Origin of the sequence: Bosea sp. NBC_00550, assembly GCF_026020075.1 — a bacterium.
Taxonomy (GTDB): Bacteria; Pseudomonadota; Alphaproteobacteria; order Rhizobiales; family Beijerinckiaceae; genus Allobosea.
Window position 1 is genome coordinate 3123544 of the sequence record NZ_CP102772.1, and the last position, 226547, is coordinate 3350090.

Genomic DNA, 226547 nt, shown 5'->3' on the forward strand with positions numbered 1-226547 from the left:
TCCCGCGACCTGCGCAACGTGCCGGACAAAGGTCTCTACAGCTTCGAGCCCGGCGCCTTCATCGGCCGCTACATGCCGGACACCTTCTGGTTCGACCGGCCAGAGACCGATCGGCAAGCGACCAAGGGCTGATCCGTGCTGTTTCGCTACATCCTCAAGCGCATCCTGATCATGATCCCGACGCTGCTGGTCACCAGCGCGCTGATCTTCACTGTGATCAACCTGCCCGAGGGCGACTATTTCGAGACCCTCGCGGCCGAGATGCAGGCCCAGGGCGAAAAGGCCGATATGAGCCGCATCGAGTTCCTGAAACAGGAATACGGCTTCGACCGGCCCCCCGTCGAACGCTATTTCCGCTGGGTCACGGGCCTGCTCCAGGGCGATATGGGTTATTCCTTCGAGTATCAGCGGCCGGTCAGGGAGATCGTCGGCGATCGCCTGCTGCTGACGATGCTGGTCTCCTTCGCCACGATCATCTTCACCTGGGTCGTGGCATTCCCGATCGGCATCTACTCGGCCACGCATCAATATAGCTGGGGCGATTACGGGCTGACCTTCATCGGGCTCATCGGCCTCGCGGTGCCGCATTTCCTGCTGGCGCTGGTCTTCATGTATTTCGCCAATGTCTGGTTCGGCACCTCGATCGGCGGGCTCGTCGACCCCCACTACCTCAACCAGCCGATGAGCTGGGCCAAGCTCAGATCCGTGCTGGAGCACCTCTGGATCCCGGTCATCATCATCGGCGCCGGCGGCACCGCCGGCATGATCCGGGCGCTGCGCGCCAACCTGCTCGACGAGTTGCAGAAGCAGTACTACGTCACCGCCCGCGCCAAGGGCCTGCCGCCCGGCAAGGCGCTGCGGAAATATCCGCTGCGCATGTCGCTCAACTTCTTCATCTCGGACATCGGCGACATCCTGCCCTCGATCGTCTCTGGCGCCGAGGTCGTCGCCATCGTGCTGTCACTGCAGACCACCGGCCCGCTGCTGATCAGGGCGCTGCAAAGCCAGGACATGTATCTCGCCGGCTCCTTCCTGATGTTCCTGTCCTTCCTGACCGTGATCGGCGTGCTGATCTCAGATATCGCGCTCGCCATCCTCGATCCGCGAATCCGCCTGCAGGGGACTGCGACCAAGTGACGGCGAACTCGCTCAGTACGCTCCCCCCGGACGGCGCGCCCTTGCCGCACGCGGCCTCGACCGCGCCGTTCGAGCCCTATGCCACCGAGCACATGACGCCGGAGCAGGAGCGGGTCTACCTCGCCTCGCAATGGCAGCTGATGTGGTGGAAGTTCCGCAAGCACAAGCTCGCGGTCATCTCCGCCTTTGTCATCCTGGTGATCTACGCGATGGCGGCCTTCGCCGAATTCCTCGCGCCCTATCACTACACGACGCGCAATACCGACTTCATCCGCGCGCCCAGCCAGAGCGTGCATCTCTTCCATGAAGGCAGCTTCATCGGGCCGTTCGTCTACCCGTACAAGATGCAGCTCAACATGGAGAACCTGAAGCGCGAATACGAAGTCGACGACACGCGCCCGCAGAAGCTGCGCTTCTTCTGCCGCGGCGACGACAGCTACATGTTCTGGGGCATGATCCCGGGCAATCTGCGCCTGGTCTGCCCGCCGAAGGACGGCACCTTCTTCTTCCTCGGCTCCGACCGGCTGGGCCGCGACATGCTCTCGCGCATCCTCTATGGCGGGCGGATCTCGCTCTCCATCGGCCTGCTCGGCGTTTCCGTCTCCTTCGTCCTCGGCGTCATCATCGGCGGCATCGCCGGCTATTACGGCGGCCGTGTCGATCTCGTCGTCCAGCGCATCATAGAGATCGTGCAGTCGCTGCCGCATATCCCGCTCTGGCTGGCGCTCGCCTCGATCATGCCGCCGTCATGGAGCCCGCTGGTGGTCTATTTCGGCATCACCATCATCCTCGGCCTGATGGACTGGACGGGACTCGCGCGCTCGGTCCGTTCCAAGCTGCTGTCGCTGCGCGAAGAGGATTATGTCGTCGCCGCCCAGCTGATGGGCGCGAAGCCCGCCCGCATCATCGGCCTGCATCTCGTTCCGGGCTTCATGAGCCATCTCATCGCCTCGGCGACGATCACCATCCCGAAGACCATTCTCGGCGAAACCGCGCTCTCCTTCCTCGGCCTCGGACTCAGGCCCCCGATCACCAGCTGGGGCGTGATGCTCAATGAGGCGCAGAACATCAACGTGGTGGCGCTTTATCCCTGGCTGCTCTATCCGGTCGTGCCCGTGATCGTGATCATCCTCGCCTTCAACTTCCTCGGCGACGGCCTGCGCGATGCAGCCGATCCCTATCGCTGATCGATCGCCTTTCGCAGAACCATCTTGCGCATCGCATTCCACACCCCGCTCAACCTGTTCGACGATGGCGGCGTCTCCGGCGACCGGCGCATGGCGCGCCAGCTCGTCGCCGCACTGGAGATGCTGGGTCACGCCGTCGAGCCCGTCCGGACGAGGCGAGGCTATATGCGCAGCGCGGAGCGGAGCTGCTTCGATCATCATTGCGACGAGGCGCAACGGCTGCGCGAAGGCCTGCTGGCAGGCTACCGCGCCGGCGCGCCACGCCCCGATCTCTGGTTCACCTATCACAACTACTACCGCGCGCCGGACCTGCTCGGCCCCGAGATCGCGGCCGCCCTCGACATCCCCTATGTCACGGCGGAGGCGAGCGACTCCGAACGGCGTGCCTTCGACGAGTGGAGCGCCCAGACCGAGATCGTCCGTCGCGGCCTCTCGGCAGGTGATGTCCATTTCTACTTCACCGACCGCGATCGCCAGGGCCTCGAGCCCTGGCGCCAGCCCGGCACCGCCCTGCTTGAGCTCCCGCCCTTCATCGCGTTCGAGAACGAGCCTCCGCGGCCGCGCGACCATGCCGGCCCGTCGCGCCTGATCACCATCGCCATGATGCGGGAGGGCACGAAGCAGGCCAGCTATCTGGCGCTCGCCCGCATTCTCCACCGCATCCCCGGCGAGGATTGGCGGCTGAGCATCGTTGGCGATGGCCGCCAGAGAGCCGAGATCGAGCAGGCCTTCGCCGACCTGCCGCCGGGTCGCATCGACTGGCTCGGCCTGATTCCGCGCGAGCAGGCCCTCGACGAGCTGGCAAGGCACGACATCTTCGTCTGGCCGGGCATGCGTGAGGCCTATGGCCTGGTCTATCTCGAGGCGCAGGCGGTGGGGCTGCCCGTCGTCGCCTTCGACAGCGGCGGCGTATCCGCGACCGTCATGGCGGGGCAGACGGCGCTCCTGGCTCCAGAAGGCGATGAGGCGGCCTTCGCCGACGCCCTCACCGCGCTGCTGCGCGACAAGGGCCGGCGCGAGCGGATGGGAACGGCCGCGCGGCGCTTCGTGCTGGAGGAGCGCACGACGGCGCGCGCCGCCGGGACGCTCGCCGAGGGTCTAGACCTTGCCTGTCGTCACCGCCTCGACAAGCTCAAAGCCGTCAGGCCTGCGGCATCATGAGCGAAACGCACTGGCAGGCACTCTCGCAGGAGCTCGACAACTGGCAGTTTGCCGGCCGGCAGCTCCGAATCTGGCTCCGCGACGACGACGCGATCGCCCCGAGCCGGGCGCTGACGCGGCTCTCGGGTTTGGCCGAGCGCCATGGCGCCCCCGTGCTGCTGGCCGTCATTCCGATGCTGGCCGAACCGGCCCTCGCTTCGGCCTTGCGCGCAATGCCCCTGCTGCGCCCCTGCCAGCACGGCGTCTGGCATCGCAATCATGCCCCTGGAGGCGCCAAGAAGTCGGAATTCGGCATCGAGCGCGAGGCGCAGATCGTCGACGGCGAGATCGCGCGGGGGCGCGACCGTCTCCACGACCTGATCCGCAGCGATACCCTGCCGATCTTCGTGCCGCCATGGAATCGTATCGACCCCGGCCACGCCGCCCGCCTCGGCAGCCTGGGCTTTTCCGGATTGTCCTGCTTTCGCGGCTATCGCCACGGCCCGGCGGGCGGCCCCCGGCTGCTCAATACGCATGTCGATGTGATGGACTGGCATGGCGGCCGCATCGGGCGCCGTCCGGACGAGCTCCTGCCTGAAATCGCCGCGCTGCTCACGGGGATGCGGGAAAGCGGCTCGGAGCGGACGGCCACGCTCGGCCTGCTTCTCCATCACCGCGATCACGACGAAAACGCCTGGGCCGTCCTCGACGATGTCCTGCGTCTTGCCGCCGCTCATCCCGCCATCCGCCTGGCCGATCCGGCCACGCTCCTTTCCCCCGTCGCAGTCGCTTCGCATCAGCCGATGTAATCACTGCGCGAAGCGGCAGGCCGGGCTTGGTAGACAGAGATCGCCGCGCTATAAGCCCCTTAGAATTGTCTGCAGCTGCGTTCGTCCTCGCCAAGAGGTCGTCTGGCCTTTGTGGGGGGCGGCGTCCGATGTCTTCCAACGTCGTCGATCTGGCCGGAGCCGAAAGGGCCCCGCGCAGTTCGCATGCTCCGCGCGTGCTGATCTACAGCCACGATACCTTCGGGCTCGGCCATATCCGCCGCTGCCGCGCCATCGCCAATGCGCTGATCGCGAGCTTCCCGCACATCTCGGTCATCATTGTTTCCGGCTCCTCGGTGGTCTCGAGCTTCCAGTTCGGCGACGGCATCGACTATGTCCGTATTCCCGGCATCGAGAAGCAGAGCGACGGCCGCTACGAGCCGCACCACCTCAATCTCGATCTGAGCGACACGCTCCGCCTCCGCTCCGACATCATCAAGCAGACCGTACTGTCCTTCGACCCCGATGTGGTCATCGTCGACAAGGAACCCGTCGGCCTGCGCGGCGAACTGAAGCCGTCGCTCGACATCCTGCGCCGCCGCGGCGCGCGCATCGTTCTGGGTCTCCGCGATGTCCTCGACGATCCCGCGACGCTGCTGGAAGAGTGGCGTCACAGCGGCGCCCTCGAAGCGCTCGACACCATCTATGACGACATTTTCGTCTACGGGCTCGAGGATATCTATCAGCCGCTCGCCGGCCTGCCGCATCAGGATCGCTTCGCCGAGAAGACCCGCTATCTGGGTTATCTGAAGCGCGCCGTCCCAAGTCCGATGCCGCCCAACCGCTACCCGCGGATCACCAAGCAGCCCTTCATCCTCGTCACGCCCGGCGGCGGCGGCGACGGTGCCGGCGTGATCGACTGGGTGATCTCGGCCTATGAGGCCGACCCGACCATCGCGCTTCCGGCGCTGATCGTCTTCGGGCCGTTCATGTCCCGCGAGAAGCGCAAGGATTTCGCCGAGCGGATCGCCCGGAACCCGAAGCTGGAAGGGCTCGGCTTCGAGCCCCGTCTCGAATTGCTGATGAATCGCGCGCACTGCGTCGTGGCGATGGGCGGCTACAACACCTTCTGCGAGATCCTCTCCTTCGACAAACCGGCCCTGATCGTGCCGCGCGTGAAGCCGCGCCTCGAACAGGCGATCCGCGCGCAGCGCGCCGATGAGCTCAGCCTGATCGAAATGCTCTGCGACCCCTCCCAGACCGGCGAAGGCGAGCGCGATCCGCTCGTCATGGCCGCCGCCCTCCATGCCCTGCCGAAGCGGCAGCCGCCCTCCCAGGCCTTCGTTCCCGATCTGCTCGAAGGGCTGCCGGCACTCAGCCGGGCGCTCGCCGACGACCTGTCGCAGCAGGTGCGCGGCCGCGCCCTCGCGCAAAGCGCTGCGACGAGCTGATCCAGCCGCTCGATCCGCCTCGCGACGTCACGCCGCTGGCCAATGCTCAAGCGCCGTTCTAGAGGCTGTCTCCCATGACGTTTTCGAACACTCTCGTTTCCGTGGCTGTCGGCGCCGTCGCCATCGTGCTGCTGCTCGGCCTCGTCAACATGCTGCGGGGCGGCAGCGCCAACACCTCGCAGAGGCTGATGCGGCTGCGCGTCGTGCTGCAGTTCGTCGCCATCATTCTCATCGTCATCGTGCTCTGGTGGCGCAACGGCTGACGCGACTGCGACCTTTCGCATAACAGACTGATATTATTTGAATTTCCAGCACGTGAAGGTGTGGACGAGACCTCGGATCGAGCGGCTCCGCCACATTCCGGACACGAGTGTGTGTGCTTCACTAACGCCTGCCTGCCCTCTCATCGCCGAAGGCCCATGGTTCGCGTCGCGTTGCTGCTTCTTGCGGTTTGCCTGCCCGTCTTGTCCGCTGCCGCGCAGACCCGCTCCCTGTCCGGCAGCGTCTCCAGCTACGCTCCGGCGACCGAAGCGCCCGCCCCGGCCTGGGAAGCGCGCATCGGCGCCGGCCTCGCCAATCCCAAGGGGCGCGAGAGCGGACTGCTGAACATGGGGGCGGAACTGCTCACGCCCCGTCTGATCCCGCTGCAGGACCGCATCGCCGCAGCCTTCATCCCGCGCTTCAACCTGGGCACCAGCCTGAACGTGAACGGCACGCGCTACGCCTATGCCGGCGCGACCTGGACATTCGACGTCACGCGGGATGTCTTCGTCGAGGCCAGCCTCGGCGCTGCCCTGAACGACGGCAAGACCGGCGCGGTCGTCCCCGAGAATCGCCTCAACCTCGGCTGCAACACCGGAACGCGCGAGGCCGCGGCTCTCGGCGTAAGGCTGTCCGACCGCTGGAGTCTCGTCACCACGCTCGAGCATTACAGCACGGCCGGCTGTTCCGACCGGACCGGCTCCTCCACGCGCGGGCCGGCCAATATCGGCGCCCGGCTCGGCTATACTTTTTAGCGGCCGGACCGCGCGGAAACCGCGCTTCCGTCCCGGCCGCGCCGCGCTATAAGCGTGGCATGGTCAAGCTCAACCGCATCTACACCCGCACCGGCGACGACGGCACGACAGGGCTGACGGCCGGTCCGCGCCGCCCGAAATACGACCTGCGGGTCGCGGCCTACGGCACGGTCGACGAGACCAATGCCTGCATCGGCCTGGCGCGGCTTCACGCTGCGGCGGAGGACGCCGAGGTCGATGCCATGCTCGGCCGCGTCAGCAACGATCTTTTCGACCTCGGCGCGGACCTCTCCACGCCGGAGACCGGCAAGCCCCTCGCCTTCGAGCCGCTGCGGATCGTCCAGGCACAGGTCGACCGTATCGAAACCGAGATCGACCGGATGAACGAGAGCCTCAGCCCCCTGCGCTCCTTCGTGCTGCCCGGGGGAACGCCCGCGGCGACGCATCTGCATCTCGCCCGCACCGTCAGCCGCAGGGCCGAGCGGCTGATGACCGAACTCGCCGCGACGGAAGACGAAGCAGTCGGCGCGCCCGCGCTCAAATACATCAATCGCCTCTCGGACTTTCTGTTCGTCGCCTCCCGCTTTCTCAATGCGAAGGCCGGCGGGGACGTTCTCTGGGTGCCCGGCCAGAACCGCTGAGGCGCACATGTTCGTCCCCCTGCATGACGGCGTGCCGCTGCGCTTCATGCGAACGCCCTACATCACCTACGGACTGATCTGCGCCTGCATCGGCGCCCAGATCGCGCTGCGCTTCTGGCCCGGGGAGGCGCGCGATCTCGCGATCATGGCGGGCTTCGGGATGATCCCCTCGGTCCTGTTCGGCACGGCGCAGTTGCCGGAAGGCCTCGCCCATCTGCCGCCCTGGCTGACGCTGTTCAGCAATGTGCTGCTTCACGCCAATCTGGCGCACCTGATCGGCAACATGCTGTTCCTCTGGGTCTTCGGCGACAATGTCGAGGACGCTATGGGTCATGCCCGCTTCCTCCTGTTCTTCTTCCTCTGCGGCCTCGGCGGCTCGGTCATCCATGCAGGGATGTATCCGGATTCGGAGCAGCCGCTGATCGGCGCCTCCGGTGCGATTTCCGGCGTCATCGCCTCCTATCTGATGCTCTATCCCCAGGTCCGCATCTGGGGCGTCGCCTTCAACTGGATCCCGATCCACGTCCCGGCGATGTACGCGCTCGGCGGCTGGATCCTGCTGCAGGCAGGTTCCGCCTGGTTCGAAACCCAGGGCAATGTCGGCTGGTGGGCGCATCTCGGCGGTCTCGCCACCGGAGCAGTGCTGACGCCGCTGTTCATCCACCGCAGCGTGCCCCTGTTCGGCCGGCGCCCCATCGGTGGGTGAAGCCGCGCGCTTTTGCCCCTCGGCCCCGGCATTGGATGGCGTTGACAAGCGCAAACGGGCGTCGTTACGGTCCGTCCGCATTCCAGCCGAGGGCCGCGATGCCGCCATCAAGCCGTCTCCGGCGGCGCGGCGCGCGGCGCATCTCTTCTGAACGGTGATCTGACGATGAAGATCTTGGTGCCCGTCAAGCGGGTGGTTGATTACAACGTGAAGATCCGCGTTAAGGCGGACGGTTCGGGCGTCGAGCTTGCGAATGTGAAGATGTCGATGAACCCGTTCGACGAGATCGCGGTGGAAGAGGCGTTGCGCCTGAAGGAAGCCGGCAAGGCGACCGAGGTGGTGGTGGTCTCGATCGGTCCGGCGCAAGCAGCCGAGACGATCCGCACCGGTCTGGCGATGGGCGCCGATCGCGGCATCCTGGTGAAGGTCGACGGCATCGTCGAGCCGCTTGCCGTGGCCAAGCTGCTGCAGAAGCTGGTCGAGCAGGAAGGCCCCGGCCTCGTCATCCTCGGCAAGCAGGCGATCGACGACGACGCCAACCAGACCGGCCAGATGCTGGCGGCGCTGCTCGGCTGGCCGCAGGGCACGTTCGCCTCGAAGGTCGAGCTTGGCGCGGACAATGTCGACGTCACCCGCGAGGTCGATGGCGGCCTGCAGACGGTCAGCTTGAAGCTGCCGGCGATCGTCACCACCGATCTGCGCCTGAACGAGCCGCGCTATGCCTCGCTGCCCAACATCATGAAGGCGAAGAAGAAGCCGCTCGACGAGACCACGGCCGAGACGCTCGGTGTCGATGTGAGCCCCCGCCTGAAGGTTCTGAAGACGGTCGAGCCGGCCGGCCGCTCCGCCGGCATCAAGGTGACCTCGGCCGCCGAACTCGTCTCCAAGCTCAAGACCGCCGGGGTGATCTGATGACCACGCTGCTGATCGCCGATCACGACAACGTCTCGATCAAGGACGCCACCGCCAAGGCGCTGAGCGCGGCTTCCCAGCTCGGCGGCCCTGTCCATATCCTCGTCGCCGGTGAAGGCGCCAAGGCAGCCGCCGATGCGGCTGCCAGGCTCGCCGGCGTCGAGAAGGTGCTGCTCGCCGATGACGCGGCTTACGGCCATGCGCTGGCCGAGCCGCTCGCTGCGCTGATCGTCAAGCTGGCCGATAGCTACGACGCGATCGTCGCGCCCTCGACCACCACCGGCAAGAACGTGCTGCCGCGCGTCGCCGCCCTGCTCGACGTGATGCAGGTCTCGGACGTCACCAAGGTCGTCTCCCCCGACACCTTCGAGCGCCCGGTCTATGCCGGCAACGCCATCCAGACGGTGCAGTCCACGGACGCCAAGAAGCTGCTGACCATCCGCACGGCCTCCTTCCAGGCGGCCGGCGAAGGCGGCGCGGCCGCGGTCGAGACCGTCTCGGGCGCAGAGAACCCCGGCAACTCGTCCTTCAAGGGCGAGGAGGTCGCCAAGTCCGACCGTCCGGAGCTGGCTTCCGCCAAGATCATCATCTCGGGCGGGCGCGCACTCGCCTCCTCGGAGAACTTCACCAATGTGATCGAGCCGGTCGCCGACCGGCTGGGCGCCGCGATGGGCGCCTCGCGCGCCGCGGTCGATGCCGGTTATGCCCCCAACGACTGGCAGGTCGGCCAGACCGGCAAGGTCGTGGCGCCCGAGCTCTACATCGCGGTCGGCATCTCCGGCGCGATCCAGCACCTCGCCGGCATGAAGGATAGCAAGGTCATCGTCGCCATCAACAAGGACGAGGAGGCCCCGATCTTCCAGATCGCCGATTACGGCCTCGTCGGCGACCTCTTCACTATCCTGCCCGAACTCGACGCAGAGCTCGCCAAGGCCGGCAAGTAAGCCAAGGCTATCAATTCCGGGCCGCTTCGGCGCGGCCCGTTCCGCTCCCACGGGAGCACAAGAAGACTATCCGGGATCAAACCATGTCGGACCATGCGATCAAGACGATCGGCATCATCGGTGCAGGCCAGATGGGCAACGGCATCGCCCATGTCGCGGCGGTGGCTGGTTTCGACATCAAGCTGCACGATGTCGCCGAGGATCGGATCAAGGCGGCCCTCGCCACCATCGACGGCAACATGGCCCGGCAGGTTTCGAAGGGCGCGCTCCCGGATGAGGACCGCCGCGCGGCCATGTCCAGGATCGAGGCGGCCGTTGGGCTCGCCGATCTCGGCAGCTGCGATCTCGTCATCGAGGCCGCGACCGAGAACGAGGAGGTCAAGCGCAAGATCTTCACTGCTGTCTGCCCGCATCTGAGGCCCGACGCGATCCTCGCTTCCAATACCTCCTCGATCTCGATCACCCGGCTTGCGGCCGCGACCGACCGCCCCGAGCACTTCATCGGCATCCACTTCATGAATCCGGTGCCGCTGATGCAGCTCGTCGAGCTGATTCGCGGTATCGCCACCGACGACGGCACGTTCGAGCGCGCCAAGAATCTCGTCAGCCAGCTGCACAAGACCGTCTCGGTCTCTGAGGACTTCCCGGCCTTCATCGTCAACCGCATCCTGCTGCCGATGATCAACGAGGCCGTCTACACGCTCTATGAAGGTGTCGGCTCGGTCGACGCGATCGACACCGCCATGCGGCTTGGCGCCAATCATCCGATGGGCCCGCTCCAGCTCGCCGACTTCATCGGCCTCGATACCTGCCTCTCGGTGATGCAGGTGCTCCATGACGGGCTGGCTGATTCGAAGTATCGCCCCTGCCCGCTGCTGGTGAAATATGTCGAGGCCGGCTGGCTCGGCCGCAAGACCAAGCGCGGCTTCTACGACTATCGCGGCGAGAAGCCCGTCCCGACTCGCTGACGGCTGGTCGGTCACGACGCGGGTCGCGCCCGTGAATCGGGCCGAGAATAGATCTCCATTGCGCTGTCGGCCGCTACGAGCGAGGAAACACCTCGCCCGTGCGAAGAACGCTGTCGCAAGCGCAACAAAGTTCCTTCACATTCCTGTCGTCTCGCGCTTACATTGATCTCCGGGCGGGATTCGTCCCGCTTGATGAAGCGGAGGTGCGGCGGGTTTGACGGCGCATGTGATGCATCCAATGGCGTCGCCGGACGGCTGTCCGGCCCTCGTCCTGAACGCCGATTTCCGGCCGCTCAGTTACTATCCCTTGTCTCTCTGGAGCTGGCAGGACGCGATCAAGGCGGTCTTCATGGACCGCGTGAACATCGTCTCCGAATACGACACGGTCGTCCGCAGCCCCAGCTTCGACATGCGGCTGCCCTCGGTCGTCTCGCTGAAGAGCTACATCAAGCCCTCGCGGACACCGGCCTTCACCCGCTTCAACGTCTTCCTGCGCGACCGCTTCGCCTGCCAGTATTGCGGCCACCGCGAGGAACTGACCTTCGACCATGTCGTGCCGCGCTCGAAGGGCGGCCTGACTACCTGGGAGAACGTCGTCGCGGCCTGCTCGCCCTGCAATCTCCGCAAGGGCGACAAGATGCCGGCCTCCGTCGAGATGTTCCCGGCGCAGAAGCCCTACGCGCCCACGGTCAACGACCTCCACCGCAACGGCAAGCTCTTCCCGCCGAACTACCTGCACGAGAGCTGGCTCGACTATCTCTACTGGGACTCCGAGCTGGAGCCGTGAGGCTCAGGCCGATGCCGGCCTTTTCAACAAACCGAAGGCGGCCAGCAGGAAAAGCCCGGCCGAAACGACGGCGTTCCACCCGGCAAGCGACAATCCGAGAAAGCGCCAGGCCGCTTCCGAGCAGGCAACGATGCGCGTCGTCTGCAGCTGCTTCATGAAATCCTGCATGCCGGCGGCCGCTGGAGCCGCCCCGCCGCAATCGTTCGGCCCGACGAACCAGCCCCACTCGACGCCGGCGTGGTAGACGCCGAGCCACGTGCTCCAAGCCATTAGTCCCGCAAGCCCGAGCAGGACGAGCCATTGCAGCAGCGGCGAGCGCGCCAGCACCAGCCCGGCCAGCGCCAGCCCGATCGCGGTATAATGCGGCACACGCTGCTCGAGGCAGAGCTTGCAGGGCTGCAGATGCATGACCAGCTCGAAATACCAGGCACCGGCGATCAGCGCGAAGCTCGCCAGGCCGATCAGGCCGATCAGACGCCGCGGTTTCAACAGGCGGGTCGGGCTGCTCTGGGCATCAGCGGGAAACGCGGTCATGGCACGGCTCAGCAGGAGAGAAGCTGGCCGGACCCTGCGACGAGCTTGAGGCCGAAATAAAGCAGGATCAGCGCGGCCGCGCCCACGACGGCGATCACTTTCAGGCGACGTTCGATGAAGTGGCGGATGGTGACGCCGTAACGCCGCAGCAGGAAGGCGAGCGCGAAGAAGCGCGCCCCGCGCGCCAGCACGCAGGAGACGATGAAGAAGGTCAGGCCGATATGCACCGCGCCGGCCAGGATCGTCACCACCTTGATCGGCGGCAGATGCGCCAGCCCCGAGGTCGTCAGCAGGATCAGCGTCGTGTCCGGACCGGTACAGGCACGCAACGTCTCGAAGGCATCGAGCTTGCCGTAGAAGGCCAGCACCGGCTTCGCCAACGCCTCGAAGGCGTAATAGCCCAGCGCGTAGCCGGCGATCCCGCCCAACACAGAGAAGAGCGTCGCGACGAAGGCCAGCCGATAGGCCCGCTGCGGCCGCGCCAGCGCCATCGGCACGAACAACACGTCGGCCGGGATCAGGAAGAACGAACTCTCGACGAAGGCGACGACCGCCAGCCAGAGCTCGGCGCGCGGGCGAGCCGCGAGCGACATGGTCCATTCGTAGAGGCGCTTGAGCATGGCGCGCTCTAAGCATGCGGCGATGGGTGACGCAACGGCCATGAGCACCTGGAACGCCGTCGACGGCGCCCTGTGCTCTCATTGCATCCGCTCGGACGGGAGCGGCTTCGTAGCAACGAGAACACACCGTCGCCGAAACCTGTCACCGACACCGTTCCACCGATTGACCGGCATCGACCGATCGCTATAGTCCGCCCGCCCGTAGGGGCCCCTGTGGCGGAATTGGTAGACGCGCTCGACTCAAAATCGAGTTCCGCAAGGAGTGCTGGTTCGATCCCGGCCAGGGGCACCACTACCTTCTTCACTGACCGACCCGATGCCCGCCCCCTGAAACCGCGAGTTTCCGGGGTGTTTTGCTCTATTTGCGTATGTTGACCGTCGTGTGAGCCGCAAAAATCGTTGGCCTCCCGCAGCGGCAGGCCAAAACATGCAGCCGAGCATCGCCATCGGGAATGCCAAAGCCCCGAGAGAGGTTTCGGGATCGGCATAAAACTCGTTGGAGAAGCTCCAACCTGGAATTGAAATCAATATAAAGTATTGATTTCGCAGTGTTTTCCCTTGTTACCGAGCCGGTTCGTCCAGCATAAGCGCGGCAATTGCCGAGAACCGCACGGGCATGAACGACAAGACGACCGGGATTGCTGCGATTTATGCAGCCGAGCGGCAGAATCTGCGGCTGCGGCTGATTCAACGCGGCCTCGATGCGCAGCAGGCCTCCGACGCCGTGCAGGATATCTTCCTGCGCCTGCTACGGTCTCCTCCCGCCGATCTTCGTGACCCCGGTGCCTACCTGCGTCGCTCGGCCGATACCATGGCCATTGACCACTGGCGGCGCCAACACCGCCATTTCGCTTTGTTCGCGCCCCTCCCGGCCGAGGAACTCGCGGTTTCCGACGAGGCGGCATCCATCGAAGGACAATTCGTGGCACGCGAACGCGACCAGCGTTTGCGACGCGCAATCGCGGAGCTCCCCCCGCGTAGCCGCGAGGTCCTGCTCCTCCACAAATACGAGGGCTTGAGCTACGCCGAGATCGCTCTCCGGCTCGGCATCGCGCGCAACACCGTCATGGTCCATCTCGCCAATGCGATGCGCAGCTTGCGCGCTGCGATGCGCGCCTCCGACTAATGCTTTCGCGCCTGCGCATCGTCTATTGAGAAGGGGCTATTCCGGGTGCCAAAGGTCAGGCCGTCGGCCGCAATGGTAAGTCCGGCCCAGGACATTGCTATGGAAGATCACGCTGAAGAAACGCCCGACGAGCAGGCGCTGCAATGGTTCGTCCGGCTGCGCGACGGCCAGGTGCGCCCCGCCGAGCAAAAGGCGTTCGACACGTGGTTGGCGACGAACCCTGATCATGCGCGCGCCTGGGCAGAGCTCGAGACCATCTGGCAGGACCTCGATCAAGTCGCACCCGCTGAACGGCCAGCCATCGCCGCGTCGTCGGTCGCGCCCGTGGCCAGACCGCGGCGGTGGCGGCAGGGCATTCTCGCGGTTGCGGCATCGCTTGTGCTGGCCGCGGGCCTGGCGAGCCTGCTCGCGCAGTCCGATTGGCTTGCCGATTACAGAACCGCAGCTGGAGAGCGCAGGATCGTCACCCTCACCGATGGCTCGCAGGTCGAACTGGCCCCTGCCTCCGCTATCGATGTCGATCTGACAACGACCCGGCGCACGGTCAGGCTGCTATCGGGCCAAGCTTTCTTCACGGTCGCGAGCGATCCGAACCGGCCCTTCTCCGTGACCGCGCGCGGGGGAACCCTGACCGCTCTCGGCACGGCCTTCGATGTCAAGCTGGGTCTTGGGGCAGCGGTTTCGGTTGCAGTCGATGAGAGCCGCGTCGAGGTTCGGGTGCCGGGAGCTCCCGGCGTCGTCGTCGGCACTGGTCAGGGCGTCGGCTACGAAGGCACCGCGATCTCGCGGCCGGGCCCGCTCGACCCGGGCGAGATCGGCGACTGGCGCCGGGGCAGGCTGGTTTTCCATGATGTTCGGTTGGCCGAAGCTATTGCCGATCTTAAACGCTATAGCGGCGGCCATATCCAGATCCTGTCTGGCGCAGCGGCGCAGCGGCGCGTGACGGCCGTGCTCGACGCGCGCAGCCCTGCAGCCGGCATAGACATGCTCGCCAGCGGCCTCGGATTGCGGGTCGTACGCCCCTTCGAGTGGTTGACCTTGCTGCTGCCCTTCTGAAGATATTTTTCGCAACGCAATAATGACTCCGCCCGCCGCCGGCGTCTTACCCCTGCGAGGGCCCCGATAGTCACGGCCCTCGTATCGATGGGGATCGACGATGGGTATTCGGGTTGGGGCGCGGCTTGTCCGCCGGGCAGGACTGGCTGCGGCGCTGTGCGGGACCGCTCTCGCGGCGGGAATTGTCGCCGTCCCGGCGATGGCGCAAGGCGTCCGAACGGTCGATATCCCCGCTCAATCCGTTTCCTCCGCGCTGATCGCCTTTTCGCGGCAACCGGCGTCGCCGTCGTCGCCCCGGCCTCGGCGACCGCAGGAAAGCGGTCCACTGCGGTCTCGGGCCCCCTATCGTCCGAGGCGGCCCTTGCTCGTCTTCTGGCCGGCACCGGGCTCAACTTCCGCTTCACCGGCGCGACAAGCGTGACCATCAGCGCAGCGGTGCCTGTTGCAACTGCCGGCGCAGCCATTCCCGAAGGCGTGATCGCGCTCGATACGATCGACGTGGCCGGCAACCCGCTCGCACGCGGAGGCGTCAGCGAGATCCTCATCGGACCACGCGAGCTGGAGCGCAAGAACCCCTCGGATATCCGCGATGTCTTTGCCAGCGAACCGCGCGTGAAGGTCGGCGGCTCCACCCCGATGTCGCAGAAGGTCTATGTCAACGGCGTGGAGGAGACCAATCTGGCCGTCACCATCGACGGCAGCCGGCAGAACAACAAGGTCTTCCACCACAACGGCACGACGCTGATCGATCCGTCGTTCCTGAGGGCGGCACGTGTCGATGCCGGCGTGGCGCCGGCCGATGCCGGCCCCGGAGCGCTCGCCGGCGCGATCGCCTACGAGACGAAGGACGCGCGCGACTTCCTGACGGGCAACGGCGTCGGCGCTTTCGCGAAGACGCAGTTCAGCAGCAACGGCCCCGTCTTCACCAACAACCTGGCAGGCTATGCCCGGTATGAAGGTTTCGACATCCTCGCCTACGGAACGCTCGGCAAAGGCGACAACTACAAGGCCGGCAACGGCCAGGAAGTCCTCGGCACCAAGACCGATCTGTTGAGCGGCCTGTTCAAGATGGGCTGGGAAGCTCCTTCAGGCGACCGCTTCCAGATCAGCCATGAGCGCGTCCGCGACGATGCCCTCAGGCCTTTCCGCGGCAATATCGGCTTCATCACAGGCCGCCCCGTCTGGGAGCCGCGGGTTCGCCGCTACGAGATCGACCGGCAGAACACGGTCTTCACCTATAGCCGCACCTCCGCGCTCGGCTGGTGGGACCCCAAGGCGGTCCTCGCCTACAGCCGAACGGATGTCGACACGCCGATCTTCGAGCGGCCGGTCGGCGCCAGCCCCCTCCCCGTGACGTATCCGGGCACCGGCGTCACCGACAGCTTCAACGGCAAGGTCGAGAACCGCTTCGGCTTCGGCGATTTCGGCAGCGTCACCGCCGGCGTCGACTTCTACAAGGACAAGGCACTCTACAAGGACCGCAACATGCGGGTGAACGAAAAGGCCAGCAATCTCGGCGTCTACGCGCAAGCGCGGCTGAAGCCGTTCGAGCGCGCGCGCCTCTCCTTCGGCCTGCGCGGCGACCAGCAGTGGTTCACCGGAACAACCGGGCAAGAGTTCGACAATGCCGGCCTGTCGCGCAACATCTCGGGCGAGTTCGACCTCATTCCCGAGCACCTGACGGTCAGGGCCGGCTATTCCCATGTCTGGGGCGGCGTCCAGCTCGCCGAGAATTTCATCATGAATCCGGCCTGGCGCTACGGCAACGGCATGCGACCGGCGACCTCGGACAATGTGATGGCCGGCCTCGTCGCGCGCTGGCACGGCTTCACCCTGGAGGGCTCGGTCTTCCGCACCGAAGTGGAGAATGCCCGCGCCGCGCGCTTTGCCGTCGCCAGCGCCACCTTGCTGCGCGACATCGAATCCCATGGCTACGAGATCGGCCTCGGCTATGCCTGGGAGGACGGTTTCATCCGCGGCAAATATGCGAGCGTGAACGTCATGATCGACGGGCAGCGCGCGGATTCAGACACCGGGACCTATCTTGCCACACCGATCGGAGACGTCTTCACGCTGACGGCCGCCCATACCTTCCGGCAATGGGGCGTGACCGTCGGCGGCGATATCGAGATCGTGCGCGACTACAAGAAGGTCGCCCCCGGCAACCTGCCGCTCAAGGGCTACGAGGTCGTCAATCTCTTTGCCGAGTACAAGCCGCTGCAGCTGCAGAACCTGATACTGCGTGCCGAGGTCAAGAACCTGCTCGACCAGACCTATGCCGATCGCGCCACCTACGGGCAGGAGTTCGGCACGGTGACACCGCTCTACCAGCCCGGCCGGGCGTTCGTCCTCAGCGCATCGGCGCGCTTCTGATGCGCCTGCTCGGCATCCTGGCCTTCCTGATCCTGCTCCTTCCGTCCGCGGGGACAGGCCGGGAGGTCGTCGATCTCGCAGGGCGCAAGGTCAGCGTGCCGGACAAGGTCGAGCGCATCATCATCGGCGAAGGCCGCTACCTGCCGGCCCTCGCGATCCTCGACCGGGGTGATCCCGTGGCCCGGCTTGTGGGAATGATGGGGGATTACGAGGCCGTCGATCCCGTCAGCTATGCCCGATATCGCGAACGCTTCCCGGCCCTCGACAAGGTCAAGCGGATCGGTCGCAACACGCGCGACAGCTTCAGCATCGAGCAGGCCATTACGGCCTCCCCCCAGGTCGCGATCTTCAGCCTTTACGGCCACGGCCCGGACACGCGCTCCGGCGAGGTCATCCGCGCGCTCGAAGCGGCGGGTGTCGCCATCGTCTTCATCGATTTCCGCAACGATCCGCTGGTCAACACGCCCCGGTCACTGGAACTTCTCGGAACGCTCCTCGGCCGCGAGGCGGAAGCGGCGGAGTTCATCTCGGTATGGCGGGCGGCATTGGCGGCCGTGACGGAGCGACTGGCATCGGCGCGGCCGAAACCGACGCGCGTCTTCGTCGAGAGCCGCGTCGGGCTCGGGATGGGGTGCTGCGAAACCATGACCCGGGGCATGATGGGGCGCTTCGTCACCGCGGCCGGCGGCGTCAATATCGCGGAGGACATCCTGCCGGGCGAGGCCGGCGTCGTCAGCCTGGAATGGCTCATCTCCAACCCGCCCGAGGTCTACATCGGCACAGCGATCGGCAGCGGCCTGCAGCACGACGAGGCTCCGTGGCTGGCTCTGGGGCCGGGTGTGGAGGCGGCCGCGTCACGCGAGCGTCTCGCTCGCTCGATGGCGCGCACAGGCATAGCCGGGCTCGATGCGGTACGCGACGGCCGTGCCCATGCCGTCTGGCACCACTTCTACAACTCGCCTTTCAACGTCGTCGCCGTGCAGGCTTTCGCGCAATGGCTCCATCCGCAGCTCTTCGCCGATCTTGACCCGAAAGCGCTGCTGGCAACGATGCAGCAGCGCTTCCAGCCCGTATCGCTCGACGGCACCTATTGGACGAGCCTTCGCTGAAATGGACGAGATGAACGACGGCGCCAATCCGCGACACAGCCGAGCAGATATCGCGACCGGCAATGCCTCCCTTTATCTCCAGCAGCTCTGCAAACACTTCGCCCACAAACTAGACGTCGAATTCGACAAGCAGGTGGGAAGCGTCCGTTTTTCAATCGGGCATTGTAAGCTCCTGGCACAGGATGGCTGGCTTCGGTTGTGCCTGGATGCGCCAGATTCCGATGCTCTCCAGCAACTGCAAGAGGTCGTCGAACGTCACCTCGTCCGCTTCGCGTTTCGCGAGCACCTGTCCATCGAATGGCGACGGGACTTCCCGGTCAGGGATAGCCGATAGCGCGACACCTCATGCTGCGGCGACGTTCGTCCGCATCCAGCCGGATGCCGGGCGTCAGTTCCACGGTGGGATCTCGGCTATCTCTCGCGCGCGACGCGGAAACCGTTCGTATAGAAGCGCACATCGGCTTCGTATTTGAAGCGGGCGGCCGAGCGCAGGTAGCGCGGATCATTGTTGAAGGAGCCGCCCCGCAGCACACGTTCGCGGCATCCCGGAACCGTGTAGGCGCTGCCGTCGCGGGGCGCGCTGCGATAGGTTTCGCTCCAGCAGTCGGCAACCCATTCGGCGGCGTTGCCGGCCATGTCGTAGAGGCCGAAGGCATTCGGCGGAAACTGGCCGACCGGCACGGCGCTGCGGCGCGTCTGGTCGTTGCAGCCGAGGCAGTTCGCCCGGTCTTTCGTCATGGACTGGCCCCAAGGGTAGACTGTCGTCGTGCCCGCGCGCGCGGCATATTCCCATTCGCTTTCGGTCGGGAGGCGATATCGCTTGCCTGTCCGCGTCGAAAGCCAGGCGACATAGGCGCCCGCATCGTTCCAGTGAATGTCGGTGACCGGGCGTCTGCCGCGTCCCAGCCCGCGGTCATCCGGCCGATAGCTGCAGCCGCCCTGATCGACGCAGAGATCCCACTCCTCGAACGTCACTTCCCGCGTCCCGAGATAGAAACCCCGGACGGTCACGGGATGGACCGGCTTCTCGAACTCGTAGAGGTCGTTGGAGCCCATCTGGAAGGTGCCGGCCGGGATCTCGACCAGTTCCGGGCAGCCCGCACAGTCGCGTAGCGGTGCACCCGCGGGCTGGGATGACGACGAGGGACTCGAGGCCGCGGTCGGCGCAGCTGCAGCCGCCTTGCCGCGGTAGAGCTGCTCGCGGGTGCGGGCCAGTGCGGTGAAGCGCCCGTTCGGATAGGCGTCGAGATAAGCGCGGTACTCCGTCGCGTTCTCGCTGTTCCGGATCGATTCCCAGAAGGCGAGTTCATAGGCGTCCTGGGGTGCGCCCGCTGTTTCAGGAGGTGGAATCACCGCGCGGTTGGTCTGCGCCACCGCAACCGGGCGGGCGATGGGCGTGACCACGAGGCCTTTTGGCGGCTCGGAGGACAGCCAGGCCTGCTGGCTGCGCCGGCTTTCGCGCGCGATGGCGTCCCGCGTTTGCTTCAGCGCCGCGGTCATGTCGAGCCCGGGGGTTCGGATCGCCTTCAGCCAGGCTTCGACGGCGCGATTGCCGGCATCGGCAACGGTCCTGCCCGGTGCGGCCGGGAACAGCACGGCGATGCTTTCCATCGGCTCCAGCGGCAGCAGGCCCTTCCCCTTTCCCTGCCAGGGATTGTCCCGGCTGGCGTCGATGAAAAGCAGGGCGCTCGCCGGCCTGGCGACGATCAGCGGGTCGATGATCTCGTCGAGATCGACCGCGTCCTGGGCGCCGTTCTGCGGTGGCAGCAAAAAATTGCGGTTCCGCTGCTGGATCGCATGGCCGCTGTAGAAGACCACGGCCTGCGCCCCTCGCGTGAGCTTGCCCGTAAAGGCGGCTATGGCCTGCCGCAGCTCGGTGCGGCCGGCATTGTCGACGGCGACGACATCGAAGCCACCCGCGCGAAGGGTGTCGGCGACGGCGCGGCCTTGCGGGACCGCGTTGCCGATCGCCGCCTCCGGATAGAAGCCGTTGGCGACGACGAGCGCCACGCGCGCGGCCTCGCCCGTCTGCTGGGCGTGGCCGGGCACGGACGACAGCGCCTGCAGCACGACAGCCATGGCGAGGAAGCGCAACCAGCCCATCTGCAGATCGAATCCTTTCCGGCTAGCGCACATAAACCGTGATCTTCTGCGACATCACGGGCGGATCATGCGGCGTATGCGTATGGTCGCCCAGCAGCAATTGCAGCGTATGCCGCCCCTTGGGCAGCGTGACGACGACCTCGGTCTGGCCGTTGCCGAGGTGGATGTTGTTGTAGTCGGACGGGATGGGCTGGTCCGGCGGGCCGGGCTCGGTATCGATCAGCAGGTGATGATGCCCGGTCCTGGCATGGGCGACACCGGCCGGGGCAACGCCCATGCCGCGCAGGCCGATCCGCACTGTGAACCGTTCGGGGACGCTCAATCCGTCGAGCGGATAGTGGAAATAGACCTGGGCGCCGGCCGGAGCCTGCTGGCGTGCGGGCGTCTGTGCGGCGGCATCGGACGGCCATCCTTGCCAGGCGGCCAGCGCGATGAGAAGGGCGGCTGTGGCGGCTGAGCGGATCATCGACGCCTCGTCGCTCTGGGGCCGCCCGGCGCCACGGTCACCGTGATGCGCTCCGACATGACCGGCGGATCATGCGGCACATGGTTTTCATCGGCGAGCAGAAGCTGGAACGTGTGCCGGCCGGTTGGCAGCGTCAGGCGGTATTCGGTCTGGCCGCCGCCGAGATGGATATGGTTGAGGTCGGCCGGGATCGGATCGCCGAACGACGGCGGCTGCGTATCGACCAGCAGGTGATGGTGGCCGGTATTCGGCTTGGCGACACCGGCGGGGGCGACCCCCATGTTGCGCAGGCCGAAGCGGATCGTCGAGGTCGGGAAGATCGTGTCGCCGTCCTTCGGATAGATGAAGTAGACCGCGGCGTCGTTGGGCGATGCTGTCCGCGCGCGGCCGGCTGCGCCCGCCGGATTGGACGCGGCAGCCGCCTGCGCATCGGCGACCACGCGGACGCGGATGCGCTCGGACACCACAGGAGGATCGTGCGGCACATGCTCGTGATCGCCCATCAGCAGTTGCAGCGTGTGTTCGCCGGGCGGCAGGGAGAGCTCGACCTCGGTCTGGCCACGCCCGAAATGCAGATGGTTGAAGTCGCTCGGGATCTCGCGGTCGAGCGCCGGCAGCTCGGTATCGACCAGCAGATGGTGATGGCCGCCATTGTGGCTGGTCGTGCCGGCCGGCGTCACCGTGATGCCCGCCGCTCCGAAGCGTATTTTGGCCCGGCTGGAGATCGTCGCTCCGTCCTGGAGATCGATGAAGAAGACGCGGGCGCCGGGCTCGGCCGCCGAGCGCGGCTTCTCCGCCGCCGCCGAGACGTCCACCGTGATGCGCTCCGACACCACCGGAGGATCGTGCGGCACGTGGTTGTGGTCGGCGAAGAGAAGCTGGAGCGTGTGTTTGCCCGGCGTCAGGGCGATCTCGGCCTCGGTCTGGCCGCCGCCGAAATGGATGTGGTTGAAATCGCTCGGGATCGGCTGATCGAGCGGCGGCAGCTCGGTGTCGATCAGCAAATGATGATGCCCGGCATCGCGTTTCGCTTCGCCGGCCGGAGCGACGTCCATGCCGGAGATGGCGAACCTCACGGTGAATTTGCCCGGCACCTGCGCCTTGTCGGCGAGGCCGACGAAGGAGAGCCGGGCAGCAGCCGGGGCCGGGCTGCGCTGCCGGGCGCGCTCCTGGGCCGGCGCGGCGACGATCGGGATCGCCAGCGCCGCTGCCAGACTGAACCAGAGAACCGCCGGCGCAAGGCGAAGCATGAGCGTCTTCCTTCCCCGGGACGATGTGTCGAAGGCTATCAGCGGCGACTGGAGCCTTCAAGCAAAACGCCGTCACGTTTCGCCGAGGACTATGCTTTGTTCTGGAGGCGGCCAAGATCATGCATTAGCATGACGCAAGGAAGGCACCCATGATCTTCGTTGCCAGACTCTGCGGGCTCATCCTGCTCATCTTGTCCGGCTTGGCCATCGCCCAGCCGCTACCGGAGCGCCGCGTCGCGCTCGTGATCGGCAACTCCAGCTATCGAAACGCGCCCGTGCTGCCCAATACGGTGAACGACGCGCGCGACATGGTGGTGGCGTTGCGCAAGGTCGGCTTCGAGGTGGTCGACGGCATCGATCTGGACAAGCGCGGCATGGATGCGGCGCTCACGCGTTTCGCAAGGCTCGTGCAGGATGCCGACACCGCGATGTTCTACTTCGCCGGCCATGGCTTCCAGTTCAACGGCGAAAATTATCTGGTGCCTGTGGAGGCAAAGATCGAGGACGAGGTCGGCGTCCAGTACGAGACGACCCGGCTCAACGACGTCGTCACCGCCTTGAACTACGCCAAGGGCGTCAAGATCATGGTGCTCGATGCCTGCCGCAACAATCCTTTCGTTGGCCTCCTCGCCAAGCGGCAGGCAACGCGCGGCTTCTCCGTCGGCTCGGGCCTCGCCCCGGTCCAACGGGCGCAGGGAATGGTCATCGCCTATGCGACGCAGGCCAACGATGTCGCCGCCGACGGCATCGGCCGCAACAGCCCCTTCACGGCGGCGCTGGTGCGCGAGATCGATCACCCCGGGCTGGAGGTGGCGACCCTGTTCCGCCGCGTTCAGAAAAGCGTCTACGACGCGACGGCGGGCAAGCAGACGCCGGAACTGTCGCTTTCCCTGCTCGGTGATTTCTATCTCAACCGCGAGGAGACGGATGCCGATGTCTGGCGCCGTATCCGCGCCAGCGACGAGCCCGCCGCGCTGCAGGCGTTCATCCAGCGCTATCCCGCGAGCTTTTTCGCCATCGACGCCCGCACGCGGCTGGACCTGATCGAGCGCCGATCCTCCGCGTCGAGCGAGCGCGACAAGCTTGCGCGCGAGTTCGCCGAACGCGAACGCGCTCTGCTTCAACGTCTCGAACGGGCGGAACAGGGCCGGCGCCAGGCCGCCGACGATCTCGCCCGCAAGGATCTCGGCGAAGCGGTCGTCGCCGCGCCGCCTGCGAAACCCACGGACTCCCCGCCGCCCGCTACCGCTGCCCCCGCCGCCCCCGCGCCCCGCGCCCAGGACAAGGCCGAGAGGGCACGCCTCGCCGACGAACTGGCCCGTCGCGAAACCGAGCTCGCGGCGATCGAAGTGGAGAAGCGGCGGCTGTCGGAGGAGCGTCAGGCCGTCGAGCAGGCGATGGCGGCGCGGCTCGGCGCTGCACCGCTGTCGCAGGATCGATCGACCCAGCCGGTCGCGCTGCCCGGCAGCGCCTCGCGCCTCCCGGAGACCGCACCCGGAGCGATGCCGAGGGGACGGGCGTCGGCGGGCTGCGCCGAACTCCTGCTGCGGGCCCAGCTCGGCGATCTGACACCGGCCGGGCGCGAGCAATTGCAGCACTGCCGCTGAGACAACGGGGCGGGGCTCGGCCACCGTCCTGAACCGGAAAGGTTAGGCATGACAGGCTTGTTCCGCTTCAAGGGTCTCCTGATCGGCTTGGCCCTGCTGGCCGGTGGCACGTCGGCCTTGGCCCAGACGACCCCGCCCACGCCCGTTCCGTTCCCGGATGCGCTCCGGAAAGCGGCCGACGATCTGTTCGGCAAGGCAGCGGCTTCCGGCCAGCAGGTCGAACTGGTCATCGACCCGCTCATCGACGCAGCCTCGGGCGCGCAGTCGACGGCGACGCGTTCGATGCAGCAGAGCTTGATGGAGATCGTTCGCTCGGCCTATCCGCGCTTCACCGTCCTGCCTTTCGACAGCGAGGCCCTGGCGCGCAAGCCGGTGGTTCTGGTCGGCACCTTCACAGCCATCAACAACCAGGGCGTACCGGACGGGCCGCGCGACGCCTATCGGATCTGCCTGACGCTTGCCGACCTGAAATCCAACAGCGTCGTTTCCAAAGGAGTATCGCGCGCGCGTGTGGACGGCGTCGACGCCACCCCGACGCCGTATTACCGCGACGCGCCGCTCTGGTCCAAGGATCAGGCCACGGAGGCCTACATCAAGACCTGCCAGGGCACGAAGCTCGGGGACCCGATCGACCCGTCCTATGTCGAGAAGCTCACGGCGAATGCGCTGATCAACGACGGCATCCTCGCCTATGAGACGCAGCATTTCCGCGAGGCACTCGCCTTCTACAGGACGGCGCGCAAGCTGCCGGGCGGCGAGCAGCATCGCGTCAGGATCGGCACCTATCTCGCGGCCACCAGGCTCGCGCGACGGGACGACATGGTCGATGCCTTCGGCGATCTCGTCGATTACGGGCTGGGGGCTGACCAGCTCATGGTCAAGCTGCTGTTCAAGCCGGGCACCACGCAGTTCATCGACAACTCGCAGGTCACGGAGCCCTATCCGATGTGGCTGAGCCAGATCGCGACGCGGGCGCGCCAGAAGGGCGCCTGTCTCGAGATCGTCGGCCATACCTCGCATACCGGCCTGCCGCAGGTGAACGAGCGGCTTTCCGTCTTGCGGGCGCAATTCGTCATGGACCTCCTGCTGACCGGCGCGCCCGACAACCGCGGCCGCATGATCGCGACCGGCCGCGGCTTCAAGGAGAACCTCGTCGGAACCGGCAAGGACGACGCCAGCGACGCGCTCGACCGCCGGGTCGAGTTCAAGGTGATCGGCTGCTAGCAATAACCCTTCACCGGGCAACGATGGCGACGGGCGTCCCGACAATCGGGCAGTTGAGCGCTGCATCCACGGGCGCAGTCCCAACTGTGCGCCGGATTCCATAATCTCGCCTGCCAGGTTCAATCCTCGATCGTTAAGCTCTGAATTGCGCCCGGTTCTCGCAAGAACCGCGAGGCGGGCGATCCCGCCGGCAGGCGCAGCACGTCTATGGGATCCTCCATCGAGCTCGGGCCGGCACCGGGAGTTCCACCGGGCTCCCCGCCGGCAGCGGCATAGGAATTGGCCCACGAATACGCCGCATCATCTGCCGTCTCGAACTATTCCGATTTGAGGGAACAGTTCGCCTGCGGGCGCCGTTGTCATCGCTATCAGGCCGCCGGCTCCCAAGCCTGGCCGCAGCCTCCAGACTTTCACCGCCCCTCGCCTATCGCATAGGAGTTCGACCGTGACGCTCCGAACGCTGGCTCCCGATGACAAGATCGAGATCACGCTCAACCTGAACGGCCGTCCGGTTCGAACCGAGGTTGGGCCTTCGACGACACTGCTCGACCTGCTGCGCAATCAGCTCGGGCTGACCGGTACGAAGAAGGGCTGCGACCACGGCCAGTGCGGCGCCTGCACGGTCTTGATCGAAGGCCAGCGCATCAACGCCTGCCTGAAGCTCGCAGTGATGATGGATGGACGGGAGATTACGACGATCGAGGGGCTGGCGCAGGGCGACGATCTGCATCCCCTGCAGCGTGCCTTCATCGAACGCGATGCGTTCCAGTGCGGGTACTGCACACCGGGCCAGATCTGCTCCGCGGTCGCGCTCCTGGCCGAGGGGCACGCTCACGACCGCGAAGAGATCCGCGAGCTGATGAGCGGGAACATCTGCCGTTGCGGCGCCTATCCGAACATCGTCGATGCGATCGAGGATGTGATGGGGCAACGGCAAGGCTATATCCGGGAGGCGGCAGAATGAACCGCTTCTCTTACCTCAGGGCCGAAAGCGTCGAAGGGGCCCTGGCCGCCCTGGCCGCCGATCCCGCCGCGAAGATCGTGGCTGGCGGGACAAACCTCCTCGACCTGATGAAATACGATGTCGAGCAGCCGAGCCGCCTGATCGACATAACCCGCATCGAAGGCCTCGACGAGATCACTCAAAGCGAGCGCGGCATCATGATCGGCGCGCTCGTCTCGAACACGACGATCGCCTATCATCCGGCGGTTGCCGAGAATTTCCCGCTGCTGTCGAGCGCCATCCTGGCGGGCGCCACGCCGCAGCTGCGAAACGCCGCGACCGCGGGCGGCAACATCAACCAGCGGACGCGCTGCTATTACTTTTACGATGCCGCGCTGCCCTGCAACAAGCGCGAACCAGGCAGTGGCTGCCCGGCTTTGGAGGGCGTCAACCGCAACCACGCCATTCTGGGTGCGAGCGACGACTGCATCGCCACGCACCCATCCGACATGTGCGTCGCCCTCGCCGCGCTCGATGCCCTCATCCATATCGCCGGCCCGCAAGGGCAGCGGACGATTCCGATCGCGCAATATCATCGTCTGCCCGATGGCTCGCCGGAACGCGACACGACGCTCGGCGCCGATGAACTGGTGATCGGCATCGAAATCCCCGCCGAGGCCCGACGCTTCATGGGCAACCATACCTATCTGAAACTTCGTGACCGGCTGTCCTATGCATTCGCGCTGGTCTCGGTCGCCGCGGGCCTGCAGATGGAAGGAGATACCATCGCCGACGCGCGCATCGCGCTTGGCGGAGTCGCTCACAAACCCTGGCGCCGCCCGCAAGCCGAGGAGGTGTTGATCGGGCGCGCTGCCGACGAGACCAGCTTTGCCGCGGCCGCCGACGTGCTGCTGGAAGGCGCCCAGGGCCGCAAGCACAACGCCTTCAAGATCGAGCTGGCCCGTCGCGCCATCATTCGCGCTCTCGGCCAGGCTGCGGCCGGCACGCCGCAATCCCAGTCCGACAAGCGCATCGCCTGAAGGAGCCGGCATCATGCTCAGGAACGATCCCCATGTCGGCTCGCCGCGCAGCCGCATCGACGGTGTCGCCAAGGTCGCCGGCCGTGCCACCTACGCCGCCGAATTCGACGCGCCCGGCCTGGTGCATGGCTACATTGTCGACAGTGCCATTCCACGCGGCCGCATCGTAGCGCTCGATCTGAATGCGGCTCTTGCGATTCCTGGCGTCATCAAGATCTTCACACATGAAGACCGTCCCAAGACCGCATGGTTCGACAGGAGCTACCGCGACCAGGTCGCACCGCCCGGCAAGCCGTTGCGGCCTCTCTATGATGATCGGATCCACCACAGCGATCAGCCGATCGCGCTGGTGGTCGCGGAGACCCTGGAGGCGGCGCGCGAAGCGGCCTCGCTGATCGGCGTAACCTATGAGCGCGCGCCTCACGAGACCGATCTTGAACGCGCCCGCCATGACAGCTATGTGCCGCCCAAGAAGCGTTCCGGCATCGCCCCGCCGCCCGATCCCAAGGGCGATGCGGCCGGCGCCTTCTCAGAATCTCCGATCAAGGTCAGCGCCGAATACGAACTCGCGATCGAGCATCACAATCCGATGGAGCTCCACGGCACGACGGTGGTCTGGGAGGGCGGCGGCAAGATAACCGTCCATGACAAGACCCAGGGCACCCTGAACACGCATGGCTATATCTCCTCGGTTTTCGGCCTTGCGAGCGACGATGTCAGGGTTGTCTCGCCGTTCGTGGGCGGCGCCTTCGGCTCGGCGCTCAGGCCGCACCACCAGCTCTTTCTCGCCGTGATGGCTTCGCTGGCGCTCGAACGCTCCGTTCGCGTGGAGATGACGCGAGCCCAGATGTTCAGCCATGTCCATCGCCCGCAGGCGATCAACACGGTGGCGATCGGTGCGGACGCCGACGGACATATCCGCTCGCTGCAGCATAATGCAGTCGCGGCGACATCGCGCTACGAGGACTACCAGGAGAACGTCGTCAACTGGTCGGGCATGCTCTATCACAGCGACGCGACGCAGCTGGGCTACGAACTCGCCAAGCTCGACATTCCCACTCCCGGCGACATGCGCGCTCCGGGTGCGCCGACAGGGCTTTTCGCTCTCGAGAGCGCGATGGACGAGTTGGCCTATGCGACCGGCATCGACCCGATCGAGTTGCGCTTGCGGAACTATACCGATCGCGACGAGAACGACGACAAGCCGCTGACCTCGAAGGAACTGCGCGCCTGCTATGCCGAAGGGGCCGCCCGCTTCGGCTGGAGCAAGCGCAATCCAGCGCCACGTGCGACGCGCGCCGGCAAGGAACTCGTCGGCTGGGGCATGGCCAGCGGTGTCTGGGAAGCGATGATGATGAAATCATCGGCCCGGGCCAGATTGGGCCGCGACGGCCGCCTCGAAATCGGCTGTGCGACGTCGGATATCGGAACGGGCACCTACACGATCCTGGCGCAGATCGGGGCCGACGCGCTGGGGCTGGATCTCGATGCGGTGAGCGTGAAGCTCGGCGATTCATCGCTCGCGATGGCTCCCATCCAGGGCGGCTCCTGGACCGCCGCTTCCTCCGGCAGCGCGGTCATGCTGACCTGCAGGAAGCTTTGCGAAACCCTGCTCAAATACGCTGGGGCCGTTGAAGGATCGCCGCTCGCAGGCGCTGCGATAGAGGACATCGCCTTCGGCGGGGGCTACATCCGCTTGTGCACCGCGCCCGACCGAACTGTGTCCATCGCGGACGCGCTGACGGCCGCCGGCGTCGACCATGTCGAGGCGGAAGAGACTGCAAGCCCCGGCCTTATCGGCCCGCTGCGGCACGCCTCCTATACGCATTCCGCCGTCTTCGCCGAGGTTCATGTCGATGAGGAACTCGACATCGTGCGCGTGACGCGTGTGGTCAGCGCGGTCGCCGCCGGGCGCATTCTCAATCCGAAGACCGCACGCAGCCAGATCATGGGCGGCGTGGTCTGGGGCATCGGCATGGCCCTCCACGAGGAGACGATGACCGACCATCGCTTCGGCCGGTTCATGAACCGCAACCTCGGCGAATATCATGTGCCTGTTAATGCCGACATCGACGGGATCGAGGTGATCTTCGTCGAGGAGCACGACAAGAAAGTCAGCCCTATCGGCGTGAAGGGGCTCGGCGAGATCGGCGTCGTCGGGACCGCTGCCGCTATCGCCAACGCGATCTTCCATGCGACCGGCAAACGGGTCAGGAGCCTGCCGATCACTGTCGACAAGCTGATGGCCGCCTGACGGCGCATGCTTGCTACTCCGGTCGCTCGGTTCCCTGCCGCCGGCTGGGAACATCGTCCAGCCGTTCCCGTTGTCCGCAGGCTGAAAGAGGGGTGATCGATGCGGCTGCGGACCAAGGCTGAACTGAAATATTCCTTTGCCGAGCCGACCCAGATCATCGGGCTGTTGCACGCGGCGAAATCGCCCGACCAACTGCTTTTGTCGGAGGTGCTCGAAGTCAGCCCGGACACACCGGTTTCCGTGGACGAAGGCCTTTCGGGAGATCGCCGTTTCCGTGCCTGCCTTTCGGGCGAAGTCTCGGTTGCCTATCAGGCCGAAGTCGAGAACAACGCCCGGCAACTGTTGCCCGTAGCGGGACGCCAACATGTCTGGGGCGAGTTACCCGTCGAGGTTCTCCCCTACCTGCTGCCGAGCAGATTCTGTCCCAGCGATCAGTTCCAGCGGTTTTCGCAGCGGGAATTCGGAGCGGCCGGCGATGGCGTCGCGCGCGTCATGGCGATCCTCGACTGGATCAATCGCCACGTCGACTATGTCCACGGCGTCAGCACGGCCGAGTCGACGGCAGCTCATACATTCACGGTCCGCGCGGGCGTCTGCCGCGACTTCACCCATCTCGGCATCACGCTCTGCCGGGCACTTTCCATCCCGGCACGGGCTGTGAGCGCCTATGCGTTCGAGCTTGATCCACCCGACTTTCATGCCGTCATGGAGGTCTATCTGGAAAACGACTGGTGGTTGATCGACACGACACGGCTGGCGCCCGTCGAAGGTCTCGTGCGCATCGCTCATGGCCGAGACGCGGCAGACATCGCTTTCCTGACCACCGACAAGCCCTGCCAGTTGATCAATCAGACCGTCCAGGTCGAACGGCTGTGAAGGAGAGTGCGCCGTGAACCAGGCAACCGTCACCGCGCTTCATCTCGAAGAACGGGATGGCGTACCGAACAATCCCCGGCTCCCGGTGCTGGTCTATGAGGCGGCCTTTTCGCCCGAGACACCCGATCTGGCTGCGGCGATGGAAAAGCGCTTTGCCGAGAACGGCTGGCCGCCACAATGGCGAAACGGCATCTACGATTTCCACCACTACCACTCGCAGGGACATGAAGTGCTCGGCATCGCCGCAGGATCGGCCGACATCACGCTGGGAGGCCCGTGCGGCCGAGACCTGACGATCCGGGCCGGCGATGTCTTGCTGCTTTCCCGCCGGCACCGGTCATTGTCGCGTCGAAGCATCGGACGATTTCCTCGTGATCGGGGCCTATCCGCCCGGCCAGAGCGCCGACATCCTGCGCGATGCGCCGACTGCGGCGATCCGGGCTGCGATCGCACGTCTCTCGTTCCCTCCGACCGATCCGGTTCGCGGCGAAGACGGCCCACTCAGCCGGTAATGGGGCGAAATGCTCTGAGGCTCGGCGCTCGTTCTGAACGAATTGCGCCGTTCCGGAACCGTATCCAGCCATCTCTCCTCGTGCAGCGCCGACCAGCAGCACACCGGCACCTGCCGACGCCGGCAGGTGCCTGGGCCTCAGGCGCCTAGCTCTGCGTCGCGTCCGAATTGCAGCGCTGCAGCATGCGCGAGGCGGCCGTGACACCCGTCAGCGAGAACGTATAGGTCGTCGCGTTGCCGCGGGCGGAGCGTGCTTCCAGCACCATGTCATTGCCGGCCCGCATCGCGGCGAGCAGCGCCGGCTCGCGTTCGAGGCGTTCGATCCAGGCATTGCTACCTTCGGTCAACATGCGGAAGCTGTTGTCGCCGATGGTGACGGTCACGATGGAATCCTTGGCGAAATCGTAGCCCGCCTGGAAACTCGATTCCGTGTCGCTGCCGCGCGCACCCGTCTGCACAAAGAAGAGAACCTCGCCATGGCGCAGCTCCGATGGTTCTTCCATCTGCGGCTTGCTCATGATGAAGCAACGCTGCGTATCACCGTTTTCATAGGCAGCCGCATTCCAGGCGTTGAACTGCCCAAGCAGTTTTGGGGTGGCGGCTTCAGCTGCCGAGGCTCCCAGAACGACGAGGAATATCGCCGAGAGTGCATTTTTGATCATCGTCTCATCTCCTTTGCCCGATCAAGGTGGAAAGAAGAGCCTTACCGAGGCGTTAACATGGCCTCGATAATGTGTGCGTCGATGCAGCGCAGGTTTCCGATCGCGACGTGCTCACCCTCAGTGACAGCGCCTCTGCGGCTGATGTGAGAGAGGAAGTTCTGCGCCGTTTTCGAGGCCGGAGGAGGCGGCTAGACCGGCCATATCGTCGAGCCGGCCAAGGGCAGTGACCTTGCTGTGTGAAAGCCGGAATGCGAAAAGGGCTCGTCGTCGGCGTCCCGTCGGCTCGGCGCTGAATACTGCCTGGTCGGCAGCGTTTGCGCCCTGCGGGATCGGGCCGGCGCTCAGGATCGGATCGATCGTAGCGGCTGGACCAAACCTTGCGCATCCTCGTCATCAATCCCAACACCATGCCGGAAATGACGGCCCTGGTCGGGCGCGTGATCGAGCCCTATCTGCCGCCACAGGCGACGCTCGTGCCGGTGACAGGGCGTTTCGGTGCGCATTACATCGCCAGCCGCAGCGCCAGCGTCGTGGCCGCCCACGCCGCGCTGGAGGCCTTCGCCGAGCATGGGCAAGGCTGCGACGGTGTCTATCTCGCCTGCTTCGGCGATCCCGGCCTGCTCGCGCTCAAGGAAATGGCGCGCATCCCGGTCGTCGGCATGGCGGAAGCGAGCAGCCGTCTTGCCGCTGAACAGGCGGAGCGCTTCGCCATCGTCACCGGTGGCGAGCGCTGGGGGCCGATGCTGCACGAATTCGTCGGCTCGATCGGCCTCGGCGACCGCCTCGCCGCCGTCGAGACGGTCGCTCCCACCGGGGCCGACATCGCCCGCGATCCCGATGGCTCCATCGCGATGCTGGCGGAAGCCTGCCGCCGTGTGGCGCGGCGCGACGGCGCCGGCGCGGTCATTCTCGGTGGCGCCGGCCTGGCCGGACTTGCCGCCCGGGTCCAGCCTCATGTCGACATTCCCGTGATCTGCTCGGCCGAAGCCGGCATCCGGATGCTGCTCGGCGCGCTCGACCAGCCCTTGCGCAAGCCCCTGAGCGGCGATCTCGCCCTGCCGCCCCCCGTCACCAGCACGGGGCTTTCCGACGGGCTGGCCCGCCTGCTGGCGCACCCCTGAAAGAGCCGGCGTCATTCTCGGGCGGCGCGAAACGCAGACCCGAGAATCCCGATCAGGAGATGCTCGGGTCGAGCCCGAGCATGACGGCGCCAACCTATTTGCCGGCCAGTGATGTGCCGTTGAGCCCGGCGATCCAGTCCGACAACATCGGCACGTAGTCGTCGCCATGGCCGCTCGCCACCGCCGCGGCGTAGCTGTTCTTCACCGCGTTGCCGATCGGATTGGCGACGCCGGCCTTGTTGGCCACGCTCTCGAGATAGCGCACATCCTTCAGCGCGTTGCTGAGCGTGAACTTGTGGGCGTCCCTGTCGCGCTCCAGCACGTATTTCATGAAGGTCTGGTAGAAGCCGCAATCCATGCGGCTGCCGCGCAGCACGCTGTCGAAGGTCTGGGGCGAGATCCCGATCTTCTGGCCGAGCGTCAGCGCCTCCGCATAGATCGCGGCATAGCCCAGCGACAGGAAGTTGTTGATCAGCTTCATCTTGTGGCCGTCGCCGACCGGGCCGAGATGCACGATCTTCTGCGCCCACGCCTCGCAGGCCGGCTTGATGCGCGCGAAGATTTCGGGCGAGGCGCCGATCATCGCGGAGAGCTGCCCTTGCGCCGCCTGGGCCGGCGTGCCGCCGAGCGGCGCGTCGGCGAGATGCAGGCCCTTCGCCTCCAGCTCCGCGGCAAGCCTGACCGTCACCGTCGGGTCGGAGGTCGAGCAGTCGACGATCACCGTGCCCGGCTTTGCGCCGGCGATGATGCCGTTCTCGCCCGTCACCACGGCCTCGACCTGGGCCGAGCCGGTGACGCACAGGAAGATGATGGTCGAACGTGCCGCCAGTTCCCTTGGCGTCTTCGCCTCGACCGCGCCGGCCGCGACCAGCTCCTCGACCGGCTTGCGGTTGCGATGTCCCATCACGGTGAGCGGAAAGCCCTTGTCGACGAGATTGCGGGCCATGCCCTGCCCCATCAGGCCGACGCCGATGAAGCCCACGGACTCTTTGGTTGCAGTCATCTTCAAATTCTCCCGCTGATATGGTTGAGATGAAACGTGACGTGGAGAAAACGACCCGACTCGCCGGCTATCGCGAGGTCAGCGCTCACAATGGACGAGACATGACTGCCGACGGCCCGCCCGAGACCAGCCGGACCAGAAGCCCGACCGCGGTGGGTCCTTCCGGCCGCAACCGTGTGACCCTGCAGATCATCGCCGACCATCTTTCCGTCTCGACCGCGACGGTGTCGCTCGCTTTGCGCGGCTCGCCGCTCGTCGCCGAGGCGACGCGCGAGCGCGTGCGGGAGATCGCCCGCTCGATGGGCTACAGCTACAACCGCAGCGCCGCCTCGCTGCGGACCGACCGGACCAACATCATCGGTGTCGGCTTTCACGACATCACCAATCCCTATTTTGCCGAGCTTCTAGCTGCGATCGAGGAAACCGCCGGCCGGCACGGCCGTTCGATCCTGCTCGGCACCTATGCCGAGAATCGCGACAAGCAGGCCCGCGTGCTCGGCATCCTCTCCGAGTATCGCCCGGACGGCATGATCCTCTGCTCGGCTGGCGGCAGCACCGTGGAGAGCCTGGCTCCGCTGATCGATGCCGGCGTGCCGATCGTCCAGCTCTCGCGCGAGATCGCCGGGGCCGACCTCGATTTCGTCGGCTCCGACGACCGCCACGGCACGACCCAGGCCATGGAACACCTGATCGGGATCGGCCATCGCCGGATCGCCTTCCTCTGCGCCAATGAGAGCATCTCGACCGGGCGCAACCGCTACGCCGGCTATCGTGCGGCGCTCGTACGCTTCGGCCTGCCGTTCGACCCGGCTCTCGTGCATTTCGACTATGGCACCCGCGAAACCGGCCTGAAAGGCATCCAGAACGTGCTCGATGCTGCCAACCCGCCGACCGCGGCCGTCTGCATGAACGATCTCGCCGCCTTCGGCGCCGTGCTCGGCCTGCGCCATCGCGGGCTCGAGGCCGGCCGCGATTTCTCGATCGTCGGCTGCGACGACGTGAAGGAGGCCGCCCAGTGGTTTCCCGCCCTCACCACCGTCCACAACTTCCAGAACGAGATGGGCGCGAAGTCGGCCGAGTTCCTGCTGAACCGGATCGCCAACCCGGCCGCGCCGACCCAGCGCCTGCTGCTGACGCCCGCGCTGATCATCCGCGGGACGACCTGCCCGCCGCGCTGAGCCGAGCTCAGGCATCGTTGGCGGGCTTCGCGTTGAGCGCCCGGTAGGCCCTGACCACCTGCGAATCGTCGCGCCCACCATGGCCGAGGCCGGACGAGGCGAGGAACATCTGATGGGCGGCCGCCGCCAGCGGCAGCGCCGTCTTCGCCGCGCGCCCGGCGTCGAGCACGATGCCGAGATCCTTGACGAAGATGTCGACCGCGCTCGCCACGGCCGGATCGGGCTCATGCATGCGCGGCCCGCGATCCCTGAGCATCCAGGACGAGGCGGCCGAGCCGCCCATGATCTCGAACAGCAGGCGCCCGTCGATGCCGGCCTTCTCGGCCAGCGACAGCGCCTCCGCGGCGACGGCGATATGGACGCCGCAGAGCAGCTGGTTGACGGTCTTCACCGTCGCGCCCTGCCCCGCCTTCTCGCCGACATGGAAGACCTTGTCGCCGAGCGCGTCGAGCACAGGCTTCGCCCGCGCGAAGCTCTCGCTCGGCGCCCCGACCATGATCGTCAGCGTCGCGTTGCGCGCGCCGTTGACGCCCCCCGAGACCGGGGCATCGATGAAATGCCGGCCTGTCTTCACGACCTCCGCCGCGATCGCCTCCGCCTCACCCGGCGGGCAGGTCGCCATCAGGATCACGGTCGCGCCAGGAGCAAGCGCTTCCAGCGCGCCGGCCTCGAACAGCACCGCGCGCGCCTGGGCGGCGTTGACCACCATTAGCACCAGCGCTTCGGCACCGTCCGCAGCGTCCCTGGCACTGATAGCGGCGTGCCCGCCGGCGGCGACCAGCGCCTCTCGCACGGCCTCGCGCATGTCGAAGCCGGTGACGCGGAACTGCTTCGTGACGAGGTTCTCGGCCATCGGCGCGCCCATGGCGCCAAGCCCGACGAAGGCGATGGTGGAGATCGATTTATCGGTCATGCGAACGGGTACTCTTTGAACGAAAGCGGGCACGGCTCACGCCATGCCCGCGATGGGGGAAGCCGGCCCGCGCCAGGCCGGCGCCGAAGCCGGTTACTCCTTCACCGCACCCGTCATCGAGGCAACGTAATAGTCGACGAAGAAGGAATAGAGGATCGCGACCGGGATCGAGCCCAAGAGCGCGCCGGCCATCAGCGAGCCCCAGTGATAGACGTCGCCCTCCACGAGCTGGGTCAGCACCGCGACCGGCACCGTCTTCTTCTCCGCCGACTGGATGAAGGCGAGCGCGTAGATGAACTCGTTCCAGGACAGGGTGAAGGCGAAGATGCCGGCCGAGATCAGGCCGGGCATGGCGAGCGGCAAGGTGATGCGCCACAGGGTTTGCAGCCGCGTCGCCCCGTCGATCATCGCGCATTCCTCGAGCTCATAGGGGATCGACTTGAAATAGCCGATCAGGAGCCAGGTGCAGAAGGGGATGAGGAAGGTCGGATAGGTCAGGATCAACGCCAGCGGCGAGTCGAACAGGCCGAACTGGAAGATCAGCGTCGCCAGCGGGATGAACAGAATCGAGGGCGGCACGAGATAAGCGAGATAGATCGCGAGTCCGACATATTGCGAGCCCTTGAACCGCAGCCGCTGAATCGCATAGGCGGCGAGCACGCTGGAAAACAGCGAGAGCGCAGTCGCCACCGCCGCGACCATCATCGTGGTCCAGAGCCATTGCGGATAATCGGTCTGGAACAGCAGCTTGTTGATGTTCTCGAGCGTCGGCGACTTCACCCAGAACGGGTTGTTGTTCTTGTAGTCGAGCAGCTCCGCGTTCGGTTTGATCGCGGTGATCGCCATCCAGTAGAACGGGAACAGCAGCACGAGCAGGAAGAGCGACAGCGGCAGGTACAGCATGATGAAGCGCCGCGGGCCGGACGACCAGTCGATGACGCCTTCACGCTCCTTGTCCTTGAGATGCGGACGCGCGCTGAGGGCCTGATCAGTCATTGTCTTCCCCCTGCTGCCACTTGCGCCGGGCAAGGCCGAAATAGCTGAACAGCGTCGCCATCACGAGGAACGGGATCATCGCCACCGCGATCGCCGCGCCCTCGCCGAGCTGACCGCCTGGAATGCCGCGCTGGAAGGCGAGCGTCGCCATCAGATGCGTCGCGTTCACCGGTCCGCCGCGGGTGATGGCGTAGACGAGCTGGAAATCGGTGAAGGTGAACAGCACCGAGAAGGTCAGCACGATCGCCAGGATCGGCATCAGCATCGGGAAGGTCACGTGCCGAAAGCGCTGCCAGGCATTGGCGCCATCGAGCATCGCTGCTTCGTACAGCGCCGGCGAGATGGTCTGCAGGCCGGCGAGAAGCGAGATCGCGACGAAGGGGATGCCGCGCCAGATATTCGCCGCGATCAGCGAGAAGCGCGCCGGCCAGGGCTGTCCGAGGAAGTCGATATAGGTGTCGCGCCAGCCGAGCACGTCGACCAGCACGTAGGAGATGATCGAGAACTGCGGATCGTAGATCCACCAGAAGGCGATGGCCGAGAGCACCGTCGGCACGATCCAGGGAATCAGGATGATCGCCCGCAGCAGCGACTTCATCGGCAGATGGTTGTTGAGCAGCAACGCCAGCCACAGGCCGAGGGCGAATTTCCCGATCGTCGCCACCCCCGTATAGAGCAGCGTGTTCCAGACTGCGGTGATGAAGACCCGGTCGTACCAGAGCGATTGGAAATTCTCGAACCCGATGAAATTACCGGCGCGGCCGATGCGCGTATCGGTGAAGGCGAGCCAGATGCCCAGGCCCAGCGGGTAGCTGAGAAAGACCAGCAGGAAGCCCGCCGCGGGCAGCAGGCAGAGGAAGATCAGGAACGGTTTATAGTCGAACAGACGCACCAGCCAGTTTTGCTGCAGGCTGTAGACGGTTCGCGATTCGACGGCAGCTATCGCCATGGCGCGCTCGCATTTTGGACCGGCATTCCCGGCCGCCGACCATGGACGGCGGCCGGGAAAAGCGGGTCAGGTCCGATAGTAGCGCTTGGCACGGCGCTCGGCTTCAGCAGCGGCTTCCTCCGGCGTCGCCTGACCGGCGCAGACCGAGGCGACCATCTGGACGACGACGTATTCGGCGTTGACCGTGCCGGCGGCCTCGTTGATCGAGCCCTTGTAGCCGCTCCAGAGCGCGCGCTCCCAGGTGTCGCGATAGACCAGGATCTTCGGGTCGCCCGACCACACCTTGCTCTCGGCTAAGCCCTTCAGCGGCTGGGTCCAGTAGCCGAAGCAGCCGGTCAGCCACTTGTCGTACTGCTCCTTCTCCATCATGAAGCGGAGATATTCCTTGGCCGCGTTCGGGAACTTGGTGTGTTTGAACGCCATGGCGTTGATCACCAGGGCAGGCTCGGACGGGCGTCCGAACGGGCCGACCGGCATGGTCGCGTGGTTCAGGTCCTTGGCGATCGCCGCGGTCTTCTCGTCCTTCGAGTTCTTGATCGAGAAGTAGAGTGAGACGCCGTTCTGGGTGACGCCGATTTCGCCGGCCGTCAGCGCCTTGTTGTTGCTGATGTCGAGCCAGGAGAGCGTGCCGGGAATGAAGGTCTCGTAGAGCGCCTTGGCGTATTTCAGTGCCGCGACCGTCTCCTTCGAATTGATCGCGACCTTGTTGTTCTCGTCGACCATGTAGCCGCCATGGGTCCAGACGAGCCAGTTGCAGAAGGCGTTGCCGTCGCCGACCGCGTTGCCGAGCGCGAAGCCGGCCGGATGGCCGTTGGCCTTGAGCTTGCGGCAGAGGTTGAGAAAGCCGTCGAGATCCTTCGGGAAGGTATCGAAGCCCGCTTCCTTGACCCAGGATTCGCGATACACCGCCGGCGCGCCGGAAGCGCCCATCGGGATCGAGATCCACTGGTTGGTCTTGTCCTTCTTGCCGTATTTCTCGGCGATCGGGTACCAGCCGCCATATTTCTTGCCGAGATCCTCGGCGATCGGCGTGAGGTCGATCAACTTGTCGGAGAAGATGTGCGGATCATCCGCCCAGCCGACGACGATATCGGGCCCGGCACCGGTATTGGCGGTGACCGCCGTCTGCGGCCGCAGGTCTTCCCAGCCGGCATAGTCGACCCGGACCGGCACGCCCGTCGCCTTGGTGAAGGCCTCGGTGTTCTCGTTGAAGATCGCCTGGTCGGGATCGACGAATTTGGTCGGGCGCAGGACACGCAGTGTCGCGCCCTTCTCGATATTGGCCTGTGCTATCGCAGGCGCCAGCGGCAGCGTGGCCCCTGCTGCAAGCCCCGCGCCGCCGATCAGCACGTCTCTTCTGGAAATGCTCATGAAACCGTCTCCTCCGTTGGCGCGGCGGAGGCCTGCATGGGACCTCCGTCCTGCATGGATTATGGGCATTGGACAGCCGTCATCCGCCGCCCGGCTCGCGGGCGGCGAATTCGTTAGAGCCGCTTGCCGGTCGCAGCGTCGAAGAGATGCGTCACGCTGGTGTCGGGCGTGATGCCGATGGTCTCGCCCGGCTTGGCGGTGATGCGCTCACGGAAGATGCAGGTCAGGTCCTGCCCGCCGCAGCGGACGACGACCTGCGTCTCCGAGCCCATCGGCTCGACGACCGCGACCTGGGCCTTCAGGCCATTCGGATCGAGCTGGAAGTGCTCGGGGCGGATGCCGAGCACGGCCGCGCGCCCTTCGGAATCCGCCGGATGCTGGCCGATCGGCCAGACGACGCCGCCTTCGGTCTCGAAGCCGTTGGCCGTGATCTTGCCCTTGAGCAGGTTCATCGACGGCGAGCCGATGAAGGCCGCGACGAACAGGTTCGCCGGATTGTCGTAGAGATCGAGCGGCGCGCCCATCTGCTCGACGATGCCGTCATGCATGACGACGATCTTGTCGGCCATGGTCATGGCCTCGATCTGGTCGTGCGTGACGTAGACCGTCGTGGTCTTCAGCCGCTGGTGCAATTCCTTGATCTCGGTGCGCATCTGAACGCGCAGCTTGGCATCGAGGTTCGAGAGCGGCTCGTCGAACAGGAAGACCTGCGGATCGCGGACGATGGCGCGACCCATGGCGACGCGCTGCCGCTGGCCGCCCGAGAGCTGGCGCGGAAAGCGCTCGAGCAGATTGTTCAGCCCGAGGATCTGCGCCGCCTTGTTGACGCGCTCGTCGATCTCGGCCTTCGGCGCCTTCCGGAGCTTCATCGAGAAGGCCATGTTGTCGGCGACCGTCATATGCGGATAGAGCGCATAGTTCTGGAACACCATGGCGATGTCGCGCTCCTTCGGAGGCACGTCGTTCACCACGCGCGGCCCGATCCGGATCTCGCCGCCCGAGATGTTCTCGAGCCCGGCGATCATCCGCAGCAGCGTCGACTTTCCGCAGCCCGAGGGGCCGACGAGGATGACGAATTCGCCGTCGTTGATGTCGATGTCGACGCCGTGGATGACCTGCGTAGACCCGTACGCCTTGCGTACATCGGCGATCTGGACTGAAGCCATGCCGTCTTCCCTGCTTTCCGTTCCCTGTCGCACCGCCCGTCGAGCAGGCAGTTAGCGACCACAATCGGTTTCTTGTGACCGAATGATGAAAGCGGACCTCGCCTGCTTCTGGCGATTGTGTCCGTTCCAGTCTGCGATAAAGTCATACGATAGAAGCGGGCGTGTCAAGCGCCGCCATGGCCTGCACCTCGCGCCCGATACGGGGCCGCGGCGAGGCGATCGAGGGAGGGGCTACCGATGCGCGTGCGCGACTTCTCGCGGCCGACGACTCTCAATCCGGACCGCCTCTTCGGCCAGGTCGCACAGAAGCTCGCGGTCGCGATCATCACCGGCCGCGTGAAGGCGGGCGAGGTCCTGCCCAACGAGGACGATCTGCGCTCGGACATCTCGGTTTCGCGCACCGCCTACCGCGAGGCGGTCAAGGTCCTGACGGCCAAGGGGCTGGTGGAGGCCCGCCCGAAGAGCGGCACCCGCGCCGCGTCGCGCGAACGCTGGAATCTGCTCGATCCGGACGTCCTCTCCTGGCATTTCGAGGCCGACCCGAACGAGCGATTCATTCGCGATCTCTTCGAGTTGCGCCGCTTCGTCGAGCCCAGCGCGGCCCGGCTCGCCGCCCAGCGCCGGACCTCCGCCGACATCGCCCGGATCGAGGCGGCCTATCGCGGCATGGTCGACAATCCGCCCTATGCCGAAGCGACGATCCGCGCCGATCTTGCTTTCCATGAAGCGATCTTCTCCGCGGCGCAGAATGCGGCGCTGCAATGCCTCGCCAGCGCCGTCATCGCCACGCTGCAATGGTCGCTGCTGCTCAAGACCGGCGACGAGGTCGCCTATGTCGAGTCCCTGCCCGATCACGAGCATGTGCTGCTCGCCATCATCGACCGCGACGGCGATCTGGCCTCGGCCCGCATGGCCGGGCTGGTGATCGATAGCCTGAACACGACCCTGGCCTCCATCGGCACGCACAACGCCACGGAGACCGGAAAAATCATGCGAATAAAGCATACTAAATAAGCGCCCGGCGCTCTGCTGCGGGGCGTCTTCGGGTATCGCTTATGCGAGGGCACGGCTAGATTGGCCTGCCAAGCTGCGTAGTTTCATTTTAATCGATTCATAAGCCACGAATCAACGTTCCTCCCAGACTGATGGACAGCGCGAGATGACAGCCTCCGACAAGCCCGAGATCATCCAGACCGGCCCGCTGATGGCCTATGCCGCCGATCAGCTGAAAAGCCGCTTCGTCGTGCATGAACTCTGGAATGCGCCGGACCACGCCGCCCTGCTGCGGCAGGTCTCGGGCCGCGTGCGCGGCGTCGCGGCCGGCGGCGGGCACAACCGGGTCGATGTCGCACTCTTCGACGCGCTTCCCAAGCTCGAGATCGCATCCAGCTTCGGCGTCGGCTACGATCACGTCGACGCGGCCGAAGCCGGCCGGCGTGGCGTTGTCGTGACGAACACGCCCGACGTGCTGACCGACGAGGTCGCCGATCTCGCGATCGGCCTCCTGCTCGCCACCGTCCGCCAGTTGCCGCAGGTCGACCGCTACCTGCGCGAGGGCAAGTGGCTGAAGGCCAACTATCCGCTGACGACCTCGCTGCGGAAGCGTTCGGTCGGCATCGTCGGCCTCGGCCGCATCGGCAAGGCCGTCGCGCATCGTCTCGAAGCCTTCGGGCTCTCGGTCGCCTATCACGGCCGCTCGCGCCAGGAGGACGTGGCCTATCGCTATTATCCGTCGCTCGTCGAGATGGCCGCGGATGTCGACACGTTGATCTCGGTCGCGCCGGGTGGGGCCTCGACGCACCACATCATCAACGCCGAGGTACTGAAGGCGCTCGGACCGAACGGTATCGTCGTCAATGTCGGCCGCGGCACCGTGATCGACGAGCAGGCGCTGATCAAGGCGCTGCAGGACAAGACTATCCTCTCCGCCGGCCTCGACGTCTTCGAGGACGAGCCGCGCGTGCCGGCCGAGCTGATCGCGATCGAGCATGCCGTGCTGCTGCCCCATGTCGGCTCGGCCTCGGTCCACACCCGCGAGGCGATGGGCCAGCTTCTGGTCGACAATCTGGTTTCATGGTTCGATGGCAAGGGCCCGCTGACGCCCGTGCCGGAGACCCCATGGAAAAAGGCCTGATTCGCCGGCTGCTGCCGCTCATCCTCCTCGGCGCCGGCAGCCTGCCGGCCATCGCCCAGACGGCGCCGCTTCCACGCGGCGCCGACAAGGCCCCGGAGGCGATCCGCCGCTGGCTCGGCGCCTGGGATCTCGAAATGGAGGGTGCGACGCGCAGTTGCACCGTCACTCTCGGGGCGGAAACCACCGGCAATGTACGCCAGCTCCGCTTCCCCGCTACCTGCCGGCGCGCTTTGCCGATCCTCGACACGGCTGCGGCGTGGACGCTGGCCGCGAACGGGCAACCACTGCTGCTTGACGCCGGCGGCAAGGAAGTGATCGGCTTTCAGAAAGGCTCTCCCGAAGCCGGCAGCGACGGCAAGGGGCGCGATGGAAAAGCCTATCGGCTGCTCTCGAAGGATCATCCGCGCGCCGCAGCGCCCCGGCCTTCGAACTCCGCAGCCGCCGCGGCGACGGCCGCCCAGCGTCCAACGATCGTCGACCCGGCGAAAGCGCCGGCGGCCGAGGCATTGCCCGGGCGCTATTCGGTGATGCGCCAGCAGAATCGCGAAGCCTGCCGCCTCGTCCTTTCCCCGCCATCGGCGAACGGGAGCGCGACGGCCGCCTTCGAGGGTTCCTGCCAGGATACCGGGCTCACGATCTTCGACCCTGCCGGCTGGCGCTATGCCGGCGGCAGGCTCACGCTGGTGGCGCGCCGCGGCCACGGCACCGATCTGGTCTTCGAGAACGGCCAGTGGCGCAAGGACCCTGCGGTCGGCGCGCCCCTGCTGATGCGCAAACTCAATCCGTAGCGCTTGCTCGTTTTGTACGGAAACACCGTCATTCCGGACAAGCCGCGTTAGCGGCGCCGACCGGAATCCATCTGAGGGCTCTGCGCTCTAAGATGGATTCCGGGCCAAGCCCGGAATGACGGCACATTTACGTCGAAAGACGGCGCGATCCAGCGCCTCCGGCCGAAGCCCTATTCCGCCGCTTCCGCAGGCTTCAGCACGCCCCGGCGGATCTGGTCTTCCTCGATCGACTCGAAGAGCGCGCGGAAATTGCCCTCGCCGAAGCCGTCGTCGCCCTTGCGCTGGATGAACTCGAAGAAGATCGGCCCGAGCACGGTTCCCGAGAATATCTGCAGGAGCACCTTGCTCATCCTGCCTGCCTTTTCGCCAAGTGCGACCGCGCCCTCCCCGTCGATCAGGATGCCGGTGGCCTTCAGCCGATCGACCGGCTCGCCATGGTTCGGCACGCGGCCGTTGACCTTCTCGTAATAGGTCTCGGGCGGCGCCGGCATGAAGGGCAGGCCGTTGCGGCGCAGTTGCTCGACGCTGGCATAGATATCCCGCGCGCCGAGGGCGACATGCTGGATGCCCTCGCCTTTGTACTGGCGCAGGTATTCCTCGATCTGGCTCTTGTCGTCGAGCGACTCGTTGATCGGGATGCGGATCTTGCCGCAGGGCGAGGTCAGCGCCCGCGAGATCAGGCCGGTCAACTTGCCCTCGATGTTGAAGAAGCGGATCTCGCGGAAGTTGAAGAGCTCGCCGTACCAATCGGCCCAATGATCCATGCGGCCGCGCATGACATTGTGGGTCAGGTGGTCGAGGTAATACATCCCGGCCTGTTCGGGATGCGGATCGCGCTCTCCCAGCCACTCGAAATCGACATCCCAGATCGAGCCCTTCTCGCCATAGCGATCGACGAAGTAGAGCAGCGATCCGCCGATGCCGCGCACGGCCGGAATCGCGAGTTCGCCGGGGCCGATCGCGCTTTCATAGGGTTCGGCACCGAGCGACACCGCCCGCTCGAAGGCATGCTGGGCGTCGACGACGCGAAACGCCATCGCGCAGGCACAGGGGCCGTGCTCCGCCGCAAAGGCCTGGGCGAAGGAATCCGGCTCGGCATTGACGACGAAATTGACGTCGCCCTGCCGGTAGAGCGTCACCTGCTTCGAGCGATGGCGGGCGACCGGCTGGAAACCCATCGTCTCGAACAGGGCGCCGAGCTTCTCAGGCTCGGGATGGGCGAACTCGACGAACTCGAAGCCATCCGTCCCCATCGGATTGGCATCGGAGATTTCGGGCGGAGCGGCATCATGCGGAAAGGGGCCCATGGACATTCCTCCTGTTCTGTTGATGGCCCATGGTCGCGCAGAAAAGGAGAATGAGGCGTGCAAATCTGTACGCAGACTCGCAAATGATGCATCATCCGCGCGTAGCAGATCGAAACAGCGCACGATATGACCACTCTCGACACACTCGACTGGCGCCTGCTCGATGCCTTGCAGCGCGACGCCTCGCTGACCAACGCCGCCCTTGCGGAGCAGATCGGGCTCTCCGCCAGCCAGGTCTCGCGCCGCCGCCAGCGCCTGGAGCAGGATGGCGTCATCCGCGGCTATCGCGCCGCGCTGGAACCCGCCGCCGTGGGCCTCGGCGTCATCGTGTTCATCCATGTCGCGCTCGATACCCATTCGCGCGACAACGCCCGGCGCTTCCGCGATCTCGTCCGGCTGACCCCGTCGATCCTCGAAGCCCACGCATTGACCGGCGAGGCGGATTACCTGCTGAAGGTCGCGGTCGGCGACCTCAAGGCGCTCGCCCGGCTCGTCAACGAAATCCTGATGCCGCATGAAAGCGTGGCGCGCGTTCGCTCCGAGATCGCGCTCGAGACGCTGAAGGAGCCGGGGCTACTGCCGCTGCCCATGACATAGCGCAAAGCCCATGCAGACTGCGCCATTGTCATGCCGCTTTCATAATGCTGATCGATCCCGACCGCTCCATATTGCACTGCGCCACGACAGGAGACTCCCATGTTCAATGCCAAATCGCTGCTCGACGCCCTGATCAGCGCCGGCAGCCAGGCAGGTGCGCAGGCGGGGCAGCAGGGTGGCCTTGGCGGGATGCTGGGCGGTCTGGCGGAGCAGGTGCAGCGTTCGGGCGGTCTCGGCGGTCTTGCCGGCCAGATCATGACCCAGGCTACGCAGGGCGTCGGCGACGCCGCGCGCCAGACCGGCGTGCAGCAGGGCGCCAACGACGCCCTCGGCAAGGTCACGGGCGGCCGGACGCCCGACCAGCTCATCGAGCAGGCGAAGGGCCTGTTCAGCAGCAACCCTGCGCTGGCGACGGCCGTGCTCGGCGGCCTCGGCGCGCTGGTGTTCGGCACCAGCACCGGGCGCTCCGTGGCAGGTCCGGCCGCAAAGCTCGGCGGTCTCGCGCTGATCGGCGGCCTCGCCTACAAGGCCTACCAGAACTACCAGGCCGGAAAGCCGCTGCTCGACAGCCGCCAGCAGGAGGTTCTGCCAGCCCCCGCCGGCACCGGCTTCGAGCCGCAGGCGGCGAGCGAAGCCACCGCCCTCGTCTTCATCCGCGCCATGATCGCCGCGGCTGCCGCCGATGGGCATATCGACACGGAAGAGCGCAGCACCATTCTCGGTGGGCTCAAGGAAGCCGGCCTCGACCAGGAGGCTCATGACTGGCTGGCCAAGGAAATGGCGAATCCTGCATCGATCGATGCCCTCGTCGAGGCCGCCGAAAGCCCGGAACTCGCTGCGCAGATCTATACGGCCGCGCGCATCGCCATCAACCCTGAAACCGCCCCCGAGAAGGACTTCCTGGCCGGTCTGGCCGGCTCTCTCGGGCTCGACGCAGAGCTGGTCGCCAATATCGACGCCGCCGCCAGCGCCGCGAAGGTCTGAACACGCCGCTTCAGGCAACGCCCGCCGGAAGCGATGCAGCCGGGGTTCGCCGCCTGCGGAAGCGGGCTGTTAAGCATGGATTTGAAATCAGTGCTCGTTTTTGACGCCATATGCACCCCCGTTTAGGAGTTTGGCGCCGATAACGCCCGCGCCGGGGTAACCGGCCGCCGGGCCTGCCATGCGCGCCGGCGCATGCGCAGGAGCGACGGGCCGGGCTATGTCTTTGACCGCAATGATCTGGGCGATGCGGCCGCTTCACTGGCTGAAGAACGGCCTGGTCTTCATTCCGATCCTGCTGAACCATGACGTTTTCGACATCGAGGCGCTCTGGCATGGCCTGATCGCCTTCGTCGCCTTCAGCCTGATCGCCTCGGCGATCTATCTCCTGAACGACATCATGGATGTCGAGGCCGATCGACACCATCCGACGAAGTGCAAGCGGCCGCTCGCAGCCGGCGAGATCACGCAGACGCAGGCTTACGCTGCCGTCCCCGTGCTGCTCGTCGCGGCCTTCTCTACGGTCATGTTCGTACCGCAGCCGAAAATCTTCGCGCTTTCGCTGCTGGCCTATCTCTTCCTGGCGCTCGCCTATCTGCTGTTCCTGAAACGCAAGCTCCTGGTCGACGTGCTTGGGCTCGCCGCCATGCATACGCTGCGCATCCTCGCCGGCAATGCCGCCGCGGCCATCCCCGTCTCGTCCTGGCTGCTTGCCTTCTCGATGTTCCTGTTCCTCAGCCTCGCTCTGGTGAAGCGCTATGCCGAGCTGAGGATCACCCAGGATCAGTCCGGGCTGAAGAAGGCCGGGCGCGGCTATCATGCCGAGGACATCGAGGCCCTCTCCCAGCTCGGCATGGCGTCGGGCTGCACCTGCGCACTGATCATGGCGCTCTATGTCGACAGTGCCAATGTGAAGCAGCTCTACCGGCACCCCGAGCTGATCTGGCTGGTCTGCCCGATCATCCTCTACCAGATGGCGCGGATCTGGTTCCTGGCACGTCGCGGCCACATGCCGGACGACCCGCTCGTCTTCATGATCCGCGACTGGCGCAGTCAGGTCATGGGCTTGCTGGTGGTCGCGATCATGATCGCGGCGACACTCCTGCCGTGACAGATCCCCTCGCCGACTACCGCTCCTGGGGCGGGCTCGCGGCCCGCGACAGCGAGATCGTCGATGCGCGGGATTGGCTCGATGCCCCTGGCCGTTATCGGCAGCCTGCGCTCGCCTACGGCAATGGCCGCTCCTACGGCGATTCCTGCCTGAACGAGGGCGGCGCGCTGATCGACACGCGCGGAATGGACGAAATCCTGTTCTTCGATCGCGAGACCGGCCTGCTGACCTGCGGGGCCGGCCTGCTGCTCGACCGCCTGCTCGAACTCACCGTGCCGGCCGGCTGGTTTCCGCCGGTCACGCCCGGCACCAGCTTCGTCACCATCGGCGGCGCGCTCGCCAACGATGTCCATGGCAAGAACCATCACGGAGCCGGCACCTTCGGCCGCCACGTCCGCGCCCTGGAGCTGGTGCGCTCCGATGGCCAGCGCCTGATCTGTGCACCGGATCTGAACCCGGCGCTTTTCGCCGCGACGGTCGGCGGCCTCGGCCTCACCGGGCTGGTGACGCAGGTGACCGTGCAGCTGATGCCGATCGCCTCGGCCGAGATGGAGCAGGAGGTGCTGCATTTCGACGGGCTCGCCCGCTTCTTCGAGATCTCCGCCGAATCCGACGCAACCCATGACTACACCGTCGCCTGGATCGACTCTCTGGCCAGCGGCCCCAATTTCGGGCGGGGCGTCTTCTTCCGTGCCAACCACGCACCGTCCACGGGCGAAGCGGCGCCCCGCAGCGCGCGCGGCCTGTCTTTTCCGCTGAAGCCTCCGGTTCCCCTCATCAACCGGATGACGCTTCACGCCTTCAACTGGCTCTATCGGAACGCCCAGCCCCGCGACGGCTCGATCCGGCGCGTGCCGTATCGCCCCTTCTTCTATCCGCTCGACCGGGTCCGCGACTGGAACCGCGCCTACGGCCCGCAAGGCCTGCGGCAATTCCAGTGCGTGATCCCGATGGCCCATGCCCATGAGGCCGTCGCGGCGATGCTGCACCGGACATTGGCCGCCGGCGAGTCCTCATTCCTCACGGTGCTGAAGCTCTTCGGCGACAAGCCCTCTCCCGGCCTGATGTCCTTCCCGATGCCAGGGGCGACACTGACGCTCGACTTTCCCAATCGCGGGGAAAGAACGGCGAGGCTGCTGACCGAACTGGACGGTATCGCCATCGCCGCCCGCGGCAGGATCAGCCCCTACAAGGATGCACGCATGCCGGCGGCGACTTTCGAGGCCTCCTTCCCCCGCTGGCGCGACTTCGCTGTTCATGTCGACCCGGGGTTCTCCTCGGATTTCTGGCGGCGCGTCAGCGCCGGCTGAGGCCTCTCAAAATAATCGACATCGGCTTTGAACCTTCCGGCCAGGCTCCGCGACCAATGAGCATGGAGGGCGAAGGTTCGCTCTCGCAACAGTCGGGAGAGACGAGCATGACGACGTTCCGCAAGACCGTGACCGCCACCCTCGCGGCCGTGACCCTGGCCACCACCCTGATCGCGTCCGACGCCGAGGCGCGCCCGCGCTGGGGTTATGGCTACGGTGGCTGGGGCGTCGGAGCCGGTGTGGTCGGCGCGCTCGCCGCCGGTGCCATCATCGCCTCGGCCGCTCGCCCGGCATATGGCTACGGCTACTACGCTGCCCCCGTCCGCTCCTGCGACATGGTCGAGCGCTTCGACCGCTGGGGCAACGTCATCGGCTACCGCCGGGTCTGCGGTTACTACTGAGCTTCCCTGGACGACCCTGTTTCGAGACCCCACACTCAAAAGGCCGGCGCAAGCCGGCCTCTTTTTTGTTGGCGATGCTCGCGTCGTCAGCCCTTGGCGGCCGCGATCTTGCGCAGATAACCGGTGACGATTCCGGTAACGCCGCGCGACAGCACATCCTCGAACGCCGCGAGGAACTGATCGCACTGCTGGCGCGTGACGATCAGCGGCGGCTCCAGCCGGATGACATTTCGGTTGTACTCGGTGAAGGCGACGAGCACGTCGTGCTCCTTCAGGAGCAACGCGCCGACGAAGCCGCAGAGCGAGCCCTTCAACTTGTCGTCGAGCAGCGCGACCATCTGCTTCACCCCGAAAGGCATGGTCTCGCTGATGTCCTGGAACTCGATCCCGATCATCAGCCCGCGGCCGCGGATCTCCTTCAGCAGGGTCGGATACTTCGCACGAAGCCCGTTCAGTCGCTCGATCAGATAATCGCCCTGGCGCTGGGCATTTCCCATCAGGTCTTCGTCGTAGAGGACGTTGAGGGCCTCGATGGAGGAGATGCAGGCTTCGCCCATGCCGCCGAAGGTCGCCTGCGCATGGATCAGCGCGCTCTTCGGCTTGCCATAGGCCTTCATGTAGATCTCGCGACGCGCGATCATCGCGCCCATCGCCGCCTTGGAGCCGCCGAGCGCCTTAGCGAGCGCGGTGACATCAGGCACCACGCCGTCGCGCTCGAAGGCGAAGAACTGTCCTGTGCGGCCGAGCCCGCATTGCACCTCGTCGGCAACCCAAAGCACGCCATGCTTGTCGCAGAGCGCCCGAAGCTCGCGCCAGAAACCCTCCGGCGCCTCGACGATGCCGCCGCCGCCCTGGATCGTCTCCATCACCACGATGCCGATCGAGGGGTCGCTTTCCAGCGCCTGCCGGACCGCGGCGATGTCGCCGAACGGCACCTTGACCCGGTTCTCGACCAGCTTGAATTGCGACTGGTAGAGCGTCGAATCCGTGATCGAGAGCACGCCCTTGGTCTTGCCGTGGAAGGAGTTCGCGGCGTGCAGGATCTTCGACTTGGCCGGCCCCTGGGCCTGCTCGGCGACCTTCAGCGCCGCTTCCATCGCCTCCGAGCCGGTCGAGCCGAGGAAGACCATGTCGAGATCGCCAGGCGCGATGGTGGCGAGGTTCTTCGCCAGCGCCGCGGCGTATTGCGACATGAAGGCCATGCAGATCTCATGGCGGTTCTCGTCTTGGAACTTCTGCCGGGCCGCAACGATGCGCGGATGGTTATGGCCGAAGGCGACCGAGCAGAAGCCCCCGAAGAAATCGAGGATCTTGCGGCCGTCCCTGGTGATGTAGTGCATGCCCTCGGCACGATCGACGAGGATCTTGTCGAAACCGAGCAGCTTCAGGAAGTGCAGCTGGCCGGGGTTGATATGAGCGGCGAAGAGCTCCTTCACCTGCGCCGCGTCGAGCTGCTTGGCGGCTTCGACGCTGATGAGCTGCGGCCGGGCGGCGGTCATGGGGGCATCCTCGTGCTTGAAGGCGGGCATGCTCATGCTGCGAGGCTCCTCTCGGCCTGTTTCTGGCCGTCCTTGGCCTTGCGATATTCGGTATAGGCGGCGAGCAGCATGTCCTCATCGCGATGTTGCGGCCGCCAACCGAGCTCGCGCTTGGCCTTGGAGGTATCGAGGATGCAGATCTCGTCGGCGATCTTGTATTGCTCGGGGTCCATGATCGGCAGGTTGACGGCGTCGAGCGCATCGAGCGTCAGCTTCACCAGCGAGGCCGGCGTCGGCAGCAGGATCGATTTCGAGCCCGCATGCCTGATCAGGTCGCCGAGCAGCTTCTTCACCGGCGGCGGATCGTCGGAGCCGAGGTTGTAGGCCTCGTTCGGGAAGCCGGCCTTCCAGGCCGCCACGCAGGCGCTGGCGCAGTCGAAGACCGAGATGAACTGGTAGGGGTTGTTGCCCCCGCCGATCATCGGCACCGGCAGGTTCATGTCGATCAGCTTGAACAGCTTGATCAGGATGCCGAGCCGGCCCGGCCCGATGATCAGCCGCGGCCGGAAGATCGGAATGCGGAAACCCTTCGCCCGGTAGTCATCGGCGAGGCGCTCGGTCGCCAGCTTGCTCTCGCCATATTCGCCGAGCGGCTTGGCCGGATGCGTCTCGTCCTGCGGCACCCGCACCGAATGGCCATAGATCATGTCGGTGGTGAAATGGACGAGGCGGTCGGCGCCGTTCTTCTCCATCCAGCTCAGGATGTTCTGGGTGCCGTGATAGTTCACCGGCCAGAAGAAGTCGTGGCGTTCCGCGCGCGTCACGATCGGGGACAGCATCTTGGCCGAGAGGTTGTAGACCACGTCCGCCGGCGAGAGCGGAATGCTCTCGACGCTTTCCGCCCGGGTGACGTCGATCTTCAGGAACGGCACGGTGGCGTAATGCGGGTGATCGCTCTTCTGGATGTCCGCGACCAGCACCTCCTCGCCCATGGCGGTCAGGTCTGCCGCCAGATGCGAGCCGACGAAGCCGTCGCCGCCGATGATGATGTGCTTCATCGTCTCATCCCCTCGGAGCGACCGGCAGGCGCGGGCGCCAGTTGCGCACGGGCACGGGGATCGGCTGCGGCACGGCCGGCGGCTCGAACAGGGCGCCGAGGCGCAGGAACAGGCGAACGATCAGGTCCATGATATCCTCAGCTTTGTGCGATGAAGATGGTGCCGAGCACGATGAAGCCGATGCCGGCGATGCGCATGGCGCCCAGATCCTCGTGGAATACGAAGTAGGCGTAGGCCGCGACCACGACATAAGCGAGGCTCAGGAACGGGTAGGCGTAGCTGATCTGCACCTTCGACAGCACGATCAGATGCGAGGCCATGCTGATGACGAAGGTGCATAGACCAGCCAAGACGAAGGGGTTGAAGACGACACGGAAGACCGTGCCGATCAGGCCGTCGCCGGCGACATCGAGCGAGCCGACCCCGCTCATGCCGCGCTTCAGCATGAGCTGCGCGGCGGCATTGGTCAGCACCGTGAACAGGATCAGGGGAAGATAGGTGTTCATCGTGGTGCTGGCCGGCTCCGCATGGCTGTGTCGCCCATGGGAATGCAGCGGAAAATACTTCAAATGCCTTAGGGACCTGGACCGACTTGATCGTAGCGTTAAGGGGAAGCTGCTGCGATCATCGGAATTCGCCATTGATCAGATCGCTGACGCCATCTGACATCGGACGGAATAACCTTGCCGGCTCCCGGATCGGAGATCGGCCATGCCTCTTCCCAACCGCGTCAGGCCCGACGGGACGCTCTTCGCCGATCCGGCGCGCGGCCTGTTCTTCGGCAATCGCGGCGGCCGCTTCCACGATCCCGCACGGCAGGAGGTGCCCTCGCGCCTGCAGGCGACGCATCACTGGCTCTGCTGCGTGCTCTCCTTCAAGGACCGCCAGCGCCGGGTCTGGGGCCGCGGCTACACCGAGCTGTTCTTCTGCGACGAGGTGACGGCGTTCGCCGCCGGCCACCGCCCCTGCATGGAATGCCGCCGCCGCGACGCGCTCGCCTATCGCGATGCGCTCGTGAAGGGGCTGGGGCTCACGGAGACCCCGCTCTTCCCCGAAATGGATCGCATCCTCGATGCCGACCGCCGGATCGGCCGGACGAAGCGCACGCATCGGCTGGCCACCGAGCAACTGCCCGACGGCGCGATGCTGCTTTCCGACGATGGCAAGTCGTTTCTGGCGCTGCGCGGAACCTCGGCCCTGCACTGGTCGCCGGCCGGCTATGTCGCGCGGGGCGACCGGCCGCAGGGGATGGCGACCGTCCTGACCCCGCCCGCCACGCTGGCGGCGTTGACGCAGGGCTATCGCCCTGTCTGGCACCCGAGCGCGGAGGCTCTGCTGACTTTGGGGCCCACCGGCACCTAGGAACTTTCGCCCACTGCCGAGCGTTGCCGCAGCATCATCGTTCCAACGAGGGGCTGCAAATGCGTTCCATTGTCCTGTGGCTTGTAGGTGTTCCGATCCCGATCATCATCCTGCTATGGTTCTTCATGAAATAGGGCCTTGCCCCGTTCATGGATCAAGGCCGGGCTCCTGCCCGGCCTTCTTCTTTTGGAACGCAGTACCGCCACCGGCTGACAGGCCATCATGTTTCACCCGCATGCTTCTCCGGTCGCAACGCAGCCCAACCTGGCCTATATGCGATCCATGCCTCCATCCTCCGCACCCCCGATCATCTCGGTCTCCGGCCTGTCCAAGACCTATGATTCCGGCTTCAGCGCGTTGAAGACGGTCGATCTCGACATCAGGCGAGGCGAAATCTTCGCCCTGCTCGGGCCCAACGGCGCCGGCAAGACCACGCTGATCAGCATCATCTGCGGCCTGGTGCGTCCGAGCACCGGCACCGTCCTCGCCGACGGCCACGACATCCTGCGCGACTACCGCGCGGCCCGCGCCGCCATCGGCCTCGTGCCGCAGGAGCTGACCACCGACGCCTTCGAAACGGTCTGGGGCACGGTCAACTTCAGCCGCGGCCTGTTCGGCAAGCCGAAGGATCCCGGCCGGATCGAGCACATCCTCAAGGACCTTTCGCTCTGGGACAAGCGCGACAGCCAGATCCGCATGTTGTCCGGCGGCATGAAGCGCCGCGTGATGATCGCCAAGGCCCTCTCGCACGAGCCGCGCATCCTCTTCCTCGACGAGCCGACGGCCGGCGTCGATGTCGAGCTGCGGCAGGACATGTGGCAGATGGTGCGCCGGCTCAAGGATGACGGCGTCACCATCATCCTGACGACCCACTACATCGAGGAAGCCGAGGAGATGGCTGATCGGGTGGGCGTCATCTCCAAGGGCGAGATCATCCTCGTCGAGGAGAAGGCCGAGCTGATGCGCAAGCTCGGCAAGAAGCAGCTCGCGCTGCAGCTCCAGCAGCCGATCGCCGCACTTCCGGAGGCTCTCGCGAGCTTCGACCTCAGGCTTTCCGCCGGCGGCGACGAGATCGTCTACACCTATGACACGCAGGCCGAGCGCACCGGCATCACCACGCTGCTCCAGACCCTGTCCGAAGCCGGAATCCGCTTCCGCGACCTCAGCACCAGCCAGAGTTCGCTGGAGGACATCTTCGTCAGCCTGGTGAGGGAGCGGGCATGAGCGCCGCGAGCTTCAATCCGCGCGCCATCGCCGCGATCTACCGCTTCGAGATGGCGCGCACCTGGCGCACGCCATTGCAGAGCATCGTCTCGCCCGTGCTCTCGACCTCGCTCTATTTCATCGTCTTCGGCGGTGCGATCGGCTCGCGCATGCAGTCGATCGAGGGCGTGCCCTACGGCGCCTTCATCGTGCCGGGCCTGATCATGCTCTCGCTGCTGACGCAGAGCATCGCCAACGCCTCCTTCGCGATCTACTTCCCGAAGTTCACCGGCACGATCTACGAACTTCTCTCGGCGCCGGTCGCCTGGTGGGAGGCTGTGATCGGCTATGTCGGCGCCGCCGCGACGAAATCGATCCTGCTCGGCCTCATCATCCTGGCCACCGCGACCTTCTTCGTGCCGCTCCGGATCGAGCACCCCTTCATGATGCTGCTCTTCCTGGTGCTGACGGCGACGACCTTCAGCCTGTTCGGCTTCATCATCGGCATCTGGGCCGATGGCTTCGAGAAGCTGCAGGTCATCCCGCTGCTGATCGTCACGCCCCTCGCCTTCCTCGGCGGCTCCTTCTATTCGATCAGCATGCTGCCGCCCTTCTGGCGGACGGTGACGCTGTTCAACCCGGTCGTCTATCTGATCAGCGGCTTCCGCTGGAGCTTCTTCGGGCTCGCCGATGTCAGCCTCGGCGTCAGCCTGGGCATGACCGTGCTGTTCCTGGTCGCATGCATCGCCGCCGTCGGCTGGATCTTCAAGACGGGCTACCGGCTCAAGAACTGACCACGCATCGCCGTTGACTTCCGCGTCGCATCCGTCTTGAAGCGGGCCATGACCGATCTTTCGACCATCGAGGCGGCTGCAGCCAACGCTGCACCTCACGCGCGCCGGCGCACCTTCGCCATCATCTCGCACCCGGACGCGGGCAAGACGACGCTGACCGAGAAGCTGCTCTATTTTGGCGGCGCCATTCAGCTCGCCGGCGAGGTGCGCGCCAAGCAGGGCCGCCGCCAGACCTCCTCGGACTGGATGAAGATCGAGCGCCAGCGCGGCATCTCGGTCGTCACCTCGGTGATGACCTTCGAATATGGCGGCCACGTCTTCAACCTGCTGGACACGCCAGGCCACGAGGACTTCTCGGAAGACACCTACCGCACGCTGACCGCCGTCGATTCCGCTGTGATGGTCATCGACGCCGCCAAGGGCATCGAGGACCGCACCAAGAAGCTCTTCGAGGTCTGCCGCCTCAGAGACATCCCGATCGTCACCTTCATCAACAAGGTCGACCGCGAGACGCGCGACCCCTTCGACCTGATCAACGAGATCGAGACCACGCTGGCGCTCGACGTCGCGCCGATGACCTGGCCGGTCGGGCGCGGACGCGAATTCGTCGGCACCTACGATCTCAAGGCCAACACCTTCCGCCGCAACCAGAAGGGCGACGAGCGCGCCGAGGATCAGCGCGTCTCCGGCTGGGACGATCCGCTCTTCGACGAGCTGCTGCCGCACGGCGCCGCCGAGACCTGGCGCGAGGAGGTCTTCCTTGCCGCCGAGGGCCTGAAGCCATTCGATCTCCAGGCCTTCCGCGAGGGCCACCTGACCCCGCTCTATTTCGGCGCCGCGCTGCGCGACTACGGCGTGCGCGACCTGATCGATGCGCTCGGCGCCTATGCCCCGAGCCCGCGCGCGCAGATGGCCGACAAGCGCCCGGTCGAGGCCGGCGAGCCGAAGATGACCGGCTTCGTCTTCAAGATCCAGGCGAACATGGATCCGAACCACCGCGACCGCATCGCCTTCATGCGCGTGTGTTCGGGCAAGCTGACCCGCGGCATGAAGGCGAAGCTGGTGCGGACGGCCAAGCCGATGCCGCTCAACGCGCCGCAGTTCTTCTTCGCCCGCGACCGCTCGATCGCCGAGGAGGCCTTCGCCGGCGACATCGTCGGCCTGCCCAACCATGGCACCCTGCGCATCGGCGACACGCTGACCGAGGGCGAGGACATCGTCTTCAAGGGCGTGCCGAGCTTCGCGCCGGAAATCCTGCGCCGCGTCAAGCTCAAGGACGCGATGAAGGCCAAGAAGCTGCGCGAGGCGCTGCAGCAGATGGCCGAGGAAGGCGTCGTCCAGCTCTTCCTGCCGCATGACGGCGCACCGGCCATCGTCGGCGTCGTCGGCGCGCTCCAGCTCGACGTGCTCAAGGAACGGATGGACGCCGAGTATTCGCTCCCCGTCGATTTCGAGCCCTGCCAGTTCTCGATCGCGCGCTGGGTCTCCTCGGACGACAAGGCGGCGTTGGCGAAATTCGTCGGCCTGAAGCCATCCTCGATGGCCGACGATCTCGATGGCGATCCCGTCTTCATGGCATCCAGCCAGTTCACGCTGAAATACGATGCGGAGCGAGCTCCGGACGTCACCTTCTCCGACGTGAAGGACTACCAGAAAGTGACGAAGGGCTAGAGCATGCTGCGTTTGCCCGGAGCCATCGCGTCATCCCGGGCTTGACCGGGATGACGGTGCGTTCCCGTGAAAAATCAGCCGCGCTGGCCTTCCCTTCTCCCTTCGGAGGAGGGACGGACCTCCCGCTCAACCCGCCCGATTGCCTGACACCACCGCCAGCGCCGCGATGAACCTGTCGAGGTCTGCTTCCATGATGTAGGGCGCTGGCGAGATGCGGATGGTGTTGCCCTTGGCGACACCGCCGCGACGCACCGTCATCACCTTGTGCTGGTCACGCAGCGCCGCGACGATCGCGTTGGTGTCCGCCGCCGAGCGCTTGCCGGCCAGCGCGAAAGAGGTGATGCCGGCGACCATGCCCGGATCGTCGGGGGTCTGGATCTCGACGCCCTTCAGCTCGCGCGCCCTGGCGACCCAGTAATTGCGCAGGTGGCGGTAGCGCGCCTCCTTGGCCTGAGGCCCGATTTCCCGATGCAGGGCGAGCGCGGCCGGGACGGCAAGCTGCGCCGCGAAATTCGGCGTGCCGGTATGCAGGCGCGAACGAATGTCGTCGGCCTTGAAATCCTCGTCGGCCATGTAGCTGTCGATGTCGGCGAGGCGGTCCCGGGCGATGTAGATCATGCCGACGCCGAGCGGTGCGCCGATCCATTTGTGCAGGTTGAAGCCGATGAAATCGACGCCGAGATCCTTGGCCCTGAAGTCGACCTGGCCCCAGCTATGGGCGGCGTCGAGGATGACATCGGCACCGCGCGCCCGGGCCATGGCCGCGATCTCCTTCACCGGCATCATCAGCCCGGTGCGGTGGCTGATATGGGTCAGCAGAAGGAGCTTGGTCTTGGGATTCGCCTTCAGCGCGGCGTCATAGGCGTCGAGCACGGCCTGACGCGTCGCAGGTTCGGGAATGTCGAACTTGGCGACCTCGACACCGCGCCGGTCCTTGAGCCAGTTCATCGCGTACTGCATCGAATCATAGTCGAGATCGGCATAGAGCACGGTGTCGCCGGCCTTCAGCTTGTTGTAGCCGGAGATCAGGGCCTGCAGCGCCTCGGTCGCGCCCCGCGACAGCGCGATCTCCTCGCGGGCGACGCCTAGAAATTCCGCGAGCGGCGTGCGGACGTCGTCGAGATCCTTGCCGATCTTCGTCCGGGCATAGACCGTGTTCTCGAAATTCACGAAATCGGTCAGGCGCTTGTATTCCGCCTTCACCGGCTCGGCCATTATGCCCCAATAGCCGTTCTCGAGGTTCACCATCTCCGGCGTGACGCCGTAGAGGCCGCGCACGGCCTGCCAGTAATTCGTATCGGCTCCGAGGTTCGACGTCGGCAGCGCCGGCAACGAACGCGCGAGAACCGGCGCCGCATGAGCCGCCAGCGCAACGGTCCCCAACCCAAGCAACAGCGCACGGCGGCTGGTCTGCGGGAACGGGTTCGACATGCTCGTGATCTCCTGAGACGGCTTGCGCAGGGTTAGCGCCGGGCTGTCTCAGTCCTGTGACGGCCCGGCCCAACACCGGCCGGCCAGCCCGGCTCTCAGTTTCCCGACATCGCGAAGCCGAGCGGAATCGCGCTCGTCGACTTCAGCTCCTCCATGGCGAACATCGAGGTCACGTCGCTGAGGTCGATGCGGGAGATCAGCTTCTTGTAGAGCACGTCATAGGCCGCGATGTCGGCGACGCAGGCCTTGAGCAGATAGTCGATCTCGCCGCTCATCCGGTAGAAATCGACGATCTCCGGCAGGTCATGGACGGCTTGATGGAAGCGCTCCAGCCACTCCATCGAATGGCGCGCCGTCTTGACCGCGATGAAGACTGTGACGCCAGCCTTCAGTTTCTCCCGATCGAGCAACGCGACGCGCTTGCGGATATAGCCGGCCGCCTCGAGCTTCTGGACCCTTCGCCAGCACGGCGTCGCCGAGAGCCCGACAGCCTCGGCGAGCTCCGCCAACGGCAGGCTTGCATCCTCCTGCAGGCGCGCGAGGATACGCAGATCGAAGGCATCGAGTTTGGCCATGGCACCTCGGTGAATTGCAGATTCATATACCGGTCAGGGCGAACGGTGAGCAATAATTTTCCAAGTTCATGCGCAGAATGAGTATCTGGTTTCAATTATAGAAGAAAATTCCAAAGAGCTCGCAAACCGCTTTCCCAGGCAGCCGGTATCATTCGCTCATCGGGTCTTTCGACGGGAGTGGACGGGAATGCAGGGCTTTCTGAGCGAGGAGCGGCGCGGAGCCGTGCTGAGCAGCCTGCGGACCGACGAGGGCACGCTGTCGCGCGATTATCTCGCCGCCGCGCGGGAGGTTCTGCACGAGCTCGTCGCCATGCCGGATCTGGTCCGGCGCCTGCCGCTCGACCGCAAGCCCGGCGGCTACACGCGCAACCTGCTCGCTGGCAACGACGCCGTCAGCGTCTGGGCGATCGTCTGGGGCGAAGGCTCGGCCACCTCGATCCATGACCACCACTGCTCGTGCTGCTTCGGCGTCGTCTCCGGCGCCGTCACCGAGACCTGGTACCGGGCGATCGAGGCGACGCGGGCCGTGCCGACCGAGGAACAGGCGCGCGGGGCCGGCTATGTCGCCTGCATGCTGCCCACCGGGCCGAACATCCATCGCATGCGCAATTTCGGGCCGGGTGAAGCGATTTCGATCCACATCTACGGCTATGATCACGAGGAGCACGCATCCTCGGTCGAGACCGAATACACCGCCATCGGCGGCTGACCCGGCATGCCCCGCCCGAGCGAGGGCTTCCCGTATCGCCGGGGATAGCGCCACATCCTTATCCCCGCCCTCTCGGCGACAGCGATGATGCCTTCCTTTCGGGAGGGTCATCCATGTCGATGCGCGCCATCGGAGCCTTGATCGGTGTCGGCGCTTCGCCCGACCCCGCTCTGGCCGTTACCAGAGAACGCCTGCTGCGGCTCGCGCCGTCTGCGAACATCGCGATCGTCGCCGGCATCGCCGCGCGCTTCGACGCGCTGGCTCGCGAATACGACGTCACGACAGTGCTGCGCATCTGCCATTTCCTGGCGCAGGCCGCTCACGAGACGGACGGCTTCCGCACCTTCCAGGAATATGGCGGCCCGTCCTATTTCGCCCGCTACGAGGGCCGGCGCGATCTCGGCAACATCCAAACTGGCGATGGCGCCCGCTATCACGGCCGCGGCATTTTCCAGCTCACGGGCCGGGCGAATTATCGCCGCTTCGGCCAAATCCTCGGCATCGACCTCGAAGCCGAGCCCGAACGCGCCAGGGAACCTGCGGTCGCACTGGCCGTCGCCTTCGCCTATTGGCGCGAACGCGGCATGGCGGCAGCCGCCGACGCGGACGATGTCGAGCGCGTGACGAAGCTCATCAATGGCGGTCGCAACGGGCTGGCGGAACGCGCACGCTACCTCGCGACGGCAAAGCGTATCTGGGTGTGACGGTGTCCTCATTTTCGGGCGGCGCGCAACGCCGGCCAGATAACCTCATGACCCGGAACCACTGGATGGCGAGATGGTCGGATCAAGCCCGACCATGACGGCTGGCAGCCGCGCGTTCAGCGGTGCGCTGCCGTCAGCGCCTGGTCGAGATCGTCGTAGAGATCGGCGACATCCTCGATGCCGGTCGAGAGGCGCAAGAGGTCGGTCGGGCAGGGCGAGCCCGCGCCCTCGATCGAGGCGCGGTGCTCGATCAGGCTCTCGACGCCGCCAAGCGAGGTCGCGCGCTTGTACAGCTCGACCTGCGCCGCCGTGGCGATGGCCGCCGCCTCGCCGCCGTTGACCTGCACCGAGAGCATGTAGCCGAAGCCGTTCTCCATCTGCCGCGCCGCGATGTCGTGGCCGGGATGCTGCGGCAGGCCGGGATAGAGCACGCGCGCCACCATCGGATGCGCGGAGAGCCGCTGCGCCAGCTCCAGCGCCGAGGCCGCCTGCCGCTCCTGCCGCAGATGCAGCGTGCGCATCCCGCGCATCAGCAGATAGGCCTCGAACGGGCCGAGGATGCCGCCCTGGCCCTTGCGCACCGTCTTGATCCGGCTCCAGAACTCGTCGTCCTCGCGGGCGCAGAGCGCTCCGGCGACGACGTCGGAATGGCCGTTCAGCACCTTCGTCGCCGCATGCATCACGATGTCGGCGCCGAGCGTCAGCGGGCGGGTGTGGACCGGCGAGGCGCAGGTCGAATCGACCGCGAGCCTGGCGCCGGCCTGGTGCGCGATCTCGGCCGCGCCAGCGATGTCGGTGATGGTCCAGAGCGGGTTCGACGGCGTCTCGACCCAGATGAGCTTGGTCACGCCCGGCTTCACCGCGGCCTTAAGCGCGGTCAAATCGTCGGTCTCGACGAACTCGACGCTCAGGCCCCAGCGCGTCGCCTCAGTCAGGAGCCAGGCCCGCAGCGCCCAGTACATCACCTTGGAGGCGACGACATGGTCGCCGGGCGAGAGCGCCTGGAACACCGCCGTCGCCGCCGCCATGCCCGAGCCGAACAGCAGCGCCCCGGCCTTGGCCTCCTCCAGCATGGCGAGCACGGCCTGCGCCTCATGCACCGTCTCGTTGTCCGGCCGGCCATAGATGAAGCCGGAGGAGTAGCCATTGTCCGGGTCGCGCAGATAGGTCGTCGCGACATGGATCGGCGGCACCACCCCCTTCGTCACAGGATCGACCTTGCCCAGAGCCTGCGCGGCAAGGGAGCGAGGATGGAGCGGGCGCTTCGACATGCGGATATCCGGGAAAGTTCCATGAGCGACTGGAATGTCATCTGGCGCAAGCTGCATGCCCGACGCAACCTTGTCGCCTTGCGGCGCACCCGGAAGCCCCTCATCATGAATTCATGACGACGCTGCCGGAAACCTCCATCGATCGCCGCCCGCCGCTATGGGCCGCACTCGCCATCGCGATCCTGCCGGTGGTGGCCGCCTCGGTAGCGGGAAGCGCGGCGACCGTCCCGCAAATCCCGACCTGGTATGCCGGTCTCGTCAAACCGGCCTTCAATCCGCCGAACTGGATCTTCGCGCCGGTCTGGACGACGCTCTTCGCGCTGATGGCGCTCGCCGCGTTCCGCATCCTGCGCCTGCCGATCGGCCTTCCCGGCCGCCGGCGCGCGCTGGTGGTCTATCATCTGCAGCTTCTGCTCAATATCGGCTGGTCCTTCGCCTTCTTCGGCGCCAACAGCCCGGTTGCCGGCCTTGCCGTCATCATGGTCCTGCTGCTCCTGATCGCAGCAACCATCGCAGCCTTCCGGCCGCTCGACCGGCTCGCGTCGAACCTGCTCTGGCCCTATCTCGCCTGGGTCGGCTTCGCGACGCTGCTCAACGCCTCGATCTGGTGGCTGAACCGCTGAGCTTCATCCGCCGATCGAACGTTCGATCACCCTGAGCACGGTGGCGCGCAATTCGGCGATGGTGAAGGGCTTCGCCATCACTTCGGACACGATCGCCTCAAGGCTCTTGGCGCGCTCGCGCTGCTCGGCATAACCCGTCATCAGCATGATCGTCAGCTCGGGGAACTGCTGCTTGGCGGCCAGTGCGAGCGCGATGCCGTCCATCAGCGGCATGCGGATATCGGTCAGCAGCAGGTCGAAGCGGCCCTGCTCGGCGACGAGCAGGTCGAGCGCTTCGGCGCCGTCCGCGGCGGTGAGGCAGCTATGACCGTCCAGCGTGAGGCCGCGCGCGACCAGCGTGCGCAGAGGCTCCTCATCGTCGACGACCAGGATACGTGACATCGCAGCTCCTCAGAGCATTTTCGAGCGAAGGGGACACCGGTTCGCGTGCAGACAATGCGCCACGACAAAACCCTTCAGATACCCGGGAGCCCGGCCTGATCCTCGGTCTCGACCACGCCGACGAACGGCAGCTGCCGATAGGAATGGGCGACATCCATGCCGTAGCCCACAACGAAATAGTCCGGGCATTCGAAGCCGACATAGTCGGGCTGGATGTTGACGGCGCGCTTGTGCGGCTTCTCCAGGAGAACGGCGGAGGACACCTTCGCGGCGCCGCGTGCCGCCAGCAGGTCCTTGGCGAAGGCGAGCGTGCGGCCGGATTCCAGGATGTCGTCGACCAGCAGCACGTCGCGCCCGCGCACCTCGCTCTGCACGTCGCGCAGGATCTCGACCTGCCCCGACGAGACGGTGCCGGTCCGGTAGCTCGACAGGTGGATGAACTCGACCTGAGGGGCCAGGCCCACGCGATGCATCGCCCGGATCAGGTCGGCCGCGAACATGAAGCTTCCCTTCAGCACGGCGACGACGAGCAGGTCCTGGGGATTGCTGGCGGCGATGGCCTCGGCCATCTCCTCGTTGCGCCGCGCGATCGCAGCCTCGTCGTACAGAACCCTGATCCGCCTTTCCGGCATGATGTCTCCGTTTCGTATCCGGCCGCAGCGGGCCCTGCGCTTCCGATGCGCCGAGGCCTCGTGCAGCGATTATCCATGAACGCCGCCCGGCCGAATGCCATCGCCCGGTCGAGAGGCGCCCCGTCCTAGCAGCCTCAATGCGTGCTGGCGATATTGGCCGCTGTTGCAGCCGAAGTGAAGCGGACCCGTACGGAGCGGCCGTTCTCCGGCGGCGAAGCCAGCCGCGCCCTGAAGCGGATCAGTTCGGCCGGCTCGAGATTCGCCCGCGGCGGCTCGGCCGTCCAGGTGTACAAGGTCGCGCCCGCAACATCCTTCACCGCGACTTCGATCAGCGGCACCTTGGCCTGGCTCCGGGTGATGTTGGTGACGTCACCCTCGACCACGAGGAAGCGGTGCGCGCCGTCCTCAACGAGCCCGCTCTCGATCGCGCTCAGGCTCAAGCCCCGGACATTCACCGGCAGCCCGATCGTCTCGAAGATGCCTGCGAGCTGCGGCGCAGCGCGCACGACCATATTGCGCTGCCAGACGGCGAGGCCGAGCAGGGCAAGGCCGGCCAGAGCGGCCGCGGCCGGAAGCGCGGCGCCACGCTCACGCAAGGCGCCAATCCTCGGAATGCTCGCTTTGCCGGCGCCGCGCTTGCGCCGGCCCGCGGGCGGCACGGCGTCAGCGACCACAACGGATTCGGCCTCGGCTGCATCCCCGTTCTCGCTGGCTTCGGCGGCGAGCGCCGTGATCTCGGCATCGATCGCGGCGGCACGCTCCAGCTCCTCGGCCAATAGGGCCTGCGTCTCCTGCTCGGTAGGTGCGTCGGGGAAGACGGCGGCCGGGTCGACATGCCACGCGTTCTTGCAGCTGGCGCATCTGACCTTTCGACCTTCCGGCCCCAGTTTGGCCGCGTCGAGTTCATACTGGCTGGCGCAGGAGGGGCAGACGATCAGCATGGATGCCGGGCAATCTCTTCGCAACGATGGCCGGGAGTCTCCGCTACGCTTCGTTCCGGCTTGGAGGCCACGACGGGCTCGCAAGGCACGGATGGCAGCGAACCGAAATGCCCGCTCCTATTGGCACGATTTATGGTTAACGCCCCGTGAAGAATCACTGGCGCAAGCTGTCCGCATCGCGCCTTTCCGGGCAGGCCTGCTTGCGGTGTAGGATCGGCGCGGATTCGCGTTTCGGTGAATGAGGAAGACCGCTTGGTTCGGTTCGAGAATGTCGGCCTGCGTTATGGCATGGGCCCGGAGGTGCTGAAGGACATCAACTTCAGTATCGCGCCGCGCTCGTTCCAATATCTGACCGGCCCGTCCGGCGCCGGCAAGACGACGCTGATGCGCCTGATCCTGATGGCGCTGAAGCCCACGCGCGGACTGGTCAACCTGTTCGGGCAGGACGTCTCGCGCCTCGACGCGGGGACGCTGACCGCGTTTCGCCGGCGCATGGGCGTGGTCTTCCAGGATTTCCGCCTGCTCGATCATCTCACCGTCTACGAAAATGTCGCGCTGCCGCTGCGCGTGCTCGGCAAAGAGGAGACGAGCTATCGCGCCGAGGTGGTCGAGCTGCTGCGCTGGGTCGGCCTCGGCGAGCGCATGCATGCCGTGCCCGCCGTCCTCTCGGGCGGCGAGAAGCAGCGTGCCGCGATCGCGCGCGCCCTGATCGGCCGGCCGGAACTGCTGCTCGCCGACGAGCCGACGGGCAATGTCGACCCCGGTCTCGGCCGGCGGCTGCTGCGTCTGTTCATGGAATTGCAGTCGCTCGGCACGGCGGTGATCATCGCGACTCACGACCTGAACCTGATGGAGATCTACGACGCGCCGCGTCTGGTGCTGGCCGACGGGCATCTGCATGTCGACGCTTGAGAGCGGCCATCACGAGCCGGAGCATGCCGAGCGTGCGCTGCCCTCCAATCTGCGGCGCGACCAGCCCCTCGTGCCGGTCGACAGCGTAGCAGGCCGCGCGCTGATGGCGGTGATCGCGATCCTGACCTTCCTGGCCGCCCTGAGCGCCGGTGCCGCCGTGCTCGCCGCACGCGCCTCCGACCAGTGGCGCGGCGCCATCTCCAACGAGATGACCATCCAGATCCGGCCCGATTCGCACCGCAACATCGAGGAGGACGTCAAGCGCGCGGTGGCAATGGCGCAGGCGCTGGGCGGCATCGACAGCGTCCGGGCCGTGCCCAAGGCCGAATCCGACAAGCTGCTCGAGCCCTGGCTCGGCACCGGCCTCGATCTCGTCGAACTGCCGATCCCCCGGCTCATCGTGCTCAAGCTCAAGCCGGGCGCCAGCCCCGATCTCGCCAGCTTCGGCCCGGCTCTTCGCCGCGATGTGCCGTCCGCCATCCTCGACGACCACCGGCTCTGGGTCCGGCGGCTCTCCGCGATGGCCGGCACCATCGTCATCTCCGGCTTCGCGGTTGTCCTGCTCGTGCTCGCGGCCGCGGCGCTCGCCGTCGCCTTCGCCACGCGCGGCGCGATGGCCGGCAGCCGCGACAGCGTCGAGGTGCTGCATTTCGTCGGCGCCGACGACGGCTTCATCGCCCGTGAATTCCAGAGCCGTTTCATCCGGCTCGGCCTCAAGGGCGGGGCCGTCGGCGGCCTTGCCGCCATTCTCGTCATCGCCATCATCGGCTTCATCGTCTCGCGCTGGCGAACGGCGCCGGAAGCCGAGCAATTGCAGGCCTTGTTCGGCGCGTTCGAGATCGGCTGGGCCGGCTATGCCGCGGTGATTCTCGTTGCCGTGGTGGTGGCCGCCATCGCCGGACTGGTGTCCCGCTTCACCGTCCGCCACTACCTCAGGATGCTGGCATGATCGTTTGTGGAGCGACGGCCGACCGTCAACGAAGTCTTCATTCCTGCGGCAAAAGCCGGCCGGTGGCCGCCGCCGTTATGCCCGATTGCCGGGTTATGCCAATAATATCATGGCCATGATCGGCAGCACGAACGACCATTTCGCGATGGAGCCGCCCGATTCCGCGGCCCGGCGCCCCGGCGCGGGTCGGCGGTTCTCGCTGCGCCGGATTCTGGCGATGAGCATGGCCATAGTCGCCTGTGCCGGCCTGATCCTGTCCGGCCTCGGCTATGCGCGTTTCGCCTCCGGCATCGATGCGCAGGAACCAGCGACCACGCCGCGCACCGATGCGATCGTCGTCGTCACCGGCGGCGCCCAGCGGATCGGCGACGCCATCGGCCTGCTCGGGGCCGACCGCGGTGCGCGGCTGCTGATCAGCGGCGTCAACGAGAAGACAGGCCGCGATGAGCTGGCCAAGCTGAACCCGGCCGCACGCGATCTGCTCGCCTGCTGCGTCGATCTCGACTATCGCGCCCGCAACACCATCGGCAACGCCATCGAGACCCGGCGCTGGCTCCGCCAGCACGGCTTCGGCTCGCTGCTGGTCGTGACCTCGAACTACCACATGCCGCGCACGCTGGCCGAGTTCGCGCACGCCATGCCGGGCGTGAAGCTGATTCCGCACCCGGTCGTGACCGAGCATCTCGACACCTCCGGCTGGTGGCATCGTTGGGCGACGATCAAGATTCTCGCGCCCGAATACGTGAAATATCTGGTGGCCCGCCTGCGCAGCCTCGTCGAAAGCGATCCCGAAACCTCGCGGCTGTCCGTGATCGTCGGCGGCCGCAAGCCGGTCTCGTCGAAGCCGGCCGAGCTGATGGGGCCGGCAGCGGAGAAGCGGTCGCGGCTGCAGGGCCACGCGCGCCACGAAGGCTGACGCCCGAAACAACGCGACCGCGCTTGACCGGCGCCGCGTCTCGGGCTCATTGCGCAGCATGCTTGTTCTGCGCTCCCTCGTCTTCAACACCCTGTTCTATGCAAACCTCGTCCTCTGGCTGGTCTTCGGCGTTCTGCCGGCGCTGCTGCTGCCGAGGCGGATCATGCTGGCGGTGGCGATCGGCTGGTCGCTCTCCTCGCTCTGGCTGCTGCGAATCGTCGCCGGTACGCGTTGCGAGATCACCGGCCTCGAGAACATCCCGCAGGGCGGGCTGATGGTCGCGGCGAAGCACCAGTCCTTCGTGGAGACCTTCGCACTCGTCACGGTCTTCCGGAACCCGGTCTTCATCCTGAAGCGCGAACTGACATGGATCCCGTTTTTCGGCTGGGCCCTGAACAAGCTGCGCATGATCCCGGTCAATCGCGGCGCCCGGGCTCGCGCCCTGTCGCAGGTCACGCGCCGCGCCAAGGTCGAGCTCGGCCAGAACGGGCGGCAGCTCCTGATCTTCCCCGAGGGTACGCGCCGTGCCGCCGGTGCCCCGCCGGCCTACAAGTTCGGCGTCGCGCATATCTATGCCGAGCTCGGCGTGCCCTGCGTCCCGGTCGCGCTCAACACCGGCCTCTACTGGCCCCGCCGCAAGTTCCTGCGCCGTCCCGGCACGATCCGCATCGAGATCCTGCCGCCGATCATGCCGGGGCTCGACAAAATCTCCTTCCAGCGCGAGCTGCAGGAGCGGATCGAGACCGCCTGCGACAGGCTGCTGGCACAGGGGCGGACGGAACTCGCAGCGCTCGGGCTCGATCCGCTCGCCACTCCTGACAATCCCTGACAGCAGAGAGCGTCGCGAAGCAGGCATCTTCGGCCGCGACGCTTGACTTATCCCCAGAGCGTTCCCATTTTGTTCCTAGTTCAGGAGGAACGGACATGGCCGCTCTCGCCTATCGCTATACCCCCGATCTTTTCGACGAGCCGCTTGTGGCCCGCGAGATGCCGTTGCGCAGCACGGCAAGCCTCGGCGAGCGCCGCTTCACGGCCTGGCGCGGGCGCTCCGGCCGGCGTTACGTCGCCTCGGTCTTCACCGTCGATGACATCCACGCACTCGGTTTCACCGATGCCGTCCTGCTCGCGGTCTCGGCCGAGCGGCGTGTCATTGCGGCGCGCGATTCCGGCCCCTTCGGGGTCGAGGCAGCGCTGGGCCGCTGGCAGCGCGCGATCACGGCAGCCGGCGCGGCCGAGATCCACGTCCATCTCCTGGCAGAGGATGGGTTCAGCCGCCGCGCCGCCCTGCTCGACCTGATGCCGGAAGCTAATCCGGAAGCCTGATCAGCCTGACAGCGGCGGATGCGTCGCCGCGAGGCCGGGCGCGAGTTCCTGCGCCAAAGCGGCCAGGACCGGATCATAGATCCCCATCTTACGCAGATGCTCATGGGTCTGCAGCACATAGTCCGGGTTTTCCCCGGAGCTGCCGCGCCCCTGCCGGACGAGCTTGAGCAGCTCGGTCGCCGACAGCTTGCCAGCATATTGCAGGTGCTTGCGATCGGCGACGTAGACGAGGCCGCGCACCTCCCGGCCGTCCTCGAGCCTGAGCGGAACATGGCGCTCGATATAGACCGCGGTCGCCTGCTCGCGTGCCCGCAGATAGGACACGGTCTCCTGCGCCCGCGCGCCCGTGACCCGGAAGGCGAGACCCCGGCAGACACCACCACGATCGAGCCCGAGGACCAGCCCGGGCCGCTCCGGCGTGCCGCGGTGGACATGCGAGAACACGCAGAGCGAGCGGTGATAGCCGTGAAGCCGCGCCTGCACGCTCTCCTCGAAGGCGAAGCCCGGCCGCCAGATCAGCGAGCCGTAGCCGAAGACCCAGAGATCCGCCTTGCCGAATTCGCTCGTCATCGCCATCCCATAATTTGGCCGTGCCGGCCTGCTTGCTGGCTCGCGCCATCCGGCGCAAGTGCCTTCCCGCTCTGGCGCCCGCTTTCCGGGCGAGCTAACAATCCGCCCGCCTTCGCGCAAGGAATGCCTGCCGCATGACCGATACCCTTCCGACGCGCCGCCGCCAGAGCCGGTTCTGGCTCTACGGCCCGTTCCTCCTGCTTGTCATTCTGGCCGCTGCCTGGTCCGCCTTCTGGTTCTATGCCCGCGCACGTGCCTCCGCCGAGATCGACACCGCGCTGGCGCGCGAGGCCGAGCGCGGCCGGGCCTGGACCTGCACCGACCGCACCATCGGCGGCTATCCCTTCCGCATCGAGCTGCGCTGCAACGCGCTTGCTCTCACCTCGACACGTTGGGGCGATGCCGTGCGCATCGAGACCGGCCCCGCCCTCGCCGTCGGCCAGATCTATTCGCCCAGCCTCGTGATCTTCGAACTGTCGGGCCCTGCGAAGGCGACCCTGCCGGAAGGCCGCACGCTCGACCTCACCTGGACGAATCTCGACGCCAGTTTCGCCTGGCGCAACCCGGAGCGCTTCGCGCTCGTCGCCAGCGATCTGACCGCCGTCCTGACCGTCCCCGGACTGAACCCGGAGACCTGGGGCAGCAAGACCCTGGAGGCGCATCTGCGGCGTAATCCGACCCGGCCGGCTCTTGAGCAAGCCGTCGACATCGCCGTCTCCGCCAAGGGCACGGTCCTGCCGCCGATCAACGCCCTGCTCGGCAACACCGACACCGGCGAGATCGACCTGCAGGCGACGCTGACCCAGGCCGAGAGCTTCCGGAAGGGCTTCAATCCCGATGCGCTGGAAAGCTGGCGCGCCGCCAACGGCATTTTCGACCTGACCCGCATGGTCTCGACCAAGGGCAAGGCGCGCGTCGACGGCAGCGGCCAGTTGCTGCTCGATCCGGCGCATCGCGTGGCGGGCGATCTCAGGCTGGCGGCGGCGGGCATCGAGCAGATCGGCGGCATCCGCATCGGCAACCTGCTCGGCGGCCTTGGCGGCTTGCTGGGCGGCCGCGGCGCCGATGCCGCGACGGCGCCCGGCCTCACTCCGCTGCCACCCGTCTCCCTGCGCGATGGCCGCGTCTTCATCGGCCCGTTTCGCCTGCCGCTCCAGCCGCTGCCGCCGCTGTATTGAGACATTTGCAGGCCGTCATGCTCGGGCTTGACCCGAGCATCTCCCGGCACGAAGGCGCTGGCGCCTCTCTCGGCATGAGTTTCTCGGGTCGGCGCTGCGCGCCGCCCGAGAATGACGCGCTCATGAAAAAGGGGCGCCTCGCGGCACCCCTTGAACTGTGTCGAAACCCGCCGACGGTCAGGCCGCAGGCAATGCGGCACGCGGCGCTTCGATGCGGGTGATCGCCTTCTTGACGGCCTCCTGCACCTTCTCGAAGGCGCGCACCTCGATCTGGCGGACGCGCTCGCGCGACACGCCGAACTCCTCGGAGAGTTGCTCCAGCGTGATCGGATCCTCGGCCAGGCGACGCGCCTCGAAGATGCGCCGCTCGCGCGGGTTCAGCACGTCCAGCGCCTCGCGCAGCGCGGTATGGCGGTTGCTGCTCTCCTCGGAATCGGCGAGGCGACGCTCCTGGCTTTCGGAATCATCGACCAGCCAGTCCTGCCACTCGCCTTCGCCATCCTCGCGCAACGGCGTGTTGAGCGAGGCATCACCGCCGAGGCGGCGGTTCATGTCGACCACGTCCTGCTCGTTGACGCCGAGCTTGGTCGCGATCTGCTGAACCTGGTCGGGGCGCAGATCGCCCTCGCCCAGCGCCGAGATCTTGCTCTTGGCCTTGCGCAGGTTGAAGAACAGCTTCTTCTGGTTGGCCGTGGTGCCCATCTTCACCAGCGACCAGGAGCGCAGGATGTATTCCTGGATCGAGGCCTTGATCCACCACATCGCATAGGTCGCGAGACGGAAGCCCTTGTCGGGTTCGAAGCGCTTGACCGCCTGCATCAGGCCGACATTGCCCTCGGACACGACTTCGCCGATCGGCAGGCCGTAACCGCGATAGCCCATGGCGATCTTGGCGACGAGCCGCAGATGCGAGGTCACGAGCTTATGCGCCGCATCGCGGTCGCCATGCTCGCGCCAACGCTTGGCCAGCATGTACTCCTGGCTCGGTTCCAGCATCGGGAACTTGCGGATTTCGTCGAGATAACGTGAAAGTCCGCCTTCGGCGGACAGGACGGGCAGCGAAGCACTCGCCATGCTCGTTCTCCTCATCGAGGCCCCCGCTTGGCGGCAGGCCCTCCGCGCGATCAACCTTCGCGCAGGCTTCGGACGAAGCAAACCAATCCAACGCGGGAACCAGTCATCGGTTCGGCTGGATCGCTCGCTTGCGGCGCCCCCTTGGCCATCCGCATCCGAACAACCCCAGTATATGCGAACTCACTCTGGCGGAAAGGTGGCAGCGACGCCGGATTCGCTCACAGCCTCGCGAGCGCTGCTTGCAGATTCGCAAAGTCCTCCGGCGGCTCGGATTCGAACAACATCTCCTCGCCGGTGGCCGGATGCTCGAAGCCGAGCACCGCCGCGTGCAAGGCCTGCCGGCCGAGCGCGGTGAGCGCCGCCTGTGCGTCCTCGGGCAGGCGGCTCGCCTTAGTGGCGAAGCCCGAGCCGTAGAGCTGGTCGCCGAGCAGCGGATGGCCGATATGGCTCATATGCACGCGGATCTGGTGCGTGCGCCCCGTTTCCAGCCGGCATTCGATCAGGCTGGCCAGCGGCTCGGTCTCGTCGAGCCCTTTGAGCAGGGGCGGATAGCGCTCGATCAGTTCGATGTGGGTGATCGCCTCGCGGCCACGCCCCTCGGGCACCACCATCATCTTCTCGCGGTTGCGGTTGGAGCGCTCGATCGGGGCATCGATCGTGCCCTGGCGAAGCCGCGGCGCGCGCCAGACGATGGCGAGATAGGCGCGCTGCAGCGGGCCGGTGCGGCCATGGTCGGCGAACTGCTTGGCGAGTTTCTGATGCGCTCGGTCGTTCTTGGCGACGACAAGCAGCCCGCTGGTATCCTTGTCGAGCCGGTGCACGATGCCCGGCCGCCTGACGCCGCCGATGCCCGAAAGGCTCTCGCCGCAATGGGCGATCAGGGCGTTGACCAGCGTGCCGTCCTCATGCCCGCCGGCCGGATGCACGACGAGCCCTGCCGGCTTGTCGATGACGATCAGGTGCTCGTCCTCGTAGACGACGTCGAGCGGAATATCCTGCCCGACCGGATCGGCAGGCTTGGCCTCGGGCATGACGAGGGCGAGTTCGTCGCCCTCCACCACCTTGCGGCTGCCGTCGCTGGCGACGGCGCCGTTAAGGCGCACGCCGCCCTCCTTGATGACCTGCTGCAGCCGCGCGCGCGAAATCTCGCCCGCGAGCAAGGTGAGCGCCTTGTCCAGACGCTGGCCAGCCTGTTCGGGGCCGACGTGCAGGGTCACGCCGGCATGTGGATCGGAAATGGATGTCATCGGGCCGCTATACGTCGCATGCGGCGCGACCGCACGCCTTTTCCACAGGGATCGCCGTCATCCTCGGACTTGACCCGAGGATCTTTCGAACAAGGAAGCGCAGGACCTGCCCCCTCTCCCCTTGCGGGAGAGGGTTGGGGTGAGGGGTCGCGCCGCCCTGAATCGTCGCGCTTCTTCGTAGACGTAAATTCTGAAGGGCAGCGCGACCCCTCATCCGTCTCGGCTCCGCCGAGCCACCTTCTCCCGCAAGGGGAGAAGGAAAGGGCTGCGCTCAGCCGAACAGGCGGAAACCGCTCTTCTTCGGTTCCTGCGGCGGCTCGTCGTCGGGCCCCGGATCGTCGGGCGCATGCGAGACCGGGAAGATCACCGGCTTGGGTGGTGCAGACTCGCGTGCAGGCGCAGCAGACTTGGTCTCCACCGGTTTGGACTCGACCGGCTTGGCATCCACGGGCTTCACGGGCTCTGCCGCCATCTGGACCGGCGGCAGGGGTTCCGATGCCGGTTTCAGCTCTTCCTTCGGCTGCACGGCAGGAGCCGCCGTCACCGTCGGCTCCGGCTTGGGCTCTTCCTTCGGGGCCGGCGGAGCCGCGACAGCCGCCGGCTCGATCGTCGTGACGGACTCCGGCTTGATCTCGATCAGCTTGGTCGAATCGTCGAGGTCGAACAGCACGTCGTCGATTGCCTGGGTCCGGCTGCCCAAAGTCGCCGGCGGCACGGTCCAGACGAAAGCATCGAGCCGGCCGGTGATCGGCGAGACCGGCATCCAATGATCAGAGACCAGCCCGTCCGCGACCCAGGCGGCATCGCGCGGCGCCCGTGTCGCCCGCGCCAGCCATTCGCGTACGCGGCCGTCGGCGCCGTGCTCGGCCTCCTCCAGTTCCGCCATCAGCAGGCAGGCGCGCACCGAGGCTCCGCCCGCCAGCAGCGGCTTCAGATTCTCGCGCGCCTTCGGGAACTCGCGCGCCTGTATCGCGGCGCCGGCCAGCGCCAGCACGCTTTCCGGATCGGCCGGCCGCAGCTTCGATAGGGTCGTCGCGCGGTTGAGCCGGTCGAGTGCGCTGTCGCCGGGGCGGGCATCGAGATAGGCCGCCGCGATGTCGGGATGCGGCGCTTCCTTCCAGGCGGCTTCGAGCAGCTTCGACGCCTTGCGGACGTCGCCACGCTCGGCCAGCATCCGGCCTGCGAGCGCAGCAGCCGGCGTCAGAGACGGCGCGAGCTTCACGGCTTCGAGCGCGGCCGCCAGAGCCTTCTCCGGCTCGCTATCGCGCGCCTGCAGCGCCTCGGCCGCCAGCAGGACGGCGCGCTGACGCCGGGCTTCGGCCTTGTCGGCCAGCCTGAGCGCGGCACGGCGCTCTACGGCCGTACGGGCCGCCTGCCAGTCGCCGGCATTGGTGTGGAAATCGAGCAGCGCGTCATTGGCCCAGGCGAGCGAGGGCGAACGGCGCACGGCGTCGTCGGCGAAGGCGCGCGCCGCCGTCATGTCCCCGCGCCGCTTCGCCTCGACGAAGAGCCCACGCAGGCCGAGCACCCGCGTCTCAGGCTTGTCGAGCATCGCCTTGAAAGCGGCCTCGGCCTGGCCGCGATCGCCCGAAAGCTGCGCGGTCTGCGCCTCCAGCAGCAGGGTCAGCGGCTCGTTGGGGACGAAGCGCCGTGCTTCGCCGGTATAGCGCCCGGCCGCGACCGGGTCGCCGGCGCCGATCGCGACCATGCCGCGCGACACCGCCTCGAAGCCGCGCGCCCGGCGCCTGGCCCGCGAGGACAGGCTGAAGGCCGAGGGCAGGCCGAAGACGAAGCGCAGCACCGCCCAGATCAGCAGGACGAGAAAGGCGAGCGCGACCACGCCGACGGCGGCGATCGCGACGCTGGTCTCGATCCGATAGCCCTGCCAGAGCACCGAGACCTCGCCCGGGCGATCCGCCAGCCAGACCGCGCCGAAGGCGAGGCAGGCGAAGACGGCGAGATAGACGAGAACGCGAACCATAGACCCTCTATCCTCCGTCAGCCGGCAGCGCCGAGCGCCGCGACCGCATCCTGCGCGATCTTGGCGATCGCCGCATCTGCCGCAGCCCGCTTTTGCAGATCGGCGCCGAAATCCGCACTGGCACGCCGCGCCGGCTCCGGCAACTGCGCCCACAACCCCGCCGCCTTCGCCATATCGCCGGAGGCGATGGCGCCTTCGAGCCGGATCGGCAGTGTCGCCGGGTCGTTCGAGCCGTTGTCGCCGACCGGCCTGACCGTGACGATCCGGCTCGCCAGCCCGAGCAACTTGTCAGACCAGCTGTCGGATTGCGGCGTGACCTCGCGCTGGAACATCGCCCCATGCTTGCGGAAGCCGGCGAGCAACACCTGCTGCGTTGGTGCGCCCGACGCCGCCACAATCGTCAAGGCAGCGACATCGGCCTGCGCGACGCCACTCTTCGTCAGCGCCGCGATATCGTTCGCGAAGGGGCGCCCGCCAGCAAGCGCGCGCTGCACCCGCTCGGCCAGCACGATCCGCGCCGCGGCCGTGGCTTCGGGACCCAGCGCCGCCGCGCTCTTCGCCTGCGTCTCGGCCGCACCGAGACGCCCCGCGATTTGCTCGAGTCGCTGGCCAAGTGCCGCCGTCGCAGCCTCAGCACGTTGGGCCTGCGCCGCGAAGGCGCTCGTATCGGGAGCCTGCGTATTCGCAACCGTACCGAGCTTCCCGGCCAGCGCCTGGACCTCCGATCCGGCTTTCGCTGCGGCCTCGGAAGCGGCCACCGCCTTGCGATCGGCCGCAGCGACACCCGTCTGCACGGTGTCGATCCGGCGGCGCAGTTCGCCGACCTGCTCGCTGCTCACCGCCGGGCCGGCGCGGTTCAGGGCCAGAAAAGCGCCTCCGGCCCCGACGATCCCGCCGATGAGACCGGCTGCAATCAGGGGAACCCAGGGCGTCGCTGCCGGCGCGCGACGCTCGGCGGCGTCTGCCGATGCTTCGACCGGCGGCGGCGCGAATTCCTGCGGCAGCGCCTCGGTTGGCGCCACCGCCTCCGGCGGATGAGTGTCCACGCCGGCAGCGCCAGGCCGCGCGACCGGCTCCTCCCCATCGGCCTTGAGCTCGATGGTCGGCGGCATGCGCTTGAGGCTGCCGCGCAGTTCCGGCCGGGCCGCACCGGGAGAGCCGGCACGCGTGGAGACCTGCTCCAGCGCAGCCAGCATGCCGGCCTCCTCGGGATGCTCGGCGACCAGCACCGTGCTCGCCCCGGCCGCGATCAGCGGCGCCGCGACATCGGCCGACAGGACGACATGGGTGAGTTCGAGCGCCTCGTCCGAAACGCCGGCCGCCTGGGCCAGCGTGATGAAGGTCCGTGCCCCGCGCGCCGAATAATGCAGGGCGGCATCGCCCGGCTGGCCGTGACGCAAAGCCGCCTGCGTGTCCTCGGGCAGGACGGAGACCGGCTCCGCCGCATAGGCGGTCCAGAGCTTCACGTCGTAGCCGGCCTGCTTGAGCCGGTCCGGCACATCCTCCTTGCGGTCCCGCGCGACGATCATCAGGAGCTTCGCCGGGGCCGGCAGCGTGCGCTTGATCAGCTCGATCAGGTCGTTGCGGTCGCCGTCGGCGCTGCGGGCATCGTCCAGCCCGGCTTCACGCACCTTGGCGGCGGTCCGTGCGCCGACCGTGAAGACCGGCAGATCGCGCCAGGTCGCCGGCCCCTCGGTCAGCGCGGGCAAGGCGTTGCCGCTGGTTAGCACGATCGCATCGAAGCTCCCGGGCGGCGTCTCATCCGACAGCCGGACCACCTCGAAGAGCGGCGCGACGAGCGGCTCGAAGCCGTGATCGGCGATGGCGCGCGCCGTCCGTTCGGCATCGGGACGGGGACGAAAGACGAAAACGCGCATTCACAGCTCCTGACAAGACGGGCGGCGACCACAGGACGATCCGCGAACGATGCAGCATTCCGCGATCGGGCCGCATTGAGGCGGAACAATGATCCTGTGCATGCCGTCCCCTTTTCATCCCTGCCGCAAAGGTCGCGGGCACGCCCCTTGGCCTTGCACCCTGCCCCGCACTATACGAAGGAATTGCCGGCGAGGAACTGCCGGACGCAGGGCTTCATCCCGTTCTTCCGTTTTACGAGGTTAATCGAGCGATCATGCGTGTCCTTGGGATCGAGACGACCTGCGACGAAACGGCTGCCGCGATCGTCTCCGTCGAGCGCTCGGGCGAGAGCAAGATCCTGTCGAACGAAGTGCTGAGCCAGATCGCCGCCCATGCCGCCTATGGTGGCGTCGTGCCGGAAATCGCCGCACGCGCCCATGTCGAGGCGATCGACCGCATCATCGCGCGTGCCTTCGCGAATGCCGGTCTGAAGCCCGGCGACATCGATGCCGTCGCGGCTGCGGCCGGGCCCGGCCTCGTCGGCGGCGTCATGGTCGGCCTCACCGCCGGCAAGGCGATCGCACTCGCGACCGGCCGCCCCTTCATCGCGGTGAACCATCTCGAGGCTCACGCCCTGACCGCGCGCCTCACCGACGATCTCGCCTTCCCCTACCTGCTGCTGCTCGTCTCCGGCGGTCATACGCAGTTGCTCGCCGTGCGCGGCGTCGGCGACTACCTCAAGCTCGGCGGCACCATCGACGACGCCGTGGGCGAGGCCTTCGACAAGATCGCCAAGATGCTGGCCCTGCCCTATCCTGGCGGCCCCTCGGTCGAGCGTGAGGCACTGAAGGGCGATCCCGAGCGCTTCGACTTTCCCCGGCCGATGCAGGGGCGCACCAATCCGGACTTCTCTCTCTCCGGCCTCAAGACCGCCGTACGCCTCGTCGCCGAGCGGATCGCGCCGTTGTCGGACAACGACGTCGCCGATCTCTGCGCCTCCTTCCAGGCGGCGATCGTGGACGTCATGGTCGACCGGACCCGCGCCGGCTTGCGCGCCTGCCGCGAGGCCGGAATCACCCCCACGACGCTGGTCGTCGCTGGCGGCGTCGCCGCCAACCAGGCGATCCGCAGCGGCCTGACGCGGCTTGCGACAGAGGCCGGACTGCCGATGGTCGCCCCGCCGCAGGCGCTCTGCGGCGACAATGGCGCGATGATCGCCTGGGCCGGGCTGGAACGGCTGCGGCTCGGAATGGTCGACGACATGAGCGCCGTCGCCCGCCCGCGCTGGCCGCTCGACGAACTCTTGGCCAAGCCCGCGTCAGCCGCATGAAACGCGTGCCGGCCTATGCGACCGTCGGCGTCGTCGGCGCCGGCTCTTACGGCGCGGCGCTGGCGCTTGCAGCGACGCGCGCCGGACGCGCCGTCCGGCTCTGGGCTCGCGATCCCCTGACCATTGCGGCGATCGCGCGCAGCCGCCAGTCGCCGCGCCTGCCGGACATCGACCTCCCCGAGACGATCCGCGCCACGGCTTCGCTTGAAGACCTCGCCGGTTGCGACGCGCTGATCGTGGCCGTGCCCACCCAAAACCTGCGCTCGGCCTGCCAGAATCTGGCGGAAAAGCTGTCGGCCGACATGCCGATCGTCTCCGCGGCCAAGGGCATCGAGCAGGCGAGCGGACTGTTTCCGACGCAGATCATCGAAAGCGTCCTGCCCGGCGCCCGCACCGCGATCCTGTCCGGCCCCAGCTTCGCCAGCGATATCGGGCGCGGCCTGCCCACGGCGGTGACGCTCGCAGCGGCCGAGCCGGACTTGGCGCAAGGGCTGGCCGAGGCTCTGAGCTCGCCGGCCTTCCGCATCTACCATTCGGACGATCCGCTCGGTGTCGAGATCGGCGGCGCCGCCAAGAACGTGCTCGCCATCGCCGCCGGCATCGCGATCGGCCTGGGTTACGGCGAAAGCGCGCGCGCCGCGCTGGTGGCGCGCGGATTCGCGGAGCTGCGCCGCTTCGGCGAGGCCTATGGCGGCGAACCCGAAACGCTGATGGGCCTGTCCGGCCTCGGCGATGTCGTGCTGAGCTGCGCCTCGCCGCAATCGCGCAACTTCGCCTATGGGCTGGCGCTCGGAAAGGGCAAGGCCCCGGCCGAGGCCTCCGGCGGCAAACTGGCCGAAGGCGCTTTCACCGCGCCGGTGCTGGTCGAGATGGCGAGGTCCCGGCATATCGAGACGCCGATCGCGGAAGCAGTCGCGGAGATCATCGCCGGGCGCATCGGCGTAGCGGAGGCCGTGGCTGCGTTGCTGGCTCGCCCCATTCGGGCCGAACGATAGGGAGAAGGGCATGGCGGGAGACTGGTCGGACCTCACCAAGCGCGTCGCGCGCGGCATCGCCGAGGTCAAGAAGACCACGGGGTCGGAGCTCGTTGCCGAGGGCCAACCCGTGCCTCTGGCCGGGCGGATCGCCGGGCCGGTCCTGCAGCATCGCCGGCGCAAGGCCGAGGGCACGCATCGCTTCGTGCTGATCCTGCCCTTCGGCGAGGGCGAGGTCCGTGTCGAGCTCGACCCCAAGGATTACGCCGCATTGACCCGCGAGATGGTGCGGTTCTGGAACGAACAGGGCGAGGCGGCATCGCAGCCGCCAGTGCCGCTCAAGGAGGACGAGGCCTGATGGCTCACTGGCTGATCAAATCCGAACCGTCCGTCTGGTCCTGGGACGACCAGCTCAAGGCCGGCGCGAAGGGCACGCATTGGGACGGGGTTAAGAACCACACCGCCAAGCTCAACCTGATGGCGATGAAGAAGGGCGATCAGGTCTTCTTCTACCATTCGAACGAAGGGCTCGCGGTCGTCGGCATCGTCGAGGTCATCAAGGAAGCCTATCCGTGGGAAGACGCGGGGCCGCCCTGGGTTCTCGTCGATTTCAAGGCGGTGAAGCCGTTGCCGAAGCCGGTGACACTGGCCGACGTCAAGACCGAGCCGAAGCTCGCCAAGATGTCGCTGGTCACCTCCTTCCGCCTCTCGGTCCAGCCGGTGACGGACGAGGAATGGGACATCGTCTGCAAGATGGGCGGTCTCTGACCGCTCAGCGCCGGTAATACGCCGCAAAGGGCGGATACTCAGCCAGCGCGCGTGGCCGGTATTGCAGCATCTTGTCGAGGATCGGCACGGCAGGAGCCTGCAGGCGCGGCTCGACAGACGCTGCCATCCGCGCCGGTTGCGGCTGGAATTCGTGGAGAACGAAACCCTCCCGCGTGCCCTCGCTCCAGGGCAGCCATGAGGTCTTGCGCTCGTCATGCTGCCGGCCGAGCGCGTCGGGCCTGAGTTCCGCGATCAGCCGCGGCTCGACGGTGAGCGGATGCGCGATCGCCTGCGCCTCTGCGATCATCCAGCCGAGCGACAGGTCCGACAATCCCATCTTCAGGCCGTAGCCGCCGCCGATATCGGTGTGCACGCCGGCGAACCAGACCTGCCTGATCTGTCCGGGCGGGGCCTGCGTCTCGTCCCAGAGTTCGGGCGCGAAGACTTCCCGGTTCTCGTCGATGGCGAGCGCGTGGCGGCCATGCGCGACCTGCCGGTTGAGGGTGGCGTCGTGGAATTTGTGGCGTCCGGGCATGCTGCCGATCGCCGGGAGACCAAGCGCGCGCACCGTATCCCAGACCCCGACGAAGAAAGGCGGTGCCGGCTGCGTGCCGTGGCGGCTGCGGAACGCAGCCGCGGCCTCGGCCCGGGCAGCGTCATCCTTGACCATGTAAACGTCCTTGACCGCGCTGGATGCGAGCGCCCTCACCTCCGCGGCCTGGATCGCATCGGTGAAACCGTCCCAGCGCATCACCTTGGCGAAACCGCCCGGCACGCCGCAGAGCGCCAGCACCCCGCCGAGGCTGCGCACCGTGTAGGCGCCGCGGCTGAAGCCGAACAGGAAGATGCGGTCGCCCGGCCTGTAGGCGCAAAGCAGCGCGGCATAGCAGTCGATGATGTTGTCGGTGATGCCGTAGCCGGTCGCCTGGGCGAGCCAATCCTTGAGGCGGCGGAACGGGCCGCGAATCTCGCCCTCGTCCGGGTTGGAGCCGAGACCGGGATCGTAGAAGCAGATCTGCCCGGCAGGGTCCGCCTCTCGCGTCGCCATGAACAGGCGGTAGACACTCGTCCAGTTGATCGGGTTCGCGCCGCCGGCCTGCCCCGTCCCGTCGGAGAAGATGCAGATATTGCGCGCCATAAAGCCCTCCACAGGCGCCGCACCCTACCATGTGATGAGACGATCCGGGGATGTTTTGCCCGAGAGTCATGCTCCGGACGCCTGCCCCTGCCACGAAAGTGCGACGCACAATGGGTTGCCGCGCCGCCTGCGCAACCTATGATGCGGCGAATTCAAAGGAAGCGATGTCCGGCCTGCTCGCCAGAGTCGACGGACCAACGCAACACAGACGGCCGAAGTCTGGGGAGACGCCCGAATGTCCGATACGATCTACGACGTGCCAGCCGGCTGGTCCGAGAAAGCATGGGCGAACGACGCCCGCTATCAGGAAATGTACGCCGCCTCGATCGCGGACCCAGAGACATTCTGGGGCGAGCACGGCAAGCGGATCGACTGGTTCAAGCCCTACACCAAGGTCAAGAACACCAGCTACGAGCCGGGCAAGGTCTCGATCAAATGGTACGAGGACGGCACCACCAACGTCGCCCATAACTGCATCGACCGCCATCTCGCAACGCGCGCGGACCAGACCGCGATCATCTGGGAAGGCGATAATCCCAGCGAATCGAAGACGATCAGCTACGGCCAGCTCCACACCGAAGTCTGCAAATTCGCGAACGTGCTCAAGGCCAACGGCGTCCAGAAGGGCGACCGCGTCACCATCTACCTGCCGATGATCCCCGAGGCCGCCTATGCGATGCTCGCCTGCGCGCGCATCGGCGCGGTCCATTCGGTGGTGTTCGGCGGCTTCTCGCCCGATTCGCTGGCGAGCCGCATCGAGGATTCCGATTCGAAGATCGTGATCACGGCCGATGAAGGCCTGCGCGGCGGCCGCGCCGTTCCGCTCAAGAAGAACGTCGACAGCGCCGACGGCAAGGTGAAAGGCGGTATCGGTACCGTCATCGTGGTCAAGCGCACCGGCGGCAACGTCGCAATGAAGCAGGGCCGCGACCTCTGGTATCACGAGGAGGCCGCGAAGGTCTCCGACGTTTGCCCGGCGGCCGAGATCAATGCGGAAGACCCGCTCTTCCTGCTCTACACATCGGGCTCGACCGGCAAGCCGAAGGGCGTGCTGCACACCACGGCCGGCTACCTCGTCTATACCGCCATCACCCACCAATACGTCTTCGACTACCATGACGGCGACATCTACTGGTGCACCGCCGATGTCGGCTGGGTGACCGGCCACAGCTACATTCTCTACGGACCGCTCGCCAACGGCGCGACGACGCTGATGTTCGAGGGCATCCCGACCTATCCGTCGATCTCCCGCTTCTGGGAGGTGATCGACAAGCACAAGGTCAACACCTTCTACACCGCGCCGACCGCGATCCGCTCCCTGATGGGCGCCGGCGAGGAGCCGGTGAAGAAGACCAGCCGGGCGTCGCTGCGCCTGCTCGGCTCGGTCGGCGAGCCGATCAACCCGGAAGCCTGGGAGTGGTACCACCGCGTCGTCGGCGACCGCCGCTGCCCGATCGTCGACACCTGGTGGCAGACCGAGACCGGCGGCATCCTGATCACGCCGCTGCCGGGCGCGACGAAGCTGAAGCCCGGCTCGGCCACCCGGCCCTTCTTCGGCGTCAAGCCGGAGATCGTCGATGCCGAAGGCAAGGCGCTGGAAGGCGCCTGCGAGGGCAACCTCGTGATCGCCGACAGCTGGCCCGGCCAGATGCGCACGGTCTATGGCGACCACCAGCGCTTCATGGACACCTATTTCGCGACCTATCCGAATAAATACTTCACCGGCGACGGCTGCCGGCGCGACGCGGACGGGTACTATTGGATCACCGGGCGCGTCGACGACGTCATCAACGTCTCAGGCCACCGCATGGGCACGGCCGAGGTCGAATCGGCACTGGTCGCGCATCCTTCCGTCTCGGAGGCTGCTGTCGTCGGCTATCCGCACGACATCAAGGGCCAGGGGATCTACGCCTATGTCACGCTGATGACTGGCGAGACGCCGAGCGAAGACCTGCGCAAGGAACTCGTCGCCTATGTCCGCAACGAGATCGGCCCGATCGCCTCGCCGGACCTGATCCAGTTCGCGCCCGGCCTGCCCAAGACCCGTTCCGGCAAGATCATGCGCCGCATCCTGCGCAAGATCGCCGAGGACGAGTTCGGCGCGCTCGGCGACACCTCGACCCTGGCCGATCCCGCCGTCGTCGACGACCTCATCGAGAACCGCCAGAACAAGCGCAAGGCAGGCTAGCAGGGAACTGGCGTTTTCTCCTCGACCACACGCCGTCATCCCGGATGCAGCGAAGCGGAGATCCGGGATCCATCGTAGAGCTCCGGAGCCCTATGATGGATCCCGGATCGGCGCGGCTTTGCCGCTTGTCCGGGATGACGGCGAGATTTTTCGGCGAGAGCCCTATTTACAGCGCCGCCGCCACCACCTCGATCTCGACCTTGAACTCGGGCCGCGTGAAGCCCGAGACGATCATCAGGGTCGAGGCCGGCGGCGGGCTGGCGACGTGGCAATCGCGCGATTCCATATAGCCTTTCATATGGGCGCGGTCGGTGACATAGGCGTTGATCCGCACGATGTCCGCGAGCGTCATCCCAGTCTCTGCAAGGATCGCGGCGATGTTGGCGAAGCAGAGATCAGCCTGCGCCCGCGCGTCCTCCGGCACGGTCCCGTCTGCGGCGACGCCCAGCTGCCCCGAGCAGAAGACGAATCGCTGGCCCGGCGGCACTTCCATGCCATGACTGTAGCGGGCGAAGGGCGGAGCGATCGCGGCGGGGTTGAGCGGCTTCATGCGGACGGTCTCCAGAATCGGGCCGACTATGCCCCCCCACATCTTAGGGAACCAGAGCCGGCATCGCGGGTTCGCATCGCGCCCGGCCTGCGCTAGACCATGCTCATGCCGCGTTCATTGAGTTGCTGTGATAGTGACGCAAAGTTCGGCTGACCGAGATCGGAACCCGCACCGCATGACGACGATGCAGACCGCCACGCCTGCCGCCCTGACCCGGGTGGTCGCCCTGCTTCCCCTGCTGGCCCTGACGGCCTGTGCCGGTTCGCAGCGTTTCACCGGCCCGATGATGAACCCGCCCTCATACGGCCAGCCCGCCCTGTCCTCGGCCCCGCCCGTCTCTTCGGCGCCGATCACGTCGGAGCCGCTGCCGCCGCCCGGCGGCTATCCGGCGGCATCCGCTCCCCCGCCAGGTGGAGGCCCCCTGCCCGCACCGCAGGACCCGTTCTTCGATCCCAGCGCCGGCGCCCCGCCGCAGGGCCAGCCTTTGCCGCCGACCGGCCAGCCCGAGCAGGCGCCCGGCCTGCGCGGCAGCAACAATCAGGTCGCGGGCCTCGGCCCCAGCGCCACGGCGCCGCGCCCGGCCGCAGGTCGCGACAGCATGGTCGGCGGCTGGACGGCACGCGAGGCGACCGGCGGCTCCTGCCGCGTTCAGCTTTCGAGCACGCCGACGCTGGATCTCTATCGCGCCAGCTCGTCGGGCTGCGCCAACAAGGATCTACAGAGAATCTCGGCGTGGGATTATCGCGACGGCGAGGTCTATCTCTACCAGCAGGGCGGCACCGTAGCGGCACGGCTGCGTGCCGGCAGCGGCAGCGCTCTCGATGGTGCCGTGACCAAATCCGGTGCGGCGCTGTCCCTCAACAGGTAAGGCGCGGGAAGCGCAGGCCAGGCCGTCTAAGCCCGCTCTGCGCTTCGAGCCCAGCCTGAGCTCACGCGCCGAACGCGCGGGCGAGCAGCGTTGTCGGCCAGAAATTCTTCTGGATCGACAGGGCGATGGTCGCGAAGCCGGCAGCATTGTCCAACGCCTCGTCGAGGATCGTGAAGGGCGTCGGGCCTGCGGTCGTGATCACGCCTTCGACATCGGCATAGCCGCCGACGAGATCCGCCTCGAACTTGGCCGCGAGCCGACGCATGGCGACATTCTCCGGCAGGCAGGTCATGTAGAGCGTGCGGATGCCGCGGTTGCGCGATGCCGTGATCAGGCGCCCGAACAGCTTCGTGCCGAAGCCGCGACGGCGCCAGCCGCTCTCGACGCTGAAAGCGGCCTCCCCCGTCTGCGCCACGATATCGTCGAGGCCACGCAATTCGGCGGCGCCGCGAACGATTCCGTCCTCGACATAGGCATAGACGAGCCCGCCCACGCCGAAGGTCGTCGCCTCATAGTTCTCGAGGAATGCGTCATTGACCGCCGTGCCGAAGCGCTGTTGACGGGTCACCGGATCGAGCCGGAGCAGGTGTTCCCGCAGCAGATCGCGCTCGGTCGGCCATAGCCGTCGGATCACGCCAGCGCCGGCCTTGGTGCCAGCGAATTTCGAACGAACCAATTGTCTTCTCCTGAACAGCGCAAACAGCGCGCTACCGACCAGGAGGCGTATCTTCCCTAAGACGTCTCAGATTGTGCATGATTCAGGCGATTGCAAGACAGTCTATCTGCGGCATTTTCGCCGTAGCGAACCAGGAATCGTACCTGAACAGCTTGGTCTCATGCACAAGAAGCATGGCGATTGGGCATTATGAGCTTGAGGATGGCTCGAAAAAAAGCACTACAACCCCGCCAAACGTCGTGCGATAATTTCGCCAAGACCCCGATGACGGCGCGTCCGGCATGAGCTAAGTTGCGTGCTCCCGGTCACTCATACTTGAAGCTCCATGTTCGATCGTCGCAAGCCTCCTGCTGCCCAGCCCTTCGTCACGCACGAAAATATCGAAGCCAAGGTCAAGTGGTTCGACCCCGAGAAGGGGTTCGGTTTTGCATCGCCCGCCGATGGGTCGGGCGATGTCTTCCTGCATGTCTCCGCGATCGGCCCGCTCGATCAGCAGGATCTGCTGCCAGGCGCCACCATCGTCGCCGATCTCGGTGAAGGTCGCCGCGGCCTGCAGGTCGTTGCGGTTCACGAGATCGACGCCTCCACCGCAACCCAGACGACACCGGCTCCCCGCGCTTTCTCGCCCCGCCCGCCCCGCGATGATTTCGGTGGCGGCGGCTATGGCGATAGGGATCGTGGCGGCTTCGGCGGCGGCGATCGTGGCGGCTATGGCGGCGGTGATCGCGGCGGCTTCGGCGGCGGCGACCGCGGCCCTCGCGGCGGCGGCTTCCATGATCGCGACAGCGGTCCGGTCGAAGGCCCCTTCGATGGCGCCGTGAAGTTCTTCAACTCGGATCGTGGCTTCGGCTTCATCGCTCCGGACAAGGGCGGCCCGGACGTGTTCCTGCATGTCTCGTCGCTGAGCCGCAGCGGCCTTCAGGCGCCGATCGACGGGCAGCGCGTGCGCTTCTCGGTCCGCGCCGGCCGCAAGGGTCCGGAAGCCGCCAACGTCAGCTTCATCTGACGGCTTCCATCGCCTCGAAAGATTGAAGGCCCGCCATTGGCGGGCCTTTTCTTTTGATCGGACCTGTGAGGTTTCGGAGCGAGCCGGCTAAGCGGCGCGCTCCGGGCACCCTATCAGTGGCTGTGATCGTCGCCTTCGAGGCCGCCGATATGCTTCTGGGTGTAGAGTTCGAGGCCGATGCGTCCGATCAGGTCGAGCTGAGTCTCGAGGAAGTCGATATGGCCTTCCTCATCCTTCATCAGCGCCTTGAACAAATCCTCGGACGGGTAATCACCCACTTCGCGGCAGTAACGGGCGGCTTCCTGATAGAGCGAGCGCGCTTCGACCTCGGCCTTGAGGTCGCATTCGATCACTTCCTTGACGTTCTCGCCGATGCGCAGCTGGTCGAGCGTCTGCAGATTCGGGAAGCCGTCGAGGAAGAGGATGCGGTCGACGAAACGGTCGGCATGGACCATCTCCTCGATCGATTCCTTCTTCCAGGTCTTGGCCATTTCCTTCAGCCCCCAATTGTCGAGCATCCGGTAATGCAGCCAGTACTGGTTGATGGCGGTGAGCTCCGAGCGCAGCCCCTTGTTGAGATATTCGATGACCTTCTTATCGCCCTTCATGGCGGAGCACCCCGATGCACTACATTAGAATGATCCTAATGTATTCACGCCGGGCCCGAAAGGGAAGAGCGAAAACACCGTCCCACCAATGAATGAGCGAATGGAGCGGACCGGCGCCTCAGGCAGCCGCCGCCACGTCCTCTGCGAACTCGATGCCCTCGAGCATGCGCTCGACCGTGACATGCACGGCGCACTCGATCTCGCGGCTGGCGCAGCTGTTGCACTGCGTCGCGCAGGCGGCCCGTGCCTCGGCCAGGATGGTGCGAACTTCGCGCGCGCAACGTCCGCAGTTCGGGCTGCAGCCGAGGCAGTCATAAGCCTCGCCAGCCGTACGCGGCCCACTGCCGTCAGGGGCGATGGTGCCCTTGATCTGCCGGCAGGAGATAACGTTGCAGGAGCAGACGATCACGCGTGATGGCCTACCACGCGCTTGGTCTCGATCTCCTCGCCATCGGCGCGGCGCAGCCGCACGATGACTTCGACCGAGGAGATCAGCATGCCTTCCGGCGCTTCCGGCAGGCCCGAGACGTGGATGGTCGAGCCGGGGATGTCGGTGACGGTCTCGTCGTCCTCGTTGTAGAAATGATGATGCTCCGACACGTTGGTGTCGAAGAAGGTCTTCGGCCCGGAGACCGAGACCTGGCGCAGCAGGCCGGCTTCGGAGAACTGGCGCAGCGTGTTGTAGACGGTTGCAAGCGACAGCGGCTCGCGCGCGCGGATCGCCTCCTCATAGAGCATTTCCGCGCTGACATGGCGGTCGCCCTTGGCGAAGAGCAGCCAGCCCAGCGCCATGCGCTGGCGCGTCGGGCGCAGGCCGGCCGAGCGCAGACGGGCCTTCACGGCGCTGATCGGGCACGAGGCCGGGTTTTTCTGCGGCCACGGAATGTGGTCGCCCGCCACCGGCTTGTGATCCTGATCCTTGTTCGTCAGAACGCTCATCGATAACGCCTTCCACTACGCCGGTCGCCCCGGCCACGTAGTTTAGAAAACATCTAAACTACTGATATTACTGCTATATTTGGCAAGATCGATGTCAGTTGTCAATCGTTCCGACTGCGGCATCCGGCAGCGGCCCACAGCCGGCCGATCACGAAATCGCGGTCACGCCCACCTCAGGCGCCCCGAGAGAAAGCCGGCCCCGCCACGCTCAGTGCCGCGTCAGTGCCCGCCGCCGGCTCCGGCGGCCGCCGCCTTGGGTGGCTTGCGCAGGAAGACGGACAGCACGACCAGGCTCGCGAAGATCACCGTCAGGCCGAGGAGGACGTCGCCGAACGCCATGATCAGGGCCTGCTTGTGGACGCGCTGGTTGATCAACGCCAACGCCATTTTCTCGGCGGCATCGCCATAGTCGCCGAAGCGCTGGATGGTGTTGGCGAGCGCCTCCTCGGCCACCTGCCGCCCGGACACGACCATCTCGTGAAGCCGCATGATGTGCAGATCGGTGCGGGTGTTCAGCAAGGTGTTGATGACGGCGAGCCCCACCGCGCCGCCGAGATTGCGCGTGAGGTTGTAGAGGCCCGAGGCGTTCTTGAGCTGCTGCGGCGGCAACGACCCCAGAGCGACGTTGTTGATCGGCACCATGCACAGCATCAGCGAGCAGCCGCGCAGGATCTGCGGCACGAGGAGCTCGTGGAAATCCCAGTCGGCCGTGATGAACGAGGCCCACCAGGTGCCCACCGCGAAGCCGCCGAAGCCGATCATCATCATGATGCGCGGATCGAGCTTGGCCGAGAGCCGCCCCGCGATCGGAGCGGTCAGGAACATGGACAGGCCCGTGACGAACATCGTCTCGCCGATCATCAGCGCGTCGTAGCCGCGCACGCGCCCGAGATAGACCGGATAAAGATAGGTCAGGCCGTAGAGGCCGATGCCCATGCAGAAGGAGAACAGCGAGCCGAAGGCGAAGTTGCGGTTCCTGAAGGCGTAGAGATCGACCAGCGGATCCTCGCGCGTCAGCGCCCGCCAGAAGAACAGCACCGCGCCGAAGACCATCACGACCGAGAAGAATACGATCTCGTGGCTCTGGAACCAGTCGAGCCGCGTCCCCTCCTCCAGCACATATTCGAGGCTGCCCAGGAAGGCCGCCATGCCGGCGAGGCCCAGCCAGTCGAAGCGCTTGATCAGGCTGTGGTCGGGCTTGTCAAAGTCGATCAGCGTCCAGGCCGCGATCGTCACGCCGATGCCGGGCACCACGTTGACGAGGAACAGCCAGTGCCAGGAGAAGGCATGGCTGAGATAGCCGCCGATGGTCGGGCCGATCGTCGGCGCCAGCGTCGCGACGAGGCCGATCAGCGGCGAGACGATCGGGCGCTTGGCGGGCGGGAAGATGGTGAAGGCCGCGGCGAAGACGCCGGGAATCATGCCGCCGCCGATGAAGCCCTGCACGGCGCGCCACAGGATCATCTCGTTGATCGAGGTCGACTGCGCGCAGAGCACGCTGGAGATGGTGAAGCCCGCAGCGGCGATCGAGAAGAAGACGCGCGTCGACAGCGCCCGGCTGAGATAGCCGGAGAGCGGAATCATGATCACTTCCGCGATCAGATAGGCCGTCTGCACCCAGGCGATCTCGTCGGCAGAGGCCGACAGGCCGGCCTGGATCTCAGCCAGCGAAGCCGAGACGATCTGAATGTCGAGGATCGCCATGAACATGCCGAACACCATCGCCAGGAAGGCGAAGATGCGGCGCATCGGGATGGCGTCCGGGGCCGGCGGCGCTCCCGCCGGCGCGTTCATGGTCGCGGTGGCCATGACGGCCTCCTGGGGATGGGCTCAGCGCTGGCTGGCGGGGCGCGGATCGATCGACACCACGACCGACATGCCCGGCCGCAGCACATGCTTGCCGGTCGATTCCTTGTCGAGCGCGATACGCACCGGCACGCGCTGCACGATCTTGGTGAAGTTGCCGGTCGCGTTGTCGGGTGGCAGCAGCGTGAAGACCGAGCCGGTGCCGCCGGCGATGCCGCTGACCGTGCCGTGGAAGACCTGCCCCGGCAGAGCATCGATCGTGATGCTCGCCTTGTCGCCGACCTTTAGCGGCCCAACCTGCGTCTCCTTGAAGTTCGCGTCGACATAAATCTGGTCGAGCGGCACGATCGACATCAGCCGCTTGCCGGCGCTGACGAGGTCGCCGAGCTGGAGATTGGTGTTGGCGACGACACCGTCGATCGGCGCGGCGATCTTGGTGAAGGAGAGGTCGCGCTCCGCCTTCTGCTCGGCGACCTTGAGTTCGTCGATCTGGCGGGCCGCTTCGACGCGCTGCGCCTCCAGCACCTTGATGTTGGCCTGCGCCTGCATGACGCCGGCCTTCGCGCTCGCCAGCGACGCGATCGCCTGGTCGCGCCCGGCTGTCGCGGCGTCGAGGGTGGCCTGCGAGCCATAGGACTTGGCGGCGAGGCTGTTGGCGCGCTCGAAATCGGCGGCCGTGCGGGTCACCGCCGCCTCGGTGGAATTCTGCTGCGCCTGCGCCTGCACCAGCGCCGCGCGCCCGGCTTCGATCTGGCTGTCGATGCGCGCGAGCGTCGCCTGCGCCGTCGCGGTCTTGGCGCGGGCGCTTTCGAGCGCGATGCGCCAGTCGCCATCGTCGAGCGCGGCGAGAGGCTGGCCGGCCTTGACCTGCTGGTTCTGCACGACCGAGACGGTCGCGATGTTCGCCGCGAGCTTGGCCGACACCGTCGCCATCTCGGCGCCGACATAGGCGTCGTCGGTCGAGATGATGAAGCGGCCATTGCGCCACCAATCGATGCCGTACCACAGGCCGGCGCCGAGAGCTGCGACCGCTGCCACGGTCAGGAGGCCGCGCTTCAGCGGGCTCTTCTTGGCCTTGTTATCGGCGGCCTCCGCGGCAGGCGGGGCGTCCTTGGCCTGCGGCTCGCGTGCCTCGCGGGCGGTGGCAGGGTCGGCTGGCTGGGCGGTTTCGGCCTTGGCGTCGACCAGCTTCAGCCGGTCGCGGCGCAGTTCTGATGCGGTTTCAGCAGACATCGTGCGTCCTGCATGTCAATTCGAACCACCTGGTTCGATTGCGCTTGAAATAGCGCGGGCGATAATGCATATCAAGTCAAATCGAACCGGTTGGTTCGATTCTTTTTTCGCAGTTGCCATGCAGTGTCCGCAGGGCGGGCCAGGAAGTGATGTCAGAAACCTCTGAACCCACGGTGAAGACGGGCCCGCGCAATCGCCGGATTGCGGGCGCCGATCCGGACAAGCACCGCCAGATTCTCGACGGCGCGTTGCAGATCTTCACCTCGCGCGGCTTCGACGCCGCCAGCATGAACGACATCGCCGCGGCGGCCAATGTTTCGAAGGGCACGCTCTATGTCTACTTCCAGGACAAGGAGCATCTCTTCGTCGCGCTGATCCAGCGCGAGCGCGAGGCGCAGAAGCGCGGCGCGATCGAGGCCCTGAACGAGGATTCCGATCCGGTGCGCGCGCTGGGCAATTTCGGCCGGTGCATCGTGCGCATGATCAATGCCGAGCTGGCGGTCAGCGCGCATCGCGTCGTCATCGGCGTCGCCGAACGCATGCCCGATCTCGGCCGGGAATTTTACGAGAACGGGCCGATGCTCGGCTCCCGGCTCATCGCACGCTATCTCGACCGCATGGTCGCCGAGGGCAAGCTCGCGATCGACGACACCTATCTCGCAGCCGTCCAGTTCCTCGATCTCTGCCAGGCCACGCTGACGCGCCCACGCCTGTTCAACGCGGTCCGCACTCCGCCGAGCGACGAGGAGATCCGGCGCGTCGTCGCCTCGGCGATCGAGATGTTCATGGCGCGCTACGCCACCAAGCCGCAGGGCTGACGCCAAACGGGCTTCAAGCGGCGACCTGCTTTGCCCGGATGCGCTCGCGATGAGCCGTATAGAGGCCGGATCCCGCGATGATCACGGCGCCGACGAAGGTCCAGACATCCGGCAGCGTCGCGAACAGGAAGAAGCCGAACAGCGCCGCCCAGAATAGCTGGATGTAGGAGAACGGCGCCAGCAGCGACGCGCCGGCGAAGCGGAAGGCGATGATCACCAACCAGTGCCCCGCCGTCGAGACCGCGCCGATGAACAGGCCGACCAGTGCGATCTCCCAGGTCGGCGTGACCCAGTGCAACGGCAGCAGCAGCGTCATCAGCAGCGCGCCGAAGACCGTCGAATAGGTCACCGTCGCGATCGGGCTCTCGGTGCCGCTCATCAGCCGGGTGATGATGAGCGAGAACGCCCAGCTCAGCGACGAGCAGACCGGCAGCAGCGACGCCGGCTGGAACCCCGCCCCGCCCGGCCTCACCACGATCAGCACCCCGATCAAGCCGATGAGGGTCGCGAGCCAGCGCCGCCAGCCCACCTTTTCGCCGAGCAGCGGGATCGACAGCGCGGTGACGAACAGCGGCGCGACGAAGCTCGTCGCCGTCGCATCGGCGATCGGCAGGAACTTCAGCGACGAGACGAACAGGATCGACGAACCGATGATGCCGACGCCGCGCAGCAGATGCATGCCCGGGCGCTGAGTCCGCAGCGAAACGGAGCGGCCCTGCCAGGCGATGATGATCAGCAGGAAGAAAGCAGAAGTGATGTAGCGCAGCCAGACGATGTGCAGCGCCGGCACGCTCGCGGCGAGGTATTTCGACGCCGCATCGCCCGCCGACAGGAAGATCGTGGCGAGCAGCATGATGCCGATGCCGAGCAGGCCGTTGTCGCGCCGGAGCGAGGCAGCGGGTGTGGCAGGCACAGGCTCGGGTCCGGGAGAGAAGGGCTGCGGCAATGTCTTGGCGGGATTTTTATGATTACGACGCAGCCTAATCGTTTTGATCGGCATCCCGCTGCGCAAAGAAGGCAGGTTCTCCATGCACCGGAGGGCCTCTCGGCCCGGATGCCTCAAAAAGAAAAGGCGGGCACGAAGCCCGCCTTCCTCAAATGCCGGTCTAGCCCGTTCAGGCCGCCTGCTTGCGCGGCTGGATCAGCTTGCGGTTGACCAGTACCTCGGCGATCTGGATCGCGTTGAGTGCCGCACCCTTGCGCAGATTGTCGGAGACGCACCAGAAGGCGAGCCCGTTCTCGACCGTCGAGTCCTCGCGGATGCGCGAGATGTAGGTCGCGTCCTCGCCGGCCGCCTCGTGCGGGGTGATGTAGCCACCCGGCTCATGCTTGTCGATCACGAGGATACCCGGCGCCGTGCGCAGCACTTCGCGCGCCTCGTCGGCGGTGATCGGCTTCTCGCATTCGATGTTGACCGACTCGGAATGGCCGATGAAGACCGGCACGCGCACGCAGGTCGCGGTCAGCTTGATCTTCGGGTCGAGGATCTTCTTGGTCTCGACCATCATCTTCCACTCTTCCTTGGTGAAGCCGTCCTCCATGAAGACGTCGATCTGAGGAATGAGATTGAAGGAGATGCGCTTGGGGAACTTCTTGGTCTCGACTTCGCCGGCCGAGAACACGGCGCGGGTCTGGTTGAAGAGCTCGTCCATGCCTTCCTTGCCGGCGCCGGAGACCGACTGATAGGTCGACACCACGACGCGCTTGACGCCGAAGCGATCATGCAGCGGCTTCAGCGCCACGACGAGCTGCGCGGTCGAGCAGTTGGGGTTGGCGATGATGTTCATCTTGGTGAAGCCGGCAGCCGCCGCGGCGTTCACCTCCGGCACGATCAGCGGCACGTCGGGATGCGTGCGCCAGGCCGAGGAATTGTCGATGACGACGGCGCCCTGCGCGCCGATCTTCGGCGACCAGACCTTTGACACCTCGCCGCCGGCCGACATCAGGCAGATATCGGTGTCGGAGAAATCGTAATGCTCGAGCGCCTTGCACTTCAGCGTCCTGTCGCCGAAGGAAACCTCGGTGCCGATCGAACGGGACGATGCCAGCGCCACGACCTCGCCGACCGGGAAGGCGCGCTCTGCGAGAATGTCCAGCATCTCGCGGCCCACATTGCCGGTTGCACCGACCACTGCGACCTTGAAGCTCATGATGTTATCCTTTGCGGATGAAAGCGGTTCGGGTCTCCCTTTGGGGCCGCCCCGCCCAGTCCTCGGGCGGGTTCGGCAATCTGCCCCCGCCGGGGGGAGATGGACCCGGAACCGAGGCGAAGCGTCAGCGCGACGTACCGGCTTTCCCGGTCGTCGTTTTGGTCGTGAGTTTCGTCGTCTGACGGACAGTCACAGAGCCAATCCCGAAGGGCTGAAAACTTCGCTCGCGGCGCATCGCTGCACCACGGCCCTGTCAGAACACCCGCCGCGCGAAAAAGTCAATCTCCCCCTGACGATCCGGCAAGCGCCGGCCATTAACCCTGCTCGTTGACCGAACGTTCATGCTGCCGACCGATCGGCATCGGCCGGTAACCGCCCGGCGACTCTTCGCGGCCAGCCTGCGCCCCGAACGAAGGGCGAGCCGCCGTGACGCGGCATGGGAATGGTGGTTCGCGTTTGCATTGGGTCGATGTGGTGTCGAGGTTGCAGGCAGGGCTCGATCGGCTCAGGCCGTGGCTCGCCCGTGCCCTTGCCATCGGCCGCAACATCACGGCGCGCATCGCCGGGATCGACGCCGTACCGCTCCTCATCAGCTGTGCCGACCGCATCGAAGCCAGCTTCCGCTGGACCCTGCGGCTCGGCCGTCATCTCCTGCCACGCCGCGGACTCGGCCTGACGGGAGCGCTCGCCTGGCGCTGCGCGGCAGCGCTGGGCGGCATCGGCATGACAGCCATCCTGGTCACCGGCCTTTCGGCCAAGGACGAAGATCAGCCGAGGCTCGCCAGCCTTGCCCTTCCTTCCGCAAATCCCATGGCTCAGGGTGCAGCAACCCCACGCCGGCCACGCCAATCTGCCACTGCGGAGGATTGGGTCGCGATCCCCCGCCCCATGGCGATGTTCAGCCTGGAGGCTTCAGAACTCGGCCGGGAAGCCCCGTCTCTCGAAACCCGACGCAGCCAGGACGGCAGCCGGCGTGAGGATCTTCTGAGCTTCGGCAGCTTTGCCGAGCCGAAAGCGCATCTCGTTCTGCGCCTCGCCACCGGAGAGGGCGCCGCCGCCGGCAGCCGCTCCTTCATGGTTGCGCTGGTGCATGACACCGCTCAGCGTGGACACGCCATCGAACGCAGCAGCGCTCCCATCCCGACCGAGACCCGGTTCGGCCCATTGGAAACAGCCGATGTCGTCCTGGGCGAAGGCGCGGAAAGCCGCTCCTGCGTCGCCTTCCGCACGCCGCCGGGCGAAGCGACCTTCGCGATGAGCGGCTGGTGGTGCGCCGCGTCCAAGCCGAGCGATCGCCGGCAGCTGACCTGCCTCATCGACCGGCTCGATCTTGCCAATGCCGGGGCCGATCAGGAGTTGCGCGCCGTCTTTGCCAGCAGCGAGCTCAAGCGCCAGCCGGGTTGCGCCCCGCCACGCCTCTCGGCCAGTGGCCGGAAAACCTCCTGGCTCGACGTCGATGGCAACCTGCCGGCCCTGCGGATGAAGACCGCCAGCGCCGATCCCGCGCGCCCCGCCAGCGAGATCCGCAGGAATCGCGACAAACCGGCTCGACGCCAGCCCTGACGCTCCGCGAAACTCATCGGCGCTAACAAAGTTGTTAACGACAGCGCGCTACTCTTTGCGCCGGATTAAGGATGCTTACATCGAGTGGGTGCATCCACTCCCGGAGATCGCCGCCATGACGCCGTTCAAGCGTGTTGCCACTGCCCTCACCATCGCTCTGGCGGCATCGACCGTCATGACCACCATCGCCGAGGCCCAGAGCCGGCGCGGTCCCCTGCGCGTCACCATCCAGAAGCGCAGCTACTTCGACGCCGGCAACGTCGTTCCCGTCGGCTCGCTGAACCGCTACGCCAACCAGCACAGCTATGCCTCGCCGGTTTATGCCAGCACCGGCGAGCTCTATGGCGAAGGCACTCTGCCCGGCCGCATCGGCGCCGGCGTCAACCCGTTCGCCAATACCTTCGCGACACCGCGCTTCTGAGCCAGCGTCATCACGTGCGTGCTGCGGCGCGCACGGGATGACGCATGTCGTTCAGGGCAACGCCTTGAGATAACGCACCGGCCGCCCCGGCGCGGCCGCGTTCGCGGCATGGACGATCGCATTCGCGTCGATGCCGAAATGCCGGTAGAGATCGGCAACCGTGCCGGTCTGGCCGAAATGCTCGACGCCGAGCGCCTTCTGCCTGTGGCCATGGACGCTGCCGAGCCAGGCCAGGGTCGCCGGATGCCCGTCCAGCACCGAGACGATGCCGCAATCGCGTGACAATTCGCCGAGCAGCCGCTCGATATGGCTCGTCGCCGCAGCGTTGCCGCGCTGGCGCGCCCGTTCCGCCGCCTGCCAGCCGGCATTGAGCCGGTCTGCCGAGGTGATGGCGAGCAGCCCGACATCGCGCCGGTCCTCGCTGAGCAGCCCGACGGCCTCGATCGCCTCCGCCGCGACGGCACCCGTATAGGCGACGACGACCGAGGCGTTCGGCCCCGGCTTCCTCAGCCAATAGGCGCCGTCGATGATATCGAGCTCCAGCTCCGGCGTCATCTTGCGCTGCGGCTGCTCGACCTGTCGGGTCGAAAGACGCAGATAGACCGAACCGCCGGTCTCGTCGCGCAGCCAGGTCCGCTCGTCCGGATCGCCCTCGCCGTCGCGCTGCATGTAGTCGAAGGACCAGCGCATCATCACCGCGAGCTCGTCGACGAAGGCCGGCTCGAAGGCGCAGAGCCCGTCCTGGCTCATGCCGATCAGCGGCGTCGCGATCGACTGGTGCGCGCCGCCCTCCGGCGCCAGCGTCACGCCGGACGGGGTCGCAACGACCATGAAGCGCGCGTCCTGGTAGCAGGCATAGTTCAGCGCATCGAGCCCACGCGAGATGAAGGGATCGTAGAGTGTGCCGATCGGGATCAGCCGCTCCCCGAAGATCGAATGCGAGAGGCCGAGCGCCGAGAGGTTGATGAACAGGTTCATCTCGGCGATGCCGAGCTCGACATGCTGCCCCTGCGGCGAGAATTCCCATTTCTGCATAGAGGGAATGCGCTCGTCCTTGAAGGTGTCGGCCATCGACGCCTTGGCAAAGAGCCCGCGCCGGTTCACCCACGGCCCGAGATTGGTCGAGACGGTGACGTCCGGCGCCGTCGTGACGATGCGGTCGGCCAGCGGCCCGCCCGCCTTGGCGAGTTCGTCGAGCACCTTGCCGAAGCCCATCTGTGTGGACATCGTCGCCTGGATGCCGGACGGCAGCGTCGCCGGGACCGGCAGCTTGGCGGCGGAGAGGCGCCGGCGGCCCTGCGAGAAGAACGGCACCTTGTCGAGGAAGGCCCGGACCTCGCTTTCGGGCATCCCCAGCCCCTCGAACAGATCCCATTCATGGCCGGGGCGAACGCCGTTCGCCTTGCGGAAGCCGTCGAGCTGCTCCTTGGTCATCAGCCCGGCATGGTTGTCCTTATGCCCGGCCAGCGGCAGGCCGAAGCCCTTCACGGTATAGGCGAGGAAGCAGACCGGCCGGTCATGGTCGATGCCCTCGAAGGCCTCGAGGATCGACGGCAGGTCGTGGCCGCCGAGATTGCACATCAGCTTGGAAAGCTCGGCGTCGGAACGCTTCTCGATCAGCTTGGTCACCGGGCCCTGGTCGCCGAGATCGTCCATCAGGCGCTTGCGCCAGGCTGCGCCACCCTGGAAGGTCAGTGCCGAATAGAGCTGGTTCGGGCAGGAATCGATCCAGGCCTTCAGCCGGTCGCCGCCCTTCTCCTTGAACGCCGCCTGCTGCAGCGAGCCGTATTTCAGCGTCACGACATCCCAGCCGAAATTGCGGAACATCGTCTCGAAGCGGTCATAGAGCCCCTCGCGGATGACGGCATCGAGCGACTGGCGGTTATAGTCGATGATCCACCAGGTATTGCGCAGGCCGTGCTTCCAGCCCTCCATCAGGGCTTCGAAGATGTTGCCCTCGTCGAGCTCGGCATCGCCGATCAGCGAGACCATGCGGCCTTCGGGCCGATCCTTCGCCCAGCCATGCGCCTTCACATAGTCCTGCGTTAGGGAGGAGAACAGCGTCTGCGCGACGCCAAGGCCCACTGACCCCGTCGAAAAATCGACGTCGTCGATGTCCTTGGTGCGGGAGGGATAGCTCTGCGCGCCCTTGTAGCCGCGGAAATTCTCGAGCTTCTCGCGCGTCTGCAGGCCCATCAGGTAATTGATGGCGTGGAAGATCGGCGAGGCATGCGGCTTCACCGCCACCCGGTCCTGCGGCTTCAACGCGGCCATGTAGAGAGCGGTCATGATGGTGGCGAGAGAGGCCGAGGAGGCCTGATGGCCGCCGACCTTCATGCCATCGTCGCTCGCGCGGATATGATTGGCGTTATGGATCGTCCACGACGCCAGCCAGAGAATCTTCTTCTCCAACTCGGCAAGAAACGGCAGGCGCGGATCGTTGGTTGTCATTGTTTTGGCCCGAACTCCCCAGTGCAGCCGATCATGCACGGAAGCTCTGGCAGGACGAACCAAATTTCAGTGTGGAGCCAGCCTTCTTTGGCGGCTTCCACCACGATAGCCCGGGGAACCGCCGGAAATCACCAAAACGAGTGCCCGGCCGGCGGCCCCGAATGCCGGCTACTTGTCGATCTGCGCGATGCGGTCGAGCGCCGCGGCGAAGCCGGTCAGCGTGACGTTGAAGGAAACCGGCTCGTTGTTTCCCAGGTTGAGCGCCGCCACCGTCAGCATCTTGCCGGACTTCATCGCGTCCGTCGCAACCGTCGGGAAGGAGATCGGCAGCAGGCAGCCCTGTGCCATGCAGGTCGAGAAGCGCAGGCCCTGCCCGAGATCCTTGTCGTCGAGCCGCAGCACCGCGCCGCTCTCGAGCTTCATACCGAACGGAAACAGGATCGTACCCTCGGCCCGTCCGTCCTTCGGTGTGCGCAGCTCGATGGCGAAGACGCGCTGCCCGGTCTGGCTGTTGCCCTGCGATTGCAGCAGGACGCAGAGGCGCTGGCCATTGGCAATCCGGCAATCGACCGTCCAGTCGCCAAAGGTCTCGTTGATCGCGGTGGCACCGTTCGGCAGCGTCGCGGCCTGTGTGGCAGGCTGGCTGATGGCCGGAGCGGACGGCTGAGCCTGCGCGACCGGCTGGGCCGGCTTCGCCGGCGGCTTGGGGGCCGGACGCGGGGCGGCGGGACGCTGCGGCGCGGCAGGGGCTGCCTGGGGAGCAGGCTCCTCCTGGGCCCTCAGCACGGGCGCAGCGGCGAGGGAGCCGATCACGAGGGCGGCGGCAAACGAGACGGTCTGGAGATGATGGCGATGCATGTCGGTACGTTCGGCTGAAGATGTCGGCAGCGGTATTGCAGAAACTCTTCGAGAGAGGAAGGCGAAATCGCGCACCGCCTTCAATAAAGCGACGTCTATCTCTCGACATCCAAGCAAGTTTTACATTTTAACGAATTGAATGTGGAATATATCTGCAACGAATACGGCGCGCGGAGCTTCTGCGCCGCGCCCACGCCCCCTGCCTCTAGGCTTCGCAGAGCACGGCATGGACGCCCTGCGGCTGGCGGGCGCGGCGGATCGCATCGCGCACCTCCGGACGTTGGAGGCGCCGGGCGACGCAGGCCAGCGCATTGAGATGCTGCCCCTGCGCGGCATCGGGCGTGAGGATCAGGCAGACGATATCGACCGGTTCGCCATCGACCGCTTCGAAATCCACTGGCTTGGCCAGGCAGGCGAGCAGGCCGATCGGCGCGGACAGGCCGGCGACGGGAGCATGAGGCATGGCGATGCCGCCACCGATTCCGGTCGAACCCAGGGCTTCCCGGCGCTTCAGGGCGGAGCCGATGACCTCGCTCGCCGTGCCGATGAGCCCGGCCGCATGCTGCGAGAGGCGATCCAGGCATTGCTCCTTCGACGACACCTTGAGCCCGGTCAGGATGGCACCGGGCGTGATCAGATCGGACATCTTCATCGCCGTCAGTCGCTCTCGCGCAATCGGTAGCCGACGCCTGGCTCGGTCGTGATGTAGTGCGGCTGCTCGGGAACCGGCTCGATCTTCTGGCGCAGCTGCCGGATATAGACACGCAGATACTGCACGTCCTCGTTGCCACCCCAGACCTCCTTCAGCAGATGCCGATGGGTCAGGACCTTGCCGGCATGCTGCACCAGCGCCCGCAGGATGTCGTATTCCTTGGGCGAGAGCTTCACCTCGGCACCGCCGACCTGCACGATCCGGCGCACCAGATCGACCGAGAGCTCGCCCGTGCGGAAGATCGGCTTCTCGCCCTGCTGGTGCAGCTTGTGGCGCAATGCCACGCGCAGCCGCGCCGCCAGCTCGCGCATACCGAAGGGCTTGGTAACGTAATCGTCGGCCCCGGCTTCCAGCGCCTGGACGATGCCGGCCTCGTCGGTGCGGCTCGACAGGATGACGACGGGCAGCGTTCGTCCCTCGCCGCGCCAGAGGCGCAGGAGTTCCTGGCCGGTCATGTCCGGCAGGCCGAGATCGAGCAGAACCAGATCGGGCGCCTCGGCATTGATCCGTGCGATCGCGTCCTTCGCGTTGACGGCCTCGCTGATCGTATAGCCCTCGGTCCCCAGCCCGACGCGCAGCAGCTTGCGGATCGGCGGCTCGTCGTCGACGACGAGCACCCGGACGGCCATCGTGGTCATGGCAATACCTTCATTTGGTGAGCCTCGGGTGGGATCGGCATGCGGATCGTGAACACCGCGCCCTGCCGGTCCCTGCGGTTGGCCGCGGTGATCGTCCCGCCCATCGCCTCGACGAAGCCGCGGCAGATCGCGAGGCCAAGCCCGGTGCCGGCGCGGACCTGATCGCCCTTGCCGACGCGGTAGAAGCTGTCGAAGATCCGTTCGAGATCGGCCGGCGGGAGGCCCGGCCCTTCATCGAGAATATCCAGCACCACCACCTCGCCTTCCGAGCGGGCGCGGACCCCGATCGTCGTGCCGTCCGGCGCGTATTTGGCCGCGTTGTCGATCAGATTGAACAGGACCTGGTCGAACAGCACGGGGTCGAGCCGCAGCATCGGCAGGTTCGGCGCCAGGGACAGGTCGATGCTGTGCCCGCGCGTAATCTTGCCGGCGCGCCGCAGCGCCGCGCCGACGACGTCACCGACATCGAGCAGGGCATAATTCGGCTCCATCGCGCCGGCCTCGATCCGCGTCATGTCGAGCAGGTTGGCGATGAAGCGGTTGAGTCGCTCGGCCTCCTCGACCACCGTGCCCAGCAGCTCGGAGCGGTCTCCTTCGGGAATGGCCTTGCCGTAGTCGCGCAGCGTGCCGGCTGCGCCCATGATCCCGGCGAGCGGTGTCTTGAGATCATGAGAGATCGAGGTCAGCAGCGCCGAGCGCAAGCGGTCCGCCTCGGCAGCGAGCTTCGCCTTGTCGACGTCGGCAGCGAGCTGCACCCGCTCGATCGCGATCGCCGCCTGATCGGCCAGCGCGTCGAACAGGCGCTGCTGCTCGGTCGTCAGCAGCGCGCCTGGCTTGTCGCTGTCGAGCCCGATCACGCCGATGGCGCCCCGCCCGGTTCGCAGCGGCAGATAGAGCCGTTTTGCGCCGGGCAGCGTATCGGCGCCGCGCCCGGCCGGGCGATCATGCTCCCAGGCCCAGTGGGCGGCGGCGATGTCGGCATCGACCAGGCTGTCGTCGGGCGGATAGCCGGCCCTGACCGCGATGCTGTTGGCTTCCGGCAGCAGGATGACCACGCGCACGCGCAGCATCGCCGCGATCTGGTAGGCGCTCGCCCAGAGCACGTCGTCGAGCGTACCGGTCCCGGCGAGCTTGCGCGAGAACAGGTAGAGGTCTTCGGTCGTCCGCGCCCGCTGGCGTGCCGCCGCCGCCTGGCGCTGGACACGGGCGGTGAGATTGCTCGCGATCAGGGCGACCACCAGGAAGAAGGCGAAGGCGAGCACGCTTTCGGGGTCGCTGATGTTGAGGGTGTAGAGCGGCGGCAGGAAGAAGAAATTGAAGGCCAGCGCACCGATCACCGAGGTGAACAGCGCCGGCCACAACCCCGCCGTCACCGCCGAGGTCAGCACCGCCATCAGGAAGACGAGCGCGATATTGCGAACGTCGAGAAACAGGTTGAGCAATGTGCCGAGGCCGGCGGCCGCCGCGACGAAGACGATGCCCGCGAGATACGGCCCCGGCTCGATCCGGCGCTGGCCCGCGGATTTGGCGATCCGGACTTCCTCGGCACCCGCCTCCTGCCCCGGAATCACGTGGACGCTGATGTCGCCGGCGCCACGGATCAGCGCCTGCGCGACCGAGTCGAACAGGACCTCCCGCCAGCGCGAGACGCCCGGCGAGCCGATGACGATATGGCTGACATTCTTGGAGGTGGCATAGCGCAGCACCTCGTCAACGACGGTCTCCCCCGGCAGGATCACCGCCTCGCCGCCAAGCTGCTCCGTGAGCCGCATCGCAGCGGAGAGCCTGTCCTTCTCGGCTTCCGAGGGTCCGGCGCGGCCGGGCGCCTCGATATGCAGCGCGGTCCAGGATGCCTTCAGCTTCTCGGCGAGCCGCCGGGCATGGCGCACCAGCGAAGCGGCCCGCGTGCTGCCGTCGATGCAGACGATCAGCCGGTCGCCCGCCGCCCATGGTCCCGGAATCGCATGCGCCTGCATATGGCTGAGCAGCTGGTCGTCGACCCGCTGCGCCGTGCGCCGCAGCGCCAGCTCGCGCAGCGCCGTCAGGTTGCCCGGCGAGAAATAATTGGAGACGGCGCGCTTGGCGGTCTCCGGCAGATAGACCTTGCCCTCGTCGAGCCGCTTGATCAGGTCCTCAGGCGTGAGGTCGATGATCTCGATCGCATCGGCCCGGTCGATGATGGAATCCGGCACGGTTTCCCGCACGCGGATGCGGGTGATCTGCGCGACGACGTCGTTGAGGCTCTCGACATGCTGGATGTTGAGCGTGGTGTAGACGTCGATGCCGCGCTCGATCAGCTCGAGAACGTCGAGATAGCGTTTCGGATGGCGGCTGCCCGGCGCGTTGGTGTGAGCCAGTTCGTCGACGAGGACGAGCGCCGGCCGCCGCGCCAGAACCGCATCGAGGTCCATCTCCTCGACGCTCTGGCCGCGATAGGCGACCTCGACCCGCGGCACCACCTCATAACCCTCGATCAGCGCCTGCGTCTCGTGCCGGCCATGCGTCTCGACGATGCCGATGATGACGTCGACGCCCTCGGCGCGACGGGCCCGGCCGGCCAACAGCATCTCGTAGGTCTTGCCGACGCCGGGCGCGGCACCGAGGAAGATCTTCAGCCGGCCACGCATCCCGCCGCGGACCTGCTCCAGCAGCGCATCCGGCGAAGGCCTTGGCGGCTCGGTACGAAGCTCGTCCGGCATGGGTAGACAAAAATCCTCAAAAGGCGCGGCGGCAGGATCGCTCCGGCCACCGCGCTCTTCCTTAGCGTTATTTCGCCGTGCCCGCATCGAGAGCGAGATTGAGCTTCAGCACGTTGACCACCGGCTCGCCCAGGATGCCGAACTGCCGCCCCTCGACATGGGCCGCGACGAGGCTGCGCAGATCGGCCTCGCCGACCCCCCGCGCCTTGGCGACACGCGGCACCTGGAAGTAAGCCGCCTCCGGCGAGACATGCGGATCGAGCCCGCTGGCCGATGTCGTCACCAAATCCATCGGCACGGCGGCTTTCGGGTTCTCCTCCTTCAGCGTCGCGACATCGCCCTTGATGCGTTCGGTCAGCTTCGGATTGGTCGGGCCGAGATTGGAGCCGCCGGAGCTCGTGGCGTTATAGCCGTCACCAGCTGCCGAGGGCCGGCCGTGGAAATAACGTGCATCAGCGAAGGACTGGCCGATCAGCTCGGAGCCGATCACCTTGCCGTCCTTCTCGATCAGGCTGCCTGCGGCCTGGCGTGGGAACAGCGCCTGGGCGAGCCCGGTCATCGCCAGCGGATAGGCGAGACCTGTGATGGCGGTGAGTGTAACGATCATCACGATCGCGGGGCGGATATGCTTCAGCATGGCTGGAATCCTTCAGATCAGGCCGATGGCCGTGACGGCCATGTCGATCGCCTTGATGCCGATGAACGGCACGATGATGCCGCCGAGGCCGTAGACGAGCAGGTTGCGCGAGAGCAGCGCGCCAGCGCCGACAGGCCGGTACTTCACGCCGCGCAGCGCCAGCGGGATCAGGGCGACGATGATCAGCGCGTTGAAGATGATGGCGGAGAGGATCGCGCTCTGCGGCGTGGCGAGCTGCATGAAGTTGAGCGCGCCGAGCTGCGGATAGAAGGCGATGAACATCGCCGGGATGATGGCGAAATACTTCGCGATGTCGTTGGCGATCGAGAAGGTCGTCAGCGCGCCGCGCGTCATCAGGAGCTGCTTGCCGATCTCGACGATCTCGATGAGCTTCGTCGGATCGCTGTCGAGATCGACCATGTTGCCGGCCTCGCGCGCCGCCACCGTGCCGGTGTTCATGGCGACGCCGACATCGGCCTGGGCGAGCGCGGGCGCGTCGTTGGTGCCGTCGCCGCACATCGCGACGAGCTTGCCCTTGGCCTGTTCCTCGCGGATCAGCGAGAGTTTGTTCTCGGGCGTGGCCTGCGCGAGGAAATCGTCGACGCCGGCTTCGGCCGCGATGGCCGCGGCGGTCATCGGATTGTCGCCGGTGATCATCACCGTGCGGATGCCCATGCGGCGCAGTTCCGCGAAGCGCTCGCGAATGCCGCCCTTGACGATATCCTTGAGCTGGATGACGCCGAGCAGCCTGCCGTCGCGAGCGACCGCCAGCGGCGTACCGCCGGCCTTGGCGATCTCCTCCGCAAATGCCTGCACCTCGCGCACCGCCTCGGAATCGCCGCCGGTGCCCGCGGCGCGGACATGGTTCAGGACAGCATCGACCGCGCCCTTGCGGATGCTGGAGCCGTCATGGTCGACGCCGCTCATCCGGCTCTGCGCGGTGAAGGGCACGAAGCTGGCGTGCAGCGCGACGAGATCGCGCGCCCGGATGCCATGCGCTTCCTTGGCGAGCACGACGATCGAGCGCCCTTCCGGCGTCTCGTCGGCGAGCGAGGCGAGCTGGGCTGCATCGGCCAGCTCATGCTCGCTGACGCCCCGAACCGGTTTGAACGCGGTCGCCTGGCGGTTGCCGAGCGTGATCGTGCCGGTCTTGTCGAGCAGCAGCGTATCGACGTCGCCAGCCGCCTCGACGGCGCGGCCGGACATGGCGAGCACGTTGAAGCGCACCAGCCGGTCCATACCGGCGATGCCGATCGCGGAAAGCAGCGCGCCGATCGTCGTGGGGATCAGCGTCACGAACAGCGCGACGAGGACGATTACGGGAATGGCGCCGCCGGCATAGCTGGCGAAGCTCGGGATCGTCGCGGTGGCCAGCACGAAGATCAGCGTCATGCCCGCGAGCAGGATGTTGAGCGCGATCTCGTTCGGCGTCTTCTGGCGCTCGGCGCCTTCGACCAGCGCGATCATGCGGTCGATGAAGGTCGAACCCGCCGTCGCGGTGATGCGTACGCGGATCCAGTCGGACAGCACCTGCGTGCCGCCGGTCACGGCCGAGCGGTCGCCGCCGGATTCGCGGATGACCGGGGCGGACTCACCCGTGATCGCCGCCTCGTTGACCGAGGCGATACCCTCGATCACCTCGCCGTCGGAGGGGATGATGTCGCCAGCCTCGACCAGCACGACATCGTTGAGCTTGAGGCTCGGTCCCGGCACCAGCCTGTAGTTGCTGCGGTCGTTGCCGCTGAGCAGCTTGGCCTGCGTTTCCGCACGCGCCCGGCGCAGCGAATCCGCCTGCGCCTTGCCGCGCCCTTCGGCCACGGCTTCGGCGAAATTGGCGAACAGCACCGTGAACCAGAGCCAGAGCACGATCTGGAAGGAGAAGCCGAGATGGGCCGCTCCGGCGAGCCAGTCGCGCAGGAGCAGGATCGTGGTCAGCGCCGAGACGACGGCGACGACGAACATCACCGGGTTCTTGGCGAGGCTGCGCGGGTCGAGCTTGAGGAAGGCGCCGCCGAGCGCCGGAACGAGGATGCGGGCATCGAGGATGCTGCCGGATCTGGAATGGCTCATGACGAAAGCTCCGTCGTGGCGTGCGCGGGACCCAAGACGGGTCAGACCGCGGCGAGAAGAAGGGAGAGGGTGTGGAAGACGATGGCGATCAGCAGAACCGCGATCGTCGCTCCGCAGATGAGGGTGGAAGGGCGTGGCCCGGTGTCGGTGCGCATGGACCGTTCCTCAGAAGCTCTGGCCGGCGAGCATCGCCAGGTGCTCGACGATCGGGCCGAGCGCGAGCGCCGGGAAGAAGGTCAGGCCGCCGACGATGACGATCACGCCGATGAGCAGGCCGATGAAGAGCGGGCCATGGGTCGGGAAGGTTCCGGCCGATTCCGGCACGGTCTTCTTGGCCGCGATCGAGCCCGCCAGCGCCAGCGCCGGGATGATGACGAGGAAGCGCCCCATCAGCATGGCGATGCCGATCGTCAGGTTGTACCAGACCGTGTTGCCGGTGAGCCCGCCGAAGGCCGAGCCGTTGTTGGCCGCTGCCGAGGTGTAGGCATAGAGCACCTCGGAGAAGCCGTGCGGTCCGGGATTCGCGATCGAGGCGACGGCGTCCGGCAGCACGACGGCGACGGCGGTGAAACCGAGCATCGCGAGCGGCAGGCACAGCACGGCGAGCATCGCCATCTTGACCTCCTTCGCTTCGATCTTCTTGCCGAGGTATTCCGGCGTACGTCCGACCATCAGCCCGGCGACGAAGACGGCGATGACGACGAAGAGGATGATGCCGTAGAAGCCGGCGCCGACGCCGCCGATGATGATCTCGCCGAGCATCATGTTGATCAGCGGGATCAGCCCGCCGAGCGGCATCAGGCTGTCATGCATCGCGTTGACGGCGCCGCAGGAGGCAGCGGTCGTGACGACTGCGAACAGCGCCGAGAGCGTGATGCCGAAGCGCGCCTCCTTGCCTTCCATGTTGCCGCCGTCGAGGCCGAGCGCCTGGACGAGCGGGTTGCCCGAGGCCTCGGCCCAGTAGCAGACGACGACGCCGGCGACGAAGAGCAGGCCCATCACGGTGAAGATCGCCCAGCCCTGCTTCTCGTTGCCGACCATGCGGCCGAAGACGTTGGTCAGGCCGGCGCCGATCGCGAAGATCGCGACCATGTGGATCAGGTTGGTGAACGCGGTCGGGTTCTCGAAGGGATGCGCCGCATTGGCGTTGAAGAAGCCGCCGCCATTGGTGCCGAGATGCTTGATCATCATCTGAGAGGCGACCGGCCCCTGCGCGATCGTCTGCTGCGCGCCTTCGAGCGTCGTCGCCACGGTGTAGGGGCTGAGGTTCTGCGGCACGCCCTGCCAGACGAGGACGAGCGTTCCGATTATGCACAGAGGCAGGAGGATATAGAGCGTCGAGCGGACGAGATCGGCCCAGAAATTGCCGAGGGTCCGGGTCGAGCGGCGCGCGAAGGCGCGGATCACCGCGACCGCGATCGCGATGCCAGTCGCCGCCGAGACGAAGTTCTGCACCGCGAGCCCAGCCATCTGGGTGAAGTACGACATCGCGCTTTCGCCGGCGTAGTTCTGCCAGTTGGTGTTGGCGACGAAGCTCGCGGCCGTGTTGAAGGCGAGGTCCGCCGGTACCGCGCCGATCCCCGCCGGGTTCAACGGCAGGACGTCCTGCACGCGCTGCATGGCGTAGAGCACGAGGAAGCCCGCCAGGTTGAACAGCAGCATCGCCGCGACGTAGCCGGTCCAGTGCTGCTCCTCGTCCTCATGCGTACCCGCGGAGGTGTAGAGCAGCCGCTCGACCGGCTTCAGGACAGGCGACAGCAGCGTGCGTTCGCCGGCGAAGACGCGCGTCATGTAGCCGCCGATGGGCCGCGCGAGCGCAACGACGATCCCGCAGAAGAGCAGGATCTGGATCCATCCGTTGAGTGTCATGGATGAGGTTCCGATTTGTGAGAGGCAACTGCCGTCAGAACCGCTCGGGGCGGATCAGCGCGTAGGTGAGATAGGCGAGCAGGAACAGCGCCACTGCCCCGCCGAGGACATGGTCCAGAAGCATCCGACCCTCCCCTAGAGCGCGTCGCAGGCGGCGACATAGGCGAAGGAGAGCCCGAAGAAGACGAGCCCGATGGCGAGTGCGATGGTGTCCATCATCAGAAAACCCCGAAGATCGCGGCCGCCGACCGAGCGTCGGCGGCGAGCGCCGATGCCATTGCGATGGGATCGGCGGTTCGGGGCGAATATCGCGCTGCGGCCATAGCCGTTCGAGACGGGGGCGGTCGCGGGGAAATAAAGAACTTATAGGAATTTCCGCACGCCCAAGCCGCGCCTATGATCGGCGCCGCAGCAGCCACGAGGCGCCGGTCCTGCCGAAAACGCAGGGAAGCCCGTCGCGGCGTCGCTTGTGACCCGCCCTCGCGCCGTGTCAGAAGCTGGCGCGAATTTGGGCAGACCGGCCCATGCAGGAGGAGCCTTCCCATGAGCAACAGCAAGGACGTCTGGCGTCTGATCGACGACAAGGCCCCGGCCTATTTTGGGCTCTCCAACCGCATCTGGCACATGCCCGAGCTGAACTACCAGGAGGTCCGCTCGGCCGCCGAGCATCGTGCCATGCTGGAAAGCGAGGGCTTCCGCGTCACGACCGGTGTCGCGGGCATTCCGACCGCGGTCATCGGTGAGGCTGGCGAGGGCGGTCCGGTCATTGCGATCATGGGCGAATACGACGCGTTGCCGGGGCTGAGCCAGGAAGCCGGCGTCGCCAGCGAAGCCCCGGTCGAGAAGAACGGCAACGGCCATGGCTGCGGCCACAACATGCTGGGCTCGGCATCGCTGCTCGCCGCCGCCGCGGTGAAGGACTATCTCGCAGCCAACGGCATCAAGGGCCGCGTGCGCTATTATGGCTGCCCGGCGGAAGAAGGCGGCTCGGCCAAGGGCTTCATGGTCCGCGCCGGCGCGTTCGACGATGTCGACATCGCGCTGTGCTGGCACCCGGCCTCGTTCAACGGCGTCAACCGGCCCTTCTCGCTCGCCTGCGTCGAGATCGAGTTCACCTTCAGCGGCCGCGCCTCGCATGCCGCCGCGGCGCCCCATCTCGGCCGCTCGGCGCTCGACGCCGTCGAGCTGATGCATATCGGCGTCAACTACATGCGCGAGCACATGCCTTCGACGGCGCGCGTGCACTACGCCATCATCGACAGCGGCGGCATCGCGCCCAACGTGGTCCAGGCCCGGGCGACCACCCGCCAGTTGATCCGCGCTGCCACGCTCGCCGAGATGTGGGACCTCGTCGCTCGCGTGAAGAAGATCGCCGAGGGAGCGGCCCTGATGAGCGAGACCACGGTCGTCGCCAAGCAGCTATCGGGCGACGCCAACCTCATTGGCAACGGTCCGCTCGAACAGACGATGCACGCCAACCTGCAGGCACTGGGCGGCCCGGGCTTCGATGCCGCCGACCATGCCTTCGCCGCGCAGTTCCAGAAGACGCTGAGCGCCGAGGACATCGCCGCCGCCTATGCCCGCTTCGGCATGAAGCCGAAAGCCGGCGAGGCGCTGAGCGACGAGATCTACCCGCTCGGCGCCGGCAGCGACACCTCGGTCGGCTCGACCGATGTCGGCACGGTGAGCTGGGTCGTCCCGACCGTGCAGTGCCGCACCGCCTGCTATGCCGTCGGCACGCCCGGCCATTCCTGGCAGCTCGTGGCGCAGGGCCTCGCTCCTGCCGCGCATAAGGGTCTCGCGCTCGCCGCCAAGGCCATGGCCGGCGTCGCCTCGGACGTGCTGGGCGATCCCGCTCTGCTCAAGGCGGCGAAGGACGAGTTCGCGGCCTTCCGCGCCAGGAACCCTTTCGCCAACCCGATCACCGACGATGTCGAGCCGCCGCTCGACATGGCCGCGCATTGAGCCTTTCGCGGCGGAGCGCGCACCGAGCCGAAGGCCAATCGAAGGCCATTGCCGGCGCCAATCCCGGCACGATCAGAACGCTGGGTGAGACGTGTTTCGGCTTGGATGTCTCGGTGCGCTGAGACGTCAACTCATCCTGCGCGGCCGTCCGACAAGGCGGCCGCGCAAGGCGCTATGGAGAATTCTCAGCCGCGCCGGTGCTGGGCGGCGACATCGACGCGGATCGCCGGTCGGGTCGCCTTGAATTCGGCGACGGCGGCCGCAGCGAGATCGGAAACCGAGCCGGAACCGCTCGACATCAACTGCAGGATGATGCGCCCGAGGCGATCACGCGCCTCGGTCTCGAGCTCGGTATCGAGCCTCTGATCATGCCCCAATGTGGCCCAGGCTCTGGCCTGGACGGCTTCTGCGACGAGAAGTTCCTGGGAATTCAGGACACCGGGAAAGCGGAAATTGGGCGTAGGCATGGGCGATTCGAACATGGCTGGGCAACCGATATAGGGTCCCCGAGGTTCCCGGCAAGGCATGCGGAATTGCAGCCATGACCTGGGCAACTGCCGCGATGCGCCGCCGGCCCTTGCTTGCGGCGGCTTCCGCCGGCCAGAGTTTCGCGTCAAGCCAGTCGATCCGAGGACCAGCCCGATGCCCCTTCCCGCCTCTGCACGCGTCGATATCGAGCGCTTCTGGACGACGATCGAACGCTCGGGCGAGATCGGCGTCGGACGTCCCGGCGGTCTCTCGCGCCTCGCGCTCGGCGATGCCGACAAGGAGATACGCGATCTGTTCGTCGCCTGGTGCCGGGAGGCCGGCCTGACCGTCCGGATCGACGCGATCGGCAACATCTTCGCCCGCCGCGCCGGCCAGGACGACACGCTGCCGCCGGTGATGATGGGCAGCCATCTCGACACGCAGGTGAATGGCGGCCGCTTCGACGGCATCGCCGGTGTCCTTGGTGGGCTCGAAGTCATCCGCACGCTGGATGCCATCGGCCACCGCACGCGCCGCCCGCTAGAACTGGTCAACTGGACCAATGAGGAAGGCGGCCGGTTCTCGCCGCCGATGGTCGGCTCCGGCGTCTTCACCGGCGTCTACACGCTCGACTGGGCGCAGGAGCGCCGCGACGATGACGGCAAGTCGATGGGCGAGGAGCTTCAGCGCGTAAGCTATGCCGGCGAGGCTCAGGCCGCCCCGCCGCCGCTCGACGCCTATTTCGAGTTTCATATCGAGCAGGGCCCGATCCTCGACCGCGAGGGCTTCCAGGTCGGCGTCGTCACCGGCGGCTACGCCAGCACCGGGACGATCGTCGAGTTCCGCGGTGAGACGGCCCATACCGGCCCTTGGCCGATGGAAAAGCGCCGCAACGCCCTGGCCGCGGGCGCGCGGCTGCTGACCGCCGTCGACGATCTCGGCTGGGAGTTCGCCGGCAGCGGCGGCAAGGCGACGGCAGCGCGCCTCGTCGCCTGGCCGAACAAGCCGGGCATCATATCGGACTGGGCGCAGGTGACCTGCGATGTCCGCCATGCCGACCCGGAGGCCGCTGCCGTCATGGCCGAGCGCATGCTGCGCGCCGCCCATGAGGCCGCCGCCCGCGCCTCCTGCGGCATCGAGATTCTCGACACCTGGCGCTGGGGCGGCAAGGTCTTCGCCGAGGAGATGATCGGCCTCGTCCGCGAGACATCGCTCGCTCTCGGCTACCGCACGCGCGACATCCTCAGCCAGGCCGGGCACGACGCCTATTTCCTTGCCCGGGATACGCCGAGCGCGATGATCTTCGCGCCCTGCAAGAACGGCATCACCCACAACAACAACGAACTCAGCACCCGCGAGGATCTGGAACCCGGCCTCAACGTGCTGCTGCGGGCCGTGGTGGCGCGAGCCGATCGCTGATGGGCAGCCCTTGCGATCACATGAACAATCAGTCCAAATTGGATTTATTGTCCAAAATTGACTTGACCCTGCCGACGGGGAGCTTCACAGATCGCGAGTGACGCCCGGCTCATGCGACGGGCACCGACGCCGCATCGGCCGGAGGCTTTCGTGAAGTTCGACATTTTCCAGATGGAGCGGAACCAGACGCTCTTCGAGAACGACGTCGAGATCAACCTGACCGAAAGCGGCGTCCACCCCTGGGCGATCGAGGATATCCTTGGCGAAGAGGCCGCGCGCGACCTGCTCAGGCAGCCGCTCGGCTATGGCTGGACCGACGGCCGGCCGGACCTGCGCGCCAACATCGCCTCCTGGTATCCGGGCGCCACCGCCGCCAACGTGCTGGTGACGAATGGCTCGTCGGAGGCGACGATGATCGCCCTGATGGCGCTGTTCGAGCCCGGCGACGCGTTGGTCGTCGCCCTTCCGAACTTCATGCAGATCGACGGCCTCGGCCGCGCGCTCGGCTTCGATATCCGCCGGCTGGAATTGTCCGGCGAGAGCGATTGGCAGATCGACCCCGCGCGCCTCGTCGATGTCGCGGCCGGTGCCAAGGCCATCGCCGTCACCAACCCCGCCAATCCGACCGGCAGCGTCCTTTCCGCCGCAAGCCGCGCGGCCCTCGTCGAAGCCGCGAAGCGCAACGACGCCTGGCTGATCGTCGACGAGATCTATCGCGGAGGGGAAATCGAAGGCGCGGAGACCGAAACGCTCTGGGGCAGCTACCCCAAGGTCGTCATCACCAGCAGCCTGTCGAAATCCTTCGCCTGCCCCGGCCTTCGGCTCGGCTGGATCGTCGCATCGCCGGACGTCGTCGCGGCAGCCGCCGAGCGGCAGGACTACACCACCATCGGCAGCGGCATCCTCAGCCAGATCCTCGCGGCGGAGGTGATGCGCCCGGAAACGCGCGGGCGCCTGCTCTCGCGCGGCCGCGATCTGCTGCGCACCAACGCCGATCTCGTCGGCCAGTGGATGGCGCGGCACAACGACTGGTCCTGGCGTCGCCCGGAAGCCGGCGGCATGGCCTTCCTGCGCTATCCGCTGGAAATGTCGTCCGAGGACTTCTCGCAGAAGCTGCGCGAGGAGGAGAGCGTCTTCGTCGTCGCCGGAAGCTGGTTCGGCATCGAGAGCCACATCCGCATCGGGATCGGCGTACCGACCGAAACGCTGCAGAAGGGTCTGGTGCGGCTGGATCGTTTTCTGGCCCGGCACAAAGGCTGATAACGGCCTGCCGTCATGCTCGGGCTTGACCCGAGCATCTCCTGCCGAAGGAGGCTCCTGCGCCTCACTTTCCAGAGATTCTCGGGTCAAGCCCGAGAATGATGGCGGAGACGGCCGTTCAGCGCGTGATCCCGTCCAGCACCACACGCGCGATCGCGATGTCCTGGACCGCGAGCCCGGTCAGGTCGGCGATGGTGATGTCGCGATCGGAACGGCGAGCGGGCGCTTGTCCAGCCAGCACGGCCCCAAGCTCGACGCAATCGCTTCGGCCGATCAGCCCGCCGGCCGCAGCCGGAGCGAACTCGCCATGGTCGAGGCTCTGTTCCAGCGAATCTGCGATCCGGATATCGGCGCGCGCGACCAGCGCCGTCTCCAGCTCCTGCTTGCCCGGCGCATCGGCCCCGAGCGCGGTAATATGAACCCCCGGCCCGATCCACTCATCGCGGATAACCGGTCCCGCAGCCGGCGTCGTGGTGATCAGCGCATCGGATTGCGCGCACAACGCCTCCAGATCGTCCACCGGCTCGACGGCGATGCCACCCTTTGCCAGATCGCGCCGCAATGCCTCGAGCCGCTCGGGCGAGCGCGCCCAGGCGGCGAAGCGCGGCTCGCGCTCCCGCAGCAGATGCGCGGCGGCGCGAATCTGGAAGCGCGCCTGCGTGCCCGCGCCCACAACGCCGATCATCCGTGCGTCCCGCCGCATCCCGGCACGGGTCGCAATGGCGCCTGCCAGCCCCGTCCTCAGATCGGTCAGCCAGCCCTCGTCGCGCAGGATGGCGACGACCGCGCCGGTCTCGGCCGAGAGCGCGATCATCATGCCGCTCGTGGTCGGCAGGCCCTTGGCTGGATTTTCGTAGAAGCCGGTCGCGATCTTGACCACGAAGATCGGATCATCAGCGATATGGCCGAACTTGATATGGCAGTCGCCGTTATGTGCGGGAAAGCCGAGATAGCCGACCGGCGGCATCTGCACGCGCCCCGCCGCAGCCGCCCTGAACCCGTCCTCCAGCGCGGCGAAGGCCCGGTCGAGATCGACGGCGGCCTCGATCTCGGCCCGCGTCAGATCAAGCATCCGGCGATCCGTTGGCCTGGTTGAGGTAGTTGTAGACGGTGGCGCGCGCGAGCCCGAGGATGCGCGAGATATAGGCGGCGGCATTGCGACCGCCGAAGGCGCCGTTGGCTGCGAGATCGGCGACCAGCTCGCGCTTCTCGGCACGGCTGAGATTAGTCACGGCCAAGCCCCGCGCCTGCGTCCATTGCTGCACGAACTCGTTGATGCGCTCGTGCCAGTCTTCCTTGAACAGCGCCTGCGGCTTCTCGGTGCCGGCCGGCACGGTCGCGAAGGCGGAGAGTGTCTGCATCAGCGCATGGAAATGCGAGACGTCGACATTGATGCAGAGCACGCCGGCAGCCTTGCCCCCGGCCGAGAGCACGACGCTGATCGATTTCAGCCGCCGCCCGTCCCAGTTCACCTTCTCATAGGGGCCGATCGTCGTCTCGTCGGGATCGAAGCCGATCTCGTCGAGCAGCGAGGGCTCGCCCAGCACGCGCTGCGAAAAGTTCCCGGCGATATGGACGACGCTCTGCGATGCCAGATCGTGCAGCACAACCTCCGCATGCGGCCGGAACAGCAGCGCGACCGCATCGCAGATCGGCACGTAGGGAGCGAGTTCCGGCGTCATGCTCGACCCTCCGGCGCGTCAGCGCGGCTGCGATTTGAGATAGTCGCTGAGCCGCTCGAGCCCGGCCGAGAGATGCTCGCCCGGCGCGCCGATCCCGATGCGGATATAGCCGTCGAGGCCGTAGACGTCGCCCGGCAGCAGCATGATGCCGCGCTCCTCGCGCAGTCGATGCACCAGCTCCGTCGAGTTCATCGAGTGGCTGTACTTGATGAAGGCCATGCCGCCCGCCTTGGGCGGCACGAAGGAGAAGAACTCCTCGTTCGCCTTCACCCAGCTCGTGAGCAATGCGAGGTTTTCCCGGAGGATGGTCTTGCTCCGCTGCAGGATCTCGGCCCGCTTGGCCGGCTGGACGACGATACGCGCGATCTGCTCGCTCAGCGCGCTGGTCGTGATCGAGGTGTAGTCCTTGTTCTGCCAGGCCGTGTAGATATCCGCGGCAGGCCCGACCAGCCAGCCGATGCGCAGGCCCGGCAGCGCCATGGCCTTGGAGAGCCCGCTGGTGATGATCGCCTTCTCGTAGAGATCGGCGAAGCTCGGGGGCTCATCGACCTCGAGCTCGGCGCCCTTGTAGACCTCGTCGGCATGCAGGTAGCAGCCCTGCGCCCGGGCGATCTCGACGAGCGCGTCCATCGTCTCGCGCGAGAGCAGGCTGCCGGTCGGATTGTTGGGATTGCAGATCGTCATCAGCTTGGTGCGCGGCGTGATCGCCTTTCGAACCTCGTCCAGATCGGGCGTCCAGCCCAGCTCTTCGCGCAGCTTCACTTCCTTCACGGTGGCGCCGATCGCACGCGCCCAACCCCAGATCTGCAGGTAGTTCGGCGCGAAGACGATGATCTCGTCGCCGGGCTCGATCAGCGACATCACCATCAGGAAATTGGCTTCGGCCGAACCGTTGGTGACGATCACCTCGTCGGAGCTGCGGTTGCGGTAGAGCTTGGCGATGTCCTCGCGCAATTCGACCGCGCCGTTCGTCCAGCCATAGCCGAGCTCGACATCCATGAGCGTCGCGCGCTGCTCGGCGCTGAGCAATTCGTTGAGCGAATAGGGATGGACGCCGCTATCCGAGAGGTTGAACTCCACGGTGTTCTCGTAGAGCGACTGGATACGCTCCAGGCTGAATTCTTCGATCTTCATGCTGCCCATCCCGTGGCGGCCCGGCCGGCCGCAGCTCTCATGCGAGTATGATGGGCGTGATTTGGACGTCAAGGTCAATTTTGGAATTTACAGTCCAATCTCCGATTGCTATCCCTGCATGGCCTCGTCACAGCTGCTCCCGGAGAGCCTCATCATGTCCGACCAGACCCCCGGCGCCAACAAGATGTGGGGCGGGCGCTTCACCTCCGCCCCGGCCGAGGTGATGCGGCGGATCAACCCCTCGATCGGCTTCGACTACCGGCTCTACCGGCAGGACATCGCCGCATCCAAAACCCATGCCGCGATGCTGGCCCGCCAAGGCATCATCGCGAGCGCCGACAACGAGCTCATCCAGGCCGGGCTCGACCAGATCCGCGGCGAGATCGACCGCGGCGAGCTGAAATTCAGCATCGACCTGGAGGACATCCACATGAATGTGGAGGCACGCCTCAAGGAGATCATCGGCGAGCCGGCCGGGCGCCTGCACACCGCGCGCAGCCGCAACGACCAGGCCGTCACCGATGTCCGTCTCTGGATGCGCGACGCTATCGACGGGCTCGACGGTGCGGTCCAGGAGCTTCAGCGCGCGCTGATCGAGCGGGCGAGCGAGCATGCCGAGACGATCATGCCCGGCTTTACCCACATGCAGGTCGCTCAGCCCGTGACCTTCGGCCACCATTTGATGGCCTATGTCGAGATGTTCGGCCGTGATCGCGAGCGGCTAGCCGGCGCGCGCGAACGCACCAACGTCTCCCCGCTCGGCGCCGCCGCGCTGGCAGGAACCGCCTTCCCGATCGACCGGCAGTTCACGGCAGCTGAGCTCGGCTTCGCCCGGCCGACCGAGAACTCGATGGATTCGGTCGGCTCGCGCGACCACATCTGCGAATTGCTGTTCTGCTGCTCGATGCTGGCCGTCCATCTCTCGCGCATCGCCGAGGAGATCACGCTCTGGTGCAGCGACGGCTTCCGCTTCATTGCGCTGTCGGACGCCTTCACTACCGGCTCCTCGATTATGCCGCAGAAGCGCAACCCCGATGCCGCCGAGCTGGTGCGCGGCAAGACGGGCCGCGTCGTCGGCTCGCTCACCGCCCTACTGATGACGGTGAAAGGCCTGCCGATGACCTTCATGAAGGACATGCAGGAGGACAAGGAGCCGATGTTCGATGCACTCGAAACCGTCGAGCTCTGCGTCGGCGCGACCATCGGCATGGTCCGCGACCTGACGGTGCGGCCCGAGAACATGCGCGCCTTCCTCGATCGCGGTTTCCCGACCGCGACCGACCTCGCCGACTGGCTTGTGCGGGAGGTCGGCATGCCCTTCCGCGATGCCCATCACGTCACCGCCCGTATCGTAGCGCTCGCCGAAGCCAAGGGCTGCACCCTGCAGGCGCTCGACCTCGACGCCATGCGCTCGGTCGATCCGCGCATCAGCGCCGCGGTCTTTGAGGTGCTGGCGCCGGAGCATTCGGTCCGCAGCCGCCGCAGCTATGGCGGCACCGCGCCGGATACCGTGCGCGAAGCGATCGAGCGAGCGAAGCAGCGCTGGCTGACGGACGACGATCGGTGAGCACGATCGAAGACGCGGTCGCGCCGCCGCCTTGACTGAAGAAAATCGCGGCCGCAATGGCAGAAGCAATCCTCCTCGCGGAGGATATCGTCGCCGGTCCTTTCGCTGATAACGCGACGTCGGTCAGGCCGACGTGAACGGTTCGACGCATCCCCCGGCAGGCCAATGGGCTCGTCAAGGGGGACGGCTGGGAGATTTGAGATGAAGCATGACTGGTTGCGCGACATCGCGAATGATTTCGGTGTCGTCGGCGCTCTCCGACAGCTCGGTGGCGAATACGATCTCAACTTCCGTGGCCGGACCGCGCAGGGTGACGTGATCGTCAAGGCGATGCGTCCCAGCGGCGAGCCCGCGCTCGTCGACCAGCAATGCGCAGCGATCAGCCACGCGCTCGCCGCCGATCCGACGCTGCCGCTGCCACGGCTCCTGCCGGCCGAAGGCAAACGCTTCTGGCAGAACGTCGCGGACACTGAGGGCCGCCAGCGCATGGTCTGGGTCCAGCGCGCCTTCGAGGGTATCCCGATGGGCGAAGCCGGGCCGCAGCCGCCCGCCGTCCTCTCCGAGTTCGGCGCGCTGACCGCGCGGCTCGATCTCGCCTTGCGCGATTTCAAGGTCACGGCTTCGCCCGATGCGGCGAAATGGGACCTGACCCAGGCGGGCTGGATCAAGCCGCATCTCGATGTGCTCGAAGGCCCACGTCGCGCGCTCGTCGCGGCGATCGTCGCCGCCTACGAGGCCTTGCAGCCTGCTCTCGACCAGTTGCCTCGGCAGACCCTCCACAACGACCTCAACGACTTCAACATCCTCGTCCAGCCACGCCTCGGCGAGCCCACGCGCATCAGCGGCCTGATCGATTTCGGCGACATGACCACCGGCCCGCGCGTCTGCGAGATCGCCATCGCCGCCGCCTATGCCATCCTCGACCACGAAACACCGGAAGCGGCGCTCGCCGCCTTCGTCGCCGGCTATCACTCCGTCTCAGCCCTGAGCGCCGAGGAGATCGGGCTGATCTGGCCGCTCGTCCGGATGCGGCTGGCCGTCAGCGTCGTCAATTCGACGATCGAGGCCAGGGGCCGCCCGGACGATCCCTATGTCACGATCTCGCAGGCGCCGGCCTGGCGGCTGCTGGAGAATCCGGCCATCGACGGCGAGTTGATGGGTGCTCGCCTGCGCAATGCCTGCGGCCTGCCGGTCACCGACGCAGCCGGCCGCATCGCAAGCTGGATCGCCGGACAGCGCGGCAGCTTCGCGCCTGTGCTCGGCCGCGCGCTCGACGGCCTGGCGGTCGGCTCGCTCGCCGTCGCCGAGGCCACGGTTCCGCAGAACCCGTTCAGCATGCGTGCTGACGAGGCCCGGAACCTCGGGGCGGCCATCGGCATCGCCTCCGAATGGTGGCTCGGCCAATATGGCGAGCCGCGGCTGGTCTATACCGACAAGGCCTTCCGCAAGGGTCGCTGGCTCGCTTCGAACCGCCGCACCATCCATATGGCCATCGATGTCTTCGCGCCGGCCGGCGAACCGGTCCGCGCACCGCTCGCCGGCCGCGTCGCGCTGACCGAGAACCGCAAAGGCCATCTCGACTATGGCGGCGTCGTCATCCTCGAGCATCGCACGCCCGAGGGCGACGTCTTCCACACGCTCTACGGCCACCTCGCCGCCGATGGCGCCGCGAAGCTGAAGCAAGGCCAGCAGATCGCGGCGGGCGAGGCCTTCGCCACACTCGGCCCGGCCGAGGAGAATGGCGGCTGGGAGCCGCATCTGCATTTCCAGCTCGCGCTGACGCTCGACGGCATGGGCCATGACTGGCCGGGCGTCGCCGATCCCGACGATTGGGCGCTGTGGCAGTCGATCTGCCCGAACCCCGCCGCACTGCTCAACCTGCCCGACGAAGTCGTCGCCTACCGCGCAATCGACGAGGCCGCACTGCTCGCCGAGCGCAGGGCCCGCTTCGGCGCCAACCTCAAGCTCAGCTACAGCAGGCCGATCACCTTCCTGCGCGGCTGGCGCCACCATCTCTTCGACGCGATGGGCCGGCCCTATCTCGACGCCTACAACAACGTGCCGCATGTCGGGCATGCCCATCCGCGCATCCGCAAGGTGGCGATGGACCAGCTCGCGCGGATGAACTCCAACACGCGTTATCTGCATCCCGCGCCGATGGCGCTGGCCGAGCGCCTCACCGCGAAGCTGCCTGGGGAGTTGGAAATCTGCTTCTTCGTCAATTCCGGCTCGGAGGCCAACGAGCTCGCGCTGCGCCTCGCCCGCGCCGCCAGCGGCGGCTACGACATCGTCACGCCCGATCACGGCTATCACGGCAACACCACCGGCGCGATCGACATCTCCGCCTACAAGTTCAACAAACCGAATATGGGCGGCCGCAAGCCCTGGGTACAGCTCGTCGACGTCGCCGACGACTATCGCGGCCGCTTCCGCCGCGACGATCCCAGCCGGGCGCTGCACTATGCGCAGCAGGTCGACGGCGCGCTCAAGGCCATCGCGGAGCGCGGGGGCAAGGTCGCCGGCTTCATCGCCGAGACCTTCCCGAGCGTCGGCGGCCAGATCATCCCGCCGCCCGGCTATCTCGCCGCGGTCTACGAGCGCATCCGCGCCGCCGGCGGCATCTGCATCGCCGACGAGGTCCAGACCGGGCTTGGCCGCCTCGGCGACTATTATTTCGGCTTCGAGCAGCAGGCCGTGCGGCCGGACATCGTCGTGCTCGGCAAGCCGCTCGGCAACGGCCACCCGATCGGCGCGGTGATCACTACCCGCGCCATCGCCGAGCGCTTCGCCGAGGGGCCGGAGTATTTCTCGACCTTCGGCGGCTCGAACCTCTCCTGCCGTATCGCCTCGGAAGTCCTCGATATCGTCGAGGATGACGGGCTCTCGGCCAATGCCAAGGCGATGGGCGACAAGCTGCTCGCCGGCATGCGCGAGCTCGCCGAGCAGTACCCTTGCGTCGGCGACGTCCGCGGCATCGGCCTCTTCCTCGGATTGGAGCTGGTCACGGATCGCGAGACGCTGGAGCCCGCAACCGATGCGGCCGCCCATGTCATGAACCGCCTGCGCGACATGCGCATCCTGGTAGGGCGCGAGGGCCCGGCCGACAACATCCTCAAGATCCGCCCGCCGCTGACGGTCGAAGCCGATGATGTCGACATGATCCTCGACCGGCTGAATATCTGCCTGCGCGAGGTCGAGGCCGCGCGCTAAGAGACACAGCCGCCGGTCTCAGCCCTCCCGGAGGCTGCGGCCGCGATGCGGCGGGGGCGGCAGGAAGTCGAGCTTTTCCTCGATCACGGCGCCGTCCTCAGAGACGATGGCGAACCAGCGGCGGTTGCCGCAATGCACGGAGAGCCGCCAACGGCCGTGATCCTCGGCCTCGCCGCGCTCGACACGGCTGGTCACGAGGCCGCGGCGCTGCATGCCCAGCCATTCCGCGGACGACCAGCCGAAGCGGGCAGCGATCCGCTCCGCATCGATCACGAAGGCGCCGCTGGCATCGCGGACGACCGGAAAACCGGCCGGGTCAGTTCGCTGTTGCTCCATCGCCGACTTCCCCATGCGAAGCCGGATGCGGCGGCATGACCCGCAGCGTCTCGGCCAGACACAGGAAGAGATGGTAGAGGACGCGGCTCGGCAGCGATACCGGCAACGGCTGGCCGGCACGGTCGAGCTGGTTGTGCCAGAGCCCGGTCCGCAGATCGATGAAGTGGCGGAACATCAGCTCGACATGGCGCGGCAGGCTCGCCGCAGCGTCCTCGTCCGCAACGAATTCGACGCGGGCACCGAGCGCCTTGATGAATTCCGTCTGCGGCCAGAGCAGCTTCGTCGGCGCGACGATCCTACCCTCGGGGCCCACACCATCCAGCACCAGCGGCGGATAGGCGGGGTCGCGATCGAGGCCCTGCGCGAGCCCGAAACGATAAAGCCCTTCCGCGAGCGCGGGCGCCTTCTCCCAGCCGGTCAGCCGATGGTGATGATGCAGCAGCCAGACCCATTCGAATTGGTGACCGGGCTCGCGCAGCCGCCCCGGATCGCCCGCGACGGGCTGCCAGTCCGTGCCGAAGAACTCGCCGAGCGTGCCATTACTGTCGATGAAGCGCTCGGCCGCGAGCTGGACGATGCCGTTGGCCGCGTCGAACCAGCGCTGATTGCCCGTCGCTTCCGCCAGGGCGTGGAAGGCTTCGAGCAAGTGCATATGCGGGTTCTGGCGGCGCGGCAGCGCGCCGAGATCATCCTCCGCATAGCCGCCGAGCGGAGCGGCGAGCTCGCTTTCGATCAGGTCCATCGTCGCCCCGGCGAGGCGCAGCGCAGCCGCGTCTCCGGTGGCCCGGTGATAATGCGCGCAGGCGAAGAACACGAAGGCGAGATCGTACAGATCGCGGCGCGGTACGCTTACGGCTCCGTCGGGCCGGAAACGTTTCGGCACGTAACCATTGGCCTCATGCGCCTTCAGCAAGAGCGCGAAGCCGTGCTGCGCGGCCTCCAGCGCCGCTTTGTCTCCGCTCAGCCGGGCAGCATGGCTGAAGGTGTAGACCAGCCGCGCCGTCGTCAGCGCGCTGCGATCCGGTGCCGCAACGGGTTGTCCGTCCGGCGTGAACTCCTCGATGAAGCCGCCGGCCTTGCGATCAACCGAACGTTCGATCCAGGCCGGAATCAGCGTTCCATGGGTCCAGCGCTGCAGGCCGGCAGGCGACAGATCGCGCATGGGCTGGCTCAATGCGCCTGCGCGTGCAGAATCTGGCCGAGGAACTTGCGGGTCCGCTCGCTCTGCGGCGCCGAGAAGAACTGCTCGGGCGGCGCGACCTCGACGATCTCGCCGGCATCCATGAAGATCACCCGGTCGGCCACCTTGCGGGCGAAGCCCATCTCATGGGTGACGCAGATCATGGTCATGCCGCTCTCCGCGAGCTCCACCATGGTGTCGAGCACTTCACTGACCATTTCGGGATCGAGCGCCGAGGTCGGCTCGTCGAACAGCATGATCTTCGGGTTCATACAGAGCGAACGCGCGATCGCGACGCGCTGCTGCTGCCCGCCCGAGAGCTGGACCGGGTATTTGTGCGCCTGCTCGGGGATATGGACGCGTTCCAGGATCTTGCGGGCGTTCGCCTCGGCCTCCGCCTTGGCAATGCCGCGCACCTTCATCGGCGCGAGCGTGCAGTTTTCCAGCGCCGTCAGATGCGGAAACAGGTTGAAGCTCTGGAACACCATGCCGATCTCGCGGCGGATATCTTCGATGCCCTTGAGCTTGGCATGGACGGTCGTGCCGTCGATGACGATCTCGCCCTTCTGGTGCTCTTCGAGCTGGTTGAGGCAGCGGATCAGCGTCGATTTGCCGGAGCCGGAGGGGCCGCAGACGACGATGCGTTCGCCACGCGACACGGTCAGGTCGATATCGCGCAGAACGTGGAAGTCGCCATAGAACTTGTCGACCTTGCGCATCTCGATCATCACGTCGCCGATCTCATGGTCGGCGGAAGGGGCGGTCGCGGACATCGGGCAAAAACCGTTCTGGATGGCAGGCTCTCGAAAGCCCTTGGGATGCGCCCGGCCGGGGCCGGGCGCATGTCTTGCAGGATCAGAACTGCGGCATCGCCGGCAGCTTGGTCAGCGGAATGCCGAACCACTTCTGGTTGATCTTCGAGAGCTCGCCATTGCCCTCGATCTCGGCGATGAACTTGTTGGAGTACTCGGCGAGCGCCGTATCCGACTTGCGGAAGGCCATGCCGTTCGCCTGCTCGCGAAGCGTGATCTTCGGCTCGATGTTGAGCTGCGGATAGTCCTTGAGAAGCTGGGCGAGGATGGTGTTGCTCGCGCCCATCGCCTGGACCTGGCCGGAGATCAGCGCCTGCAGCGCGGTCGCATCGTCGTCATAGCGCTTCAGCGGCGTGCCCTGCGGGGCGACGGCGCTGATCGCGGTGTCCTGCGTCGAGGCGCGGGCGACGCTGATCGTGACCTGCTTCAGGTCTTCCGGCGTCTTGACGTTCACGCTCTTGGGCGCGAGCACATAGATCGTCAGCGTGCTGTAGGGGTTAGAGAACAGCACCTGCTTCTGGCGCTCGGCGGTGATGCCGAAGGTGGCGATCAGCACGTCGACCTTGTTGGTCAGCAGATAGGGGATGCGGTTCGGGCCGGTCACCGGCACGAGCTCGAGCTTCACGCCGAGCGACTTGGCGAGCAGCGCTGCGACATCGGCGTCGTAGCCGGCAGGCTGCTGCTGGGCGTCCGTGCCGCCGAAGGGCGGATAGTCGGTGAGAACGCCGACCATCAGCTTGCCGCGCGCCTTGATCTCTTCGGGCGTGGCGGCGTGAGCCGGGGCAAGCGAGGCAGCGGCGAGGCCGGCGAAGACCAACGCGCCGAAGCCGCGACGGCAAATCGATTTAAACAGGGACATGGGACGTTCTCCTCTGAGGGTAGGCTGGTATTGCATCAACGCGTTCCGAGCAGGCTCAGCGCGCGGCGACGAGGAGCTTTTGCTCCATTCTCTTGCTGTAGGCCGAGAGCGGCCGGCAGATGATGTAGTAGACCAGCGCGACGAGCGCGAAGATCGTGAAGGGCCGGAAGGTGGCGTTGTTGATGATCTGCGCCGCACGCGTCAGCTCGACGAAGCCGATGATCGAGGCGAGCGACGTGCCCTTGATCAGCTGCACCAGGAAGCCGATCGTCGGCGGAATCGCGATCCGGACCGCCTGGGGGGCTATGATCAGCGCCATCTTCGGCGCATAGGGCAGGCCGAGCGAAGTCGCCGCCTCCCATTGCCCGCGCGGCACCACCTCGATCGCGCCACGCCAGATCTCGCCGAGGAAGGCGCTGGCATGGAGCGACAGGCCCAGCGCCGCCGCCGTCCAGGGATCGACCGACCAGCCGAACAGCCCCGGCACGAAGAAGGCGAGGAAGAGCTGCATCAGCAGCGGCGTGCCCTGGAAGACCTTGATGTAGCCGGCCGAGGCGATCCGCAGCCATTTGAATTCGCCGGTCCGGGCGAGCGCCACCAGCAGGCCGCCCAGCGCCCCGCCGAGGAAGGCGACGAAGGACAACAGCAGCGTCCAGCGCACCGCCATGAGGATGTAGATGATGTCGGCTTGTCCGAGTACGCGCATCGGGGCCTCAGCGGGTTGGCTTGCGCAGGAAGGCGCGCTCGATCCCGGCGAACGCTGTCCAGAAGAAGACGGACAGGCCGAGATACATGCATGTGACGACGAAATAGACCTCGAAGCTGCGGAAGGTGCGCGACTGGATGTCGCCCGCCACCGCCGTCAGCTCGCTGGCCGCGATCGCCGAGCAGACACTGGTGTTCAGCATCAGCAGGATGAACTGGCTGGTGAGCGAGGGATAGATCGCCTGGATCGCCGGCTTCAGGATGATATAGCGGAAGATCTGCAGCGGCCGCATGCCGAGCGACTTGCCCGCCTCGATCTGCCCCTTCTGGATGCTCTCGATGCCGGCGCGGATGATCTCGATGCCGTAGGCGCCGACGTTGACGACCAGCGCCAGCAGTGCCGCCGTGTTCGAGGACATCTTCAGGCCCATCGACGGCAGGCCGAAATAGATCATGAAGATCTGGATCAGGAACGGCGTGTTGCGGATCAGCTCGATATATTCGTCGATGATCCAGCGCAGCCATTTCGGCCCGGAGGTCTTGCCGAGCGCACCCGCGATCGAGACCACCATGCCGATCGCCATCGCCACCGCCGACAGCACGAGCGAATTGAACAGACCCTGCAGCAGCTCGGGCCACGCCGCGAAGACGTCGGCGAAATCGAACTCATAGCTCATGCGGACCGCCCATATGGGGCGGCGAAAGCAGGAATGCCTTCATGCGCCATCCTCATCCCAATCCTCCCGGCCGGCTCGGGCACCGGCTTCTCTCGGCCGTGCCGCAGAATCCCTACAATCGCGGAATCAGCAAGCCGCCATCGGCGTTTATCACCGTCCCTGTCGCATAGGCGAATTGCCCGCTGCTCAGGGCGGCGACGACGGCGGCGACATCCTCGCCCTCGCCCCAGCGCCCGGCCGGGATCAACCCCTCGGCGATGCGCGCATCGTATTTCGCTGCGACCTTCGCGGTCATGTCGGTTCGGATCACGCCCGGCCGCACCTCGAAGACCGGGATGCCCTCCGGCGCGAGCCTGACGGCGAGCGCCTTCGCCCACATCGAGAGGCCGAGCTTCGAGACGCAGTACTGCGCCCGGTCGATCGAGACCAGCTCCGTGCTGGCCGAGGTGACGAAGACCATTGCCGGCCGCTCCGCCTTGCCCGCGAGCATCGCCTTTGCGACCTCCTGGCTGAGGAAAGCTGCGCCGCGCAGATTGACGTCCATGACGACGTCGAAGCTGTCCGGCGTCATCTCCAGCATGTCGCCGCGCACCGGCGCGCCGATGCCGGCATTCGAGACGAAGAGATCGAGCCGGCCGAAGGCGGCTTTCACATCCGCGACGAGGGCGGCATGGCTCTCGACCGCGGCGACGTCATGCCTGAAGAACCGCGCCGCGGCTCCGGCCTCTTCGAAAAGCTTCGACGCCTCGGCGACGGCCTCGTCCTCGGCGATGTCGGTGAAGGCGATGTCATGGCCGACCTTGGCGAGTGCGACGCCGATGGCGCGGCCGATGCCGCGCCTTGCGCCGGTGATCAGGGCGACGGGACGCGTCATCTCATTCCCCCCGATAGAGCGGCGTGCGCTTTTCCTGGAAGGCGGCGACGCCTTCCTTGACGTCTTCGGTATATGAGACGAGCGAACTCGCCAGCGTCTCCATGATCGCGGCGCTATCCTCGTTCTCGGCAGCGTTGATGAGCTGCTTGACGACGAGGTTCGCCACCGGCCCGCGCTGGCTGATGCGCTCGGCCATGGCCTGCGCAGCCGCGAGCGCTCCGCCCTTCTCGACGACCTGATCGACGATTCCGAGTGTGAGCGCCGTCTCGGCCGTGACGATTTCGCCGGTCAGAGCCAGCCTCCTCGCAACCTGTCCGCCCAGCCGCTTCACCAGACGCTGCGTGCCGGACCAGCCCGGGATCATGCCGAGCCCGGTTTCGGGCAGGCCGATCTTGGCCTGAACCTCGCAGATGCGGATATCGGCGGTGACGGCGAGTTCGAGCCCGCCGCCCAGCGCATGGCCGTTCATCGCGGCGATGACCGGCGGCTTCATCCGCGCCAGCTTGTCGAAGACGCGGTGGCCGGCGCGCACCCAGCCCTGCCCCATCTCCAGCGGGGACAATCCGCCCCAGGCGACAATGTCGCCGCCGGCGCAGAAGGCCTTGCCTTCGGCCGTCAAGATGACGGCACGGACCGAGCGATCGGCGTCGATGGCATCGGCGAAGCGGCCGAGCAAACCGACCATGACGTCGTCGAGCGCGTTGAGCTTTTCCGGCCGCGCGAGTGTGATCGTCGCGATGCCGGAGGCGATGTCGAGGCGGACCGGGTCGCTCATGCCGCCCTCGCCGGGACTTCGAGGCCGATCAGGGCTTCATCGAACAAGGCCGCGTCCATCAGCTTCGGCGTTTGCGGCACCAGCAGCGGGAACTCGCTTTGGGCGAGGATATCGCGCTCCAGATCGACGCCGGGCGCGATCTCGGTGACGACGATACCTTCCGGCGTCAGCTTCATCACGCAGCGCTCGGTGATGTAGGTCACGTCCTGCCCCTGGGCGACGGCGCGCGGCCCCGAGAAGGAGATGTGCTCGACCGCATCGACCAGCTTCTTCACCTTGCCCTCCGTCTCGATGACGAGCTTGCCATCCGCGATGGCGAGCTTTGCCGCGGCGCTGAAATAGCCGGAGAAGACGATGCGCTTGGCCCGCGCGGTGATATCGATGAAGCCGCCGGCGCCGGCCGTGACATGCGGCCTGACGCCGAGCTTGGAGACGTTGACGCAGCCCTGCTTGTCGATCTGCAGGAAGGAGAGCAGCGACATGTCGAAGCCCGCCCCCTGGAAATAGGTGAACTGATAGGGCGAGGGCACGATCGCCTCGGCATTGGAGGCACAGCCGAACTGGAACTCGAGCAGCGGCACGCCGCCGACCGCACCCTGCTCGATCACCCAGGTGACGGCGCCGTGCTGGCCCTCCTCGATCAGGATGCGCGGGACATTGGCCGAGATGCCGAAGCCGATATTGACCGCGTCGCCGTAACGCAGCTCCTTCGCCACGCGCCGCGCGATCACCTTGGCGACGTCGAAGGCCGGCGTCTCGAAGCTCGATAGCGGCCGCCGCACCTCGCCGGAGATCGCCGGGTCATAGACGGTCTGCGTCGTCTGCATCTGGTCGGGCGCGACGACGATCGCATCGACGAGGATGCCGGGCACGAAGACCGCTTGCGTGTTGAGGCTGCCGGCCTCGACCACGCGCTTCACCTGCGCGATGACGATGCCGCCATTGTTGCGCACCGCCAGCGCCTGATCGAGCGGGCCGAGCAGGCCGCCCTCATGCTCGTAGGAAAGGTTGCCGCGCTCATCGGCCGTGGTAGCGCGGATGATCGCGATCTTCGGCACGATGCTGCGGAAATAGAGCCAGTCATCGCCATCGAACTCCACGCGGGTAACGATCGGCTCCGCCGCGGCCCGCGCATTCATGGCGCAGCCCTGGTGCTTGGGGTCGACGAAGGTGTCCATGCCGATCTTGGTCAGCACGCCCGGCCGCTTTGCCGCGGCCTCGCGATGCATGTCGAAGAGGATGCCGCTCGGGATGTTGTAGGCGGGGATCTCATCGCCGGTGACCATCTTCCAGATCGCAGGCGGCTCGGCCGAGGACGGGCCGGACGGGTAGGACCCACCCATGATCCGCGCCAGCAGGCCGGGCTTGGCCAGATGGTCGATGCCCTTGACGCCCCACATGTCGCCGGCCGCGATCGGATGCAGCGTCGTCAGGTTGCGTGGATGGCCCGAAGCGTCGAAGCGCCGGCCGATCGCCGCCAGCACAGCGTCGGGGCAGCCGAGACCCGAAGAGGACGAGACGGTGACGATCGCCTCGTCCGGGATCAGGGCAGCGGCTTCGTCGGCGGAGAGGATGCGGGGAAAGGCCATGGTTTTTGTCTCTGGGTGAACGTTTCAGCCGGCGGCGGCCAGCGCGCGCTGATAGGCGCCACAGGATTCGCGGATGACGAGATTGGCGGAGCCGATGAAGGTTTCCGGCTCCGCAGCGGGATCGGCGATCTGTTTCAGCAGCATCGCGGCGGCGCGCTCGCCGAGCCCGACGGCATCGATGGCGATGGTGGTCAACGCCGGCGAGACATGGCGCGCCTCGCTGGTGTCGTCGAAGCCGACGATCGCGATGTCGCGGCCGACGACGAGCCCGTGCCGCGCCGCGGCCAGCATCGCGCCGATGGCGACGACGTCGTTGTAGCAGACCACCGCCGTCGGCCGGTCGCTGAGCGAAAGCACGGAGCCCATCGCGCTGAAGCCGCCGTCGCGCGTCGGCATGCTTTCGAGATTAAGTCCCGGATCGACCGCGTGGCCGGCGGCCTCCATTGCGGTGAGGAAGCCCCGATGCCGCTCCTGCCGGACGACCATCGAGTTCATGCCGCCGAGATAGGCGACGCGCTCATGGCCGAGATTGATCAGATGGCGTGTGATCCGGCTGCCGCCCGCCACGTTCTCCGGCACGACCAAGCCCGCCTGCGCGCCCGGCAGGCGGCGGATCGCCACCAGCAACGCCGTATCGGCGGCCTGGGCCCAGTCGAGATGCTCGGGGCGGGTATCGAGCGCGGGGCAGAGGATGATGCCGCCGGCACCATGCTCGCGCATCATGCGCATCACCTGGTCCTGCCGCACCACGCTCTCGGCGGTGTTGGCCATGAAGGCGACATAGCCTGCCATCTGCAGGACTTTCTCCACGCCGATCGCGAATTCGGCGAAGAACGGGTTTGAGAGATCGTTGAGGACGAGGCCGACGATGCGGGATTGCGCGTTGCGCAGGTTGGCGGCACCGCGATTATAGACATAGCCCAGCCGGTCCATGGCCTGCTGGACCTGCCGGCGCGTCTCGGGCTTGACGCTGCCGCGCCCGGTGAGGACGAGGGAGACCGTCGATTTCGAGACGCCTGCGGCGTCCGCGATCTCGATGATCGTCACCTTCCCCTTGCTGCCTTTCGGCTGCGACATCGTTTCATCCCTGAAGCATCTTGTGTTTTTTCTTATGGAACGTTCCATTATCAGTCTTACGAAAACAATGCAATATCCCTCTTTCAAATGATTTTATGCCCTTGTATAAGGCTGGAAAGGCGTTCTTGAACTGGAACGTTCCAATAAATTACACCGGAGGAAGCGATGGCCGAGATTACCCTGCCCCGCGCGGACGGCAGCAGCGAGCGCTACCGGCTGGCGCCGCCCTCCCCTTATCCCCGCACCGCTCCAGCCAATGGCGTCCGCACCGTCTACGCCGCCGCCCATGTCGTCGCCGACCCGCTGAAGCTGCAGGAGCCCTGGCGCATCCCGGCCGTGGATTGGGACGCGACGCTCGCCTTCCGCCACCACCTCTGGGGTCTCGGCTTCAAGATCGCCGAGGCTATGGACACCTCGCAGCGCGGCATGGGGCTGGATTGGCCGAATGCCGCCGAACTGATTTCCCGCGTTCTCGCCGAGGCCAAGACGACGCCCGGCGCCGATCTCGCCTGCGGCGCCGGCACCGACCAGCTCGATCCGCAGGCCGCGCGTAGCCTCGACGAGGTCATCCGCGCCTATGAGGAGCAGATCGGCCATGTCGAGAAGCATGGCGGCAGGATCATCCTGATGGCGAGCCGCGCGCTCTGCCGCGTCGCGAAAAGCCCGGACGACTACCTCTCCGTCTACGGCCGGCTGATCCGCCAGTGCCGCGGCAAGGTGATCCTGCACTGGCTCGGCGAGATGTTCGATCCCGCGCTCGCCGGCTATTGGGGCAGCCGTGATTTCCACCCCGCCATGGACACGGTGCTGACCCTGATCCGCGAGCACGCCGCAAAGATCGACGGCATCAAGATCTCGCTGCTCGATGCCGGCAAGGAGATCGAGATGCGGCGCCTCCTGCCCGAGGGCGTCGTCATGTATACCGGCGACGACTTCAACTATGCCGAGCTGATCGCAGGCGACGCGCAGGGCTTCTCGCACGGGCTGCTCGGCATCTTCGACCCGATCGCCCCGGCCGCCGCCGCGGCCTTCGCGAAGCTGGAGGCGGGCGACCGGGCCGGCTTCCACGCCATCCTCGATCCCACAGTCGCGCTCTCGCGCAAGCTCTTCGAGGCGCCGACGCAGCATTACAAATGCGGTGTCGTCTTCCTTGCCTGGCTCAACAGCTTCCAGAGCCATTTCCGCATGGTCGGCGGCGCCGAATCCGCGCGCGGCATCCTGCACTATGCCGATCTCTTCCGCCTCGCCGATCGGTCCCGGCTCTTCGTCGATCCGGATCTGGCGGCCCGCCGCATGGCGCATCTATATGCCCTCAACGGCGTCGCCTGAGGGAAGGAACGCACCATGCATGCCCCCCTGCTCGACATCGAGATCTACGACCAGATCCGCGAGACCGCCCGGCGCTTTGCCGAAGAGGTCGTCAAACCCGTCGCCGCCGATCTCGACCGCGACGAGACCTTTCCCGCTGAGATCTACGCCCGAATGGGCGAGCTCGGCCTGTTCGGCATCACCGTGCCGGAGGAGTATGGCGGCGCCGGGCTCGACACCTTCGCCTATGCGATCGTGATGGAGGAATTGTCGCGCGGCTATGCCTCGATCGCCGATCAATGCGGCGTCGTCGAATTGATCGGCACGCTGCTCACCCGCTACGGCACGCCCGAACAGCTCAGGCGCCTGCCTGACATCATCGCCGCCAGGACCCGCATCGCCTATTGCCTGACCGAGGCCGAGGCCGGCTCCGACCTATCCAACGTCCGCACCACCGCGCGCGAGACGGCGGATGGCTACGTCATCGACGGCAGCAAGCTCTGGATCCACAACGCGCCGGTCGCCGATCTCGGCTTCGTGCTGGCCTCGACCGACCCCACCGCCGGCCATCGCGGCATGAGCATCTTCCTGGTCGACCTCCATGCGCCCGGCGTCTCGCGCGGGCCGAAGGAGCACAAGATGGGCCAGCGCGCCAGCCAGGTCGGCGGGCTCAATTTCGACGGCGTCACCGTCCCGCGCGAGGCCATGCTCGGCCCTAAGGGGCGCGGCTTCCACATCATGATGAGCGTATTGGAGAAGGGCCGCGTGGGCATCGCCGCGCTCGCCACCGGCATCGCGCAGGCCGGGCTCAAGGCCGCCCTCGGCTATGCCCGCGACCGGCGCCAGTTCGGCAAGCCGATCCTCGACAATCAGGGCCTGCAATGGATGCTGGCGGATATGGCCAAGGACATCGCCGCCGCCCGCGCCTTGACCGAGCGCGCCGCGCTCCTGATCGATCACGGCAAACCCGCGACCTCCGCCTCCTCGATGGCGAAATGCTTCGCCAGCGACATGGCGGTGGCGCAGACCGCCAACGCCGTCCAGATCTTCGGCGGCTCCGGCTATATCCGCGGTTTCGAGGTGGAGCGGCTCTACCGCGACGCCAAGATCACCCAGATCTACGAGGGCACCAACCAGATTCAGCGCACCATCATCGCGAAGGAACTGATCAAGGCCGCGCAATAGCGCGGAGGCCTGCCCGCGCCCCTCCCTTGCCGCCTCGGCGCGTGGCGCTCGACATTCGCCGCCAATCGCGGTCCGCTACCGAAAAGCGAATCCCGTTGCAGCGGGATTCGCCGAGATCATTCGGGAGGATCAGGGGATGAAGACGATCAAGGGACCGGCGATCTTCCTCGCCCAGTTCGCCGGCGACGCAGCGCCGTTCGACAGCCTGGCGAGTATCGCCCGCTGGGCCGCGGGGCATGGCTACAAGGGAGTCCAGATTCCGAGCTGGGATGCACGGCTGTTCGACCTCGCGCGCGCGGCCGAGAGCAAGACCTATTGCGATGAGGTGCAAGGCATTCTCAGCGAGGCCGGCGTCGCGCTGACCGAACTCTCCACCCATCTCCAGGGCCAGCTCGTCGCGGTCCATCCGGCCTACGATCTCGCCTTCGACGGCTTCGCCGCCCCGCAGGTGCGCGGCAATCCGAAGGCCCGGCAGGAATGGGCGGCGCAGCAATTGCGGCTGGCCGCAAAGGCCTCCCGGAAACTCGGGCTTTCAGCCCATGCGACATTCTCCGGCGCGCTGGCCTGGCCCTTCATCTACCCCTGGCCGCAGCGGCCGGCCGGGCTTGTCGAGACTGCTTTCGAAGAGCTGGGCAAACGCTGGCGCCCGATCCTCGATGCTTTCGACGAGGCCGGCGTCGACCTCTGCTACGAGCTGCATCCGGGCGAGGATTTGCACGACGGCATCACCTTCGAGATGTTCCTGGAGCAGGTCGGCAACCATCCGCGCTGCAACATCCTCTACGACCCCAGCCATTTCCTGCTGCAGCAGCTCGACTACCTGTCCTTCATCGACATCTATCACCAGCGCATTCGCATCTTCCATGTGAAGGACGCCGAGTTCAATCCGAGCGGCCGGCAGGGCGTCTATTCCGGCTTTCAGCCTTGGGCGCAGCGTGCCGGGCGGTTCCGTTCCCTCGGCGACGGCCAGATCGATTTCGGGGCGATCTTCTCGAAGCTGACACAGCATGATTTCGACGGCTGGGCCGTGCTCGAATGGGAATGCTGCATCAAGGATTCCGAGCAGGGAGCAGCGGAAGGAGCGCCCTTCATTGCCAGCCACCTGATCAATGTCGCCGCGCGGGCCTTCGATGATTTCGCCGCCAGCGGCATCGACCTTGCCGCCAATCGTGCGCTGCTGGGGATAGGCTGACGACGTTCGGGAAACGCGGCCTCGCGCAGGCCGCGCCTTGAGCATGCGGAAACGTCAGGCTGTCAGCACGACGACGTCGTCCTGCCGGGCAAAGAAACTGTCCGGATGGCAGCGCCGCAGATTGGCCTCGCGCAGCTCGAGCTCCGGATCGGGCAGGTCCGGCGAATGATGCACGCAGGCAAGGCGCTTCGCGCCGGCGCACGCCAGCAGACGCAGCCCCGCTTGCCAGGTCGAGTGTCCCCAGCCGCGGTGAGGTTCGTAGTCGATCGCTTCGTCCCACATCGCGTCGTAGACGATGAGGTCGGCACCGCGGCAGAAGGCGATGAGATCGGGTTCCGGATCGCCGGCTGCATGCTCGTGGTCGGTCAGGATCACCAGCGTCCGGCCGCCATCGCGAAACCGGAAGCCAGCTGCGCAGGGATCATGCCGCAGCGCGATCGTCGCGATTTCAAGTCCCGAAAAGCCGAGTTCGTCACCCGGCGCAAAGCACGAGAAGCGAGGCTTGCCGGGAGCCTGCGTCAAGCCGACGGGGAAGAACGGCTCGGCAAACAGCGTCGATAGCTGCGCACCGGGATCGGCTGCCATGCAAGCCGGCACATGCATCGCGATCTCGCCCCGCATGCGCCAGAGCGGCGCGAACGCAGCCAGACCTATGACGTGGTCGAGATGCAAATGGCTGAGAAGAAGCGTCGCATCGCCCTCCTCAATGGCGGCCATGGCCTGCCCGAGCCGGCGCAATCCGGAACCAGCATCGACGATGATCCGGCTCCCGGCGATTTTGATCTCGAAGCACGTCGTATCGCCGCCGAAGCGCTCATAACAGCGGCCGGAGACCGGCATCGATCCGCGCGTACCCCAGAAGCGGATGCCGAAGCCGCAGTCGAGCAGCCCCACTGTTTCAGTCACGTTCCGAACCATCGGGGTCGCGCCTGGAGACGATCGCGACGTTGTCCTGGAGCCGTTTGACCATCAACCGCATGACGGACAACGTCATGTCCGGGAATTCTTCCAGCAAAGCGACGAACACCTCTTTGCGAAGCTTCAATGCCGTCAGCTCGCTGGTAGCACGGATGGTCGCCGATCGCACCTCGCCGGTGACGACGCCCATTTCGCCGACGATCGCAGGTGCTTCGATATGGGAGACGCGAACCGGCTTTTCCGGAGGCCCGATCAGGACGTCCGCTGTGCCGGCTATCACGACATAGGCCGAGTTGGATTCGGCGCCCTGCTCGAACAGCGGATCGCCCGCGGCGAAAACGGTTCGCTCGCTGGTGAAGGCCAGCAGCTTGATGCGCGCGAGATCGAGATTGGCGAAGATCGGGACGGCTCTCAACGCGCGGACATCATCGCGCTCGCCGCTCTCGCCTTCGGCCGGGAGCGCGGCGGCTGCAGGTTGCGTGCCGGGAACCGGGCGCAATCTGGCGCCGTCGAAGACCACGGAAATGTCCATCGGCACCTCGCCATCATACTCGCGTGCGACGACGATCAGGGTGCGGCCCTTCATGGCCTCGCGAAGGCGTCTCAGGATGGCTTTGCCCTCGGTCGGGCTCAAGCTGCTCAAGGCGTTGTCCAGGATCAGCAGTGATGGGCGTTTGATCAGGCAGCGCGCCAGCGCGACCTGGGTCTTGACCGCCGGAAAAAGCAGACGGCCAGCATAGCCCGCGGGCTGCGCCAGACCGATCCGATACACCTCGCGATCCAGTCCGAGATCGGCCAGGGCATCGCGAATGGCCTCGTCGACGCGCTCGCGCGTGCCGGCGCTGGCCTGGGTGACGCGGCCGAAGATAAGGTTCTCCCGGATCGATACGGCTCCCCATTCATTGGAGTCGTAGAAGTCGATGATCCCTGCACCGTCCTGCGAAATGCGTGCGCGGAAGGCCTGACGCGCCAGCAGGATGCGTCCCTCCATCTCCTCGTCGAGAAGACCCAGCCGGTGTTCCGGCTCGACATAGAGCAACGACAACCCCACGAAGCTGGCCCGGTCGGCTTCGCCCATCTGTCCGGCATCCGCCCGCGCAAGACGCTCGCGATAGGCGGGGAACTCCTCGGCCGCGATGAAGGAAAAGCTTTCGAACAGGAGGTGATCAGGCGTCAGATCCGAGAAGATTTCGAGCATGGTCGCGGCGATGCGCTGGCCGATCATCGTCAGATCGTCGGTCAACGCGAGCGCCTCGAGCACGTCCCGGGCGAGATCGTATTCAGCCAGCTTCGCCCCGCTGATCGCCGTCTTGTTCGGAACGCCGAAGAGGATGTTCTCTCCGATCGTGGCCGTGCGGATGTACCGAGCCGGATCATAGGGCTCGACGGCATCCCCAGCGCCTCGGGCGGCCAAAGCCCCGCGGATATGCGCCCTGATCGCCGGCAAACTGGCAATCAGTGAAGTGACTTCATCAGCCACGGACTTGCTCGCAAGGCCATGGCGGAACACGGCGTCGGAAAGGCCGACGATGCGCAATACCGCGGCCAGGTGCGTCTCCAAGGCCTCTTCGTCGGTCGGCGTCGAAGCCGCGCCACCGCTCATCCGGTCGACATCGGGGTCGGCCTGAGAGCCCGGGCCGCGCAGGCCGTAGACGATGTTGTCGCGCAGCGTTCCGTCGAAGATCGCTGCCTCGGCGCCCGCATAGGCGATGCAGCGACCGCGTGCCTCTTGCGAGATCGCGTCTATCGAGGCATCGCCGATCTTGAGCGACCCATCGCTCGGAGTGAGCCGTCCGCCGAGAATACGGGCAAGGCAACCGGCACCTTCGCCCGTTCCCGACAGCATGATGTGTTGCTTCAGCGGCAAAGCGAGGGAGATCCGGTCGAGCATGCGATCTCCCGTCGCGCTGATGGCCGTGAGCCCTTGCGCAGCGATCATGCCCGTTTCCGGAAGCTGGTCGAAGACGGGCTCTGCCGCCTGAATTCCAGCCTGAACCGAGGGAGTGGCGAGAGCGAACTGTTCCGTGACCTGTTGAAACTTGGCTTCGGCATCCAGCCTCTGCTGGTCCCAGTCGATGAGATCCTTCACGGGCGGTGGCAGATCACGATAGGCGGCGATCACCGCCACGAGTTGGCCGATCCCGAGACTTCCGGTCAGGGCCGCGTAGCCGCCGATCGTGTAGAACAGGAACGGTGTTATCTGAGCCATGAGGTTGTTGAGGGCCTTGACCGCGAATTTCCGCCCGTAAAGCCGGTAGCGAATACCGAACAGAGCTTCGAGCCTTTGTGCGACCAGCCCGCGTTCCAGCGCGGCGGTGCCATGGTTCGAAACCTCGTCCAGAGTCTCGACCACCTCGCCGATCTTCCCGGCCAGGGCGCGGGAGGCGATCTGGCGCTGCTTGCCGAGCCGGATCTGCTCTCGCCGCAATCGCGGAATGACCAGCATCTGCGATGAAATCATCAAGATGGCGACAATGCCGAGCAGCGTATTCTGCACCAGGATGAAGACGAGCGCGGTCATCGCCTGCCCGCCCAGGAAGACGGGCTGGACGAAGGCGTCGCCGACGAAACCGCCGATCGGTTCGACTTCGTCCTTGATGATGGAGGCCGCCTCGGCCGGCTTCAAACGCTGCCGTTGTTCCGGCGTCGACGAAAGCAGGGATGAGAACAGGCCGAAACGCAGGCGCTGCAACAGCCTTTCGCCAAGCGCCCCTTTCCTCATATTGATGACGTATTTGAAATACCCATTGATGAATATCAAAACGAGAAACGCAAAAGATAATATAAAGAGATACGATATGCGACTTACTGCGATTCCGTTGGATTTTATCTCGAAGCCAAAAGCGTTAATTCCGGAATTGAACGGCAGGATATTTACATATCCGCCTCCGTTCGGAAAATCCTTCCCCTGCAAAGCACCTGAGATAATATATTTAGGCAATTCGAGGGAGAGATAATAAAATGGAAGAGATATGACGACGATCGCAATAATACCTATCTGTTGCCGATAGCTGTTGCGCCAGACATAGGCAAACAGGCGGCTCGGGGCAGGCATTATGTGGATCGAGCCAAGCTGTGTGCCAATTTCGAAGCCCCTCACCACGGCGACTATCGCGTATTCTGGATGAAGGCAGGAATTCGGTCCCGCGCGCTATGCCAGCGGTCGCTATGAGCCGGAACGTTCCTGAGACCGAAGGATCGCAAGGCTATGCAAGGCGGCTTCAGGCCAACGAATACTTTCGAAGATACAGTATCCCGATAGCGATCTATACCCTAAAGTAAGGCACGAATATTTCAAGCCATATCGCGCCGCCCGCGACGCCGCCTTGCGGCCGAAACGCCGATCGCTTCAGGCCCGGGCTTCCACGCGCCCGGCGAAGCGCGTCGGTCTCGAAACCGATCGCGCACCGTTGACGAAGAACGGATCGGGCGCGGGGGCTTTCCCTCCCCGACGCCCGTGATGTCGCAGCCGGCAGCCAAAGCCGACGCGGTCTAGATTCTCGGTTCGCCGAGCGACAGCATCAGCCGGTTGGCCCAATTGAAGAACGCGGCCGAATGGATCAGATCGGCGATCGCGAGATCATCGAGGCCGAGATCGCGCAGCTTGCGCACATGCTCGGGGCCGAACGCGACCGGAGTTGCCGTCAGCGCCACGGACGCCTCGATCACCGCATTCCAGAGCGGATCGATGTCGGCGCCGACGCCTTCGTCGAGCAGGCGCTGAACCTCGTCCCGGCGCTTCGAATAGGTGCTCGCGAAGCGCGCATGGACCGAAGCGCAGTAGATGCAGCCATTGCTGCGCGAAACTGCCGCTGCCGCCAGCTCCCGCTCGGCGCGCGGCAGCCCGGCGCGGGTGTTGTAGAAGATGTCCTTGTCCGCCAGCGTGCGGAACCGCAGGATATCGGGATCATGCGCGAGCAGCCTGAAATAGGCGCTCTTGGCGCGGGCGATATCGACCAGCCCTTCCTTCTGGCGATCGGTCAGCGCCTCTTCCGGAACGGGATCGAGCCATGCTTCCCAGCCCAGCTCGGCCTGGGTGAAGGCGTTCGGTGCGGCGGCGATCGGGCGTTCGAGTGTGGTGTCGGTCATAGCGTCACTCCGTCGGGGCGGAATTCAAAGGCCGAGCACGCGCAGGCCATGCGCGGCGCGGATCTGGAAGGAGAGGAAGGCGACGATCTGCGAGAGCGTCACGATAGCCGATGTGCTCCAGCCGGCAGCCTGCAAAGCGTCGAAATCCGAGGCCTTGGCGTCGCGTGGATGAAAGACCAGAGCATGCGTATGCTCCAGAGCCGCAGAGAGAAGATCGCCCAGCTCCGCGCGGTCGGCGGCTGCTATGGCGAGAACCGGCCCGGCGGTGTCCTCCTGCGACAACGGGCCAGGTGGATATGCGCCGTACGGCCCACGCGTCGCGGCACGCTCGGCTTGCGCCCGGATGAGCGACGCGAGCGCTGACCCTCCGGCTTGCTGCCCGAGCAGCTCAAGATAGTGTTTCGAGGCCGCATCGTCGCCGTGAAGCAGCGCGACGAAGCTCGCCACCGCAAAACGTTCGCCAGGCGCCGCGCCGGTCTCGTCCTTGGCCTCGAACAGTGCCTCATAACTCGCCTGTGCGTTGCCACGGGTCTCGGGGCGCTCGCGTCGCAGGGCATCGAGCGGCGAGCCCCCGGCGATACCGGCAAGGCGGTCGAGGACGTCGATTGTCTGCTGGTTACTCATGGCGGGTTCCTCATGCCTGGACGGTGTTCGCGCCCGCCGGCTGGCGGGGCAGTTCGCGCTGTTCTGCGAGCGGGTCGCGCCCGCGCCAGCCGAGAGCCGGCGCAACCTCCTGCGCGGTCAGCTCGATCGAGCGCAGGGTCAGCGAATGCGGCGGGTCGACCGAATGGACCTGAAAGACGATATCCGTGACGCGCGGCAACACCGTGTCGGCAGCAAGCGAAGCAACCACATCCTCGGGCGTGCCGACATGGGTGTCCAGGGTCTTGATCAGCCCTGGCAGGCTGCGGTCAGCGATCTGGTGGCCGCTGGCAATGAAGCGATCGAGCACGCGGTTGAGGCCATGCTCGGCATGTCTCAACGCTTCCTGCCGGCTGTCGGCGACGAAGAGTGAGCGTGAGGCCATGATACGCGGCGCAGCGCCTCTCGGCAGGTTGGCGAGATAGGCGTCGACGATCGGGTGCTGGATTTCGGGCAGCGTCGCCTGCGGATTGCCGGGGCTGCGCGGCTGCGTCCGGGAGAGCATGAGCCCCGCCCCGGCCTTGCCGATGCGCTCAGCGCCCACAGCGGAAAAGGTCGCGTGCCAGACCCTGTCGGCCAGCGTTCCGGCCTCGGGGTAGAGCCTGTTCCTGTCATGGCCGAGCGCCGCGCCGCCCCAGGCTTCCAGCAGACTTTCGAGCTTGTCCGCGAAGATCGCGGTGCGCTGTTCCTTGTCGAGCCCGAAGGCGAGGAAGGTTTCTGGCGTCGCGCCGGTGCCGAGACCGACTTCGAGGCGACCTCCCGAGAGCAGGTCGACGACCACCGTATCCTCGGCCGTGCGGACAGGGTCCTCCATCGGCAGGATGATGATGCCGGTGCCGAGCCTGATCGTGCTGGTCCTGGCCGCGACATAGGCCAGGAACGGCAGGGGCGAAGGCAGCCCGCCCTCGTCGCGGTGGAAATGATGCTGCGCGACCCAGGCGCTGTCGAAGCCGTGCCGCTCTGCATGAACGATCTGCTCGGTTGCGAGCCGGTAGCGCTCGCGGGCCGGCGCATCGTCGAGAAGACGGGTGAAGAAACCCAGGCGTTTCACGCTCATGCCGCCTCCGCGCCGCCGAGATAGGCGTCCCTGATGCGGCTATCGACCAGCAGATCGGCAGCCTTGCCTTCGAGCACGATGCGGCCGGTCTGCAGGACATAGCCGCGATGGGCGATCTGAAGGGCCAGGCTCGCATTCTGCTCGACCATGAAGATGGCGACACCCTGACCATTGATATCGCGGATCAGCTCCAGCACCCGGTCGACCCAGAGCGGCGAGAGGCCCATCGTCGGCTCGTCCATGATGACGATGCGCGGCCGGCCCATCAATGCGCGCGCCATCGCCACCATCTGCTGCTCGCCGCCCGAAAGCGTACCCGCCTGCTGGCTCAGGCGCTGCGCCACACGGGGGAACAATGTCAGAATGCGTTCGAGATCTGCCGCGATGCCGGCCTTGTCGTCGCGCACGAAAGCCCCCATCAGTAGATTCTCGCGCACGCTCATCGCGCCGAACAGGCGGCGCGCCTCCGGCACGGTGCCGACCCCGAGACGCACGATCTGCGGCGTCTTGAGCTTCAGCGTCGAGATGCCGTCGACCAGAACGTCACCCGCTGCCGGCTTCACCAGCCCGAGGATGAGCTTCATCGTCGTCGATTTGCCGCTGGCATTGCCGCCGAGCAGGCTGACGATCTCGCCCTGACCGACATGCAGCGACAGGCCGAAATGGGCCTGCACGGGGCCGTAGAAGGTATCGACGTCCTTCAGCGCGAGAATGGGGTGGGTCTGGCTCTGGGTCATGGCAATCCCTTCATGCGGAAAGGGAAAGCGGCTGCGCCTCAGCCGCCGTTGGCTCGGCCGCCGAGTTTGTGGTCCCGACGCTGCCATGGCCGAGATAGGCCTCGATCACCTTCAGATCGCTGCGCACCGCGAGCGGTTCGCCTTCGGCGATCTTCTTGCCGTCGTCGAGCACGACGACACGGTCGGAGAGGCGCATCACCATGTCCAGCTTGTGCTCGATCAGCAGGATGGTCTGCCCGCGCGCCTTGAGATCGGCGATGATCTCGAGCATCTCCGCCGTCTCGGTCTGGTTCATGCCGGCGGTCGGCTCGTCGAGTAGCAGAAGCTTCGGCCTCGCGGCGAGCGCACGCGCGATCTCGACGCGGCGCCGGTTGGCGTAGGAGAGGCTGTAGGCCGGCTGGTCGATGCGCGGCAGCAGCCGGTCGCCGAAGATCGCCAGGATCTCGCGGACCTCCTCGCGCAGCGCCGCTTCCTCCGCCTTGACCGAAGGCGGGCGGATCAGCGCCAAAGCGAGTTCCGCCAGCGGGCCGATCACCGGCCAGGCGGGGCGGACGGCCTTGAGGCGGCGATGGGCGCCGACCAGCACGTTGTCGGCGACACTCAGATTGGCGAAGACGCGGCCATGCTGGAAGGTCCGGGCAAGCCCGGCGGCCGCCAACGCCTCCGGCGGCTTGCCGGTGATGTCGACGCCATCGAAGCGGATCGAACCCTCGTCGGGCCGATCGAGGCCGCTGATCAGGTTGAAGGCGGTCGTCTTGCCCGCGCCGTTCGGGCCGATGACGCTGACGAGTTCTCCCTGTGCAATCGACAGATCGACACCCGCTACTGCAGTGAGTCCGCCGAAGCGGCGCACCAGCCCGCGCGCCTCCAGCAGCGGAAGGGGGATGGCCGTGTCGGGCAAGGGGAAGGAGACGGTCACGGGCATCTCCTCAGACGGTTCCGAGCAGGCCCTGCGGCCGGAAGCGGACCAGCAGCAGCAGCGCGATGCCGTAGAGCAGGATGCGGTATTCCGCCGCGACGCGGAACACCTCCGGCAGGCCAATTAACGCGAGCGAGCCGAGGATGGCGCCGCCGACATTGCCCATGCCGCCGAGGATCGCGATCGTCAGCGCCAGCACCGAGATCTGCGTGTTGAAGGTCTCGTGGTTGATGAAGGAGTACATATGAGCGGTGAAGGCGCCGCTGATGCCGGCGAAGAAGCCGCCGAAGGCGAAAGCCAGGCCCTTGTAGCGGTTGAGCCCGATGCCGAAGGAGCGCGCCGCCACGTCGTCGTCGCGCACGGCCCTGAGCGTGCGACCGAGATGCGAGCCGAGCAGCCTGACCTGCAGCAGCGCCAGCGAAGCCATCAGCGCGAAGGCGAACCAGTAGATCGCGTTGGTGTCGTATAGCTCGAAACCAAAGAGCGAGAGCGGCGGAATGCCCGCGACCCCGATCGGCCCGTGCGTCACGCTCTCCCAGTTCAGGATGACGAGCGCGACGATCTCGCCGATGCCGAGCGTGGCGATCGAGACGTAATGGCCGCGCAGCCGGAAGGCCGGGGAGACCAGCAAGGTGCCGAGCCCCGCCGCAGCCACACCACCCAGAAGCAGCGTCAGCCAGACCGGCCAGCCGAAATCCGAGGCGAGCAGCGCCGAAGTATAGCCGCCGATCGCCAGCAGGGCCGCGTGGCCGAGCGAGACCTGGCCGCTGGTGCCGGCGACGAGCGTCAGGCTCAGGCCCAGCAAGGCATAGAGCCATGCATTGGTCAGCGTCTGGATCAGGTAGCCATTGTCGATCAGCAGGGGCAGAGCGATGAAGAAGGCGGTCGCCGCCGCCAGCAGCGGCACGGGCAGCCGCACCGGCCTACTCGGCGCGACGAAGGTGCCGGTCATCGGCTCAGGTGGGAGCTGGCGGCGACTGGCGAAGAGCCCGTTGGGCCGCAGCACGAGGATCACGATCAGCAGGATGAAAGCGAAGAGATTGCGATAGCTCGTGCCGAGCAGCGCGACGCCATAGCTCTCGATCACGCCGAGCAGCAGCGAGCCGACGATCGCGCCCGGTACGTTGCCGACGCCGCCGACCACCTCGGCCACGATGCCCTTCAGCGTCGCCTCGAAACCCATCGTCGGAGTGATCACATTGTAATACATGCCGACCAGCACGCCGCCGACCCCGCCGAGCGCCGAGGCGATGGCGAAGACGATCATGTTGACCTTGTCGACATCGACACCCATGGCGCGGGCTGCGTCGCGGTCGAGCGCGGTGGCGCGCACTGCCCAGCCCCATTTCGACAGCTTGAGGAAGGCGAAAAGCGCGCTGGCGGCCGTGATGCCGATGCCGCCGATCAGCAGATCGAGCACCCCGATCGAACCGCCGCCGATCGTGATGCGCCAGTTCGGCAGCTGCATCGGCACCGAGCGGGGATCGGGGCTGAACAGGATCTGCACGGTCTGATCGAGCACGAAGCTCAATCCGATCGTCGCGAGCAGTGGCGCGATACGGGGCGCATCGGCCAGCGGCCGGATGCCGAACCTTTCGATCAGGATGCCGAGCCCCGCCGTGAAGGCGACCACGACGAAAAGCGTGACCGGAAAGGGCGTCTGCAGAACCGAGACCGCGACCCAGCCGACATAGGCGCCGACGACATAGACCGAGCCATGAGCGAAATTGATCAGCCGGCTGACACCGAAGATCAGGGCAAGCCCCACCGCCAGCAAGGCGTAGATATTGCCGATGATCAGGCCGTTGATGGTGTGGTCGAACCAGGAGGTCATCGCTGCGTCGGTTCTTGGGATCGTCCGGACGAAAAACGAGGTCATCCCGGGCTTGACCCGGGATCCATGCCGGAGTGCGCCGATCGAGGCTCAGGCATGGATCCCGGATCGGCGCCGCTGTCGCGGTTTGTCCGGGATGACCCGAGCCTCTTGCGGAAGGCGTTCGAGGCTCAGTTCGTCGCCTTGCCGTCCCAGAGCGTGAAGCGGCCGTTCTTCACGACGAGATCGGCGTTGCGGGCGCCCAGCACGCGGCGTGCCTGCGGATCGAAGCTCGCCTTGCCGTAGATCACGCTCGGCACGTCCTTGACCTTGGAGAGCGTGTCTCGGATCGTCCTGCGCTCCAGATCCGGCGCCTCGCGCAGCACCTGCCCGAACAGGATCACCGTGTCGTAGGCATAGGCGTTGAAGGCGTCCGGCTCCTTGCCGTATTTCGCCTTGAAGGCATTGACGAAGGTCTGGACCTCCGGCCGCGGGTCCTCGGGGAAGAAGCGCGCCGCGGTGAAGACGCCTTCGGACGCGTCGCCGCCGAGCTCCACGAATTTGGGAGAATAGATCGAGCTCGACGCTGCCGCCGGGATGCTCAGGCCGGTCTGCCGGGCCTGACGCACGATCAGCGCGGCGTCGGCATAGTAGGAGACGAGGAAGAGCCCGTCGGGATTGGCATCGCGTACGCGCACCAGCGTCGAGCGGAAATCCTTTTCCTCGGGCAGGTAGCCCTCGGCCGCGACAACCTCGGCCCCGAGTTGCTTGGCGGCCGCGACGAAGTGGTCCTTGCTGGTGCGGCCCCAGTCCGTGTTGAGGTGCAGCAGCGCGATCCGCTTGAAGCCCAGGCGCTTGACCGCATAGGCAGCATTGAGCGGCTGCTCGTCGGCCTGGCTGACCGAGTTGCTCCAGATGAAGTCGCCCGGCTTGGTGAAGTCCGGATGCGAGTTGGTAAAGCCGAACTGGACGAGGCCGGCGCGCTGGTAGATCGGCGAAGCGGCCATCGAGGCCGGGCTGGCGAAATCGCCGAGCTCCGCGACGATACGCTTGTCGGCGATGAACTTCTGCGCGACGGCGACGGTCTGCTTCGGGTCGCTCTGCGTGTCCTCGAAGATGTAGCGCAGCGGACGGCCCTTGATGCCGCCGCTGCCGTTGATCTGGTCGAGGGCGAGGTCGAAGCCCTGCTTCCATTGGGCGCCATATTGGGCATTGGGGCCGGTCAGCGGGCCGCTGACGCCGAGATAGATCGGTTCGCCATTGGGCTCTGCGGCTACGGCCTCGCCGATAGCCGGCAGGACAAGCGCGGCGCCTCCGGACAGCAATAGCGTACGACGGGTGATCATGACGATGTTCCGCAATAATCCGAGCTGCCGACGACAGCTGCCAATTGCGGAAAAGACTGCGCCTCGGGCCGGATACCGTCAATGAAACGTTCTTTCAAAAGAACACTGCATTGGAGACGCAATCTCTCCCGCGCGTCATCCGAAGAAAATTCCTATCGTAACTGCGGAATAATGCGTCACTTTTTGTTGAATTATTCTTCTCCTCGGAAGGAGATGGACGCCTGCGCCGGCCATTTGTCCCGTATGACAAACGATCCCTGACCTGCGGCATGCCCTCCGCCACGACGCGGAGCGATGGAGCGCCCGGGAACCGCGCGCTCCATCTGATGCGAAGTGCCTCACTCGGCCGCCTGCAAGACAGGGGCGTCGCTATCGTGCCGCGCCAGCGGGCGGTTGCCCGCCAGCTTGCGCATCAGCACGTAGAAGACCGGCGTCAGGAAGATACCGAAGGCGGTTACGCCGATCATGCCGGCAAAGACCGCGATGCCCATCGCCTGGCGCATCTCGGCGCCGGCGCCGGTCGACGTCACCAGTGGCACCACGCCCATGATGAAGGCGAGCGAGGTCATCAGGATCGGCCGCAGCCGCAGCCGGCTCGCCTCGATCGCCGCTTCGACCGGTGTCCGGCCCTCGAATTCGAGCTCCCGCGCGAATTCGACGATCAGGATCGCATTCTTGGCCGATAATCCCACCAGCACCACGAGCCCGATCTGGGTGAAGACGTTGTTGTCCCCGCCCGAGAGCCAGACACCGGTCAGCGCCGCGAGAAGGCCCATCGGGATGATGAGCAGGATCGCGATCGGAAGCGTCATGCTCTCGTACTGAGCCGCCAGCACCAGGAAGACGAGGAGGATGGCCACGGGGAAGACGATCACCGCCGAGTTGCCAGCCAGGATCTCCTGATAGGTCAGCTCGGTCCACTCGAACGCGAAGCCCTTGGGCAGGGTCTCGGCCGCGATACGCTCCACCGCTTCCTGCGCCTGCCCCGAGGAGAAGCCCGGCGCCGGGCCGGCATTGATGTCGGCGGAGAGGAAGCCGTTGTAGCGCATCGCCCGCTCCGGACCCGAATCGGCGCGCACGTTCAGGACCGCGCTGAGCGGGATCATCTCGCCCGCGTTCGAACGCACCTTCAGCTGCCCGATATTCTCCGGCTGCGCCCGGAAGGGAGCATCGGCCTGGACGCGCACCGTGTAGGTGCGGCCGAAGCGGTTGAAGTCGTTGACATAGGTCGAGCCGAGATAGGTCTGCAGCGTGTCGAACACCTCCGTCACCGGCACGCCGAGCTGGCGGGCCTTGGTGCGGTCGATATCGGCATAGAGCTGCGGCACGTTGACCTGGAAGCTCGAGAACATGCCGGCGATCTCCGGCGCCTGCGCGGCCTTGGCCATGAAGGCCTTGGTCGCCTCGTCGAGCGCGGGATAGCCGAGGCCGGCGCGATCCTCGATCTGCAGCTTGAAGCCGCCGATGGTGCCGAGACCCTGCACGGGCGGCGGCGGGAACATCGCGATGAAGGCCTCCTTGATGCCGCCGAACTCCTTGTTGAGCTGCATCGCGATGGCGTTGCCGTTGAGCGAGGGGTCCTTGCGCTGGTCGAAGGGCTTCAGGCCGACGAAGACGATGCCGGAGTTGGAGGAGTTGGTGAACCCGTTGATCGAGAGGCCGGGGAAGGAGATCGCGTTCTCGACGCCGGGATGCTTCAGCGCGATCTCGTCCATGCGGCGGATGACATCCTCCGTCCGGTCGAGGGTCGCGGCATCCGGCAACTGGGCGAAGCCGACGAGGTACTGCTTGTCCTGGCCGGGCACGAAGCCCGATGGCACCGCCTTGAACAGTACGCCGGTCAGGCCGAGCAACACGACATACACCGCGAGCATGATCGCCCGATGCGAGATCACCCGGCGCACGCCGCCGCCATAGGCCTCCGAAGAGCGGTTGAAGAAGCGGTTGAAGGCGCGGAAGAACCAGCCGAACAGCTTGTCCATGACGACAGTCAGCCCGTCCTTGGGAGCGTGGTGGCCCTTCAGCAGCAGCGCCGCGAGAGCCGGCGACAGCGTCAGCGAGTTGATCGCCGAGATCACCGTCGAAATCGCGATGGTCAGCGCGAACTGGCGGTAGAACTGCCCGGTCAAGCCGGAGATGAAGGCGAGCGGCACGAAGACGGCGACGAGCACCAGCGCGATCGCGATGATCGGGCCGGAGACCTCGCGCATCGCCTTGTAGGTCGCCTCGCGCGGGGAAAGCCCGTTCTCGATGTTGCGCTCGACATTCTCGACCACGACGATCGCATCGTCGACGACGATGCCGATGGCGAGGACGAGGCCGAACAGGCTGAGCGCATTGATCGAGAAGCCCATCACATACATCACCGCGAAGGTGCCGACGACCGAGATCGGCACGGCGACGAGCGGGATGATGGAGGCCCGCCAGGTCTGCAGGAAGACGATGACGACGAGCACGACGAGGGCGATGGCTTCCAGCAGCGTCGAGATGACCGCCTTGATCGAGGCGCGGACGAACTGGGTGGTGTCGTAGACAATCGAGTAGTCCACGCCCTCGGGCATGTTCTGCTTGATCTCGCGCATCACCTCCTGCACGCGGTCGGCGATCGCGATGGCGTTGGAGCCGGGCGCCTGGAAGACCGGCACGGCGACGGCCGACTTGCCGTTGAGCAGCGAGCGCAGCGCGTATTCGGCGGCGCCCAGTTCGATACGGGCAATGTCGCGCAACCGCACGATCGCGCCGTCAGTACCGGTCTTGACGATGATGTCGCCGAACTGCTCCTCGTTCTGGAGCCTGCCCTGGGCGTTGACCGAGAGCTGAAGATCGAGACCGGGCGCGTTGGGCGAGGAGCCGATCACGCCGGCCGCTGCCTGGACGTTCTGGGCGCGGATCTCGCGGACGACATCGCCGGGCGAGAGGCCGTGCTCGGCGACCTTCTGCGGATCGAGCCAGACGCGCATCGAATAGTCGCCCGAGCCGAAGAGCTGAACCTGGCCGACGCCGTCGATCCGCGCCAGCCGGTCCTTGACGTTCAGCACCGCGTAATTGCGCAGATAGGTCATGTCGTAGCGGCCGTTCGGCGAGGTGATGTGCACCACCATCGTCAGGTCGGGCGAGCTCTTGACCGTGGTGACACCAAGCCGGCGCACCTCCTCCGGCAGACGCGGCTCGGCCTGGCTGACGCGGTTCTGCACCAGCTGCTGCGCCTTGTCCGGGTCGGTGCCGAGCCGGAAGGTAACGTTCAGCGTCATGACGCCGTCCGTCGTCGCCTGGCTCGACATGTAGAGCATGCCTTCGACGCCGTTGATCTGCTCCTCGATGGGCGTCGCCACCGTCTCGGCGATGACGCGCGGGCTGGCGCCCGGATATTGCGCGCGCACGACCACGGTAGGCGGCACGACTTCCGGATATTCGGAGATCGGCAGAGCCCTGATCGAGAGCAGCCCGGCCAGGAAGATGAGCACGGAGAGCACCGCCGCGAAGATCGGCCGGTCGATGAAGAATTTCGAGAGATTCATGGGACGCCCCCTTGGCGAGCGGCTTGTCGTTGGATGAAAAACGCCGTCATGCTCGGGCTTGACCCGAGCATCTCCCACCGAATGAGGCTCCTTCAGCCTCATCCTGCCTGAGTTTCTCGGGTCTGCGCTCCGCTTCGCCCGAGAATGACGGCTATGTGCCTCAGCGTTGGGCGAGTTCGGTCGCGGGCTTCCTCAACTCGCTCTTCTCGGCCATCGGCACGGGCTCCGGCGCAACCACCGCACCGGGCCGGACACGTTGCAGCCCGTTGACGACGATGCGTTCGCCGGGCTTCAGCCCGGCAGTGACGACCCGCAGCCCATCATGCGCAGCCCCCAGCGAGACTTCACGCCAGACCGCCTTGGCGTCATCGCCGACCACGAAGACGAACTTCTTGTTCTGGTCGGTGCCGACCGCCCGCTCGTTGATGACGAGCTGCGGCTCGGCCTTGGCCTGCCCGAGCTGCACGCGGACGAACTGGCCCGGCATCAGCCGGCCTTCCGGGTTGTCGAGCAGGGCGCGCACCCGCACCGTGCCGCTGGCGCCGTCGATGCCGTTGTCGACGAAGTGCAGCCGGCCGCTGACGCTCGTGTTGCCGCCAGCAGCCGTCGTCAGCTTCACCGGAATCTGCTCCAGCGCGCGCGAGCCGTTCGGCAGCGAGGCCAGCGCATCGAGCAGGCTGCGCTCGTCGGCATTGAACGCGGCATAGATCGGATCGACCGAAAGCAGGCTCGTTAGCACCTGCCCGCCGGCCGCGATCAGATTGCCGATGGTGACGTCGAGCCGCCCTATACGACCCGCGATGGGCGCGCGGATCTGGGTGTAATCGAGATTGAGCTGCGCCGTGCGGCGGGCGGCTTCGGCCGCGCGCAGATTCGCTTGCGCCTCACGCAGGGCATTTACGCGAGTGTCGAGGTCGCGCTGCGAGAGGTTGCGGCTGGCGCTGAGCTGCTGGCCGCGCTCGTTCTCGCTCTCGGCCAGTGCGACGCGCGCCTGCGCGGCGAGCACCTGCGCCTGGACCCGCTCCAGCTCGGCGAGATAGGGCGCCTGATCGATACTGACGAGCAGATCGCCCTGCTTGACGAGATTGCCCTCGCGGAAATGCACGGCCTCGACGACGCCGGCGACGCGCGAGCGCAGCTCGACGCGCTCGATTGCCTCGAGCCGGCCGGAGAACTCCGCCCAGGGCACGATCTCGCGCGCCTCGACGGTGGCGACGGAAACGGGAATGGCGGGCGGCGCGGCTGGCGCCGTGTCGCCCTGCGCGCGGTTGCCGGAAAGGCCGATGGTGATGATGGCGGCCAGAGCGACCGAGGCGGTGAGCCCGGCCAGCAGGCGACGACGGTTCGTTCCCTGAATCATGGGTCAAAATCCTTATGGAATGATCGGAATGGAATTGGCGAAGCGGCCGAGCGCTAGGGCGGCGCCGTCAGGGCATAGAAGGCCGCGATGGCGCCGCGTGTGGCGCAGAGGCAGGAACCTTCCTTCGGCGCCTCGGCATAGGCCTGCGGCCAATGCGTCGTCGCGTCGAGCTCGACATGGCGGACGGTCACGCCGGCCTTGTGCAGCCGAGTGGCATATTGTGCGGCCTCGTCGCGCATCGGGTCGTCCTGTGCGCTGATCAGCAGCGCCGGCGGCAGCCCGGTGAGACGCGTCGCCTGAAGCGGCGCTGCATAGGGATGGGCCGCGCGCTCGGGCGTGCCGAGATAATCGGCCCAGCCATCTGCCCAGCGGCAACCCACCGGACCGGCCTGCACCTCGCGCAGCGAAGCGGTCGCGAGGCAGGCATCGAGCATCGGCGAAAGCAGGATCTGCCCGGCCAGCGCCGGCCCGCCACGGTCGCGGGCCATCATCGCCAGCGCCGCCGCCAGATTGCCGCCGGCCTCCTCGCCCGCGACATAGACCGGAGCCTTGCGAGCCGTCCATCGCGCGCGCCCTCTGGCGAGAGCCTCGAGCGCGACATAGATGCCTTCCAGCGTATCGGGGAAACGCAGCCCCGGGGCGAGCGGATAGGAGAGCGAGAACACCACCGCGCCAGCCTCGGTCAAAGCGGTAGCGACTGCCTGTCCCTCGGCGAGAGAGCCACTGTTGAAGTGGCCGCCATGCAGATGCAGCACGAGGCCGGCATCTTCAGGCACGTCCGCGGGCACATAGAGACGGCCCGCGACGCTCTCGCCACGCACGCTCAGGCTCTCGTCCCGCCAGAAGACGGAGAGAACCGGCTGCAGCCTCTGTGTTGCGATAGCGGGCATGGCTCACCTTCGCTGTTGCGTTGCAGCATGAGGTAGTGGGTGGCCTGATCGAAATAAATAGGCTAATCACTCATTCATTGTTTACACAGAGAAACAATCAGAGGGCACATGGACCAGCTCGGAGCCATGCGGGCGTTTGTCAGGGTCGTCGAAACCGGGACGTTCACGCGTGCGGCGGATCTCCTCGACATGCCGAAGCCGACAGTCACGAAGCTGATCCAGCAGCTCGAAGCGCATTTGCGAGCCAAGCTGCTGAACCGCACGACGCGGCGTGTGACGGTGACCATGGATGGGGCCGCCTATTACGAACGAGCGCTACGCCTGCTCTCCGAACTCGATGAGCTCGACGCCAGCCTGACGGTCGCACAGGCGCGCCCGAGCGGACGGCTGAGGGTCGATTGCAGCTCGGCGCTGGCGATCTCGGTGATCATCCCGGCGCTTCACGAGTTCCAGGCCCGCTATCCCGACATCCAGCTCGACCTCGGCCTCAGCGACCGTCCGGCCGACCTCATCGGCGAGAACCTGGACTGCGCGGTGCGCGCCGGCGAGATCGCCGACCAGAGCCTGATCGCCCGGCGGATTGGCGAGATGCAGCTCATCACCTGTGCTTCGCCCGATTATCTCGCCCGCTTCGGCACGCCACGCCATCCGCGCGACATCGAAAGCGGGCATCAGATCGTCGCCTACCGCCCGGCTCTGGGCGGACGCGTCTTGCCGATGATCTACCAGAATCGCACGGAAACGATCGAGATCGCCGGCCGCTACACCATCTCGCTCAATGACGGCACCGGGTATCTTGCCGCCGGGCTTGCGGGCCACGGCATCATGCAGCTGCCGACCTTCATGGCTCGCGAGCCGATCGCGGATGGGCGGCTGGTGCCGCTGCTGCTGGACTGGTGCGCGGCTCCAAAGCCGCTGCACATCGTCTATCCCCCGAACCGGCATTTGAGCAACAAGCTGCGTGTCTTCGTCGATTGGCTGGCGGAGCTGTTCGCCAGGGACAATCTGGTTCAGCGGCCCGGTGTCCCACCGCCAGCGCAGTACGTGGAGACCGCCGCCTGAACTCGGTGGATTACCGAGCCGGCAGCTTGGGGGCCTGAAGATTCACCGCCGTTCTAGCCCATCATCCGCGCAACGATAGCGCGCAGCTCTGCCCGGGATAAGCTGGAAGATTGGGGTTTCCAGTTCGGAGAAGACTTAGGCGGCAATACATTTTGCGGAACTGCAGCAGGCTGCTGCTTTTTGATCTGTTTAAGTCGTGTGATGTTTTTCATATCAATCCGATGGCGCACGGCTTTGCCGTCGCGCCTTGTAAAATCGCCGCACCGAAAGCTCCCAAGGAGCTGCGCACAGCGATCGATTTTTCGAGGGAGTGAGGCCGGCGCCTCGCTTGGAGGCAATGCCAGCTGATTGCTCTGTCGACCGCTATGGATAGCGAGTCATTGTGGCTAATCAACGTTGGCGTCGGCCAAACCGGTTGGTCAGGAATCTACTGTCTTGGATCGACGGCAACGCCATGCCGAGCGGCACGGCGCGGGCGCCTGTCAATGGCCTGCGTTGCTTCTTCGAGCATCTTGAACGGGCCGCCGTGTATGGTGGCCCATCGTTCCAGCAGGACGGTCACGCGCAACACTGGGATGGGCCTGATCGTAAGGCGATCGATAACCATCCCCCGATTGTCGAATTATCGGGCGATGCGACTCCGCCGGACAGTGCTTTTTGCGGCAGGCGCGCGCGGTGCACTGGCTGCAACCGCAGCAGCGGCTTCGGCCTCGGCCGCCTCTTTTGCCAGCCGGAGCGCGCGCAACTTGGCGGTCCGATCCCGAACCGCAGCCTGTTCGATCCGCAGAGCTTCGAGCGCGCTGTCCGCCTCGACACGACGTTGCGCCGCAAGCGTTGCCCTGCTCTGCGCTCGCAACTGAGCTTCGTCTGACGAAATCCGCTTGGTCGACATCGCAGAACTCCTTGGCGCTCTTAAACGCCAGCTGTCAGCGGCGCTTTCCGGCAGCACGCGTTTGCATGTACTGGACCGCTTCGAGAAGCACTTTGCGCGGACGATCAGCTTCGATTCTGGCTCGTTCGGCCGCGCGGGCTACTTCGCGAGCCCGTTCTTCCTGGCGTTCTTCTTCGGCGATACGCTCACGTTCGGCCGCTGCGAGACGTTCCTCTTCAGCGCGGATCCGGGCCTTCTCGCTCTCCCGTTCGGCTCGCGCCCCGGCCAAAGCTTCCCGCTCGGCGCGGCGTTGAACCATGATCGGATCATCCGCCTTCGGGCGAGCCTGGAAGCGTTCGAGAAGCGCTTTCTTTGCGCTGGCCGAATGAGCCCGACGATCCGTGAAATTCTGCGGGTTGAAGCTCAAGCCTGTTTCCTCGCTATCACGCCAACGCGGCGGGACGCGGCGGGCGAGCGGGACGCTCTGCACGCTTGGGAGTGGGGATCAATCCCTCGCGCTGGGCCTGCTTGCGCGCTGCCTTGCGGGCGCGGCGGACGGCTTCAGCTTTTTCACGGGTGCGGCGTTCAGACGGCTTCTCGTAGGAACGACGAGCCTTCATTTCGCGAAACACGCCCTCGCGCTGCATCTTCTTTTTGAGGACGCGGAGCGCCTGCTCGACATTGTTGTCGCGAACGAGAACCTGCATTCGGATATCCTTCTGGTAAAAGAAAAGGGCCGGGCTATCCCGACCCTCCGTGACCATCCGTCGCTTTATCGAATTAGGCGCCGGTACATCCGCGGTCGCCACACATCTCGATTATCGCGCCGGACGGCGTCTCGACTCACTCGGCCTGCAGATTATCCGCAGAAACCTTGCCGGAGCGCTTGTCCTGCACCAGCTCGTAGGAGACCTTCTGGCCTTCCTTGAGCGTACGCAGACCAGCGCGCTCGACAGCGCTGATATGGACGAAAGCGTCCTGGCCGCCGTCTTCGGGCTGGATGAAACCGAAGCCCTTGTCGTTATTGAACCACTTAACCGTGCCGCGGGCCATGCTGACCTCCTGTAAAAAGCGACCGTGCATACGCAGCGGACGCCACGCATGTTTCGATTTGAGCAGGAAGTTCGTCAGCGGTGCGCAATAGAGCGCGGGGCCAATTCGTTCGGCCTAGATCGATTGCCGCAACATGAGCCCAACACGTGACTTTGTCAAACCTGACTGTTCTCGTGACAATTCCGGACGGGTTCCTCGCGGAGCTTATCGCTCGGAAAGAAACACTGGATTGCTGCTGTTTAGCAGCATTACGCGCGAGAGCGAAGCGGATGACGCCGGCCCGCTACGCTGCAGCAAGGCGCCTCAAAGCCATCTGGAGCGCCCGATCTGTGAGTCGGGCCCACGCCGTCGGCGAAAGCCCTCTAGGCATCGATGCCGCCCAGGCAGAGATACTTGATTTCGAGATAGTCCTCGATTCCGTATTTTGATCCTTCGCGGCCGAGTCCGGAAGACTTGACCCCGCCGAATGGCGCGACGGCTGTCGAGATCAGCCCCTCGTTGATACCGACCATTCCGTATTCGAGGGCTTCCGCCACGCGCAGGATCCGGCCGATATCGCGACTATAGAAATAGGACGCCAGGCCGAACTCGGTATCGTTGGCCATCTCGATCGCCTCCGCCTCCGTCTTGAAGCGGAACAGCGGCGCCACCGGTCCGAAAGTCTCCTCGCGGAATATCCTGGCTTCCCGCGGGACGTCGACCAGGATCGTCGGCGTGAAGAAGCTGCCGCCAAGCGCATGGCGCTTCCCGCCCGTGATGACTGACGCGCCGCGGCCGAGCGCATCGGCGACGTGATCTTCAGCTTTACGGACGGCGGCCTCGTCGATCAGCGGGCCGACGGCCACGCCGTCACCGAAGCCATCGCCGACCTTCATCGCCTCGACCGCCTTTTTCAGCCTGGCGGCAAAGGCGTCATAGATTCCGTCCTGTACCAGCAACCGGTTGGCACAGACGCAAGTCTGGCCGGCATTGCGGTATTTCGAAATCAACGCGCCTTCGACCGCCGCGTCGAGGTCGGCGTCGTCGAAGACGATGAAGGGCGCATTGCCGCCCAGTTCCAAGCTGGTCTTCTTGATCGTCGGGGCGCACTGCGCCAGCAGGGCCGCTCCAACCTCGGTGCTCCCCGTGAAGGAAAACTTGCGCACATCGCGATTCGAGGTCATCTCGCCGCCGATTTCGCTGCCCGGCCCTGTGATGACGTTACAAACGCCCGCCGGAAAGCCCGCTCGCTCCGCCAGGACAGCGATCGCAATCGCCGAGAACGGCGTCTGGCTCGCCGGGCGCAGCACGCCTGCGCAGCCCGCAGCCCAGCCGGGGCCGGCCTTGCGCGTGATCATCGCAGCCGGAAAGTTCCAGGGTGTGATCGCCGCGAAGACGCCGATCGGCTCCTTCTGCACGATGATGCGGCGGCCGGGGAGATGCTGGGGAATGGTATCCCCGTAGATGCGCTTTCCCTCTTCCGCGAACCATTCGATGAAGCTGGCGGCATAAGCGATTTCATTGCGGCTCTCGGCCAGGGGCTTCCCTTGCTCCGCCGTCATGATCCGGGCGAGGTCTTCCTGATTCTCCATCATCAGCGCGAAGAGGCGCCGCAGTTTCACTGCGCGCTCCTGCGCCGTCAGCGCGCGCCAGGCCGGCTGGGCGCGCTTGGCCGCCGCGATCGCGCGGGCCGTCTCCTTCGCGCCGAGCGAGGGCACCCGGCCTATTGCAGCTCCAGTGGCCGGATTGGTGACCGAGATGCTCCGCCCCGTATCGGCCTCCAGCCACGCGCCGTCGATATAGTTCGCCTCGCGGAACAGAGAGCGATCCTTGAGCGTCGCCAGAAATGTTTCGTCGGCCATATGCGTGCTCCTCACTTGCCGTGTCCTCGCCGAGGCAGGCTTCCGCCTGCCGCGATGCCGATGCGCCTCCCGAGCATCTAGTCCGTCGGGCGTCCATAATGATATATGATATTTATTGAAACGAGGAGATAGCCTGTGCTCAAGATTTTTGGTGCGCCAAGCCGTTACGTTCAGGGGCCGGACGCGCTCAGCGGTCTCGGAGCTTTCGCGGCGAGGCTCGGGCGGCGTGCAGTGGTCGTCTCGGATCCGCTAGTCGGCAAGATGATCGGCGAGAGAGTTCTGCGATTATGCGCCGAGGAGCAGGTCGACGCCCGGATCTCCCTGGTCGAAGGCGAGGTCACGCATCAGAAGATTGCCGCCGTCGTCGAAAGCGTGCGCGCTCATGCGCCCGATCTCGTCATTGCCGCGGGCGGCGGCAAAAGCATCGACATCGGCAAGGCCGTGGCCAACGCCCTCAAGACGCGTCTCATCACGGTGCCCACCGTCGCCTCCAACGACTCACCCACGAGCAAGAACTACGTGATCTACGATGACCGGCATCAGCTCGTCGCGGTGGAGCACCTGCCCTTCGATCCGGACTATGTCGTGGTCGACACATTGCTGCTGTCCAAAGCACCGAAGCATCTGTTTCTTGCCGGGATCGGGGATGCGATCTCAAAGAAGTTTGAGGCGGAACAGGCGTTCGCGGCAGGCGGCGCGAATATGTTCGGGGAACATTCGACTCTCGCAGCACAGCTGCTCGCTGACGGCTGCTACCGCATACTCCGGGCCGACGCCGCGGCCGCGCTGGATTGTGCAGGCTCGGGAAGCCCGACGCCTGCATTCGAGCGAGCCGTGGAAGCCACCCTGCTGCTCAGCGGCCTGGGCTTCGAAAGCGGCGGCCTGTCGATCGCTCACGCGCTGACGCGGGGTTGGCCGGCCGTTCCGGGTGTCGCGGCGGCGATGCATGGGCTGCAGGTCGCCTTCGGGCTCCTGATCCAGTTGACGCTGGAAAAGCGGGATGACGCGATCGTCGCCGAGCTGGCCGAGTGGTACCGGACGGTCGGCCTGCCGCGCAGCCTGGCTGATCTCGGAGCGGCCGAAGCTTCGCAGGCCTCGCTCCTGGAAGCCGCAGAGCGGACCCTGACGGCGCCCCATGTCAGGAATTTCAAGCGGGCCTTGTCCGCGGCAGAGCTGGCGGCCTGCCTGGACACGTTCCGGCATGCGACTCCGATCTGAGTGGAGCGCCGCGCCGACAGCCCAAAAACACGAAAGAGCCCGTCAGGGCTCTTTCGATGTCATGCTTCAGGATTTGATCTTTGCGAGCGTCTCCCGCGCGACGCTCTCGATACCGCCGGCGTCGAGTTTGTAGTGCGCGTAGAGGTGGGTCGGTGGGGCAATCAGGCTGTACTCGTCATGGATGCCGTGCCGCACCAGCTTGATGCCCGCTCCCTCGTCAGCCAGGACCTCGGCCACCGCAGCCCCCAGCCCGCCGAGCACATTGTGCTCTTCGGCCGTCATCAGGATCTTCGACCGGGACGCGGCTTTCAGAATGGCTGCGCGGTCGAGCGGCTTGATCGTCGCCATATCGATCACGCCGACCGAACGGCCTTCACCGTTCAGCTTCTCGGCTGCTGCAAGCGCCGAGGAAACCGGCAGGCCGCATGCGATGATCGTGAGTTCCTCGCCAATCCCGTGCTCGATGGCCTTGCCGATCGTGAACGGCGTATCGGAGGAGTAGACCTCCGGCTCGCGGCCACGGCCGATCCTGAAATAGATCGGCTCGGGCCAATCGGCGGAAGCCTTGAGCGCTGCCTCGAACTGTGGGCCATCGGCCGGAGAGATGACCGTCAGATCAGCGATCGAGCGCATCGTCGCGATGTCCTCGGTCGCGTGATGGGACGTGCCATAGAATCCGAGGGAAATGCCGGTGTGATGCCCGATCAGCCTCACCGGCTGGCCGCCATAGGCCACATCCATGCGAATCTGCTCGCAGCAGAGCAGTCCGAGGAAGGACGCGAAGGTCGCCACGAACGGCATGTAGCCGGTCGTCGCCAATCCGGCAGCGGCCGACACCATGTTCTGCTCTGAAATGCCGAACTGGATATAGCGATCCGGATAATGGCTGGCGAACTTGTTGAGCCCGTTCGAATACTGCAGATCGGCGGATCCCGCGATTACCGGATGCCCGGCGTCAGCGAGGTGAATGAGCGCGTCCGAAAAATGGTTCAGGCCCGGCGTAATGGCGTTGAGCGCGCGATACTGCCAGGAATTCGGCGACATGGGCTGCGACATTGATCAAATCTCCGTGGCGAGGATTTCTTGGCGTACGCGTTCGGCATCGGCCGGATCGAGGTAGCCCAGGTGCCAGCCGGGTTCCGTTTCCATGAACGAAACGCCCTTTCCCTTGACCGTCTTCGCAATGATGCAGCAGGGCTGCGTCCTCCCCGCATCGGCCTTCACCCGCCGCAGAAGCGCGGTCAGTTCATTCAGGTTGTGGCCGTCGACCACGTGGGTCTCCCAGCCGAACGCGCGCCAACGCTCATCGAGCGGCTCGACGCCGATGACGTCGTCGACCGAACCGTCCAGCTGGAAGCCGTTTCGATCGACGATCGCAACCAGCCGCGACAGCCTGTGGTGGGAGGCGAACTGAGCGGCTTCCCAGACCTGCCCTTCCTGCATCTCACCGTCGCCGACCATGACGAAGGTCGTGAAATCCCGGTTCTGCAGGCGCCCGCCCCACGCTATGCCGGCACCGTTGGAGAGAGCGTGCCCGATGGAGCCCGACGAGAAGTCGACGCCCGGAACCTTGCGCATGTCGGGATGATCGCCGAGCGGATTGCCAAGACGGGTATAGCCGTCGAGCAACTCCTTCGTGATGAAACCCAGCTCGGCGAAGATCGGGTAGAGGCCGACCGCGGCGTGCCCTTTTCCCATCAGGAACCGATCGCGGTCCTCCCATTTCGGCTCGCCCTGGCGGAGGTTCATGACGTCGTAGTAGAGCGCCGCGAAGATCTCCGCGGCGGAGAAGACCGACGAGTAGTGCCCGACCTTCGCGATTTCGATGAGCCGTACGGTTTCCAGCCGGATGAACCGCGCCTTCTCGCGGAGCAGCGCGAGTTGTTCCGCCGTCAGCGCAAGCGAATTGCTAAGCTGTCGGTCAAGGGCGTCCGTTTCCATCTCATCACTCCATTGCTATATGATATATCATTTTCGCAGACGCCCCGCCGTCAGCAGGAGCGCACTGAGCGGCTCGACGACCAGCGCCCGCTCGCGTTTGAACAGGGGCGAAATGACATAGGCCTGGATACAATACCCGATGGCGAACAGGATGGGCACTGTAGCGATGACAGTAAAATACGGATGGAGACCTGTTATACTGACGATCGTATAGGAGATATACATCGCCAGCATCAGTAACGATCCATGCGCGAAATTGATGACGCGCAGAACGCCGAAAATCAAACTCAGGCCGAGGGCAATTCCGCCGTACAGGCCTCCGATCAGGAGGCCGTTGACCACGGCAAACCCAAGAATCAGCGGATCCATAAACGCCCCCTGGTCGCGCAACATTCCGTCCGGCGGTTTTCCGACGGGCGAAGCGTTCGCTGGGGTTTCAGTGGCGCCGGCCGCGGCAAAGAGCCCGGCCGGCAGTCGAAACGATCGAAGGCTATCTTTGCGCCCAGGCCGGCAGCGGCCAGACCGGCTTGGTGTCTTTCAGACGGTTTTCCATCGGCCAGACAGTTCGCCTTTCGCCGCGGATATTCTGCGAAATGACGCCATGGGCGTGCGTATTCTGGCCCTGCTCGTCGAACGAGATGCGTTGATAGCCGATCGACAAGGCCGGGCCCGACGTGATGTCGGTGGCGGCGAGAGCGGACCGGATCTTCTCCTTGTCCGCAGACGCCGATCGCTCAAGCACATCCTTGATGACGTAGAGGTTCGAAAGTCCCTGGGCGCCGTAGGAATTGATCTCGTAACCAAATTCCTTTTTGAAGCGAGCGTTGGCATCCTGGAGCTCCGGGGTCGGATCTGCCTTGATCCGGTCGACCTGCCAGTCCTCCTGCACGAACAGATACTCGACGGCCTTGGCCGGGACCCCCTTGTAGAAGCCGGGATCCTCCGAGCCGCCCCCGACCGAATGAATACCGTAGGGCACATCGATCTTGTTCTCGAAGAACTGGCGAGAGAACAGGATGTGATCCGGCGTATAGGCGACGACCAGCATCGCATCGGGCTTCGCTGCGCGGATCTTGAGCAGCTGCGCCGAGAAATCGACCTGGTTGGGCGGATATGATTCGTTCAGCACGACTTGCATGCCGCGCGCGGTCACGAGCTTCTGGATGGCCGCGACATGCGAGCGACCCCAGTCGGTGCCCTCGTAGAAGAGCCCGATACGGGCCGGGCCCTTGCCGGTTTCCTGCTTCAGCAGATCGATGGCGTCGATCTGCTCGCGCGCATCGTACTGAGCCTTGTTATTCGGCCGGAATACGTATTTGAAGCCGCGTTCGGTAATCTCGTCCTTCACAGCGCCGGTGACGAGCCAGGGCGTCTTGTAGCGCTCGGCGACCTCGGAGGCGGGGAAGGTGACGGCGCTGTTGTAGGCGCCGACGATCATGGCAACCTTTTCACGCTGAATCAGACGCTCGGTTTCCGCGGCGCCGACATCGGGCTTCGACTGCGAGTCGGCGAATATCAACTTCAGCTTGGCGCGCCGAGCGATTTGATCCCGCCCGCGCCATTGATCTGCTCCGCGGCAACGACAGCGCCCAGCCTGGTCTGGTTGCCGATTGTCGCGGAGGCTCCAGACAGCGGCAGGACGAAGCCGATCGAGACCTCGTTCTCGGCCTGGGCCCGCGCGGCCGTCCCTAGAACGGCCGTCCCGGCGGCCAAGGCCGCGGCTGAAAGCACAATGCGTCGATTGAAACCTGACATAGACCCTCTCCTCCCACATCTTCTTTTAAATATGATACAGGATATATCTTCGAACGGAGGTGCTGTCAACGCTGCGCCGCTTCCCAGCCGGTTGGGGCGAGGTGTCAGTTGGTGCGGGGCCTTAATTCTCGCCGCGCGGCAGCCGAGCCCGGAACACAGCCGGATCTGCAACGGGGCGCTGGCTTTAGAGTGGCGAGATGCGGCGCCAGGCGACCGCGATGCAGGCTCCGCAAGAACGGCCGGCAGCACGTCGGGCCGCAGCGAAAGGAACCGCCAACCTATAAAGCAAGGCTCGCTAAGCGGCTCGCAAGGGAGCCGGCGCGACGCCGACGGGCCAAGGGGTCATCTTTGGAAGCCGGGCCATCGTTAGAAACTGGCCGGCTACCCGAGCGCCCTATGCGGACAAGCTTTCCGCCTTGCGCTCGACCCAGTCGATCATCACGCGGCCCCACTTGATGTCCGCCTGAATCGCCTGCCTGGTCTTTTCGGGGTTCCGTTCCCGCAGGCCGTCCAGCACTTCGAAATGCTTGTGATCGCGGCTACCGAGTTCGCGCGGCGGCATCTCCTCATGAAACCGCCGGAGCAACGGCCCCATCATCACCCACATGTTTCCCACGGTCGCCAGAATCAACGGCGCTCGCGCCGCCGAGATCAGCGCGAAATGAAACAGGCGATTCTGAATGGCGGCCTCGCGTGAATCCACGGCCGCGGCGTTGTGGAAGTCCGCCTGAATCCGCTCGAGCTTGGCCAACTCAAGTTTGGTGATGCGCTCCGCGGCCATGGCCGCCGCTTCGCCCTCCAGATGAATCCGGATGCGCTGGATCTCGTCGAGATTTGCCGCAGAAAGCTCGGGGACATGGATCGCGGTCGCTGCCTTCATTTCCAGCACATGGTCGCTGACCAGACGGAAGATCGCCTCACGTACCGGCGTTATCGAAACACCGAGCTCATCCGCCAATTCCGCAATACGCAGGCGGTCGCCCGGTTGAAAGCGTCCTTCCATCAGGGCGCCACGGATATTCTCGTAAACGCGCTCCGAAAGGTTCCCTTTTACGACTGGCTTAAGCGTTTTCATGGATGCCCTCGCGACCTCGTCTTCATATATCATATTCCGGTCTCGGGTCTAATCGAGGGCCGAGTGCCGGAAAATGCCCCTTGCGGCCTTTTTCAAATGAAATATGATATATGGTGTTTCATCGCTTGGAGGAGCGCTCGTGACGACACCATCAATCTCCGCAAGACCCGGCTCGTCCCTTTGGTCGGCTACCCGGCCGGCCATATCCGCGCCCCGTCCTTTCTCAATCCGGCCCTCGCCACGCGGGGCATCGATGCCATCGTCATTCCCTGGCAGGTGGCGCCGGGCAACTTGCCGACGGTGATCGATGCATTTCGGCATTCCGAAAGCATGGCCGGGTTCATCGCGACCGTGCCGCACAAGACGGCGCTTCCCCAGTTATGCGACCACCTGACGGATGATGCCGCGGCACTGCGGGCCGTGAATGTCGTGCGGCGCGGCGAGGATGGCCGGCTCGAAGGCGGAATCCTGGATGGCGAGGGCTTCGTCGCGGGCTTGAAGAGCCAGGGCCACGACCTCACCGATCGTAATGTCCTTCTCATCGGCGCCGGTGGAGCGGCGTCCGCAATCGCGCTCGCATTGGCGCGGGAGCCGATCGCGTCTCTGACGATTGCCAATCGCAGCCGCGACAAGGCTCAGGCGCTGGCTGCCCTGGTCGGCGACATGACCGGCAAGAAGGCCTCGGAAGGCCCGGCCGATCCGCGCTCATACGACATCGTCGTCAACGCTACCGTGCTCGGCATGAAGGATACCGACCCGCTTCCGGTCTCGGATACAGGCTTCCGTCCGGGCCAGCTTGTCGCCGAAGCCATCATGCAACCGCCAAAGACCCGCCTCCTCTCCGAGGCCGAACAGGCCGGTGCGGAGATCCATCTCGGCGAGCACATGGTCCGCGCTCAGATCGGCCTCCTGATCGATTTTCTGTTCAACCCGTAGGCCGCGCGATCCTGGCCTCGGCGCAAGACATTCACCGCATCGGAGACGTAGATGCCTGACCAAAAGAAATCTGGAGCCGGGACGGCCATCGTCACCGGCGGCGGCACCGGCATCGGACGGGCCTGTGCCGAATTACTCGCCGAGAGAGGCTTGCGCATCATCGCGATCGGGCTGGATCGCGACGAGAATCTGCCTCCGGCGATCGAGTTCCGCAAGCTCGACGTCACCGACGAGACCGCGCTCGCCGAGCTCGCGGAAGCCTGCCCGGATGCGTCCGTTCTCGTGAACGCAGCTGGAATCATTCTGCACGAGAACCGCGAGTTCACGCCTGAGGGGTTCCGCAAGGTGTTGGACGTGAATGTCACGGCAGGGCACATCGCCACCATGTCATTGCGTCCGCATCTGGCGCGAAATCGCGGATCCGTCGTCAACATCGCGTCGATGTGGAGCTATTTCGGTTCCCCCCGCAATCCTGCTTACGCGACGTCCAAGGGCGCGGTTGTCCAGTTGACCCGCTCTCACGCCGTCGCGTTCGCACCGGAAGGCATTCGCGTGAATGCCGTAGCTCCCGGTTGGATCGAAACGCGCCTCTCGGCCGGGGCTCTGCAGAACCCAGAACGCGCGCCCGCGCTGCTCGCCCGCATTCCGCTCGGACGGTGGGGCAGCCCTCGCGACGTGGCCGAGGTCGTCGGGTTCCTGACGTCGCCCGCCGCAAGCTACGTCACCGGCGCCATCATTCCCGTCGACGGCGGCTTTGGAATTGCGTGAAGCCGCTTCGGTTGGCGGCCATTCAGCGCCCGCCAACCACCGGCCTCTCCCCGTCCCGCTCGCAACAACCGGTGTACGCAATGATCTATGAAGAGCGCGATTATCGCATCAAGTTCGGCAAGCTGTCCGAGTTCCTCCAACTCTATGGAGACCACGGGCTTCCGATACAGAAGGAGCACTTGGGCAACCTCGTCGCTTATTTCACCAGCGAGATCGGCGAACTCAATCATATCGTCGCGATCTGGAGCTATGAGAGCTTCGAAGATCGCGCCGCCCGCCGCAAAAACATGCTGGCGGACCAGCGGTGGCACGAATACCTGAAATGCGTCGATGGCTTCATCGATGTTCAGGCCACTCGCATCCTCTCGCCCGTCTCGTTCTCGCCTTTGCAGTAGCGCTCAAGCTTTCCATCGCTTGAAAAAGAAGGGCTTTCTCAGGTTGGACGTCGCGCGCGCGCATGGTTCGGGCGCGCGGCCTAACTCGCCCCCTCCCAAGCCCGCACCGCGCTATCCGTCGTGAGGAAATCGATCAGGGCCCGTGTAGCGGCCGACAGGCGGCGATGCGGCGCGAAGAGGATCGAAAACGGCCGGGTGCGCCCGCTTGCATACTCCAGAATCTCGACGAGCCGCCCTTGGGCAATGCGATCACGCACGATGAAATCGTAGGACTGGCAGATGCCCAGGCCGGCTTCGGCCAGCGATACGACGCCCAGCACATCGTCATAGACATGGACACGGCCCGACGGCGTCCAATCGATGTCGCGTTCGCCTGCGCGAAACAGCCAGGGCGCACAACGACCGGTGCTCGGCATGACGAAGGGCAGGCATCGATGGTCGGCCAGATCCTCGATCGTCTTCGGCGTTCCGGCCCGGTCCAGATAGTCAGACGACGCCACCAGACGCAGCGGCGCATCTTCCAGCTTCCGTCCGACGAGCCCGCTATCCTGCAGCGGCCCTAGGCGGATCGCCAGATCATAGCCTTCGGCCACGAGATCGACGTTGCGGTTGGCGATGCTCAACTCGATCTGGACCTCCGGATAGGCTCTCGCGAACCCCTCGAGCGCCGCGGGAAGCCGGTAATGGCCATAGGTCGTCGGCACGCTCAGGCGAATGCGCCCCTTCAGATGCGCCCCTTCCTGCCCCTGAATGGCTCGCTCGGCGTCGTCGATCAGGAAGAACGCATTGCGCGCCTGGTCGAGATAGGCGCGGCCGGCATCCGTCAGGTTCAGGCGCCGGGTCGTCCGACGCATCAGCTGGGCGCCGAGCCGCGTTTCCAGGCGCGTGATCGCCCGGCTGAGAACCGACGGCGTCGTCGACAACGCGACCGCCGCATCGGTCATCGATCCCTTCTCCGCCACCGTCACGAAAACCTCAACGTCCCCTAGATGGTCGAACCGCCTGCCCATTCTTGCCTCTCGCGACTAAATCGATTTCGACACCGGCATTTTTCGCCATTGCTGGCGCCGCTCAGCTTCGCGCGGATTTGGGCAGCCGCGCGTGCGCCGACAGAGGCGTTACCATTTGGCTCCATAGCGAACAAATCAATTCCATCGCTGATTATTTATCGCTGCAATCGGCCTGAATAGATTGGCGTCATCGGACCCCGAAATGTCCACGATGATTATGTTCAGGAGCAAATCATGGCCAACATCGATGGACAGCGCAGACCCGTCATGTTCGTTCTGACCAGCCACGGCGCGAAAGGCGAAACCGGGGAGCCCACCGGCTTCTATCTCGGCGAGGTGACGCATCCGCTGGCGGTGCTGGAAGCCGCCGGCATTCCGGTCGAGTTCGCCTCGATCAGGGTGGCGAGCCGCCGGTCGACGGGCTCGATCTCGACGACGCCGTCAACGCGCGTTTCTGGAACGACGACGCTTTCCGCAGTGCCATCCGAACGACGCAGCGTCTGGCGGACGTGAAGCCCGAGCGCTACGCGGCCATATTCTTCGCGGGCGGCCATGGCGCCATGTGGGACTTTCCGAAGAGCCCGGCGGTGAACAGCGTCACGCGCAGCATCTATGAGGCGGGTGGTGTCGTCGCCGCCGTTTGTCACGGCCCGGCAGCACTGGTCAACGTCACGCTGAGCAACGGCACCCATCTCGTGGCCGGCAAGAATGTCGCCGCCTTCACCGATGACGAGGAGCGCGCTGTCGAGCTCGACAAGGAGGTTCCCTTCCTCCTCGCAACCACGCTCGTTGCACGCGGCGCTCACCATCATCCCGCGCCCGACTGGACCGCCAAGGTGGTGGTGGATGGCCGCTTGATCACCGGCCAGAACCCGCAATCCGCAGCCGGAGTCGGCGAAGCCCTGCGCGATCTGCTGAACGCCCGTTCCTGAAAATCCCAACTCGAACTGACGGCGTTCCCTGCCTGGCGGCGGGTCGCGCTCACTTGGAGACTATCATGAAGCTCATTCGCACTCTCGCTGTCGCCCTGGCGTTGGGAACGACCGCCATCAACGCGCAGGCCGGCAATGTCCTGGTCGTTCTTTCGGATACCGGACGCCTCGACCTGAAGGACGGGAAGGTCTTTGAAACCGGCTTCTATCTCAACGAGCTGATGCAGCCGGTCAAAGCCCTGCTCGACGCCGGCCACGACATCACCTTCGCGACACCGAAGGGCAACGCGCCCACCCTCGACAAGTCCTCCGTCGACAAGATGCATTTCGCCGGCAACGAGACGGAGATGCAGGCGAGCAGCGCGCTGCTCGAAAAGCTCAACCTGACGTCGCCGACCAAGTCGCCCGTCATCAGCCTCACTCGCGTGGAACAGATCGGCTACGACCGTTTCGACGCGGTCTTTGTCCCCGGCGGCCATGCCCCGATGCAGGACCTCCTGGTGAGCCCGGAACTCGGCAAGCTTCTCACCGACTTCCATGCCAAGGGCAAAACCACGGCGCTCGTTTGTCACGGACCTATCGCGCTGCTTTCGGCCCTGCCTGATGCCAAGGGGTTCACCAGCCAGCTTGAGGCCAATGGCGCCACGAAGAAGCAGGACTGGATCTACGCCGGATACAAATTCACGGTGATCAGCAACAACGAAGAAGAAATGGCGAAGGGCCTGCTCAACGGCGGAGAGATGAAGTTCTATCCGCAAAGCGCCCTGGAGGCCGCCGGCGCCAGCTTCGTCAGCAACAAGACCCCATTCACGTCGAATGTGGTCGTCGACCGCGAGCTGATCACCGGCCAGAATCCGGCTTCCGCCCCGGCTGTCGCCGCCGAGCTGCTGAAGCGCCTGAAATAACCCTCGTCATTCCTGATAGCCCAGTCTCCCACCTGCGGGGACTGGGAGCCTCCAGCGTGTGCCGTCGACAAGAAGCCGAACGGCGACGCGCAGGCAAATGACTCCCTCAACTCAAAAGGCAAGAGATGACCGCCAACATCAAAGTCGTGGCCCGCGTTGTCATAACGATGGGAAAAGAGAATGCGTTCGAGAAGCACGCCAGCTGCTCTTTCCGTCGCAACCCGAACCGAAGCAGGATGTGTATCCTACCATCTTTTCAGCAACCCCACCCAAAAGGGCGTCTACGTCTTCGTTGAAGAATGGGCATCGCGATCCCTATGGGAACAGCACATGTCCGGCGAGGCCATACGTGCATTCAATGCGCAGCTGCCGGCCGGAACCATTGCCCAGATCGAGATCCACCCGCTCGAACAGATCGCCTGATCGCACGCATCGGCGCAAACGGACCTCAAGATGCTTCGCTTTGCCGCCGAGCACGCTCGGCGGCACCGTCGAGATTGGTGTCGGCACGATCAGCCATCGCTCGTTCCTTATCGAGAGGCTTTGTAGAGCTTGGTGGCAATCTCGAACATTTCCTCGGGGGCATAGTCCGGCGTGAACGCGGAGGGAACGCCGGTCAACTGATGGATCTTGCCGCCCTCCGGCATGCCCTCGACGACTTCCAACTCGCCTGGGGGATCGCCCGGCAGGGCCATTTCTCCGTTGCCCCATATGCCCGCCATCTCCCGGTAATCGCTGGGGCTGAACGTGTAGAGGCGCCGGTGCGAGCCTTCCTGAAGGTACTTCTGACATTCGGGGATCTTGTCGAGATTGATGTTCGGCGTCGGCAGCATCTTCTCGATCTCGACGCCGGTGATCTGCTTCAGCGCAAGTGCATAGGCATGAGCGTGGACCGAGCCGCGGACCAGCAGATAGCCGCAAACCTCGCGTCCTGTCGGGTCGGTCAGCGTCTCGTAGACGCGCAGCTTATGGAGCCGAGCGCCGCATTCGAGATGGAAGTTGTGCAGCAGATCGGTCACGACATTGCCCGTTGTCGTGATGAAATCGGTGTTCCAGGAGACGCCGTTGCTATTGACCGGCGTCGCGCCACCCGCATTCGACAGGAATGCCGCTGCAAGCCGCATATCCTGCATGCCTTCGTAAGGCGCCTTGGAGATGTCTCCGCCGTCGCCGAGGTCGCCATCCTTCTTGTCCGGCCCATTGGCAATCATGGCCACGCCATTGCTAACCAGCTCGACATGGCCGAGTTCTTCGGCCGTGATGCTGGCGACCAGACTGTAGAAGGGCCGCAGCTTCTCCTTGCTGCGGAAATTGAAGCTCTGGAACATGTAGTTCCCGAGGGTGGACATCTCGCCATACTTGCCGCCGAGCAACTCCTGGAGAGCGGCGGCGGCATTGGCATCTGCCTTTTTTGGAGGTGGCAGTTCGGCCTGAAGCCGATCGACGCGCATGAACATGAAATTGAACTCCCGTTTTACCTTTGCGAAAAACGGCCATGCGCAGCGCTATGTTCCGATCAACTGATAATTAAAATCAGTATGTCAAAAGACATACCGGGCGGTATTTCGCTGCAATTTCAACGAATGCTCTAAATTTTTCAAATAATACGTGAATTTATTTTGACATGCCGGGCAAACAGGCGCCTTTAGAGAGCGGGATTTAACGCCTTTATTTCCGCAGATAACGCGGTTGATCGGTTTTTCCCGTGAAACCCACAATTGAAACTTATACGGTCGCCATACCGTGGTACCAGCCAGAAGATTTCGCTTGCCTTTGGGCAATGGCTCTCGACGGCAATGACGAGCCGCCCGATTACGAGGCTTGGCGCCGGCAGGCACTTGCGGTCTGCAACGAATGGCTGGCGAGGGGCAGAGCGCTTCAGTTCGTGACGGTTCGACCGGCTGCCTTGATCGCATGGCTCGACGAGCGCGCTTTGGCGAACACCTCGGAAAACCGGCGCCGGTATGTCGAGAGCCTTGCCATGGGGAAGTCCACGGAGGCGACCTAGAGCACAATGCCGAGTAGCAGGAAACCACGTTCCATGTTCAAAATGTTCTACGAGATGTCGATGCTCGCAATTGAAGCCCAGCAAGCGATCTGGCTTCGCACCCTCAAGCTCGCGAGAGGTGGCGCGGCGGCTGACAGCGAAGCAAAACGAATGGTGGCCGAGAAAGTCGCCGCGGCCCAGCAGGCCGCTGGAAGGCTGGCAACCGGCACGGCACCGATCGGGATTGTTCGAGGATACCGGCAAAAGGTCCGCTCGAACGTAAAGCGGCTATCGAGATCATAGCGAACCCGGTCGGGCTGTGGCGGCATTCGACGCGACGATGCTGCCGACCGCCCGTGATGGCGACGAACGCGAAGGCCCGCCACGCAGCTCCGCGCGGACATATGCCCGTAGGCCAGGAGTTGGTGCGTCGAGCCCGCGGGAGCGGCAAGACCTCGGCCGGGCTCAGCCAAGGAACGGCGCTGGACTGAGGCATCAGATTCAGGTGTCGATCGACTGCGGATCGCACTCCAGTCCTTGATACCGCAAGCACGGCGAGGCCGGAGGCGACCGCAAGGCTAGTGACACCTTAATCGAAGGCGTGCGCACTCAAGGCAGGACAAGCGGCGATTGAACGTATAGTAACAAGTTTTGTCGCCTTATTGTGCAGTGAGCCGCTCAGGGGCCGGTGCAAGCTGCATGCTCATCCGCGGGGAGAACTGATGAGAGGAAGAGCGCGCGCGTCCACCCGACGCCCCGAGGAGCCCGGCGAGAAGCCTTCGCAACCGGCCGTCGGTCGGCCAAACGGCTATGTGCTCGACGAGCAGGTCGGCTTCCTGATGCGCCGGGCGCAGCAGCGCCATATCTCCATCTTCCAGCAGACCATCGGCGAGAATGGTCCGACGCCGACGCAATTCGCCGCATTGAGCAAGCTTGCTGCAGGGGGCGAAGACATCTCGCAGAACCAGCTCGGCCGCATGACGGCGATGGACCCTGCGACCATCAAAGGCGTCATCGCCCGCCTGGCCGAACGTGGCCTCGTCGAACGCCTGCCCGATCCCAACGACCAGAGGCGCATCCTCATCCGGCTGAGCGAGCAGGGGCAGGCGACGATACCCGAGCTCTTCGAGAAGGCGAAGGCGATCACCGCCGCGACGCTGGAACCTCTGTCGCGAGAGGAGGCGAAGCAACTGCTTGCGCTCCTCGCCAAGCTCGGCTGAGCAGAACGCCATCCACCGCAATTGCGTGCCTGCTCGGGTGCCCTGAGGTCGAGGCCTTTAGTGCGTGCTGGAGTTTCGTGGAAAGGCTGGTCATCCCGGACGGAGCGAAGCGCAGATCCGGGATCCATGCCTGAACCTCGACTGGACGCGCTCCGGCATGGATCCCGGGTCAAGCCCGGGATGACGACGTGCTTCCGTGAAAAAACAGCACGCTCTAGAGCGACAGGTACTGGCTGCGGATGGCTTCGTCGGCCTTGAGCTCGTCCATCGTCCCGGTGAAGCGGATGATGCCCTTTTCGATGATCGCGGCGCGGTTGGCGACGTTACCGGCGAAATGCAGGTTCTGCTCCGAGATCAGGATGCTCAATCCCTCGTCCTTCAGCGCCAGGATGGTCTTGGCCATCTCCTCGACGATGACCGGCGCCAGCCCCTCCGAGGGTTCGTCGAGGAGGACGAGCTGCGGATTGCCCATCAGCGTGCGGGCGATGGTCAGCATCTGCTGCTCGCCGCCGGACATCGCGCCGCCCGGCCTGTCCCGCATGCGGCCGAGATTGGGAAAAAGCGCAAAGAGCCGCTCCGGCGTCCAGTGCGGCACGCCCTCTCGCGGTGGCCGCTGGCCGACGGAGAGGTTCTCCATCACGGTCAGTTCCGAGAAGATGCGCCGTTCCTCCGGCACATAGCCGATGCCGAGCCGGGCGATCTCGAAGGGCTCGCGCCCGTCGATGCGACGCCCGTCGAAGGAGACGCTGCCGCCGGCCGGGGGCACGAGGCCCATGACCGCCTTCATCGTCGTGGACTTGCCGGCGCCGTTCCGGCCCATCAGCGCCAGCACCTCGCCCCTCGCCATGCCGAAGGCGACGCCCTGCAGGATATGCGCGCGCCCGTAATAGGCGTCGAGTGCGGAGATTTCGAGCAGCGCGGTCATCAATGGCCTCCCGAAGTCGCGCCGGAGCCGAGGTAGACCGCCCGCACATTGGGATCCTGCCTGACATCCTCGGCCGTGCCGTCGGCGATCAGCCGGCCACGGTCGAGAACGATCACGCGGTCGGAATGGGTGAAGACGACATCCATGTCGTGCTCGGTGAAGAGCACCGCGATATTTTCGGCAGCGGCGATCCGGGCGGTCAGCGCCATCAGCTCGATGCGCTCGCGCGGCGCCATGCCGGCGGTCGGCTCGTCCATCAGCAGAAGGCGGGGCCGGTTGGCGAGCGCGACGGCGAGCTCGACACGCTTGAGGTCGCCATAGGCCAGCACGCCACAGGCGCGATCCGCCTGCTCGAGCATGCCGACCTGCGCGAGCAGGGCCTCGGCCTCCGCGACATGCCGCGCCCGGGCCGGCGCGAAAGGGTTCCAGAGCCCGCGCTCATGGGAGATCAGCGCCATCTGAATGTTCTCGCGGACAGTCATCGAGGTGAAGGTCGCGGTGATCTGGAAGGTCCGACCCACGCCCATGCGCCAGACGATGCGCGGCTTCAGCCCCGTGATCGGCCGGCCGGCGAGGACAACCTCTCCCCTGTCGGGGCGCAGCTGGCCGTTGAGCATGTTGAAGCAGGTCGTCTTTCCGGCGCCGTTCGGGCCGATCAGCGCCAGCATCTTGCCGGCTTCGACCGAGAAAGACACGCCCTGAACGGCATGGACGCCGCCGAAGGACTTCGCCAGATCGCGCACGACCAGAACGGCATCGTCCGCAAGATCGGACCGCAGGGATGCAACGGCGCTCATCGCACGCCCTCCACAGCCAGCCGGGCCGGGATCGCGCCATCATCGGTGTGCTGCGCATCGCGCCGCCGCTCCCGCAGCGCCAGCAGGCCGCCGACGAGACCGCGCGGGAAGAGCACGACCAGCAGCACGATCGACAGCCCCAGCATGAACCGCCAGTACATCGTCAGCTTCATCAGCTGCTCGCTCAGGCCCGCGAAGGCAAAGGCGCCTATGATCGGGCCGGACACCGTCTGCACGCCGCCGAGCAGGACCATCAGCAGCGCGTCGACCGAGCGCGGGATCGCCATGTAGGTCGGGAAGACCGAGCCCTTGAAGAAGGCGAACAGGCCCCCCGCGATGCCAGCCGAGAAGGCCGCGACGGTGAACGCCACCCACTGCACGCGCATCACGTCGATGCCGATGGCCTCGGCGCGCAGCGGATTGTCGCGCGCCGCCCTGAGCGCGTAGCCAAGCGGCGAGAACACGGCGAAGCGCAGCGCGATGATGCAGATCGCGCACACCACCAGGGCCAGATAGTAGTACGCCGTCTTCGAAACCGCCCAGGGCGACGGCCAGACGCCGAGGATGCCGTTGTCACCGCCGGTGAGATCGACCCACTGGAAGGCCGTCGCCCAGGAGATCTGCGCGAAGGCGAGCGTCAGCATGGCGAGATACACACCGGACAGCCTGACGCAGAACCAGCCGAAGACCACGCCGGCGATGCCCGCCAGGAATGGCGCAATGATCAGCGCCGGCTCCATCGGGGCCCCCAGCCATTTCACCGCCAGCGCCGAGCCATAAGCGCCGAGGCCGAAATAGGCGGCGTGGCCGAACGAGGCCATGCCGCCCGGCCCCATCATGAAATGCAGCGATGCGGCGAAGAGCGCGAAGATGACGAGTTCGGTCAGCGTCAGCAGCAGATAGTCGGGCGTCGCCAGCGGAGCGAGCACGAGCAGGATCAGGGCGGCGAGCCCGGCCAGCTTCGTCGCGCGGTCGGCGGGCGTCAGCAAGGGCTCGGCTGCGGCCGGGCCGCGCGCATGGCCGACCGGGCGCTTGCCCATCAACCCGTAGGGCTTGATGACCAGAACCACCGCCATGACCAGGAAGACGAGAACGAGCGTGATCTTGGGGAAGATCAGGATGCCAAAGGCATGCAGGATCCCGATCAGCACGGCAGCGAGATAAGCGCCGGTCACGCTGCCGAGCCCGCCGACCACCACGACCACGAAGGCCTCGGAGATCATCGCGAGGTCCATGTGCAGGGTCACGGCCTCGCGCGGCAGTTGCAGGGCGCCGCCGAAGCCGGCGAGCATCGCGCCGAAGGCGAAGACGGAGGTGAACAGGAGCCGCTGGTTGACGCCGAGCGCGCCGACCATGTCGCGGTCCTGCGTCGCGGCCCGCACAAGCGTGCCCCAGCGCGTCTTCTGGAACAGGAACCAGAGCACCGCGAGCACGGCCGGCCCGACCGCGATCAGGAACAGCTCGTAGGTCGGGAAGCGGTTGTCGAAGAGCACGACGAAGCTGCGGAAGCCGGGCGCACGCGGCCCCAGCTTGTCCTCGGCGCCCCAGGTGGCCAGCGCGATGTCTTGGATCATCAGCACGACGCCGAAGGTCGCGAGCAACTGGAAGAGCTCCGGCGCCTGGTAGATGCGGCGCAGGATCGTGACCTCCATCAGCAGACCGACGACCGCAACCAAAAGGGCCGCAAGCACCACGCCACCCCAGAAACCGAGCGCGTCGCCGGGGCCGAACCAGGTCACCAGCGTCCAGGCCAGATAGGCGCCCAGCATGTAGAGGGAGCCATGCGCGAAATTCACGATACGGGTGACGCCGAAAATGATCGACAGCCCCGATGCGACGAGAAACAGAGACGATGCGGAGGCAAGTCCGTTCAGCGTCTGCGTGAGAATGAGATCGAACATGAGGACCTCGCCTTCGGGCAGTATACGACACTGGCCCCGCCGGCACGTTAGGCCACGACGGAGGCGATCGCAGAGCAGAAGGTTTGAGACGACATCCCGGACGGATCAGCCCGTCCGGGAACCGGCTATGTGGCGGCTGAGCCTCACCCGGCGGGGCGCATGGCTTTCACGACATCGTCGCTCGGCAGGTACTTCGCGCCGTCGCGATAGCTCCAGTCGATCATCGTGCCCTTGCCGTTCCTCACCGCCGTCTTGCCGACGAAGGCGCCGAGCGTCGACTGATGGTCGACGGCGCGGTACTCGGCCGTGCCGAAGGCGGATGGGAATTTGAGCCCCTTCATCGCGTCGATCAGCTTCTCGTTGTCGGTCGTACCGGCCTTGGCCAGTGCCGCCGCGATCGAGTTCATCGTGTCGAAGCCGACGACCGAGCCCAGCCGCGGATAGTCGTTGTACTTCGCCTTGTAGGCGTCGCGGAACTTGACGTGCTCCGGCGTCTGCAGATCGGCATGCGGGTAGCCCGTCACGATCCAGCCTTCCGGCGTCTCGGCGCCGAGCGGATCGAGATATTCCGGCTCGCCGGTCAGCATCGAGACAACGGCGCGCCCCTCGAACAGGCCGCGCGTATTGCCCTGGCGCACCAGATTGGTCAGGTCGGCAGCGAAAGTGACATTGAAGATCGCGTCGGGCTTGGCCGCTTCCAAGGCCTGGACCGTGGCGCCGGCATCGATGCGGCCGAGCGCGGGGAACTGCTCGGCGACGAACTCGACATCGGGCCGCGCCTTCTTCAGCAGTTCCTTGAACCACTTCACCGCCGACTGGCCGTATTCGTAGTTCGGCGCGACGATCGCCCATTTCTTGGCCGGCAGCTTCGCGGCTTCCTCGACCAGCATCGCGGCCTGCATATAGGTCGAGGGGCGCAGCCGGAAGGTGTAGCGATTGCCCTTTGACCAGACGAGAGCATCCGAGAGCGGCTCGGACGCGGCGTAGAGCCGCTTGTTCTGAGCCGCGAAATCGGCGATCGCGAGGCCGACATTGGACAGGAAGCCGCCCGAGAGCAGGTCGACCTTCTCGGCATTGATGAGGTCGCCGGCATGGCGCACCGCGTCCTCCGGCTTGCCGGCATCGTCGCGGAAGATCGTCTCGAGCTTGCGGCCGAGCACGCCACCGGCGGCATTGACCTGATCCTGAGCCAGTTCCCAGCCCTGGCGATAGGGTTTCAGGAAGGCCGGCTGGGCCGTGTAGCTGTTGATCTCGCCGATCTTGATGGTGCCGCTGCCCTGTGCCCGAACGAGCGAGGGAGCAGCCATGGCTGCTGCGCCTGCGGAGGCGGCGGCTAGAAAGCGTCTGCGGTCTATCGTCATCGCTGTTCCCCTCGTTCTTGCTTCAGATGCGCGGCGCCTATTCGGTCCCTTCGTCGCTGGCAGGTTCCTCCATGCCGGCTTCAAAGGGCTTTATCGCGGTCGTCTCGTGCAACTGAATTGTTTGTGCACCTACGAATTTGATGGGGTCCAAAATTCTTGTCAACCTATAATAATTCTGCCCGCTGCCCGCATTGAAGGCAGCCGCCGCGGGCAAGCGGGCGGCACTCAACGCCGGAAGGCGGCTAAGGTCGCCGTCCCCGCATGGCGTCGCAATGCTCCGGCAGCGCTGAGGACTCACCGAACGTTGCTGGGCTTCTAGCGCTTCCGCCCGGCGGGCGCGATGCAAAATTGGGCATGCGGCCATCCTCATGCGTTCATGCCGGCCCGCGCCCGGTAGCCGATGCAACCGGGACCGCCAGCCCCCGGACTACGCGGGTGTCTTGTCCCACTGTTGACGGGCTCCCGTTCGTTCGCTTACATTGTTTGCATACAAACAATAACAATCTGCGCCGCCGGCGCGAGGGGTACGAGCTATGGCCTCAGACGTGACAACCGCCGCCGTGGACGACAAGATTCGCTGCGATGCCTGCCCCGTCATGTGCTTCATCAAGCCCGGTGCGGTCGGCGCCTGCGACCGCTACGGCAATGTCGACGGCGCGCTCGTGCGCGTCGATCCGCATGTCGTTCTCGGCCGGACCATCGACCAGGGCGGCGAGGTCGTGCCCTTTGCGGGCGAGCGCGAGTGGAGCGGGGACATCCTCAATCCGCGCGGCACCTTCATCACCGCCATCGGCGCCGGCACGACCTATCCGGACTACAAGCCCGCGCCCTTCATCATTTCCTCGGAGGTCGACGGCGTCGACATGGTCACGGTCGTGACCGAGGGAATCTTCAGCTATTGCGGCGTGAAGATCAAAATCGACACCGACCGCTTCCTCGGCCCCGAGACCGCGACGGTGCGTGTCGAGGGCGAGGCCGTCGGCCACGTCACCACAGGCGAATACGGCTCGCAGATGCTCTCGCTCGGCGGTGTGCACCACCTCACCGGCGGTTCGAAGAAGGAGGGCCGCGTCACCTGCGACGCGCTGCTCCAGCTCTGCAACGGCAAGGCGGTCGAGCTGGCGATCGACGGCGGCGAGACGGTCGTCGTGCAGGCCGGACAACCGCCGATCGTCAACGGCATTCCGGAAAGCCGGATGCGCGTCGGCTGCGGCTCGGCCACCATCGGCATCTTCGCCAGGCAGTGGCACGGCAAGGTCGACGAGGTCGTCGTCGTCGACGACCACATCACCGGCGTCCTCTCCGAGCACCAGGCCGGCAAATTGCTTGGCATGGAGCCGACCGGCCTCAAGATGAAGGGCCGCCGGTCGACGCCCGGCCGCTATTTCCAGGTGGCGCAGCCCGGCACCGGCTGGGGCGGCACCAATATCAGCGATCCGCTGACCATCCTCGGCCCGTTCGACCCCAAGGTCGCACGTCCGGGCCTGCGCCTGCTCATGGTCTCGACCACCGGCGAGCATGCCGCCTATTATGAGCTCGACGATGAGCTGAACCCGGTGGAGATGGATATTCCCGCACCGCTGCGCGAGCCGGTCGACCGCATCGCGGAGAACTGCGAGCCTGCGCTGTCGACGGTGCTGTTCATCGGTGGCGCCGGCGGCTCGCTGCGCGCCGGAGTCACCGAGAATCCGGTGCGGCTGACGCGTTCGGTCAAGGATTCGCTGACCTATGTCACCTGCGGTGGTGCCCCGGTCTATATCTGGCCGGGCGGCGGCATCACCTTCATGGTCGATGTCACGCGCCTGCCGGAGAACGCCTTCGGCTACGTCCCGACGCCCGCGCTGGTCGCGCCGCTGGAATTCACCATGAAGCTCTCCGATTATCAGGAGCTCGGCGGCCATATGGACCATGTTCAGCCGCTCAGCCTGCTCAAGAGCGAGGGGCGCCTCCAGCTCCCGCAGCGGCAGGACAATCCCTGGCCCTTCGCGCCGCAAAAGACACGGCGCTCTCACGGATAGCGGACATGTTCGAACGGCCCTCGATGCGCTTCCTGCCGGATGGCAAGCGCCTGCTGCTGCAGCAGGGGCCGATCGACCTCGTCATCCAGGCGACCGGAGAGGATTCCGCCGCTCAGGCAGCCTATGAGGCTGCCGGCCGCCGTTTCGACGGGCTGCTGGCCAAGCTTTGCGGCGAACTCTCCCTGCTGCGCAGCCGCGTCACGAGCCAAAGCCCGGTTCCGGACGGCGAGGTCGCCCGGCGCATGCACGCAGCGGTCCTGCCCTTTGCCGTCGATACCTTCATCACGCCGATGGCTGCGGTCGCCGGCTCGGTCGCCGAGGAAATCCTCGGCGCGATGGTCTGCACTGCCCCGCTGCGGCGCGCCTTCGTCAACAATGGCGGCGACATCGCATTGCATCTGACCGAGGGCGAGCATGTCCGCGTGGGGCTCGTCGACCGACCGGAACAGCCAAGCCTGTTCGGCACGACGACGATTTCCGCCACGGACGGCATCCACGGCATCGCGACCAGCGGCTATCCCGGCCGCAGCTTCTCCCGCGGGATCGCGGAAGCGGTGACGGTGCTGGCGCGTACAGCCGCCATGGCCGATGCCGCCGCGACCGTGATTGCCAATGCGGTGGACCTGCCCGGCCATCCGGCCATCGTCCGGATGCCCGCGAACGCGATCCACTCCGACAGCGATCTGGGCAATATCCCGGTCACGCGCCATGTCGGCAGGCTTGCCGAGACCGAGATTCAAGACGCACTCGCTACCGGCCTGCGAGAAGCGAAGAGATTGCAGGCGCTAGGCCTGATCCTGTCATGCGCCCTGCACCTCCAGGGCCGGAGCGAAACGCTCGCCTTGCCCGCACTTTCAGAAACCACATCGAGGAAACTGTCCCATGCCTGAGATCGCCATCCGCAAGCTCGCAGTCGTCGTCGAGACGATCTTCCATGAAGGCGGCCCCGCTCCCGCTGCGCCGCTGAAGCGCGGCGCGGCTCTGGCCGTGATCGCCAACCCCTTCGCCGGCCGCTATGTCGCCGAGATCGCAGGCTTCATGGAGGATCTGAAGCCGCTCGGCCTTTCGCTGGCAACCCAGCTTCTCGATGCTCTCGGCGGCGATCCAAAGGCTATCGAAGGCTACGGCAAGGGCGCCATCGTCGGCGCGGCCGGCGAGCTGGAACATGGCGCTCTCTGGCATGCGCCGGGCGGCTATGCGATGCGCGAGATCCTCGGCGACGCCAAGGCGATCGTGGCCTCGACCAAGAAGGTCGGCGGCCCCGGCACCCGGCTCGACATCCCCGTCACCCACATCAACGCATCCTATGTCCGCAGCCATTTCGATGCCTTCGAGGTCGGGCTGACCGATGCGCCGAAGGCCGATGAGCTGCTCTTCGCGCTGGTGATGACCACAGGCTCGCGCATTCATGCCCGCGTCGGGGGGCTGCAGGCCTCCGAGATCAAGGGAGAGGATGGCCTGCGATGAGCGCAAGCATCCGCAAGATCGTCACCATCACCGACGAAACCCGCTCGGAGATGGGCCGCCCGGTCGAGCCGGCCGTGCGTCGCGCCGCGGCGGTCGCCGTGATCGCCAATCCGTTCGCCGGGCGCTACGAGGCAGACCTCGCGCCGATGATCGAGATCGGCGAGGAGCTGGGCGACCTGCTCGGCCGCCATGCGCTGGCGGCGCTGGGTATCCCCGGCGAGCAGGTCGAGGGTTACGGCAAGGCGGCGGCCGTAGGCGAGAACGGCGAGCTGGAGCACGCCGCGGCGATCCTGCATCCCAAGCTTGGGACGCCCTTGCGCAAGCTGCTCGGCAAGGCGCCGGCTCTCATCCCCTCCGCCAAGAAGCGCGGCTCGCTCGGCGTCGTGCTCGACGTGCCACTCGGCCACAAGACGGCAGCCTATGTCCGCAGCCATTTCGACGGCATGGAGGTGCGCGTGCCCGACGCCCCGCGCGCCGACGAGATCATAGTCGCGGTGGTGCTGACCAGCGCCGGCCGCCCCCTGCCCCGCGTCGGTGGCTTGAAGACCGACGAGATCAAGGGCGAGGACGGGCTGCGCTGAGGACAACGAACCTCCACTGTCATTCCGGGGCGCCGCGCAGCGGCGAGCCCGGAATCCAGAAGCGATGCATTCTGTCGAAAAAAGTAAATCGGCCAGAAGCGCCTTTTCGGGGCGGCCCATCGCTTCTGGGTTCCGGGCTCATTGCTGCGCAATGCCCCGGAATGACGGCGGAGCCGGCCCGGGCCAGCACAGCTAAGGCCGATTCGCCCTCACCTTTTCGATCGCCTTCTCCACCCCGCTCCATTCCGGCCGCCCCGGCGCGAAGCGGCCACGCAGATAAGCCGCGAGATTGGCGATCTGCCGATCATCGAGCGCATTCCCGAAGGCCGGCATCTGGCCCGCGCCGTGGCCACCGCCCTGTATTAGCATGTTGACGAGATTGGCCGGTGTCGCGGCATGAAGCTTCGAGCTCAATCCCAGCGCAGGCCCCTGATTGGCGAGCGGCGCGATACGGCCCGTCTCGTGGCAGGCTGCGCAGGCACCCTCATAGAGCCGCGCAACCGGCGAAGTGCCGGGATTGGCGGCAGAGGCCGTCGCCTTCACGATCGCCTCGGTTCGCGTAGCCGCCTCCTGCTCCGGCAGCGGCTTGTTCAGGGAGGCGAGATAGGTCGCCATGGCGCGGATATCGGCGTCCGGCAATTCCCTTAGTTCTTCGATTACCGGCGCCATCGGGCCGGAGGCCGTGCCGTGGCGGGCTGCCTGGCCGGTACGCAGATAATCGTAGAAATCCGCCTCGCTCCACGGGATCGGTGAATGCGAGAGGCTGGTCAGGGCCGGAGCCTCCCACCCCTCCGCCTCGCCGCCGGCGAGATAGGCCTGACCGCCCTTCTCGGCGCCGAGCGCGTTGCGCGGCGAGTGGCAGGCACTGCAATGTCCGAGCCCGTCGACGAGATAGCGCCCGCGATTCCAAGCCACCGAGCGCGCGGGTTCCGGCTTCGCTTCCTTGCCGCGGTTGAACAGCAGGTTCCAGCCGGCCATCAGCGGGCGCAGATTGAAGGGGAAGGTCAGCCTGCTCGGCTCGTTGCGCTGCACGACCGCGGGCTGCGACATCAGGAAAGCGTAGAGCGCCTGAAGATCGGCCTCGCTTGTCCTGGTGAAGTTCGGATAGGGGAAGGCCGGGTAGAGATGGCGCCCGTCGCGATGGATGCCGCCGCGCATCGCCCGCTCGAAGGCGGGATAGGACCAGTTGCCGATGCCGGTCTCGGGATCGGGCGTGATGTTGGTAGCCGTCACCGTGCCGAAAGGCGTCTCCAATGCGAGCCCGCCGGCATAGGGGACGCCATCCTTGCCCGTATGGCAGACGGCGCAGGCACCTAACGCGGCGAGCTGGCGCCCCTTCTCGATGGTCGCGGCCGACCATGTCGCCGGATCCGGCCGGGCGATGGGCGCGATCTCGGGCGCGATCGAAAATGACAGGGCCGTAACCGTCGCAGCAGCCGCAGCCAAGCCGCCCAGCTTCGCCCAGAAGCCGATGCCGCGTCTGCTCTCCTTCGCGGGAGGCGGCGCCAGCATCGGACGGCCGTTCAGCCCGGCGAGCACGCGCTCCGGCGTCAACGGCAATTCGCGAAAGCGCACCCCGGTCGCGTCGTAGACGGCGTTGACGATCGCCGCCGCGCTCGGAACCGAGGCGGATTCGCCGGCGCCGAGCGGCGGCTCGTGCTGGCGCTCCATCAGCATCACGTCGATCGCCGGCAGTTCCGGGAAGGTCAGGACCGGGTAGGCCCCCCAGTCGCGCGCTGCGACGGCGGTGGTCTCGGAGAAGGTCACTTCCTCGCGCAGCACACGGCTGGTCGATTGCAGAACGTTGCCGTGGATCTGGTGCAGCACCCCGGCCGGGTTGACCATCATGCCGGTATCCTGCCCGACGACGACGCGGCTGACCGTGACCTCTCCGGTCGAGCGGTTCACCGCGACATCGGCGACCCAGGCCGCCCAGGCCGCACCCATCCCCGGCCAGCTGCCGTGGATGTAGCGCGCCTGCGCGAAGCCGCGCCCATGCAGAATCTCGCCATCGGCGTCGCCCTGCATGCGCGGCCCGACATGCGGCTCCCAGCCGGCGCGCGCAGCGGTCGCCCGCGTCAGCTCGGCGGCGCGTTCGTCGACGATGTGGCGCAGCCGGAATTCGACCGGGTCGGCGCCCGCCTCATGGGCGAGCTCGTCGATATAGCTTTCATGGGCGAAGACATTGGGCATCGCCGAGACGCCGCGCAGCCAGGAGGCACGCACGATCGGCGCCATGTCATAGGCCGTGACCCGCATGTTCTCATAAGCGTAGGACGGGATCGCCGTGCGGTCGCCCATCTTGAGCGCCGCGGGCGTATTGGGGATACGCCCCGTCAGCAGCAGCGCCAGCGTCGGCGCTGCATTGGACGGGTAGCGCGTGTGGAAATCATAGGCCGCGAGCGAGCCGCCAGGGCCCAGTCCTCCGGCGATGTCCATGAGCTGTCCGGCGCCCTTCGGCTCCCAGAGATGCTCCTGCTCGCGGGTGAGCTGCACGCGCACGGGCGCGCCGACTGCGCGCGACAACAGCACGGCATCGGCCGCGACGTCATCGGCGCAGTTGCGGCCGTAGCAACCCGCCGCCTCATGCCGGACGACCTCGACCCGCTCTGCGGGGACGCCCATCAGCAATGCGATGTCGGCGCGAAGCGGATAGGGGTTCTGGCTGCCGGTCCAGACGGTGATGCCGTCCTCGCGCACATCGGCGACGGCGCAGGAAGGGCCTATCGAGCCGTGCATCTGGTAGGGCCAGACATAGGTGCGGTCGAGCCGCTTCTCGAGGGTCTGGAGCGCGGCCTCGACATCGCCCTCGTCGACCAGTCTTCGCGCCGTCGCAGGGTGAGTGCGCAATGCATTCTGGACATCGCGCAGATCAGCCGGGGCCGGCCAGTCCCTCCAGCGCGTCACCAGCGCCTGCGCCGCCTCCGCCGCCTGTTCCTCGCGCTCCGCGACGACGCCGACGAAATCGCCCTCGACCACGACGGCGCGGACACCGGGAATATGGGCGATGGACGCTTCGTCGACAGCTTCAAGGCTTTTGCCGACGAAATCGCCCCCGTCGATCCCGGCATAGGGCGGCCGCACGACCCGGCCATGCAGCATGTCCGGGACGCGAACATCATGGACATAGACGAAGCGCCCGGTCAGCTTGGCCGGAATGTCGACGCGCTCGACCGGCTTGCCGACGATGGCATGGCGGTCGACCGGCTTGAACGCGGCCTCCTTGGCCAGCGGCAGCAGGATTCGGCGGTTGCCGAGCAGCGTACCGAGGCCGAGCGGGTAGCCCGTCTCCCCGCGCCGGCTGATGGTGCCGGCGGCGACATCGATCCCCTCCTCCGGGCAATCCAGCGCAGCAGCCGCAAGCGCGACGAGCTGCTGGCGGATCTGCGCCGCTGCGATCCGCATCGGGATCGACGTGACCTGGATCGTCTCGCTGGCGATGGTTGCGCCCTGGTCGGGCGTTTCGGCCGTGTCGCCCAGCACCATCTCGACGGACGCGAACGGGAAATCCAGCTCCTCCGCGACGATCTGGGCGAGCGCTGTGCGGATGCCGGTACCGAGATCGACATGGCCGCAGAAGGCGAGCACTCGCCCTTCGGCCGTCAGGCAGACATGGACGTCGAGCCCCTCCTCGGGCGGCGCCTCGGCCGCTGCGCCCTTGCGCGGCGAGACGACGGCGATGACGCCGCCGCGCTTCAGCAATTTGCGGCGGGAGGGCGGTGGAGTCGCGCCCGTCACGAGCCTGCCCCGTCGCGGCTCCAGCAGCGTTCGGCGGCCAGCATCACCGCCCGCACGATCTCCACATGCGTCCCGCAGCGGCAGAGATTATAGCGCAGCGCTTCGCGTACCTCGCTCTCGCTGGGTTTCGGCTTCACATCGAGGAAGGCCTTGGCCGTCATCACCATGCCGTTGATGCAGTAGCCGCACTGGGCCGCCTGCGCATCGATGAAGGCCTGCTGGATCGGATGCGGCTTTTCCGGCGTGCCGAGCCCTTCCAGCGTCACGATCTCGCGGCCGACGGCGAGCCGGACGGGATAGGCGCAGGCCCGCGCCGCCACCCCGTCGAGCAGCACGGTGCAGGCCCCGCATTCGCCGAGGCCGCAACCGAATTTCGGACTGTTGATGGCGAGGTCGTTGCGCAGGAAGAAGAGCAGCGGCGTGTCAGGCTCGCCCTCGATGCGATGAGAGGTGCCGTTGACGGTAAGCGTGAAGGCGCGCGCAGCCCTTTTCATCCGCCTTTACCCGTCCGAGGGGAATGGAAGACCAGCGACACCCAGCGCGCCCCAAATCATTCGTATGCGAATGAGATAATAACGATTCCAGACTGACTGCAATCGTTCTCTCGTCGAACCCGCGCCGGCCTATCGGCCAACGCAGCGGGAGCAGGTGCTTCAGTGCCCGACGACGGCGGGGATTTTCTCGGCCGGCGGCGTGTTGCGGCTGCGCCCGGAGCGGACGATGCCATCGATCACCACCATCCCGATGCCCGGCAGGTCGCCGAGCTGGATGCTGTCGAGGAAGTTCCTGCCGGCCGAGTGCTGGGCCTTGTCCATGAAGACGAAATCGGCCGAGCGGCCGACCTCGATCAGCCCGCAATCGAGGCTGCGCATCCGCGCCGTATTGCCGGTGGCGAAGCAGAAGGCGATCTCGGCCGGGACATCGCCGAGCGAGGAGAGCAGCGAGACCATGCGGGCGACGCCGAGCGGCTGCACGCCAGAGCCTGCCGGACCATCCGTGCCGAGGATGACGCGCTGGAGATCGCCCATCTCGCGGGCGATGCGCAGCGTGTAGAGCGCGGCGCGCTCATTGCCGTTATGGACGAGTTCGAGGCCGCGCTTGCAGCCCTCGCAGATGCAGCGGATTTCCTTGTCCGGCAGGGCCGTGTGCCCGCCATTGATATGGCCGACGACATCGGTGTCGGCCTCCAGCACCACATCGGCGCCGATCAGGCCCGAGCCCGGGATCGAAGGGCCGCCGGTGTGGATCGTCGACTGGATGCCGTATTTGCGCGCCCATGCGACCATCTGCCTGGCCGTGGCACCGTCCTTGACGCCGCCGAGACCGACCTCGCCGAGCAGCTTCACGCCGGCATCGGCCAGATCCTTGAAATCCTGCTCGACCATGCCGGGCTCGATCACCGGCGCGCCGGCATGGATCTTCACGCCGCCCGGTCGGAAGGCGTCGAAGCAGCGCTGCGCATAGATCGCCATCGCCTTGACGCCGACGATATCCCTCGGGCGGCCGGGCGTATGCACCTCGCCCGCCGAGATCATGGTGGTGACGCCGCCATGCATGGTCGAATCGATCCAGCCGAGCTGGTTCTGGCGCGGCGTCCAGTCGCCCGCGACGGGGTGGACATGGCTGTCGATCAGGCCGGGCAGCAGCACCGTGCCGTTGGCATCGATGACGCTGTCGGCCTTGTCCGTATCCAGATCCTTGAAGCTGCCGACGGCTGTGATCTTCCCGCCGATGGCCACCACCGTATCGGCCTGCAGAATGGGGTTGCCGATGTCGCCACTGAGCAGAAGCCCGATATTCCGGACCACCAGCTTGTGGTCCGCCTTGATCGTCGCAGTCTTTTGCTCAGCCATCAGCCCCACCCCTTCTTGAAGCCCTTCCGCACCTGCAATCTGACCGATTGACAAGGCCGCGGAGAGTCGGCATATCGTTTGTGTACGAACAAGTTTGCACTCCCTTCCCTCACTGTCAAGCAGGAGGAACGCGCATGGCTTTCGCCGTGACCGAAGCTTGCATCCGTTGCAAGTACACAGACTGCGTCGCGGTCTGCCCGGTCGATTGCTTCTACGAGGGCGAGACGATGCTCGTCATCAATCCGGACGAGTGCATCGATTGCGGCGTGTGCGAGCCGGAATGTCCGGCAGAGGCGATCGTCTCGGAAACCGCGGATGATTCAGCCCGCTGGATCGCCCTCAATGCCAGGCTCGCCGCGCAATGGCCCAACATCACCGATAAGCGCGACGCGCCCGCCGATGCCGACGACTGGAAGGACGTTCCGGACAAGTTGAAATTTCTCCCGGAAGCCCTCGAGGCGTGAGGAATCTTCTGCGTCAGGACTGTCCGCGACAATAAAGAAGAAGATTTTGATTTCGTACGCGTTTTCTGCTTAGCAAGCGCCCGCCGCACTGCAGCAAACGCGCCAGAGACCACCGCCCAAGCTTCAAAGGACGATGCGATGAGCAATTTCTACGAGGAACAGGTCCTCAGCGTTCATCACTGGACGGATACGCTGTTCAGCTTCACGACCACGCGCGACACCTCGTTCCGCTTCAAGAACGGCCAGTTCACGATGATCGGGCTCAAGGTCGATGAGAAGCCGCTGCTGCGGGCCTACAGCGTCGCCAGCACGAATTACGATGAGAACCTCGAATTCTTCTCCATCAAGGTGCCGGACGGCCCGCTGACCTCGCGGCTGCAGGACCTCCAGGTCGGCGATCCGATCATCGTCGGCAAGAAAGCGACGGGGACGCTCGTCCTGGACAATCTCAAGGACGGCAAGCGGCTGTTCCTGCTCGGCACCGGAACCGGGCTCGCCCCCTTCCTCTCGCTCATCCGCGACCCCGAGACCTATGAGCGCTACGAGACCGTCGTGCTCGTCCATGGCTGCCGCCAGGTCGCCGAGCTTGCCTATGGCGAGCGGATCCAGAGCCAGCTGCCCCAGGACGAGTTCCTCGGCGAGATGATCCGCCAGCAGCTGATCTACTATCCGACGGTGACCCGCGAGCCCTTCCGCAATCGCGGCCGCATCACCGATCTGCTGACCTCGGGCCAGCTCTTCGCCGATATCGACCAGCCGGACTTTGATGCCGACGGTGACCGCTTCATGCTCTGCGGTTCTCCCCAGATGCTGGTCGATCTCAAGGCGACCTTCCAGGAGCGTGGCCTTCACGAAGGCAACCATGGCGAGGCCGGCGACTACGTGATCGAGCGCGCCTTCGTCGAGAAGTAATCCGGCTTGTCCGTGTAGCCTGGAGAACGGCGCATGAAGATCTTGGTGCCCGTGAAGCGGGTGGTTGATTACAACGTGAAGATCCGCGTGAAGGCGGACGGTTCCGGCGTCGAGCTTGCGAATGTGAAGATGTCGATGAACCCGTTCGACGAGATCGCGGTGGAAGAGGCGCTGCGCCTGAAGGAAGCCGGCAAGGCGACCGAGGTGGTGGTGGTCTCGATCGGTCCGGCGCAGGCAGCCGAGACGATCCGCACCGGTCTCGCGATGGGCGCCGATCGCGGCATCCTGGTGAAGGTCGACGGCATCGTCGAGCCGCTTGCCGTGGCCAAGCTGCTGCAGAAGCTGGTCGAGCAGGAAGGCCCCGGCCTCGTCATCCTCGGCAAGCAGGCGATCGACGACGACGCCAACCAGACCGGCCAGATGCTGGCGGCGCTGCTCGGCTGGCCGCAGGGCACGTTCGCCTCGAAGGTCGAGCTTGGCGCGGACAATGTCGACGTCACCCGCGAGGTCGATGGCGGCCTGCAGACGGTCAGCTTGAAGCTGCCGGCGATCGTCACCACCGACCTGCGCCTGAACGAGCCGCGCTATGCCTCGTTGCCCAACATCATGAAGGCGAAGAAGAAGCCGCTCGACGAGACCACGGCCGAGACCCTCGGTGTCGATGTCGCGCCGCGCTTGAAGGTCCTGAAGACGGTCGAGCCTGCCGGCCGCTCCGCCGGCATCAAGGTGGCCTCGGCCGCCGAACTCGTCTCCAAGCTCAAGACCGCCGGGGTGATCTGATGACCACGCTGCTGATTGCCGATCACGACAACGTCTCGATCAAGGACGCCACCGCCAAGGCACTGAGCGCCGCTTCCCAGCTCGGCGGCCCCGTCCATATCCTCGTCGCCGGTGAGGGCGCCAAAGCCGCCGCCGATGCGGCTGCCAAGCTCGCCGGCGTAGAGAAGGTGCTGCTCGCCGACGACGCGGCTTACGGCCATGCGCTGGCCGAGCCGCTCGCCGCGCTGATCGTCAAGCTCGCCGATGGCTACGACGCGATCGTCGCGCCCTCGACCACCACCGGCAAGAACGTGCTGCCGCGCGTCGCCGCGCTGCTCGACGTGATGCAGGTCTCGGACGTGACCAAGGTGGTCTCCCCCGACACCTTCGAGCGCCCGGTCTATGCCGGCAACGCCATCCAGACGGTGCAGTCCACGGACGCCAAGAAGCTGCTGACCATCCGCACCGCCTCCTTCCAGGCGGCCGGCGAAGGCGGCGCGGCCACGGTCGAGACGGTCTCCGCGGCCGAGAACCCCGGCAACTCGTCCTTCAAGGGCGAGGAGGTCGCCAAGTCCGACCGTCCGGAGCTGGCTTCGGCCAAGATCATCATCTCGGGCGGGCGCGCACTCGCCTCCTCGGAGAACTTCACCAAGGTGATCGAGCCGGTCGCCGACCGGCTCGGCGCCGCGATGGGCGCCTCGCGCGCCGCGGTCGATGCCGGCTACGCCCCCAACGACTGGCAGGTCGGCCAGACCGGCAAGGTCGTGGCCCCCGAACTCTACATCGCGGTCGGCATTTCCGGCGCGATCCAGCATCTCGCCGGCATGAAGGATAGCAAGGTCATCGTCGCCATCAACAAGGACGAGGAGGCCCCGATCTTCCAGATCGCCGATTACGGCCTCGTCGGAGACCTCTTCACTATCCTGCCCGAACTCGACGCAGAGCTATAACGCTCTGCTCGGGAGCGATGGTGCTGCGGGGTTCTTTCCTGCCCTCCACGTCAACACTCGCTCGATTGCTCCTCCGCTGCTCGCAGAAAGACGTCGCATGCAGATTCGAGTGCAGGTAGGGCGATGGCGATGAGCCGCAGCCTGCGGGAGGCTAGCGTCGGCATTTGCTGAAGCATGCCGACGCTTCGTTGACAGATTGCTCTTCGCAAGAGCCACGCTCCAGCCAGTACGATTGCAACCTGGGGCAGACGATCGCTTGGGGCCATCCCTCATCGACGCCTGCATTGCCATGTGCCTCGCCAACGCGCGAAGGCGGCGATAGCCGGCATCCGCTTGCCCGAGCTCGGGCACGTCGTACATGTCGATTTCGGCCGCGTCCGGGGCCGGCCCTCCCTCAAATTCGTCAGACGGCACAAAGACGCCTCCGAACTGAGAGTGAAACGCCCGGCCGATCCATGCCTCTCCCAAGGGCGCTGTGGGCATGGATTTTCTCGCCTCCACGGCGAACCGGGAGTGCTGAAGCGAGTTGACCGCATATACGCCGAGGCGAGGAGCAACCAGATGTCGGAGCGCGGCGTGGCATTTGTCGAGCGGTGGATCGCCGAGAACATTTCGTCCGAGGATTTCCTCGAGCAAGGAGTGGATGCACGCTTCGATATTTTTACCCGGAGCGCGCTCGCCGCAGCTCGACAGTCCGGCATACCCGAGGGCGAGATTCTGGAGGAATTTCCAGACCTGTCCTCCAGGATGGCAGAGGCAGTTCAAGGCGCAGCCGATAACGAACTTCGCCGACAGGTCGAGAATGACGACTGATCGGCCAAGACGACACAGAAGCGGCTTCCGCTGGTGCGACGGGCTGGCGCTTGTTGCAGGCGCGGTCGGTATCGTCGTGGCGCTCAACCTGGCCAGCGGCGGCGGCCGCCCGGACGCTCGCGAGCGCCGATATGCCGCCAAGGCGCAATCACGTTCGGGCGAAGGCGCATTGGCTTCGGCGCCAACCGACATCCCGCCTCGCGGCTGGTGGGAAATCCTCCGCCGGACATATACGGAAGCGGATCGAGACAGGGTCCGTGCCGTCGCGGCCGGCGTCACATTCTACGGTCTTCTCGCCCTCTTTCCCGCACTGACCGCGTTCGTCTCGATTTATGGGCTTGTCAACGACCCCGCTTCGATCGGCGGCCAATTGGCAGGGCTGGGCGCCTTTCTTCCGGCCGGTGCGATAGAATTCCTGGCAGATCAGATTTCCCGCATCGGCAACGGTGGGAGCGCAACGCTCGGATTTGCCTTTTTCCTCAGCCTCGGCTTGGCGCTCTGGAGCGCCAATGCCGGCGTCAAAGCGCTGTTCGATGCGCTGAACGTGGCCTATGGCGAAGACGAGAAGCGGGGCTTCTTCAAGCTCAATGCGATTTCGCTCGCCTTCACGGCCGGCATCATCGCGTTCCTGCTGGTCGCGCTGGGTGCCATCGCGGCCATCCCCATCGTGCTGGATTACGTCTACATGGGTGCCGCGAGCGAGTGGCTCATATCGATCGGCCGTTGGCCGTTGCTCTTCGTCGTGCTCGTCGTCGGCCTTGGTATTCTCTACCGCTTCGGGCCAAGTCGAGACGATGCGCAGTGGAAATGGGTGAGCCCCGGCGCCTTGGTCGCAGCGGTTGCCTGGGTGGCCGGGTCGATTCTGTTCTCGTGGTACGTCGCCAATTTCGAGGACTACAACAAGACCTATGGCACCATCGGAGCCGTTATCGGCCTGCTGACCTGGATGTGGCTATCGGCGACCATCCTGCTTGTCGGGGCGGAGCTGAATGCCGAGGCTGAGCGACAGACGAACCGTGACACAACCAAGGGGCCTCCGATGCCCATTGGAATGCGGGGCGCGGACGCTGCCGATCGCAAGAGCTGATCGGCCGGACAGTTTGTAAGAGCGACGTCCCGGAGTGTTGTCGGCCCTCGGCCCTAGGTTTTAGTCGCTTGCCTCCTGAGGTACGGCCCGCCATGTTACCGACTTCGACAAGGAGAGCGAAATGGCGACAGGCACAGTGAAATGGTTCAACTCGACGAAAGGCTTTGGTTTCATCCAGCCTGACGACGGCGGTCAGGATGTCTTCGTTCATATCAGCGCCGTCGAGCGCGCTGGTCTCCGTGAACTGCGGGAGGGGCAGAAGATTTCCTACGAGATCGTTGCCGACAAGCGTTCCGGGAAGTCTTCGGCGGAAAACCTGAAGGCGGAGTAGCCGGTTCTCCGGCATTCGATTGGCCTCGCCGTGACTCAGGCGGGGCCGCTGGCCGCCTTCATGAGGGGGCGGCCAGGCTAATCGGGCGCGACGCCTTCCGGCGCGTCGATGACGCTCTGAATGAGCCGAGACGTACCCCTCTCAACAGGAACAATCATTTATCGAGCAGGGTTACATGCCGACAGCAAGATCGGGATGCCCAATGAGACCCGCCGATGTGATTGCCAAATATGCCAGCGCTGAAATCGGCGTGCTGCTGCAGCATCGCGACAAGCACGCTGGCGATATCGATTCGGCTTACTGGGTCGAGTACCCTTCCATTGAACATGCCATCGAAGCGGTTGCTGACGACCTGTTTGACGGCCGTGTCGAGAAGATGACCGCGAACGGCGAAGTGCTTCCCGACGCAGAATTGGCCGCTCTGACCGAGTGAACGAGCCATCGCCTCGACTTCTCCCACCTGCCGCAAACCAAAATTCATTAGGAACGAGCAATGCGAACACCGATCTCAATCGCTGTGTTGGGCCTTCTATGCGTTGGGTGCACCACGCAGCCCGCGAACTACGCCGGATCGCTCAATCATTCAGACAGGAAATGGCAAAGCGCCGCCTGCAAGGACGGCAGGCAGAAGGCCGAGAGCTACGATGCCGAAGAGAAGGAGCGGTTGAAGTCGTCGGTGATGATAGGATTCCTGAGCCCATCGGGCGCACTCGCGACGGTCAACGTCACCAACCAGCAGAATATTCGCCGCAAGCAGTTCAATCGTGATCTGCACCTGAGGTGCTCGAGCTCTCCGCTTCCGGAGGATCTGACCAACATTCCCGAGATTCAGCCCCCTCCGATGCTCGACACCGGCAGGGGCAATTGAACAATCGACCAACGAGGGGTGCGCTAACTCCTCGTTCATCACGATCCATCGCATTTTACGGAACTTCGGAACGGGATTGCTGACCGGGGAATTGGTCCGTCAGAAGGAGGACGGTCCGATGCATTATCGCGTTTCCCTGGACTTATGGCTTTGGCTCGGTGTTGCGCTCAACCTCGCACTTATGCTGGCCGCCACCCTGCGCCCGGTTTCGGCGGGATGAGCGGGCGCGCTTCCAACCGGGAACATTAGATGCGGGCCACCCGTTGCCTGATCAAATCCACGACCAGGAGGATGAGATGAGGGACGGAAACGGCAACCCACTGACGCCCGAACAGGAAGCTGCGATCAAATCGCGAGAGCCGGCGAAGAAGGATGCTGCCGGCCAGTACGCGAAATCGCAGGCTGAGCCCAATCGGGACGGGCTCGTGAGCGCAAACCCTGTGGTGCTATCTGGCGACGGCGACGCCACGCCCGGGAACGGGCATGGTCGCGACCGCAATGATGATGGCCCCGAATCTGTCTAGGAACGGATTCGATTGCCGAGTCATCGGCCTTCTTGTCGATAGACAGTCATGGCATCATCCCGACTCTGGAACCAAAACCCTGGAGCTGTGATGCCGGAAGCCAATGCCGCACCAGCCATTCTTGACGAGGCACCACCGCATCCCGAGGAGATCAGGTCTGAATTCGACCTGCGCGTCGGCAAGCACATTACCCTGCAAGGGAAGGCGCGGATTACGCCCGCCGGTCTCATCTGCTCGGGGCTTGCCGTCGCGATGGTGACATGCGCCCTGGCCTATCTCGCTCGGTCGGTTCCACGGCGGCGCCGGCAAATGCCGGCGCAGCGGCCAACGGCATTCGGACATGAGCACGACCTGAGACGCGGTCGTCGCAGTCCGGTTTGAACGCCTGAATTCGATTGTTCGAGTCGGGCTGCAGTCCTCGTGGAACATCTGGTCGCTTCATCGGTATGGCTTGAGCCTTCTAACGGCTCTTGGGGTGCAGATGAAAACCGACCTGCCGCGCAGCGCTTATGTGCAACTGCAGAAGCTGATAACCTCGCTTGTCGGGTCATTACTTGCGGCAGCTATCCTGTTGGCATTGCCTGCGTTTGCCCTGACGGCTGACGAGATCAATGCGGTAACCTTCGCCGACAGGAACACGCAGGTCGAAGTGGGGCCGGTTCCCTTTGTGGCAAAGGCGCAGATCCTGCTCAGCCGCCGCAGCATTTCCCCAGGGGTCATCGATGGTGTCGACGGCGAGAATTTTCGCAAGGCTGTCGCGCAGTTTCGGCGTCAGCAGAATTTGCCCGAAGGCGATGAGATCGACGAACTGGCCTGGCTGAGTCTCGGCGGGGACACGATTCGTGACGTGATCGCCGAATACACGCTGTCGGCGAAGGACGCGTCCTACGATTTTGCCGACGCGATCCCCCGCGACTATGCCAGGCAGGCGAAGATGAAGCGCCTGTCCTATACGAGCCCGCAGGAGATGCTGGGCGAACGTTTCCATATGAGCGAAGCGCTGCTCAACGCCCTGAATCCGCGCGGATCATTCACCGAAGCCGGGACACGTCTCCTGGTGGCATCGGCGCGTCGCGCGCCGGAAGTCGGGTCCGCTCTGCGGATCGACGCGGTCAAGAGCACGGGGATGGTCATTGTCTTCGGGGCGGAAGACAGAGTGCTGGCGAGCTACCCGGCGACCATTGGCAGCGAGGACAACCCCTCTCCATCGGGCGAATACACCGTTGAGCGAGTCGCGAGGAACCCGAATTATACTTACGATCCCGAGAAGAATTTCCAGCAGGGCAAGAACACCGAAACGCTCGTCCTGCCGCCCGGTCCAAATGGTCCCGTCGGGACCGTCTGGATCGCCCTGTCGAAGCCGACATTCGGAATCCATGGCACGCCGGAACCATCCAAGGTCAGCAAGACGACCTCGCATGGCTGCGTAAGGTTGACGAATTGGGATGCTGAAGAGCTGGCCGATCTGGTTAAGCCGGGCGTCGCGGTTCGCTTCGTCGATTGATCGGCATGCGTCGTCCGCGTTCGTGGCGCACTCTTCTGATCGCAGGCGGCCTCTGCGCGCTTCCTTGCTTTTGGGTGTCCGCAACCGAGGCCAGAGATCGTGCCGGCGGTGCGAAAGCTGCGTCTTCGGCCTCGCCGCGACTGCCGGCCCAGATGGTTGCGCCTCTGCCACCGCGACGCCCTGCCGATCTGGCTCCACCCGCCGCGCCGGAGCCGCAAAAGCCCGCCGAAAACGGAGCGGACAAGCCGGCGGCAGGATCGGCTTGCATCGCGCGCTTCGAGGAGCGTGGAGGCGTTTCACTTCCAATTGCTGCGGAGAACACGAGCGGCGAGTGCGGCATCGAGGATCCGGTGAGCTTCCGCACCGTGACAATGCCTGATGGGTCCAAGGTCGAGTTCGACAGCGCGATCACGGTTCGATGCGCCTTCGCGCTCGATATTGTCGACTGGGTGCGCGACGATCTCTCGCCCGCTGCGGCTGCGGCGAATAGCAAGCTCTCCCGCCTCGTTGGTGTCGGCGGTCATGCCTGCCGCCCGCGCAATGGCGCCGCCGGGGCTCCAATCAGCGAACACGCAAGCGGAAACGCAATGGATTTGAGCGGTCTCGTCCTTCAGGACAATCGCAGCGTCATGTTCAACAATAACCGCGACGATGGGACCAGCGCATTACGAGAGCACGTGCAAAAGAGCGCCTGCGCACGCTTCACGACCGTTCTGGGCCCAGGCTCGGACAGCTCTCACAAGGACCATCTTCACCTCGACATGCGTCGCAGGAAGGGCAACTTCAAGATTTGCCAGTGGGCAACGGAATGAAGGGGGCGGAGCTTGGGCTGGCTTCCGCGCGAGGCCGGCCGCCGCTTGGCAACAGGATATGTCCGCCCCTGGCGGAACCCAACGTCCGGATCTGACGCGGAGCCGCGGATCGCAGGAATGCTGAAGGCGGTGGTGGCAGCCATTCAGCCACTGCGCTCAAACGAACCCTCGGCAAATCCACGCCGCCAGTAGTTGAGGATCGAGTACTGATCCTTGGGCAGAGATAGGCCATCCTTGGCATGGCTGCGAAGGAATCGCGCAAGCCTGGCCTCTGCTCCGACCCAGAGAAACAGATATTCACCGGGCTCGGCAGACGCCAGCTTCAGATCTCTCATCAAAGACGGCAGTTCGATCGTCTTCTCGCCGATCAACCAGGTTACCGACAAGCCGGGCGGAGCGCGGAGATGCTGCTTGTCCTCGTCATCCCCCAGGCAGATGACGGCTTCACCCCTGCTGTCGTCAGGGAGGTTCTCCAGGCTTTGGGCGATGGCAGGCAGGGCCGTGTGATCGCCGATGAAGACGTAGCGATCCACGCCATAGGGATGGGAGAAGCCGCGTTCGAGGAGCGCAATGCTGTCACCGGGCTCGGCTTTGGCCGCCCAGCGCGAGGCCGGGCCCTCGTCACCGTGCAGGACGAAATCGATGGTCAGTTCCTGCAGCTCCTCGTCGAAATCTCTCACCGTGTAGGTGCGCACCGATGGCCGCTGATCCACGGGGCATTCGATCGCCCCGCTTTCTCCGATGCGCGGCCAGCCCGGATCCTTGAGATTCAGCGGGGGAACAAGGAGCTTCACATAGGGCCCGAGGCCTTGGCGATAGAACGAGAAGCCTGCCAGCTCCGGCCCCGTTAGGACGACCCGCCGCATATGGGGTGTCACCCGCCAGGCGCGCAGGACCTGGAGCCGGCGGAATGTCCCGCGTCCGGGATTGTGGATGATGCCCGAGGCCTTCATGAACCGCGCCTCTGCATGAGCCACATGAAATAGGGCCCGCCTACGAACGCCGAGACCAATCCCGCCGGGATTTCCCATGGGAAGATCGCGACGCGTCCGATCCAGTCGGAGATAACGAGAAGCGAGGCGCCGACAAGCACGGCCCCGACGAATTGGCTTCCCGAAGCCGAGAAGCCGAAGCGCCTCGCGATATGGGGAGCCATCAGCCCGACAAAGCCGAGCGGCCCGATCAGCAATGTCGCTGCCCCTGTCACCACGGCGCAGTAGGCGAGGACGATCGCGCGGGCTCGCCCGACGGACACGCCGACCGCCCCCGCGGTGGCCTGCCCAAGCGGCAAGATCGCGAGCCAGCGCAGCAACATCGGCAACACCGCCAATGCACCGATCAGGGCGAGCATGGCCGCAATCGCCGCGCAGGGCGCGACGCCCGCCGTCGATCCCGACAGCCAACCGAGCAAGCCACGCAGCGCCGGATGGCCGGTCGACAGCAGAACCGTGGCGATGGCGCTGCTGAGCGTCGCCAGGCAGACTCCCACGAGGAGGCTGCGCTCCGGCCCACCACGCGCTCGCGATCCGATCAGCAGCAGCGCGGCGAGCGTCAGGGCAGCGCCTGTGCCCGCTCCGGCAAGGCCGGTTCCGGCCGACTGGGCAGGCATGAGCATGATCTGAACCATGAAGCCCAGTGCGGCGCCGGAGGTGAGCCCGAGCACCTCGGGGCTCGCCATCGGATTGGCGGTAAGCCTCTGCAGCGCGGCCCCCGCGAGCGCCAGCAGGCCACCGGCGGCCAGCGCACCCACTGCACGGGGCCAGCGCCATTGCAGCACGGCATGCGGATCGACGAGCGGCGGGGTGATCTCCCATCCATCGGGCCCACGCCCGACCAGCAGCGCCACCCCCAAAGACAGCGCGAGCAATCCGGCCAGGCCGAAAAGCCGGGCGCCGGCGTGCGGGACACGACGCAGAGCCGGTTCGTTGCCCGGTGGCCGGACGTGCTGCCGGCTGTACATCAGGAGGATGAGCAGACAGGGAGCGCCGAGGAGCACCGTGGCGGTGCCGGTGGGTAATTCCCTCATCACAAGGCCCAGGAGCTGCACGATGCTGTCTGCCGACCAGAGCAGCCCGGCGCCAATGACAGGCGCCCAGATGAGGCGTTGCCGGGCCGTGCGCGCGCCGCAGAACCGGGCCAGGTTCGGTGCGGCAAGCCCGATGAAACCGATCATCCCCACCGCGCTGGCGAACCGCGATGGCGAGAATGAGGATCCTGATGCTGCGGACCTTGAGCCCGCTCGCCAACGCCGTCTGGTCGCCGAGTTCGAGCAATGCGAGTGGGCGCAGCGCCGCAAAGACCAAGAGTGCGGAGAGGGCGAGACGCGGCAGCAGGTAGAGCACGCCGCTCCATCCGCTCTGGAAGAGCGCTCCGGATTGCCAGATGAACAGGTTTGTGAGGTTGTCGTGATTGTACAGGACGGCGAGCGCGGCGAGGCTTCCGCAATAGAGGCTGACGATCAGACCTGCCATGATCAGCGCGGTCGGGGCGAAACCCTGCCGGCGGGCGATGAGGAAGACCGCAAGGCAACCCAGGCTGCCGCCGGCGAGCGCGATCGGCTCCTGCCCCCATTCCAGCAATTCGGGCAGCCAGAGCGTCGCGGAAACCAGCGCGAGGCTTGCGCCGGCCGAGACGCCGAGCGTGCCGGGCTCCGCAAGCGGGTTGCGCAGGACCATCTGGAAGATGCTGCCCGAAAGACCCAGCGCCGCGCCGCAAAGCAGAGCCATCACCGCGCGCGGCGCGAGGCTGTAGGCGATCAGCAGGTCGTTGATCGACGCGTCCTGAGGCTGGAAGGTCGCAGCAAGCCAATGCGATGGCGGCGCCTGACGCAGCAGCAGGACCGCCGTGTTCGCCGCGGCGAGCGCGAGGAGCGGCAAGACCAGCATCCACGGATACGGATGGAGAGCCGGCCGTGACGGCCGCATGATCTCAGCCATGAGCCGGCGATCCGGCAGGGCGGCTTGCGTCCTGCGCAAGCATGCGGGCGAGCCTGAGGGCCGTGGGCAGGCTGCCATAGGCATAGGTCGCCGGGATCCGGCTGATCCGTCCCTCGCGCACTGCCGGCAGGCTGTTCCAGATCCTGTTATCCGCGAGGCGACGCAGCGCCGCCTCCGTCCGGGCCCCCTGATCGGCATAGATCAATCGCGCATCGGGGATGCTCGCCAGTTGCTCGACACCTGTCACATAGAAGGACCAGACATTGGCTTGCCGGCCCCACGCGTTCTTCAGGCCAAGCCGGCGCGCCACGTCTTCGAAGAGCGAGGTGGCGGTGGCGATCGAGACGTTCCGGCCGTCCGGATTGAGGTTGAGATAGGCGATCGGCCGATCGTCCCAGGTGCTCAGGGAGGCTCGGATCGCCTGCAGCTCCTCGTCGAAGCGGGTGATGATCTCCTGGGCTGCACGGGGCGCGCCAAAGCGCTCCGCCAGCTCCGGCAATTGCCGTTTCGCGGTATCGATCGCGTCGAGCGTCTCGCTCCGGTTCTGAAGAACGACGACAGGAGCGATCCGCGCGAGCTGCGGGGACCGGACCGACCATTGCGGGATCAGGATGAAATCGGGCTGCAGATACTGAAGCAGTTCGACATTGGGCGCCCAGCCCGCTCCGAGCTCGACCACCGATGCCGGCAGCGACGGCTCCACCATCGTGCGGTCGTAGCCCGCCCTGTCGATGACGCCAGCGGGCACGATGCCGAGGGCGAGCAGCGTCTCGGCGCCCGTCCAGTCGGTGCAGGCGACCCGTACGGCCTCGCCCGGCGGGCTCGACCTGGCGAGGGCCGAGCCATTGAAGCCCGGCGCTGCCGGGAGGCAGCCCGCGGCCAAGGCCAGCAGCGCGCGGCGCCGGGTCGGCATGCGCCGCGTCACCACTGATAGCGCAGGGTCGCCAGCACGGTGCGCCGCTGGCCGATCATGCAGCTATAGGCATTGAAGCAGATGTTCACGACCTCCTTGTCGAAGAGGTTGTTGGCGTTGACCTGGAAGGTGGCGCCCTTGGCCGGCTGCCAGATCTTGCCGAGGTCGAGCGTCAGCGAGGCATCGACGAGAGTGTAACCCGGCACGCGCCAGAGATTGGCGGCGTCGCCGTAGGTCGCGCCGATATAGCGGACGCCGCCGGCGATCGAGAGGCGATTGAAAGGACCCTCCTTGAACGCGTACTGCGCCCAGAGGCTGGCCTGGTCCTTCGGCGTCGAGGGAAGGACGCGCCCGAGCTGCGCGGCGACGTTGCTCTTGGTGATCTCGGTGTCGGTGTAGGAGTAGGAGCCGATGACGCTGAGCGATGAGGTGATGTTCGCCCGCGCCTCGAATTCGAAGCCGCGTGCGCGCACCTCGCCGGTCTGGACGCTGTAGCGCGTATCCAGCGGATCGGTCGTCGAGACGTTGGTCTGGCGCAGATCGAAGACCGCAGCCGTGAAGAGCCCGTCGAACCAGCTCGGCTGATACTTCAACCCGGCCTCGAACTGTTCGCCCTCGGTCGGCCTGAACGCTTCCGAGCCACGCGCCGGCGACGTCGCGCCGCTGACGGGCTCGAACGAGGTCGAGTAGCTGACATAGGGCGCAAGACCGTTGTCGAAGAGATAGCTCAGGCCGACGCGCCCGGTGAAGGCGCGATCATCGGCCTCGGTCTTCGACCGGGTCGGGAAATAGCTGGTCCGGCCCGTCTTGGACCAATCCTGCCGTCCGCTCAGGGTCAGCAGCCACTTGTCGAGGCGGATCTGGTCCTGCGCATAGACGCCGGTCTGCCGAACGAAGTCGCGATAGTTCTGGTTGAAGCTGAATGCGTTGAACGGCCGGCCGTAGACAGGCGCGAACACGTTCAGGTTCGGCGCCGGCAGGACGCCGCCATTCAGGGCGTACTCGCTGGTATTGCGATGGTCCAGCCCGATGAGAATCTCGTGCCGCAGCGGCCCCGTCTCGATCTTCGCCAGCAGCTGATTATCGATCGAGAAATAGCGGAGCGTGCGGTCGATCGTGCTGAAGCGGCGCGTGATCGTACGGTTGTCGGCGAGAATGCCGGTCGTGAAGGTCGAGGCGTTGTAGACTTCGGCGTAGTTGTAGCCGGCATTCTGGCGGAAGCTCAGATTGTCGCTGAAGGCGTGCGAGAATTCGTACCCGATCGTAGTCATCTTGCGATCGAGCTTGTCGAGCCATGGCTCGCCGATATTGGTGCTCGTGCGGATGCGGCCGTTCGGATTGGCGTAGAGCGTGCCGGCAGCTGGGAAATACTGGTCGGCGATGCCCGCCCGATCACGCTGGAAGGATGACAGAACCGTCAGCGAGGTGGCGCCGGATGGTCTCCAGGTGAAGCTCGGCGCGAAATAATAGCGATCATTGTCGGCGAAATCGACTTGCGTGCCGCTGTTCCGGCCGAGACCCACCACCCGATAGAGCAGGCTCTTGTCGGCCGTCACCGGGCCGCTGACGTCGAAGCCCGCCTGCAGGCGGCTGAAATTACCGGCCTGGACGAAGACTTCGCGGCGCGGCTCGTCGAGCGGTCGCTTGCTCACCATGTTGATGATGCCGCCGGGCGGATTCTGTCCGTAGAGCACCGATGAAGGGCCCCGCAGGACCTCGATGCGCTCCAGGCCGAACGGTTCGGTCTGCGTGCCCTGGGATCCGATGCCGTAAGGCAGAACCAATCCGTCCTGATAGAATTTCGGCGAGAAGCCGCGGATGCGGATGAGGTCGCGCGTCGTATTCGTCCCGTAGATGTCGCTATAGGTGCCCGGCGTATAGCGCAGCGCCTCGCCGATCGACTGCGTGCCCTGCTGTGTGACCTGTGCCGCGGTCACGACCGAGACGGATTGCGGCGTTTCCAGCAGCGAGGTGTCGGTCTTCGTCGAGGAGGCGCTGCGATGCGCCACGACGCCGTCGACCGGCCCCCAGGCACTCTCGGTCCGGCCCTGGACCTCGATCGTGTCCAGAAGCAAGGAGCCGTCTCCGGCGGCAGCTGCGCCGGAGCCCGCTCCTTGCGGGGAGATCGCGACGGTGGTGGCGTTGGTGAAGCGGTAGGACAATCCGGTGCCCTGCAGGATGCGGGCGATGGCCTGCTCGCGCGTCGCGGGCCCCGAAAGGCCGGGCGACGTCTTTCCCGCGGCGGCGCTCGCGAGATAGGTGACCTGAAGCCCTGCCTGGCGGCCGAATGCGGTCAATGTACGATTGAGCGGTCCTGCGGGAATGTCGAACGATGACTGCGTCACGCTCTGCGCTCGGGCGCTGCTGTCGAAGCCGACGACGCCGGTGACGATCGCCGTCATCATCAGCGTCGCGATCAACGACCTCCTTCGCCTGACCGCAGCGACGGACACTCCAGCCCCGAACCCCATACCAAGCCACTCCGCAGTTGATCGTCCCGGAGTCTGGCGGCGCCTGATCGCGCGGGTCGTGCCAGCCCCATCACTGTTACAATCGGGGGCGCGGGATTTTCACCGTCGCGGCGAAATTTTCAGATGGGGGAGATGATCGTGACGAAGGAGGACACCTGGCGGATACGCGCTCCCGCCGGATGAACGACCGCTTCGAGGGCGCGAACCGGGTCGTTCAGGTCGAACAGCCCGCTGACGCGCTGCGATCCGATGAACGGGTCGGCCATGACGATCCGTCCCGGAATCCACCGCCCGATCCGGGCGACCAGCGTCGCCACCGTCTCTTGTTCGGCGATGATCAGCTTGTCCCGCCAGGTGGCGATCTGTCCGGCCTCGAGCCTGCCGCGCTCGACCTTGTTCGACGACGGATCGAAGCTCATCCAGTCGCCGGCCCCGAGCCGCAGGGCGGCTGACGACCTCGCGCCCGGAAGCGCCGCCTCCACCACGCCGTGATCGACGGCAACCTGGACGACGCCGGCATCGTTCGACACGTCGTAGGCCGTTCCCAATGCGGTGGCCGCAAGCTCGCCCGCACTCACGACGAAGGGCCGCGCCGGCTCGCGCATCACCTCGAAGAAGGCCATGCCCTGCAGGAGCTCGACCCTGCGGCGGGCCTCGCCGTAATCCAACGAAAGCGCGCTGTCCGGGCCGAGCATCGCCTTGGTTCCGTCGGGGAGGGCGAGCATGCGGGTTTCGCCCTTGCCGGTGGCATGGTCGGCACGGTTGCGGAACATGATCTCGGGCAGGATCGTGTAGCCGGCGCCGAGAGCGCCGAGCCCGATCGCGCCGCCGACGAGCAGAAGCCTCCGGCTTGGCTCGATATCCTCGCCGCGCTCGCTCCTGTGACGCTCGGTGATGACTTTGCCGGCGGCTCCGTGAAGCCTGGCCACGCGCGCCCATATTCTGTCGTGCTCGGGGCTGCGGGCGCGCCACGCGCGGATCATCTCGCTCGAGACTGGATTGCCGGGGTCGTTCTGGAGGCGGATCACGAGGTCGATGGCCTCGTCGGTCAGTCTGTCCTGATCGTGGTCCGTTGCGCTCATCTGTCGTCCTTCGGCGGGCCGCGGCCGAAAGCCGATGACGCGTGCCTACCATCTATAACAAACGAGCGGCGGAAAAATTCGCTTGAGCGAAGGGCTCAAAAATCACCGACTTGCTTGAGCAGGTGCCGGTAGGCCTCATGGATCAGGCCCCAGGTCCGCGCATTCGACAGGCCGAGTTCCCGCGTGACCTCGGCGATCGTGCGATCGCCGATCCGATGCATCTCGAACGCCAGACGCGTCCGCTCAGGCAGCTCCGAGAGCGCCCGCTGGGTCTGCATGAGACACTGGCGCGAATAGACGATCCGCTCGGGTGAAGGCGCGGGATCGGCGACCTTCGCGATCTCGTCCGTCGAGAGATCGGTGAAGGGAACGATGTTCTCGCGACGATGATGATTGATGCTGAGGTTGCGCGAGACTTGGTAGAGATAGGCCCGGGGATTGTGGTTGAGGCCGGTCTCCGACGGCGGCGTCGCCAGCACGCGCACAAACGTATCCTGCGTCAGGTCCTCGGCCGTTTCCAGGCTATGCCCACGCCTGCGCAGGAAGCGGTTGATGTCGCGGGCGTAGCTCGCGAACAGATGCTGCAGATCCCAGCTCATGGCGTCCTCGCCATGCGCGCGAAGCGCATGAGTGGACTGCCAAGCGGCACCGCTCGGCCTTCCTCAATCCGCTTCTGAAAGCCATCTGGGTTGGCGTGGGACATGGTCAGGGCGAATCGGATGGCTCGGAACGCATCGGATTGCCGTCAGCGCCCTCAACTTCAGGATGCCCGTGAATAGCGGCTCAAAGATTTCCCTGCAATGACAATGATTTAGAACGGTTTTAGAGTAAATTCCCCGCCTGATGCCGTCCGAACGCATCTCGTTGATGAAATGATGCGTTCAGGCTCGCACTGCACGGCCTGCGCCATGCGCGCGGCGTCGAACTCGCAAATGGCTGGCGCCAGAGATGCAGAGATTGGCCGAGATCGAGCACGCGACCGACAAGGCCGCCAACATCTATCGCCGGCGGGCGGAACGCCGCGGCCTCCCCGACAACGGACAGGGGAAGATCGACTACGTCATCGACCTCGGCGTAAAGCGGAAATCCGGGAACCAAGCTGAATGCAGGATCGTAAACCGCCCGGCAAGCGGCGCTCCTCAAAAGGAGCTAAGTAATGGCGCGCCCGAAAGGATTCGAACCTCTGACCCTCAGATTCGTAGTCTGCGGCTCTGAATGGACTTAAGATGTCAGGAGACTCCAAAGACCTTGCAAGCTCTTGAAAAGACCGGCATACCCTCTGAGTTAAATGATCAGGAGTAGTCTCTAGCCGCCAAGAAGCCGCTTCCCATGCGCTTCCCAGTTGCTCGATGGCTGGTGATCTAAGGAGGGGTCTTGAAGCTTATCCGGCAGAACGTTGCCCGGCTCACACTGCCAGCCGGCAAATCCGACTATATCGTGTTTGACGACGCCCTTCCTGGCTTCGGCCTCCGCCTTCGCGCGGGGGGGAAGAGGGCCTGGGTGGTTCAGTACCGCGTCGGTTCCAAGCAGCGCCGGGTTACACTAGGAAACCTCGAGGCGCTCGATGCCGATGTGGCCCGGAAGGCCGCCAAGGAGATACTGGCCAAGGCGCAGCTCGGGAGCGACCCCCAAACTGAGAAGGCCGAGTACCGGGCGGGGGCGGCCGTAACACTCGGTGCTGTCACTAGGCAATATCTCGAGCTTCGGGCCAAACCCAATCTGAAAGCCCGCAGCTACGAAGAGGTCTCGCGCCACCTAACTCGTCATTGGGCGCCCTTGAAGGAACTCCCCATCAAACGGGTCCAACGGGCAACTGTCGCCGCCCGACTGGGCGAGATTGCCAAGGAGAACGGCAGGTTCGCCGCGAACCGGGCTCGGGCTTCCCTCTCCACATTGTTCACGTGGGCCATGGGTGAGGGTCTCGTCGATACAAACCCGGTCATCGGAACGAACAGGGCAACGAACGAGATCAAGCGAGACCGCGTCCTCACGGACGCCGAGCTCCGAGCCGTCTGGCAAGCCTGTCGGGACGATGACCACGGCCGCATCGTCCGTCTGCTGATCCTCACCGCTCAGCGGCGTGAGGAGGTCGGCGGTATGGCTTGGACCGAGTTCAATGCCGAGACGGAACTGTGGTCTATTCCGAGGGAGCGCACCAAGAATGGCCGCCCGCACGATGTTCCGTTGAGCGCCGAGGCCCTCGCGCTTTTTCGGGCTGCTCCGGCTCGGGACGGAAGACCTCTTGTGTTCGGCGACGGTGAAGGCGGTTTTCAAGGATGGAGCAATGCAAAGGCCGCGCTCGACCGGCGCATCGCTGAATCCGGCGCAACAGTGAGGCCGTGGCGACTACACGACCTCCGCAGGACGGCAGCGACCCGCATGGGCGATCTCGGCGTCCTGCCGCATGTGATCGAAGCGCTCCTCAACCACATCTCCGGACACAAGGCCGGCGTTGCGGGGATCTACAACCGGGCAACCTACGCGAGAGAGAAGCGGGAAGCCCTAGACTCGTGGGCAAGCTATGTCAGCGCACTGATGTCTTCTGTGGCCCCTCCGAATGCCATTGCGCCGGGAGCGCACCGATGAGCGAGACGGAGGAGGACGCCGCTCCTACAGGGCCGGACCTCGGCGCGACGTTCGACCATCACTTAAACTGCTTCCTGACGAACAGCGATCCGGCGGAAAGGGACAAGGCAGCAGGACAGGTGCGCGCTGTGCTCGACCTGTTCCAAATGCTCGCCGAGCCAGTGCGCGCGCATGAACGTGCTGTGCTCGCCGCCGAGGCCGACAACAGCGGCGCAATGATTGACGCCTGGACGGAGTATGAAATCGAGACGGACCCGGCGAAAGTGGCGGTCGTGCGCCGCGTCGCCGCGCAACTGCTATGCGCCAACCCCGGCCTGCTTGCCGGCCATCAACAGCAGTTACTTGCCCTGCGGCTCCTCGACCTTAACAACGGCAGGGTTGGCCTGCTTCTCGAACCGTCGCCACGTCCATCAGGCGGTGCCGGTATCGGCGCCAGAGACCAGAAGGTCGGCCTCGGTACCCTGTTCTGGATGCGGAAGGGATGGGACGCCACGACGAGGGCGGCCACCTTAAAACTATTCGCCGAACTGATGAGCGATGACGAGCACACCGTCGAGGAGCGCTCAGTACGCCGGGTGGCTTACGCCGTGGCCGAGAGCGAGCGCTCCCTTTGGGAAGCGCTGGGAGCCCATCGAGCGGGGCGATCGATCGAGGCAATTTATTACTCGTTTGTCCGGGCAATGGGGCGGGAGAAGATCCCGGACCCGACCGACGTAGTAATTCGCGCCACCGCAAAGCGCACAGACTGAGAACTCGTCGGCGGCAAGGACCGCGGCGCCCCTCGCCGCGGTCCTTATGCGCTGCAGTGAAAGCGACTTTCATCGGGACCGCCACGCAAGGCGAGGCAAAACCCTTGGAGCCGCGACATGAACGGTCAAGACCTTCCGTCAGACCTCACCCACCATCGCATCCTCGACAGCAAGCAAGCCGCGCTCTTCTGGGGCGTCAGCCTCGATCATTGGCGGCGCCTTTACAGGACGGGAAAGGTGCCCATCCCGATCCGGCTCAGCGAGCGCAAACTTGGGTGGCGCGTGGCCGACTTGATCGATGGCCTTGCTGCACGCGCAACGCGAACTCCTTGCGCTTAGCACCTGGCTGCCGGCCCCGCGGGGCACGTCCTAATCTTCGGAGAGCCGCCCGTGTCGACGAAAAAGCGCAAATCGTCCCCGCCACCTGGCCTCTCCGCGGCCGAAGTCGTCCTACTCGATACGCAGCTTCCGGAGATTGGCGGAGCAGTTCGGGAAAAACCCGTTAAACCCGACGGGAACGGCTGGCGGCTCGCCATACGGAGCCAGGTCAAAGGTTCAGGCAAGTCGACCCTGCTCGAATGCATCGATAACTTGACCCCCAATCCGATCATCGCCGGCTCAATCACCGCTTCGTCACTCTTTCGCGTCATCGACGGGATGCACCCAACCCTCCTCATCGACGAGGCCGACAACGTCGTGAACAAGAACGGCAATCCGGACCTGTTGGCTATCCTGAACAGCGGCCACCGCAGGGCCGGCGCCTATGTCATCCGGTCCGTTCCGACGGACAATGGAGGTTGGGTTGTCCACCAATTCAAAACCTTCGCTGGCATCGCTATGGCGGGGCTCAAAATTCTCCCCGAGACGCTGCAAGACCGCAGCATTGCGATCCCGCTCCACAAGGCGACCCAAGGAGAGAAGCGGGAGCACCTCGTCAACGGACAAAGTCCGACGCTCGTCGATTGCCGCCGCAAGATCGCGCGTTGGGCTGCCGACCTTCCGGAGCTTCCCGCCGTTGCCATGCCGCCAGAACTCTTCAACCGGATCGGCGATAACTGGCGCAACCTGTTCGTCGTTGCGGAGGCAGCCGGTGGCCAGTGGACGGACCTCGTGAGGCAGGCGGCGAGCGAGGCCCTTGGCGAGGAGGACAACGGCCTCGCTCTGCAATTACTCGATGCAATCTGGCAGGTATTTTCCGAGAAGAAGGTAAGGCGCATTCATACGGAGGCCCTCCTCCAGGCGCTGCTGCAGACGGATGAGTCGCCGTGGGAGGAAGCGAACAATGGCCGCGCAATCACCGCCTATTGGCTTCGCGACGAGCTTGCCGGCTTCCTGTTCCGGCCTGACAACCCGGAGGAGGCCGCAGCGCTCCGGCGTGGCCGTCAATGGCGTGAGGGGAACGGAAAGTCCCGCAGAGGCTACACGGAAGAGCATTTGCGCGAAGCCTGGAGGCGGTACCTCGGCCGCGACGCTCCCAGCGCATCTAGTTCACAGCGCGGAGAGGGGTCAGAAAAGCCAGAACCATCCGACGCGTCCGCTGCAAGCGCGGAAAGCGAAGCTGCTTCAGACGCTCACGACGCAGCGGATGGTCAGGCTGCGTCCGCCGCGTCTCCGCCACACGGCGCGGCATCGGCGCAGTGTGGCGCCGCGGAGGTCGCGGATGTGCCTCAACGTAGCGGATACGTAGCGGGTGGTTCGAAAGCATCGAATATAGCACAAGATATTGATAACAATCATGTTTCAGGCGAAGTAGCGGATGTAGCGGGCGAAAACGGGTTCAGGGTGCCCCCTCCTGGCGAAGGATTGGGCTCAGCCGGCATCGGACCCGGTCCGGCGCGGCGGCGGACACGCCCGAACGGGGCGCCTCCCCAGGTCGGGGAGTAACGCGTATGGACAGGCCGTCTTCTGAATGGCCCATCCCTCCGACCGCCGCGGGCGGGCCGGCGCATCCGGAAAGCCCGCGACCGGCCAGTGCGCTGTCTCGTTTCGTGGCCCGGCTGTCCTACGCCACCGACGCGGTTGCGGCTGCGGCCCTCGTCGCCGAGATCACTGCCGATGCGGGCGGGGGTCTCATCGCCGTCGACTTCGAAACCGCCCCCCTTCCAAGCGAGCGGGCGCGCTTCTCAGACCTTCGGCTCCGGGTGGCCGAGGCAGAAGGGAAGGTCCGCGCCCACACAGAGCGCCGCGCTGCAGCGCGACGCGGTGCCGGAGGCGCTAGCGCGGCAAGCGCCTCCGTTGAAGACCCGCAAGGCGCAGCGCAGGCGCTCGCCCTTGCCAAAGCAGGGCTTGCCGCGCTGACGAGTGCCCGAGATCACGCCGAGCGGGCCGGCCTCGATCCGCACCGCTCGACGGTGCGGCTCTGCTCGCTCTACGCCGGCGGCGCCCGCGTCGGAGTCATCGACATGACCTGCGTCAACTGGGCCGTGCTCGCCCCCGTCTGGGAGCACCCGATCGTCATGCACAACGCGACATTCGACCTCGGCTACCTCGCGCAGCGCCAAATCGAGCCCGTAGGCGTCCATTGCACTCTGCAGGCCACGCGGCTCCTCAACGGCCCGGATTCGACGTCCCTGGAGACCGCCGCGGCGACCTACTTCGGCCTCGAAATTTCCAAAGCTCTGCAGACGTCCGACTGGGGAGCGCCGCACCTTACCCTGCCGCAGGTTGAGTACGCGGCGACGGACGCGGTTGTGACGTGGCACCTCGCCCGGGTGGTTCTTCCGCTCCTCGGTGAGCGCCGCGCCGCTTACGATATCCAGGTTGGCGCCATCCCTGCCGTCGTGCGCATGCAGTTGCGCGGGATCCTGCTTGACGTCCCCGCGCACGCGGCTCTCGTGGCCGCCCTCAAGGCCGAGCGCGCGCAGCTCGTCGGAGCCTATGATCGCGAGTGTGTCCAGGCCGGTCGTATGGACCTGCGCCGGGCGGGAGTGCCCGAAAACGCGCCGGAGGTGGAAGCCCTGCTCAACACGCTCCTGCCGGAACAGGAGCGGGAGGCCTGGCCGCGTACGCCAAGCAGTGACAAGCTCAGTGCCCGGCGGGTCGACCTCACAGCCGGCGCCGGCGCGCATCCGCTCCTGCAAATTCTCGTCGCCATCGGGCGGATCGACAAGCAGCTCAGTACTTACGGGGAGAGGCTGGCGGCGCAGGTCTCACCCGTCACCGGCCGCATCCATGCCTCCTACAGGATCGCCGGCGCGATCTCTGGCCGGAGCACCTGCGACAAGCCGAATATGCAGAACGTCCCTGACAAGCAACCCGTCGATGGGTTGCCGAGTTTCCGGACGCTGTTCGTCGCCAAGCCGGGTTATGTCCTCGTCGCGGGCGACTGGTCATCAATGGAAATGCGGGCGGCGGCCTGCATCACCAACGAGGAGAACATGACGGAGGCATTCGCACGCGGCGAGGATCTGCACGTCCTCACCGCCCGGACCATGCTCGGCCTGGGCGAGGACGAGTGGCTGGCGTTGCCCGAGGAGACGCGCGCGCTGCACCGGAAACACGCCAAGCCGGTGAATTTCGGCCGGCTCTATGGGCAAGGCGCCCGGGGCCTCGTCGATTCGGCGCGGGCGCAGTACGGCCTCCTCCTCGACCCCGAGACGGCGCGCGGGTGGATCGATGCCTACGAGGGGACCTACCCCGGCTATCCGCGATGGTGCCGAGACTTCAGCCGGGCATGCGAGCGCAAGGGGGAGATCCCGATCGGGCGCGAGGGTGGGCGGGTGCACGAGATCCACTGGAATCCAGAGGGTTTCCGCTACACGCAGTGCCTGAACCTCCCGATCCAGGGCGCGTGCGCCGATGCCTTCATGCTTGCCCTCGCCGCGATAGATGAGGCGTTGTTCGCTGCGGGTATTGATGGTGGCCCGGTCGCGGCGCCGCACGACGAGTTTGTGCTCGAAGTGGCGAAAGCCGATGCCGCGCGTACCGCTGTTATCCTTAAAGAGGCCATGACCGCCGCTTTCGCGGTGACCTTCCCCGGCGCGCCGTTGCATGACCTCGTCGTGGTGAAGATCGGCCGTTCCTGGGCGGAAACGAAATGAGCGCCTCGAGGGCCTGGCCCCGGGATGGTCCGTAATGCTCAAAACATTCACTACATCCCATACAACGCCAAAAGCGCCTCTGTTTTCAATGGGGTGAACGTAGCGGATGCGTCGACTACCATCCGCTGCCTATCCGCTACGTTGGACCTTTTGCTACGGCAGTCGGCCGTCCTGGGCAGGCATCGTTTTGCGGCGCCTGGTGACGCCGCCGGCCTGACAAACGTCCCACGCAACTCGAGGGCGGGGTCGGAGGTGCACTTGCAAGCGTGGGATCGATACCGCGCACAACTAACGTCGCCGGGTATGTGAATCGCAGCGAGCGTGCGCTTCGGCCGCGCAACATTGGCTTCGATACACCGCCCGGGAGCCAAGCGGCGGCTTTGCATAATATTCTAATGTGCGGTAGAACGTTATGCATGCCCCCGCATCACGGTAAATTCGTTTCATATCTCCGCGTGTCGACGCAGCGTCAGGGACGCTCTGGTCTGGGTCTCGAGGCGCAGCGCAAGGCCGTGACCGATTTCCTTGATGGCGGGCGCTGGCAGCTCAAGCAGGAGCTTGTTGAAGTCGAGAGCGGCAAGCATGCCGATCGACCCCAGCTTCAGGCGGCATTCGAGGCCTGCAAACTCTATGGTGCGACGCTGGTGATAGCGAAACTCGATCGACTGTCACGCGATGCCCATTTCCTGCTCGGCCTGCAGAAGGCCGGCGTCAGGTTCCTCGCTGTTGATATGCCGGAAGCGAACGAACTGGTCGTTGGCATCATGGCGGTGGTGGCACAGGCCGAGCGCATGATGATCTCGACCCGCACGAAGGCAGCGCTCGCCGCCGCCAAGGCGCGCGGGACGAAGCTCGGCAACCCGAATGGCATCAGGGCGATGCTGCCGCATATCGAGGGCGGCAGGCAGCGTTCGCGCCAGGTTATCCAGGCCGGGGCGGACGAGCGGGCTCAGCGCTTGGCGAGCGTTTTCCTCGAGCTTGAGGCGCAGGGCGTCACGAGCGCCAACGCCACCGCCAAGGCGCTCACCGAACGCGGGATCTCGACGGCTCGAGGAGGCCAATGGACGGCGCGCGCAATTATCAACATGCGCAATCGGCTCAATCGCAGAGCAAGCTCGACCTAGAGCGAAGTTGATCGAGCCCGACGGGGACAACGAGGACTAGATGCGCTTTGTGTCGTCTGAACCGCCGAGGAGGCCGAGTGTATCAGAGACCTCGAACCACCACTCGCGCCCCTGTCCCATATAAATTTCGCACCAACGCCCCCGATCATTAGAAGCGATTTGTAGCCGGTCCGGCTCGATGTTCATTTGATCGAGGAAGCGCTTCAGCGCCACGTAATAAAGGAGGTGCTCTCTGAAAACGATCGACGACGCCCGAGTCCCGTCGCCCGTATAGTCCTTTCCGGGCTTGAGGTTTCCTTCGTAGTGGCCCATCGCTTGGCGCGCCTTTTTCAAATCCTGACCGGCGCCGCCCCCAATATGCCGGGCCGCATGTTGGGCGATGAAGACAATTTGCAGCGCAGGGAAGAGGTATTCCTTTCTCTGGCGCTGGTCACAAACCCAATCGAGGATATTTAAGCCTGACAAACGCGACCGTCTTGCAGATTTGCCAGCGCGATCGATGAGAAGCTCCACGCCGCGCGTGGCGCGCGCATGGATTGTTGCTGACGAGAAGGCGTAGGCTTGGGCGTGGAGGGAGCCTTTTTCAAACGCCTCGCCGATTAGGGAGGAAAGGCTGAAGGACGGGGGGATGGGAGTGCCATCCTCCCGGATCGCGAACGGCATCAAAGTTTCGGCGCTGTTGCGTTGTCCTGCCAGGAGCTTTGCGATCGCGTCATCCATTTGCTTGATTGCCGGCGGCAAGCCGGCGCCGGGCTGGAACCGTCTGGCGGCTTCAACCCACTTCCTTGCGAGGCGCCCCGGCAATATCGTCACGGTTGCGCGGTGTTCGATCAGTGAGCGGACACAGATATCAATGGCAAGAGGATTGGCTTGGGCAAGCTGCCTTATAAGCTGGCGTTTGAAAGTTTCCTCCTTGACCGCATTCAGCAAGGTGAGCAGCTCGACTGATCTGGAGAGAAACGACAGCCAGCGATCTATTTCCTTCACGGGGGGCGCCCCATTCGGAAATTCCTCTGTAAACAGGGCTTCGGACCGCCGAGCCGAGGCCAAATACAGCAAAGCGGCCGGCGCTACCGGCTGGCCCTGGGGGCCAGCGGCCACGTCCCAGCTTTTGAGAGCCTCCGGCAGCAAGTCAACAAGGGGGGCTGCCGCCGGCGAGGCAAGAAAATCAATCGCGGGATCGGACGGTTTTGTCAGCCAGTCGAGGACCTGCGGGATGGCCAGCGCGGGCATTATCTCTCTGGCGGCTGGCAAGCTCTGCGACACGACTTCGCGGGCCGCGCGGGACCAACTCAGGTGCTGGACCGGAACCGGCCTGCTCGCTCCACGTAACGGCTCCTCACTCCACGAAAGTTTGAAAAACTCACGGTAGGCGACAACGGCAGCGTTCAGCAATATGCGTCCGGCCGTATCGCGTTCCGGATAGAGGGCGGCCACATGGCTTCCATAGTTGGGATGAATATAGTCGTTGAGAGATGATCGGGCTTTTTCGAGTTCGCCATCCCGGTGAGGCTCGTCTGCCCCGCGCTCGCTTTTCGGGGGATCAAGAAAGTCGATCTCCAGCGGCTTGAGGCAGGCCCGCGCACACGCTAGAACTTCCAGAAAGCTCCGGCGTTCGTCAGGGTTTTCTGAAGTGGCCATCTCCACGAACTGGAATTGATCCAGGTCCAGAAGGCGCAGGCGTTCAAGCTCTTCGCACATGGTGCGCAGGATTAGTGCCGCGAAATGCAGGTCGCCGGTTTCAGACGCGTCTTCGAAGGCATGTTCAAGCAGCAGCCAGCGTGGCCATGCGGCGGGCCGCAGGACCGCCCAGGCTTGATCGTAGAGCGCTTTTGCGACCTCGCCAGCCGGTCTGACACTGGGGGGAGGCGGCTCGCCCTGCAGCCAGCGGCCCATGGCGTCGGCTACAATCGAATTCCGCTCGACGGCCGTGTCAGGCACGATAGGAAAGCGCTGATTTCCCTTGCTGCGCCGCGCAAGCAGTTCTTCTGCCCCCTGCAACAGCCGGGGAATGTCAGCGGCGCTACACCATGCCTCGCGCCAGACGGGGAAAAGTTTGAGTGGCCGCATTGAAGTAACCTTGATGGCGAGCCGGCTTCTCGCTCCGGCAAAGCTCTTCTCTCATAGCGGCCAAGCCCGCCGCAGCGCAAAAAGCCTGCTGAAACAATAGTGCTCACTCGCGCGGACCTCACATGCCACGACACGGCGATAAGCTATCTCACCGGTCTGGAGTGCGCGCTGCAACAAAAACATATCGGAGCGGGGATCGTGTGTCAGGCGGCCGTATCGTCGACATAGAGCCTGACAGCGCCGATGCACATGCCAAGAGGATCGCTGGCTCAGTTGGAACAACGGCAGCGCCGCGACGTGTCTTTCCCACTCTTCGAATGGGCGCGAGCGAGGACCAAATAGGGGGATGCTGCCCGAATGATGCTGCCGCACCCTGCAGTAGCCGAGCAGTTCGCGCAATTCCCGCAGAGCGATACGCCGCCGCTTCAGGATGTCAGGACGACCCTGCTCCGCCGCGTGCACGGTCTTTTTACAGGTTAGCCCATGACGGGCGAAGAAGCGCAACAGCGAACCGATACCAACGCGTTGTCACTGCTCGGCAAGTGTGATGTCGTCAAGATCATCGGCAAGCACGAGAATCTGCTCCCTCTGCGCTGCGATCCGCGCCGAGAGTTGGTCCCCACCGCGTGGCTTCGCAGCCGGACTGCCCGCCTATCGGTCGCGAACGCACCAGCGGAGCGCGCTCGCCACACTTACCCCGAAACGCTCCTTCGCCTGGCGCCGCGACATCCTGCCTGAAACCACCGCAACGACGCGTTCGCCAACATCGAGAGACAAACTGCGAGCAATGCCTGCCGGCCTCCCATCCGGCAGAAAGCTTGAATTGGAAACGGAAAACGCTATAGCGCCGAATAGTGGAAGGGATCGCACGCTGACGCGCTTACCCGCAATCCTCGTCTTTCTGGTCTTCGAGCGCCCCAGTAAGCCTGAGCTTCGCAAGTTCGGCTTCGACTTGCTCAAGTGTCATGCGCTCGAGGGGCGGAAGCACGGTGTCGGCCTCGATCGACTGCCGCGGTAAGCCCCAGCCGCGGTTCAGCAAGGCGTTGGCCGCCGCGCCCTTCACGGTATCCGGAAAGCCGTTGCGCATCAGTTCGACCAGTGTCCGAACCGCCTCCTCGGTGTGCTCCCGTGCCAGCGCCTCCACCGGCGCCTTGATCGAGGGCCGGCCTTTGGGATTTCCGCTCTGGCCCGGTTGCCAGACACCCTTCCGATTCAGCATCTGATAGGCTCGTGCTAGCAGGCGACTGTGCGAACAAGGTAAGGCAGCAATGCGGCTGCTTTGGGCCTCATTCGCACGAAGGTCCGTTCCGGGTGCAATGCGATCGCGGCAGGATGGAGTGCGGACAAGGAGTGTCCGACTTCGACCCGTTAGCAAGCCATTCCCCCTCAGGCCAAACTCAGAATAGACATTCGTCTCGGCCGCTCACTCTTGGCTTAGCCTCGCAAACAACCGCAAAAAAGCGCTCAAAACTGAGGGCCCCGAGGCCGATCATGGGAGGAAAGGTGCCGCGTTGTTCGACGCCGGTTTAATCTAGGACATAACCTCATGCCGTCGTTTTTCCTCGCGACATCAAAAACTCTTCAATTGCACGAAGCGTGCTCGAGAACCCCCTACCGCGAGAATAGATTAGCGGCTTGTCGCCGCGATGAGACCGGATGAAATCGGTGGCTGCATGTTTTGCTGACAGCCAAGTCATTACGAAGAGATCGGAGTTCTCCGCAAGCGCGCGCAACCGAGCGCTACCGCCGTGATCGGCATTTGTATCGACCAGGACGGCCTTCGTTATCTCCTCCAGCGCACCTTTTGCTTGCCGGCTCGATGATTCCGTCAGCGAATAGATAGCGATGCGCAAGCCAGCCAATCGGCCTGCCAGGCCGTCGTTCGTCGATACAGCATCGGTTGCCATTGTTATCGGCAGCGACCAACCGAGTTCGCTCGACAATAAGTTGACTGTGACCCGCTGAAGGCCGGTTAACCGCGCATAGATTGGAACGATGCGGGCGAGGATCCGATGGAGAAATGTCTCGCGGGCACTCGCATCGGGCGCGGCGGCGTTCATGAAACTCTCGACGAGTTCGAGAACCCAATAGATCATGTCGACTCCAAAGCCGTCGCCAGAGATTTCGTCGATATCGGCGATCAGGTCGCGATAGGACTTTTGGTCGACACCCGAGGCTAGGAGTGCTTCCACCAGCACTTGGCTCGACTCGTAAATTGTCGCTCCGCGCGCGGTCCCCAGCGCGAACAGGGTGAGCAACCTTCCATAGACCGGGGACAGCGCTGCTCTTGGGAATTCCGCGTCCCGCTGCAGCCAGGCAACCAGATAGGGCAGGGCCTGAGTGGTGCGATCGGCGGCGAGATCATCGCCCTGCGCCTTTTCGAGCGCCGCGACGAGTGCTCGAACCGCGGCCGGGTCACCGGTTGATGCCCCGATTTCCCATTCATCCTTACCGCGGCGTGCGATATCAAGCGCGTCCGCAAAAGTCGGATCCGCGGCACGATCCAGCCAGGCGATCCAGGATGTTGGCGGCGCGATATTCGCGAACTCGTCGGTGACATGCACGATCGGGCGGAACGGCATGGTCTCGCGAAGTAATGCCAGTTCGTCCGGACTGAGCCGTGCCATCGCGGCCATTGCGTCGGCAAGCAGGTCAATACTGTCGACAGCCTCGGCCTGTATAAGCGCGTCCCGCGCCGTATCTATTGGCGCTGCAACATCAACAGCCCGCGGTCCGGATGGCGCCGGCGCGGGCAAGAGGTCCGCGATCCACCCCAGTTCTTCCCCACGGTCGACAAGCATCGCCAGAAGGTCTTGGCGACCAGGGTCTGAAAGTGCCTCGAGACCTAGGAGACGCCATCCCCCCGCCCCCAATCCTAGCGGCGCACCGTTGATAAGCATCGACTGGACGAGAGATTGAACTGAAGCCTCGAACGCAGTGCGCGTATCGGCAATATTGCCGGCATCGAACGACCCCGCAATGTGGGTTTGATAGAGCGCCTCAAGGAGAATGGCTGTAATCGCAGGTGTCCTGCGCGCAACGCTAAGGCTTGGAAACTCTGGTAGCGCGACAATTCCCGTCCAGTCCTCGAAGACAGCGAGCAATTGGACCTTAAGAAACTTAAGGTTGAGCGCGTCGAGACGGAGTTCGCTGCGGAGGCGCTCGAGCACACCCGTGGCTGCGTCTCGACGCCCGACATTCAGATAGTCCTGAAAGCGGCCGAGCAACCAACTGGTCGAAACCGGCGCCGAGCGCTGCAATTCGGGTGCGCGGGCTAAGGTATCACGCGCGCGAAGCACCGCGCGTAACGCCCCGATGCGTGACCGCTCATCCATCGGCAAGGGCATGATAGCCGTTACCCCTGGCGCGACAAGCATCAGGCGGGCGCCGACCGGATCAGCGGCGTCGAAGGGCACCGGCACACCATCGAAGCCGGTGACTGTCGGCCCGGCAAAGGCCAGCAGGACGGGTTTGAGGCGCCGCCAGTTCGACATGGTCGGCGCCGCCACATCGATCTGCATGGATCCGTCGCTATTGACGACGGGAACGAGCGCACCGGGAAAGGCCTCATCAACTACAGACTGGGTCACATCCGCGCAGAGCGCTGCAAAGTCGGGGCTAGCGCCAACCCATGGCTGGAGCGCGATAAGATCCGCAAGCACTTCCCGGGCCGCATCGGGGCTTGTGCCGATCATGTCATCTGGCCTTCCCACCGCGATTCAAGCTCGATCGACTGTTCGGCGACCGCCGCTGGGTCGGTGCGTAGGACAAGATGTTCGCCGTTGGTAGAAATACCGTTGAGCGTAAGGTTCATCGAGCCGCTGAGGAAATAATCTGCGCCCAACAGACCCTTAGCATGGAAGCTCTTCTGCACAGTCCATTTGATCTGATCGTCGTAACGCGCCTTTAGGGTCTGCAATCGTGCGATGAAATAGTCATTGTGGCCATCTTCGCGGATCACCAGCCTGATCTGAACGCCGCGTGCGAGGAGTGCGCGCAGCAATTGCGACAACCGGATCGGGGCAGCCGGCCAGTCCGGCTCCAGTGCTGCAAATTCGCGTGCTGAATTGTCGATGATCTCGACATCGCTGATCCAGGCAAAGAACAGCCACAATTTCGGGCTGGGTTGTATGAGTTCGGCGACGAAGAGTGTCTGGAACAGATCGCGCACCGCGCGCGACTGCGCTGGGCCATGTAAATCGCGGGAGGGATGCGTCATCAGATCTGCTCCCTCAGTGTGAGCGTTACCAGGATCCTGCAGTCCGCGCGTTCGACCCGTTCGATCGCGGGGAAGAACTGGAGAGCGCCCACACTGACTGGCGTCACCGAAAGTCGGACGAGGGCAGCGCGAAATTGCCTGGCCTCGCCGGCGTCGGCGACAAGACGGCCCGTTCCCTGAGCTTCAAAGGCAGCGGCGAGTTGCGTTTCCCAATCGGGATCGCTGAACGCGATCGTCGCGATCGCCCGGCTGAGCAGCAGATGGCGAACAACCGCCGGATCGGTCGACCGCGTCTGCCGGAACGGATTGTAGGATTGCAGGACTCGCTGACGCACTTCGTTGGCGCGCGGCCACAACAGGCTCGCAATCGCCGACAGAACCGTGACGTGCGCAATCGCGGCGGCTGGGAGCGTTGCTGCCAAGAACGCGCGAACGGCGGTCGACAATGTCGCATCGCGGCTCGCGATATAGGCAAATTCGCGCAAGCCTATGGCAATGCCGAACCGGTCTTGTGTTGCGTCCCAGTGGGCCTGCAAATCGAGCAGCAGTTGGTCGAGTTGTGGTCCTGAGCCTGCGCGCAGCAAGCGGTTGTTGAGAGAGACCGACAGCGCATGGCTGAGGTCAATCCCGCCGCGCTGCGCGAGGTGATGCGACAAAGTGCGCCAGAGAATCGCGCGCTCACTGTGCGAATTGGTGGCACGCAGCCGCGCGACCTGTTCGCCTATCTCGCTATCGTTGATGCTGAGGGTAAGGATCTGACGCAAGCCGCCATCGACCAGTTCAAGGTCGCTGGGGGCCAGCGCCGCATCGAGCGCCGAGAAGAACAGGCGTGGTTCGGACGCAAACCGGTCGGCAAAGGCTTCGAGGACACCCGCGCCGCCAAGTGTCGTCTCGCTGATCCACACGCTCGCGATATCGGATGCTGCATCGTCGCGGATATCGACGAGCAAGGTGTCCACGGTCGCCTGTCGGGGTGCTGCCGCGATGCACGCCTGAAGCATTGCCTCACCGAGCGTTTCCAGGATCAGGCGGCGAAGCCAGGCGCTGAACGCCGCAGGATCGACCGAGAGGAGTTGCGCGGCGAGTGCGCGCAACCGCTCACGGACGATCGGCCGACCCAGTTGCTGGAGCAGCGCCTGCTGCAAGCGCCCTCTCCCGGCCGCAGCGCCGGCGCCATCCGGCCCACCTGCGGAATGGCCACCACTGCCATCAGCGTCATCGTCCGCATCGCTGTCTTGCGTGTCGTCGGTATCGGGTGGCGTGGGCGGCATAGCGCCGAACACATCGTCCATGACAGCGCGAAACACACCTTCGATCCGGTCGTCGTCGAGGAGGTCAGAGATCGTTTCAGCAAGCGGCCGGTCATTGCTCGAGGCATCGGCGAGTACCGCCGACAGCAGGAACTGGATCAACCACTCGCGCTGGAACCGGTTAAGGTCATCGGGCAGTTCCGGGTCGAGCCGGATCAGGTCGCGAATATAGGCAAGCTTGCTGGCAGCGAGAACGTCGGGCGGCAGGCTGTTGCCCGCGAGCGTCTCGGCGTCGGGCAACGCAACGTCGAGACGGAACCCATCAACCTCCAGTTCGAAACCGACGGCGGCCGGGCGGTAATCGTCGCTGGTGAAGGTGAGCGTGACAGGAAGATCATCCTGGAGTGTCCGAATATTGGCCTGAGCCGTCCCAGCAAAGCGGCGGACGCTGACGCTTGAGCGAAACCGGTGCAAGTGAAAGTCGATCGCGCGGACATGGTCGCGCCATTCCGAACGCGTCGGGACCGGCACGCCAAGGGCATCGCCATTGGCGACGATGTCGGATTGCCAGACGAGACGGGCATTGCTGCTCGGCAGCGCCTCGGTACGAGCGGCACGCTCGAGGCGCACGGTCCAGGGTCGGAAGACGAGGAGCGGCGGTCCGCCGAACTGATCGTTGAGGCTCCCGCTAAAGCTGCCGACGAACTCATGCTCCACCGCATAGTCGCTGATCCGGCGATCCTGTTCGGGAAACGCCGGATCTACCGGGATCCAGTGCGACAGCGCGCCGCGCTCATGCGCGAAGCGGCGGGTCACGCGCCCGGGCACGAGTTGATTGAGCGCCTGGAGGATCGGCATCTGCTCGACACGCTCCTCATGATTGACCGTCGCGGGCGGAACAATCACCCGCACTTCGGGCAGGCTGAGGTCGCTAAACAGGTTGCGCGGCACAAAGTCGGGCAGCGGATGATGGTCGACTTGCAGGTCGAGCGTTGCGCCGGCATTCGGGATCGCGAGTTGCCAGCCCCGGAACAGCCGCCGGACCAAGGTCGGTACCGCCTCGAGCAGCAGCGAGCGCGGTGCTTCCCATAACAGTGTTTCAGCCGCCGTACGGTCGATCCCGAGCGCGCCCATGAGGTAGCTGCGGAGATCGTCGATGGTGGCGGCGTCGCCCTGCACCAATTGGGTGAGCTTGGCGCGGGTCCGATCAAGCACGGCGCGCTCGGCGGGGGTTGCCCGCGGCAGCGGGCGGCTGAGCAGGTTCCACTGCCAGGCCTTTTCATAGCCCGCGGTAGTCGCTGCCAGCCAGTCGAACAGCGCGAACACCGCCTGGATTTTCATCACATAGGGATTGCGGATCGGGAGATATTGAGGGTCGAGCGAGGGATCGAAGAGATGCTCGAACGCCTGGTAGAAAGCGCGGTCGCGGCCATAGTCCGACAGGACCGTTAAGGTGATCGGGCGCATCGCGCGATCACGACCGGCGCGCCCCTTGCGCTGCAGGAACGACGCCATGCCGCGCGGCGCTTTGTGCTGGATGACGGCGCCGACGAGAGGGTCGTTGAACCCGACTTCGAGCGCCGCGGTCGCAACCACGATATTGGCCGATTGATTGACCCCTGCGTCCTGCGATGTAGTGCGGCCGACGACCAGCCGGCGATCGAGCGGATGGCCGATATCCTCGCAGATCCGCCACCGCTGGCCCTGGACGTCGCGAACCGCGGCATCGGGCCCGGCCCGGCGAATATTCGCCAAGGGCATCCGCGCCGCATCGGGTCGACCGAAAATCGTGAAGGCCTCGGCATCACGCAGATCGTCGTAGAGGCGGTTGGTGACATCGAGGTCGTCGGTGAACAGGAAAGCGCGCCGGCCAAAGGCACCGGACGCGTTAGTTGCGCCGGGCGGATCGAGCAGCCGGGGCAGCAGCATCGAGGTTTGGATCGTCGTCGAGAGCAAAGACGCTCGCGACGCCGGGTCGCCGCGCAGCAGGATTTGATATTCGGCGCCCCGCTCCTCAAACTCTTCGAGCGTCGGTGTGATCTCGACCACGTCATCGAGATCCGCACCGGTCAGATCGGAGAAAAAGCGCGCGGCATCGCCGAGTGTGGCGGAGAGACCGACCCACGAGATCGGCGCCGCCAGCAAATGCCGCCATCGGCGCAGCGTCAGCGCGGCTTGCGCGCCGGTGCCGCCTTCATAGGTGTGGACCTCGTCAAGCAGGGCGAGCAGTGGCTTGCGCGCCGACGAGAGCCCAATGCCGAACAGACTGCGGATCCAATGATCGGACAGGCGCTGGTTCAAGATTTCGGTCGTAGTGAACAAGATGTCGGGCGGATTGCGCTGCAGCCGGGTCCGGGTCAGCACGATCTGGTCGTCGCCAATCGCCTGGCCGCAGCCCGGTTGGACACAGGTCAGCCGTTCGGTGCCCGCTGCGATATCGACGGCGCGCCAGACGAGTTCGCTGTCGCAGCGTGGACAGCGCATCCAGGGGCAGACAAAGTCTTCGCCACGCCGGACCCAACTCTTGTCGGTCAGTTCCTGGCGGGTCGCGCGAGTCGGGGTCTTCCCGAACAAGGCGCCGATGATCAGCGGCCGGCGCCCATGCACGGCGAGCGTCTGATCGATCGTTCGCGCCATGCGAAACGCCTCGGCGAACTGGTCCTTGAGCAGTTCGATCCGCGGGTAAATCGCGATCGCCTTGACCCAGTGATCGGCACCGATCGCTTCGCCGATACGGATCATGCCAGGAAGATAGAAGGCGATGGTCTTGCCGCTGCCGGTGCCCGCAGTGACGATCGTGCCGCCGTCGTCGGTCGCCGCCGAAAGACGCAACGCCGCGCGTTCCTGAAAACCCGCCAGCTTCATGCCAACGCGCGCGGTCAGCGCCTGCCACAAATCCTGACGCAGTTGTGACCCGCCCAGCACCGATACGTGCTCGGCAAGGATATCGGCGGGCAAACGCAGGCGCTGTGGAAAGCGCCGCGGCCGGCAGTCGACGCGGAAGTCGGCGACGAGCGACGGCGCACCCTGCCAGGGCTTGTTGGGAAATAGCTGTCGGTTTGCGGCCAGCAGCCGCATCATTTCGGCGAAGCGCGACCGGATCCGCACGTCGCCGCCGACGCTCGCCATCTCGAAGATCAGCTTGGCGTCGATCAATTCCTCGACGAGGTCCTGCCCGTCGGTGCCGCTGACCCCAGCGACTTCGCAGACCTTATCGCCCAGATCGAAGGCTTCATCCTCGGTCAACGAGCCATCGGTGAACCCCCATTCGAGCGAGCGCATCTCAATGGCTTCGATGCGGTCGAGTACCGCGAGGGCGTGGTTAGACACGGGCATGGTCGTGCCTACCTCAGCTTGATGCGGAACGCGCCGAGCAAGCTGCGGCTTTCTAGCCATGCCTGCACTTCGGACGTATAGGCGCTGAGCAGCGCGTCGCTGCTTGCCGCCGCGCGAATGAACGCGACGACACTTGACGGGATGTCGGAGGCGGCGAGCGATTTCCAGGCCGTTTCATGCTGGCTGACGAGAGCATCGAGACTCGCTATCGCCGCCTTCGGGTCGGCCGGCAGGCTCACGCCAAAACCCGCTACCTCGCCCCGGATCTGCCGGATCTTGGCGACGCTCACCCGAAACTGCGGCACTTGGCCGAGCGCGCTCAGGACCTCATCCGCGCCAAACGCGGCACGCTTGTCGACATAGGCTTTCCATGCCGCACTCGCCGCCTTGTGACCTGCGCTGGCGATGCCGTTCAGGCGGTCGGTGAAGGCGTGTTTGATGTCGAACGGCGGGTCGCTCACCTTCGCAGGGTCTTCCTTGATCGCCTCGCGCAGCAGGCGGGCCTTCGCTGCAAAGCCCAGGCCATCATTGGGCTCGAAATCGACCGGAACACCGGCATCGGTGAGCGTGCTCAGCGTCTCGCGCAGCCCCGCCATCAACTGCGACACCGTCTCGAACTGCTTCGCCCGCGTGCCAAACAGGTCGGCTTCGTCGGCGGTATTCTTGAGCTTCTGATAGGTGTTAATCTTGGTTGCGAGCGCAGCGGCGCGGTCAAGCAGCATCGGCGTGCTCCCCGTCCGTCCTCGCCATGACGGTCAGGTCGGTTTCGATCGCGGCGAGCGACGTGTCGATCTGTTCGAGACTGGCCGCCACGGCACCATGCTTGGCATCGAGACTCTGACTGTTGGCGCCGATATTGTTGTCAACTGTATCGAGAAAAGCCTGTGTCGCAGCGACCAGACCGGTCCCCGCTTCGACCGCGCTCCTCCGGCCCCGACCAAAATGCGGTAGCGCAGCAACAGCATCGCCTTCGCCGCCAAGGGCGCGTGCGGCAGCCAGTGAGTCATCGAAATACACGGTCTTGAAGCGCTCGAGCGCGTCGGCCAGACCGCGTCCGGTATTGCTGGTGCCGATACCGGCGTCGGCGACGGCCTGCCGTGCGGCATCGAGCGCGGTTACGATCCCGGCGCGCGTTGCGGTCGGGCCGAACGCGGTCTCCATCGCTTCGAGCCATGACTTGCGGACGGCCATCTCCGATGCTGCCGCCGTGGGGAGCGCGTCCCTGACGTCACGATAAAGTTTGGCGGGCTCGTGCGTGTCCCCTTCGGGCGGTTGCAGGCGCAACTGCCATTTGGCCTGACGAAACTCGCGGACGGGTCCGAGGATGCGCCCAGGGTTGAGCATCGCACCGGCACGGCCGCCCTTCATGCTCGACATCTGGGATTGCGCGATCCCGACCAGCTTTTCGCGTTGCCTGGTCAGCTTGTCGTAAAGCACCTTCATCTCGGGCGCGGTGCTAGCGCACTCGGTTGCCCATTGTCCGCTGAACGCTGCGTCTATCATTTCGGCGATCTTCGCATCGGGCTTGATCTTGCCGCCGATCGCCGCGCCGACACAGAGGAGTTCGAACGCCGCGGCCGCCTGGTTCCAATGCGGCGTCGGCTGACAGATGTCGCGCAATTGGGCCTCGACGTCCTTTGCCCAGATCTCGACGCAATCGAGGAAGGCGCCAAGCATCTTCTCGCCGTCGGGAAACTCCCACCGGAACTGGTCTTTGCTAGCGCGTAACACCCCTTGAAGGGCGGTAGCGGCGATCTCGGGTTGAACGAGTTTGCCCGGGATGACGACTTTGACAAGCATATGGCCAGCCACCTGCGTGGTCTGACGGTCAAAACTGATACTCGTTCGGAAGAAGGGTTTGCCAGTCGACCCAACGAAATTCGACTTGGCTAGTCCAAGCATATCCCAGTCGATTGCATTTGAAATTGCGGAAAAGACCAGCCGTCGAAGCTTGTCAGCGACCGTTTGTTCCAAGCCCTGTCCACCGATCCACTGCTCGATCAGCAAATCTTCCTTGCTGGCCTTGTTCCGCTGGGGTGCGTCGGCCGTGGGAGCATCGGTCGTCTGCTCAATTGGTTTCGCAGCGTCGGCGCCCGGGATTTCCGGAACCTCGAACGCTGCGCGAAGGCGCTCGTCGAGATTGGCGATCGTGCCGGTGCCGTCATAGAGTTCGAGGAATGCTGCCCAGCGATGGTAGTTCTGCGGGTTGCGGTTGCGCAGTTGAGCTTGGGCAACAGCGGGGAGTGCCGTGATGCCGCCGAGCTTTTCGAGCAACCTGAAGGGCGGAAACGTGCCGGTCGCGATCTCCGGCCCGAAATTATCGAGTACTTCGACGAGTAGGTCATTTTGCAAAATACGCGGGTTTAGACGCTGCGGCATCGAGTCCTTGTCAGCGCGCGACGTCGCATTCCACAGCGCCTGCTGCGTGAATGGGTAAAGGCCGTAGCCATCGACTTCGCCAAAGATCGCATGGCACTCGCTCTGATGAATGCAGGTCTCGCATTTCGAGCGTGGACTCTCGCCGGGCGCCGCCGTCGCACTCCACTGTTCGATGCCATCGCGACCGAGCCGAACAGCGTTGAGGTAGCGGGATGTGAACTGGCTGAGCGATGCTTGCGTGACCGAACGCCCTTCCGCGCGGCCGGCGGAGCGGTCCATGTCCACGATATGGGTGGTCCGCATATAGGCGGTTTCAGCGACGCTCTGGAAAAAGCCCGTGGTGACCGCGATCGCCGTTCGCATCCTGCACTGGCGATCGTCGCCCTGTGACGTGATCGCCTGCAGCAGCGCGCGGTCGATACCCTGCAGCCGTGCGAACTCCTCGACGAGCAGGACCAGTTCCTGGCCTTGCGATTTAAGATAGATCCGCAAGCGGGTCATCAGTTCTTCGACGCGGTCGCCGGAAAAACTGAGGGTTCGCGCCACGGCGCGATCGAGATTGCGATTGATGATGCGGATCGCGAGCGGGAGATGGACGGTTGAATCGATCTCGATGAGGTCGATCGCGTCGCGCGCGAGGCGCGAGGCCTGCGCAAAGTCCATCCCTCCGAGCGGCAAGTCGCCTTCGACAAACACGCGGCGTTGATCGGGACGATCCTTGGCATTGGATGGTGCGAAGATGTGATCGACGATCTCGGCGATGACCGTGTTCTCGCCGAGGAAATGCGCTTTGCGCATATGCGGATCTTGGAACAGGTCGGGCAGGCTGCTCACCAGCCCTTCCTCGATCTCGTCGGCGTCGTTCGGCAGGACCTCCTCGCGGATCGCTTGCGCCAGGTCGTTGAGCAATTGCTGCTTCTGGTCCGCACGGCTTTGTGTCCCATCACCCGCCGACTGCAGTGTTTCGAGGAAACTCGCCTGCTGTTCGGCCGGTAACTGGGCGATGATCATCTTGACGATGTTGCGCAGCGAAGTGCCCGACTTGCGCACGACCAGGACCACGCGTTCCTTGTTCGGCTTGATATTGAGCCGCATCCAGTGAACGAGATGCGACTTGCCTGAGCCCGTTTCGCCAAGAATCGCCGCCAGCGCATGCGGCCGGTCCTCGCGCAGAAAATCCGCGAGAAAGGCCGGTGGCGCCATGTCGGCCCACGACGCCTCGCCGATCTCCTGGAACGATTTGCCAACCTGCGGGCTGACCTTGAGGTCCCAATCGCTGTGCACCGCGCGGAACAGGCTATCGCTGATATGCTCGGCAAACGGATTGATCACCTGACGGACGGCGCCGGGATCCCAGCAGAGAAAGTTGCGCATCATGCCGCTCCTTGCAGCGCAATACGGCTGACGCGACCTTCACGCGGCCCGAAATCGAGGATGCGACCCGGCGCGTCGGCAACTGTCGCCATAGTAAGGCGCTGGCGGTCCACAAGCCGCTGTAGCGCTAGGCTGGTCGTGATCGACAGGCGCTTGTCGCCGTCCGCCTGCGGGGTGAGCCGCATGGCTTCATAGTCCTGGCGAGCGCTGCCCGTTTCGAAGACCGGAAAGATCGCTGCCAACCGCGTCATGAACTGCTCGATCGGTAGGTCGTTGCCTTCGGAGAAGATGGCTGGAAGCGCGCTTTCGATCGCCTTGACCGGATCGGGAATGACGCGGCGCGACGTGTCATCCTCGGCATCGCTGCCACCGCCAACGATGGTGGCAAAGCCAAGATAACGCGCCCAGTACAGGAAGTTCTGGTAGCGATTGAGGGAGGTCAATTCTGTCTTTGGCGCATGATCGCCAATCTGGGCTTTCAGAGTGTTTTGCGGCGCCTCGGAAAAATTCATCGGGCGCAGCGGGCTGGAACTCAGAAACCAGGAGAGCGCAACCATGAAGCCGGCTTGCTGCGTTTCAGAGGCCCGGGCCGGATCGAACAGGGTGCGCCGCATGAATGCCAGGAAGTAGGCTTCGCTGCCCTTGCCCTTCTTACCACCGCCGCGCGCATCGGCGGTCAGACGCAGCTTGTCCTCGACCTCTTCGACCAAACCTATCCGCCGCGCTTCAAGAAGTGTGTTGCTGAACAAGGTCGTGGTCGACTCGCCATCATCATCAGCGCCCCGACCGCTGAGCGAAGGCGGTGTCGCCCAGGCCTCGAGCCGGTCTTTGACCTCGCCGTTCTCGCTTTCGAACAAGGCCGCATAGATCGCGAACAACCGACTCGGAACAGCTTGGGCAGTTGTAACAATACTCATTGTGCTACTCTTGCATTAAACTCGTCGAGCGTCAGCGTCCGACCGCCAAAGACATCCTTCAATCTGCGTCCATCCGGGGCGGGCTGATCGATCGGCGCGAGGAAGATGCGAGGATTGTCGGCGCGCGGCGCGAGGTTTTGCGGCTCCAGTGTTTGCTGGTCGCCGACCATGACAAGTTCGGGACCGCGTGGCAGCCGCGACAAAGACAGCGACGACAGGTCGCTGACGAAGAATGCCGATTTTTCCGCGAATTTGAGAACCCGGTTCATATCGAACGGCTGCGGGCCGAGTGTGATTACCTTGGCGAGGCGCGCTTGCGCCAAGCGTTGCAGCGTGTCGCCGAGCCGGCGCGAGGCGTTGCGGGCAAGGTCGCCGGGGTCGTAGCAGACGAGCAGGCGGAGATCGCGATCGAACAGATTGGCGACGAGGGGATCGAGCGGATCGGTCCAGGGGCCACGCGGTTCGCCGACCGCCACACTGTTGAGGCGGCACGTGGCGTCAGCACGGCATCGGCTGCAGCGACTGCACGTCCGTCCGACCCGGTTCGTGCCGTATAGGTCTTCGAGGATCGCGGCCGGGCAGCGATCGTTACGCAGATATTCGCGCATGAGATCGAGATTGCGCTTGGCTGCAAGCCAGCCGACCCGGCGCACGGGCTCGACGCGCGTCTGCCACACCGCCAGTTCGAGGTGGTGATCGTCGATGATTTCGATTTCGAGCCAGTCCCCCTCCTGCTCGATCCGCGGATAGGGCGTGCCGAGGAGCCGAAGAATGCCGGCCCGCGCCATTAAGGCGACGGTGCGCAGGTTCCAGTCGGTATTGGCATCGCCGAACATGTCGATGTCGCGCTCATCGGTCCCTGGCCGCCCGTCGATCCGTACCGCGAAGCGCCCGTTACCAAGGCTAGCCTTACGCGCGAACATGGTCTTCCAGCGGTGGAATCCACGATCAATACTGATGACCTGCTGCGCGTTGATGCGCTCGGCGATCGCCACATCCTTGCCTGTAGGCACGATCAGCGAAATCGCCGCCTTGCCGTCTCGCCCGCCTCGCCCGACCTCCTGATAGAATCGATCTAGCGTCTCGGGGACGCAGGCATGGATGACGCTGCGCGCATGTCCATAGTCGATGCCAAGTCCAAAGGCCGAGGTTCCAACCACGATATCGAGCGCCCCGTCGCGCCACTGGCCGACAATCTCTTCGCGCTCGGCGCGCCCGGTCTTGCCGTGGAGCTTGCGCACCCGGCGAAAACCCGCCTCGACCAATCGCGTGTGCCAGGCGTTGGCGGCGGCAACTTCGGTGACATAGAGCACCGCGGGCCGGGGCACGTGATGAAGGGCCTCCAGGACCTGCGCGATACGGCTCGCCTCGTTAGTCAATGGCGCGATCCAATAGTCCGGTTCGGGCCGCAACTGGACCGCCGCCAAGCTTTCAAAATTGCGCTCGGCGCCGAACAGCGAGCGCAAGGTTTCGAGTGAGGAGTCGGTGAGCGTCGCCGACAACATGATCGTGCGCAGCGCCTGCCCGGCCGGCGCCGCCGACAGCAATTCGCGCCGCAGGCCGCTCAACTCCTGGAACTCGGTGCGAAAGCCAGTGCCCCATTGGTCGACGAGATGAGCTTCGTCGATCACCAGCGCGCGGAGCAGGCCCGCCTCGGCCGCACGCCGCAAGGAGCCGCGCAAGCGACCGCAAGCCGCTTCAGGCGAAGCAAAGCAAAGCCCCTGCGTGCCATCTGCGATCCGCTCGGCGATGATACCATTTTGGACGTCGTTGCCTCCCTGAAAGGCAAGCGGCCGCGATAAACCGCACACGTCGACCGCTTCCTGTTCGTGATTGACCCCAAGCGCGACGGTCGGGACGATCACTAGGGTGACGCCGCGGTTTTCCGCCTGGTCGGCGCCGACAAAGCCCACGGTCTGGACCAACTGGAATATCATACTCTTGCCCTCGCCGGTCGGCAGCGCCACGACGAGGCTGCCGCCGGCCGGGGTCGAGAGCGCGGCACGCACCGCGGCGCGCTGTCCCCGGCTGCGATAGGACGTGCGCCCGACCGCGGAGAGCAAAGGATCGCCTTCGCAGCCGGCATTGTTGAACTCGCGGCGTGTCGCCTCGGAGGCGGCGAAGACCTCCACCCCGCCGCCGGCACCAGCCAGCCATGCCGGCGTCCAGCGCTGTATTGTCACCAGACGTGCTTCGCCGGCGGTAGTATTGCGCAGCCCGACCGCATCCCATGCGTCGAACCCATCGAAGCGAGGATGCGACACCCGTAAGACCGGCGAAACCATCGCGCCGCGGCGGACATGCTCGTGCGTCATGGCCTGGCGCAGCAGCACTGCAAGGTCGAGTGCGCTCGCGTGCCGAGCGGGATCGATCAGCGCCCGACGTAGGCGCTCGATTGCTGGCGAGCGGGCCTTCCATTCCGTACCGCTGTTGGTGCAATTCAGCAGATGGCTCAGCTCGACAAAGGCATCATAGCCATCGAGATCAGCCACGGCTGGCTCTCGCCGAAACAGCGTTCCCGAGGATAAAGCACCCCATCGCGTCGAGCCGGATCGACGGCGATTCAATGCTCGGCAGAATCGACTCGATCAGTGCGATATCATCGCGCGCCATCGTATCGCCAGCAAACTGGCGGCGCTGAAGCCGGTATTTGCGGCGCTGCAGATCGCTCGTCGCGAGGGTGGTTGCAGCCATTATCGCCTCCAGGACACCCGGCTGTTCGGACAAAATCTGGCGGGCACCGTCACGCACGCGCCGGCAAACCGCCGGGAACGCGGCGGGATCGATGAACTCGGCGAGGATGTGCGGCCGACTTCCCAGATTGAGGTCGGCGCTCGGTCCCTTGCCGTGACCGCCATAGGGTTTTGACAGGACCGCGAGCAGCGCCGGATCGATGACCGCATCGCCATTGATGTCAATGAACAGGGTCTGTTCGCTTAGCGCGAAATAACGCTGTGCCCGACGCGACGCGGCAAGTTCGGCCCGCGACGGCGCCAAGAGGTCGGCGATGTCGAGGCTGGGCTCGATGGTGAAGCAGAGCTTGAAGCCGATCCAGGCATCACCGAGCCAGTCTGGAACGGTGCGATAGGTGATGAATGCGGTCCCCCGATCGTCCCAGCGCGTAAAGCGGGCCAACACGTCGATCAGGGGAGTTCCAGGCCGAAGCAAGGTCACGGCGGCGCGGCGTGTCGCGATCCGGCGCTTCCAGCTCAGCGGCCGAGTGTCATCGAGTTCAAGCTGCTGCTGCCAAGGGAATCTGGGTATCAGCGTCTGCTTGGTGAAACTTAGCTTGAACGGATCTTCCTCCGGCCAGGCGAACGGGCGCTTCTTGAGCTGCAACGTTCCGATCAACCACTGA

The 226547-nt window shown here is 65.6% G+C and carries 208 protein-coding genes, 1 tRNA gene and 5 pseudogenes (2 of these 214 only partly in view); 104 read left to right on the forward strand and 110 right to left on the reverse strand.

The features are described 5' to 3' along the window. From NWE53_RS15025 to NWE53_RS15090, 14 genes are all read left to right on the forward strand, one after another. On the forward strand, window positions 1–132 hold the 3' end of the coding sequence (locus tag NWE53_RS15025; protein ID WP_265050189.1) for an ABC transporter substrate-binding protein. Its footprint begins 1839 nt before the window's first position; the window shows 132 of its 1971 coding nt (coding positions 1840–1971); its start codon lies beyond the left edge, outside the window; the stop codon is at window positions 130–132. A 6-nt stretch (window positions 133–138) separates the two neighbouring features. Continuing rightward, entirely contained in the window at window positions 139–1137 is a 999-nt protein-coding gene (locus NWE53_RS15030) for an ABC transporter permease (protein ID WP_265054918.1), read from the forward strand. Between the two features lie 41 nt (window positions 1138–1178). Further along, entirely contained in the window at window positions 1179–2324 is a 1146-nt protein-coding gene (locus NWE53_RS15035; protein WP_265050190.1) for an ABC transporter permease, read from the forward strand. A 24-nt stretch (window positions 2325–2348) separates the two neighbouring features. Beyond that, window positions 2349–3485: a glycosyltransferase family 4 protein gene (locus NWE53_RS15040; protein ID WP_265050191.1), complete on the forward strand. Its 1137-nt coding sequence runs from the start codon at window positions 2349–2351 to the stop codon at window positions 3483–3485. After that, the gene (locus NWE53_RS15045) at window positions 3482–4273 is read left to right on the forward strand and encodes a polysaccharide deacetylase family protein (RefSeq protein WP_265050192.1); all 792 of its coding nucleotides are present in this window, start codon (window positions 3482–3484) and stop codon (window positions 4271–4273) included. The genes NWE53_RS15040 and NWE53_RS15045 overlap by 4 nt, the downstream gene beginning before the upstream one ends. A 128-nt stretch (window positions 4274–4401) precedes the next feature. After that, window positions 4402–5682, forward strand: a complete 1281-nt coding sequence (locus NWE53_RS15050) for a glycosyltransferase family protein (protein ID WP_265050193.1) — start codon at window positions 4402–4404, stop codon at window positions 5680–5682. 74 nt (window positions 5683–5756) lie between these two features. Beyond that, complete coding sequence (locus tag NWE53_RS15055) at window positions 5757–5945, forward strand: twin transmembrane helix small protein (protein ID WP_265050194.1); 189 nt, start codon at window positions 5757–5759, stop codon at window positions 5943–5945. Between the two features lie 156 nt (window positions 5946–6101). Further along, entirely contained in the window at window positions 6102–6698 is a 597-nt protein-coding gene (locus NWE53_RS15060) for an acyloxyacyl hydrolase (protein WP_265050195.1), read from the forward strand. A 59-nt stretch (window positions 6699–6757) separates the two neighbouring features. Next, window positions 6758–7339 carry a cob(I)yrinic acid a,c-diamide adenosyltransferase gene (locus tag NWE53_RS15065; RefSeq protein WP_265050196.1) on the forward strand — a complete coding sequence of 194 codons (582 nt, stop codon included), beginning with the start codon at window positions 6758–6760 and terminating at the stop codon, window positions 7337–7339. 7 nt (window positions 7340–7346) lie between these two features. Next, window positions 7347–8045, forward strand: coding sequence for a rhomboid family intramembrane serine protease (locus tag NWE53_RS15070; protein WP_265050197.1), 699 nt, complete (start codon window positions 7347–7349; stop codon window positions 8043–8045). A gap of 165 nt (window positions 8046–8210) precedes the next feature. After that, complete coding sequence (locus tag NWE53_RS15075) at window positions 8211–8957, forward strand: electron transfer flavoprotein subunit beta/FixA family protein (protein ID WP_265050198.1); 747 nt, start codon at window positions 8211–8213, stop codon at window positions 8955–8957. Beyond that, window positions 8957–9901 carry an electron transfer flavoprotein subunit alpha/FixB family protein gene (locus NWE53_RS15080; protein WP_265050199.1) on the forward strand — a complete coding sequence of 315 codons (945 nt, stop codon included), beginning with the start codon at window positions 8957–8959 and terminating at the stop codon, window positions 9899–9901. Before NWE53_RS15075 ends, NWE53_RS15080 begins: the two co-directional genes overlap by 1 nt. Before the next feature lie 83 nt (window positions 9902–9984). Beyond that, the gene (locus NWE53_RS15085) at window positions 9985–10869 is read left to right on the forward strand and encodes a 3-hydroxybutyryl-CoA dehydrogenase (protein WP_265050200.1); all 885 of its coding nucleotides are present in this window, start codon (window positions 9985–9987) and stop codon (window positions 10867–10869) included. Window positions 10870–11098: 229 nt separating this feature from the next. Beyond that, window positions 11099–11656 carry an HNH endonuclease gene (locus NWE53_RS15090; protein WP_265050201.1) on the forward strand — a complete coding sequence of 186 codons (558 nt, stop codon included), beginning with the start codon at window positions 11099–11101 and terminating at the stop codon, window positions 11654–11656. A gap of 3 nt (window positions 11657–11659) precedes the next feature. On the opposite strand, the gene NWE53_RS15095 is transcribed toward NWE53_RS15090, so the two are convergent. Further along, entirely contained in the window at window positions 11660–12190 is a 531-nt protein-coding gene (locus tag NWE53_RS15095) for a disulfide bond formation protein B (RefSeq protein WP_265050202.1), read from the reverse strand. Between the two features lie 8 nt (window positions 12191–12198). Continuing rightward, window positions 12199–12810, reverse strand: a complete 612-nt coding sequence (locus NWE53_RS15100; RefSeq protein ID WP_265050203.1) for a YqaA family protein — start codon at window positions 12808–12810, stop codon at window positions 12199–12201. Between the two features lie 207 nt (window positions 12811–13017). Here NWE53_RS15100 and NWE53_RS15105 point away from each other — a divergent pair. From NWE53_RS15105 to NWE53_RS15130, 7 genes and pseudogenes are all read left to right on the forward strand, one after another. Further along, window positions 13018–13102 (forward strand) — tRNA-Leu (locus NWE53_RS15105). Between the two features lie 324 nt (window positions 13103–13426). Next, window positions 13427–13936, forward strand: a complete 510-nt coding sequence (locus NWE53_RS15110) for an RNA polymerase sigma factor (RefSeq protein ID WP_265050204.1) — start codon at window positions 13427–13429, stop codon at window positions 13934–13936. A gap of 99 nt (window positions 13937–14035) precedes the next feature. Beyond that, window positions 14036–14992 carry a FecR family protein gene (locus NWE53_RS15115; RefSeq protein WP_265050205.1) on the forward strand — a complete coding sequence of 319 codons (957 nt, stop codon included), beginning with the start codon at window positions 14036–14038 and terminating at the stop codon, window positions 14990–14992. Window positions 14993–15079: 87 nt separating this feature from the next. After that, window positions 15080–15364: pseudogene (locus tag NWE53_RS30050) on the forward strand (hypothetical protein); the annotation flags it as partial. 45 nt (window positions 15365–15409) lie between these two features. Further along, complete coding sequence (locus NWE53_RS15120; RefSeq protein ID WP_265050206.1) at window positions 15410–17365, forward strand: TonB-dependent receptor domain-containing protein; 1956 nt, start codon at window positions 15410–15412, stop codon at window positions 17363–17365. Further along, a complete protein-coding gene (locus NWE53_RS15125) occupies window positions 17365–18474 on the forward strand; it encodes an ABC transporter substrate-binding protein (RefSeq protein ID WP_265050207.1) in 1110 nt (369 codons plus the stop codon). The genes NWE53_RS15120 and NWE53_RS15125 overlap by 1 nt, the downstream gene beginning before the upstream one ends. A 1-nt stretch (window position 18475) precedes the next feature. Further along, complete coding sequence (locus tag NWE53_RS15130; RefSeq protein ID WP_265050208.1) at window positions 18476–18808, forward strand: DUF2218 domain-containing protein; 333 nt, start codon at window positions 18476–18478, stop codon at window positions 18806–18808. Between the two features lie 77 nt (window positions 18809–18885). Here the strand turns inward: NWE53_RS15130 and NWE53_RS15135 are convergent, their stop codons facing one another. The 3 genes from NWE53_RS15135 to NWE53_RS15145 are packed head-to-tail and all read right to left on the reverse strand — an operon-like array spanning window position 18886 to window position 22293. Then, entirely contained in the window at window positions 18886–20577 is a 1692-nt protein-coding gene (locus NWE53_RS15135) for an SUMF1/EgtB/PvdO family nonheme iron enzyme (RefSeq protein ID WP_265050209.1), read from the reverse strand. 22 nt (window positions 20578–20599) lie between these two features. After that, window positions 20600–21043 carry a DUF4399 domain-containing protein gene (locus tag NWE53_RS15140; RefSeq protein WP_265050210.1) on the reverse strand — a complete coding sequence of 148 codons (444 nt, stop codon included), beginning with the start codon at window positions 21041–21043 and terminating at the stop codon, window positions 20600–20602. Then, on the reverse strand, window positions 21040–22293 hold the full coding sequence (locus NWE53_RS15145; protein ID WP_265050211.1) for a DUF4399 domain-containing protein: 1254 nt from the start codon (window positions 22291–22293) through the stop codon (window positions 21040–21042). Before NWE53_RS15145 ends, NWE53_RS15140 begins: the two co-directional genes overlap by 4 nt. A 149-nt stretch (window positions 22294–22442) precedes the next feature. Here NWE53_RS15145 and NWE53_RS15150 point away from each other — a divergent pair, with 149 nt between their 5' ends. From NWE53_RS15150 to NWE53_RS15180, 7 genes are all read left to right on the forward strand, one after another. Continuing rightward, window positions 22443–23900 (forward strand): caspase family protein, encoded by a 1458-nt coding sequence (locus NWE53_RS15150; RefSeq protein WP_265050212.1) that lies wholly within the window; start codon window positions 22443–22445, stop codon window positions 23898–23900. A 48-nt stretch (window positions 23901–23948) separates the two neighbouring features. After that, window positions 23949–25124 (forward strand): OmpA family protein, encoded by a 1176-nt coding sequence (locus tag NWE53_RS15155; RefSeq protein ID WP_265050213.1) that lies wholly within the window; start codon window positions 23949–23951, stop codon window positions 25122–25124. 445 nt (window positions 25125–25569) lie between these two features. Then, window positions 25570–26088, forward strand: a complete 519-nt coding sequence (locus NWE53_RS15160; RefSeq protein ID WP_442864837.1) for a (2Fe-2S)-binding protein — start codon at window positions 25570–25572, stop codon at window positions 26086–26088. Then, the gene (locus tag NWE53_RS15165; protein WP_265050214.1) at window positions 26085–27107 is read left to right on the forward strand and encodes an FAD binding domain-containing protein; all 1023 of its coding nucleotides are present in this window, start codon (window positions 26085–26087) and stop codon (window positions 27105–27107) included. Before NWE53_RS15160 ends, NWE53_RS15165 begins: the two co-directional genes overlap by 4 nt. Before the next feature lie 13 nt (window positions 27108–27120). Next, window positions 27121–29361 (forward strand): xanthine dehydrogenase family protein molybdopterin-binding subunit, encoded by a 2241-nt coding sequence (locus NWE53_RS15170; protein ID WP_265050215.1) that lies wholly within the window; start codon window positions 27121–27123, stop codon window positions 29359–29361. A 99-nt stretch (window positions 29362–29460) separates the two neighbouring features. Continuing rightward, on the forward strand, window positions 29461–30237 hold the full coding sequence (locus NWE53_RS15175) for a transglutaminase-like domain-containing protein (RefSeq protein WP_265050216.1): 777 nt from the start codon (window positions 29461–29463) through the stop codon (window positions 30235–30237). 13 nt (window positions 30238–30250) lie between these two features. Then, entirely contained in the window at window positions 30251–30898 is a 648-nt protein-coding gene (locus tag NWE53_RS15180) for a hypothetical protein (RefSeq protein WP_442864838.1), read from the forward strand. Here the strand turns inward: NWE53_RS15180 and NWE53_RS15185 are convergent. Continuing rightward, window positions 30895–31410 carry an invasion associated locus B family protein gene (locus NWE53_RS15185; RefSeq protein WP_265050217.1) on the reverse strand — a complete coding sequence of 172 codons (516 nt, stop codon included), beginning with the start codon at window positions 31408–31410 and terminating at the stop codon, window positions 30895–30897. The genes NWE53_RS15180 and NWE53_RS15185 overlap by 4 nt on opposite strands. A gap of 377 nt (window positions 31411–31787) precedes the next feature. Here NWE53_RS15185 and NWE53_RS15190 point away from each other — a divergent pair, with 377 nt between their 5' ends. Continuing rightward, window positions 31788–32531, forward strand: a complete 744-nt coding sequence (locus NWE53_RS15190; RefSeq protein ID WP_265050218.1) for an aspartate/glutamate racemase family protein — start codon at window positions 31788–31790, stop codon at window positions 32529–32531. A 94-nt stretch (window positions 32532–32625) separates the two neighbouring features. On the opposite strand, the gene NWE53_RS15195 is transcribed toward NWE53_RS15190, so the two are convergent. Further along, window positions 32626–33540: an NAD(P)-dependent oxidoreductase gene (locus NWE53_RS15195; RefSeq protein WP_265050219.1), complete on the reverse strand. Its 915-nt coding sequence runs from the start codon at window positions 33538–33540 to the stop codon at window positions 32626–32628. Window positions 33541–33635: 95 nt separating this feature from the next. On the opposite strand from NWE53_RS15195, the gene NWE53_RS15200 reads away from it, so the two are divergent. Next, window positions 33636–34712, forward strand: coding sequence for a LacI family DNA-binding transcriptional regulator (locus NWE53_RS15200; protein ID WP_265050220.1), 1077 nt, complete (start codon window positions 33636–33638; stop codon window positions 34710–34712). Between the two features lie 7 nt (window positions 34713–34719). Here the strand turns inward: NWE53_RS15200 and NWE53_RS15205 are convergent, their stop codons facing one another. From NWE53_RS15205 to NWE53_RS15225, 5 genes are all read right to left on the reverse strand, one after another. After that, the gene (locus NWE53_RS15205) at window positions 34720–35625 is read right to left on the reverse strand and encodes an NAD(P)-dependent oxidoreductase (protein WP_265050221.1); all 906 of its coding nucleotides are present in this window, start codon (window positions 35623–35625) and stop codon (window positions 34720–34722) included. A 93-nt stretch (window positions 35626–35718) separates the two neighbouring features. Next, a complete protein-coding gene (locus NWE53_RS15210; protein WP_265050222.1) occupies window positions 35719–36621 on the reverse strand; it encodes a carbohydrate ABC transporter permease in 903 nt (300 codons plus the stop codon). Next, window positions 36614–37570 (reverse strand): carbohydrate ABC transporter permease, encoded by a 957-nt coding sequence (locus NWE53_RS15215; protein WP_265050223.1) that lies wholly within the window; start codon window positions 37568–37570, stop codon window positions 36614–36616. Before NWE53_RS15215 ends, NWE53_RS15210 begins: the two co-directional genes overlap by 8 nt. Window positions 37571–37636: 66 nt before the next feature. Further along, entirely contained in the window at window positions 37637–38941 is a 1305-nt protein-coding gene (locus NWE53_RS15220; protein ID WP_265050224.1) for an ABC transporter substrate-binding protein, read from the reverse strand. Window positions 38942–39054: 113 nt separating this feature from the next. After that, window positions 39055–40107, reverse strand: a complete 1053-nt coding sequence (locus NWE53_RS15225) for an ABC transporter ATP-binding protein (RefSeq protein ID WP_265050225.1) — start codon at window positions 40105–40107, stop codon at window positions 39055–39057. A gap of 237 nt (window positions 40108–40344) precedes the next feature. Between NWE53_RS15225 and NWE53_RS15230 the strand changes: the two genes are divergently transcribed. The 3 genes from NWE53_RS15230 to NWE53_RS15240 all read left to right on the forward strand — a co-directional run bounded on the left by NWE53_RS15230 (window position 40345) and on the right by NWE53_RS15240 (window position 43029). Beyond that, window positions 40345–41121 (forward strand): FadR/GntR family transcriptional regulator, encoded by a 777-nt coding sequence (locus NWE53_RS15230; RefSeq protein WP_265050226.1) that lies wholly within the window; start codon window positions 40345–40347, stop codon window positions 41119–41121. 145 nt (window positions 41122–41266) lie between these two features. Continuing rightward, complete coding sequence (locus NWE53_RS15235; RefSeq protein ID WP_265050227.1) at window positions 41267–42241, forward strand: 2-hydroxyacid dehydrogenase; 975 nt, start codon at window positions 41267–41269, stop codon at window positions 42239–42241. Next, window positions 42226–43029: a protease inhibitor Inh/omp19 family protein gene (locus NWE53_RS15240; RefSeq protein WP_265050228.1), complete on the forward strand. Its 804-nt coding sequence runs from the start codon at window positions 42226–42228 to the stop codon at window positions 43027–43029. The genes NWE53_RS15235 and NWE53_RS15240 overlap by 16 nt, the downstream gene beginning before the upstream one ends. Before the next feature lie 170 nt (window positions 43030–43199). Here the strand turns inward: NWE53_RS15240 and hppD are convergent, their stop codons facing one another. Continuing rightward, window positions 43200–44336 carry a 4-hydroxyphenylpyruvate dioxygenase gene (hppD, locus tag NWE53_RS15245; protein WP_265050229.1) on the reverse strand — a complete coding sequence of 379 codons (1137 nt, stop codon included), beginning with the start codon at window positions 44334–44336 and terminating at the stop codon, window positions 43200–43202. 126 nt (window positions 44337–44462) lie between these two features. Between hppD and NWE53_RS15250 the strand changes: the two genes are divergently transcribed. From NWE53_RS15250 to NWE53_RS15270, 5 genes are all read left to right on the forward strand, one after another. Continuing rightward, on the forward strand, window positions 44463–44933 hold the full coding sequence (locus NWE53_RS15250; protein ID WP_265050230.1) for an Lrp/AsnC family transcriptional regulator: 471 nt from the start codon (window positions 44463–44465) through the stop codon (window positions 44931–44933). 99 nt (window positions 44934–45032) lie between these two features. After that, complete coding sequence (locus NWE53_RS15255; RefSeq protein ID WP_265050231.1) at window positions 45033–45917, forward strand: tellurite resistance TerB family protein; 885 nt, start codon at window positions 45033–45035, stop codon at window positions 45915–45917. Window positions 45918–46134: 217 nt separating this feature from the next. Continuing rightward, window positions 46135–47025 carry a UbiA family prenyltransferase gene (locus NWE53_RS15260; protein WP_265050232.1) on the forward strand — a complete coding sequence of 297 codons (891 nt, stop codon included), beginning with the start codon at window positions 46135–46137 and terminating at the stop codon, window positions 47023–47025. Next, complete coding sequence (locus NWE53_RS15265) at window positions 47022–48335, forward strand: FAD-binding oxidoreductase (protein WP_265050233.1); 1314 nt, start codon at window positions 47022–47024, stop codon at window positions 48333–48335. The genes NWE53_RS15260 and NWE53_RS15265 overlap by 4 nt, the downstream gene beginning before the upstream one ends. Before the next feature lie 62 nt (window positions 48336–48397). Next, window positions 48398–48736: a hypothetical protein gene (locus tag NWE53_RS15270; RefSeq protein ID WP_265050234.1), complete on the forward strand. Its 339-nt coding sequence runs from the start codon at window positions 48398–48400 to the stop codon at window positions 48734–48736. Window positions 48737–48822: 86 nt separating this feature from the next. On the opposite strand, the gene NWE53_RS15275 is transcribed toward NWE53_RS15270, so the two are convergent. Genes NWE53_RS15275 through NWE53_RS15290 form a run of 4 tightly spaced genes read right to left on the reverse strand, consistent with a single transcriptional unit; the run spans window position 48823 to window position 51778 of the window. Further along, window positions 48823–50271, reverse strand: coding sequence for an aspartate aminotransferase family protein (locus NWE53_RS15275; RefSeq protein ID WP_265050235.1), 1449 nt, complete (start codon window positions 50269–50271; stop codon window positions 48823–48825). After that, on the reverse strand, window positions 50268–51272 hold the full coding sequence (locus NWE53_RS15280; protein WP_265050236.1) for an NAD-dependent epimerase/dehydratase family protein: 1005 nt from the start codon (window positions 51270–51272) through the stop codon (window positions 50268–50270). Before NWE53_RS15280 ends, NWE53_RS15275 begins: the two co-directional genes overlap by 4 nt. Window positions 51273–51276: 4 nt before the next feature. Beyond that, window positions 51277–51402, reverse strand: a complete 126-nt coding sequence (locus NWE53_RS15285; protein WP_265050237.1) for a hypothetical protein — start codon at window positions 51400–51402, stop codon at window positions 51277–51279. A 7-nt stretch (window positions 51403–51409) separates the two neighbouring features. Further along, entirely contained in the window at window positions 51410–51778 is a 369-nt protein-coding gene (locus NWE53_RS15290; protein ID WP_265050238.1) for a DMT family transporter, read from the reverse strand. A gap of 205 nt (window positions 51779–51983) precedes the next feature. Here NWE53_RS15290 and NWE53_RS15295 point away from each other — a divergent pair, with 205 nt between their 5' ends. From NWE53_RS15295 to NWE53_RS15310, 4 genes are all read left to right on the forward strand, one after another. Beyond that, the gene (locus NWE53_RS15295; protein WP_265050239.1) at window positions 51984–52634 is read left to right on the forward strand and encodes a hypothetical protein; all 651 of its coding nucleotides are present in this window, start codon (window positions 51984–51986) and stop codon (window positions 52632–52634) included. A gap of 282 nt (window positions 52635–52916) precedes the next feature. After that, window positions 52917–53858, forward strand: a complete 942-nt coding sequence (locus NWE53_RS15300; RefSeq protein ID WP_265050240.1) for an ABC transporter ATP-binding protein — start codon at window positions 52917–52919, stop codon at window positions 53856–53858. Next, the gene (locus tag NWE53_RS15305; protein WP_265050241.1) at window positions 53855–54631 is read left to right on the forward strand and encodes an ABC transporter permease; all 777 of its coding nucleotides are present in this window, start codon (window positions 53855–53857) and stop codon (window positions 54629–54631) included. The genes NWE53_RS15300 and NWE53_RS15305 overlap by 4 nt, the downstream gene beginning before the upstream one ends. Window positions 54632–54679: 48 nt before the next feature. Beyond that, complete coding sequence (locus tag NWE53_RS15310) at window positions 54680–56302, forward strand: peptide chain release factor 3 (protein WP_265050242.1); 1623 nt, start codon at window positions 54680–54682, stop codon at window positions 56300–56302. Between the two features lie 126 nt (window positions 56303–56428). On the opposite strand, the gene NWE53_RS15315 is transcribed toward NWE53_RS15310, so the two are convergent. Beyond that, a complete protein-coding gene (locus NWE53_RS15315; RefSeq protein WP_265050243.1) occupies window positions 56429–57733 on the reverse strand; it encodes an aminotransferase class V-fold PLP-dependent enzyme in 1305 nt (434 codons plus the stop codon). 95 nt (window positions 57734–57828) lie between these two features. Continuing rightward, window positions 57829–58308: an Lrp/AsnC family transcriptional regulator gene (locus tag NWE53_RS15320; protein ID WP_265050244.1), complete on the reverse strand. Its 480-nt coding sequence runs from the start codon at window positions 58306–58308 to the stop codon at window positions 57829–57831. Window positions 58309–58495: 187 nt separating this feature from the next. Here NWE53_RS15320 and NWE53_RS15325 point away from each other — a divergent pair, with 187 nt between their 5' ends. Both NWE53_RS15325 and NWE53_RS15330 read left to right on the forward strand, forming a co-directional pair. Further along, on the forward strand, window positions 58496–59017 hold the full coding sequence (locus NWE53_RS15325; protein ID WP_265050245.1) for a cysteine dioxygenase: 522 nt from the start codon (window positions 58496–58498) through the stop codon (window positions 59015–59017). A gap of 113 nt (window positions 59018–59130) precedes the next feature. Beyond that, entirely contained in the window at window positions 59131–59721 is a 591-nt protein-coding gene (locus tag NWE53_RS15330; RefSeq protein ID WP_265050246.1) for a glycoside hydrolase family 19 protein, read from the forward strand. Between the two features lie 116 nt (window positions 59722–59837). Here the strand turns inward: NWE53_RS15330 and NWE53_RS15335 are convergent, their stop codons facing one another. After that, the gene (locus tag NWE53_RS15335; RefSeq protein ID WP_265050247.1) at window positions 59838–60992 is read right to left on the reverse strand and encodes a trans-sulfuration enzyme family protein; all 1155 of its coding nucleotides are present in this window, start codon (window positions 60990–60992) and stop codon (window positions 59838–59840) included. 113 nt (window positions 60993–61105) lie between these two features. Between NWE53_RS15335 and NWE53_RS15340 the strand changes: the two genes are divergently transcribed. Continuing rightward, window positions 61106–61615: a TspO/MBR family protein gene (locus tag NWE53_RS15340; RefSeq protein ID WP_265050248.1), complete on the forward strand. Its 510-nt coding sequence runs from the start codon at window positions 61106–61108 to the stop codon at window positions 61613–61615. Window positions 61616–61618: 3 nt separating this feature from the next. Here the strand turns inward: NWE53_RS15340 and NWE53_RS15345 are convergent, their stop codons facing one another. From NWE53_RS15345 to NWE53_RS15355, 3 genes are all read right to left on the reverse strand, one after another. Continuing rightward, window positions 61619–61996: a response regulator gene (locus NWE53_RS15345; RefSeq protein WP_265050249.1), complete on the reverse strand. Its 378-nt coding sequence runs from the start codon at window positions 61994–61996 to the stop codon at window positions 61619–61621. A gap of 74 nt (window positions 61997–62070) precedes the next feature. Next, window positions 62071–62628 (reverse strand): hypoxanthine phosphoribosyltransferase, encoded by a 558-nt coding sequence (gene hpt, locus NWE53_RS15350; RefSeq protein ID WP_265050250.1) that lies wholly within the window; start codon window positions 62626–62628, stop codon window positions 62071–62073. 134 nt (window positions 62629–62762) lie between these two features. After that, on the reverse strand, window positions 62763–63569 hold the full coding sequence (locus tag NWE53_RS15355) for a zinc-ribbon domain-containing protein (protein WP_265050251.1): 807 nt from the start codon (window positions 63567–63569) through the stop codon (window positions 62763–62765). 288 nt (window positions 63570–63857) lie between these two features. Between NWE53_RS15355 and ftsE the strand changes: the two genes are divergently transcribed. The 5 genes from ftsE (at window position 63858) to NWE53_RS15380 (ending at window position 67669) form a co-directional block, all read left to right on the forward strand. Continuing rightward, on the forward strand, window positions 63858–64481 hold the full coding sequence (ftsE, locus tag NWE53_RS15360; RefSeq protein WP_442865036.1) for a cell division ATP-binding protein FtsE: 624 nt from the start codon (window positions 63858–63860) through the stop codon (window positions 64479–64481). Beyond that, on the forward strand, window positions 64468–65430 hold the full coding sequence (locus NWE53_RS15365) for a cell division protein FtsX (protein WP_265050253.1): 963 nt from the start codon (window positions 64468–64470) through the stop codon (window positions 65428–65430). The genes ftsE and NWE53_RS15365 overlap by 14 nt, the downstream gene beginning before the upstream one ends. Window positions 65431–65539: 109 nt before the next feature. Beyond that, window positions 65540–66346, forward strand: coding sequence for a YdcF family protein (locus NWE53_RS15370; RefSeq protein WP_442864839.1), 807 nt, complete (start codon window positions 65540–65542; stop codon window positions 66344–66346). 58 nt (window positions 66347–66404) lie between these two features. Then, the gene (locus NWE53_RS15375) at window positions 66405–67175 is read left to right on the forward strand and encodes a lysophospholipid acyltransferase family protein (RefSeq protein WP_265050254.1); all 771 of its coding nucleotides are present in this window, start codon (window positions 66405–66407) and stop codon (window positions 67173–67175) included. Between the two features lie 95 nt (window positions 67176–67270). Continuing rightward, complete coding sequence (locus tag NWE53_RS15380; RefSeq protein WP_265050255.1) at window positions 67271–67669, forward strand: hypothetical protein; 399 nt, start codon at window positions 67271–67273, stop codon at window positions 67667–67669. Here NWE53_RS15380 and NWE53_RS15385 read toward each other — a convergent pair whose 3' ends face one another. Continuing rightward, window positions 67670–68239: a gamma-glutamylcyclotransferase gene (locus tag NWE53_RS15385; RefSeq protein WP_265050256.1), complete on the reverse strand. Its 570-nt coding sequence runs from the start codon at window positions 68237–68239 to the stop codon at window positions 67670–67672. It abuts the gene before it with no gap. A gap of 134 nt (window positions 68240–68373) precedes the next feature. On the opposite strand from NWE53_RS15385, the gene NWE53_RS15390 reads away from it, so the two are divergent. Beyond that, window positions 68374–69417: a DUF2125 domain-containing protein gene (locus tag NWE53_RS15390; protein ID WP_265050257.1), complete on the forward strand. Its 1044-nt coding sequence runs from the start codon at window positions 68374–68376 to the stop codon at window positions 69415–69417. A 177-nt stretch (window positions 69418–69594) separates the two neighbouring features. Here the strand turns inward: NWE53_RS15390 and rpoH are convergent, their stop codons facing one another. From rpoH to NWE53_RS15410, 4 genes are all read right to left on the reverse strand, one after another. Beyond that, window positions 69595–70491, reverse strand: a complete 897-nt coding sequence (gene rpoH, locus NWE53_RS15395; protein ID WP_265050258.1) for an RNA polymerase sigma factor RpoH — start codon at window positions 70489–70491, stop codon at window positions 69595–69597. Between the two features lie 218 nt (window positions 70492–70709). Then, on the reverse strand, window positions 70710–71738 hold the full coding sequence (locus NWE53_RS15400) for an RluA family pseudouridine synthase (protein ID WP_265050259.1): 1029 nt from the start codon (window positions 71736–71738) through the stop codon (window positions 70710–70712). Window positions 71739–72009: 271 nt separating this feature from the next. After that, on the reverse strand, window positions 72010–73719 hold the full coding sequence (locus NWE53_RS15405; RefSeq protein ID WP_265050260.1) for a heme biosynthesis HemY N-terminal domain-containing protein: 1710 nt from the start codon (window positions 73717–73719) through the stop codon (window positions 72010–72012). A 17-nt stretch (window positions 73720–73736) separates the two neighbouring features. Continuing rightward, a complete protein-coding gene (locus NWE53_RS15410; protein WP_265050261.1) occupies window positions 73737–75596 on the reverse strand; it encodes a uroporphyrinogen-III synthase in 1860 nt (619 codons plus the stop codon). 254 nt (window positions 75597–75850) lie between these two features. Between NWE53_RS15410 and tsaD the strand changes: the two genes are divergently transcribed. Genes tsaD through NWE53_RS15430 form a run of 4 tightly spaced genes read left to right on the forward strand, consistent with a single transcriptional unit; the run spans window position 75851 to window position 78648 of the window. Then, entirely contained in the window at window positions 75851–76906 is a 1056-nt protein-coding gene (gene tsaD, locus NWE53_RS15415; protein ID WP_265050262.1) for a tRNA (adenosine(37)-N6)-threonylcarbamoyltransferase complex transferase subunit TsaD, read from the forward strand. Continuing rightward, the gene (locus NWE53_RS15420; protein WP_265050263.1) at window positions 76903–77901 is read left to right on the forward strand and encodes an NAD(P)H-dependent glycerol-3-phosphate dehydrogenase; all 999 of its coding nucleotides are present in this window, start codon (window positions 76903–76905) and stop codon (window positions 77899–77901) included. Before tsaD ends, NWE53_RS15420 begins: the two co-directional genes overlap by 4 nt. A 10-nt stretch (window positions 77902–77911) precedes the next feature. Beyond that, window positions 77912–78238 carry a hypothetical protein gene (locus NWE53_RS15425; RefSeq protein WP_265050264.1) on the forward strand — a complete coding sequence of 109 codons (327 nt, stop codon included), beginning with the start codon at window positions 77912–77914 and terminating at the stop codon, window positions 78236–78238. Then, on the forward strand, window positions 78238–78648 hold the full coding sequence (locus NWE53_RS15430; RefSeq protein ID WP_265050265.1) for an EVE domain-containing protein: 411 nt from the start codon (window positions 78238–78240) through the stop codon (window positions 78646–78648). Before NWE53_RS15425 ends, NWE53_RS15430 begins: the two co-directional genes overlap by 1 nt. 4 nt (window positions 78649–78652) lie before the next feature. Here the strand turns inward: NWE53_RS15430 and NWE53_RS15435 are convergent, their stop codons facing one another. Next, on the reverse strand, window positions 78653–79786 hold the full coding sequence (locus NWE53_RS15435; RefSeq protein WP_265050266.1) for a DUF2235 domain-containing protein: 1134 nt from the start codon (window positions 79784–79786) through the stop codon (window positions 78653–78655). A gap of 235 nt (window positions 79787–80021) precedes the next feature. Here NWE53_RS15435 and acs point away from each other — a divergent pair, with 235 nt between their 5' ends. Next, complete coding sequence (gene acs / locus NWE53_RS15440) at window positions 80022–81974, forward strand: acetate--CoA ligase (protein ID WP_265050267.1); 1953 nt, start codon at window positions 80022–80024, stop codon at window positions 81972–81974. A 166-nt stretch (window positions 81975–82140) separates the two neighbouring features. Here acs and NWE53_RS15445 read toward each other — a convergent pair whose 3' ends face one another. Next, complete coding sequence (locus NWE53_RS15445) at window positions 82141–82524, reverse strand: RidA family protein (RefSeq protein WP_265050268.1); 384 nt, start codon at window positions 82522–82524, stop codon at window positions 82141–82143. Between the two features lie 175 nt (window positions 82525–82699). On the opposite strand from NWE53_RS15445, the gene NWE53_RS15450 reads away from it, so the two are divergent. Continuing rightward, window positions 82700–83392, forward strand: a complete 693-nt coding sequence (locus NWE53_RS15450) for an AprI/Inh family metalloprotease inhibitor (protein WP_442864840.1) — start codon at window positions 82700–82702, stop codon at window positions 83390–83392. 61 nt (window positions 83393–83453) lie between these two features. Here NWE53_RS15450 and NWE53_RS15455 read toward each other — a convergent pair whose 3' ends face one another. After that, complete coding sequence (locus NWE53_RS15455; protein ID WP_265050269.1) at window positions 83454–84068, reverse strand: GNAT family N-acetyltransferase; 615 nt, start codon at window positions 84066–84068, stop codon at window positions 83454–83456. Between the two features lie 325 nt (window positions 84069–84393). Between NWE53_RS15455 and NWE53_RS29850 the strand changes: the two genes are divergently transcribed. Further along, window positions 84394–85074: a cold-shock protein gene (locus NWE53_RS29850; RefSeq protein WP_320109512.1), complete on the forward strand. Its 681-nt coding sequence runs from the start codon at window positions 84394–84396 to the stop codon at window positions 85072–85074. A gap of 113 nt (window positions 85075–85187) precedes the next feature. Here NWE53_RS29850 and bfr read toward each other — a convergent pair whose 3' ends face one another. The 5 genes from bfr to NWE53_RS15490 all read right to left on the reverse strand — a co-directional run bounded on the left by bfr (window position 85188) and on the right by NWE53_RS15490 (window position 89660). Next, on the reverse strand, window positions 85188–85682 hold the full coding sequence (bfr, locus tag NWE53_RS15470; RefSeq protein ID WP_265050270.1) for a bacterioferritin: 495 nt from the start codon (window positions 85680–85682) through the stop codon (window positions 85188–85190). A 118-nt stretch (window positions 85683–85800) separates the two neighbouring features. Next, entirely contained in the window at window positions 85801–86091 is a 291-nt protein-coding gene (locus NWE53_RS15475; protein WP_265050271.1) for a (2Fe-2S)-binding protein, read from the reverse strand. Beyond that, entirely contained in the window at window positions 86088–86621 is a 534-nt protein-coding gene (irrA, locus tag NWE53_RS15480) for an iron response transcriptional regulator IrrA (protein ID WP_265050272.1), read from the reverse strand. The genes NWE53_RS15475 and irrA overlap by 4 nt, the downstream gene beginning before the upstream one ends. Window positions 86622–86840: 219 nt before the next feature. Further along, window positions 86841–88430 carry a DHA2 family efflux MFS transporter permease subunit gene (locus tag NWE53_RS15485; RefSeq protein ID WP_442864841.1) on the reverse strand — a complete coding sequence of 530 codons (1590 nt, stop codon included), beginning with the start codon at window positions 88428–88430 and terminating at the stop codon, window positions 86841–86843. A gap of 21 nt (window positions 88431–88451) precedes the next feature. Then, window positions 88452–89660, reverse strand: coding sequence for an HlyD family secretion protein (locus NWE53_RS15490; protein WP_265050273.1), 1209 nt, complete (start codon window positions 89658–89660; stop codon window positions 88452–88454). 149 nt (window positions 89661–89809) lie between these two features. Here NWE53_RS15490 and NWE53_RS15495 point away from each other — a divergent pair, with 149 nt between their 5' ends. After that, on the forward strand, window positions 89810–90478 hold the full coding sequence (locus tag NWE53_RS15495; RefSeq protein ID WP_265050274.1) for a TetR/AcrR family transcriptional regulator: 669 nt from the start codon (window positions 89810–89812) through the stop codon (window positions 90476–90478). A gap of 13 nt (window positions 90479–90491) precedes the next feature. Here NWE53_RS15495 and NWE53_RS15500 read toward each other — a convergent pair whose 3' ends face one another. Both NWE53_RS15500 and NWE53_RS15505 read right to left on the reverse strand, forming a co-directional pair. After that, on the reverse strand, window positions 90492–91391 hold the full coding sequence (locus NWE53_RS15500) for a DMT family transporter (RefSeq protein ID WP_265050275.1): 900 nt from the start codon (window positions 91389–91391) through the stop codon (window positions 90492–90494). Between the two features lie 202 nt (window positions 91392–91593). Next, a complete protein-coding gene (locus tag NWE53_RS15505) occupies window positions 91594–92628 on the reverse strand; it encodes an aspartate-semialdehyde dehydrogenase (RefSeq protein ID WP_265050276.1) in 1035 nt (344 codons plus the stop codon). A 474-nt stretch (window positions 92629–93102) separates the two neighbouring features. On the opposite strand from NWE53_RS15505, the gene NWE53_RS15510 reads away from it, so the two are divergent. Together NWE53_RS15510 and NWE53_RS15515 are read left to right on the forward strand one after the other, a co-directional pair. Then, window positions 93103–94191: a hypothetical protein gene (locus tag NWE53_RS15510; RefSeq protein WP_265050277.1), complete on the forward strand. Its 1089-nt coding sequence runs from the start codon at window positions 93103–93105 to the stop codon at window positions 94189–94191. Window positions 94192–94306: 115 nt separating this feature from the next. Continuing rightward, a complete protein-coding gene (locus tag NWE53_RS15515; RefSeq protein ID WP_265050278.1) occupies window positions 94307–94612 on the forward strand; it encodes a hypothetical protein in 306 nt (101 codons plus the stop codon). A 51-nt stretch (window positions 94613–94663) separates the two neighbouring features. Here the strand turns inward: NWE53_RS15515 and NWE53_RS15520 are convergent, their stop codons facing one another. The 9 genes from NWE53_RS15520 to kdpF all read right to left on the reverse strand — a co-directional run bounded on the left by NWE53_RS15520 (window position 94664) and on the right by kdpF (window position 106670). Further along, window positions 94664–97063, reverse strand: a complete 2400-nt coding sequence (locus NWE53_RS15520) for a transketolase-like TK C-terminal-containing protein (protein WP_265050279.1) — start codon at window positions 97061–97063, stop codon at window positions 94664–94666. A 168-nt stretch (window positions 97064–97231) separates the two neighbouring features. Continuing rightward, window positions 97232–97921, reverse strand: a complete 690-nt coding sequence (locus NWE53_RS15525; protein ID WP_265050280.1) for an invasion associated locus B family protein — start codon at window positions 97919–97921, stop codon at window positions 97232–97234. A 205-nt stretch (window positions 97922–98126) separates the two neighbouring features. After that, window positions 98127–98567 carry a PTS sugar transporter subunit IIA gene (locus NWE53_RS15530; RefSeq protein WP_265050281.1) on the reverse strand — a complete coding sequence of 147 codons (441 nt, stop codon included), beginning with the start codon at window positions 98565–98567 and terminating at the stop codon, window positions 98127–98129. An 11-nt stretch (window positions 98568–98578) separates the two neighbouring features. Next, window positions 98579–99271 (reverse strand): response regulator transcription factor, encoded by a 693-nt coding sequence (locus NWE53_RS15535; protein WP_265050282.1) that lies wholly within the window; start codon window positions 99269–99271, stop codon window positions 98579–98581. Beyond that, a complete protein-coding gene (locus NWE53_RS15540; protein WP_265050283.1) occupies window positions 99268–101970 on the reverse strand; it encodes a sensor histidine kinase in 2703 nt (900 codons plus the stop codon). The genes NWE53_RS15535 and NWE53_RS15540 overlap by 4 nt, the downstream gene beginning before the upstream one ends. A 67-nt stretch (window positions 101971–102037) precedes the next feature. Continuing rightward, entirely contained in the window at window positions 102038–102607 is a 570-nt protein-coding gene (gene kdpC, locus NWE53_RS15545; protein WP_265050284.1) for a potassium-transporting ATPase subunit KdpC, read from the reverse strand. A gap of 12 nt (window positions 102608–102619) precedes the next feature. Next, window positions 102620–104677, reverse strand: coding sequence for a potassium-transporting ATPase subunit KdpB (kdpB, locus tag NWE53_RS15550; RefSeq protein ID WP_265050285.1), 2058 nt, complete (start codon window positions 104675–104677; stop codon window positions 102620–102622). Between the two features lie 165 nt (window positions 104678–104842). Then, entirely contained in the window at window positions 104843–106546 is a 1704-nt protein-coding gene (kdpA, locus tag NWE53_RS15555) for a potassium-transporting ATPase subunit KdpA (protein WP_265050286.1), read from the reverse strand. 34 nt (window positions 106547–106580) lie between these two features. Further along, window positions 106581–106670: a K(+)-transporting ATPase subunit F gene (gene kdpF, locus NWE53_RS15560; protein ID WP_265050287.1), complete on the reverse strand. Its 90-nt coding sequence runs from the start codon at window positions 106668–106670 to the stop codon at window positions 106581–106583. A gap of 419 nt (window positions 106671–107089) precedes the next feature. On the opposite strand from kdpF, the gene NWE53_RS15565 reads away from it, so the two are divergent. Next, entirely contained in the window at window positions 107090–108511 is a 1422-nt protein-coding gene (locus NWE53_RS15565) for a M20 family metallopeptidase (RefSeq protein ID WP_265050288.1), read from the forward strand. A gap of 185 nt (window positions 108512–108696) precedes the next feature. Here NWE53_RS15565 and NWE53_RS15570 read toward each other — a convergent pair whose 3' ends face one another. After that, window positions 108697–108978 carry a hypothetical protein gene (locus tag NWE53_RS15570; protein ID WP_265050289.1) on the reverse strand — a complete coding sequence of 94 codons (282 nt, stop codon included), beginning with the start codon at window positions 108976–108978 and terminating at the stop codon, window positions 108697–108699. A 175-nt stretch (window positions 108979–109153) separates the two neighbouring features. On the opposite strand from NWE53_RS15570, the gene NWE53_RS15575 reads away from it, so the two are divergent. Beyond that, window positions 109154–110398: a Zn-dependent hydrolase gene (locus tag NWE53_RS15575; RefSeq protein WP_265050290.1), complete on the forward strand. Its 1245-nt coding sequence runs from the start codon at window positions 109154–109156 to the stop codon at window positions 110396–110398. A 150-nt stretch (window positions 110399–110548) separates the two neighbouring features. Next, window positions 110549–111658 carry an aminotransferase class I/II-fold pyridoxal phosphate-dependent enzyme gene (locus tag NWE53_RS15580; protein ID WP_265050291.1) on the forward strand — a complete coding sequence of 370 codons (1110 nt, stop codon included), beginning with the start codon at window positions 110549–110551 and terminating at the stop codon, window positions 111656–111658. 118 nt (window positions 111659–111776) lie between these two features. On the opposite strand, the gene NWE53_RS15585 is transcribed toward NWE53_RS15580, so the two are convergent. From NWE53_RS15585 to NWE53_RS15595, 3 genes are read right to left on the reverse strand one after another with little or no spacing between them, the layout of a single operon-like run. Then, the gene (locus NWE53_RS15585) at window positions 111777–112730 is read right to left on the reverse strand and encodes an ornithine cyclodeaminase family protein (protein WP_265050292.1); all 954 of its coding nucleotides are present in this window, start codon (window positions 112728–112730) and stop codon (window positions 111777–111779) included. After that, entirely contained in the window at window positions 112723–113340 is a 618-nt protein-coding gene (locus NWE53_RS15590) for a helix-turn-helix transcriptional regulator (RefSeq protein WP_265050293.1), read from the reverse strand. The genes NWE53_RS15585 and NWE53_RS15590 overlap by 8 nt, the downstream gene beginning before the upstream one ends. 18 nt (window positions 113341–113358) lie before the next feature. Beyond that, entirely contained in the window at window positions 113359–114474 is a 1116-nt protein-coding gene (locus tag NWE53_RS15595; protein ID WP_265050294.1) for an aminotransferase class I/II-fold pyridoxal phosphate-dependent enzyme, read from the reverse strand. 154 nt (window positions 114475–114628) lie between these two features. Here NWE53_RS15595 and argH point away from each other — a divergent pair, with 154 nt between their 5' ends. Both argH and NWE53_RS15605 read left to right on the forward strand, forming a co-directional pair. Beyond that, window positions 114629–116041, forward strand: a complete 1413-nt coding sequence (gene argH / locus NWE53_RS15600) for an argininosuccinate lyase (RefSeq protein ID WP_265050295.1) — start codon at window positions 114629–114631, stop codon at window positions 116039–116041. 201 nt (window positions 116042–116242) lie between these two features. After that, window positions 116243–119251, forward strand: a complete 3009-nt coding sequence (locus NWE53_RS15605) for an aminotransferase class III-fold pyridoxal phosphate-dependent enzyme (RefSeq protein ID WP_265050296.1) — start codon at window positions 116243–116245, stop codon at window positions 119249–119251. 18 nt (window positions 119252–119269) lie between these two features. Here NWE53_RS15605 and NWE53_RS15610 read toward each other — a convergent pair whose 3' ends face one another. The 10 genes from NWE53_RS15610 to NWE53_RS15655 all read right to left on the reverse strand — a co-directional run bounded on the left by NWE53_RS15610 (window position 119270) and on the right by NWE53_RS15655 (window position 128135). After that, a complete protein-coding gene (locus NWE53_RS15610; protein WP_265050297.1) occupies window positions 119270–119587 on the reverse strand; it encodes a DUF6522 family protein in 318 nt (105 codons plus the stop codon). After that, complete coding sequence (locus tag NWE53_RS15615) at window positions 119568–120749, reverse strand: AGE family epimerase/isomerase (RefSeq protein WP_265050298.1); 1182 nt, start codon at window positions 120747–120749, stop codon at window positions 119568–119570. Before NWE53_RS15615 ends, NWE53_RS15610 begins: the two co-directional genes overlap by 20 nt. 8 nt (window positions 120750–120757) lie before the next feature. Further along, window positions 120758–121540: an amino acid ABC transporter ATP-binding protein gene (locus NWE53_RS15620; RefSeq protein ID WP_320109513.1), complete on the reverse strand. Its 783-nt coding sequence runs from the start codon at window positions 121538–121540 to the stop codon at window positions 120758–120760. Between the two features lie 82 nt (window positions 121541–121622). Continuing rightward, window positions 121623–122438 carry a transporter substrate-binding domain-containing protein gene (locus tag NWE53_RS15625; RefSeq protein WP_265050299.1) on the reverse strand — a complete coding sequence of 272 codons (816 nt, stop codon included), beginning with the start codon at window positions 122436–122438 and terminating at the stop codon, window positions 121623–121625. 55 nt (window positions 122439–122493) lie between these two features. After that, on the reverse strand, window positions 122494–123144 hold the full coding sequence (locus NWE53_RS15630) for an amino acid ABC transporter permease (protein ID WP_265050300.1): 651 nt from the start codon (window positions 123142–123144) through the stop codon (window positions 122494–122496). 7 nt (window positions 123145–123151) lie between these two features. Next, entirely contained in the window at window positions 123152–123820 is a 669-nt protein-coding gene (locus tag NWE53_RS15635) for an amino acid ABC transporter permease (RefSeq protein WP_265050301.1), read from the reverse strand. Window positions 123821–123932: 112 nt separating this feature from the next. Further along, window positions 123933–124694, reverse strand: a complete 762-nt coding sequence (locus NWE53_RS15640) for a 3-ketoacyl-ACP reductase (protein ID WP_265050302.1) — start codon at window positions 124692–124694, stop codon at window positions 123933–123935. Between the two features lies 1 nt (window position 124695). After that, complete coding sequence (locus NWE53_RS15645) at window positions 124696–125469, reverse strand: enoyl-CoA hydratase/isomerase family protein (protein ID WP_265050303.1); 774 nt, start codon at window positions 125467–125469, stop codon at window positions 124696–124698. After that, on the reverse strand, window positions 125466–127058 hold the full coding sequence (locus tag NWE53_RS15650) for an acyl CoA:acetate/3-ketoacid CoA transferase (protein ID WP_265050304.1): 1593 nt from the start codon (window positions 127056–127058) through the stop codon (window positions 125466–125468). The genes NWE53_RS15645 and NWE53_RS15650 overlap by 4 nt, the downstream gene beginning before the upstream one ends. Before the next feature lie 24 nt (window positions 127059–127082). After that, entirely contained in the window at window positions 127083–128135 is a 1053-nt protein-coding gene (locus tag NWE53_RS15655) for a LacI family DNA-binding transcriptional regulator (protein WP_265050305.1), read from the reverse strand. Window positions 128136–128300: 165 nt separating this feature from the next. On the opposite strand from NWE53_RS15655, the gene NWE53_RS15660 reads away from it, so the two are divergent. The 3 genes from NWE53_RS15660 (at window position 128301) to NWE53_RS15670 (ending at window position 131820) form a co-directional block, all read left to right on the forward strand. Continuing rightward, a complete protein-coding gene (locus NWE53_RS15660; protein ID WP_265050306.1) occupies window positions 128301–129464 on the forward strand; it encodes a dihydrodipicolinate synthase family protein in 1164 nt (387 codons plus the stop codon). A 15-nt stretch (window positions 129465–129479) separates the two neighbouring features. Further along, window positions 129480–130628, forward strand: coding sequence for an acyl-CoA dehydrogenase family protein (locus tag NWE53_RS15665; protein ID WP_265050307.1), 1149 nt, complete (start codon window positions 129480–129482; stop codon window positions 130626–130628). A 136-nt stretch (window positions 130629–130764) separates the two neighbouring features. After that, window positions 130765–131820: a sugar phosphate isomerase/epimerase family protein gene (locus NWE53_RS15670; protein WP_265050308.1), complete on the forward strand. Its 1056-nt coding sequence runs from the start codon at window positions 130765–130767 to the stop codon at window positions 131818–131820. A gap of 54 nt (window positions 131821–131874) precedes the next feature. Here NWE53_RS15670 and NWE53_RS15675 read toward each other — a convergent pair whose 3' ends face one another. From NWE53_RS15675 to NWE53_RS15730, 12 genes are all read right to left on the reverse strand, one after another. Beyond that, a complete protein-coding gene (locus NWE53_RS15675) occupies window positions 131875–132726 on the reverse strand; it encodes an MBL fold metallo-hydrolase (protein WP_265050309.1) in 852 nt (283 codons plus the stop codon). Next, the gene (locus NWE53_RS15680) at window positions 132719–135259 is read right to left on the reverse strand and encodes a cyclic nucleotide-binding domain-containing protein (protein WP_442865037.1); all 2541 of its coding nucleotides are present in this window, start codon (window positions 135257–135259) and stop codon (window positions 132719–132721) included. Before NWE53_RS15680 ends, NWE53_RS15675 begins: the two co-directional genes overlap by 8 nt. 971 nt (window positions 135260–136230) lie before the next feature. After that, window positions 136231–136827 carry an alkylhydroperoxidase domain protein gene (locus NWE53_RS15685; protein ID WP_265050311.1) on the reverse strand — a complete coding sequence of 199 codons (597 nt, stop codon included), beginning with the start codon at window positions 136825–136827 and terminating at the stop codon, window positions 136231–136233. A gap of 24 nt (window positions 136828–136851) precedes the next feature. Continuing rightward, window positions 136852–137451, reverse strand: coding sequence for a CMD domain protein (locus NWE53_RS15690; RefSeq protein WP_265050312.1), 600 nt, complete (start codon window positions 137449–137451; stop codon window positions 136852–136854). Between the two features lie 10 nt (window positions 137452–137461). After that, window positions 137462–138526 carry a putative FMN-dependent luciferase-like monooxygenase gene (locus tag NWE53_RS15695; RefSeq protein WP_265050313.1) on the reverse strand — a complete coding sequence of 355 codons (1065 nt, stop codon included), beginning with the start codon at window positions 138524–138526 and terminating at the stop codon, window positions 137462–137464. Continuing rightward, entirely contained in the window at window positions 138523–139263 is a 741-nt protein-coding gene (locus NWE53_RS15700; protein ID WP_265050314.1) for an ABC transporter ATP-binding protein, read from the reverse strand. Before NWE53_RS15700 ends, NWE53_RS15695 begins: the two co-directional genes overlap by 4 nt. 10 nt (window positions 139264–139273) lie before the next feature. Then, window positions 139274–140149, reverse strand: coding sequence for an ABC transporter ATP-binding protein (locus tag NWE53_RS15705; RefSeq protein WP_265054925.1), 876 nt, complete (start codon window positions 140147–140149; stop codon window positions 139274–139276). A gap of 43 nt (window positions 140150–140192) precedes the next feature. Further along, a complete protein-coding gene (locus NWE53_RS15710) occupies window positions 140193–142016 on the reverse strand; it encodes an ABC transporter permease (protein WP_265050315.1) in 1824 nt (607 codons plus the stop codon). Between the two features lie 170 nt (window positions 142017–142186). Further along, entirely contained in the window at window positions 142187–143341 is a 1155-nt protein-coding gene (locus tag NWE53_RS15715) for an ABC transporter substrate-binding protein (RefSeq protein WP_265050316.1), read from the reverse strand. 338 nt (window positions 143342–143679) lie between these two features. Next, complete coding sequence (locus tag NWE53_RS15720; protein ID WP_265050317.1) at window positions 143680–146859, reverse strand: efflux RND transporter permease subunit; 3180 nt, start codon at window positions 146857–146859, stop codon at window positions 143680–143682. Window positions 146860–147019: 160 nt separating this feature from the next. Further along, a complete protein-coding gene (locus tag NWE53_RS15725; RefSeq protein ID WP_265050318.1) occupies window positions 147020–148219 on the reverse strand; it encodes an efflux RND transporter periplasmic adaptor subunit in 1200 nt (399 codons plus the stop codon). A gap of 53 nt (window positions 148220–148272) precedes the next feature. Then, complete coding sequence (locus tag NWE53_RS15730) at window positions 148273–149109, reverse strand: alpha/beta hydrolase (protein ID WP_265050319.1); 837 nt, start codon at window positions 149107–149109, stop codon at window positions 148273–148275. Window positions 149110–149217: 108 nt separating this feature from the next. Between NWE53_RS15730 and NWE53_RS15735 the strand changes: the two genes are divergently transcribed. Both NWE53_RS15735 and NWE53_RS15740 read left to right on the forward strand, forming a co-directional pair. Then, the gene (locus NWE53_RS15735; protein WP_265050320.1) at window positions 149218–150171 is read left to right on the forward strand and encodes a LysR family transcriptional regulator; all 954 of its coding nucleotides are present in this window, start codon (window positions 149218–149220) and stop codon (window positions 150169–150171) included. Window positions 150172–150625: 454 nt separating this feature from the next. Continuing rightward, on the forward strand, window positions 150626–151042 hold the full coding sequence (locus NWE53_RS15740) for a hypothetical protein (protein ID WP_265050321.1): 417 nt from the start codon (window positions 150626–150628) through the stop codon (window positions 151040–151042). A gap of 55 nt (window positions 151043–151097) precedes the next feature. On the opposite strand, the gene NWE53_RS15745 is transcribed toward NWE53_RS15740, so the two are convergent. From NWE53_RS15745 to gabD, 4 genes are all read right to left on the reverse strand, one after another. After that, window positions 151098–151469, reverse strand: coding sequence for a DUF6481 family protein (locus NWE53_RS15745; protein WP_265050322.1), 372 nt, complete (start codon window positions 151467–151469; stop codon window positions 151098–151100). Window positions 151470–151485: 16 nt separating this feature from the next. Next, the gene (gene rpsU, locus NWE53_RS15750) at window positions 151486–151749 is read right to left on the reverse strand and encodes a 30S ribosomal protein S21 (RefSeq protein ID WP_265050323.1); all 264 of its coding nucleotides are present in this window, start codon (window positions 151747–151749) and stop codon (window positions 151486–151488) included. 136 nt (window positions 151750–151885) lie between these two features. Further along, window positions 151886–152095: a cold-shock protein gene (locus NWE53_RS15755; protein ID WP_265050324.1), complete on the reverse strand. Its 210-nt coding sequence runs from the start codon at window positions 152093–152095 to the stop codon at window positions 151886–151888. A 362-nt stretch (window positions 152096–152457) separates the two neighbouring features. Beyond that, window positions 152458–153936, reverse strand: coding sequence for an NADP-dependent succinate-semialdehyde dehydrogenase (gabD, locus tag NWE53_RS15760; protein WP_265050325.1), 1479 nt, complete (start codon window positions 153934–153936; stop codon window positions 152458–152460). 135 nt (window positions 153937–154071) lie between these two features. Between gabD and NWE53_RS15765 the strand changes: the two genes are divergently transcribed. After that, entirely contained in the window at window positions 154072–155154 is a 1083-nt protein-coding gene (locus NWE53_RS15765; protein ID WP_265050326.1) for a glycerol dehydrogenase, read from the forward strand. Between the two features lie 66 nt (window positions 155155–155220). On the opposite strand, the gene NWE53_RS15770 is transcribed toward NWE53_RS15765, so the two are convergent. The 7 genes and pseudogenes from NWE53_RS15770 to NWE53_RS29855 all read right to left on the reverse strand — a co-directional run. Beyond that, entirely contained in the window at window positions 155221–156210 is a 990-nt protein-coding gene (locus NWE53_RS15770) for a transketolase family protein (protein ID WP_265050327.1), read from the reverse strand. A gap of 3 nt (window positions 156211–156213) precedes the next feature. Next, window positions 156214–157095 carry a transketolase gene (locus NWE53_RS15775; protein ID WP_265050328.1) on the reverse strand — a complete coding sequence of 294 codons (882 nt, stop codon included), beginning with the start codon at window positions 157093–157095 and terminating at the stop codon, window positions 156214–156216. 27 nt (window positions 157096–157122) lie between these two features. Beyond that, window positions 157123–157488 (reverse strand): ABC transporter permease subunit, encoded by a 366-nt coding sequence (locus NWE53_RS15780; RefSeq protein WP_265050329.1) that lies wholly within the window; start codon window positions 157486–157488, stop codon window positions 157123–157125. A 97-nt stretch (window positions 157489–157585) separates the two neighbouring features. Next, the gene (locus NWE53_RS15785) at window positions 157586–158614 is read right to left on the reverse strand and encodes an ABC transporter substrate-binding protein (RefSeq protein WP_265050330.1); all 1029 of its coding nucleotides are present in this window, start codon (window positions 158612–158614) and stop codon (window positions 157586–157588) included. Between the two features lie 2 nt (window positions 158615–158616). Then, window positions 158617–158850: a hypothetical protein gene (locus NWE53_RS15790; RefSeq protein WP_265050331.1), complete on the reverse strand. Its 234-nt coding sequence runs from the start codon at window positions 158848–158850 to the stop codon at window positions 158617–158619. 394 nt (window positions 158851–159244) lie between these two features. After that, complete coding sequence (locus NWE53_RS15795; RefSeq protein WP_265054926.1) at window positions 159245–159730, reverse strand: FCD domain-containing protein; 486 nt, start codon at window positions 159728–159730, stop codon at window positions 159245–159247. A gap of 39 nt (window positions 159731–159769) precedes the next feature. Next, window positions 159770–159958 (reverse strand): annotated as a pseudogene (locus tag NWE53_RS29855) (GntR family transcriptional regulator); the annotation flags it as partial. Between the two features lie 63 nt (window positions 159959–160021). Between NWE53_RS29855 and NWE53_RS15805 the strand changes: the two are divergent. Genes NWE53_RS15805 through NWE53_RS15815 form a run of 3 tightly spaced genes read left to right on the forward strand, consistent with a single transcriptional unit; the run spans window position 160022 to window position 162024 of the window. Further along, window positions 160022–160861: a shikimate dehydrogenase family protein gene (locus tag NWE53_RS15805; protein ID WP_265050332.1), complete on the forward strand. Its 840-nt coding sequence runs from the start codon at window positions 160022–160024 to the stop codon at window positions 160859–160861. Window positions 160862–160912: 51 nt separating this feature from the next. Next, window positions 160913–161629: an SDR family NAD(P)-dependent oxidoreductase gene (locus NWE53_RS15810; protein WP_265050333.1), complete on the forward strand. Its 717-nt coding sequence runs from the start codon at window positions 160913–160915 to the stop codon at window positions 161627–161629. An 11-nt stretch (window positions 161630–161640) separates the two neighbouring features. Continuing rightward, entirely contained in the window at window positions 161641–162024 is a 384-nt protein-coding gene (locus tag NWE53_RS15815) for an NIPSNAP family protein (RefSeq protein ID WP_265050334.1), read from the forward strand. Between the two features lie 80 nt (window positions 162025–162104). Here the strand turns inward: NWE53_RS15815 and NWE53_RS15820 are convergent, their stop codons facing one another. Continuing rightward, the gene (locus NWE53_RS15820; protein WP_265050335.1) at window positions 162105–163034 is read right to left on the reverse strand and encodes a LysR family transcriptional regulator; all 930 of its coding nucleotides are present in this window, start codon (window positions 163032–163034) and stop codon (window positions 162105–162107) included. 234 nt (window positions 163035–163268) lie between these two features. Between NWE53_RS15820 and NWE53_RS15825 the strand changes: the two are divergent. The 3 genes and pseudogenes from NWE53_RS15825 to NWE53_RS29860 all read left to right on the forward strand — a co-directional run bounded on the left by NWE53_RS15825 (window position 163269) and on the right by NWE53_RS29860 (window position 165294). Next, window positions 163269–163966, forward strand: a pseudogene (locus NWE53_RS15825) (type 1 glutamine amidotransferase domain-containing protein). A gap of 65 nt (window positions 163967–164031) precedes the next feature. Then, window positions 164032–164871, forward strand: coding sequence for a type 1 glutamine amidotransferase domain-containing protein (locus NWE53_RS15830; protein WP_265050336.1), 840 nt, complete (start codon window positions 164032–164034; stop codon window positions 164869–164871). Window positions 164872–164996: 125 nt separating this feature from the next. Further along, window positions 164997–165294 (forward strand): annotated as a pseudogene (locus NWE53_RS29860) (putative quinol monooxygenase). A gap of 107 nt (window positions 165295–165401) precedes the next feature. Here the strand turns inward: NWE53_RS29860 and NWE53_RS15840 are convergent. After that, the gene (locus NWE53_RS15840) at window positions 165402–166328 is read right to left on the reverse strand and encodes a manganese catalase family protein (RefSeq protein ID WP_265050337.1); all 927 of its coding nucleotides are present in this window, start codon (window positions 166326–166328) and stop codon (window positions 165402–165404) included. Window positions 166329–166576: 248 nt separating this feature from the next. Here NWE53_RS15840 and NWE53_RS15845 point away from each other — a divergent pair, with 248 nt between their 5' ends. From NWE53_RS15845 to NWE53_RS15855, 3 genes are all read left to right on the forward strand, one after another. After that, window positions 166577–166879: a hypothetical protein gene (locus NWE53_RS15845; protein WP_265050338.1), complete on the forward strand. Its 303-nt coding sequence runs from the start codon at window positions 166577–166579 to the stop codon at window positions 166877–166879. Window positions 166880–166912: 33 nt separating this feature from the next. Then, the gene (locus NWE53_RS15850) at window positions 166913–167161 is read left to right on the forward strand and encodes a hypothetical protein (protein ID WP_265050339.1); all 249 of its coding nucleotides are present in this window, start codon (window positions 166913–166915) and stop codon (window positions 167159–167161) included. 419 nt (window positions 167162–167580) lie between these two features. Then, window positions 167581–168078: a MarR family winged helix-turn-helix transcriptional regulator gene (locus NWE53_RS15855; RefSeq protein WP_265050340.1), complete on the forward strand. Its 498-nt coding sequence runs from the start codon at window positions 167581–167583 to the stop codon at window positions 168076–168078. Window positions 168079–168292: 214 nt separating this feature from the next. Here the strand turns inward: NWE53_RS15855 and NWE53_RS15860 are convergent, their stop codons facing one another. The 4 genes from NWE53_RS15860 to NWE53_RS15875 all read right to left on the reverse strand — a co-directional run bounded on the left by NWE53_RS15860 (window position 168293) and on the right by NWE53_RS15875 (window position 173008). Continuing rightward, entirely contained in the window at window positions 168293–169003 is a 711-nt protein-coding gene (locus NWE53_RS15860) for an ABC transporter ATP-binding protein (RefSeq protein ID WP_265050341.1), read from the reverse strand. Next, on the reverse strand, window positions 169003–169800 hold the full coding sequence (locus NWE53_RS15865; protein ID WP_265050342.1) for an ABC transporter ATP-binding protein: 798 nt from the start codon (window positions 169798–169800) through the stop codon (window positions 169003–169005). Before NWE53_RS15865 ends, NWE53_RS15860 begins: the two co-directional genes overlap by 1 nt. Next, window positions 169797–171701: an ABC transporter permease gene (locus tag NWE53_RS15870; RefSeq protein WP_265050343.1), complete on the reverse strand. Its 1905-nt coding sequence runs from the start codon at window positions 171699–171701 to the stop codon at window positions 169797–169799. The genes NWE53_RS15865 and NWE53_RS15870 overlap by 4 nt, the downstream gene beginning before the upstream one ends. Window positions 171702–171844: 143 nt before the next feature. Continuing rightward, window positions 171845–173008, reverse strand: coding sequence for an ABC transporter substrate-binding protein (locus NWE53_RS15875; protein WP_265050344.1), 1164 nt, complete (start codon window positions 173006–173008; stop codon window positions 171845–171847). A 587-nt stretch (window positions 173009–173595) separates the two neighbouring features. On the opposite strand from NWE53_RS15875, the gene NWE53_RS15880 reads away from it, so the two are divergent. Genes NWE53_RS15880 through NWE53_RS15895 form a run of 4 tightly spaced genes read left to right on the forward strand, consistent with a single transcriptional unit; the run spans window position 173596 to window position 177128 of the window. After that, window positions 173596–175080, forward strand: a complete 1485-nt coding sequence (locus tag NWE53_RS15880) for a 6-hydroxynicotinate reductase (protein WP_265050345.1) — start codon at window positions 173596–173598, stop codon at window positions 175078–175080. Window positions 175081–175085: 5 nt separating this feature from the next. Beyond that, window positions 175086–175970, forward strand: a complete 885-nt coding sequence (locus NWE53_RS15885) for a UPF0280 family protein (RefSeq protein WP_265050346.1) — start codon at window positions 175086–175088, stop codon at window positions 175968–175970. Beyond that, the gene (locus NWE53_RS15890) at window positions 175963–176547 is read left to right on the forward strand and encodes an amino acid synthesis family protein (protein ID WP_265050347.1); all 585 of its coding nucleotides are present in this window, start codon (window positions 175963–175965) and stop codon (window positions 176545–176547) included. Before NWE53_RS15885 ends, NWE53_RS15890 begins: the two co-directional genes overlap by 8 nt. After that, a complete protein-coding gene (locus tag NWE53_RS15895) occupies window positions 176544–177128 on the forward strand; it encodes an amino acid synthesis family protein (RefSeq protein ID WP_265050348.1) in 585 nt (194 codons plus the stop codon). Before NWE53_RS15890 ends, NWE53_RS15895 begins: the two co-directional genes overlap by 4 nt. Window positions 177129–177320: 192 nt before the next feature. Here the strand turns inward: NWE53_RS15895 and NWE53_RS15900 are convergent, their stop codons facing one another. From NWE53_RS15900 to NWE53_RS15910, 3 genes are all read right to left on the reverse strand, one after another. Then, on the reverse strand, window positions 177321–180866 hold the full coding sequence (locus NWE53_RS15900) for a molybdopterin-dependent oxidoreductase (protein WP_265050349.1): 3546 nt from the start codon (window positions 180864–180866) through the stop codon (window positions 177321–177323). Beyond that, window positions 180863–181360 carry a (2Fe-2S)-binding protein gene (locus tag NWE53_RS15905; protein ID WP_265050350.1) on the reverse strand — a complete coding sequence of 166 codons (498 nt, stop codon included), beginning with the start codon at window positions 181358–181360 and terminating at the stop codon, window positions 180863–180865. The genes NWE53_RS15900 and NWE53_RS15905 overlap by 4 nt, the downstream gene beginning before the upstream one ends. A gap of 159 nt (window positions 181361–181519) precedes the next feature. Further along, window positions 181520–182719, reverse strand: coding sequence for an amidohydrolase family protein (locus NWE53_RS15910; RefSeq protein ID WP_265050351.1), 1200 nt, complete (start codon window positions 182717–182719; stop codon window positions 181520–181522). Between the two features lie 134 nt (window positions 182720–182853). Here NWE53_RS15910 and fdxA point away from each other — a divergent pair, with 134 nt between their 5' ends. The 12 genes from fdxA to NWE53_RS15970 all read left to right on the forward strand — a co-directional run bounded on the left by fdxA (window position 182854) and on the right by NWE53_RS15970 (window position 191743). Further along, window positions 182854–183183: a ferredoxin FdxA gene (gene fdxA, locus NWE53_RS15915; RefSeq protein ID WP_265050352.1), complete on the forward strand. Its 330-nt coding sequence runs from the start codon at window positions 182854–182856 to the stop codon at window positions 183181–183183. A gap of 138 nt (window positions 183184–183321) precedes the next feature. Further along, entirely contained in the window at window positions 183322–184095 is a 774-nt protein-coding gene (locus NWE53_RS15920) for a ferredoxin--NADP reductase (protein ID WP_265050353.1), read from the forward strand. A 33-nt stretch (window positions 184096–184128) separates the two neighbouring features. Then, a complete protein-coding gene (locus NWE53_RS15925) occupies window positions 184129–184875 on the forward strand; it encodes an electron transfer flavoprotein subunit beta/FixA family protein (RefSeq protein WP_265050354.1) in 747 nt (248 codons plus the stop codon). Continuing rightward, window positions 184875–185804, forward strand: a complete 930-nt coding sequence (locus NWE53_RS15930) for an electron transfer flavoprotein subunit alpha/FixB family protein (RefSeq protein ID WP_265050355.1) — start codon at window positions 184875–184877, stop codon at window positions 185802–185804. The genes NWE53_RS15925 and NWE53_RS15930 overlap by 1 nt, the downstream gene beginning before the upstream one ends. A 561-nt stretch (window positions 185805–186365) precedes the next feature. Then, entirely contained in the window at window positions 186366–186617 is a 252-nt protein-coding gene (locus NWE53_RS15935) for a hypothetical protein (protein ID WP_265050356.1), read from the forward strand. Window positions 186618–186693: 76 nt separating this feature from the next. After that, window positions 186694–187704, forward strand: coding sequence for a YihY/virulence factor BrkB family protein (locus tag NWE53_RS15940; RefSeq protein ID WP_265050357.1), 1011 nt, complete (start codon window positions 186694–186696; stop codon window positions 187702–187704). 121 nt (window positions 187705–187825) lie between these two features. Beyond that, window positions 187826–188035: a cold-shock protein gene (locus tag NWE53_RS15945; protein ID WP_265050358.1), complete on the forward strand. Its 210-nt coding sequence runs from the start codon at window positions 187826–187828 to the stop codon at window positions 188033–188035. A gap of 202 nt (window positions 188036–188237) precedes the next feature. Then, window positions 188238–188468, forward strand: a complete 231-nt coding sequence (locus tag NWE53_RS15950; protein ID WP_265050359.1) for a hypothetical protein — start codon at window positions 188238–188240, stop codon at window positions 188466–188468. A 60-nt stretch (window positions 188469–188528) separates the two neighbouring features. Further along, complete coding sequence (locus NWE53_RS15955) at window positions 188529–188903, forward strand: hypothetical protein (RefSeq protein ID WP_265050360.1); 375 nt, start codon at window positions 188529–188531, stop codon at window positions 188901–188903. A 614-nt stretch (window positions 188904–189517) separates the two neighbouring features. After that, window positions 189518–189808, forward strand: a complete 291-nt coding sequence (locus tag NWE53_RS15960) for a hypothetical protein (protein ID WP_265050361.1) — start codon at window positions 189518–189520, stop codon at window positions 189806–189808. Window positions 189809–189908: 100 nt separating this feature from the next. Then, window positions 189909–190931 (forward strand): L,D-transpeptidase family protein, encoded by a 1023-nt coding sequence (locus NWE53_RS15965; protein WP_265050362.1) that lies wholly within the window; start codon window positions 189909–189911, stop codon window positions 190929–190931. A 152-nt stretch (window positions 190932–191083) separates the two neighbouring features. Further along, window positions 191084–191743 carry an extensin-like domain-containing protein gene (locus tag NWE53_RS15970; RefSeq protein WP_265050363.1) on the forward strand — a complete coding sequence of 220 codons (660 nt, stop codon included), beginning with the start codon at window positions 191084–191086 and terminating at the stop codon, window positions 191741–191743. 143 nt (window positions 191744–191886) lie between these two features. Here the strand turns inward: NWE53_RS15970 and NWE53_RS15975 are convergent, their stop codons facing one another. From NWE53_RS15975 to NWE53_RS16005, 7 genes and pseudogenes are all read right to left on the reverse strand, one after another. Next, complete coding sequence (locus NWE53_RS15975; RefSeq protein ID WP_265050364.1) at window positions 191887–192696, reverse strand: siderophore-interacting protein; 810 nt, start codon at window positions 192694–192696, stop codon at window positions 191887–191889. Next, window positions 192693–193916 carry an iron ABC transporter permease gene (locus NWE53_RS15980; RefSeq protein WP_265050365.1) on the reverse strand — a complete coding sequence of 408 codons (1224 nt, stop codon included), beginning with the start codon at window positions 193914–193916 and terminating at the stop codon, window positions 192693–192695. The genes NWE53_RS15975 and NWE53_RS15980 overlap by 4 nt, the downstream gene beginning before the upstream one ends. 76 nt (window positions 193917–193992) lie before the next feature. After that, window positions 193993–194763 (reverse strand): annotated as a pseudogene (locus NWE53_RS30055) (iron chelate uptake ABC transporter family permease subunit); the annotation flags it as partial. Further along, window positions 194672–195592, reverse strand: a complete 921-nt coding sequence (locus tag NWE53_RS15990) for an ABC transporter substrate-binding protein (protein ID WP_265050367.1) — start codon at window positions 195590–195592, stop codon at window positions 194672–194674. The gene NWE53_RS15990 and the pseudogene NWE53_RS30055, both read right to left, overlap by 92 nt. Before the next feature lie 8 nt (window positions 195593–195600). Further along, complete coding sequence (locus NWE53_RS15995; protein ID WP_265050368.1) at window positions 195601–198012, reverse strand: TonB-dependent siderophore receptor; 2412 nt, start codon at window positions 198010–198012, stop codon at window positions 195601–195603. A gap of 170 nt (window positions 198013–198182) precedes the next feature. Continuing rightward, window positions 198183–199145 (reverse strand): FecR family protein, encoded by a 963-nt coding sequence (locus NWE53_RS16000; protein WP_265050369.1) that lies wholly within the window; start codon window positions 199143–199145, stop codon window positions 198183–198185. Window positions 199146–199240: 95 nt separating this feature from the next. Then, entirely contained in the window at window positions 199241–199744 is a 504-nt protein-coding gene (locus NWE53_RS16005) for an RNA polymerase sigma factor (protein ID WP_265050370.1), read from the reverse strand. A gap of 358 nt (window positions 199745–200102) precedes the next feature. Here NWE53_RS16005 and NWE53_RS16010 point away from each other — a divergent pair, with 358 nt between their 5' ends. The 7 genes from NWE53_RS16010 (at window position 200103) to NWE53_RS16040 (ending at window position 207644) form a co-directional block, all read left to right on the forward strand. Continuing rightward, window positions 200103–200360, forward strand: coding sequence for a hypothetical protein (locus NWE53_RS16010; protein WP_265050371.1), 258 nt, complete (start codon window positions 200103–200105; stop codon window positions 200358–200360). A 159-nt stretch (window positions 200361–200519) separates the two neighbouring features. After that, window positions 200520–201731, forward strand: coding sequence for a tyrosine-type recombinase/integrase (locus tag NWE53_RS16015; protein ID WP_265050372.1), 1212 nt, complete (start codon window positions 200520–200522; stop codon window positions 201729–201731). Continuing rightward, window positions 201728–202480 carry a hypothetical protein gene (locus NWE53_RS16020; RefSeq protein ID WP_265050373.1) on the forward strand — a complete coding sequence of 251 codons (753 nt, stop codon included), beginning with the start codon at window positions 201728–201730 and terminating at the stop codon, window positions 202478–202480. Before NWE53_RS16015 ends, NWE53_RS16020 begins: the two co-directional genes overlap by 4 nt. Window positions 202481–202597: 117 nt before the next feature. Beyond that, the gene (locus NWE53_RS16025) at window positions 202598–202819 is read left to right on the forward strand and encodes a helix-turn-helix transcriptional regulator (RefSeq protein ID WP_265050374.1); all 222 of its coding nucleotides are present in this window, start codon (window positions 202598–202600) and stop codon (window positions 202817–202819) included. A gap of 51 nt (window positions 202820–202870) precedes the next feature. Further along, the gene (locus NWE53_RS16030) at window positions 202871–204364 is read left to right on the forward strand and encodes a DUF3631 domain-containing protein (protein WP_265050375.1); all 1494 of its coding nucleotides are present in this window, start codon (window positions 202871–202873) and stop codon (window positions 204362–204364) included. A 5-nt stretch (window positions 204365–204369) separates the two neighbouring features. After that, complete coding sequence (locus NWE53_RS16035; protein WP_265050376.1) at window positions 204370–206520, forward strand: DNA polymerase; 2151 nt, start codon at window positions 204370–204372, stop codon at window positions 206518–206520. Window positions 206521–206936: 416 nt separating this feature from the next. Further along, the gene (locus NWE53_RS16040) at window positions 206937–207644 is read left to right on the forward strand and encodes a recombinase family protein (protein ID WP_265054927.1); all 708 of its coding nucleotides are present in this window, start codon (window positions 206937–206939) and stop codon (window positions 207642–207644) included. Window positions 207645–207680: 36 nt separating this feature from the next. Here the strand turns inward: NWE53_RS16040 and NWE53_RS16045 are convergent, their stop codons facing one another. The 10 genes from NWE53_RS16045 to dpdE all read right to left on the reverse strand — a co-directional run. Continuing rightward, entirely contained in the window at window positions 207681–209714 is a 2034-nt protein-coding gene (locus NWE53_RS16045) for a hypothetical protein (protein WP_265050377.1), read from the reverse strand. Between the two features lie 880 nt (window positions 209715–210594). Then, window positions 210595–210933, reverse strand: coding sequence for a DUF5681 domain-containing protein (locus tag NWE53_RS16050; protein ID WP_265050378.1), 339 nt, complete (start codon window positions 210931–210933; stop codon window positions 210595–210597). Between the two features lie 325 nt (window positions 210934–211258). Then, the gene (gene dpdD / locus NWE53_RS16055; RefSeq protein ID WP_265050379.1) at window positions 211259–213409 is read right to left on the reverse strand and encodes a protein DpdD; all 2151 of its coding nucleotides are present in this window, start codon (window positions 213407–213409) and stop codon (window positions 211259–211261) included. Next, window positions 213406–213933: a phospholipase D-like domain-containing protein DpdK gene (gene dpdK, locus NWE53_RS16060; RefSeq protein WP_265050380.1), complete on the reverse strand. Its 528-nt coding sequence runs from the start codon at window positions 213931–213933 to the stop codon at window positions 213406–213408. Before dpdK ends, dpdD begins: the two co-directional genes overlap by 4 nt. After that, complete coding sequence (dpdJ, locus tag NWE53_RS16065) at window positions 213933–218513, reverse strand: protein DpdJ (RefSeq protein ID WP_265050381.1); 4581 nt, start codon at window positions 218511–218513, stop codon at window positions 213933–213935. Before dpdJ ends, dpdK begins: the two co-directional genes overlap by 1 nt. Before the next feature lie 14 nt (window positions 218514–218527). Then, complete coding sequence (locus NWE53_RS16070) at window positions 218528–219241, reverse strand: hypothetical protein (RefSeq protein ID WP_265050382.1); 714 nt, start codon at window positions 219239–219241, stop codon at window positions 218528–218530. Beyond that, complete coding sequence (gene dpdH / locus NWE53_RS16075) at window positions 219231–222272, reverse strand: protein DpdH (protein WP_265050383.1); 3042 nt, start codon at window positions 222270–222272, stop codon at window positions 219231–219233. The genes NWE53_RS16070 and dpdH overlap by 11 nt, the downstream gene beginning before the upstream one ends. Further along, on the reverse strand, window positions 222272–223189 hold the full coding sequence (gene dpdG / locus NWE53_RS16080) for a protein DpdG (protein WP_265050384.1): 918 nt from the start codon (window positions 223187–223189) through the stop codon (window positions 222272–222274). The genes dpdH and dpdG overlap by 1 nt, the downstream gene beginning before the upstream one ends. After that, window positions 223186–225681: a protein DpdF gene (dpdF, locus tag NWE53_RS16085; protein WP_265050385.1), complete on the reverse strand. Its 2496-nt coding sequence runs from the start codon at window positions 225679–225681 to the stop codon at window positions 223186–223188. The genes dpdG and dpdF overlap by 4 nt, the downstream gene beginning before the upstream one ends. Next, window positions 225674–226547, reverse strand: partial view of a protein DpdE gene (gene dpdE / locus NWE53_RS16090; protein WP_265050386.1) — the end only. 2264 nt of this gene lie beyond the right edge of the window; 874 of the gene's 3138 nt are visible here — the last part of the coding sequence; its start codon lies beyond the right edge, outside the window; its stop codon occupies window positions 225674–225676. The genes dpdF and dpdE overlap by 8 nt, the downstream gene beginning before the upstream one ends.

Excerpts from the sequence above, each read along its gene's own strand:
- NWE53_RS15935 (WP_265050356.1), top strand. The coding sequence starts at position 186,366 with ATGTCGGAGCGCGGCGTGGCATTTGTCGAGCGGTGGATCGCCGAGAAC.
- NWE53_RS15870 (WP_265050343.1), bottom strand. The coding sequence starts at position 171,701 with ATGTTCGATCTCATTCTCACGCAGACGCTGAACGGACTTGCCTCCGCA.
- NWE53_RS15220 (WP_265050224.1), bottom strand. The coding sequence starts at position 38,941 with ATGAGCATTTCCAGAAGAGACGTGCTGATCGGCGGCGCGGGGCTTGCA.
- NWE53_RS15355 (WP_265050251.1), bottom strand. The coding sequence starts at position 63,569 with ATGCTGATCGTCTGCCCCTCCTGCGCCAGCCAGTATGAACTCGACGCG.
- dpdD (WP_265050379.1), bottom strand. The coding sequence starts at position 213,409 with ATGATCGGCACAAGCCCCGATGCGGCCCGGGAAGTGCTTGCGGATCTT.
- NWE53_RS16070 (WP_265050382.1), bottom strand. The coding sequence starts at position 219,241 with ATGCTGCTTGACCGCGCCGCTGCGCTCGCAACCAAGATTAACACCTAT.
- NWE53_RS15965 (WP_265050362.1), top strand. The coding sequence starts at position 189,909 with ATGAAAACCGACCTGCCGCGCAGCGCTTATGTGCAACTGCAGAAGCTG.
- NWE53_RS15505 (WP_265050276.1), bottom strand. The coding sequence starts at position 92,628 with ATGAGCTTCAAGGTCGCAGTGGTCGGTGCAACCGGCAATGTGGGCCGC.
- acs (WP_265050267.1), top strand. The coding sequence starts at position 80,022 with ATGTCCGATACGATCTACGACGTGCCAGCCGGCTGGTCCGAGAAAGCA.
- NWE53_RS15365 (WP_265050253.1), top strand. The coding sequence starts at position 64,468 with ATGTCGACGCTTGAGAGCGGCCATCACGAGCCGGAGCATGCCGAGCGT.
- NWE53_RS15435 (WP_265050266.1), bottom strand. The coding sequence starts at position 79,786 with ATGGCGCGCAATATCTGCATCTTCTCCGACGGGACGGGGCAGGCCGGC.
- NWE53_RS15275 (WP_265050235.1), bottom strand. The coding sequence starts at position 50,271 with ATGAGCATGCCCGCCTTCAAGCACGAGGATGCCCCCATGACCGCCGCC.
- NWE53_RS15165 (WP_265050214.1), top strand. The coding sequence starts at position 26,085 with ATGAACCGCTTCTCTTACCTCAGGGCCGAAAGCGTCGAAGGGGCCCTG.
- dpdG (WP_265050384.1), bottom strand. The coding sequence starts at position 223,189 with ATGAGTATTGTTACAACTGCCCAAGCTGTTCCGAGTCGGTTGTTCGCG.
- NWE53_RS15425 (WP_265050264.1), top strand. The coding sequence starts at position 77,912 with ATGGCGGGAGACTGGTCGGACCTCACCAAGCGCGTCGCGCGCGGCATC.
- NWE53_RS15585 (WP_265050292.1), bottom strand. The coding sequence starts at position 112,730 with ATGCTTGATCTGACGCGGGCCGAGATCGAGGCCGCCGTCGATCTCGAC.
- NWE53_RS15430 (WP_265050265.1), top strand. The coding sequence starts at position 78,238 with ATGGCTCACTGGCTGATCAAATCCGAACCGTCCGTCTGGTCCTGGGAC.
- NWE53_RS16045 (WP_265050377.1), bottom strand. The coding sequence starts at position 209,714 with ATGCGGCCACTCAAACTTTTCCCCGTCTGGCGCGAGGCATGGTGTAGC.
- NWE53_RS15290 (WP_265050238.1), bottom strand. The coding sequence starts at position 51,778 with ATGAACACCTATCTTCCCCTGATCCTGTTCACGGTGCTGACCAATGCC.
- NWE53_RS15060 (WP_265050195.1), top strand. The coding sequence starts at position 6,102 with ATGGTTCGCGTCGCGTTGCTGCTTCTTGCGGTTTGCCTGCCCGTCTTG.
- NWE53_RS15280 (WP_265050236.1), bottom strand. The coding sequence starts at position 51,272 with ATGAAGCACATCATCATCGGCGGCGACGGCTTCGTCGGCTCGCATCTG.
- NWE53_RS15920 (WP_265050353.1), top strand. The coding sequence starts at position 183,322 with ATGAGCAATTTCTACGAGGAACAGGTCCTCAGCGTTCATCACTGGACG.
- NWE53_RS15615 (WP_265050298.1), bottom strand. The coding sequence starts at position 120,749 with ATGCGCGATCTGTCGCCTGCCGGCCTGCAGCGCTGGACCCATGGAACG.
- gabD (WP_265050325.1), bottom strand. The coding sequence starts at position 153,936 with ATGGCCGACGAAACATTTCTGGCGACGCTCAAGGATCGCTCTCTGTTC.
- NWE53_RS15795 (WP_265054926.1), bottom strand. The coding sequence starts at position 159,730 with ATGAAGGCAGCGACCGCGATCCATGTCCCCGAGCTTTCTGCGGCAAAT.
- NWE53_RS15170 (WP_265050215.1), top strand. The coding sequence starts at position 27,121 with ATGCTCAGGAACGATCCCCATGTCGGCTCGCCGCGCAGCCGCATCGAC.
- NWE53_RS15565 (WP_265050288.1), top strand. The coding sequence starts at position 107,090 with ATGAGCAACAGCAAGGACGTCTGGCGTCTGATCGACGACAAGGCCCCG.
- NWE53_RS15045 (WP_265050192.1), top strand. The coding sequence starts at position 3,482 with ATGAGCGAAACGCACTGGCAGGCACTCTCGCAGGAGCTCGACAACTGG.
- NWE53_RS15855 (WP_265050340.1), top strand. The coding sequence starts at position 167,581 with ATGAGAGGAAGAGCGCGCGCGTCCACCCGACGCCCCGAGGAGCCCGGC.
- NWE53_RS15810 (WP_265050333.1), top strand. The coding sequence starts at position 160,913 with ATGCCTGACCAAAAGAAATCTGGAGCCGGGACGGCCATCGTCACCGGC.
- NWE53_RS15525 (WP_265050280.1), bottom strand. The coding sequence starts at position 97,921 with ATGCATCGCCATCATCTCCAGACCGTCTCGTTTGCCGCCGCCCTCGTG.
- NWE53_RS15830 (WP_265050336.1), top strand. The coding sequence starts at position 164,032 with ATGAAGCTCATTCGCACTCTCGCTGTCGCCCTGGCGTTGGGAACGACC.
- NWE53_RS15340 (WP_265050248.1), top strand. The coding sequence starts at position 61,106 with ATGACGACGCTGCCGGAAACCTCCATCGATCGCCGCCCGCCGCTATGG.
- NWE53_RS15385 (WP_265050256.1), bottom strand. The coding sequence starts at position 68,239 with ATGACGAGCGAATTCGGCAAGGCGGATCTCTGGGTCTTCGGCTACGGC.
- NWE53_RS15200 (WP_265050220.1), top strand. The coding sequence starts at position 33,636 with ATGACTGCCGACGGCCCGCCCGAGACCAGCCGGACCAGAAGCCCGACC.
- NWE53_RS15295 (WP_265050239.1), top strand. The coding sequence starts at position 51,984 with ATGCCTCTTCCCAACCGCGTCAGGCCCGACGGGACGCTCTTCGCCGAT.
- NWE53_RS15375 (WP_265050254.1), top strand. The coding sequence starts at position 66,405 with ATGCTTGTTCTGCGCTCCCTCGTCTTCAACACCCTGTTCTATGCAAAC.
- NWE53_RS15125 (WP_265050207.1), top strand. The coding sequence starts at position 17,365 with ATGCGCCTGCTCGGCATCCTGGCCTTCCTGATCCTGCTCCTTCCGTCC.
- NWE53_RS15445 (WP_265050268.1), bottom strand. The coding sequence starts at position 82,524 with ATGAAGCCGCTCAACCCCGCCGCGATCGCTCCGCCCTTCGCCCGCTAC.
- NWE53_RS15945 (WP_265050358.1), top strand. The coding sequence starts at position 187,826 with ATGGCGACAGGCACAGTGAAATGGTTCAACTCGACGAAAGGCTTTGGT.
- NWE53_RS15620 (WP_320109513.1), bottom strand. The coding sequence starts at position 121,540 with ATGTCCGCGACCGCCCCTTCCGCCGACCATGAGATCGGCGACGTGATG.
- NWE53_RS15070 (WP_265050197.1), top strand. The coding sequence starts at position 7,347 with ATGTTCGTCCCCCTGCATGACGGCGTGCCGCTGCGCTTCATGCGAACG.
- NWE53_RS15075 (WP_265050198.1), top strand. The coding sequence starts at position 8,211 with ATGAAGATCTTGGTGCCCGTCAAGCGGGTGGTTGATTACAACGTGAAG.
- kdpB (WP_265050285.1), bottom strand. The coding sequence starts at position 104,677 with ATGAGCCATTCCAGATCCGGCAGCATCCTCGATGCCCGCATCCTCGTT.
- NWE53_RS15535 (WP_265050282.1), bottom strand. The coding sequence starts at position 99,271 with ATGACCACGATGGCCGTCCGGGTGCTCGTCGTCGACGACGAGCCGCCG.
- NWE53_RS15610 (WP_265050297.1), bottom strand. The coding sequence starts at position 119,587 with ATGGAGCAACAGCGAACTGACCCGGCCGGTTTTCCGGTCGTCCGCGAT.
- NWE53_RS15370 (WP_442864839.1), top strand. The coding sequence starts at position 65,540 with ATGGCCATGATCGGCAGCACGAACGACCATTTCGCGATGGAGCCGCCC.
- NWE53_RS15145 (WP_265050211.1), bottom strand. The coding sequence starts at position 22,293 with ATGCTTCGCCTTGCGCCGGCGGTTCTCTGGTTCAGTCTGGCAGCGGCG.
- NWE53_RS15755 (WP_265050324.1), bottom strand. The coding sequence starts at position 152,095 with ATGGCCCGCGGCACGGTTAAGTGGTTCAATAACGACAAGGGCTTCGGT.
- tsaD (WP_265050262.1), top strand. The coding sequence starts at position 75,851 with ATGCGTGTCCTTGGGATCGAGACGACCTGCGACGAAACGGCTGCCGCG.
- NWE53_RS15725 (WP_265050318.1), bottom strand. The coding sequence starts at position 148,219 with ATGATTCAGGGAACGAACCGTCGTCGCCTGCTGGCCGGGCTCACCGCC.
- NWE53_RS15300 (WP_265050240.1), top strand. The coding sequence starts at position 52,917 with ATGCCTCCATCCTCCGCACCCCCGATCATCTCGGTCTCCGGCCTGTCC.
- NWE53_RS15055 (WP_265050194.1), top strand. The coding sequence starts at position 5,757 with ATGACGTTTTCGAACACTCTCGTTTCCGTGGCTGTCGGCGCCGTCGCC.
- NWE53_RS15980 (WP_265050365.1), bottom strand. The coding sequence starts at position 193,916 with ATGATCGGTTTCATCGGGCTTGCCGCACCGAACCTGGCCCGGTTCTGC.
- NWE53_RS15570 (WP_265050289.1), bottom strand. The coding sequence starts at position 108,978 with ATGCCTACGCCCAATTTCCGCTTTCCCGGTGTCCTGAATTCCCAGGAA.
- irrA (WP_265050272.1), bottom strand. The coding sequence starts at position 86,621 with ATGAGCGTTCTGACGAACAAGGATCAGGATCACAAGCCGGTGGCGGGC.
- NWE53_RS15315 (WP_265050243.1), bottom strand. The coding sequence starts at position 57,733 with ATGTCGAACCCGTTCCCGCAGACCAGCCGCCGTGCGCTGTTGCTTGGG.
- NWE53_RS15720 (WP_265050317.1), bottom strand. The coding sequence starts at position 146,859 with ATGAATCTCTCGAAATTCTTCATCGACCGGCCGATCTTCGCGGCGGTG.
- bfr (WP_265050270.1), bottom strand. The coding sequence starts at position 85,682 with ATGAAGGGCGATAAGAAGGTCATCGAATATCTCAACAAGGGGCTGCGC.
- NWE53_RS15230 (WP_265050226.1), top strand. The coding sequence starts at position 40,345 with ATGCGCGTGCGCGACTTCTCGCGGCCGACGACTCTCAATCCGGACCGC.
- NWE53_RS15100 (WP_265050203.1), bottom strand. The coding sequence starts at position 12,810 with ATGCTCAAGCGCCTCTACGAATGGACCATGTCGCTCGCGGCTCGCCCG.
- dpdH (WP_265050383.1), bottom strand. The coding sequence starts at position 222,272 with ATGCGCAACTTTCTCTGCTGGGATCCCGGCGCCGTCCGTCAGGTGATC.
- NWE53_RS15650 (WP_265050304.1), bottom strand. The coding sequence starts at position 127,058 with ATGGCCTTTCCCCGCATCCTCTCCGCCGACGAAGCCGCTGCCCTGATC.
- NWE53_RS15235 (WP_265050227.1), top strand. The coding sequence starts at position 41,267 with ATGACAGCCTCCGACAAGCCCGAGATCATCCAGACCGGCCCGCTGATG.
- NWE53_RS15730 (WP_265050319.1), bottom strand. The coding sequence starts at position 149,109 with ATGCCCGCTATCGCAACACAGAGGCTGCAGCCGGTTCTCTCCGTCTTC.
- NWE53_RS15930 (WP_265050355.1), top strand. The coding sequence starts at position 184,875 with ATGACCACGCTGCTGATTGCCGATCACGACAACGTCTCGATCAAGGAC.
- NWE53_RS15520 (WP_265050279.1), bottom strand. The coding sequence starts at position 97,063 with ATGACAACCAACGATCCGCGCCTGCCGTTTCTTGCCGAGTTGGAGAAG.
- NWE53_RS15390 (WP_265050257.1), top strand. The coding sequence starts at position 68,374 with ATGACCGATACCCTTCCGACGCGCCGCCGCCAGAGCCGGTTCTGGCTC.
- NWE53_RS15255 (WP_265050231.1), top strand. The coding sequence starts at position 45,033 with ATGTTCAATGCCAAATCGCTGCTCGACGCCCTGATCAGCGCCGGCAGC.
- NWE53_RS16000 (WP_265050369.1), bottom strand. The coding sequence starts at position 199,145 with ATGAGCGCAACGGACCACGATCAGGACAGACTGACCGACGAGGCCATC.
- NWE53_RS15140 (WP_265050210.1), bottom strand. The coding sequence starts at position 21,043 with ATGATCCGCTCAGCCGCCACAGCCGCCCTTCTCATCGCGCTGGCCGCC.
- NWE53_RS15450 (WP_442864840.1), top strand. The coding sequence starts at position 82,700 with ATGACGACGATGCAGACCGCCACGCCTGCCGCCCTGACCCGGGTGGTC.
- NWE53_RS15115 (WP_265050205.1), top strand. The coding sequence starts at position 14,036 with ATGGAAGATCACGCTGAAGAAACGCCCGACGAGCAGGCGCTGCAATGG.
- NWE53_RS15975 (WP_265050364.1), bottom strand. The coding sequence starts at position 192,696 with ATGAAGGCCTCGGGCATCATCCACAATCCCGGACGCGGGACATTCCGC.
- NWE53_RS15890 (WP_265050347.1), top strand. The coding sequence starts at position 175,963 with ATGCCTGAGATCGCCATCCGCAAGCTCGCAGTCGTCGTCGAGACGATC.
- NWE53_RS15330 (WP_265050246.1), top strand. The coding sequence starts at position 59,131 with ATGTCGATGCGCGCCATCGGAGCCTTGATCGGTGTCGGCGCTTCGCCC.
- NWE53_RS15215 (WP_265050223.1), bottom strand. The coding sequence starts at position 37,570 with ATGGCGATAGCTGCCGTCGAATCGCGAACCGTCTACAGCCTGCAGCAA.
- NWE53_RS15685 (WP_265050311.1), bottom strand. The coding sequence starts at position 136,827 with ATGACCGACACCACACTCGAACGCCCGATCGCCGCCGCACCGAACGCC.
- NWE53_RS15885 (WP_265050346.1), top strand. The coding sequence starts at position 175,086 with ATGTTCGAACGGCCCTCGATGCGCTTCCTGCCGGATGGCAAGCGCCTG.
- NWE53_RS15710 (WP_265050315.1), bottom strand. The coding sequence starts at position 142,016 with ATGACCTCCTGGTTCGACCACACCATCAACGGCCTGATCATCGGCAAT.
- NWE53_RS15085 (WP_265050200.1), top strand. The coding sequence starts at position 9,985 with ATGTCGGACCATGCGATCAAGACGATCGGCATCATCGGTGCAGGCCAG.
- NWE53_RS15905 (WP_265050350.1), bottom strand. The coding sequence starts at position 181,360 with ATGAAAAGGGCTGCGCGCGCCTTCACGCTTACCGTCAACGGCACCTCT.
- NWE53_RS15310 (WP_265050242.1), top strand. The coding sequence starts at position 54,680 with ATGACCGATCTTTCGACCATCGAGGCGGCTGCAGCCAACGCTGCACCT.
- NWE53_RS15095 (WP_265050202.1), bottom strand. The coding sequence starts at position 12,190 with ATGACCGCGTTTCCCGCTGATGCCCAGAGCAGCCCGACCCGCCTGTTG.
- NWE53_RS15780 (WP_265050329.1), bottom strand. The coding sequence starts at position 157,488 with ATGTTGCGCGACCAGGGGGCGTTTATGGATCCGCTGATTCTTGGGTTT.
- rpoH (WP_265050258.1), bottom strand. The coding sequence starts at position 70,491 with ATGGCGAGTGCTTCGCTGCCCGTCCTGTCCGCCGAAGGCGGACTTTCA.
- NWE53_RS15605 (WP_265050296.1), top strand. The coding sequence starts at position 116,243 with ATGAAGCATGACTGGTTGCGCGACATCGCGAATGATTTCGGTGTCGTC.
- NWE53_RS15735 (WP_265050320.1), top strand. The coding sequence starts at position 149,218 with ATGGACCAGCTCGGAGCCATGCGGGCGTTTGTCAGGGTCGTCGAAACC.
- NWE53_RS15495 (WP_265050274.1), top strand. The coding sequence starts at position 89,810 with ATGTCAGAAACCTCTGAACCCACGGTGAAGACGGGCCCGCGCAATCGC.
- NWE53_RS29850 (WP_320109512.1), top strand. The coding sequence starts at position 84,394 with ATGTTCGATCGTCGCAAGCCTCCTGCTGCCCAGCCCTTCGTCACGCAC.
- NWE53_RS15655 (WP_265050305.1), bottom strand. The coding sequence starts at position 128,135 with ATGTCGCAGCCGAAAGGCAGCAAGGGGAAGGTGACGATCATCGAGATC.
- NWE53_RS15205 (WP_265050221.1), bottom strand. The coding sequence starts at position 35,625 with ATGACCGATAAATCGATCTCCACCATCGCCTTCGTCGGGCTTGGCGCC.
- NWE53_RS16005 (WP_265050370.1), bottom strand. The coding sequence starts at position 199,744 with ATGAGCTGGGATCTGCAGCATCTGTTCGCGAGCTACGCCCGCGACATC.
- NWE53_RS15260 (WP_265050232.1), top strand. The coding sequence starts at position 46,135 with ATGTCTTTGACCGCAATGATCTGGGCGATGCGGCCGCTTCACTGGCTG.
- hpt (WP_265050250.1), bottom strand. The coding sequence starts at position 62,628 with ATGCCGGAAAGGCGGATCAGGGTTCTGTACGACGAGGCTGCGATCGCG.
- NWE53_RS15820 (WP_265050335.1), bottom strand. The coding sequence starts at position 163,034 with ATGGGCAGGCGGTTCGACCATCTAGGGGACGTTGAGGTTTTCGTGACG.
- NWE53_RS15305 (WP_265050241.1), top strand. The coding sequence starts at position 53,855 with ATGAGCGCCGCGAGCTTCAATCCGCGCGCCATCGCCGCGATCTACCGC.
- NWE53_RS15895 (WP_265050348.1), top strand. The coding sequence starts at position 176,544 with ATGAGCGCAAGCATCCGCAAGATCGTCACCATCACCGACGAAACCCGC.
- NWE53_RS15715 (WP_265050316.1), bottom strand. The coding sequence starts at position 143,341 with ATGATCACCCGTCGTACGCTATTGCTGTCCGGAGGCGCCGCGCTTGTC.
- NWE53_RS15345 (WP_265050249.1), bottom strand. The coding sequence starts at position 61,996 with ATGTCACGTATCCTGGTCGTCGACGATGAGGAGCCTCTGCGCACGCTG.
- NWE53_RS15050 (WP_265050193.1), top strand. The coding sequence starts at position 4,402 with ATGTCTTCCAACGTCGTCGATCTGGCCGGAGCCGAAAGGGCCCCGCGC.
- NWE53_RS15880 (WP_265050345.1), top strand. The coding sequence starts at position 173,596 with ATGGCCTCAGACGTGACAACCGCCGCCGTGGACGACAAGATTCGCTGC.
- NWE53_RS15410 (WP_265050261.1), bottom strand. The coding sequence starts at position 75,596 with ATGCGCGTTTTCGTCTTTCGTCCCCGTCCCGATGCCGAACGGACGGCG.
- NWE53_RS15150 (WP_265050212.1), top strand. The coding sequence starts at position 22,443 with ATGATCTTCGTTGCCAGACTCTGCGGGCTCATCCTGCTCATCTTGTCC.
- NWE53_RS16025 (WP_265050374.1), top strand. The coding sequence starts at position 202,598 with ATGAACGGTCAAGACCTTCCGTCAGACCTCACCCACCATCGCATCCTC.
- fdxA (WP_265050352.1), top strand. The coding sequence starts at position 182,854 with ATGGCTTTCGCCGTGACCGAAGCTTGCATCCGTTGCAAGTACACAGAC.
- NWE53_RS15695 (WP_265050313.1), bottom strand. The coding sequence starts at position 138,526 with ATGAGCGTGAAACGCCTGGGTTTCTTCACCCGTCTTCTCGACGATGCG.
- NWE53_RS15665 (WP_265050307.1), top strand. The coding sequence starts at position 129,480 with ATGCATGCCCCCCTGCTCGACATCGAGATCTACGACCAGATCCGCGAG.
- NWE53_RS15925 (WP_265050354.1), top strand. The coding sequence starts at position 184,129 with ATGAAGATCTTGGTGCCCGTGAAGCGGGTGGTTGATTACAACGTGAAG.
- NWE53_RS15850 (WP_265050339.1), top strand. The coding sequence starts at position 166,913 with ATGTTCAAAATGTTCTACGAGATGTCGATGCTCGCAATTGAAGCCCAG.
- NWE53_RS15490 (WP_265050273.1), bottom strand. The coding sequence starts at position 89,660 with ATGTCTGCTGAAACCGCATCAGAACTGCGCCGCGACCGGCTGAAGCTG.
- NWE53_RS15865 (WP_265050342.1), bottom strand. The coding sequence starts at position 169,800 with ATGAGCGCCGTTGCATCCCTGCGGTCCGATCTTGCGGACGATGCCGTT.
- NWE53_RS15090 (WP_265050201.1), top strand. The coding sequence starts at position 11,099 with ATGCATCCAATGGCGTCGCCGGACGGCTGTCCGGCCCTCGTCCTGAAC.
- NWE53_RS15625 (WP_265050299.1), bottom strand. The coding sequence starts at position 122,438 with ATGTCCCTGTTTAAATCGATTTGCCGTCGCGGCTTCGGCGCGTTGGTC.
- NWE53_RS15185 (WP_265050217.1), bottom strand. The coding sequence starts at position 31,410 with ATGATCAAAAATGCACTCTCGGCGATATTCCTCGTCGTTCTGGGAGCC.
- NWE53_RS15380 (WP_265050255.1), top strand. The coding sequence starts at position 67,271 with ATGGCCGCTCTCGCCTATCGCTATACCCCCGATCTTTTCGACGAGCCG.
- NWE53_RS15775 (WP_265050328.1), bottom strand. The coding sequence starts at position 157,095 with ATGGAAACGGACGCCCTTGACCGACAGCTTAGCAATTCGCTTGCGCTG.
- NWE53_RS15135 (WP_265050209.1), bottom strand. The coding sequence starts at position 20,577 with ATGGGCTGGTTGCGCTTCCTCGCCATGGCTGTCGTGCTGCAGGCGCTG.
- NWE53_RS15175 (WP_265050216.1), top strand. The coding sequence starts at position 29,461 with ATGCGGCTGCGGACCAAGGCTGAACTGAAATATTCCTTTGCCGAGCCG.
- NWE53_RS16035 (WP_265050376.1), top strand. The coding sequence starts at position 204,370 with ATGGACAGGCCGTCTTCTGAATGGCCCATCCCTCCGACCGCCGCGGGC.
- NWE53_RS15645 (WP_265050303.1), bottom strand. The coding sequence starts at position 125,469 with ATGAGCGACCCGGTCCGCCTCGACATCGCCTCCGGCATCGCGACGATC.
- NWE53_RS15515 (WP_265050278.1), top strand. The coding sequence starts at position 94,307 with ATGACGCCGTTCAAGCGTGTTGCCACTGCCCTCACCATCGCTCTGGCG.
- NWE53_RS15320 (WP_265050244.1), bottom strand. The coding sequence starts at position 58,308 with ATGGCCAAACTCGATGCCTTCGATCTGCGTATCCTCGCGCGCCTGCAG.
- NWE53_RS15740 (WP_265050321.1), top strand. The coding sequence starts at position 150,626 with ATGCCGAGCGGCACGGCGCGGGCGCCTGTCAATGGCCTGCGTTGCTTC.
- NWE53_RS15420 (WP_265050263.1), top strand. The coding sequence starts at position 76,903 with ATGAAACGCGTGCCGGCCTATGCGACCGTCGGCGTCGTCGGCGCCGGC.
- NWE53_RS15805 (WP_265050332.1), top strand. The coding sequence starts at position 160,022 with ATGAAATATGATATATGGTGTTTCATCGCTTGGAGGAGCGCTCGTGAC.
- NWE53_RS15335 (WP_265050247.1), bottom strand. The coding sequence starts at position 60,992 with ATGTCGAAGCGCCCGCTCCATCCTCGCTCCCTTGCCGCGCAGGCTCTG.
- NWE53_RS15670 (WP_265050308.1), top strand. The coding sequence starts at position 130,765 with ATGAAGACGATCAAGGGACCGGCGATCTTCCTCGCCCAGTTCGCCGGC.
- NWE53_RS15840 (WP_265050337.1), bottom strand. The coding sequence starts at position 166,328 with ATGTTCATGCGCGTCGATCGGCTTCAGGCCGAACTGCCACCTCCAAAA.
- NWE53_RS15875 (WP_265050344.1), bottom strand. The coding sequence starts at position 173,008 with ATGGCTGCTCCCTCGCTCGTTCGGGCACAGGGCAGCGGCACCATCAAG.
- NWE53_RS16050 (WP_265050378.1), bottom strand. The coding sequence starts at position 210,933 with ATGCTGAATCGGAAGGGTGTCTGGCAACCGGGCCAGAGCGGAAATCCC.
- NWE53_RS15485 (WP_442864841.1), bottom strand. The coding sequence starts at position 88,430 with ATGGCCACCGCGACCATGAACGCGCCGGCGGGAGCGCCGCCGGCCCCG.
- NWE53_RS16040 (WP_265054927.1), top strand. The coding sequence starts at position 206,937 with ATGCCCCCGCATCACGGTAAATTCGTTTCATATCTCCGCGTGTCGACG.
- kdpF (WP_265050287.1), bottom strand. The coding sequence starts at position 106,670 with ATGCTTCTGGACCATGTCCTCGGCGGGGCAGTGGCGCTGTTCCTGCTC.
- NWE53_RS15630 (WP_265050300.1), bottom strand. The coding sequence starts at position 123,144 with ATGCGCGTACTCGGACAAGCCGACATCATCTACATCCTCATGGCGGTG.
- NWE53_RS15860 (WP_265050341.1), bottom strand. The coding sequence starts at position 169,003 with ATGACCGCGCTGCTCGAAATCTCCGCACTCGACGCCTATTACGGGCGC.
- NWE53_RS15400 (WP_265050259.1), bottom strand. The coding sequence starts at position 71,738 with ATGACATCCATTTCCGATCCACATGCCGGCGTGACCCTGCACGTCGGC.
- NWE53_RS15080 (WP_265050199.1), top strand. The coding sequence starts at position 8,957 with ATGACCACGCTGCTGATCGCCGATCACGACAACGTCTCGATCAAGGAC.
- NWE53_RS15690 (WP_265050312.1), bottom strand. The coding sequence starts at position 137,451 with ATGAGTAACCAGCAGACAATCGACGTCCTCGACCGCCTTGCCGGTATC.
- NWE53_RS15635 (WP_265050301.1), bottom strand. The coding sequence starts at position 123,820 with ATGAGCTATGAGTTCGATTTCGCCGACGTCTTCGCGGCGTGGCCCGAG.
- kdpA (WP_265050286.1), bottom strand. The coding sequence starts at position 106,546 with ATGACACTCAACGGATGGATCCAGATCCTGCTCTTCTGCGGGATCGTC.
- NWE53_RS15640 (WP_265050302.1), bottom strand. The coding sequence starts at position 124,694 with ATGACGCGTCCCGTCGCCCTGATCACCGGCGCAAGGCGCGGCATCGGC.
- NWE53_RS15790 (WP_265050331.1), bottom strand. The coding sequence starts at position 158,850 with ATGTCAGGTTTCAATCGACGCATTGTGCTTTCAGCCGCGGCCTTGGCC.
- NWE53_RS15325 (WP_265050245.1), top strand. The coding sequence starts at position 58,496 with ATGCAGGGCTTTCTGAGCGAGGAGCGGCGCGGAGCCGTGCTGAGCAGC.
- NWE53_RS15225 (WP_265050225.1), bottom strand. The coding sequence starts at position 40,107 with ATGGCTTCAGTCCAGATCGCCGATGTACGCAAGGCGTACGGGTCTACG.
- dpdK (WP_265050380.1), bottom strand. The coding sequence starts at position 213,933 with ATGACGCATCCCTCCCGCGATTTACATGGCCCAGCGCAGTCGCGCGCG.
- kdpC (WP_265050284.1), bottom strand. The coding sequence starts at position 102,607 with ATGCTGAAGCATATCCGCCCCGCGATCGTGATGATCGTTACACTCACC.
- NWE53_RS15155 (WP_265050213.1), top strand. The coding sequence starts at position 23,949 with ATGACAGGCTTGTTCCGCTTCAAGGGTCTCCTGATCGGCTTGGCCCTG.
- NWE53_RS15660 (WP_265050306.1), top strand. The coding sequence starts at position 128,301 with ATGGCCGAGATTACCCTGCCCCGCGCGGACGGCAGCAGCGAGCGCTAC.
- NWE53_RS15210 (WP_265050222.1), bottom strand. The coding sequence starts at position 36,621 with ATGACTGATCAGGCCCTCAGCGCGCGTCCGCATCTCAAGGACAAGGAG.
- argH (WP_265050295.1), top strand. The coding sequence starts at position 114,629 with ATGTCCGACCAGACCCCCGGCGCCAACAAGATGTGGGGCGGGCGCTTC.
- NWE53_RS16020 (WP_265050373.1), top strand. The coding sequence starts at position 201,728 with ATGAGCGAGACGGAGGAGGACGCCGCTCCTACAGGGCCGGACCTCGGC.
- NWE53_RS15680 (WP_442865037.1), bottom strand. The coding sequence starts at position 135,259 with ATGACCGCGCTCGTCTTCATCCTGGTGCAGAATACGCTGCTCGGCATT.
- ftsE (WP_442865036.1), top strand. The coding sequence starts at position 63,858 with ATGGGCCCGGAGGTGCTGAAGGACATCAACTTCAGTATCGCGCCGCGC.
- NWE53_RS15240 (WP_265050228.1), top strand. The coding sequence starts at position 42,226 with ATGGAAAAAGGCCTGATTCGCCGGCTGCTGCCGCTCATCCTCCTCGGC.
- NWE53_RS15250 (WP_265050230.1), top strand. The coding sequence starts at position 44,463 with ATGACCACTCTCGACACACTCGACTGGCGCCTGCTCGATGCCTTGCAG.
- NWE53_RS15595 (WP_265050294.1), bottom strand. The coding sequence starts at position 114,474 with ATGAAGATCGAAGAATTCAGCCTGGAGCGTATCCAGTCGCTCTACGAG.
- NWE53_RS15405 (WP_265050260.1), bottom strand. The coding sequence starts at position 73,719 with ATGGTTCGCGTTCTCGTCTATCTCGCCGTCTTCGCCTGCCTCGCCTTC.
- rpsU (WP_265050323.1), bottom strand. The coding sequence starts at position 151,749 with ATGCAGGTTCTCGTTCGCGACAACAATGTCGAGCAGGCGCTCCGCGTC.
- NWE53_RS15575 (WP_265050290.1), top strand. The coding sequence starts at position 109,154 with ATGCCCCTTCCCGCCTCTGCACGCGTCGATATCGAGCGCTTCTGGACG.
- NWE53_RS15130 (WP_265050208.1), top strand. The coding sequence starts at position 18,476 with ATGGACGAGATGAACGACGGCGCCAATCCGCGACACAGCCGAGCAGAT.
- NWE53_RS15110 (WP_265050204.1), top strand. The coding sequence starts at position 13,427 with ATGAACGACAAGACGACCGGGATTGCTGCGATTTATGCAGCCGAGCGG.
- NWE53_RS15970 (WP_265050363.1), top strand. The coding sequence starts at position 191,084 with ATGGTTGCGCCTCTGCCACCGCGACGCCCTGCCGATCTGGCTCCACCC.
- NWE53_RS15530 (WP_265050281.1), bottom strand. The coding sequence starts at position 98,567 with ATGTCCGATCTGATCACGCCCGGTGCCATCCTGACCGGGCTCAAGGTG.
- NWE53_RS15910 (WP_265050351.1), bottom strand. The coding sequence starts at position 182,719 with ATGGCTGAGCAAAAGACTGCGACGATCAAGGCGGACCACAAGCTGGTG.
- NWE53_RS15270 (WP_265050234.1), top strand. The coding sequence starts at position 48,398 with ATGGAGGGCGAAGGTTCGCTCTCGCAACAGTCGGGAGAGACGAGCATG.
- NWE53_RS15065 (WP_265050196.1), top strand. The coding sequence starts at position 6,758 with ATGGTCAAGCTCAACCGCATCTACACCCGCACCGGCGACGACGGCACG.
- NWE53_RS15285 (WP_265050237.1), bottom strand. The coding sequence starts at position 51,402 with ATGGACCTGATCGTTCGCCTGTTCCTGCGCCTCGGCGCCCTGTTCGAG.
- NWE53_RS15990 (WP_265050367.1), bottom strand. The coding sequence starts at position 195,592 with ATGCCGACCCGGCGCCGCGCGCTGCTGGCCTTGGCCGCGGGCTGCCTC.
- NWE53_RS15540 (WP_265050283.1), bottom strand. The coding sequence starts at position 101,970 with ATGCCGGACGAGCTTCGTACCGAGCCGCCAAGGCCTTCGCCGGATGCG.
- hppD (WP_265050229.1), bottom strand. The coding sequence starts at position 44,336 with ATGGGCCCCTTTCCGCATGATGCCGCTCCGCCCGAAATCTCCGATGCC.
- NWE53_RS15955 (WP_265050360.1), top strand. The coding sequence starts at position 188,529 with ATGCGAACACCGATCTCAATCGCTGTGTTGGGCCTTCTATGCGTTGGG.
- NWE53_RS15700 (WP_265050314.1), bottom strand. The coding sequence starts at position 139,263 with ATGACCCAGAGCCAGACCCACCCCATTCTCGCGCTGAAGGACGTCGAT.
- NWE53_RS15770 (WP_265050327.1), bottom strand. The coding sequence starts at position 156,210 with ATGTCGCAGCCCATGTCGCCGAATTCCTGGCAGTATCGCGCGCTCAAC.
- NWE53_RS15960 (WP_265050361.1), top strand. The coding sequence starts at position 189,518 with ATGCCGGAAGCCAATGCCGCACCAGCCATTCTTGACGAGGCACCACCG.
- NWE53_RS15950 (WP_265050359.1), top strand. The coding sequence starts at position 188,238 with ATGAGACCCGCCGATGTGATTGCCAAATATGCCAGCGCTGAAATCGGC.
- NWE53_RS15590 (WP_265050293.1), bottom strand. The coding sequence starts at position 113,340 with ATGACGCCGGAACTCGCTCCCTACGTGCCGATCTGCGATGCGGTCGCG.